This window comes from Pseudomonas sp. SGAir0191 (assembly GCF_002812565.2).
Classification (GTDB): domain Bacteria; phylum Pseudomonadota; class Gammaproteobacteria; order Pseudomonadales; family Pseudomonadaceae; genus Aquipseudomonas; species Aquipseudomonas parafulva_B.
Window position 1 is genome coordinate 1027480 of the sequence record NZ_CP025035.2, and the last position, 230686, is coordinate 1258165.

The window sequence follows — 230686 nt, forward strand, 5'->3', positions numbered from 1 at the left end:
TTTGGCCGTGGCGGACACAGTCGGCTGATCCTCAGCAAGCTCGGCCCAGAAGGGCGGCTGTTGGGATTTGACAAAGACCCACAAGCGATTGCCACAGGGCAAGCGCTGGCGGCCGAAGACGGCCGCTTTGTCATTGTGCAGCGCAGCTTTGCCGAGCTAGGTGCAGAGGTGGCCGAGCGCGGCCTGCACGGTAAGGTGAGCGGGATACTGATGGACCTAGGCGTGTCTTCACCACAGCTTGACGACCCGGAGCGTGGCTTCAGCTTCCTCAATGACGGGCCGCTGGACATGCGCATGAACCCCGACCAGGGCATCAGCGCCGCCGAATTCATTGCCACCGCGCCGGTCGAGGAAATCGCCCGCGTATTCAAGGAGTATGGCGAGGAGCGCTTTGCCGGCCGTATGGCCCGTGCAGTCGTCGAGCGCCGTGAAAAGCAGCCGTTCACCCGCACAGGCGACCTTGCCGAGGTTCTCAAGGTGGCCAACCCTGCATGGGAAAAGGGCAAGAACCCTGCCACCCGCGCGTTCCAGGGCCTGCGTATCCACGTCAACAACGAACTCGGCGACCTGGAAACCGGCCTGCAAGCGGCCATCGACGCACTGGAGGTTGGCGGTCGCCTGGCCGTGATCAGCTTCCACTCGCTCGAAGACCGCATCGTCAAGCTGTTCATGCGCAAACTGGCCAAGGGCGAAGCTGACAACCTGCCGCGCAACCTGCCCGTGCAACACAAGGTGTTCGAACCCACGATCAAGCTGATCGGTAAAGCCCAGTTCGCCTCCGATGCAGAGCTCAAGGCCAACCCCCGCTCACGCAGTGCAGTGATGCGTGTTGCGGAGAAATTGCGGTGAGCAAGTTGTTCGCCAAACCTCTGCCTGGCGGCAGCTTCCTCATGCTCATGCTGTTCGTCGGCGTGTTGGGCTCGGCCATTGCCGTGTCGTACAGCGCGCACTGGAACCGGCAATTGCTCAATACCCTCTACGGGGAGCTCAACGAGCGGGACAAGGCCCAGGCCGAATGGGGCCGGTTGATCCTGGAGCAAAGCACTTGGACAGCGGCCAGTCGCATCGAAAACCTGGCTACCGAGCAGCTCAAGATGCGCGTGCCAGCCGCTGACGAAGTGCGGATGGTGGCGCCATGATGAAGCTCGAAGGCGCACTCTACCCCTGGCGGTTCCGTGTAGTCGTCGGCCTGCTGGCGCTGATGGTTGGTGCCATTTGCTGGCGCATCATCGACCTGCAGGTCGTCGACCGCGATTTCCTCAAGGGGCAGGGCGATGCACGCAGCCTGCGCCACATTCCCATCCCTGCGCACCGTGGCTTGATCACTGACCGCAACGGTGAGCCGCTGGCGGTCAGCACGCCGGTCACCACGCTGTGGGCCAACCCCAAGGAAATGCAGGCTTCGCGCGACCGCTGGCCGCAGTTGGCAACCGCTCTGGGGCAAAACCCCCAGCAGCTCACCGAGCGCCTGACCCAGCAAGCCAACAAGGAATTCATCTACCTGGTCCGCGGCCTGACCCCGGAGCAGGGGCAGCATGTGCTGGACCTGAAGGTACCAGGCGTCTATGGGCTGGAAGAGTTCCGCCGCTTCTACCCTGCCGGAGACGTGACCGCCCACATGGTCGGCTTTACCGACCTGGACGATCACGGTCGCGAAGGCGTCGAGCTGGCCTATGACGAGTGGCTGGCCGGTGTACCGGGCAAGCGGCAGGTGATCAAGGATCGGCGCGGCCGCCTGATCAAGGACATCCAGGTCACCAAGAACGCCAAGGCAGGGAAGACCTTGGCGTTGTCGATTGACCTGCGCCTTCAATACCTGGCCACCCGCGAACTGCGCAACGCCATCGCCGAGCAGGACGCCAAGGCCGGCAGCCTGGTGATCATGGACGTCAAGACCGGTGAGGTTTTGGCGATGGTCAACCAGCCTACCTACAACCCCAACAACCGCCGCAGCATGTTCCCGGCGGCCATGCGCAACCGGGCCATCATCGACGTGTTCGAGCCTGGCTCCACGGTCAAGCCGATCTCGATGAGTGCCGCACTGGAAAGCGGCCGCTGGAAGCCTACCGACAAGGTCGAGGTTTACCCGGGCAGCCTGCAGATCGGTCGCTATACCATCAAGGACGTGTCCCGAAGCGAGGGTCCGATCCTCGACCTGACCGGCATTCTGATCAACTCCAGTAACGTGGGCATGAGCAAGATCGCCTTCGATATCGGCGGCGAAGCCATCTACCGTGTCATGTCCCAGGTCGGGCTGGGCCAGTACACCGGCCTGGGTTTCCCGGGTGAGCGCGTCGGCAACCTGCCCAACCACCGGGAGTGGCGCAAGGCCGAAACAGCCACGCTGTCGTACGGCTACGGCGTTTCGGTCACCGCCCTGCAGCTGGTGCACGCTTATGCAGCCTTGGCCAACGACGGCAAGATGGTGCCGCTGTCGATCCTCAAGGTGGACAAGGCGCCCGAAGCCGTCCAGGCGATTCCCAAGGAAACCGCAGAAACCGTGCAGGGCATGCTCCAGCAAGTGATCGAGGCGCCGCGCGGCGTGTTCCGTGCCCAGGTGCCGTTCTACCACGTGGCCGGCAAGTCCGGTACCGCGCGTAAAGCCACGGTGGGTTCCAAGGGCTACACCGAAAATGCCTATCGCTCGCTGTTCGCAGGCTTCGGCCCGATGAGCGACCCGCGCTATGCGATCGTCGTGGTAATCGACGAACCCGGCAAAGGCGGCTACTTCGGCGGTCTGGTATCGGCACCTGTGTTCAGCAAGGTCATGTCCGGCACCCTTCGGTTGATGAACGTGCCGCCAGACAACCTGCCGCCACCTGCGCCGGCAGCGCCGGCAAGCCAATCGCAAGTCAATGCAGCAGCCGCCAACGGAGGGCGAGGATAATGACAATGCCATTGAGCAAGCTCTTCGCCCATGCCAGTCGCGACCCGCTGATTCGTGAACTGACCCTCGATAGCCGCAACGTGCGCCCAGGCGACCTGTTCCTGGCAGTGCCTGGGGCCAAGGTCGATGGCCGCGAGCATATCGCCGACGCGCTGGCCCGTGGCGCTGCCGCCGTGGCTTACGAGGAACAGGGCGCCACGGTGCTGCCGCTGACCGATGTACCGCTGATTCCAGTCAAGGGCCTGATCGCCCAGCTGTCGGACATCGCCGGGCGTTTCTATGGCGAGCCCAGCCGCCAGTTGAACCTGGTAGGCGTGACCGGCACCAACGGCAAGACCAGCGTCACCCAACTGGTGGCACAGGCGCTCGACCTGTTGGGCCAGCGTTGCGGCCTGGTGGGTACCCTGGGGACGGGTTTCTACGGCGAGCTGAAAAGCGGTCGACTGACCACGCCTGACCCGATCGCCGTGCAGTCGACCCTGTACGACTTGAAAAAACAAGGCGCCAAGGCCGTGGCCATGGAAGTGTCCTCCCATGCCCTGGAACAGGGGCGTGTAGCGGCCTTGGCGTTCGACATCGCGGTGATGACCAACCTGTCCCGTGACCACCTCGACTACCACGGCAGCATGCAGGCCTACGAAGCGGCCAAGGCCAAGCTGTTTGCCTGGCCAAGCCTGCGTTGCCAAGTGGTCAATCTGGACGACGACTTCGGTCGTCGCCTGGCTGACGCCTACGCTCACAAGCCGATGGCCGAGCGCATCGATACCCGGTTGATCACCTACAGCCTGGAGCACTCGGACGCCTCGCTGTACTGCCCCAAGGCCAAGTTCGACGACGATGGCGTCTGCGCCACCCTCGTCACCGCCCAGGGCGAGCGCACGTTGCGCACGCAGCTGCTGGGTCGCTTCAACCTGAGCAACGTATTGGCGGCCGTGGCAACCCTGCTGGCGTTGGACTACGCCCTGGACGAGATCCTCAAGGTCATGCCGCAGTTACATGGCCCTGTTGGCCGCATGCAACGCCTGGGCGGCGGCGACAAGCCCCTTGTGGTGGTCGACTACGCGCACACGCCCGATGCCCTGGAAAAAGTGCTCCAGGCCCTACGCCCCCATGCCCACGGCCAACTGCTGTGCCTGTTCGGCTGTGGCGGCGACCGTGACCGGGGCAAGCGCCCGCTGATGGCAGAAGTGGCCGAACGTCTGGCCGACCGGGTGCTGGTGACCGACGACAACCCGCGGACCGAAGACCCAATGCGCATCTTCGACGATATTCGGCCCGGCTTTCAGGCGCCGGTCGAGGTGGCGTTCGTGGCCGGTCGCGGTGATGCCATCGCTCAGCTGATCGCCGGTGCCGCTGCCGACGACGTCATCGTGCTGGCCGGCAAGGGACACGAGGACTATCAGGAGATCAACGCGCAGCGCCATGCGTTTTCCGATTTGACCGAGGCCGAAAAGGCACTCGCAGCCTGGGAGGCCCCCAATGCTTGAGGCGATGACGCTTAGCCAGGTGAGCGCCACCTTGAAGGGTCGCCTGACCGGCGCCGATGCCCGCTTCGATGGCGTCAGCATCGACAGCCGCAGCGTCGCGCCGGGGCAACTCTTCGTTGCCCTGGCCGGCCCGCGCTTTGACGGTCATGACTACCTGACAGACGTCAAGGCCAAGGGCGCCGTGGCGGCGCTGGTCGAACGCGAAGTGCAGGGCGTCGACCTGCCGCAATTGGTGGTCGCCGATTGCCGCCTGGCCCTTGGCCAGCTCGGTGCACTCAACCGGGCGGCCTTCGACAAGCCCGTGGTGGCCATTACCGGGTCCAGCGGCAAGACCACGGTCAAGGAAATGCTCGCCAGTGTCCTGCGCACGCGCGGCCTGGTGCATGCCACACGCGGCAACCTGAACAATGACCTGGGCGCGCCGCTGACCTTGTTGGAAATCGCCCCCGAGCACAGCGCCGCCGTCATCGAGCTGGGCGCCTCGCGCATCGGCGAAATTCGCTACACCGTGGGTTTGACTAAGCCCCAAGTGGTCATCATCAACAATGCCGGCACCGCGCACGTGGGTGAATTCGGCGGCCCGGAGAAGATCGTCGAGGCCAAGGGCGAAATCCTCGAAGGACTGGGTGAGGGCGGTACCGCCATTCTCAACCTGGCCGACAAGGCCTTCGACACTTGGCGAACGCGTGCCGGCGATCACCGGATCGTGAGCTTTGCGCTCGACGATACCCGTGCCGATTTCCATGCCAGTGACATTGGCCGTGACCCCCGCGGCTGCCCGTCTTTCACCCTGCACGGGGCAGGCGAGCAGGCGCAGGTGCAACTCAACGTCCTGGGCGTGCACAACGTCAGCAACGCCTTGGCCGCCGCCGCCGCCGCCCATGCCGTGGGCATCAGCCTGCAGGGCATTGCTGCCGGCCTGGCTGCGGTCCAGCCGGTCAAGGGCCGCACGGTGGCGCAGGTCACCCCGAGCGGCGCTCGCGTGATCGACGACAGTTACAACGCAAATCCCACCTCCATGTGTGCCGCCATTGATATACTCGCCGGCTTTTCCGGACGCACCGTCCTGGTGCTTGGAGAAATTGGCGAGCTGGGTCAGTGGGCGCAGGAAGGTCACCGTCAGGTGGGTGACTACGCCCGCGGCAAGGTCGACGCCTTGTATGCGGTGGGCGCCAACATGGCGCACGCCGTAGAGGCGTTTGGTACCCATGGCCACCATTACGCTACGCAGGCCGCGCTGATCGAAGCAGTCAGTGCCGAAAATGCCGGCGATACCACTATCTTGATCAAGGGCTCGCGCAGCGCTGCGATGGAAAATGTCGTGGCTGCACTGTGCGGTGCCAGCGGGGAGAAACATTAATGCTGCTGCTGTTGGCCGAGTATCTGCAACAGTTCCACAAAGGCTTCGCGGTCTTCCAGTACCTCTCCCTGCGCGGGATTCTCGGGGTGCTTACCGCGTTGTCGCTGGCGCTGTGGCTGGGGCCGTGGATGATCCGTACCCTGCAAATTCGCCAGATCGGCCAGGCCGTTCGCAATGACGGGCCGCAGTCGCACCTGTCCAAGTCCGGTACGCCGACCATGGGCGGGGCATTGATCCTGTCTGCCATTGCCGTCAGTACCTTGCTGTGGGCTGACCTGACCAACCGTTATGTCTGGGTGGTGCTGATCGTTACCCTGGCCTTCGGTGCCATCGGCTGGGTCGACGACTACCGCAAGGTCATCGAGAAGAACTCCCGCGGCCTGCCAAGTCGCTGGAAGTATTTCTGGCAGTCGGTGTTCGGCCTGGCTGCGGCCGTGTTCCTCTACAAGACGGCCCCGACCAGTGTGGAGACCACCCTGATACTGCCGTTCATCAAGGACGTTACCATCCCCCTGGGCATCGGTTTCGTGGTGCTGACCTATTTCGTCATCGTCGGCTCCAGCAACGCCGTGAACCTGACCGATGGCCTGGATGGCCTTGCCATCATGCCGACCGTGATGGTCGGCGGGGCGCTGGGCATCTTCTGCTACCTGTCAGGCAACGTGAAATTCGCCGAGTACCTGTTGATCCCGTACGTACCCGGCTCTGGTGAGCTGATCGTGTTCTGCGGCGCACTGATCGGTGCCGGCCTGGGCTTTCTGTGGTTCAACACCTACCCGGCACAAGTGTTCATGGGCGACGTGGGCGCACTGGCGCTGGGCGCGGCGCTGGGCACCATCGCCGTGATCGTGCGCCAGGAGATCGTGCTGTTCATCATGGGCGGTGTGTTCGTGATGGAAACCCTGTCCGTGGTCATCCAGGTCGCTTCCTTCAAGCTGACCGGCAAGCGCGTGTTCCGCATGGCGCCGATTCACCACCACTTTGAACTCAAGGGCTGGCCAGAGCCACGCGTGATCGTCCGCTTCTGGATCATCACCGTGATCCTGGTGCTGATTGGCCTTGCCACCCTGAAATTGAGGTAGATGCGCGTGTCACTGATCGCTTCCGACCAATTCCGCATCGTTGTCGGCCTCGGCAAGAGCGGCATGTCCCTGGTTCGCTTCCTGGCGAGCCGGGGCATTGCCTTTGCGGTCGCCGATACCCGCGAGCAACCGCCGGAACTGGAAACCCTGCGCCGAGATTACCCGCAGGTGGAAGTACGCTGTGGCGAGCTTGACGTGGACTTCCTGTGCCGCGCCAGCGAGCTGTACGTCAGCCCAGGCCTGGCCTTGGCTACGCCGGCGCTGCAACAAGCCGCTGCCCGCGGGGTCAAGCTGTCCGGCGACATCGAGCTGTTTGCGCGCAACGCCAAGGCACCGATCATCGCCATCAGTGGATCGAATGCCAAAAGCACCGTCACCACCCTGGTCGGCGAAATGGCCGCCAGGGCGGGCAAGCGCGTAGCGGTTGGCGGCAACCTCGGCACCCCGGCCCTCGACCTGTTGGCCGATGACGTCGAGCTGTACGTGATGGAGCTGTCCAGCTTCCAGCTGGAAACCACCGACCAGCTCAATGCCGAAGTTGCCACGGTGCTGAATATCAGCGAAGACCACATGGACCGCTACAGTGGCCTGCCGGCCTACCACTTGGCCAAGCACCGCATCTTCCGTGGTGCCCGGCAGGTGGTGGTCAATCGCCAGGACGCGCTCAGCCGTCCGCTGCCGGTCGAAGGCCGTCCCTGCTGGACCTTTGGCCTGGGCGAGCCCGACTTCAAAGCCTTCGGCCTGCGCGAGGTGGACGGCGAGAAGTACCTTGCCTTCGCGTTCCAGGCTCTGATGCCGGTGCGCGAACTCAAGGTGCGCGGTGCTCATAACCAAAGCAATGCGCTGGCCGCACTGGCCCTGGGCCATGCTGCAGGGCTGCCCTTCGAGCCGATGCTGCAGGCGCTGCGTGAATTCACGGGGCTCGCTCACCGTTGCCAGTGGGTACGTGAGCGCAACGGGGTGAACTGGTACGACGACTCCAAGGCCACCAACGTGGGCGCCGCACTGGCAGCCATCGAAGGCCTGGGTGCCGATACAACAGGCAAGCTGGTGCTGATTGCCGGAGGCGACGGCAAGGGCGCCGATTTTGCGGCGCTGCGCGAACCGATCCGGCGCTATTGCCGCGCCGTGGTGTTGCTCGGCCGTGATGCTGAACGCCTGGGCCAGGCCCTCGGCGATGCTGCGCCGCTGGTGCGGGTAGCCTCCCTGGAGGACGCTGTGCAGCGCTGCGCCGAACTGGCACAGCCCGGTGATGCCGTGCTGCTGTCGCCAGCCTGCGCCAGCCTCGACATGTTCAAGAACTTCGAAGAACGCGGGCGCCTGTTTGCCCAGGCAGCGGGAGCACTGGCATGATCTTCGGCATCCTCAAGCCCTACCCGTCGCCGCTGATCAGCGGCCGTGGCATCGACCTGGACTTCCCCTTGCTGGCCGGTTGCCTGGCGCTGCTGGGCCTGGGCCTGGTGATGATCACCTCCGCCTCCTCGGAAGTGGCCGCCGTCCAGTCCGGTAACCCGCTTTACCACATGTACCGGCACCTGGTTTACGTCTTCCTCGGGCTGGTTGCCTGTGGCGCGACCATGATGGTGCCGATCGCCACCTGGCAGCGCATGGGTTTCATGATGCTGCTCGGTGCCTTTGGCCTGCTGGTCATGGTGCTGGTGCCCGGCATCGGGCGCGAGGTCAACGGTTCGATGCGCTGGATCGGCTTCAGCTTCTTCAACGTCCAGCCTTCAGAAATCGCCAAGGTATTCGTGGTCATCTACCTTGCCGGCTACCTGGTACGCCGGCAGACCGAGGTACGTGAGAGCTGGATGGGCTTTTTCAAGCCGTTCATCGTGTTGCTGCCCATGGCCGGTTTGCTGCTGATGGAGCCTGACTTTGGCGCCACCGTGGTGATGATGGGGGCCGCGGCTGCCATGCTGTTCCTGGGTGGGGTGGGGCTGTTCCGCTTCAGCCTGATGGTGGTGCTGGCGGTCGTGGCGGTGTTTGTGCTGGTGCAGGCGCAGCCCTATCGAATGGCGCGACTGATCACCTTCACCGACCCCTGGTCCGATCAGTTTGGCTCCGGCTACCAGCTGACACAGGCCCTGATCGCATTCGGGCGGGGCGAGTGGCTGGGCGTGGGCCTGGGCAACAGCGTGCAAAAGCAGTTCTACCTGCCTGAAGCGCACACCGACTTCGTGTTCTCGGTGCTGGCCGAAGAGCTGGGTGTGGTTGGCTCGCTGGTCACCATCGCGCTATTCGTCTTCGTCACCATTCGCGCGCTTTACATCGGGCTGTGGGCTGAGAAAGCCAAACAGTTCTTCGCCGCGTACATGGCCTTTGGCCTGGCCTTCCTGTGGATTGGTCAGTTCCTGATCAACATTGGCGTGAACGTCGGCCTGCTGCCGACCAAGGGCCTGACCCTGCCGTTCCTCAGCTATGGCGGCAGCTCGCTGGTCATCTGCTGCGCGTGCGTGGGGCTGCTGCTGCGCATCGAATGGGAAAGCCGTACCCATCTGGGCAGCGAAGAACATGAATTCAGCGAGAGCGACTTTGCCGAGGAGCCTGCACATGGCCGCTGAAGACAAGAACGTATTGATCATGGCCGGCGGAACCGGCGGTCACGTGTTCCCAGCGCTGGCTTGCGCGCGCGAGTTCCAGGCGCGTGGCTACACCGTGCACTGGCTGGGCACCCCGCGAGGGATCGAGAATGAACTGGTGCCCCAGGCCGGCCTTACCCTGCATCGGATTCAAGTCAGCGGCCTGCGTGGCAAGGGCAAGCTATCGCTGCTCAAGGCCCCTTTGACCCTGGTCAAGGCCGTGCTGCAGGCCCGGCGCATCATCCGCATGCTCAAGCCTGCCTGTGTGCTGGGCTTCGGCGGGTATGTCACAGGCCCGGGCGGCGTGGCGGCGCGGCTTTGCGGGGTACCGCTGATCATTCATGAGCAAAATGCCCGCGCCGGCACCGCCAACCGCTTGCTGGTACCCCTGGCCGCACGGGTATGTGAAGCCTTCCCCGACACCTTCCCGGCCAGTGAAAAGCGCCGCACCACAGGCAATCCAGTGCGTGCAGAACTGTTCATGGATGCCGAGCGCCCTGGGCTTGGCCAGCGCCAACCGCACCTGCTGGTGCTCGGCGGCAGCCTGGGCGCGGAACCCTTGAACACATTGTTGCCTAAGGCGCTGTCCGATGTGCCCGAAGCCGTGCGGCCCCAGGTGTTCCACCAGGCTGGCAAGCAACATGCGTCGATCACCGCCGAGCGATACCGCCAAGCCGGTGTCCAGGCGCAGGTCGAGCCCTTCATCAAGGACATGGCCCAGGCCTATGGCTGGGCCGACCTGGTGGTGTGCCGTGCCGGGGCCCTGACCGTCAGCGAGCTGGCGGCAGCGGGCCTGCCCTCGATGCTGGTGCCCTTGCCCCATGCGATCGATGACCACCAGACCCATAACGCCCATTATCTGGCCCGCGAAGGCGCTGCCTTCCTGATGCCACAAGCGACAACTGGCGCAGCGCAGCTCGCTGAACGCCTGAACGAGGTGCTGATGCAACCCGAGAAACTGACTGTCATGGCCGGTACCGCAAGGCGCCTGGCCAAACCTGCTGCAACCAGCACCGTCGTCGATATCTGCCTGGAGGTGGCCCGTGGTTGAGAGCCAGAAAGCCATGCCCCAGCCCAAGATGGGCCGTATTCGTCGTATCCATTTCGTGGGTATCGGCGGTGTCGGCATGTGCGGTATCGCCGAGGTATTGCTGAACCTGGGCTACGAGGTATCCGGTTCGGACCTCAAGGCCTCGCCTGTGACCGAGCGCCTGGAGTCGTTCGGCGCGCAGATCTTCGTTGGCCATCGTGCAGAGAACGCTGCGACCGCTGACGTGCTGGTGGTGTCCAGCGCCATCAACCCGGCCAACCCTGAAGTGGCCACTGCCCTGGAACGTCGCATTCCCGTGGTGCCACGGGCAGAGATGCTGGCCGAACTCATGCGCTACCGCCATGGCGTGGCCGTGGCCGGTACCCACGGCAAGACCACCACCACCAGCCTGCTGGCCTCGGTATTCGCCGCCGGTGGGCTAGACCCCACGTTCGTTATCGGTGGCCGCTTGACTGCAGCGGGCACCAACGCCCAGCTAGGCACCAGCCGTTACCTGATTGCCGAAGCCGATGAAAGCGACGCCAGCTTCCTGCACCTGCAACCGATGGTCGCCGTGGTCACCAACATCGACGCCGACCACATGGCCACCTACGAAGGGGACTTCAACAAACTGAAGAAGACTTTCGTCGAGTTCCTGCACAACCTGCCGTTCTATGGCCTGGCCGTGATGTGCCTGGATGACCCGGTGGTGCGCGAGATCCTGCCCCAGGTCAAGCGCCCGACGGTCACCTACGGCTTCAGCGAAGAAGCCGATATCCGCGCCATCAATGTCCGTCAGCAAGGCATGCAGACGCATTTCACCGTCTTGCGCCGCGACTGTGAGCCGCTGGAGGTTTCGGTGAACATGCCGGGCAACCACAATGTGCTCAACGCACTGGCGACCATCGCCATCGCCACCGACGAAGGCATTCCCGACCAAGCCATTCTCCAGGGGCTTTCCGGGTTTCAGGGCGTGGGCCGTCGGTTCCAGGTGTACGGTGAGCTGCCCGTGGAGGGCGGCAGCGTGATGCTGGTGGACGATTACGGTCATCACCCCACTGAAGTGGCCGCGGTGATCAAGGCCGTGCGTGGCGGCTGGCCAAGCCGCCGGCTGGTGATCGTCTACCAGCCGCACCGCTACAGCCGCACCCGCGACCTGTACGACGACTTCGTCCAGGTGCTCGGTGATGCCAACGTGCTGCTGCTGATGGAAGTCTACCCGGCCGGCGAAGAGCCGATCCCGGGGGCCGATAGCCGCCAGCTGTGCCACAGCATTCGCCAGCGCGGCAAGCTGGACCCGATCTACATCGAGCGCGGCGCCGAGCTGGCGCCGCTGGTTCAGCCGTTGCTGCGTGCCGGCGACATCCTGATCTGCCAAGGTGCCGGCGATGTCGGCGGCCTGGCTCCGCAATTGATGAAAAGCCCGCTGTTTGCCGGCGCCGTGCAGGAGACGTCGAAATGACCAGCGCCTACGACACATTGCCCAGCACCCTGGACGTCAAGGCGTTCGGTCGCGTGGCCGTGCTCTATGGGGGCAAGAGCGCCGAGCGGGAAGTCTCGCTCAAGTCCGGCGCCGCCGTGATTGGCGCGCTCACCGATGCCGGCGTGGACGTCGTCGCCATCGACGTGGGCGATGACCTGCTTGCGCGTCTGCAAAGCGAAAAAATCGACCGTGCCTTCATCATCCTGCACGGCCGCGGTGGTGAAGACGGCAGCATGCAAGGGCTGCTCGAGTGCCTGGGCATTCCTTACACCGGCAGCGGCATCCTGGCTTCTGCCTTGGCGATGGACAAGCTGCGCACCAAGCAGGTGTGGCAGAGCCTGGGTATTCCTACCCCGCGGCATGCCGTGTTGGCCAGCGAAAGCGATTGTTTGCGTGCCAGTACGGAACTGGGCTTCCCGCTTATCGTCAAACCTGCCCATGAAGGCTCTAGCATCGGCATGGCCAAGGTGAACAGCGAGCAGGAACTGGTCGCCGCCTGGCGAGATGCCGCCAAATACGATTCTCAGGTACTCGTGGAACAGTGGATTCACGGCCCGGAGTTCACCATTGCGGTGTTGCGCGGGCAGGTGCTGCCGCCGATTGCCCTGGGAACGCCCCACGTGTTCTACGACTACGACGCCAAATACATCGCCAACGATACCCAGTACCGCATTCCCTGTGGGCTCGATAGCGCCAAGGAGCAGGAACTGATCGATCTGACTGCCCGCGCCTGCGATGCCATTGGCATCGAAGGCTGGGGACGGCTGGACGTGATGCAGGACGAGCAGGGCCGGTTCTGGCTGCTCGAAGTAAACACCGCCCCAGGCATGACTGATCATAGCCTGGTGCCCATGGCGGCCCGCGCGGCCGGCTTGGACTTCCAGCAACTGGTGCTGGCGATCCTGGCCGACAGCGTGGCGACGCGAGGTTAATCATCATGCAGGGCGCAATGGTACGTCAGCAGCAACCCGTTACCGGCCGCAGCAAGCCGGTGCCGCGTGGTGCCAGCCGGCTGGTGGCCGACGAGCCCGTATCGGCGCGCCTGCCGCGTCCAAGCCTGGGCGGCCTCAAGCGCCTGCTGTGGCCGGTGCTGCTGGTAGCCGCAGGCTTCGGCGCCTACGAGGGTGCCATACGGCTCATGCCGTATGCCGACCGGCCGATCACCAAGATCGACGTGCAGGGCGACCTGACCTACATCAGCCAGCAGTCGGTGCAGCAGCGCATCGCACCCTATGTGGCCGCAAGCTTCTTTACCGTCGACCTGCCGGCGATGCGCAAGGAGCTTGAGCAGATGCCCTGGATCGCCCATGCAGAAGTGCGCCGGGTATGGCCGGATGAAGTGGTGATTCGCCTCGAGGAACAACTGCCGGTGGCGCGCTGGGGTGATGCCGCCTTGCTCAACAACCAGGGCCAGGCCTTCACACCGCGCGAACTGGCCAACTACGAGCACCTGCCACAACTGGCTGGCCCCCAGCGAGCCCAGCAGCAGGTCATGCAGCAGTATCAGATATTGAGCCAGATGCTGCGCCCCTTAGGCTTCTCCATCGCGCGCCTGGAGCTGCGCGAGCGAGGCAGCTGGTTCCTCACCACGGGCGCGAGCAGCGCAGCGCCCGGTATCGAGCTGCTGCTGGGGCGCGACCATCTGGTCGAGAAGATGCGCCGTTTCATTGCCATTTACGACAAGACGCTTAAAGAGCAGATCGCCAACATCGCCCGCATCGATCTGCGATATGCCAACGGGCTTGCCGTTGGCTGGCGGGAACCGATTGCACCGACGACGGCCCAACCCGCCGTTGCGAAGAATTAGAGAGAGGCAGGACCATGGCAAACGCGCATAGCGGCAAAATGATCGTCGGGCTGGACATCGGCACCTCCAAGGTAGTGGCCTTGGTAGGTGAGGTGGGCGAAGACGGCACGCTGGAAATCGTCGGGATCGGCACTCACCCGTCCCGCGGCCTGAAAAAAGGCGTGGTGGTGAACATCGAGTCCACCGTGCAATCGATCCAGCGCGCCGTCGAAGAAGCACAGCTGATGGCGGGTTGCCGCATCCACTCGGCCTTCGTGGGTGTCGCTGGTAATCACATCCGCAGCCTGAACTCCCATGGCATCGTCGCCATTCGCGATCGCGAAGTCAGCCTGGCCGACCTTGAGCGTGTGCTCGATGCGGCCCAGGCGGTGGCCATTCCGGCGGACCAGCGGGTGCTGCACACGCTGCCCCAGGACTATGTGATCGATAACCAGGAAGGGGTGCGCGAACCGCTCGGCATGTCGGGCGTGCGCCTGGAAGCCAAGGTTCACGTGGTGACCTGCGCCGTCAATGCTGCGCAGAACATCGAGAAGTGCGTACGCCGCTGCGGCCTTGAAATCGACGACATCATTCTCGAACAACTGGCATCGGCCTATTCGGTACTGACCGACGACGAAAAAGAGCTGGGCGTGTGCCTGGTCGACATCGGCGGCGGCACCACCGACATCGCGATCTTCACCGAAGGCGCGATTCGCCACACCGCGGTCATCCCGATCGCCGGGGACCAGGTGACCAATGACATTGCCATGGCCCTGCGTACGCCCACACAGTATGCCGAGGAAATCAAGATTCGGTACGCCTGCGCCCTGGCCAAGCTGGCAGGTGCGGGTGAAACCATCAAGGTGCCAAGCGTTGGCGACCGTCCTCCGCGCGAACTGTCGCGTCAGGCGTTGGCCGAAGTGGTCGAGCCGCGTTACGACGAACTCTTCACCCTGATCCAGGCTGAACTTCGTCGCAGCGGTTACGAGGACCTGGTGCCTGCCGGCATCGTCCTGACCGGCGGCACCGCCAAGATGGAAGGCGCGGTCGAGCTGGCCGAGGAAATTTTCCACATGCCGGTACGCCTGGGCGTACCGCACAGCGTGCGCGGCCTGAGCGACGTGGTACGCAACCCGATTTATTCCACCGGTGTGGGCTTGCTTACCTACGGGCTGCACAAGCAGACCGAAGACCTGCCCTTGACCGGCAACAGCAGCAGCAACAACAGCTATGGCGATGAACCGAAGGCCCCAGTGCTTGAGCGCTTCAAGCGGTGGGTACAAGGCAACTTCTAAGTTTCAAAGCAGTAGTGGTAGGCGCGACAACTAGAGAACTGTAAGGAGAGGGAAAATGTTCGAGCTCGTAGACAACGTCCCGCAAAGCCCGGTCATCAAAGTGATCGGCGTCGGTGGTGGTGGTGGTAACGCCGTCAATCACATGGTCAAGAGCAGCATCGAGGGCGTGGAGTTCATCTGCGCCAACACCGATGCCCAGGCGCTCAAGAACATTGGTGCGCGCACCATCCTGCAACTGGGCACTGGCGTGACCAAGGGCCTGGGTGCCGGCGCCAATCCGGAAGTCGGTCGTCAGGCCGCGCTGGAAGACCGTGAGCGCATCGCCGAAGTGCTGCAAGGCACCAACATGGTGTTCATCACCACAGGCATGGGCGGCGGTACCGGTACCGGTGCAGCGCCGATCATTGCCGAAGTGGCCAAGGAAATGGGCATCCTCACCGTTGCAGTGGTGACCCGTCCGTTCCCGTTCGAAGGTCGCAAGCGCATGCAGATCGCCGATGAAGGCATCCGCATGCTGGCCGAAAGCGTCGACTCGCTGATCACCATCCCCAACGAAAAGCTGCTGACCATCCTGGGCAAGGACGCAAGCCTGCTGTCCGCGTTCGCCAAGGCCGATGACGTGTTGGCCGGAGCCGTTCGCGGTATCTCCGACATCATCAAGCGCCCGGGCATGATCAACGTCGACTTTGCCGACGTGCGTACCGTGATGGGTGAAATGGGCATGGCCATGATGGGTACTGGCTGCGCCAGCGGCCCGAACCGTGCTCGCGAGGCGACCGAGGCGGCGATCCGCAACCCGCTGCTCGAAGACGTCAACCTGCAGGGCGCCCGTGGCATCCTGGTCAACATCACCGCAGGTCCGGACCTTTCCCTGGGTGAGTACTCCGACGTGGGTAGCATCATCGAGGCGTTCGCCTCCGACCATGCCATGGTCAAGGTCGGTACCGTGATCGACCCGGACATGCGCGACGAGCTGCATGTCACCGTTGTGGCCACCGGTCTGGGTGCGCGCATCGAGAAGCCGGTCAAGGTGGTGGATAACACCCTGCAGACTGCCCAGCAGGTCTACGAGGCATCCAACCCTGCCCCTGCGCGTCAGGAGCAGCCAGCGGTCAACTACCGTGATCTGGAGCGCCCGACCGTCATGCGCAACCAGGCGCACGCGGGTGCGGCAGCTGCGGCCAAGCTGAACCCTCAGGATGACCTGGATTATCTCGATATTCCGGCCTTCCTGCGTCGTCAGGCTGATTAATGAAATTTATCAGGGCTATGAAGGTGATTGGTATTCATCAAAGGTTGGGTCTGGTATTATCGCCAGCCTTTGTTGATAACTGTTCGCAATTTGCGCTGAAGCGGCCAATGCCATGATTAAACAACGCACCCTGAAGAATACCATCCGTGCCACAGGTGTCGGCCTGCACTCTGGGGAGAAGGTCTACCTGACCCTCAAGCCTGCGCCTGTTGACACCGGCATCGTCTTCCGCCGCGCCGACCTCGACCCTGTGGTCGAGATCCCGGCGCGTGCGGCCAATGTCGGCGAGACAACCATGTCCACGACGCTGGTCAACGGTGACGTCAAGGTCGATACGGTCGAGCATCTGCTCTCCGCCATGGCGGGCCTGGGCATCGATAACGCCTACGTCGAGCTCTCCGCCTCGGAAGTACCGATCATGGATGGCAGCGCCGGACCTTTCGTATTCCTGATTCAGTCTGCCGGCCTGGAAGAACAGGACGCAGCCAAGAAGTTCATCCGCATCCTGCGTGAGGTGACAGTGCAAGAGGGCGACAAGCGCGCCACCTTCCTGCCTTTCGAAGGGTTCAAGGTGAGCTTCGAGATCGACTTCGATCACCCGGTGCTTCGCAACCGGACCCAGAGCGCAAGCGTCGACTTCTCCAGCACCTCGTTCGTGAAGGAAGTCAGCCGCGCCCGCACCTTTGGCTTCATGCGTGACATCGAATACCTGCGCAAGCACAACCTTGCGCTGGGCGGCAGTGTGGAAAACGCCATTGTGGTCGACGAGGAAGGCGTGTTGAACGAAGACGGTCTTCGCTACGAAGACGAGTTCGTCAAACACAAGATTCTCGACGCCATTGGCGACCTGTACCTGCTGGGCAACAGCCTGATTGGCGAGTTCAAGGGCTTCAAGTCCGGCCACGCGCTGAACAACCAGCTGTTGCGCAAGCTGATTGCCGAAACCGATGCCTGGGAAGTGGTCACTTTCGAAGATGCCAGCACGGCGCCGATCTCGTATATGCGTCCTGTCGCGGCTGTGTAAGCTCGAACACTCTCTAGTTCATTGAGGCCACCTTCGGGTGGCCTTTTTTATGGGCGGCTTCGTGCAGCAATTGCCAGGACGTTAGTGGGTAGTGGGCCTGATCAAGCTTCGCAGTCCTTCTGCCTGCTGTCTTGGGCATCGTCTGGCCTGCTCCGCACGCCAGAACTGGCGCTCAGTCCTTGGCCTGCGCATGCGCCGCCAGGCGCTCCAGTGCTGCCCGCAGTTTCGCGTCAGTGATGCCTTCGGCCGTCTGCAGCAGGCTCTGGGCTGCGCTGTTGGACAACTCGGCCGCATGCCCGCCGCGCTTGGCGGGCACCAGGGGGGGCTGCACCTTGAAAAGAATACGCCTGAGGTTGCCGAACGCATCGGTTGCCTGCAATGCCGCCATCAGGCGCTTTTGCTGGTAACGCAGGCGCGTGGCCCAGTGCCCGTCGGTGACCACAAGCAGCAGGGTACCGTCGCGCCATGACGCCACGTGGCAGTGCTCGCGTGCAGCCGGTTGCAGCTGGCCTTCGACCAGGCGTTGCAGGTGCTCCAGGCGCTCGGCCTGGTTGAGCAGCAGGCGCAGCGGGCGAACTTGGCGCAGTAGCGCCGATGGCGGCTGGGCGGGGGAGGGTTTGTAGGCCATGGGTGTACGCATGAGGTTACAAGTTGGGCAGTCTAACACTTCAGCGTCAGTCCCGATCACCTGGCGGTTGAGCCCACTGGCCAAGCGCAGGGCTCGACGTACAGGCGCCAGGCCCTGCAAGGTATCGCGCACAGGCGAGTGTTGAACGCTTTCATCTTTCCAGGTCTTGAACTCAGGGGAAATGCCCCTATCTAAGACACGCCCCTGTAAAAGCGCTGTGCCAGCATCGTGGAATCCACCACTTTCATCACCATCGTTTCCGGGTAGAATGCTCGTTCGCATGCGGCCTTAGGGCTGCACGGGCGACTCATGGGGCCGCCCTCCATCCCTACGTGTGGAAGATCCTGCCAATATGTTTGCGCCTTTGTTAAAGAAACTTTTTGGAAGCAAGAACGAGCGTGAAGTCAAACGCATGCTCAAGACGGTGAGTATCGTCAATGCCTTCGAAGAGAAGATGGTGGCCCTCTCCGACGAGCAACTGCGTGGCAAGACTGCCGAGTTCAAGGAGCGTTTGGCCAAAGGCGAAACACTGGACCAACTCCTGCCCGAAGCCTTCGCCGTCGCCCGTGAGGCCGGCAAGCGCGTGATGGGCATGCGTCACTTCGACGTTCAGCTCATTGGCGGCATGACCCTGCACGAGGGCATGATCGCGGAGATGCGCACCGGTGAGGGCAAGACCCTGGTCGGTACCTTGGCCGTCTACCTCAATGCATTGTCCGGCAAGGGTGTGCACGTGGTCACCGTCAACGACTACCTTGCTCGTCGTGACGCCAACTGGATGCGCCCGCTGTACGAGTTCCTCGGCCTGTCGGTCGGTATCGTCTCAGCGTTCCAGCCGCCCGAAGAAAAGCGCGCAGCCTACGCTGCCGACATCACGTACGGCACCAACAACGAATTCGGCTTCGATTACCTGCGCGACAACATGGCGTTCAGTCAGGACGAGAAGTTCCAGCGTGAACTGAACTTCGCCGTGATCGACGAAGTGGACTCGATCCTCATCGACGAAGCCCGTACGCCGTTGATCATTTCCGGCCAGGCCGAGGACAGCTCCAAGCTGTACATCGAGATCAACCGCCTGATCCCACGCCTGACACAGCACATCGAGGAAGTCGAAGGCCAGGTCACCCAGGAAGGCCACTTCACCATCGACGAGAAGACCCGCCAGGTCGAGCTCAACGAAGCCGGTCACCAGTTCATCGAGGAAATGCTCACCCAGGTCGGCCTGCTGGCCGAGGGCGAGAGCCTGTACTCGGCGCACAACCTGGGCCTGCTGACGCACGTCTATGCCGGTCTGCGCGCGCACAAGCTGTTCCACCGCAACGTCGAATACATCGTGCAGGATGGCCAGGTGCTGCTGATCGACGAGCACACCGGGCGTACCATGCCGGGTCGCCGTCTGTCCGAAGGCCTGCACCAGGCCATCGAGGCCAAGGAAAACCTCAACATCCAGGCCGAGAGCCAGACCCTGGCTTCCACCACGTTCCAGAACTACTTCCGTCTGTACTCGAAACTGTCGGGCATGACCGGCACCGCCGATACCGAGGCCTTCGAGTTCGCCCAGATCTACGCCCTGAACGTGATGGTCATTCCGCCGAACAAGCCCCTGGCGCGCAAAGACCACAACGACCTGGTGTACCTGACCGCCGAAGAGAAGTACGCCGCGATCATCGCCGACATCAAGGAAACCCTGAAGCAGGGTCGGCCGGTGCTGGTGGGTACGGCGACCATCGAAACCTCCGAGCACATGTCCAACCTGCTGCACAAGGAAGGCATCGAACACAAGGTACTGAACGCCAAGTACCACGAGAAGGAAGCCGAGATCATCGCCCAGGCCGGCGCGCCAGGCGCGCTGACCATTGCCACCAACATGGCCGGTCGTGGTACCGACATCCTGTTGGGCGGTAACTGGGAAGCTGAAGTGGCCGCACTGGAAAACCCTACGGACGAGCAGATCGCGCACATCAAGGCCGACTGGCAGAAGCGTCACCAGCAGGTTATCGAGTCCGGTGGCCTGCACGTCATCGCATCCGAGCGTCACGAATCGCGTCGTATCGACAACCAGCTGCGCGGTCGTTCCGGTCGCCAGGGTGACCCGGGCTCCAGCCGCTTCTACCTCTCGCTCGAAGACAGCCTGATGCGCATCTTCGCCTCTGATCGGGTGAAGAACTTCATGAAGGCGCTGGGCATGCAGTCGGGCGAAGCCATCGAACACCGTATGGTCACCAACGCCATCGAGAAGGCCCAGCGCAAGGTCGAAGGCCGCAACTTCGATATTCGCAAGCAGTTGCTCGAATACGACGACGTGGCCAACGAGCAGCGCAAGGTCATCTACCACATGCGCAACAGCCTGCTGGCCGCAGAGAACGTCGGCGACACCATTGCCGAATTCCGCAAGGAAGTGCTCGATGCCACCATCAGCCAGCACATCCCGCCGCAGTCGCTGCCTGAGCAATGGGACGTGGCCGGCCTGGAAGCCTCGCTGTCCAGTGACTTTGCCATGAAGTTGCCGATCCAGCAGTGGCTCGACGAAGACGACCACCTCTACGAAGAAACCCTGCGCGAGAAACTGCTGCACGAAATCACCACGGCCTACACCGAGAAAGAGGACCAGGCCGGGATGGAAGCACTGCGCACCTTCGAGAAGCAGATCCTGCTGCGTGTGCTGGACGACCTGTGGAAGGACCACCTGTCGACCATGGACCACCTGCGTCATGGTATCCACCTGCGCGGCTACGCCCAGAAGAACCCGAAGCAGGAGTACAAGCGCGAGTCGTTCACCCTGTTCCAGGAGCTGCTCGAGTCGATCAAGCGCGACGCCATCCGTGTGCTCTCGCACGTTCAGGTTCGCCGTGAGGATCCTGCCGAGGAAGAAGCACGTCTGCGCCGCGACGCCGAAGAGCTGGCCAGCCGCATGCAGTTCGAGCACGCGCCAGCACCTGGTCTTGAAAGCGAGCAGTTGGCCGAGGAGGGTGCTGAGGTAGCCGTAGCCGCCGAGCCTGTGCGCAATGAGCAGAAACTGGGGCGCAACGAGCCGTGCTGGTGTGGTTCGGGCAAGAAGTTCAAGCACTGCCACGGCCAGATCGAGTGATCTGATCGCCGGGCCGTCACAAGGCGCCCGGCGTCTTGTGGGCCGCTCAATGCCAAGGGCTACTGCGCAGCTCATCGCCGGCACGCCACTGCCGGACTGGGTTGCGCCGATTCAAGCCATACGGTGTGCCTGGTTCGGCCGGGCTTGCCAGAGATGGGCCGCACAGCGGCCCTTTTTTCACCAAACGTATTTTCTAGGAGCGCTCCAATGGCTGTTGGTCTTGGTCCTTTGCCTACGCTGCACCCTGTCCCGGGTTTCGAACTCGGCATTGCCTCTGCCGGCATCAAGCGCCCGGGGCGCAAGGATGTGGTGGTCATGCGCTGCGCCGAGGGTTCGAGTGTGGCCGGTGTGTTCACCCTCAACGCCTTCTGCGCCGCCCCCGTGATCCTGGCCAAGCAGCGGGTACAGGGCACCGTGCGCTACCTGCTGACCAACACTGGCAATGCCAATGCCGGTACGGGCGCCCCCGGCCTGGAAGCTGCGCAGCGGACCTGCGCTAAACTCGCCGAGCTTGCCGGTGTGCCCGCCGAATCGGTTTTGCCGTTCTCCACCGGCGTGATTGGTGAGCCCCTGCCGGTCGAGAAGATCGAAGGCGCCTTGCAAGCTGCCCTGGATAACTTGTCGGAAAACAACTGGGCTGAAGCGGCCACCGGCATCATGACCACCGACACCTTGCCCAAGGGCGCGAGCCGTCAGTTCCAGCACGACGGCGTGACCGTGACCGTAACCGGTATCAGCAAGGGTGCGGGCATGATCCGCCCGAACATGGCAACCATGCTGGGCTACATCGCCACCGACGCCAAGGTCGCGCCAGGGGTGCTCAAGGACTTGATGCTGGACGGGGCCAACAAATCGTTCAACCGCATCACCATCGACGGCGATACTTCGACCAACGACTGCTGCATGCTCATCGCCACCGGTCAGGCCGACCTGCCGGAAGTCACCCAGGCCAGCGGAGCCCTGTTCGAAGCCTTGAAAAAGGCAGTTTTCGAGGTTTGCATGGAGGTGGCCCAGGCCATTGTCCGTGACGGTGAAGGGGCGACCAAGTTCGTGACCGTGCAGGTCAACGGCGGTGGCAATCATCAGGAATGCCTGGACGTCGGCTACGCGGTGGCGCACTCGCCGCTGATCAAGACCGCACTGTTCGCCTCCGATCCGAACTGGGGCCGCATCCTTGCAGCGGTTGGGCGTGCCGGCGTGCCCGCGCTCGATGTGAGCCTGATCGATGTGTACCTGGATGAGGTGTGCATTGCCAGCCAGGGCGGCCGTAGCCCAAGCTACACCGAAGACCAGGGCGCCCGGGTGATGGCCCAGGAAGAAATCACCATCCGTATCGACCTTGGCCGTGGTCAGTGCAGTGAAACCATCTGGACCACCGACCTTTCTCACGAATACGTGAAGATCAACGCCGAGTACCGCACCTGATGCCGCCGGGGCCGTTCGCGGTCCCGATGTTTCAATGCCAAGGGAGCAGAACCATGAGTTTTATGCCAACCCCATCGTCCATGGCCGGCGTGACGGAGCGTGACCGATGAAACGGGTTCACGTCGTTGCAGCCGTGATTCGGGGTATGGACGGGCGGATACTCATCGCCCGTCGCGCCGACACCCAACACCAGGGCGGCCTCTGGGAGTTTCCGGGAGGCAAGGTGGAGCCAGGGGAAAGCGTCGAGGCCGCGCTGGCGCGTGAGCTCGACGAGGAGCTGGGCATCCAGGTAACCCGCTCGCGGCCCTTGATCAAGGTCAGTCACGATTACCCCGACAAACACGTACTGCTTGAGGTACGCGAGGTCGAGGCCTTCACCGGTGAGCCCCATGGCGCCGAGGGGCAACCGTTGGCCTGGGTCGCGCCGCGCGAGCTGCCGGACCATGCGTTTCCCGAGGCCAACAAGCCCATCGTCACCGCTGCCCGGCTGCCGGATCAGTACCTGATCACACCGGACGGCCTAGACGTGCCTGACATGCTCAAGGGGATCCAGAAGGCCGTGGCCAATGGCATCCGGCTGATCCAGTTGCGTGCACCGGACATGTACGACCCCAAGTATCGGGATGTGGCGGTGGATGCGGTGGGGTTATGCGCGGGCAAGGCTCAGCTGATGCTCAAGGGGCCACTGGAATGGCTGGGCGACTTCCCGTCGGCAGGCTGGCACCTGACCGCGGCGCAGTTGCGCAAGTATGCCGACAAGGGCAGGCCGTTCCCGGTCCAGCGCTGGCTTGCCGCCTCCTGCCACAACGCCGAGGAGCTAGCCCTGGCCAAACAAATGGGGGTGGACTTCGTCACCCTGTCGCCGGTCCAGCCTACCGAAAGCCATCCACAGGCCGCGCCGCTAGGCTGGGAACAGGCCCAGCGCCTGATTGCCGGGTTCGACCGGCCGGTGTACCTGCTCGGTGGCGTGGGGCCAGAGGCGCGCGAGCAAGCCTGGCTAGCCGGGGCGCAGGGCGTTGCGGGTATCAGGGCGTTCTGGCCGACTCTTTGACGGCGGGCCAGTACGGCAAGCGCCAAGGCGTCAGCCCTGAGGTTTTTCGGCGGGCTGCCACAGCACTTCAGCGATCCCTTGCCGCCTGCCAATGATGCGGGCGGCAACGAACAGCAGGTCCGATAGGCGGTTGATGTACGCCAGGCCGACACCTTCCAGTGGCTCTACGGTATTGAGGTGCTGGCAGCGTCGCTCGGCGCTGCGTGCCAGGCTGCGGCACACGTGCGCCTGGGCGACCAGCGCCGACCCGCTGGGCAGGATGAAATTCTTCAATGGGCCCAGTTCGTCGTTCCACACATCGATGGCCGCCTCCAGCCGCTCCACCTCAGCGGTGGTCAGGGCCTGGTAACTGGGCATGGCCAGCTCCCCACCCAGGTCGAACAGGCGGTGCTGACAGGGCGCCAGCACGCGGCTGACTTCGTCCAGACCTTGTTCATCCAGGCCAGCCAGCAACAAGCCAAGCTGGCTGTTGAGGCTGTCCACCTCACCGATGGCTTCGATGCGTGGATGATCCTTGGGCACTCGCCGGCCATCGCCCAGGCCGGTTTCCCCAGTGTCGCCAGTGCGGGTATAGATCTTGGACAAGCGGTAGCCCATGTCATTGCTCCGTGTTGACCGGCAGCGGCGGATGCGGCTGGCCGAGGGGCAGGCGCAGGGTGAAACAGGTCCCCTGCCCAGGTGTGGAATGCACCTCCATCTGCCCCTTGTGGTTATTGGTGATGATGAAGTACGACACCGAAAGCCCAAGGCCGGTGCCCTGGCCGATTTCCTTGGTCGTGAAGAAAGGCTCGAAGGTGCGCTTGCGCACGGCTTCGGGCATGCCCACGCCATTGTCCTCCACCTGGATTTCCGCCCAGGGTGGCGCAAGCCGTGTGCGCAGGATGATGCGACCTGGCTCGCAAGGTGCCGGGCGCTGGTGGATGGCCTGGGCGGCGTTCTTGAGCAGGTTGAGCAATACCTGCTCCAGTTCGTTGGCGGTGCAGGGCACAGGCCCCAGCGCCGGGTCGAACTGGCGCACGATAGCCTGGCCCTTGAAGTCGAAACCGATGGCCAGGTCGAAGTCGTTGCCTGCTATGTCCACCGCCTGGTCGATCAGGGCAGGCAGGTCGCAGGGCGCCAGTTCGCGCGTGCTGCGGCGGCTGAAACTGAGCATGTGGGTGACGATCTTGGCGGCCCTGGCCCCCGCTTGCTGGATGCCATCGAGCAACTGAGGCACTTCGCGGCTTTGCAGGTAGCCGTTGACCGTGGCCAGGTCGATCCCCAACGCCTGGGCCTGCTCAAGATTGCGCGGTAGGTCGGGTGACAGGCGGCGGCGGATGTTCTGCACGTTGTGCAGGATGGCCCCGAGCGGGTTGTTGATTTCGTGGGCCATGCCGGCCGCCAGGCCACCGACCGAGAGCATTTTTTCCGACTGCACCATCATCTCTTCGAGCGACAGGCGCTGGGTGATGTCATCGATCCGGATCACCACGCCCCGGCCTCCACCGCCGGTGAGCGGGTAGAAGGTCAATGCGTAATGCCGCGGCTCGTCATCCTTGTGCCAGGTGACACGGTCGATTTTCGCCACCCGGTGCCGCTCCACCGTGTCTTTCAACTGTGGCAAGAAGGGTTTGAGTGGCGCGAAGGCCATGAACACCGGCTGGTTGAGCGCCTCGTTGAGGGTCGTGCCGGATAACGCCGTTGCCTCTTGATTCCACTGGGTCACGTACAGCTGCTCATCCAGGGCGATCAGGGCCGAGGGCATGGAGTCGATGATGCTGTTCAGGTAGTTCTGAAAGCCTGTGAGCTTCTTCTCGATTTTGCTGCGCACCTGCACTTCGAGCTCGAGTTTGCGGTTGGTATGGCGCGTTTCCTCGGCCAACCCCTGGGCCTGGTCGTAGGCACTCTGGAACTCGTCCCGGGCCCGCTTGAGCTGGTGCTCGCGGGCTTCGATGCGCGAGAGCATGGTATTGAAGGCATTGGCCAGGCTACCGATCTCGTCGTCGTTGCCGCGTCGGGCCCGCAGCGCATAGCTTTCCTCACGGGTGACCTGGCGGCTGAGTTCTTCGAGCTGGTTGATCGGTTGGGTGATCAGGCGTTTGATCTGCCGTGCAATGAAAAGCCACAAAAGCACGCTGAACACCAGTATGGCCAGACTTGCACTGAGCGTCCCGGTGTAGAAAGCGGTGGGCAGTTCACTGCTGGCCACCAGCAGCAAGTGCGCCGGCGGGCTACCGGCCCGCGGCAGGCGAATCAACTGCGTGCTGCGAAACTCCATGAATCGCCAGCCTTCTATGTTGCGAAAGCGCTTGGGCAGTGTCAGGGGGTCGCCATGCTGCAACTGGGCGAGCATGCGCCCGTCGCTGCCATACAAGGCGGCGGCGCGCAGCGGCGCATAGCTGTCCAGTTCATCGAGCAACGCCTGGGCCGAGGCGGAGTCGTCTGCCGCGCGGGTCGACAGCTCGGGGTTGGAGACCAGCCGCCCGATGGTCTGAAGCGCTTGCGGTGCCATGCTTTCCTGGGTGATCCAGTAGGCGGCGCTGATGAAGGTCAGGTTCGCCACCAGCAAAATGGTCACCAGCAACACGAGCAAAGCTGCCAGCAGCTTCTGCCCGACGGGGAGGTTCTCCAGGCGTTGACGCAGCGTCATGGGCAAGGCGATGTCCGTGTGGGTTCAAGGGCCGCGTCAGTCGCAGGGCAAGCCCCGCGCGCGCAAGTTATCGACCAGGCGTTGGTGCAGGTGTTCCAGATACGGCAGGTGCAGCCCATGTCGGCGGGCTGCCTGGCAGGCATAGCCAAGCAGGTACTGCACTTCGGTGCGCCGCCCGGCCCGTACATCCTGGTACATCGAAGCGTAGTTGCTGGCAGTGGCCAGGATCACCCGTTGTACGTCTTGCTCAAGGTCCTGAGCGGCCTGCGGCTGGCCGCACTCAAGCAACAGGCACTCAAGCTCAAGGCACAGTGCCTGCACCTGATCGAGGTGGCCTAGCAGGCCCCCGTTGCGACACTGGTGCAGCACGGTCAGCGGGTTGATCGCGCAGTTGATGGCCAGCTTGCGCCAGAGCCGGGTGAGGATGTCGGGCGTCCATTGGGCAGGGATACCCGCCGCTTGCAAGTCCTCGAGCCACGGCGGTGGTGCAGGATTGCCAGGGTCCCCCAGCCAGTTGTACCCCTGCCCGGCGAAGCGCACCTGCCAGTCATGTTCCAGGTAGGCGCCTTCGGTGCTGGAGACGAAGATGCAGCGGGCCTGCGGCACCTGCCTGGCCACCTCGTCCTGGCTACCCAGGCCGTTCTGCAACAACAGCACCTCGGCCCCCGGCACCAGACGGCCGGCAACGCTGGCCACGGCCGGCGCCGCGTCGTAGGCCTTGCAGGCCACCAGCAGACGGTGGATCGGCCTAATACCCTGGGCGGTCTCGGCCGGGATGGCGTAGTGGGCGGTCAGGTCTTGTTCCAGCAAGCCAAGGCTGCCCACTTGCTGGTAGGCCTGCAACCGCGTGCTGTCACGCAAGATCAGGCGCACGGCCTTGCTGGCCCGCGCCAGACGACAAGCCCACAGGCTGCCCAGGCTACCTGCGCCGAGAATGTGCCAGGTGCTGCTCATATGCGTTTCGCAACCGTTATAATGAGCCCGCATTTTAACCGTCAAACCCAGCGCGCTCCATCTTCAGTCCGAGCGCGCTTTTATTTTGGGAGAGTAACCATGCCTTCGTTCGACGTGGTATCGGAACTGGACAAGCACGAAGTGCAGAACGCGGTCGACAATGCCATCAAGGAGCTCGACCGCCGCTACGACCTCAAGGGCAAGGGCAGCTTCGAGTTCAAGGACAAAGAGCAGACCGTCATGCTCACCGCCGAGGAAGAGTTCCAGCTCGAGGCGATGCTCGAAATCCTGCGCCTGGCCCTGGTCAAGCGCAAGATCGACGTCAAGTGCCTGGAGACCAAGGACCCCTATGCGTCCGGCAAGGAGAAAAAGCAGGAGGCCAAGTTCCGCGAGGGCATCGACAAGGACCTGGCGAAAAAGATCGTCGCCACCATCAAGGATGGCAAGCTCAAGGTCCAGGCCGCCATCCAGGGCGAGCAGGTACGGGTTACTGGCAAGAAGCGCGATGATCTGCAGGAAGCCATCGCCTTGCTGCGTACCAAGGAATTCGACATGCCGCTGCAGTTCAACAACTTCCGCGACTGACCCGGGCCGCCGGAACCCCCATGCAGTTGCGGCTGTCCATGGGGGCCTGGCCGCTGAAATGCAGGCGGCCCGACGTATTGTGCAATCGCCGCTCGGCATCAGGAGATGAATATGGATTTGAGTGCTGAAGTCGATCAGCTGGTCCGCCAATCCGAAACCTGGATTCCCATGATCATGGCGTACGGCAGCCGCCTGCTGCTGGCGCTGGTGACCCTTGCCATCGGCTGGTGGGTGACCAACATCGTCAGCGACCGGCTGGCAAGGCTCGTGGGCCTCAAAGTTCACGACCCAGCGCTGCAGAACTTCATTCGCACGCTGGCCAACATCGTGCTGAAGATCCTGCTGGCCATCAGCGTGGCCTCGATGATCGGTATCGAGACGACCTCCTTCGTAGCGGCCATCGGTGGTGCCACCCTGGCCATCGGCCTGGCGCTGCAAGGCAGCCTGGCGAACTTCGCAGGCGGCGTCCTGATCCTGCTGTTCCGCCCGTTCCGCCTCGGTGACTGGATCGAGGCCCAGGGCGTAAGTGGTACCGTGGACAGCATCCAGATCTTCCACACGGTGCTGCGGACCGGCGACAACAAGACCGTGATCCTGCCCAACGGCTCCCTGTCCAACGGGATCATCACCAACACCAACCGCCAACCTACCCGCAAGGTGGTGTTCGACGTGGGGGTGGACTACGAGGCTGACCTGCAGAAGGCGCGCAACGTCCTGCTGGAACTGGCCCAGGACCCACGTGTGCTGGCCGACCCGGCCCCTGTGGCGGTGGTGTCCACCCTGGGTGACAGCTCGATCACCGTCTCGCTGCGTCTGTGGACCAAGACCTCGGACTACTGGGACGTGATCTTCATGCTCAACGAGCAGGCACGTGACCGTTTGAAGGCAGAGGGGATCGACATTCCATTCCCGCAGCGGGTCATTCGCGTGGTGCAGGAAACGGCCGCGCAGTAAGGCCTCAGTACAAGCTGGCATCGATAGAGCCCGCCCTGCGGTTTCAGCAGCGTCCTTCAAAGGGCCTGCTGGGCGCGCGGGGCGGGCTTCGTTGCTCAAGGCGCTCAATTGACGCGCGCTTACACTTGCTCACAGTCAGTCATCGCGATTTCTGGCATATAGCCTCGTTCCCCGTCATCTTCGTAAACCATCATGAAACCACTGCTGTACATCACCCCGTTGCGGGCCTTGTTGTTCGGCCTGACTCTCGCACTGTTCGAACTGCTGACCTACCTGGCCAGCGATGCCGTCATGCCGGCGATGCCCGTGGTGGTGGGCGAGCTCAAGGCCGGCCCCGAATACATTCCGCATGCGCTCAATCTCTACCTGCTCGGTGGCGTCTTGCTGCAATGGCTGATCGGGCCGTTGGCCGACCGCTATGGCCGCCGACCGCTGCTGCTCATAGGTTGCGCATTCTTCGGCCTGGCGTGCCTGGGCACCTTCTGGGTCCATGACATCGGCCTGTTCAACCTGCTGCGTCTGCTGCAAGGCATCGGGCTAGGGTTTGTGGTCACGGTCAGTTACCCCGCACTCAACGAGGCATTCAGCGAGGCGGATGCCGTGCGCATGATGGCCCTGCTAGCCAATATCGCCTTGCTTTCGCCACTGCTGGGGCCTTTGGTGGGGACGTTGCTGCTGCAATGGCTGGACTGGCGCTGGTTGTTCGTGGCGTTCGCCATTGGCGCCGTGGTCGCCTGGTTGCTTCTGTATCGGTTGATGCCCGAAACCCTGGGGGTGGAGCGGCGCGACGGCTCGCGCCTGGCCTTTACCCCGATCCACCTGCTGCCGTTGCTGTCCGGGTACGGGCAGCTGCTGTCGAACCGACGCTTCGTCGCCGGGAGCGCCGCCCTGGGCCTGGTTGGCCTGCCGTTGATCGGCTGGATTGGCCTATCCCCGGTACTGCTCATCCACGATGAGGGGCTAAGCACGCTCGCCTATGCCCTGTGGCAGTTGCCGGTGTTCGGCGGGCTGATTCTGGGCAACCTGATCATCAACCACATTGCCGACCGTTATCCGCTGCCGACATTGGTGCGCGGTGCGCTGTGGCCGTATGTGGCAGGGCTTTGCCTGATGGTGGTGGCAACCTGGGTATGGCCGAGCGTCATCAGCCTGGTGGCGGGCCTGTCGCTCTACGCACTGGGCCTGGGTGTCGCCAATGCCGTGCTCTATCGCATGACATTGTTCGCCAGCACGCAAAGCAAAGGCCTGGTCTCGGCCATGCTCGGCATGATCACCATCGCGCTGCTGGGATTGGGCGGAGCTTTGCTGGCCATGATTGGTGCCGGTGCCAGCCTTTTGCACTTTGCCGTGGCGGCCGGTGTGGCAGGGGGGTTGGCCCTATGCCCGCTGTGGTCGCTGTTGAGGGGGCGCAGTGCCCAAGCGGCTATGATGCCTTAGGTCGATACACAGGCCTTGCCCTTGCAAGGCATGCTGTTCAGGGCTGCTCGCGGGCCGGGGCAGGCTGGCTTGCCGGCTGGCCGGGCGTGCCGTCCTGGCGCCACTGCAAGGCGATCAGGATCAAGGTCGGCACCCCAAGCAGCGCGGTGATCAGGAAGAAATCGTGGTACCCGAACTTCTCCACCATGACGCCGGAATAGCCGCCGATCAGGCGGGGCAGCAGCAACATGATCGAGCTCAGCAGCGCGTACTGGGTGGCCGAGAACTTGAGGTTGGTCAGGCTCGACAGGTAGGCGACAAAGGCTGAAGTCGCCATGCCTGAGCTGAAATTGTCCAGGGAAATGGTCACCACCAGCATTTCCAGGTTCGGGCCCATGTCCGCCAGCATCAGGAACAGAATGTTGGTGCCGGCAGACGCTACGCCACCGATGAACAGAATGGGCATGATGCCGAAGCGCACGATGAGCAAGCCGCCCACACCGGCGCCCACCAAGGTCATGATCAGGCCGAAAATCTTGCTGACACTGGCGATCTGGTCCTTGGTAAAGCCCATGTCGATGTAGAACACGTTGGCCATGACGCCCATCACCGTGTCGGACATGCGGTAGGTGGCGATCAGGCCGAGTAGCAGCAGGGCTTGCCAGCGGTAGCGCACGATGAAGTCATTGATGGGCGTGAGCACCGGCGCGAGGCCGCGGCGGCCAAGGCTCGACAGGCAAGCCCAGGACAGCAGCACGTACAGGATCAAGCGCAGGAAGGCGCGGTCTTCGAGCAGCAGGTCCAGGGGCGTGGCGTCGCCCGAGATCACGCTCGACCAGCCCGTATTGAACATCTGCGTGAAGCTGGCCGGCACCGACACCAGCAGGATGATGAGCACGAACACCGAGGCCAACTGGTGGGCCAACCCGTAGCGGGCTGCCGACAGTTGGGTGCGCAGGGGCACGGGCGGTTCACGCATGACCAGGGTCGTGAACAGGGCCGGGAGCATCATGACTGCGAACATGACATAGGTGCCGGCCCACGCCTTGTGCAGGTAGCTGAACCCGGTGGAGCCAAACCATTCTGCAAAGAACAGTGCGCCGGCCGTGGCGAGCAGGGCGGCGACGCGATAACCGGCCATGTAGCTGGCGGCCAGGGCCGCCTGGCGTTGGTCATCGGCGATTTCCAGGCGGTAGGCATCCACGGCGATATCCTGGGTAGCCGAGGCAAAGGCCACCAGAACGGCCAGGGCGATCAGCCAGGAGAGGTGCTGTTGCGGGTCGCACAGGCTCATGCCGACCAGGCCCACCACGACCAGTACCTGGGACAGCAGCAACCAGGAACGGCGACGCCCCATTCCGCCCAGAAGCGGTAAACGCCATTGGTCCAGCAGCGGCGACCACACCCATTTGAAGGCATAGGCCAGGCCGATAAGGCTGGCATAGCCGATGGTTTCCCTGGCTACGCCGGCTTCGCGCAACCATACGGAGAGGGTCGAGAACACCAGCATGTAAGGCAGGCCGGCCGCGAAGCCGAGCAGCAAAAGCACCAGGGTTGACGGGCTGGCATAAGCAGCAAGCGCAGCGCGCCAGGTTTTACGGGGCATGGACCAACATCTGCCTCAAGTTTCCAGGACAAAGCGCGCACTCTAACCGCTGTGCTCCATCGGGCGCCAGCCATGGCGCGTCATATCCACGCGATTGTTGGCCACCTGCACACCTTCGGCACGCAAACGGGCCCGTTGCTCATCGCCCGATGGCGTACCCGAAGGCAGGCTCAGGCGACCACCTGCGCCCAGCACCCGATGCCAGGGCAAGCGCGTGCCTTGGGGCAGTTGCGACAGGGTGCGTCCCACCCACCGTGCGGCTTTGCCAAGCCCGGCAAGCTCAGCCAATTGGCCATAGCTCACCACATGCCCGGCAGGCACCTGGCCGAGCACTGAATAAAGTGCCATCCGTCGGCCTTCTGCAGTTTCCAAGGTATGACCCATCGCGTCGGACACCAGACCCTCCCTGGGGTGTAGATGAAACCTGACCAGCGGCCAGTAAATGAGAGTGGAACTCATCGGCACATTGCAGGTCTTTGCTTGCTCTTGCCGGTTGCATCTGGATAATGCCCGGTTTTCTCGCCAAATCGAACCTGTAGCCTGCTTATGTCCCTCAAATTACTGCTGTCATTGCTTGCCGCGTCCTGCTGCGCATCCCCGGCGTTTGCCGATACCGTCTGGATGAAGAACGGCGACCGTCTGAGCGGCAAGATCAAGGTGTTCGACGGCGGCAAGCTGTTGCTCGAGACGCCTTACGGCGGTTCGATCGCCTTGGACTGGAAACAGGTCAAGACCCTGGAAAGCGACCAGGAGCTGCTGGTCAAGCAGGATGCCTACTCTGGCGAGAAGGCCAAGTCGCTCAAGGCAGCCGAGGCCGGCAAGGTGACCCTGGCCAACGGCGAGGCACCCAAGACGGTGGACCTGGCGAGCATCGAGCAGATCATGAAGCCCAAGCCGGTGGTCGAGGACCTGGTCTGGAAAGGCAATGTCGATGTGGCGCTGGACTACAAGCGGGCCGAGAACGACACCGACGACTACGACGTCAGTTTCAAGACTACTGCGCGTCACGGGCGCTGGCGTCATAACGCCGAAGGCGAATACAACCGCGAGACCAAGGACGATGTCACCACCACCGACAACTGGAGCGCCGAGTACGCGCTGGACCGCTTCCTGACCGAGAAATGGTTCTGGCAGGGGCGCGCCGAGTACAAGCGTGACCGTATCGAAGACCTCGCCCGCCAGCGCACGGTGGGTACCGGCCCTGGCTACCAGTTCTGGGACGATGAGCTGGGTGCCTTCTCGCTGGGCTCGTTGATCAACCGCACCGACTTCGAGTACCAGGACGGTGAGAAAGACAACTTCTATTCCGCCGCTGTGAAGTGGGACTACACCCGCTACCTGATCGGCAAGAAGGTGCAGCTGTTCACCAACGGCGAGCTGGCAAAGCCCCTGGGTAATGTTGCCGACTATTCCCTGGACGCCGAAGTCGGCTTGCGCTACAAGGTCACCGACTGGGCGTCGCTGAACCTCAAGGCCGAGAAGGACATCATCAGTGGCACCCGCGAAAGCGACCTGGACAAGACCCGCTACACTGCAGGCTTTGGCGTTACCTGGTAAGCCGTCGAGGTCAAGCCGGGCGATTGACGCCAGGCCTGCCATGGTCGCGCTTGTGCCAGCCATCACTGCCTGCTGCCTACCGGGTTTCAGCGAGGGGTTTTGAAGTGAGTGAGAACGCCGTCCGTCCTGCACGGGAATTGCTGCTCAAGGAATACCGTGGAGTCTTGTCGACCCATTCCAAGTCCATGCCGGGCTTCCCGTTCGGTTCGGTGGTGCCCTATTGCTTCGATGCAGAGGGCAAGCCGCTCATCCTGATCAGCCGTATCGCCCAGCACACGCATAACCTGAGTAAAGACGCCAAGTGTTCGTTGCTGGTGGGTGAACGCGAGGCGCAGAACGTGCAGGCGGTCGGGCGACTGACCGTCATGGCCGAAGCGCGCAAGCTGCAGGACCCGGCCAGCATCGAGGCAGCGGCCCTGCGCTATTACCGCTACTTTCCGGACGCGGCCGACTACCACCAGGCTCACGACTTCGATTTCTGGGTGCTTGAGCCGGTGCGCCACCGGTACATTGGTGGCTTCGGTGCTATCCACTGGCTCGATCAGGTGACCTTGGCCAATCCCTTCGCCGGCAAGGTCGAGAGCGGCATGATCGAGCACATGAACAGCGACCACGCCGCCGCCATCGCGCACTATGTGCAGCTTGCCGAGCTTCCCAGCCATATCCCTGCGCAGTTGGTCGGTATCGACAGCGAGGGGATGCACCTGCGCATCGGCCAGGCGATCCACTGGTTGGCGTTCCCGAGCCGTTGCAATACGCCGACACAAGTGCGCGAAGCCTTGGTTTTGCTGGCCCGCGCCGATCACTGGCCGGTCTTGAGCGAAATACCTGCTTGAAAAGCGGAGCACACGCATCCATTTGTAGGTCTTACTGCAAGGGTGTCTTGCGACGAGGAATGCTTTGATGCGTGTTTTTCTACTGCTGCTTCTGCTGTTTCCCGTGCTGGAGCTGTTCGTCTTCGTGAAAGTCAGCGCCGCCATCGGTTTTTTCCCCGCGTTGCTGCTCATCATCGCCGGCTCCGCCCTCGGGGTCCTGGTCATGCGAGTCGCCGGGTTGGCCACAGCCCTGCGTGCGCGTGAAAGCCTGCAGCGCGGTGAGCTGCCTGCCGAGGACATGTTCCATGGCATGATGCTGGCGGTCGGCGGCGGGCTGCTGATGATCCCCGGTTTTGTCAGCGACGTGCTCGGCCTGCTGTGCCTGTTGCCCTTTACCCGCCAGTTGGCGGCTCGCAAGATGCGCGAGCGTGCCCAGGCCCAAGCGACCCGCCAGCGAGCGTTTCAGGATGACCCGTTGCAGGGCCAGCCCCCGCGGGATGGGGGCCATCGCCCCAATGTAATCGAAGGCGAGTACGAACGCCGCGATCAGTGAGAACAGGGCCGCCAAGCGGCCCTTTTTTTATGCCTTTGCAAAAAAATTTCCCTATCAAGCCTTGTAATCGATTCGGACGGCCTCATGTAGTGGTCACCGCAAGGTTTCTGGTGGCGACACCAGACATGACTCAGGCCGTTTGCTCGTGGCGAGCGGCCTTCCGGCAACGCCGGACAGCATCAAACCGCCGGTGTCGACACCGGCCGATGAAAACCACAATTTGGGAGAGATCGACAATGAAGCTTCGTCCTCTGCATGACCGCGTCGTCATCCGTCGCAGCGAAGAAGAATCGAAAACCGCTGGCGGTATCGTCCTGCCAGGTTCGGCCGCTGAAAAACCAAACCGCGGCGAAGTCGTCGCCGTCGGCACCGGCCGCGTCCTGGACAACGGCGAAGTACGTGCGCTGGCCGTGAAAGTGGGTGACAAAGTGGTTTTCGGCCCGTACTCGGGTAGCAACACCGTGAAAGTCGACGGCGAAGACCTGCTGGTCATGGCCGAAAACGAAATCCTGGCCGTTGTTGAAGGCTGATTTCCACCGACTTCCCGTTACTCCAAAGATTTATCAAGGATTAAACGATCATGGCTGCTAAAGACGTAAAATTCGGCGATTCCGCTCGCAAGAAAATGCTGGTTGGTGTCAACGTTCTGGCTGACGCGGTAAAAGCGACCTTGGGCCCGAAAGGCCGTAACGTGGTACTGGCCAAGAGCTTCGGCGCGCCGACCATCACCAAGGACGGCGTTTCCGTCGCCAAGGAAATCGAGCTCAAGGACGCCTTCGAGAACATGGGCGCCCAGCTGGTCAAGGAAGTCGCTTCCAAGGCCAACGATGCAGCCGGTGACGGCACCACCACCGCGACCGTGCTGGCTCAGTCGATCGTCAACGAAGGCCTGAAGGCCGTTGCTGCCGGCATGAACCCGATGGACCTCAAGCGCGGCATCGACAAGGCCACCTCCGCCATCGTCGCCGAGCTGAAGAACCTGTCCAAGCCATGCGCCGATTCCAAGGCCATCGCCCAGGTCGGTACCATTTCCGCCAACTCCGACAGCTCCATCGGTGAAATCATCGCCGAAGCCATGGAGAAGGTCGGCAAGGAAGGCGTCATCACCGTCGAAGAAGGTTCGGGCCTGGAAAACGAGCTGTCCGTTGTCGAAGGCATGCAGTTCGACCGCGGCTACTTGTCCCCGTACTTCGTCAACAAGCCAGACACCATGGTTGCCGAGCTGGATAGCCCGCTGCTGCTGCTGGTCGACAAGAAGATCTCCAACATCCGTGAGCTGCTGCCAGTGCTGGAAGCCGTTGCCAAGGCCGGCCGCCCACTGCTGATCGTTGCTGAAGACGTCGAAGGCGAAGCCCTGGCTACCCTGGTCGTCAACAACATGCGCGGCATCGTCAAGGTTGCAGCGGTCAAGGCGCCAGGCTTCGGCGACCGTCGCAAGGCCATGCTGCAGGACATCGCCGTCCTGACCGGCGGCCAGGTCATCTCCGAAGAAATCGGCCTGTCCCTGGAAACCGCTACCCTGGAACACCTGGGCAACGCCAAGCGCGTTACCCTGTCCAAGGAAAACACCATCATCATCGACGGCGCTGGCGCTGAAGACGATATCCAGGGTCGCGTCAAGCAGATCCGTGCCCAGATCGAAGAAACCTCTTCGGACTACGACCGTGAGAAGCTGCAAGAGCGTCTGGCCAAGCTGGCCGGCGGTGTTGCCGTTATCAAGGTCGGTGCTGGCACCGAAGTCGAGATGAAAGAGAAGAAAGCCCGCGTCGAAGACGCCCTGCACGCTACCCGTGCAGCGGTCGAGGAAGGCGTGGTGCCTGGCGGTGGTGTTGCCCTGGTGCGCGCCCTGTCTGCAATCGTTGACCTCAAAGGTGACAACGAAGACCAGAACGTCGGTATCTCGCTGCTGCGCCGTGCTATCGAAGCACCACTGCGTCAGATCACTGCCAACGCCGGCGACGAGCCAAGCGTTGTGGCCGACAAGGTCAAGCAGGGTTCGGGCAACTACGGCTACAACGCTGCGACCGGCGAGTACGGCGACATGATCGAAATGGGTATCCTGGACCCAGCCAAGGTCACCCGTTCGGCACTGCAAGCTGCTGCTTCGATCGGCGGTCTGATGATCACCACCGAAGCCATGGTTGCCGACCTGCCGGAAGACAAGCCAGCAGGCGGCGGCATGCCTGACATGGGCGGCATGGGTGGCATGGGCGGCATGATGTAAGCCAGCCTTATCCCCGCTGTACCCCAAAGCCCCGGCTCGCAAGAGCCGGGGCTTTTTGTTCAGGGCTCGGCATTCTATCGGTGGGTGCTGGCTCAGGCAGGGCGGGGCTCGGTGGCTGGCCTGTTCTGTGCGCGTCTGCGATACAGCACCAGGTAGTAGGCACCCAGGCCGATCAGCCAGCAGAACACGGCCGTCCAGACGTTGTGGGACAAAAAGTGCGCCCCTTGCATCATCCTGCCCACCGACAGCACTGTACCGGCGATCAGGGCCACCGCAAACGCGACGCGCGCAAGACGCGGTTTACGATCACGCAACGCGAAAAACAGCGCGAACAGGCAGAACCCGGTGGTCGCATGACCGCCCGGCCAGCACAGCCCCGGCTTGTCGGTAGCAGGCCTTGGCTCAAGCAGCTTGCTGTAGGTTTCCGAGCCGCCGAACTGCGTGAGGCTCCACGGGCACTGCACCTGCGTCAGTTTCTTCAGCGGCGTGACGAAGGCGGTGGATACCCCCAGTGCGAGCACCAGGCAGCCCAGTTCGCGGCGCCAGCTGTACAAGCCCCTGACCAAAAAACTTGCCACAAACACAGCCAGTGCCAGGACGCCCAGCACGATTACGCCCTGCTTGACCCGGTCATGCAGGATGTTCTCCAGCAGGTTGCTGTGCCGACCGATGAACTGCCCGGTGGCGGTATCGAAGAACAGGTTGGCCACGTCCATGTCCACCGAGGTCCATTCGAGCGCCATCAGCGCGAGCATGGTGGCCAGTGGAATACCCAGGTACAGCCACAGGTTCAAGGGGCGAGGGCAAGTTGGTTGCTGCATGGCGGCTCCAGGGCACGGAAAGGTCGCGCATTGTCGAGCCGCTCCTATGCTGTGTCCGTGAAGGTTCAGTGAAAAAAACGTCAAGCCGCCTGAATTCATCCAAAGGCTGGCACCCCGCAGGCTTAGGCCTTAAGCTGCGCCTGCCGCGCATCACCGCGAGCAGCGTCGCACAGGAGAAATTCATGCGCATCCTCTTGGTTGAAGACAACCGCGATATTCTGGCCAACCTTGCCGACTACCTTGGCATGAAAGGCTATACCGTCGACTGTGCCCAGGATGGGTTGTCGGGCCTGCACCTTGCAGCGACCGAGCACTATGACCTGATCGTGCTCGACATCATGTTGCCGGGTATCGATGGCTATACGCTGTGCAAGCGCCTGCGCGAAGACGCCCGCCGCGACACGCCGGTGATCATGCTTACCGCCCGCGATCAACTGGACGATCGGCTGCAAGGCTTCCGTTCCGGCGCCGATGACTACCTGCTCAAGCCCTTCGCCCTGTCCGAGCTGTCCGCGCGTATCGAGGCTGTGCTGCGCAGGGCGCAGGGGGGTGGCCGTCGCACGCTGCAGGTCGCCGACCTGAGCTACGACCTCGACACACTGGAGGTCAGCCGGCAAGGCCGCCTGCTCAAGCTCAACCCGGTCGGCCTGAAACTGCTGGCGGTACTCATGCAGAAGAGCCCGCACGTGTTGCGGCGCGAAGTACTGGAAGAGGCCCTGTGGGGCGATGACTGCCCTGACAGCGACAGCCTGCGCAGCCATGTACACCAGTTGCGTCAGGTGATCGACAAACCTTTCGAAAAACCCCTGCTGCATACCGTCCATGGCGTCGGCTATCGCCTCGCCGAGGGTCGCGATGGAGTTTAAACAGAGCCTTGCCCAGCGCATCATCATTGCCTTTGCGCTGATGAGCGCGCTGGTGGCCGGGGCTTTCGCGGTGGGTATCGTTTCCACCGTGCACCTGGTGGAAGAGCGCCTGATTTCCTCGGTGCTCGGCGGTGACCTGCAGCGGCTGTTGCGCATGGACAGTGTCAGCGACTGGAGTCACCGTCCGCGACCGGACCAATTGTTCTACTTCAGTGGTGGGCGGGACGACTTCGAGCTGCCCAAGGACCTGCGCCATCTGGACCGAGGTTTCCACGAGGTCTTTCGCGACCAGCTTTCGTATCACGCCATGGTGGAGATCGTGGACGGTCGTCGTTACGTGCTGTTGCAGGATCAAAGCGACTTCGAGGAGCGAGAGCGGCTGCTGTTCGCCGTAGTGGTCGTAGGGTTCGTATTGAGCCTGGTGCTCGCCGTGATCCTGGGCTGGTTGGTGGCGCGTCGGGTGATGGCGCCGGTCATCCGCCTGGCGCGCCAAGTGCGCCATCGCGACCAGCTGCTTGGGTTGGCCCCACCCTTGGCGCCTGACTACGCCGCTGACGAGGTCGGGCAGTTGGCAGTGGCCTTCGACGACACCCTGGGCCGTCTGCGCGATGCCTTGACGCGCGAGCGCCTGTTCACAAGTGACGTCAGCCACGAGTTGCGTACACCACTGATGGTGCTGGCGACCTCATGCGAGTTGCTCATGGAAAACCCGGCCTTGGACGCGCGTTCGCGCAGTCAGGTCGAACGGGTGGCCCGCGCCACCGAGGAAATGCGCGAGCTGGTGAAAACCTTCCTCATGCTGGCCCGGGCCCAAAGGGACGAAGGTGCTGTGGCATCGCGGGCAACCCTGCGCGAAGTAGGGGACGAATTGATCGGGGTTTGGCGCGACACAATCGAACAAAAGGGGCTGACGCTGCATTACGAAGGCCGTGGCAACGCAGGTCCGGTCTTGTACAACGCCACCTTCCTGCAATCGGTCATGGGCAACCTGCTGCGTAACGCCGCCCATTACACCGACAGCGGTTACATTCGTCTGACTCTGCAAGCCACAAGTTTCACCGTGGAGGACAGCGGGGTAGGCATCCCCGAGGAGCAGCGCGAGGCCATGTTCAAGCCCTTCGTGCGCGGGGACGAACGCCGAGGGGAAGGTCTTGGCCTTGGCTTGTCGTTGGTCCAGCGCATTTGCGATGACCAAGGCTGGCAGGTCACGCTGACCTCGACCCATCCCCATGGCTGCCGATTCCAAGTGGACCTCAGCAGTACCGTGGTCAAGGGCGAGCTGAATACACTTTCGTAATAGCCTGTAAGAAATATCCTGGTGAAGAACGCTTTTTTCACAACGTCATAACCTGATTCCAACGATTGGCTGCTTAGTCTGGCCCCCCATTGGAATCAGGAGATGCCCGATGCGCAGCCCCATCAACCTCGAGTTTTCACGTAAATACGACAAGGCCCATGCCCAACAGTATTTTTTGAAGCACCAGGCCGGCTTGGCCAGGCGCTTGTCCCATAAACGCGATGAGCAGTTGGCTCGCCGGGCCCTGATCCTGGCGGGCGAACCGGGCTTGGTCTTGGACCTGCCCTGCGGAGCGGGTCGCTTCTGGCCACTGCTGGCGGAAAAAGCCAACCGCGTGATCATTGGAGCAGACAATTCCGCCGACATGATCGAGACGGCATGCGCGTCCCAACCACCGGAAGTCGTGGCCCGGGTACGACCTTTGCAGACCTCGGCCTTTGCCATCGAGTTACCGGATAACGCGGTGGACAGCATTTTTTGCATGCGTCTGTTTCACCACATTGGCGAAGCGGCTCACAGGAAAGCGATTCTAAAGGAGTTTCAACGGGTTAGCCGAGACAGCGTGATTGTGTCGCTGTGGGTCGATGGCAATTTCAAAGCCTGGCGGCGCAGGAAGCTCGAGCACCGTCGCGATACCGAGCACGGGCCGGACAGTTACCAGAACCGTTTTGTGTTACCTGCCGAAACGGTTGAGGCGGAGTTCGCAGCCGCTGGTTTCAGGATCCAGGAACGCCTCGACTTCCTGCCGTTTTATGCCATGTGGCGCGTGTATGTGCTGCGCAAGGGTTAAGGTGGATGACGGTTCACAAGGCCTGTACCCCTTGCGCAGGCACCCTCGATACCGGTACCGCCATTCGTCGTTGAGCGGTGCAAAGGCGCCTAGGTTGCACTACGTTTATCAAATGGCGTTTGGCAGCGCTGTCAAAGGGTTAGGGCAATGAAACTAGAAATAGCTCGAACTTTGTTCCTGGTTGGGGGCTTGGCGCTCACCACGGTTGCAGTGGCAGCCTGGGAACAACCGAAAACCGTGGTGTTCAGCCAATCGGAACTGGCTGAGCAATGTGCTTTGCCGCGCGAGGTAAAGCCACAGCAGCATGCCAAGGTGCAGCCGGATCACGACCTGCTGTTGTTCCTGTTCGGCATGCGCCAGGGGCTGCGGCCGTTTGGTTGAGCCGCAGGGCACAGCCTGACGCCCGTTTCAGATCACGTGCAGGTGATTATCCCAGAAGCCTGAAGGCAGGTTCAGGGACTGGCCGACGAGCTGGTGCTTGCGGCAATCATAGAACCGGCAGCGGCCTTGGCCCGATGTCACCACGAACCCGTCCTTCACCGCGCCAACGCCGGCACAGTCGGGCATGGGCGCATCCAGACGAACCGCGCCGCTGTCCAGGTCCCAGACGAACAGGCGATTGGCCCGTGGTGCTGTCAGTGCCACCAGGCGCAGTTCGTCGTGTATGGCCACGCTGGCGGTGTACTGGGCCATGGCCTGTAACTGGTGGTGCGGAACTGGAAAAGCCTGGAAAGCCTGGCCTGGTCGTTTGATCGCCAGCAGCTCGGCAGTTTCCGAGGCATCCCCCATGAACTGCTGACACGCGGCAATGGTGCCATCGCGGGCTACCGCCAAGTGACGAACACTGTTCATCTGCTGGGCCAGGGTTTCCTTGCTCAACAAGGTGCCATCGCGCTGCATCAGCACCAGGCTCGGCTCCATGGCATCAAGGTTCATCTCCACTCGGCTTTCGGCCTCGGTGCGGATACCCCCGTTGGCGACCACCAGCGTTTCGCCGTCCGGCAGCCAGGCGACTTCGTGCGGGCCAATGCCGTGGGTGCTGAGCTCGCCGGTGCGCACCAGGCGCTCGTCGTCGAAACGGTAGACCCCCAGCACGCCACGGCCTGGGTCTCGGGTATCGTTTTCGGTGGTGTACAGCCACTGACCGTCCTTGTGCAGCACGGCATGACCATAGAAATGCCGGTCAGGCGGCGATACCACCGTCTGCAACAGCCTCCCGTCGCGCAGGTCGATCAGGTAGCTTTCGGTCCCTGGGCGACGAGCCACGAACAGGGCGATGGGCCGCTCCGGGTGATCGATGATGGCATGGCAACGCTGGGCCACCTGGGTGCTGAACACCTGGGTGCCGTCCAGGCGATAGCCCACGGCATAGTGCTTGCCGTCGGCGTCGTCGCGTGCCGACAGCAGCAGGGGCTCGCTGCCTTTTTTGCGCAGAAGACTCCAGCCGCCCAAGGTGAGGGCACTGAGTACAACGCTACCGAGTTTCAAGGCCTGGCGTCGCAGCATGATCAGTCACCGTCGTTGGCGTTGAAGCCCAACTGAATGTTAAGCGCCTTGGCCAATTCACCTTCATGCAGGCGGTGCACGACGTTGAGGCTGTCGTAGATCTGGTTGAGGGTCTGCTGACCTGCATCGTCGGCCAGTAGCTCGCCCAAGGTTTTCTGGTTGTCAGCCAGCAACTTCAATGAAGTGGCGTAGGCATCGTCTATCTTCTGCGCAAGCGCCTTCTGGTCGCCTGGCAGCAGCCCGCGCAGCCCTTTGTTGTCCACACCCACCCACACCGCCTGGGCTGCCTTGAGGCTGGCCTGGAGGCTATTCATGGAGTTGTGGCTACGCCAGGCTTCCGCTTGCAGGGGCTGTGGGATGCCTTTGCTTTGCCGCCCCATGGGCGCACCCAGCTTCTTCTTCAGCGAGTCCAAAGCGGTTACCTGTGCACGCAGCAGGTCGGCGATGGCTTCGTGCGAATCGGCGTAGCGCTGGTTGGGGAACTTGGTCATCTGCGAGAGCATGCCCTCGGTGCTGTTCCAGCCCTTGAGGATTTCCTCGGCCAGCCCCTTCTGGTGCTCGGCGATGGCCACCAGCATCGGGCAGTAACGAGCCTTCTGCTCGGCCGTGGCGATGTCCGGCTTGCTGTCGAACAAGATGTACTCATAGGCTGACAAACCGCGGACCACAACGCTCGCCTTGGCGAGGGAGGCCGCATCGACAGGCTTGTCCCCATTGACCAATTGCTCGACCTGACGGCCGACCAGGTTCTTCTTGTCAGGCCAGAACTGTACTTGCCATGCACGGTTGCCCTCGGCCAGCGGGCCCACCAGCAAGGGTTGCAGCTCAGCCCAGGCCTTTTGCGCATTGAGGAAATCGGCACGCGCCTTTTCCAGGGTTTCCTTGCCTTCGCAGAACGCCAGGGCGCTGGCGGCCAGCATGCGGTCGGCTTCGACCCAGCGGCTGTAGGTGGGCAGGATCACCTGCTTGGCGATGGCCGCGGAGGTGACGGCCTGCGGATCCTGCGGGGAGCAGGCGCCAAGGGCCAGGGCAGCGAGGCTGGTAAACAACAGTTTGGGTCGGAACATGGCCGGCTCCTGTGCATGTTTAAAGTGAGTTCAAAAACGCCAGCAGGGCAGCGCGCTGCTCGGCATCGAATGTAAGGACGAAATCGCGTGCTGCCTGGGCTTCGCCGCCGTGCCACAGCACCGCTTCGAGCAGGTTGCGCGCGCGTCCGTCATGCAGAAATTGCGAGTGACCGCTGACCGTTTCGCTCAGGCCGACTCCCCAGAGCGGGGCCGTGCGCCAGTCCTGGCCGTTGGCGGCAAATTCGGTTCGTTCATCGGCAAGGCCGGGGCCCATGTCATGCAGCAGCAGATCGGTATAGGGCCGGATGGTCTGGCCGGCAAGTTCCGGCTCGGCGGCATCGCTGGCGGTGGTGAACTGAGGGATATGACAACCCTGGCATCCGGCCTCATAGAACAGGTTCTTGCCTGCCAGCACCTGGGGGTTGGCCACATCCCGACGGGCCGGCACGGCCAGGTTGCGGGTATAGAAGGTGACCAGGCGCAGGATGTTGTCACTGACTTCCTTTTCGCCTGCCACGCCGTCGCCATTGGGCGCGGCGCGGCATTCGACCTGAGCCTGGGTGCAGTCGTCGTTGGGCTGCAATGTCGTCGTCAGGCCCATGTCGCCGGCGAACGCATGCGCATTCTGCTGGTTCACAGTGGGCTGGCCCGCTTTCCACCCAAAGCGGCCGACAACCGTGCGCCCCAGCGCATCGTCCCACACGCGGTTGGCGCGCCCCCGAATCCCATCGCGATTGCGGTCGTCCGGGTCTTCGTTGGCCAATACGTCAGCCTCGGGGATCGCCTCGAGCAGGCCCAGGCCGATCATCGGTGGCGCCACGCGCGCTGAAAAGCGCGTGTCCGGATGCATAGCCCCGTAGCCCAGCTGGGTGATCTGCAATGCCGGCATGCGCAGCTCGACCTGATGGCCATCCTTGAACGAGACCGTCTGCGCGGTGTAGGTCATGCGCACCTTGCCTTCAGGCGCTACGCCAGGGATGGCCATGTCCTGAAGCTGGGTGCCGTATACAGGTTCTGGTACCACCCCCAGCCGTTCGATGACCTTGGCCAGGTAGGGTTGGTCAGGTATCGACAGGCGCACGAGCATGCCGACCGCATTGCTGGCATTTGCCGCGGGTGGGTGGCCGCGCCCGTCGCGCACATGGCAGTTCTGGCAGGCGTTGGTGTTGAACAAGGGGCCCAGGCCGTCGCGCGCCGTGGTGGTGGAGGGGGCGATGACCCAAGGGTTGCGAAAGAAGCTGTTGCCTACTGCAAAGTCCAGGCGCCGCTCATGGGAGAGGTTGGCGGCGGGCAGCGAATAGGCATTGCGGTCACTGCGCAACACGGTCGTCTTGCCACCTGACAGCGCTTCGCCCGGCTCGGCCTGGGTGAAACGCGGGGCGTCGTCACAGGCGGCGAGGGCAAAGACCAGCAGCAGAGGGGCAAGTCGGGACAGCGGCAGGGACATGCAGAATCCTGGGCCTGAACGAAAATCCGGCGTGCAAGCTTATCAGGCCCAGGATCATTGAATAAGAGCAATTTGCGTTTGCTGGATGAAATCGTCGGAGCAGGTGCTCAGGCCATCAAGAGTTTGAACTGGCGGTTGACCAGGCTGACGATGAGGTTCTTGCTACCCCCTTCGCGGTTATCACCCGGGACTTCCATCACTTCCTCGCTGGCATATTCCATGGACGAGGCGGTCAGGTATTTCACCGCATCCTTGTGGGCGGGCTGCCAGTAATCCTGAAAAAGCCAGATGTTGGTCTCTGCAGCTGGCCCCAGAATCAAGCGCAGCGCTTTGTAGTTCTCTTCGGATTTACCGATCCAAGGCACCGCGAGCGAGCCGTTCCAGACGTGCTGGGCGCCAATTGCCAGGCTTTGGCTGCGGTTCTCTCCATCGATCAGTGTCAGGGTATAAGGCGTGTTGTTGGCAATGGAACGCAGGTAAGTAACGCTGGCCATGGTGTATCTCCTTTATGGGTGAGTGCTCGGACGTGGCAGGGGGCCGCTCGGGGCGCGGTATACGTAGGCCGCGAGCAATGTGATTTCATTGAAGGGCGGTTCGAGTGCGGCTGGGTCGAAGCGACCCAAAGGTTGCAGACCATGCGCGTAGGCCACGGCTTCGAATAGTCGTCGGTCGGTTTCGTTGGGGTCGTACAGGTAGACCTTGCCTAACCCTGCCAATACACGGCACATCTCCTCGGCCACCGTGTGGGTGATCGGCGCGCCCATGAGGGTGATATGGGGAACCGAATGGTCGTCGATCGGGAACTTGGGCGCGTCGTACTCGTACACCAGGATCAGGTTGGGGATCGGCCCGCCTGCAAACGGGCCGTTGGAGATACGCTGGCCGGCTTTGTTGAGGTTGTAGGCATTGTGAAATCCTGTGATCAGGTTCGTGCCTTCAATGCGCTGCACGATCCGGCCCTCTCCCCAAACATCGAGAATCTGCAGCATTGGCTGCCTCCCGTTGGCGATTGAATGATGCGTGCAGGGTGGGCGATGGGTGGCCTGCCAGGCAGCAGGAAACGGTGCCGCAGACATGAAAACGCCCGGCTCAAGGCCGGGCGTCGGGTGCCGCGCCAGATGGGATCAGAATTCGTGGTCGGCTGTGTCGGGGTTCAGGTTGTCGATGCCCAGTTTGCCGGCGGCCTGTTCGATGGCACCGGTCTGCTTGACCAGGGCTGCAATCGCATCACGCACGATCTGGTTACCGGCGGCGTTGTCGGCGGCGATCAGTTGGTCATAGTGCTCGCCTTTGAGGGCGTGGTCGACGATCACCTGGATCTTCGCTTCGGTGGCTTCCAGGTCTGCCCGCAGGGTCGCATCGGCAGCAGGGTCGGCCTTGGCCACCAGTGACGACAGGCTAGGCCCGGTCAGCTTGGTACCATCAGGGCGGGTGTACTCGCCCAGGTAGACATTGCGAATGCCCTTGGCATCGTAGAAATGCGAGTAGTGGGTGTTGTCGCTGAAGCAGTCGTGTTCGTCCTCGGGCGAGTTCGCCTCCAGGGACACCTTCATGCGCTCGCCAGCCAGCTCACCGAGCGACAGGCTGCCCATGCCGAACAGCATCTTGCGCAAGCCGTCGGTGGCAGGCTCGGCTTCGAGCTTGGCGCGATAGTTGTCCGCAACGTTCGGCGCCCAGTTGGCCACCATCTCGTCAAGGTCGGCGACCAGAAGGTCGGTGACAGCCTTGAGGTAGGCGCGGCGGCGGTCGTTGTGGCCACCCGTGGCGCCCTCGCCTTCGAGGTAGTCCGACGCCGGACGATTACCCGCACCTGGGCCGGTACCGTTCAGGTCCTGGCCCCACAGCAGGAATTCGATGGCGTGGTAGCCGGTGGCGACGTTGGCTTCGGAGCCGCCCAGCTCGTTGAGGCTGGCCAACTTCTCGGGGGTGATGTCCTTGACGTCGATTTTCTCTTCGCCCACCTGGATCTCGGTGTTGGCGATGATGTTGGCGCTGGCTGCCGGGTTACCCAGGGCGTGCTCGTAGCTGGCGTCTACGTAGTCGATCAGGCCTTCGTCAAGGGGCCAGGCGTTCACCTGGCCTTCCCAGTCGTCGATGATGGTGTTGCCGAAGCGGAACACTTCGCTTTGCAGGTAGGGCACGCGCGCAGCGACCCAGGCGTCCCTGGCGGCCTTGAGCGTCTGATCGTTGGGCGTGGCGAGGAATGCGTCGACGGCGGCCTGCAGGGTCTTGGCGGTGCTCAGCGAGTCGCTGTACACGGCATGGACCATCTCGGCGTAGTGCTTGACCACGGCCTTGGCAGCGGCTTCGTCGACAGCCCCTGGCGTTGCTGCAGGGGTGCTGGCGGCAGCGGGAGCCTGGGCTTGCGGCGCGGCGGCCTTGTCGTCCTTGCCTTCACCGCAACCGGCGAGAGCGATGGCAATGGCCAGCAGACTGGCAGAGGCCAGGGGCATTCGAATCATTGTTGGTTTCCTGCGTCGTGTGGTTGGACCGTGGGTGAATCGTGCGCGATGGCACGCTGAACCGACACATCATGCGAAAGATTTGCATTTGCTGTAAAGGGTCCAGCCTGCGATTCATGTAAAAGCAGGTCACGGCGTGTCACCTGTGCATTCAGAGCACGGAAACCTGATTACGCTGGGCCTGCCTGAGGAAGCTGGTCAGTTCCCGGGCCGACAGCGGCTTGCTGTAGTGGTAGCCCTGGCCCTCGTGGCAGCCTTGGGCAATGATGTAGGCTTCCTGTTCGGCGGTTTCCACGCCTTCGGCAATGACCTGCATGCCCAGGCTTTTGCCCAACTGAATGATGGCGCGCACGATGGTCGCGTCATCGTCGTCATCGAGCAGGTCCTGCACGAAGCTCTTGTCGATCTTGATCTTGTCCAAGGGCAAGGACTTGAGGTAGCTCAAAGACGAGTACCCGGTACCGAAGTCGTCGATGGCGATCAGGGCGCCCGAACGCCGCAGGCTCAGCAAGTGCTGGGCCGCAGTACTGATGTCCTCCATCAGGCCGGTTTCGGTCACCTCCAGTTCCAGGCTGCGCGGAGGCAGGCGATAGGCCTGAAGCAAATTGTTCACCACCCGCGGCAGTTCGCTGTGGTGAAGTTGCACGGTGGACAGGTTGACCGCCATGCGCAGCTCGCTGAAGCCCAGATCGTGCCATTCGCGCAACTGCCGGCAGGCCTGATCCAGCACCCACTCGCCGATCCCGATGATGCTGCCGTTCTGCTCGGCCAGCGGTATGAACTGATCGGGCGGCACCATGCCCAGTTCCGGATGCTGCCAGCGCAGCAACGCCTCGACACCTACAACGCGATGATCGCGATAGCTGATCTGGGGTTGGTAGACCAGGTACAGCTGGTTGCGTGGCAGGGCCTCACGCAGGTCCTTTTCCAGTTCGCGGCGTCGACGCATCTCAGTGTCCACGCTGGCGATGTAGAACTGGTAGCGATTGCGTGAACGCGCCTTGGCCAAGGTCATGGTCTGCTCGGCTTTTTGCAGGAGCTTCTCGGTGCTGTCGCCGTCTTCTGGGAACAGGGTGATGCCAATGGTGGCGCGCAAGCGGATCTGCTGGTGGTGGTCCAGGTCGAAGGGCACCTCCAGATCATCGAGGATGCTTTGTGCAAGCTCTGCCGCTTCGTAGGGCTGTTCGATGTTGGCCTGCACCAGGGCGAACTGGTCGCCCCCCAGCCGCGCCAGCGCGCCCAAGCGTCCGCTGTGGGCCCTCAGGCGATCGGCCAGGGCCAGCAGCAGCTGATCGCCTACCTGATAGGTGAACTGCTCGTTGATGCCCTTGAAGTCGTCAAGGCCTACACAGAGCACGGCCACCCGATGTTGCAGGCGCCCACCGTCCACCAGGATCTTGTCCAGTTGCTGCTGCAGTTGCTGGCGATTGGGCAGGCCGGTGAGGAAGTCGTACTGGGCCATGCGCTGCAGACTGTTCTCGGCCTCATGGCGCAGGTGGGTATTGCGTTCGATCGATGCCAGCAACTGGTTGGCGGTGTTCACCCAAAGGCCGAGCTCGTTCTTCTCATGGCCCTTTATCAGTGGGATCTGATGCTGGCTGGGGCGGTCTGGATTGATCTGGGTGAGGTGTTCGATGATTTTGGAGAGTGGCTTGGTCAACAGCCAGTGGTAGACCAGGTACAGCACCAGCCCCATGGCAAGCGCCCGAAGCACGCCGGAGATGAAGATGATCACGGCGTTGATCAGAAAATCTTCGCCATAGGCGGCTGTGTCGAGGGTAATGTTGAGGTCGCCGTAATATTCACTGTAGGGCCCCCGGCCTACCAGCTGCGTGGTGTAGGTACGCTCCTGGCCAAGAATCAGATCGGTGAGCCAGCGCAGGGGCATGTCCTGCAACGGCCTGGACTTTTCTGCCAGCATGGTTTCGTTGGGGTGACCGATGGAGGCCATTCGCACCGACTCGTCCTGAAACAGACCTTCCATGACCTGCATGCCCATTTCACGGTCCAGGCTGTAGACCGCCTGTGTAGAAGGATCGCGGAACATGTCGAGGATGCGCTGGGCGTCATTGTTGACGGCCTGGCGGGTCTTGTAGGTGTCATAGACGATTTGCGCACAGCTGAGCACGACGCCGACCGCTAGCGCCGCCAGGAGCACGACCCTGAGCAACTTGACCGACAAGCTGTTACGCAATTCCAGCTTCAATGGAGGTTCCTTAATCCATGCAAATGACATTATTTTGCCATCAATCATGACCTTTCACTACGGGACGGTCATTAGCAGTGTATCGGTTGAAGCCCTGGGTAACTTGAGTGGGCGTCGTCAAGAAACCGGAAATTTGATGTTAGCGTGCTATGCCCGCTGAGCAAGTGCGGCATCGTCCAGTAGCAGGCATGAAAAAGCCCGGCACGTGGCCGGGCTTCAAGAACAGTGCTGGACTCAGGCCTTGAAGGTCTTGCCTTCGAACTGCTCAGCCACGAAGGCCCAGTTGACCAGGTTCCAGAACGCCTCGACATACTTTGGACGCAGGTTGCGGTAGTCGATGTAGTAGGCGTGTTCCCAGACATCGCAGGTCAGCAGCGGGGTATCGCCGCTGGTCAGCGGGTTGCCGGCACCGATGGTGCTGGCCAGCGCCAGGGAACCATCCGCTTTCTTGACCAGCCAGCCCCAGCCGGAACCGAAGGTGCCGACGGACGTCTTGGTGAACTCTTCCTTGAACTTGTCGAAGGAACCGAACGCGGTGTTGATGGCTTCTGCCAGGGCGCCGGTCGGCTGGCCGCCGCCGTTTGGCGACAGGCAGTTCCAGTAGAAGGTGTGGTTCCACACTTGAGCGGCGTTGTTGAAGATGCCACCCGACGAAGAGGTGACGATCTCTTCCAGGGTCTTGCCTTCGAATTCGGTGCCCGGTACCAGGTTGTTCAGGTTCACGACATAGGTGTTGTGGTGCTTGTCGTGGTGATACTCCAGGGTTTCCTTGGAGATGTGCGGCTGCAGGGCATCGTGGGCGTAGGGCAGCGGCGGCAATTCAAAAGCCATGGTAGATCTCCTGATTCAGGTCTAGTTCGCGGTTTGCGCAGGGCCGATCACGGGCGGCCCTATGTGCGTCGGCGAGTTTGTACTCTTTGCGACGCAAGGGCTGGATCATAGCACCAAGCCTTGGCGCATAACCACGCAACAAACATAGGGATTAGAGGTTCCAGGTGCCTTGGCGGGCAGCGACCGGTGGCGGTCGTTTCCAGGCAGGACGGGCAGGGACGTCACGCGCTGGCACCCTGGGCTCGAATGATCAGTTGAAGATCAGTTGCGCTGCCACGGCAAACATCATCACGGCCACCATCAGGTCCAGCAGACGCCAGGTGCCTGGCCGTGCCAGCCAGGGAGCCAACCATGCCGCCCCGATCGCCAGGGTCGAGAACCATAGCAGCGAGGCGCTGGCAGCCCCCGCCACGTAGGCCCCTGGCGCCGTCTGCTGGGCCCCGAGCGAGCCGATCAGCAGCACAGTGTCAAGATAGACGTGGGGGTTGAGCAAGGTGACCGCCAGGGCACTGAGCAGCACGGCCCGCCGTGAACGCATGCCCTGGCCCTGCTGGTGCTGCAGGCTCTGGTCGGAGAAGGCACTGCGCAGGGCTTTGATCCCGTACCAGATAAGGAATACCGCGCCCCCCCAGCGGGCAACGCTCAGCAGCGTCGGATTATGGGCCAAGGCCGTGGCAAGACCGAACACACCTGCGGCGACCAACAGGGCATCACACAGGATGCACAGCGCCGCTACCGGCAAGTGATGCTCGCGGCGCAAGCTTTGCGCCAGAACGAATGCGTTCTGCGTGCCAATGGCCATGATCAGGCCGAGGGCGACCAGTAGGCCATTGAGATAACTCTGCCACATGGAAGACGACTCCTCGAAAGATGCTGGCCAGTGTGACAAGTTGCGGGTTATAAGAAAAATCAATAAAGCTCACCGGTCATTAGGAAAATCGATGTTCGACTACAAGTTGCTCGCGGCCCTTGCTGCCGTCGTCGAGCAAGGCGGCTTCGAGCGTGCAGCGCAGGTGCTGGGCCTGTCTCAATCGGCCGTGTCGCAGCGCATCAAGTTGCTGGAGGCGCGCGTGGGGCAGCCGGTACTGGTTCGCATTGCTCCGCCTGGCCCGACGGAGGTAGGCCGGCAATTGCTCAACCATGTGCAGCAGGTGCGCCTGCTTGAGCGCGACTTGCAGCGCCAGGTACCCGCGCTCGAAGAAGGGGGCATGCCGGAACGTCTGCGCATCGCGCTCAATGCCGATAGCCTGGCCACGTGGTGGGCCGGCGCAGTGGGGCAATTCTGTGCAGAGCACAAGGTGCTTACCGATCTGGTAGTCGAGGACCAGGAAGTAGGTCTCAAGCGCATGCGCGCCGGTGACGTGGCGGCCTGCCTGTGCGGCAGCGAACGCCCAGTGGCCGGCGCCCGCAGCCTGGCCCTGGGGGCAATGCGTTATCGGGCATTGGCCAGCCCTGCCTTCATGAAGCAGCATTTTGCCCAAGGCTTCGATGCCCGCCGCCTGGCCCGCACGCCCGCAATCGTCTACGGCCCCGACGATTTTCTACAGCACCGCTACTTGGCCTCATTAGGCATGCAGGACGGTTTTTTGCATCATTTGTGCCCCTCTTCCGAAGGCTTTTTGCGCATGACCGAAGCGGGGTTGGGATGGGGGCTGGTGCCTGAATTGCAGGCCCGCGAGCAACTGGCGAGCGGCCAATTGGTGGAAATCTGCAGCGATACCCCGATCGATGTACCGTTGTACTGGCATCATTGGCGTAACGGCGGGCAACTGCTGGCACAGCTGACCGAACACCTGCGCCACAGCGCCCACCACTGGCTGGTGCCGTTGTAGCGCCGAAGGGCGTCAAAGGCTTCTGAACATCAGGCAAGGCGGAGTGTTACATGCGAATTCTGGTCACTGGCGCGAGTGGCTTCATCGGCGGGCGTTTCGCGCGGCTGGCCCTGGAGCGGGGGCTGGATGTGCGGGTCAGTGGGCGGCGTGCCGAAGGTGTGGAGCACCTGGTGCGGCGTGGCGCGCAGTTCATCCCGGGCGACCTTGGCGACGCGGAATTGGCCCGGCGCCTGTGCCAGGGCGTCGAGACCGTGGTGCATTGCGCCGGTGCTGTGGGGCACTGGGGGCCCTATCAGACGTTCGCCCAGGGCAACGTGGTGGTCACCGAGAACGTCGTCGAAGGCTGCCTGAAGGAGCACGTACGTCGTCTTGTGCACCTGTCTTCGCCGTCGATCTACTTCAATGGCCGTTCACGCATGGCCATTGGCGAGGATCAGGTGCCCGGGCGGTTTGCCAATCACTACGCCAGGACCAAGTTCATTGCCGAACAGAAGGTTTTCGGCGCCCAGGAGTTTGGCCTCGAAGTGTTGGCGCTGCGCCCACGTTTCGTCATCGGTGCCGGCGATACGAGCCTGCTGCCGCGGCTGGTGCACCTGCAGCGCAAAGGCAGGCTGGCAATTATTGGCAACGGCTTGAACAAAGTTGACTTCACCAGTGTTCACAACCTGAACGAAGCGCTGTACAGCGCAGTGTTCGCTGACGGGCGCGCGCTTGGGCAAGCATACAACATCAGCAATGGCCAGCCCTTGCCACTATGGGACGTGATCAACTATGTCCTGCGCCAGCTTCAGCTCCCCCAGGTCACCCGCTACCGAGGCTATGGGCTGGCCTACGGCCTGGCCGCGCTCAACGAGGCGGCGTGCGCCCTGTGGCCGGGGCGGCCCGAGCCTACGCTGTCACGCCTGGCCATGCAGGTGATGAGTCGCGATTTTACCCTGGACATCAGCCGCGCCAGTCAGTACCTGGGCTACCAGCCCACCACTAGCGTATGGGCGGCATTGGACGAATTCTGCACCTGGTGGAAACACCAGCCGCCTGGCCGGTAAGCGCTCACCACGACGTCGGGCATCACCTGGCTGCGCGCGCGGTTTATAATCCCGCTTATTTGCAACCTCTGTGGTGGGATGCTCATGCGCTTTGATGCTCGCGATGATTTCGATGATGTACCGGCCTTGCGCGCAGGGACGCCGGATGACGACGATGAGTTGCTTGCGGCCCATGTCCCGCGCAGTCGCCGTCAAGCGACCAGGCCACCGAGCACCGGCCCGTTGTGGGCGATGCTGGTGGCCGCGTTCATCGCCCTGGGTTGTCTAGGGTGGTGGAGCTATCGGCAGATCTCCCTGATGGAGCAGCAACTGGTCGCCACCCAGGAGAGCTTCGCGCGCATCAGCGAAGACGCGGCAGGGCGATTGCAGGCGATCAGCGGCAAGGTCGAAGCCAGCGCCTCGTCCAGCAACAGTGGCAGTGAAGCCCTCAAACAGCAGATCAGCCAGTTGCAGGCCAGTCTGGCCGAACAGGGCAAGCAGCAGGCGGGCGTGGCGGGCCAGGCCGGGGACCTTGGCAAGCGCCTGGAGCAGGTCCTGGCCGACACCCGTGAACAGCAGAGGGCGGTGACCGAACTGCAAACGCAGTTGCAGGCGCAGTTGAAGGCGGTGAACGGCGAGTTGGCAGCGCTCAAGTCGGGCCAGGTCGATGGGGGCAAGCTCGACTGGCAACTCAAGAGCCTGAGCGAGGAAGTGGCGGCACTGAAAAAACAAGGTAACCCCAATGCCGCCATCGAAAGCCTGGAGCAGGATGTGCTGGTGCTCAAAAGCCAGCTGGACAATCGCCCCAACACCACGGCCGGCGGTGGCGCATCGGTGCAGGAGTTTGACGCGTTTCGTGGTCAGATGACCCGTAACCTGAACAACGTCCAGAGCCAGTTGCAGAACCTGCAACAGCAGATCAACGCCAGGCCGTGACCGGGAACGACAGGGGCCGGGTCCTGGCCCCTGTCTCAGGCCTTACAGGCGTGGGTAATCGATGTAACCCACCGGACCTTGGCCATAGAACGTTTCCGGGTGAGCTTCGTTCAATGGCGCATCGCCAGCCAGACGTGCAGGCAGGTCCGGGTTGGCGATGAACGGCACGCCAAAGGCCACGGCGTCAGCCTTGCCATCGGCCAAGGCCGCATTGGCACTGGCCTTGTCGAAACCTTCGTTGACGATATAGACGCCGCCAAATGCTGCTTTGAGTGCAGGGCCAAGGCTGTCGTCGCGCTCACGTTCCCGTGAGCAGATGAAGGCAATGCCCCGCTTGCCCAACTCCCGCGCCACATACGTGAAGGTCTGGGCACGGTCGGCATCGCCCATGTCGTGGGCATCGGCGCGCGGCGCCAGGTGCATCCCGACGCGCTGCGCTCCCCATACCTGGACTACGGCGTCGGTGATCTCCAGCAGCAGGCGGGCCCGATTTTCCAGCGAGCCGCCGTACGCGTCAGTACGCTGGTTGGTGCTGCTTTGCAGGAACTGGTCGAGCAGATAGCCGTTGGCGCCATGAATCTCGACGCCGTCAAAGCCTGCGGCCTTGGCGTTTTCGGCGCCCGTGCGGAAGGCCTCGACGATGTCGCTGATCTCTTCGGTATCCAGCGCCCGAGGCGTGGGGTAGTCGCTGAGCGGGCGAACCAGACTCACGTGCCCCTTGGGTTGGATGGCGCTGGGTGAGACCGGTAACTGGCCATCGAGGTAGCGTGGATGGGAAATGCGGCCCACATGCCACAGCTGCAAGAAGATTCGGCCGCCAGCGGCATGCACGGCATTGGTGACGTTGGTCCAGCCCCTGACCTGTTCAGCGCTCCATATGCCCGGCGTGTCCGGGTAGCCCACGCCCATGGGGCTGACCGAGGTCGCCTCGCTGATGATCAGGCCGGCACTGGCACGTTGCACATAGTATTCGGCCATCAGTGCGTTCGGCACGCGGCCGGCGTCTGCGCGGCAGCGGGTGAGTGGGGCCATGATGATGCGATTGGGCAGTTCCAGGTCGCCCAGGGTGATTGGATCGAATAGCGTGGTCATGACGGATACCTGAGAGTCAAAGGGAGTCGCAAAGCTTTAAGTGTTCCGAACAGATAGCCAGACGGTATATCGCTCGGCGGCGATGCATTCCAGGCAAGTGATAGACTGGCGCCATGAATTATCTTGCACACCTTCACCTTGGGGGACCAGCCCCACAGCAGTTGCTGGGCAGCCTCTACGGGGACTTCGTCAAAGGCTCGCTGGAAGGGCGGTTCGCGCCGCAAATCGAGGCGTCCATCCGCCTGCACCGACACATCGACAGTTTCACCGACGCACACCCTGTCGTGCTGGCCTCCCTGGCGCGTTTTACGCAGGTGCGACGCCGGTTTGCGGGGATTGCGCTGGACGTCTTCTTCGACCATTGCCTGGCGCGCCACTGGCCTGAATATGGGCACCAGCCGCTGCGTCAGTTCACCCATGGGTTCTATCAGGTGCTGTTGGCCGAGCCCGCGCTGCCGGGCCGGTTGGCCCACATCGCGCCTTCCATGGCGCAGTCTGACTGGCTGGGCTCCTATGCTGACTTCGCCACGCTGGAGCAGGTGTTCGCCGGGATCGCCCGGCGCTTGTCACGGCCTGAAGGCTTGGCAGGGGTCATGGAGGAACTTGATCGCCTGTACGTGCCGTTGCTCGATGATTTCCGCGCGTTCTACCCCCTGGTACAAGCCTTCGCTGCCAGCCATCGGGCACAGGCCGGCCCGCTCGTTGATTGACTGATCTGCTGCGTGATTGGCGCCGGGGCGCTGCGTTCAGGTGGCGGTCGCACACGGCCTGTGAAGTACCGGTGGCTCTGGTGTGCCGTAGAGCGCCTGATGGATCGAACGCTGGGCCTGGAGCGCCAGCAGCGTGCGGCCCTTGCCATGACTTGTCAGTGGATCGAGCAGGTGAATGCGCACTTGGCCGCGAGGTTGTGCCAGCAACCGCAGCAGGTGTGACACTAGATCGTCATCCCCCACGAAGGGCGCCAAGGGGTCGATCTGGCCCCGCCGCTGGTATTGGATTGCCACCGGTTGCACGGCGACGCCCTGGTCGATGGCTGCCGCCAACAGGCGCCCATGGAAGGTCCTGAGCTGGTGCCCGTCGGTGGTCGTGCCTTCGGGGAACAGCAGCAGGGGGTGGCCTGTGACCAACTGCTGGCCGATCTGCACGCGTAGCTGCTGGCCATCGCCGGCGCCGCGCCTGATGAACAGGGTGCCTGCCTGCTCGGCCAGCCACCCGGCAAGCGGCCAGTGCCGGACCTCTGCCTTGGACAGAAACGACACAGGCGCCAGCATGCCCAGCAGGGGAATATCGGTCCAGGACACATGGTTGCCGACCCACAGCATGGGCGTGCTCGGCAGCTTGCCCGTCACGCAGACTTCGAAGGGCAGTGCTGCTACCAGGCGCCGCATGAACAGCCGGGTCCAGCGTTGCCGGCGTTCGAGCGAGGTTTTGATGCCAAGGTGCATCCCGATGACAAGCAGGCTGGCCATCAGCAGCCCCAGCACCACCACCAGCAGCAGGTGAACCAGGCGCCCCACCTGCCGTAGACGGTCCCTCACACAGCGGCCTTGAAATGACGGGCGTAGCGCGGGCACAGCGCCTCGCGCTTGAGCAGGATGAACACATCGGCGACCTGGAAGTCTTCATCCCAGCACGGTTCGCCACAGACCTTGGCGCCCAGGCGCATGTAGGCCTTGAGCAAGGCCGGCATCTGGGCGCTCACGTTATCCGGCAACGTCAGCGGCGGCAGCGGATTGCGGGGTTCGGCACGCAGGTCCTGGGTGCACAGGTGGCGTTCGCGCAGGCGTTGCATGACGGCATGCGCCTGCACCCCGCCGTCCTGCATCGAGATGCTGGCGCAACCCATCAGGTAGCGATAACCGCCTTCGTTGAGTACGTCGGCCAGCTCGCTCCAGAGCGTGGCAATGGTGCCCCCGTTGCGGTACGGCGCGGCCACACAGGTACGACCCACTTCCAGGATAGGGCCCTGGAGTTGCAGCAGCCCTTGCAGGCTGAACCCCTCCTCGCTGTAGAAGCGGCCCAGGTTGCTGGCCGCCTCGTGGTCGAGCAGTCGCGTGGTGGCCACCAGCCGTCCGCTGGTGACATCGCGTACGCCGATATGGCGGCAGTGCGGGTCAAATTCGTCCTGGTCCAGGCCGTGCTCGGCACCCTTGAACCTTGCGTCGAACGCTTCGCTGAAGACCTGATAGCGCAGGGCCTGAGCCTCCTGCAACGCGGCGTGACCCATCAGGCGCTCGGCGTGCAGGCGGTGTCCGGTGCAGGTGTCGGCAACATGAGCGATTCGCGTCATTACGAGTCTCCATAAAACCAGCCATGCAAGGGTGGCCGGTAGGCTTTTATGTGCGCGTTCAGGCTAGAAACACGGGATGTCATGGCGATGAAGGTTCGATGATGCTTGCATGACCCGCCGGTTGGGCGTGGCGGCGAACGTGCTGGCGCTTGCTGTGCCAAAGACCTGCGCGGTAAGGTGAGTCGCCTGCATTTTCGAGACCCCTCATGCTCAAGTCACTCCGCCTATGGCCTGCACTGCTGCTTGCGTTGTGCCTGCCTGCACATGCCAATTGGCACCTTGACGGCGAGTCGTCTCGCCTGTCGTTCATCACCGGCACCAATGGCGAAGCGGCGCAGGTGCACCGCTTCCTGGTGCTGCATGGCACGGTGGACCGCAAGGGCGCCGCGAGCCTTCGTATCGAGATGGATTCGGTCAGCAGCGGCGTCCCGCTGCGTGATGAGCGCATGCGTGACGCGTTGTTCGACGTCGCACGGTTTGCCGAAGCGACCGTGCAGGCGCAACTGGATCTGCGCCCGATCAACGACCTGGCCAACGGTGCGCAGATCGAATTGCGCCTACCGCTGACGGTAACGCTGCACGGTCAGTCCCATCGCTACGACGCCTTGCTGTTGGCCACTCGCCTGGACGAGCGTCGGTTCCAGGTCGTCACCCTGGAGCCCCTGGTGCTGCGCGCCGAGGATTTCGGCCTGATGCCGGGGCTGCAAGCCCTGCGCAAGTTCGCCAACCTTACGGCCATCAACCCGTCCGTACCGGTCAATGCGGTACTGATCTTCACTGCGCGCTGACATGCCGGGCCCGGTCTTCCCCTGGCGGGATGGCAACCAGTTCGAGCTGCTGATCGATGGGCCACAATTCTTCCCCCGTATGCTGTCGGCCATTGAACATGCCCAGAAGCAGGTCGACCTGGAACTGTACCTGGTCGAGTCCGGGGCCTGCGCCGAGGCTGTGGTCCAGGTGCTGGAACAGACGGCCCACCGCGGGGTGCGGGTGCGCTGCCTGTTCGATTATTACGGGTCGCTGGCCTTGAGCGCCAAGCTGCGACAACGTCTGGTGGATGCCGGCGTGTATCTGCGCTGGTACAACCGGCTGCACTGGAGACGCGGGCTGCGCAATCTGTACCGCGACCATCGCAAGTTGCTGGTGGTCGACGAGCAGTGGGCGGTGGTGGGCGGTACCGGGGTTACCGATGAGTTCTGGCAACCGGGCCAGCCCAGCAGCGAATGGCACGAGGTGATGGTGCTGATGCAAGGCCCGGTGGTGAGCGACTGGCAATTGCTGTTCGATCGCCAGTGGCAGGCCAACCATCGCCGCACGGCCTGGCGCCCTGCCGAGGGCTTCGGCCTGCCGCGTCTGCCCAAGGTGCCCGCGCAAGGGCAGGGCATGGGCCGGGTGGCCTATGCCGACGCCCGCCAGCATCAGGACATCCTGCATTCGTTGGTACGTGCCCTCAACATCGGCAAGCAGCGCATTTGGCTGGCCACGCCTTACTTTCTGCCGACCTGGAGCGTGCGTCGCTCGCTGCGCCGCGCAGCTGGCAAGGGCGTCGATGTGCGGTTGCTGCTCACCGGCCCGCGCACCGATCACCCTTCGGTACGGTATGCCGGTCACCGGTACTATCCACGCCTGCTGCGCGCTGGCGTGCGTATTTTCGAGTATCAGCCGTGCTTTCTGCACCTGAAGATGGTGGTGGTGGACGATTGGGTCAGCATCGGCTCCTGCAACTTCGACCATTGGAACCTGCGCTTCAATCTGGAGGCCAATATAGAAGCGTTGGACCTGCCGCTGACGAGCGCGGTGGTCGAAAGTTTCGAACGCGATTTTGCCCTGAGCGAGGAAGTTGACCTGGCGCATTGGAACGCCAGGCCGTTCTGGCGACGGGTCAAACAGCGCATCTGGGGATGGCTGGACCGGTTGGTGGCCAACGTGCTCGACCGGCGCGACTGAGCGCAGCTATCGTGCAATGACGGTTCACAGGCAATCGAGGGAATGGATGCGATGACGGCTAAGAAGATACTCATGCTGGTGGGCGATTACGTCGAGGACTACGAGGTCATGGTGCCCTTCCAGGCGCTGGGCATGGTCGGGCATACCGTGCACGCCGTGTGCCCGGAAAAGGTGGCGGGCCAGACCGTGCGCACGGCTATCCACGACTTCGAAGGCGACCAGACCTACAGTGAAAAGCCGGGGCACCAGTTTGCCCTGAACCAGGACTTCGTCCGGGCCCGCGCCGAAAGTTACGATGCACTGGTAATCCCGGGCGGGCGTGCCCCGGAATACCTGCGCCTTAACGAGAAAGTGCTCGACCTGGTGCGAGCGTTCGACCAGGCAGGCAAGCCCATCGCTGCCGTGTGTCACGGCGCCCAGTTGCTAGCCGCTGCCGGGGTGCTCAAAGGCCGGGAGTGCAGTGCGTACCCGGCCTGCGCGCCCGAGGTGCGCCTGGCCGGCGGCACCTATATCGACATTGCGGTGGACCAGGCCCATGTGGACGGCAACCTGGTCACTGCGCCCGCCTGGCCGGCTCACCCTGCGTGGTTGGCGGCGTTTTTGAAGGTGTTGGGCACCCGTATCCTCTGATTCATCAGGCCGCCCAGCCCGTGGGTCAGCCGACTTGTTCGACCCAATCGTTGAGGTTGTAGTAGTTGGTTACGCGGGCGATCTTGCCGCAATGGATATAGAAGAACGCGCCGGCCGGCAGGACATAGGTCTGGCCGGTGGCCGCAGGCAGGCCTTCGTCATCGGCCACATATTGCCCGTGCACGGTGAATTCCGCCGCCGCGCGACTGCCGTCGGCATTCTGCATCACCACGATGTCGGCCAGGCGCTCGCGGTAACAGCGGTTCATCTTGTCCATGAAGGCGGCGAACCTGGCCTTGCCCATCTGCCGCTCAACCTGATTGATGTCGTGAATCACATCTTCGCTGAGCAGGGCCAGAAACCCTGGCATGTCGCCTGTGTTGAACGCGGCGTAGTAAGCGTTTACCAATTCGGTAGCGGTCATGGAACAGTACCTGTCGTGTAGGGAAAAGGCGTGTCGTTGGCCTGGATGATAGGGTTTCCCCTCAAGCCCGGCTTAGCCGAGCGCGTCATCCACATCGACAAAACGACCGCCAAGCATGCAAATACGCCTACTGCACGGCGCCGCCATCGCGCCCTATATCGATGACCTCGCTCGTCTGCGCCTGACTGTGTTCCGCGAGTTCCCCTACCTCTACGATGGCTCGCCCGAGTACGAAGCCGACTACCTGGCCGCCTATGCCCGTTCCGGACGCAGCCTGGTGGTGCTGGCCATGGATGAGGACAAGGTAGTGGGCGCCTCCACGGGCCTGCCCCTGGTCGACGTTGCGCCCGAGTTCCAGGAGCCGTTCGTGGCCCAGGGCCGCGACCCGGCCAGCGTCTACTATTTCGGCGAGTCCGTGGTTCTGCCGCCATACCGAGGGCAGGGGCTTGGGGTACGCTTTTTCATCGAACGCGAATCCTATGCCCACAAATTGGCCGAGTTCGATTACTGCGCGTTCTGCGCCGTGGAGCGGCCCGGTGTACATCCGCGCCGCCCGGCCGACTACAAGCCCTTGCATGGGTTCTGGCGCAACCGCGGTTTTCTCCATGACCCGTCCCTGCGTACCCGGTATGCCTGGCGCGACCTGGACGAGCAGGAAAGCTCGGACAAGCTGATGTCGTTCTGGCTCAAGGAACTGCCCCTTTGATCCGTGTCGCGGCCTGCCAATACGCCATTGAGCTGCACGAAACCTGGGAGGCTTATGCCGACCACCTGCAGGGCTTGTGTGCAGAGGCGGTGGAGGCGGGCGCGCGCCTGCTGCTGCTGCCCGAATATGCAGGGCTGGTGCTCAGCGGGCAGCTGACACCCGAGCAGCGGGGGGACCTGAAGGCTTCCATTGCAGGCATCCAGCCTTTGATCGAGCCGTGGAAGGCCCTGTGTGCAGGCCTGGCCAAGCGTTGGGGCATCTACCTGCAACCAGGCACGCTTCCGGTACTGGACAGCGACGGCGCCTACCGCAACCGCGCCTGGCTGTTTGGCCCCCAAGGCGCGCTAGGGCATCAGGACAAGCTGATGATGACCCGCTTCGAGCGGGAACAGTGGGACATTAGCGCAGGCCATGGGCTGACGGTGTTCGACACCGATCTGGGGCGTCTTGGCATCCTGGTCTGTTACGACAATGAGTTCCCGCTCTTGGCACGGCGGTTGGCAGAGCGTGGGGCCGACCTGATCCTGGCGCCCAGCTGCACCGACACCGAAGCCGGCTATCACCGTGTACGGATCGGGGCTCAGGCACGCGCCTTGGAGAACCAGCTGGCCGTGTTGCAGAGCCCGACCGTGGGGCTGGCACCCTGGTCGCCGGCATTGGACGAGAACCTAGGCCGGGCAGGGCTGTTCGTGCCGCCTGATCGTGGCATGCCGGGGGATGGGGTAATGGCACTGAGCGAATCACTCGACCCGCAGTGCAGCCGTTGGCTGGTGTGCGATCTGGACCTGGAGGCCGTGCGCCGGGTCAGGCAGCAGGGGCAGGTATTTACCCGCAGGGACTGGCCCGAACAATTCGAACGTCTTTAAACGCAACGGCGGCGAGCCCTGGCATCAAGGTCCGCCGCCGCAGGTTGGGCTGCGCACGCGAGCGGCCCGTGAAAGCGCCGCCCGCTGTTGCCATGGGTTACTTCACTTCGACGGCCAGGCTCTGGGCAATCTTGCTCTGCCACAAGGCGGGGCCTGTGATGTGCACCGACTCACCGTTGCTGTCCACGGCCACGGTCACGGGCATGTCCTTGACCTCGAACTCGTAGATGGCTTCCATACCCAGCTCGGCAAAGGCCAGGACCTTGGACTTGCGGATGGCTTGCGCAACCAGATAGGCGGCGCCACCTACGGCCATCAGGTAGACGGCCTTGTTGTCCTTGATCGCTTCGATGGCGGTCGGGCCGCGCTCGGACTTGCCGATCATGCCCAGCAGACCGGTCTGCTCCAGGATCTGGCGGGTGAACTTGTCCATGCGCGTGGCGGTGGTGGGGCCAGCAGGGCCGACCACTTCGTCGCCTACCGGGTCGACCGGGCCGACGTAGTAGATGAAGCGGCCCTTGAGATCCACCGGCAGTGCTTCGCCGCGGTTGAGCATTTCGACCATGCGCTTGTGGGCTGCGTCCCGGCCGGTCAGCATCTTGCCGTTGAGCAGGATGGTTTCACCCGGTTTCCAGCTGGCCACTTCTTCGGGCGTGATGCTGTCGAGGTTGACACGACGGGCGCTTGGCCCCGCTTCCCAGACGATCTCGGGGTAGGCGTCCAGCGAAGGCGCTTCGAGCTCCGCCGGGCCGGTGCCGTCGAGCACGAAGTGGGCGTGACGAGTGGCCGCGCAGTTGGGGATCATGCACACCGGCAGCGAGGCGGCGTGGGTCGGGTAATCCATGATCTTGACGTCGAGCACGGTGGTCAGGCCACCGAGGCCCTGGGCGCCGATGCCCAGTTGATTGACCTTCTCGAACAGCTCCAGGCGGATTTCTTCCAGGCGGTTCTGCGGGCCGCGTGCCTTGAGCTCATGGATGTCGATGGACTCCATGAGCACTTCCTTGGCCATGACCGCGGCTTTTTCGGCAGTGCCGCCGATACCGATGCCCAGCATGCCAGGCGGGCACCAGCCAGCGCCCATGGTCGGAACGGTCTTGAGTACCCAGTCGACGATGGAGTCGGACGGGTTGAGCATGGCCATCTTGGACTTGTTTTCCGAACCGCCGCCCTTGGCTGCAACATCCACCTCGACCTTGTCGCCGGGGACGATGGAGTAGTGGATAACGGCCGGGGTGTTGTCCTTGGTGTTCTTGCGGGCACCGGCCGGGTCGGCCAGGATCGATGCGCGCAGCACGTTTTCGGGCAGGTTGTAGGCGCGGCGCACACCTTCGTTGATCATGTCGTCGACGCTCAGGGTGGCGCCGTCCCAGCGCACATCCATACCCACGCGCACGAATACGGTGACGATGCCGGTGTCCTGGCAGATAGGCCGGTGACCGGTGGCACACATGCGCGAGTTGATCAGGATCTGGGCGATGGAGTCGCGCGCAGCCGGCGACTCTTCGCGCAGGTAGGCCTCGTGCATGGCCTGGATGAAATCGACGGGGTGGTAGTACGAGATGAATTGCAGGGCGTCGGCAACGCTCTGAATCAGGTCGTCTTGCTTGATCACGGTCATGCAGCGCGCTCCTCTTAAAGACGGGAACATTCAGTGAGACGTTCGACGGAGCCGACCAGCCTGTCGAAACGCCTTGCAAAGGCGCGCCGACAGCCTGCCGACGCAAAAAAGGCGCGGCAGTATAGCGCGCCTGCCCCTGTGAAACACCTGCGAGTGGTCAGGACCATGGTCTGGCCGGTAGCCGGCATCCTTTTTGCTGCTAGGCACAGGACAGGGCATTAGAATCGACGGGCGCTCGGTCGCGTCCATCGGCACAAGGGGTTTGAACAGGTGAATGAACATGCCCGAAATTAGGGTGGGCACGCGTTGTTGGACGGTGCCGACGGGTGCCAACTTGCTCGATGCCCTGAACGAGGCAGGGCTCGGGGTGCCCTACAGCTGCCGCGCAGGGAGCTGCCATGCGTGCCTGGTACGGTGTGAGGACGGGTTGCCCCTCGACGCCCTGCCAGAAGCCCTGGCGCTGGACAGGCATGCCGTGGGCTGGCGCCTGGCTTGCCAGTGCCGCGTGGTCGAAGACCTGCGCGTGGAGGTGTTCGATCCGTTGCGCGACGGCGTAGGTGGCACTGTCAGCGAGCTGGACTGGTTCGGTGATGTGCTGCGGTTGCGCCTGCGGACCGAGCGCAGCGTCCGCTACCAGCCGGGCCAGCACGCGGTGCTCTGGTTGAGTGGGGTGGCGCGGCCCTATTCGCTGGCCAGCCTGCCGGGTGAAGATGATTACCTGGAGTTTCATATCGATTGCCAGCACCCCGGTGCATTCTGTGACCGGGCGCGGGCGCTGGAAGTGGGCGATGAGTTGCGCGTTGGCGAGGTGAGGGGCGGGGCATTGCATTACGACCTTGACTGGCAGGACCGACCGTTATGGCTACTGGCTGCCGGTACCGGGCTTGCACCGCTGTGGGGCATCGTGCGCGAAGCCTTGCGCCAAGGCCATCAGGGGGAGGTCAGGTTGCTGCACGTGGCCCACGACCGCGCAGGGCACTACTTGGCAGCGCCGTTGCAGCAGTTGCCAGGTGTGAACGTGGAATTGGTGATGATCGCGCAGTTGGAGGAGGCACTGGCTGCGCTGCGGCCTTCTTCGAGACAGACTTTGGCCTTGCTGTGCGGCGCGCCCGCCAGCGTCGAACGCTTTGCCCGACGGCTGTTCATCGCTGGGGTGCCGAGGGGGCAGGTGTTTGCAGACAGCTTTGTCGAGCACGCCTGAGCCGACGTATCTGCGGTGCCTGAACAGGGCCGCTTGCGCACGGAGAACGCGCGCGAAGCGACCCTGGCTCGTCAGCCGATCAGCCGATCAGCCGACCAGCGGATCACCGACATGCAGGATCTTCATGCCGTTGGTCCCACCGATGGTGTGGTAGCTGTCGCCCTTGGTGAGGATCACCCAGTCACCTTGCTCGACCAGCCCACGCTTGAGCAGCTCGTCCACGGCGGCCTGGCTGACCTTGTCGGCCGGCAGCGATGCCGGGTCGAAATCGATCGGGTAAACACCGCGGAACATCGAGGCACGGGCCTGGGTGGCGCGGTGCGGAGACAGGGCGAAAATTGGCACGTGCGAGCGCAGGCGCGACATGATCAGTGGGGTATAACCGCTCTCGGTCAGGGCGATGATCGCCTTCACACCCGGGAAGTGGTTGGCCGTGTAGATGGCTGCCAGGGCGATGCTTTCGTCGCAGCGCTCGAACGTGGTGTGCAGGCGGTGGCTGGAGCGCTGGCTGGTCGGGTGCTTCTCGGCACCCAGGCAGATGCGCGCCATGGCCTGGACCGCTTCGATCGGGTATGACCCGGCGGCGCTTTCGGCCGACAGCATCACGGCATCGGTGTTGTCGAGCACGGCGTTGGCCACGTCGGACACTTCGGCACGGGTCGGCATCGGGTTCTGGATCATCGACTCCATCATCTGGGTCGCGACGATCACTGCCTTGTTGTTGCGGCGGGCGTGCTGGATGATCTTCTTCTGGATGGCGATCAGCTCGGCGTCGCCGATTTCCACGCCCAGGTCACCACGGGCAACCATGACGGCGTCGGAGGCTGCAATGAGCTTGTCGAGGGTTTCGTCGTCGGCAACCGCTTCGGCGCGTTCGATCTTGGCCACCAGCCAGGCGCTGCCACCGGACTCGTCACGCAGCTTGCGGGCGTATTCCATGTCGCTGGCGTCACGCGGGAAGGACACGGCCAGGTAGTCCAGGTCCATCTCGGCAGCCAGCTTGATGTCGGCCTTGTCCTTCTCGGTCAGGGCCGGTGCAGTCAGACCGCCACCTTTGCGGTTGATGCCCTTGTGGTCCGACAGCGGGCCACCGATGATCACCACGCAGTGCAGGGCGTCGGCGGTGGCGGTTTCGACGCGCATGACCACGCGGCCATCGTCGAGCAGCAGTTCGTCGCCAACGCCACAGTCCTTGACCAGGTCGGGGTAGTCGATACCGACGATGTCCTGGTTGCCTTCTGTCAGCGGATGAGCGGTCGAGAAGGTGAAGGTGTCACCGACTTTCAGTTCGATGCGCTTGTTGGCGAACTTGGCGATGCGGATCTTCGGACCCTGCAGGTCGCCGAGCAAGGCCACGTGACGGCCATTCTTGGCAGCGATTTCACGGATCAGGCGGGCGCGTGCCTTGTGCTCGTCCGGAGTGCCATGAGAGAAGTTCAGGCGAGCCACGTCCAGGCCGGCGAGGATCAACTGTTCGATCACTTCCGGCGAATTGCTGGCGGGGCCAAGGGTGGCGACGATTTTGGTACGGCGGATGGTCATGCACAGACTCCTATAGTGAAGCGCAGCGAGAGGCTACTCCTGAATCGAGCTGTAGTCATCGTTAGGTTGCACTACCTGGTTTTGGAAAACTGTGCAGGTGACAGTCGCACACATTTGTTGGCTGGCGTGTGTCGGGCAAGTGCACGCGGTATGTGCCGATCGTTGAAGAATCCGATCGGGCGGCCGATATGCTGTTCAGCAAAGGAGAGTCCCATGCGCATGCTGATCGTTTTAGCCCTCGCGGCCAGTGCCGTCGGGTGTACCCGCTGGTCCATGGACCACCATCTCAACAATGCCTACCGCGCTTATGACCGGGGTGATTGCCAGCGGGTAATGCTGGAGCTGTCCCAGGTCGATCGTACCAGCCGCGCCCGGCCGTTCATCCACCCGGAAGTCGCGTTGCTGCGTGGGCAGTGCCTGGAGCGGCAAGCGTTGTATGTGGATGCCGCACAGACCTACCAGTACCTGATCCAGCGCTATCCGGGCAATGAATATGCCTACCGTGCCCAGGCGCGCCTGCAAACACTGGAGAAACTCGGCCACTACCGCGGCGGTGAACCGGCCGTGACCAGGCCAGCGACGAGCGTACCTTGGCGCTAATGCCAAGGTGTGTTGTATTGACAGGGAGATTTGTCGCAGCGTGCGCTAACCTGTAACTCAACTGATACAACAACCGCCAGTACCAGGCATTCCTGGCATCGCGGACGGACTGACCTTGACGCTATTCAATAAACGACTTATCGACCGCCACCAGCTGCCCTTTGTCCTGAAAGTGTTCAATCGCTTCAACGGCCAGGAGATGGGCCAGCTCGGCAACGCCTCCGAAAACGGCATGATGCTGATCAGCGAACTGCCGGTCATGGTGGGCCCCGATTACGAATTGCAGTTGCGCCTGCCGTTGACGGGGGGTGGGCATCAGTTCGTCAACCTTACGGCCAGTTGCCTGTGGTGCCGCGAGGACCAGACCCCTGGGTATTACGATTCGGGTTTCATGTTGTTGCAGGCCCCTCGCGAATACGATGACTTTGTACGCTCCCTGCAGGAGTACTTCAGTTTTCGCGCTTCCTCTACCTCGGTTTGACAGGTCGGTATTGCCGAGCGCTGATGCCTGCCCATGGGACTGGCCCGCGCCAATAGGGGCTGCATAGCACCCCCTACTGGCCCCAGGTAGCTTCATCGGCTCGACGTCAGGCCCGGCTCAACGCGTTAGAATCAGGGCGACCCTGCAACAGGACGGCCCTGTGACCTCAAGCATCTTCTGGCATGACTACGAAACCACTGGTATCAACCCGCGCTGCGACCGGCCCGTGCAGATGGCAGGGGTACGTACTGACCTTGACCTCAATGAAATCGACGATCCGGTCAACCTCTATTGCCGCCTATCGGACGATATTCTGCCGCACCCTGCTGCCTGCCTGGTGACGGGCGTCACGCCGCAACAGTTGGCCGAAAAAGGCCTCGGCGAGGCCGAGTTCATGGCGCGGGTGCACGCCGAGCTGGCACAACCCGGCACCTGTGGCGCCGGCTACAACACGCTGCGTTTCGACGACGAGGTCACCCGCTACAGCCTCTACCGCAACTTCTTCGACCCTTACGCCCGCGAATGGCAGGGCGGCAACAGCCGCTGGGACTTGATCGATGTCGTTAGAGCCGCGTGCGCCTTGCGGCCCGATGGCATCCAATGGCCCCAGCAGGACGGGCGCACAAGTCTGCGCCTTGAGTTGTTGAGCAAGGCCAATGGCATCGAGCATGGCCATGCACACGAAGCGCTGTCCGATGTTCGGGCGACCATTGCCCTTGCTCGGCTGATACGCGAGAAGCAGCCCAAGTTGTACGACTGGTTGTTTCAGCTTCGCAGCAAGCATAAGGTCATGGAGCAAATACGGTTGCTACAGCCGATGGTGCATATTTCCGGGCGCTTCAGTGCCGCGCGTCATTACCTGGGCATCGTGTTGCCATTGGCCTGGCACCCTAAGAACCGCAATGCATTGATTGTTTGCGATCTGCATCAGCAAACCCTGCCGCTGATTGAGGAAAATGCTGAAACTTTACGCCAGCGGCTCTATACCCGTCGGGAAACACTTGGCGAAGGCGAGCTGCCCGTACCGCTCAAACTCATTCAGATCAACCGCTGTCCGGTGGTCGCGCCCCTTTCTGTAATACGACCAGCCGATCAAGCGCGTCTTGGGATCGACCTGGATACGTCACAACGGCGCGCAGAGGCATTGGCCCGTCAACAGGATCAATGGCAGGAAAAACTGGCGCTTATTTATACACAAGACGGTTTTGCGGCCAGTGAAGATCCTGAGCAGCAATTGTATGAGCGGTTTCTCGGCCAGCGTGACCGGCGGCTATGCGATCAAGTGCGTTCGCTGGCGCCCGCGCAGTTGGGCGCCGGGCAGTGGATGTTCGATGATCCACGCCTGCCCGAACTACTCTTTCGCTACCGTGCGCGTAACTTTCCGGACACCTTGAACGCTGAAGAGCGGGCGCGATGGCAGGATTTTTGTAGGCAGCGTCTGGCTGACCCCCGCTGGGGTGCGCCCAATACCTTGGGTGATTTCGCCCAGGCCCTGGCCGTAGCCTGGCCTGAAGCGGATGAAGCAGGGCGGCAAGTGCTGACTGCCTGGCAACTGCATGCCAACGCGTTGCAAACGCGGTTCGCCGTCAATTGAAACCCATAAAAAAACGCCGGTTATTAACCGGCGTTTTCTTTACGAATATCAAATAGCGGGCAACGGACAATCAGTCCAGCAGGGTGGCCCAGCTTTCTACCTCGTCACCGCCCCATTGAGCTTTCCACTCTTTCAGGGTTTTGTGGTTGCCACCTTTGGTTTCGATGACTTCACCGTTGTGCGGGTTCTTGTATTGCTTGACCTTGCGCGCGCGTTTAGTGCCAGTGGTTTTCACGGCGCCACGCGGCAGTTTGCTCATCTTGGCATCAGGGTCGAGCAGGGCAATGATGTCACGCAGCGATTTGGAATATTCGCCCATCAGGGTGCGCAGTTTGCCTTCGAACTCCAGTTCTTTTTTCAGCTTGTCATCCTGAGACAGGTTGGCCAGGCGGGCCTGAAGTTCCTTGATGGCTTCTTCGGTGGCACGGTACTCGTTGATCAGGGACATGGAGTGTTCCTTAATGCGTGTTCGGGAATGTGTGGAGCAATAGTAAACAGGCAACTCTCGCAAGTAAACATATGATTGATGTATTAACAGTTGGTTAAGCTGTGACAGTATTTCTCCAAGTGAACAAAAATTTACCTAGGTTGCCGTTTCATCCATAAATCTTGTCAGAAGATTCCCAACGCGTAGGCCCAACGGCCCTATGCAGCACGTCGCAATCATTACTGCGTTTTTCTCAGCGTGCCGCTAGAATGAGCGCCTTTGCGAGTTCTGGAGTCTTATTCATGCGCACCTACCGTCTGGTGATCGCTTGCCCCGACCGTGTCGGCATCGTGGCGAAAGTCAGTAATTTCCTGGCCTTGTACAACGGCTGGATCACCGAAGCCAGCCATCACTCCGACGAGCAGACTGGCTGGTTCTTCATGCGTCATGAAATTCGCGCCGAGTCGCTGCCCTTCGGCATCGAGGCTTTTCGCGAAGCGTTCGCGCCCATCGCCGAAGAGTTCTCCATGACCTGGCGCGTGACCGATTCTGCCCAGAAGAAGCGGGTCGTGTTGATGGCCAGCCGTGAATCCCATTGCCTGGCTGACCTGCTGCACCGCTGGCACAGCGATGAGCTCGATTGCGACATTCCCTGCGTCATTTCCAACCACAATGACCTGCGCAGTATGGTCGAGTGGCACGGTATTCCGTTTTTCCATGTTCCAGTAGACCCCAAGGACAAGGCCCCGGCGTTTGCCGAAGTGTCACGCCTGGTGCAGGAACATGCAGCCGATGTGGTCGTGCTGGCGCGGTACATGCAAATTCTGCCGCCGCAACTCTGCCAGGACTATGCTGAGAAGGTGATCAACATTCACCATAGCTTCCTGCCATCGTTCGTCGGCGCCAAACCGTACCACCAGGCGGCGCTGCGTGGCGTGAAACTGATCGGCGCGACTTGCCACTATGTGACCGAAGAGCTGGACGCCGGCCCTATCATCGAGCAGGACGTGGTGCGGGTTACCCACGCCGACAGCATCGAGGACATGGTCCGCTTCGGGCGCGACGTGGAAAAAATGGTGCTGGCCCGCGGCCTGCGCTATCACCTGGAAGATCGGGTTCTGGTGCACGGCAACAAGACAGTGGTGTTCGACTGATCGCAGGGCTACTCCCAGACCTGTTGAGCAACCTGAGGATCGACCCATGGGACGGCGCGGTACACCTACAGCCTCACCTCCCCCTGTAGTGGGTCAGGGTTGCCTGGCCCGCTACGATCTCGACGCCTTGCAGGACACCGACGGTACCGACTTCCCCGGTGCCGCGGCGCTTTGGCAAGCGCTCAACCCACCTGACGGCGCCAGCGCTCCAGCAGCGGACGCGCCAGCAGGCACACGAACACCGGCCCTCCGGCGAGCAGATACAGGTAGTAAGTGATGGCACGCCAGATCAGGATCGCTGCCGCCGCCGTCGAGCTGCCCACCATGGGTGTCAGCAGGCTGGCCGAGGTCAGCTCGGCAGCGCCTGCGCCGCCGGGCATCATGCTGAACTGACCGGCGCTGAGCGATAGCATCTGGACCAGGAAACTGGGGATCCAGGCCAGCTCCACGCCCAAGCCCCTGACCACTAGATACAGCACGCTAAAGCGCAGCCCCCAATGGACGCATGTCAGGCTGAACACCAGAAACAAAGTGCGCTTGGGCAGCTGCCAGGTTTGCGCCAAGGCCTGCACGAAACGAAGCAGCTTGCGTGCCCAGCGTCGTTTACGCGGTGCGCTGGTGCCCAGGCGCTGCAACAGTCGGCCGTTCAGACGCATCACCTTGCGCCGGTAGCGCAGCAACATCACCACGCCTGCCAGCGCCGCGCACAGCAGTGCTGCACTGCCCAGCAACATGCTTTCCTGGCTGCGCCCAAGGCTATGAAACAACGCATAGCCTGCGATCGCCAGCATGGCGCAGAAGAAAAACACCAAGTCATTGAGCTGATCCATCGCGAACACCGCGCCGCTGCGGGCTGCACTGATGCCCTCGCGGGCCAGCAAGGCCATCAGGGTCAAGGGGCCGCCGCCGCCACCTGGAGTGGTACAGATGGCGAACTCGGTGGCCATGACCACACCCAATGTGCGCACCCGCGATACACGCGCTGCCTGATCGCCCAGCAGCAGGCGCATCCGGCAGGCGTTGATCACCCAGCACAGCAGGATCATGCCCACCAACGTCATGAGCAGCTGCGGATCGAAACGGCTCAGCTTGGGCAGCAGTTCGCTGCCGCCCAACAGTGCAGGCACCAACGCTGCGCCCAACAGCGCCAAGCCCAGCAGCAGCCAGCGGTTCACGCTGCCACCTGCCGCTCCAGCCAGGCTGATTTGGTCAAGGGTTCACGCCCGTCTTCGATCAGTTTTTCAAGGGTGCGCAACCAGTAGTCCCGTGAGTAGCGATGGCGCATGTCCACCGGATGCAGCCCGAGGCGCAGGGTGTTGGCGCCTTGCCAACGTCGACATTGCCAGTCACTGAGCACCCGCGACACTCCACGGCGCCAGGCGCTGCGCGCGCTCCAGACCAGACCGGGTGCATCGATGGCGGTAAAGTCCGGCAGGCGATAGAGGTGCTGCGGGGTGCTGGTGTACTTCAGCGGCAGTTGGCGCAGTGCTTGTCGCGTGCCCTGGCTCATCAACCAGGCGGGGGCCACGAAGCCTGCCACGGGCCAGCCTTGACGGTCGAACAGCGCCAGGCCGTCTTGTAGTCGGGCGATGGCCTGGTGTTCGTCCAGCGCGTAGAACTCGCCTTCATGGGTATAAATCCGCCGCATGAAGTAGTCCAGGGGCGTGCGCGGCGTGGGACCTTCATCGGCATGGGCATAACCGTGCAGGGCCAGCTCGTCACCCGCGGCCAGACGGCGATCAAGCAACTGGCAAAAGCCGGGAGACTGAGTCAGCAGGTTACGTCGATGAAAATCGGGTACCACCAGCCAAGTCATGGGCACGTTACCCAATGCATCGACCGCCTGCACGAACGGCTCGTAGTCTGGCCAGGTCTCTGGGGCCACGTCATGCAGCACCAGCATCACGCTGCGGGAACGGAGACAGGCCTCAAGCATGTGCCCGCACCTGCTGTTGGTGGCCCAGTACGGCCTGGTAATGCTCAAGCAGGCCGTTGACCACGTTGTCCCATGAGTAATGCTGCTCTACATGCCGCCTGGCCTGGGCACCGAGCTTGCGCGCACCCGCTTCGAACGCCTCGCGCACGGCCAGGGCCATTGCCCTGGCGTCGTTGGGTTGGCACAAGCGACCGCACTGGTCGTTGACGATTTCGCCGAAGGCGCCGGCACGCACTGCAACCACGGGCGTACCACTGGCCATGGCTTCAAGGATGACCAGGCCGAACGTTTCCTGGTCGCCGGCATGCACCAACAGGTCGGCGCTGGCCATCAGGCGAGCCACCTGGTCAGGTGGGCAGAACTGGCCGATCACGCTGACGTTGTCGGGCACATTGGCGGGCATGTTGGACCCCACCAGCAGCAGGTGATAACCGCGCCCCAACTGCCGCATGCACTCAAGCAGAACGGGCAGGTTCTTCTCCCGTGAGCCACGGCCTGCATAGATCAGCAACCGGCAGGTGTCGGCGATGCCCAGTTCGGCTCGCACCTGTGGATCGCGGCGTGCAGGATTGAAGGTTTCCAGGTCCACGCCCAGTGGCTGCACGTGGACATCACGTACTCCCAGGCGACGGAGTTTGTCTGCCATGACCTTGCTCGGTGCGAGCACCCGGTCGAAATTGCCATACAACTTGCTGACATAAGCCTCGACGTTGGGCGTGAACCAATTGCCCATACGGTTGCTCACTAACAGCGGCAGGTCGGAGTGATAGAAGCCAATGACCGGCACGTCCAGCTGACGGCGAGCTTCCAGCGCCGCCCAGGCGGTCAGATACGGGTCGCCGACTTCGATCAGGTCTGGCTTTAGCGTGCGCAGCGTGTTGCACCATGGCGCCAGGCGCACCGGAAAGCGGTAGCCTTTGCCAAAGGGCAGGGGTAGTGCAGGCACATGATAGACACCACCTTCATGCCGAGCGCTGGCGCCGGGGATCAACAGGCTGTGACGGACACCTTGCACGGCATCCAGGCGGTGGTGTTTGGCATCAAGGTAAGTGCGTACGCCGCCGCTGGCCGGGGCGTAGAACATGGTGATGTCGGCAATGTGCACGATCTGCATCCCTCCGGGATCGTCTTTCGGGTCTGTCATCGCGCGGTAACGAAACCGGCGTTGACATGCCATGAAGTTGACCTTTCAGAAGGGTAGTTTGTTCGATCAGCTTGTGCGGTTGGCCGCCCGGCAGCCGAGCGCTAGGCAATAGCGCTCGGTGGGTCGGTGCCGGGGCTGGGCCGGCTTCAGATACGGAAGGTGCCGACCAGGTGTTTCAGGCGGCTGGCCTGCTGCTCCAGGTCAGAACAGGCACGCAGCGTCGCCTGCAGGTTTTCGACGCCTTCCTGGTTGAGCATGTTGATTTCGTTGATATCCATGTTGATGGCTTCGACCACGGCCGTCTGCTCTTCGGTGGCCGTGGCCACGGACTGGTTCATGCCATCGATTTCGCCAATGCGCACGGTGACACTGTCCAGCCGCTCACCTGCCTGGTTGGCGATCTGCACGCTGTCCAGGCTGTGGCGCTGGCTCTGGTCCATGGTTTCGACCGACTCGCGGGCACCCACTTGCAGCTCCTCGATCATGCCCTGGACCTGCTGCGCGGATTCCTGGGTGCGATGGGCCAGGTTGCGCACCTCGTCGGCCACCACTGCGAAACCACGACCTGCTTCACCGGCGCGCGCGGCCTCGATGGCGGCGTTGAGCGCCAGCAGGTTGGTCTGCTGGGAGATGCTGGTGATCACTTCGAGAATCTGGCCGATGTTGACGGTCTTGCTGTTGAGCGTCTCGATGTGGGCGCTGGACGTTACGATCAAGTCGGAAAGACGGTTCATGGCGGCGATGTTGCGATCGACCACCTGCTGGCCTTCTTCTGCCAGGCGCCTTGCAGAGCTTGCGTGCTGGGACGCCTGCGCCGCATTGCCGGCGATCTCCTGGGCGGCAGCGCCCAGCTCGTTGATGGCGGCCGCCACGCTGTTGGTGCGGTTGGACTGTTCGTCGGAATTGGTCATCGACGAGTTGGACGCACTGATGACACGCAACGCGACTTCGTTCACCTGCTCGGTGGCCGAGGACACTTCACGGATCGAGCCGTGGATACGCTCGACGAAGCGGTTGAAGGCGTTGCCCAGGATGCCGAACTCGTCGTGGTGGTGGATGCGCAGGCGCTTGGTAAGGTCGCCTTCACCCTCGGCGATGTCCTCCATGGCCCGTGTCATGGTGTGCAGCGGCTGCATCAGCACACGGATCAGCAGCCCCAGCAGGGCGATGATGATCACCACGGCCACCACGGTGGCAATCACGGCGGAGGTGCGGAATGTGCTGAGCATCGCGAAGGCCTTGTCCTTGTCCACCGACAGGCCGATGTACCAATTGGCCGAAGGCAAGCCGGTCACCGGTGTGAACGTCAGCAGGCGGGCCTGGCCGTCACTTTGCACTTCGGTGAGCTCGGACGTGAGCTTTGGTGTGCGCTCAGGGAACAGGTCTGACAATGATTTCATCACCAGGCCTTGATCCGGGTGCACCAGGATCTTGCCTTGGTCATTTACCAGGAAGGCATAGCCCATGCCGCCGAAATTCAGCGAGTTGATGATTTGCGCCAGGCCGTCCAGCGCCAGGTCACCCCCGACCACGCCCACCGAATCGGCCACCTTGTCGAGGATGCCGATGACCATCTTGTTGGTGGTCATGTCGATGTAGGGTTCGGTCAGCAGGGTGCCGCTGGCACTCATGCCATCCTTGTACCAGGGGCGTGTGCGGGGGTCGTAGCCGTCAGGCATCTTTGCATCCGGGCGTACGCTGAAGCTGCCATCGACCCTGCCCAGGTAAACGGTTAGGAAACTCGATATCAGCGCCTGCTGGTCCATCAGGGTTTCAGCGTTGGCCGGTTGCTGGGCGATATTCTGCGCCAGGTTTTCGACCAGTTTGATACGCCCCTCGAACAAACTGCGGATGTTGGTCGAAGTGGAGGCGCCCATCTCAGTCAGGTAGTCCTGAAGGTCCTCGCGAATCGCATTACGCTGCAGATAATCGTTGTAGAGGGTGAACAGGCTGAATGCGAGGATCACGATCAGTGATGCTGCCAGCAGAATCTTGTGGCTGAAACGAAGGCTTTTGTTCATGAAATCATCGGGTCCGCTAAGGTTTTGTATCAGGCGTTCGCAGCTGTAGGGCCCAGCCAGTGCAACATCCCGAAAAGTCCTTTTTCGGTTGTTCTCTCTGAGTAAGGCGAATATCACCCAGAGGTATCGGCCGGAGTAAGACAAAGCTTGAGCAGAGGATTAAAGAGATGTCGGAATCTTCATTTATCGTTGTAGGATCAAGCCCTGATGGCCAGCCCGTAGGGCAGGCGATGCGGCTTGCCAACCGGCACGGGCTGGTGGCAGGGGCCACCGGTACCGGCAAGACCGTGACCCTGCAACACTTGGCCGAAGCGTTCAGCGATGCCGGGGTGGCGGTGTTCGCGGCCGACGTCAAGGGCGACCTGTGTGGGCTGGGCGCCAAAGGCGCGCCTGAGGGCAAGGTGGCCGAGCGCATCGCCGGGATGCCTTGGTTGCGCCATCAGCCAAAGGCCTATCCGGTGAGCGTGTGGGACATCGCGGGCCAGTCGGGTCATCCGTTGCGTACCACGATCAGCGAAATGGGGCCTTTGCTGCTGGGCAACCTGCTTGAGCTCACCGATAGCCAACAGGCAGCGCTGTATGCCAGTTTCAAGGTGGCTGATCGCGAAGGCCTGCTGTTGCTGGACCTCAAGGACCTCAAAGCGCTGCTTGGCCACTTGAAGGACAACCCGCAGGTGTTGGGCGAAGACAGTGCGCTGGTGACCGGCGCGTCCGTTCAGGCGTTGCTGCGCAGGCTGGCCACCCTGGAGCAACAGGGGGCAGAGGCGTTGTTCGGTGAGCCGGCATTGCAGCTCGAAGACATTCTGCGGCCCGACCCGGATGGGCGAGGGCGCATCCATTTGCTCGACGCCAGCCGCCTGGTGCATGAGGCACCCAAGGTCTATGCCACGTTTCTGCTGTGGCTGCTGGCCGAACTGTTCGAGCAACTGCCCGAGCTTGGCGATGCCGAAAAACCGGTGCTGGCGTTGTTCTTCGATGAAGCGCACCTGCTGTTCAAGGACACGCCCAAGGCCTTGCAGGACCGCCTGGAGCAGGTGGTGCGGCTGATTCGCTCAAAGGGGGTAGGGGTGTATTTCGTCACCCAGTCCCCAGCGGATCTACCCGATGCAGTCCTGGCCCAACTGGGTTTGCGAATCCAGCATGGCCTGCGGGCTTATACGGCCAAGGAGCAGAAGGCGCTGCGTGCCGTAGCTGAGGGCTTTCGCCCCAACCCTTCATTCGATGCGTTGTCTTCGCTGACCGAACTGGGCATCGGGGAGGCCTTGGTCGGCACGCTTGAGGACAAGGGAACACCTGCCAGGGTGCAGCGGGTGCTGATCGCGCCCCCGCAATCGCGCATCGGCCCGTTGAGTGAGTCTGAACGCAGTGCGCTGATTGCGCGTTCACCCTTGGTTGGCCGTTATGACAAACCCATAGACCGGGACTCGGCTTACGAAAGGCTCAACCAGCGCAAAGGCGAAGCGGTGGAGCCCGCGCCGCAACCCAAGGCCGATGACAGCAGTTTTGCCGAAAAGGCGGGCGAATTCCTGCAAGGCGCGGCCGGGCAGGCGATCAAGTCGGCGGTGCGTCAGGCTGCCAATCAACTGGGGCGGCAGCTGGTGCGCGGGCTGATGGGCTCGTTGCTGGGCGGGAAGAAGAAGTAGCTGCGCGGTGTGAAGCCATCGCCCATAAAAAAAGGCGCCCTACGGCGCCTTCTTATACGGGCTGAGGTCAGCCGATTGCCTTGGACGCCAACCAAAACAGGCCCGCTGCAAGACCCATCGAGGCAGGCAGGGTCAGCACCCAAGCCATCAGGATGGTCTTCACCGTGCCGCCCTGCAGGCCGCTTTTGTTGGCGACCATGGTGCCGGCAACGCCGGAAGACAGTACATGCGTGGTGGAAACCGGCAGCGCAAACACGTTGGCCATGCCAATGGCGCAGGCCGCGGTGATCTGCGCCGACATGCCCTGGGCATAGGTCATGCCCTGCTTCCCGATCTTCTCGCCGACGGTCAACACCACGCGGCGCCAGCCAACCATGGTGCCCAGGCCCAGGGCCAGGGCAACGGCCACGATCACCCAGAACGGGGTGTACTCAGTGGTGGCGGTCAGGTCCTTGCGCAGCTTTTCCAGGTCCGACTTTTCACGCGCGTCCAGGCCTGGCAGCTTGCCAACCTTCTTCGCGGTGTCGTCCAGGCACAGCAGGTAACGGCGTACTTCGACACGCTTGTCCGCGTCCAGGGCCCGGTAGTCGGTCACGCCTTGCAGCGAGGATTGCAGCGCGGCGATGGTCGGCTCGGTCTGCTGCGGATTGCAGCTGAACTGCTCAGGCAGGTCACTGGCCTTGGCCTTGCCCAGCGCCAGGAATTCACCCAGCGTGGCAGCGTTGCGCTCGTAGAACTGGCTCATGTGCAACGTGGCATCACGGGTGCGTTCGATCTGGTAGGTGGTGCTGTTCAGGTCGAGCACGAACTTGGCCGGTACAATGCCGATCAATACCAGCATGATCAGGCCAATGCCTTTCTGACCGTCATTGGAGCCGTGCACGAAGCTCACGCCCATGGCCGAAATCACCAGCACCAGGCGATTCCAGAACGGCGGGTGCTTCTTGTCGTCCAGTTTGCGGCGTTGTTCAGGCGTCTTGTGCATCTTCGACAGCGGGCGCCACCATTTCAGGCCAAGCAGGACCAGTGCAGCCACGGCAAACCCGGCAATCGGCGAAACCACCAGGGACATGGCGATATCGATGGCTTTCTGCCAATTGACGCCGTCACCCAGCGGAATGCCGTTGATGAGCGCGTTGGCCAGGCCCACGCCCAGAATCGAGCCGATCAGGGTGTGCGAGCTGGAAGCAGGAATACCGAAGTACCAGGTGCCCAGGTTCCAGGTAATGGCTGCGGCCAGCAGCGAGAAGACCATGGCCAGGCCATGCCCGGTGTTCACATTGATCAGCAACTCTACCGGTAGCAGGTGCACGATGGCGTAAGCCACCCCGACCCCACCCAGCAGAACGCCAAGGAAGTTGAACACGCCGGAGAAGAACACGGCCAGGTGTGGCGGCATGGCTTTGGTGTAGATGACGGTGGCTACCGCGTTGGCGGTGTCATGAAAGCCATTGATGAACTCGAAGGCGAGCACGAAGGTCAAGGCGAGCAGCAGGCTCACCAATACCCAGGCATCCAGTCCGCTGAATAAATCGATCATGAAGGTTGTCTGGCGGTCGTAGGGGGGCCGGATTATGCCAGAAAACGTTGGCAATCGATGCACCCACCGCAGCCGCTGATCATGTCGCGCAAGTCAGAAAACGCCACCTGCAGCCGCAGGTGAGCCGGCATCATCTAAGGCAAATGCATTCAACGTCAGCGAAAAATCAACAAAATACGCGAAAAGGTAATGCCTTTATCGTTTTAAACGGTTGTATGAAATTTGTGAAATTCCGTTACAACCATTGCGCCAGAGCAGTCAGGCGCTCTGGGCACCCCTTGTGCGACTTGACGACTGGGCAAAGGACTCAGGGCGTGGCGCTGCGCAACTCCTTCTCCATGCGTTCCAGCTCCTGACTGAATGCCTGGTCGCGCATGTTGGCGCGTTTACGCCATGGTTTGCGTTCCGGCTCCGGCTGCGCCGCATAGGTGGTCACTTCGCCGCCATACACATCCTTGAAACGCTCGGCCTGGCGCTCGAGTTCTGCGCGCAGTTCTTCTTTTGTCACATGCAGTACCTGAATTGAATTGAAAAGAGGACCGCCCTGTCGGCGTAACCGTTATGCGGTATCGACACGTTAACTTGCCAGCGGGATCTACATCGGCGAGTCGTCCAACAAGACGATCGGAGTATATCAACACGCGAACAAGGCTAGCGTGATGGGATTGGCGCGATGGGCAATCGAACACATGTCGAAATTAAGAAAACCTCAACGTATGAAAGTTCGATACCAACGATGCGAGTCGCATAAACAAAACGGCCCCACCAATTGGCAGGGCCGTTGCCTGGGACTTCTACGGTGGGTACCTGACCAGTCTCTCCAAAGAAGCCACAAGTGGCACTGGAAAGGTATAAGCAAACGTGTCGCCGGTCAATTGCGATTATCGGTCGGTTGTTCGATAATCGCACAAGTCGGCGATTTTGTTGAGGTGTGTGATGAAGGACGTTAAAACAGCCCGTGACGGTGGCCTGCCCGAAACAGTGCGCAGCCCGGCGCCAGCCCTGGCCCCGCCGATCGTGGCATCACCGGCCAAGCGCATTCAGGCGTTCACCGGCGATCCTGACTTCATGACCTCCTTGGCGCGCGGGCTTGCCGTCATCCAGGCATTTCAGGAACGCAAGCGGCACCTGACCATCGCGCAAATCAGTCACCGCACTGAAATCCCCCGGGCAGCCGTACGCCGGTGCCTGCATACCCTGATGAAGCTGGGGTACGCGACCACTGACGGGCGTACCTACTCCTTACTGCCCAAAGTGCTGACGCTGGGCCATGCGTACCTGTCATCGACACCCCTGGCCATTTCCGCGCAGCCTTACCTGGACCGAATCAGCGACCAGTTGCACGAAGCGGCCAACATGGCGACCCTCGAAGGGGACGATATTCTGTACATCGCCCGCTCGGCGACAGTAGAGCGCCTGATCTCGGTGGACTTGTCGGTCGGTGGGCGCCTCCCGGCGTATTGCACGTCCATGGGCCGCATCCTCCTGGCGGCCATGGACGATACCAGCCTGCGCGAATACTTCGACCGCGCCGACCTCAAGGCGCGCACCAGCCGTACCCTGCACGACGCCCCGTCGCTGTTCGCCTGCATCGAGCAAGTGCGTAGCCAGGGATGGTGCGTGGTCGACCAGGAACTCGAACAGGGGCTGCGCTCGGTTGCCGTGCCCGTCTACGACGCCTCAGGCCAGGTGCTGGCGGCGTTGAACGTCAGTACTCACGTCGGGCGTGTACCGCGCAGTGAACTGGAACAACGGTTTCTTCCTGTTCTGCTGGAGGCTAGCCAGGAGTTGAGCCATCAGCTGTTTGGTTGAGAACGCATGCTTGCCTGCGGATCATCAGCCCAGCCTGCCTGACAAAAGCGTTCGATAATCGCCCATTTCAGCCTTGAGCCAATTGTGGTGGATCCGCCTTTGTCCCTAACCTGATGCCCATCCGGCGGACAGGTTGCAGTGACCGATTGTGCCTCTATCCCCGGCGCCCATGGCCATTGCAGGAGAGGCAAGATGCGCGAGGTGTATATCTGTGATGCCGTTCGTACGCCCATTGGCCGATTCGGCGGTGCCTTGGCCGGCATACGGGCTGACGATCTGGCGGCGGTACCACTCAAGGCGCTGATCGCGCGCAACCCCGGTGTGCACTGGACGCAACTGGACGAGGTGTTTTTCGGCTGTGCCAACCAGGCCGGCGAAGACAACCGAAACGTGGCGCGCATGGCGCTGCTACTGGCCGGGCTGCCGGAATGCGTGCCAGGCGTCACCCTCAACCGCTTGTGCGCTTCAGGCATGGAGGCCGTTGGCGCGGCGTTCCGCGCCATCGCCTGCGGCGAGATGGAGCTGGCCATCGCGGGCGGCGTGGAGTCGATGTCGCGTGCGCCATTTGTCATGGGCAAGGCACAAAGCGCTTATTCACGCAGCATGCAACTTGAAGACACCACCATTGGCTGGCGTTTCGTCAACCCGCTCATGAAAGCGCAATACGGTGTGGATGCCATGCCGCAAACGGCCGACAACGTGGCTGACGACCACGGTATCTCCCGCGCCGACCAGGATGCGTTTGCCTTGCGCAGTCAGCACAAGGCCGCAGCGGCGCAAGCTGCCGGGTTCTTCGCCGAGGAAATCGTGCCGGTGTGCATCGCGTATAAAAAGGGTGAGACCTGGGTAGAGCACGATGAGCACTTGCGGCCCAATACCACCCTTGAGGCCTTGGCCAAGCTCAACCCCGTCAATGGCGTGGGCAAAACGGTCACGGCAGGCAATGCATCGGGGGTCAACGATGGCGCGGCAGCGATGATCCTGGCGTCTGCCGAGGCCGTGCACACCCATGGCCTGACCGCTCGCGCCAAGGTGCTGGGCATGGCCAGTGCGGGGGTAGCCCCGCGGGTCATGGGTATCGGGCCGGTGCCTGCGGTGGGCAAGCTGATCGAGCGACTGGGCATTTCCATCAGCGCCTTCGATGTCATCGAACTCAACGAAGCCTTCGCCAGCCAAGGGCTGGCCGTTCTTCGCGGGCTGGGGGTGGCGGACGATGCGCCCCAGGTCAACCCCAACGGCGGGGCCATCGCCCTGGGCCACCCATTGGGCATGAGCGGTGCGCGCCTGGTGCTGACGGCGCTGCACCACCTTGAGCGCACAGGCGGGCGCAAAGGCTTGGCCACGATGTGCGTAGGTGTCGGCCAAGGGCTGGCGCTGGCAATTGAACGTCTTTGACGAAACCAGCGCGCAGGTGCCTCAGGGATCAGGGCAGCCGCCAGCGCCTCGCTGCGCCGGGTTGCACACCACGCGGAACGACTGTGTAACCAGGTATGTCTAGACTTACCTTGTATCCTCCAGGAGCACGACTGACATGACCACCCCTCACTACACCGGCGAGGAGCGTAGCAAACGCATCTTCGCCATCGTCGGCGCCTCTTCAGGCAACCTGGTGGAATGGTTCGACTTCTATGTCTACGCCTTCTGCGCCATTTATTTTGCCCCGGCGTTCTTCCCCTCCGATGACCCGACCGTGCAGCTGCTCAACACCGCCGGCGTGTTTGCCGCAGGCTTTCTGATGCGGCCTATCGGCGGCTGGATCTTTGGACGCCTGGCCGACCGCCACGGTCGCAAGAACTCACTGATGATCTCGGTACTGATGATGTGCTTCGGGTCCTTGGCCATCGCGTGCCTGCCCACCTACGCCAGCATCGGTACCTGGGCCCCGGCATTGCTGCTGCTGGCGCGCTTGATTCAAGGCCTGTCGGTGGGTGGCGAATACGGCACCACGGCGACCTACATGAGCGAAGTGGCTCTGCGTGGCCAGCGGGGCTTCTTTGCATCGTTCCAGTACGTGACCTTGATTGGCGGCCAGTTGCTGGCGGTATTGGTGGTGGTGATCCTGCAGCAGTTACTGACCGAAGACGAGCTGCGCGCCTGGGGCTGGAGAATTCCTTTCGTGGTCGGTGCGGTCGCTGCCGTCATCTCCTTGATGCTGCGCCGCTCGCTGCACGAAACCAGCAGCGCAGAGACGCGCCAGGACAAGGACGCCGGGAGTATTCGCGGTCTGTTCGGCAATCACCTGGCGGCCTTCATCACGGTGCTGGGCTATACCGCCGGCGGCTCGCTGATCTTCTACACCTTTACCACCTACATGCAGAAGTACCTGGTCAACACGGCCGGTATGACCGCCAAGCACGCCAGCTACGCGATGACTGGGGCGCTGTTCCTGTTCATGGTGATGCAGCCGTTCTTCGGCATGTTGTCCGACCGCATTGGCCGGCGTAACTCCATGCTGCTGTTCGGCGCGCTGGGCACGGTGTTCACGGTGCCATTGCTCATGGCGCTCAAGACGGTAAGCAGCCCATTCATGGCGTTCGTGCTGGTGAGCCTGGCGCTGTGCATCGTCAGCTTCTACACCTCCATCAGCGGCCTGGTGAAGGCCGAGATGTTCCCACCCCAGGTACGGGCATTGGGCGTGGGGCTTGCGTATGCGGTGGCCAACGCCGTGTTTGGCGGGTCAGCGGAGTACGTGGCTTTAGGCCTCAAAACCCTGGGCATGGAGAACACGTTCTACTGGTACGTGACGGCAATGATGGCCGTTGCCTTCCTGTTCAGCCTGCGCTTGCCAAAACAAGCCAAGTACCTGCACCACGATCATTGAGGGCCGACACAGGACGTGAGGCGCGGTGGGCCGTCTGCTGTAACGGGACGGCCTGCCGGCAATGTCAGTGTCGCATGGCCTTACGCACCGCCACGGGGCCGGCGGCGCTCTCGACCTGACGCTTGAGCGAAGGGCACAGGCCCATCAGGAACGCCGCCTCGGCCACCACGAACAGCGGCCCGATGATCAAGCCGCTGATGTCATCGACGAACGCTGGCTTGCGCCCCTCGTAGTGGTGACCGACGAACTGAATGATCCAGCCCACCACGAACGCCCCCACGCCTACCGACAGCCACAGCGCCGTGGTCTGCACCGCCAGCAGGTGACCCAGCCACAGGCACAGGCCCAGCAGGGCGCCCATCACCAGGCCGAAGCGAAGCTCAAGACGCAGGTAGAACCAGGTAGCCGCCGCCGAGACAAGCAGGGCAGGGGATAACCAGATGCCGCCCAGGGACACGCCTGGCCGCGACAACAGAATGGCCACGGACAGGACGATCAAGGGTATGCCGACGAAATGGGTGACGATGTTGCGTGGGTCGCGGTGATAGCCCGCGTAACGGATCAGGTGCTCGGCGAGGGTGTTCATGGTGCTGCCTCCTGGTGGGCTTGCCGGGGTGTGCCCGATATAGCTCAGGATAGCTGTGGTCACCATCATCATCAGCCTGGCGAATGCCAGGGCCGCGCCTTGCTCACCACCCACCGCGTCTGTCGAGGCCTGGCCGGTGGTGAGCAAGCGGGCGGGTATCAGCCGCGGGGCGTCTGTACCGAGGCCTGTTGGCTGGCCTGCCCGGTGCGCTCGTACCAGCCACCACCGAGTGCCTTGTACAGGTTGACCTCGCTGGTCAGCTGCGAAAGGCGGTCACCGATCAGCGCCTGCTGCGCGCTGAACAGGTTGCGCTGGGCGTCGAGGAAGGTCAGGTTGCTGTCGATGCCGATACGGTAACGACGCTCGGCCAGGCGGTAGTAGTCCTGGTTGGCTTGCACCAGGTCTTGCTGGGCCTGCAATTGCTCCTCGAAGGTCTTGCGCGCGGCCAGCCCGTCGGACACTTCCTGGAACGCAGTCTGGATGGACTTCTCGTAGCGGGCGACGTTGATGTCCTTCTGGATCTTGGCGTAGTCCAGGCTCGCTTTCAGACTGCCGGCGGTGAAGATCGGCAGGTTGATCTGCGGCTGGAACAGCCAGGTGCCCGACCCTCCCTTGAACAGCCCGCCCATGTCGGTGCTCAAGGTGCCTGCATTGGCCGTGAGGCTGATGCTGGGGAAGAAGGCCGCGCGGGCAGCGCCGATGTTGGCGTTGGCCGCCTTAAGCAGGTGCTCGGCCTCCTGGATGTCAGGGCGGCGCTGCAACAGGTCCGACGGCAGGCCCGCCGGTACCTCGGCCAGCTGATCGGCATCCAGGCGCAGCGGCTCAGGCAGGTTGGTGGGGATGCCGGTACCCAGCAGGACGGTCAGGCTGTTCACGTCCTGGGCGACCAGGCGCTGGTACTGCGAGTACTTGACCCGGGCACCTTCGACAGCCGTGCGGGCCTGGCTCAGGTCCAGCGCCGACGCCACGCCCACCTCGTTGCTGCGGCGGGTGAGGTTGTAACTTTCCTGATAGTTCTTCAGGGTTTCCTCGGTCAGCTTGAACAGCGCCTGGTCGGCCTGCCAGGTGTAGTAGGCGTTTGCCACGCTCGCTACCAGGCTGATCTGGGTGGAGCGACGCGCCTGCTCGCTGGACAGGTAGGTCTCCAGCGCCTGCTCCGACAGGCTGCGCACGCGGCCGAACAGGTCGAGTTCATACGCACTGACGCCCAGCGTCGCCGAATACTGGCTGGTGATGCCCGACTGGCCCGTCTGCGACATGTTCGCCGGGATGCGCTGGCGGCTGCCGCTGCCATTGGCAGACACCGCCGGGAACAGGTCCGCACGCTGGATGCGGTACTGGGCGCGGTAGGCGTCGATGTTCAGCGCCGCGACGCGCAGGTCCCGGTTGTTGACCAGCGCGGTCTGGATCAATTGCTGCAGCGCCGGGTCGTTGAAGAACTGCCGCCAGCCCTGTTCGGCGGCAGCGACGTCCGCCGATTGGGTAGGCGAGTAGGCCGGGCCTTGCGGCCACTGGGCAGCCACCGGTGCTTCCGGGGTCTGGTAGTCGGGGATCAGCGAGCAGCCGCCGAGAATGAAAGCGGTGACTGCCAGGGACAACAAAGACTTGGTCATTGCCCAGCCTCATAACGTGGAGTTTCAGGGGTGTCATCTTTTTTCGGCTCTTTGCTGCCGAACAGCGACGACACTGCGACGAAGAACAACGGTACCCAGAAGATGGCCAGTACAGTCGCACTGATCATGCCGCCGATCACGCCGGTACCAATGGCGTGCTGGCTGCCGGCGCCGGCGCCGCTGGCGATGGTCAACGGTACCACGCCGAGGATGAAGGCCAGCGAGGTCATGATGATCGGGCGCAAACGCATGCGGCACGCCTCGATCGCCGCGTCGTACAGGCTTCGGCCCTGCTCGTGCAATTCCTTGGCGAACTCGACGATCAGAATGGCGTTCTTGGCCGCCAGGCCGATGGTGGTCAAGAGGCCGACCAGGAAGTACACGTCATTGGACAGCCCGCGCAGGCTGGTAGCGATCAACGCACCAATGATGCCCAGTGGCACCACCAGCACCACGGCGATCGGGATCGACCAGCTTTCGTACAGCGCTGCCAGGCACAGGAACACGAACAGCAGCGACAGGGCGAACAGGGCCGGCATTTGCGAACCGGAGAGCTTCTCCTCGTAGGACATGCCCGTCCAGGAGAACCCTACACCGCTTGGCAGTTCACCGGCGATGCGCTCGACCTCGGCCATGGCCTCACCGGTACTGTAGCCAGGTGCAGGGGCACCGAGGATTTCCATGGCTTCCACGCCGTTGTAGCGCGAAAGCTTGGGCGAGCCGTAGGTCCATTCACCTTTGGCGAAGGAAGAGAACGGCACCATTTCGCCATCGGCGTTGCGCACATACCACTTCTGCAGGTCTTCCGGGCTCATCCGGGCATTGGCTTCGCCCTGGATGTAGACCTTCTTGACCCGGCCGCGGTCGATGAAGTCGTTGACGTAGCTGGCACCGAAGGCAATCGACAGGGTGTTGTTGATGTCCGAGATGGTCACGCCCAGGGCGCTGGCACGCTCGTCATCGATGGTCAGCTGGTACTGCGGCTCGTCGTTCAGGCCGTTGGGGCGTACACCGCTGAGCACCTTGCTCTGCGAAGCCTTGGCCAGGAACTGGTTGCGAGCCTCCATCAGCTTGGCATGGCCGACACCGCCGCGGTCTTGCAGGAATACGTCGAAGCCGGTGGCGTTACCCAGCTCGAGCACCGCTGGCGGGGCGAACGCGAAGACCATGGCGTCGCGGAAGCTGAAGAAGTGCTGCTGCGCCCGCTGAGCGAGGCCGAATACGCTGTTTTCCGCCGTACGCTCACCCCAGGGCTTGAGCATGATGAACGCCATGCCCGAGCTCTGGCCGCGGCCGGCGAAGTTGAAGCCGTTGACGGTGAACACCGAGGACACCGTGTCGGCTTCGTCCTTGAGCAGGTATTCGCGCATCTGGTCGACCACTGCCTGAGTACGTTCGGCACTGGAACCGGCCGGCGTCTGGACCTGGGCAAACAGTACACCCTGGTCTTCCTCAGGCAGGAACGCAGTCGGAATGCGGGTGAACAGGAAAATCATGCCAGCCACGATCAGGGCATAGGCCAAGAGGAACGGGATCTTGTTGCGCAGGATGGCCCCCACGCTGCGCTCGTAACCGTTGACGGTGCGATCGAAGTTGCGGTTGAACCAACCGAAGAACCCGCCTTTGGCCTCATGGTGCTGGCCCTTTTTCAAAGGCTTGAGCATGGTGGCGCACAGCGCCGGGGTGAAGACCAGCGCCACCAGCACCGACAGGCCCATGGCCGAGACGATGGTGATGGAGAACTGACGGTAGATCACACCGGTGGAGCCGCCGAAGAACGCCATGGGCAGCAATACGGCCGACAACACCAGGGCGATACCCACCAGCGCGCCCTGGATCTGCTCCATGGAGCGCTTGGTGGCTTCCTTGGGTGGCAGCCCTTCTTCGGACATCACCCGCTCGACGTTTTCCACCACCACGATGGCATCGTCCACCAGCAGGCCGATGGCCAGCACCATGGCGAACATGGTCAGGGTGTTGATGCTGAAACCAGCGGCGGCAAGGATGCCGAATGTGCCCAGCAATACCACCGGTACGGTCATGGTGGTAATGACGGTGGCGCGGAAGTTCTGCAGGAACAGGTACATCACCAGGAACACCAGCACCACGGCTTCGATCAGGGTATGGATAACCCCGCTGATCGATTCGGTGACCACCGGCGTGGTGTCATACGGGAATACCGCCTTGACCCCTGGCGGGAAGAACGGCTCCAGGTCGGCAATGGTCTGGCGCAAGGCCTTGGCCGTGTCCAGTGCGTTGGCGCCCGTGGCCAGCTTGACGGCCAAGCCCGAGGCGGGCTTACCGTTGAACTGGGCGCTGACGGCGTAGTTCTCGCCGCCCAGGCTGACCTGGGCGACATCACCCAGGCGGACCTGGGAGCCATCGTTGTTGACCTTGAGCAGGATCTTCTCGAACTGCTCGGCAGTCTGCAGGCGGGTCTTGCCGATGATGGTGGCGTTGAGCTGCGTCCCAGGCATGGCAGGCAGGCCGCCGAGCTGGCCGGAGGACACCTGTACGTTCTGGGCAGCCACGGCGGTCTTGACGTCCACCGGGGTGAGCTGGAACTTGTTCAACTTGGCCGGATCGAGCCAGATGCGCATGGCGTACTGGGCGCCGAACACCTGGAAGTCACCCACACCGGCCGTCCGCGAGATCGGGTCCTGCATGTTGGAGACGATGTAGTTGGCCAGGTCGTCCTTGGTCATGCTGCCGTCTTCGGACACCAGGCCGATCACCATCAGGAAGTTCTTCACGGCCTTGGTGACGCGGATACCCTGTTGCTGCACTTCCTGCGGCAGCAAGGGGGTGGCCAGGTTGAGCTTGTTCTGCACCTGAACCTGGGCGGTGTCGGGGTTGGTACCCTGCTCGAAGGTGGCGGTAATGGTCATGCTGCCATCGGAGTTACTTTCCGACGACACATAGCGCAGGTTGTCGATACCGTTGAGCTGCTGCTCGATCACCTGCACCACGGTGTCCTGCACGGTTTGCGCCGAAGCGCCCGGGTAGGTCACGGCAATGGCGATGGCCGGTGGGGCAATGCTGGGGTACTGGTTGATCGGCAACTTCAGGATCGACAAGGCGCCGACCAGCATGATCACCAAGGCGATCACCCAGGCGAAGATCGGGCGATCAATAAAGAACTTCGACATGGTTTACTCCGCTTTGGCGTCTGCTTTCGCTGCGTTGCCCTGGTTCGGGCTGTCCGGCTTCTTGACGTTGGTGGCTTCGCTGACCTTGACCTCGGCGCCTGGGCGCACGTACTGCAAGCCTTCGGTGATCAGGCGGTCGCCTGGGTTGAGGCCTTCCTCGATCAGCCAGTCGCTGCCCACGGTACGGCTGGCCTTGAGCTGGCGCAGTTCGACCTTGTTGTCCTTGTTCACCACCAGCGCGGTAGGGGCGCCCTTGAGGTCGCGCGTCACGCCCTGCTGCGGTGCCAGGATGGCGTTGGCGTTCACGCCAGCCTTGAGCCGTGCATGCACGAACATGCCAGGCAGCAACGTGTGGTCAGGGTTGGGGAAAATGGCACGCAGGGTGACCGAGCCGGTGGTTTCGTCCACGGCCACTTCGGAGAACTCCAGGCGGCCTTCCTGCTTGTACAGGGTGCCGTCTTCGAGCACCAGTTGCACGGACGCTGCGTTGTCGCCGGCGCGCTGCAGTTGGCCGCTTTCCAGCTCGCGCCGCAGCTTGAGCAGCTCGGCGGTGGATTGCGTCACGTCCACGTAGATCGGGTCCAGTTGCTGGATGGTGGCCATGGCATTGGTCTGGCCGCTGTTGACCAGCGCACCTTCGGTTACCGCCGAACGACCGATGCGGCCACTGATGGGGGCCAGGACCTTGGTGTAGCGCAGATCGATCTGCGCACTCTTGAGCGAGGCCTCCGCTTGCAGGCGCTTGGCATTGGCGTCGTCGTATTCCTGCCGGGAAACCGCCTGCTCCTCGATCAGTTGCTTGTAGCGATCAGCCAGAGAGCGGGTAGCCTGCAGGTCCGCCTGGGCCTTGCTCAGGTTGGCTTCATACACGGCCGGGTCGATCTGATACAGCTGCTGGCCCTGCTTGACCTCGCTGCCTTCCTTGAACAGGCGCTTGAGGATGATCCCGTTGACCTGTGGACGAACCTCGGCGATCCGGTAGGCATTGGTGCGGCCCGGCAGCTCGGTGGTCAAGGTGAAGGCTTGCGGCTGTAGGGTTACTACACCGACTTGAGGCGCCTGCTGCTGTTGCTGCTGCTGCGCGGCTTGGTCTTCTTTATTGCAGCCACTGAGCAGGGTTGCGAGGGCTACGGCTGAAACCAGGGCGGTAACGGCTGGCTTGAATTGCATGAGAATCCTCGGATCGCAGGAGCAGGGAGACGCTCAAGAGTAATGGAATGTCTTGATCTGGATAAATGGCTATCCGGTGGATAAATAGCTTGCTAAGGAATATACTTACATTCATGGTTGTTTGTAAATACCGCCGGGTTGTCCATGGCTACCGCCACAGCCCTTGATTAGCTTGATCCGCCAGGTGCCCCCAAGAGGCGCCCCGGAGCCTTCCCGCACGCGTCACCGCGTTCGGGCCAGATGAGGTTGTACTGCCATGGTCCGTCGAACCAAAGAGGAAGCCCAGGAAACCCGCGCCCAGATCATCCAGGCGGCGGAAAGGGCTTTCTACAAGCGCGGGGTTGCGCGAACCACCCTCGCGGACATCGCCGAACAGGCGGGCGTCACGCGAGGTGCAATCTACTGGCACTTCAATAACAAGGCCGAACTGGTGCAGGCACTGCTCGACAGCCTGCATGAAACCCATGACCATCTTGCACGCGCCAGCGAAAGCGAAGACGAACTCGACCCGCTCGACTGCATGCGCAAATTGCTGCTGCAAGTGTTCAACGACCTGGTGCTCGACGCCAGGACACGCCGTATCAATGAGATTCTGCATCACAAGTGCGAGTTCACCGATGACATGTGCGAAATCCGCCAGCAGCGCCAGGTGGCGGTAGTGGACTGCCATACAGGCATTACCCTGGCCTTGGCCAATGCCGTGCGCCGCGGCCAACTGCCGGTGGAGCTGGATGTGGAGCGGGCCGCGGTGGCCATGTTTTCCTACGTCGACGGGTTGATCAGGCGTTGGCTGTTGCTGCCCGACAGCGTGGACCTGCTGGGCAACGCCGAGAAATGGGTCGACGCCGGGCTGGATATGCTGCGCTTGAGCCCGGCGATGCGCAAATGAGACTTTGTGAAGGTTTGTGAGGGCTTGATTCCCAGGGTACGGGCCAGTGAGTCGCACCTGAGCCTACCTGTGTGCCACCTCAGTGCCCGCGCAGTGGCCGATCAGGCAGCAACACCGCCACCACCAGTGCAATGACGCCAACCCCTGCGCTGGCCATCAACAGATGCCGGAACGTGACCGCCAGGTGTGCCTGCAGTTCGGGACTCACCGGGTTGGCCTTGAAAGTCCCTAGCAGCGGATTGTCCAGCAACGCCAGCCCGCCTTGGTGCAGCAAGGCCAGCAGCAGGCTCGACATGCACGCCACGCCCATGGCGCCACCGAGGGACCGAAACAGGTTGGTGGTGCTGGTGGCGACCCCCATGTCCTGGATCTGCACGGCATTCTGCGTGCCTACCAGTGACGTCGGGAACTGCATCCCGCACGCTACCCCTGTCAGCAGCATGAACAGTGCACTGGCCAGCCCGGCCTGCGGCGGGGTGATTGCCAAGGCGAAGATAGACACGGGCATCAGCAGGGCGCCCACCAGGATCTGCGGCTTGTAGCGGCCAAGCTGCGTTGTCAGGCGTCCTGCGGTAAAAGCACCGATGGGTAATCCCATTGCCAAGGGCAGCAGATGCAAGGCGGCGCTGTCGGCACCGGCACCGGTGAGGCCTTGGTAGCGCAAGGGCATCAGCATGGTCAGGGAAATGGCCTGGAAACTGGCGAAGAAAATCACCCCCCAGCACAGCACCGCGGCGCGATTATTGAATAGCTTCAACGGCAGCAGTGGCTCGACGCAGCGACGCTCCTGGAGGATGAACATGGCCATGGCGACCACGGTGCAGGTGAACAGGCCCAGCACGCTGGGGGCCGTCCAGGCCTGCCCCTGGCCGACCAGGGTGATGCCGAGCAGCAGGCTGCCCAGCCCCACGATCAGCAGCAGCGCGCCCGGGTAATCCACTTGTGCGGGCCGATGCTGCACGGGCAGACCGGCCAGAGCGCGCTGGATAGCCCACAGCGCGGCGATGCCCAGCGGCAGGTTGATCCAGAACACCCAGCGCCAGGACAGGTACTCGGTCAGCCAGCCGCCCAGTACCGGCCCCGCCACGCTGGCCAGGGCATACATGCTGCTGAAATAGCCCTGATAACGCCCACGTTCGCGCGGGGGCACGAAGTCGCCGATGATCGCCTGGCTCACCGATACCATGCCGCCGGCGCCGATGCCTTGCAGCACTCTGGCCAGGACCAGTTGCGGCATGTCCTGAGCCAGCGCACAGCCGATCGAGGCGACGGTGAACACGCCAATCCCGGTCAGGATCATGCGACGCCTTCCATAGAGGTCGCCCAGCTTGCCGTAGATCGGCACGGCCACGGTCATGGCCACCATATAGCCGGAAATGACCCAGGCCAACAGACCGACATCGTTGAACTGCGCGGAAATCGCAGGCAATGACACTGCCACGATGGTTTGATCCAGCGCGCCGAGAAAGATGGCCAGCATCAAGGCGGTCAGGATCTGGCGCAGGGCAATCGCGGGCAGGGCAGGGGGCACGGCAATTCCTTGTTTTTGAGCAGTTAAAGCATGGCAGTGTAACCTGAGTTACGTAGCTTCCTATGTACTCTGGGCATCGCCTATGCACGATCGGCATCAGAGCATTCATCCAGCAAAGGCTGGCCCCGTGATATCTTTGGTATGCCAATCCCGCTCTAAGCCCCTGTTTGCACCAGCTTGGTGCGACCTCTCGGGGGTTAATCGGATTCCCCTGGCTCCTACACCTTTATTCCTCTGCCTGCATGTGGAGCATGACCCCGAATTGAGTGGTCCATGAATTGTGCAGGTACGCCTGATACAGAGGCCGGTAGTTACCGTTCAGAAATTTCTACAATTGCGGAGTGATCATGCCCAAGGCTTCCCACCAAGATCTGCGTATTGCCTTCCGCGAGCTGCTCGCTTCAGGTTCTTGCTACCACACCGCCTCGGTGTTCGACCCCATGTCTGCGCGTATTGCCGCAGACCTGGGTTTTGAGGTCGGCATCCTTGGAGGGTCGGTGGCATCGTTGCAGGTACTGGCTGCGCCGGATTTTGCCCTGATCACACTCAGCGAATTCGTCGAGCAGGCCACGCGAATTGGTCGCGTAGCCCAATTGCCGGTACTGGCAGACGCTGACCACGGATACGGCAATGCGCTTAACGTGATGCGCACGGTCACGGAGCTGGAGCGCGCCGGTGTGGCGGCGTTGACGATCGAAGATACGCTGTTGCCGGCCCAGTTCGGCCGCAAGTCCACCGACCTGATATCGGTAGAAGAAGGCGTGGGCAAAATTCGCGCGGGGCTCGAGGCGCGCGTCGATTCGTCCCTGTCGATCATCGCCCGGACCAACGCCGGCGTGCTGAGCACCGAGGAAGTGATCGTGCGGACCCAGAGCTACCAGAAAGCGGGTGCTGACGGCATCTGCATGGTAGGGGTGAAGGACTTCGACCAGCTCGAACAGATCGCCAGCCACCTGACCGTACCCTTGATGCTGGTGACCTACGGTAACCCCAACCTGCACGACGACGAGCGCCTGGCAAGCCTTGGCGTGCGCATCGCCGTCGACGGTCACGCGGCTTACTTCGCCGCCATCAAGGCGACGTACGACTGCCTGCGCCAGCAGCGTGGCCAGCAGCACAAGTCCGATAACTTGAGCGCCACCGAGCTTTCGCATACCTACACCCAGCCCGAGGACTACATCCGCTGGGCCAAGGAATACATGAGCGTCGAAGAGTAAGCGGGCGCTTACAGGTCCCGGTCCCAGGCCGGTTCCTCCTCAAAGCGCTGGACGAGAAAGTCCAGCAGGGTGCGCAAGGTCGCCGGCATGTGCTTGCGCGAGGTATAGACCGCCGTCAGGTTCAGGGCCTGCGGCCTGGCCTCGGGAAGCAGGCGCACCAGTTCTGCGCTGCGCAGGGCGGCGGCCGCCTGGTAGGACGGGAGCAAGGCGATGCCGGCCCCTGCTGCTACGGCCCTTTGCAAAGTCAGGGATTCGTTGGCACTGATGTTGCCCTTGACCGGCACTGCAACCGGTTGGCCGTCGACCTCGAATTGCCACACGCCATTGCCGTAATAGCTGTGTGTCAGGCAATTGTGGTGCGCCAGGTCCTCGACCCGCTCGGGCGTGCCGTGTTCGGCCAGGTAGGCGGGCGCGGCGCAGATCACCGAGCGGCATACGCTCAGGCGGCGGGCAACCAGGCTGGGGTCCAGGTCGTTGCTGTTGCGGATGGCCAGGTCGATGCGTTCGTCCACCAGGTTCACGGTGCGATCGAGCATCTGCAGATCGACTTTTACCAAGGGGTACTGGCGCACGTAGGCGGCCACGGCATCGGCCAGCTGCGCCTGTCCAAATGACGTACTGACGCTGATACGCAATGTCCCTCGCGGTGTCTGGTCTTGCTGTTGTACGGCCCCCTGCAGTTCGCTGGCCAGCTCCAGCAATTGCCTGCAGCGCGGCAGGATGTCCTGGCCCGCGGCAGTGAGGCTGAGCCGGCGCGTGGTGCGCTGCATCAACCGCGCCCCCACCCACGCTTCGAGCTGTGCCAGGTACCGAGAGACCACGGGCCGCGAGAGCAGCAGGTGCTCGGCCGCCGCCGACTGACTGCCAAGGTCCACGACCGTGACGAAAACGCGCATAGCGGTTAGACGATCCATCATTTGCCCGATTTTAGAAACAAACCATGTGCAAGCATGGCATTTTTCTGCAGGGTGTCGCCCCTTAAGCTGCCAGGTATTCCCATTCTGACGGATGCCTGCGATGACACTGCTTTCTCCCTTGCGTGGCCTGGTGCTCGGATGCCTGGCCTGTGCCGCCCCACTGCTGGCAGCCGCCCCCCTGCAACTTGACGTTTACAACCCTGGCGCCGATGCGCCGTTCGCGGTCAGCTCCGTGATCGTAAGCGGTCAACGTGACGCCGTGTTGATCGATGCACAATTTGGCAATGACCACGCCCGGCAACTGGTGCAGCGACTGCGCGCCAGTGGCAAGCGCCTGACGACGATCTACATCAGCCAGGGCGACCCCGATTACTACTTCGGCCTGGCAACCCTGACCCAGGCGTTCCCGGACGCCGAGGTAGTGGCCTCGGCCGCCACTGTCGAACACATCCGCAACACCATGGAGGCCAAACTGGCGTACTGGGGGCCTGAAATGGGGGCGGACAAACCTGAACGGCTGGTGCTGCCCAAGGCGCTGGCAGGCAACCGTCTGCTGCTCGAGGACCAAGTGCTGGAGGTGCGCGGCCTCGAAGGACCGCAGCCAGACCGTAGCTTTGTCTGGATACCTTCGATCAAGGCAGTGGTTGGCGGCGTCGTGGTTTCGCAGAACATTCATGTGTGGATGGCCGACACACAATCGGCAGCCTCGCGTGCCCATTGGCTGCAAACCCTGGCGGACATCCAGGCACTTGCGCCGCAAACCGTGGTGCCCGGCCACTTCGTCGGTGCCAGTGATTACTCACCGCAGTCCGTTGGCTTTACCGCCGATTACATCCGCACCTTCGAGGCGCAGGCGCGAGTGGCAAGGGATGCGGCGGCGCTGGTCGAGGCCATGAAACGACACTATCCGGGGCTGGGCGATCAGAGTGCGCTTGAGCTCAGCGCCAAGGTGGCCAAGGGCGAGATGCAATGGCCGCTTCAGTGACTGTGCGCGTTACGCTATGCAGCGCTGCGGTGCCCTTGTTGTCGCTACACCGCGCTTGACCGTAGCCGGGCCATGTCACGGATAGGCGGTGCGCCGTAAAGGCGGCTGTACTCACGGCTGAATTGCGACGGGCTTTCGTAACCTACCCGATAGGCCGCCACGGCGGCCTCCAGGCCCTCGTTGAGCATCAGGCGCCGGGCTTCCTGCAAGCGCAGTTGCTTCTGATACTGCAGCGGGCTCATCGAAGTTACCGCCTTGAAACGATGGTGCAGGGTAGAAACGCTGAGGTTGACCTCGCGGGCCAGGTCCTCGATGCGCAGTGGCCGCTGATAGTTGTCGTTGAGCCAGCTGATGGCCTGGCACACGCGGTGGGTCTGGCTATTGGCCAAGGCAATTTCGTACAGCCGGTAGCCCTGCGGGCCGCGCAGCAGGCGGTAGAGAATCTCTCTGCGCACCAGCGGGGCCAGCATGGCGATGTCGCGTGGCGTGTCGAGCAGGCGCAGCAGACGCAGCAAGGCATCGAGCAGCGCGCCGTCGGTTTTTTCCACATACAGGCCGCGCCCATAGGGGCGATTGGGTACCAGCATCGGACCGCTGTCGGCGATCAGCTGGCTGATCTCGGCAGGGTCCAGGTCCATGCGCAAACCCAGGCTCGGACTCTGCGGGCTGGCGTCGAGCTTGACCGCGCTCAGGGGCAAGGTGACCGACACCACCATGTAGTGCAGCGGGTCGTAGGCGTACTGTTCGTCCCCGAGAAACAAGCTCTTGCTGCCTTGGGCCAGAATGCACAGCGCAGGTTGCGCCAGGGTGGGTACGGAGCGAATGTTCTCGGTGTAGCGCACCAGGAACAGGTTGTCGATGGCTGAGGCCGGCCCATAGGGGTCGCCTGCATGGCGAGCGATCAAGTCGGCCAGCTCCTGGCGCTGAACCTCCAGGTGCGGATCTAGGGACGGGGCGATGGGCATGGGGCTTTCCTCTGCTGACCGACGCAGCATAGGTTTGGGCAATCGTCGAAGCTAGTCGAATACTGCAGATCGATTGCCTGATCCTGCCGCGTTGCAGAATCAGGCAATCGGTGTGCAGTAATGGCCTAACGCGCAGACGCGCCCAGGCCCTAGCCTTGCAAGCCAGGTATTGGACTGCTTGAGGGAGATTGTGCAATGAGGCTACAACAACCGGTCACCCACCTTGCCTTGATTCGGGCCAGCAGCGGGCGCTCGGCCGAACTCGGCGCACGCTTGCGCGACCTGTTGGCGCCGTCGCTGCATACCCCGGGTTGCCTGAGCTTTTCGGTGCAGCGCTCGCAGGCCGATGACGACTTGTGGTTATTGAGCGGTAGCTGGCAGGATCAGCAGGCGATGAATGGTTACTTCGCTTCGCCAACGCTCAATGTGTTCGGCGAGTTGGTGCAAGCCCAGGTGGTGAGTAGCCTGGATCTGCACACGTTCGGCTGAGCCGGTGCTGCGGGCGCCCAGGCCAGTGATTGGCGCGTCAACGAGCCAGTGGGTACCATCTCGGTTTCACTCACAAGGCGTATGGCAAAGATGGCACGTAGAGAGTTTCCCCAGTACGAAGCCGTGTCGGCAATGGTGCCGGCCGAAGGCGGTGGCTACCACGCAGCCATTGCCGTGAAGGCCATTGGCATGGGCGGCGCACCGCGCTTTCACAAGGTGCTCGATGGGCAAGTGTTCAAGGGCGCCGTGGCTGCCGACGAGGCGGCCACGGGCCAGTTGCAACGCCTGCAAGGGGTCAGCGAGGCGGGTGAGCTGATCTGGTGATCAGGCTTTGGGCCTGGGCATCTTGAACAGGTTGCCCAGCTCGAAGTAGTCCGCCGGGCCACCGCCACGCAGGATGGGCTCGGCTGCCGCGGTGTCGTAGATGCCGTCCTTGAGCAGGCGCTCGGCGATGTGCACCGCCACCACCTCGCCCAGGATCAACCAACTGGGTACCAGTGCCTGGTCGGCGCGCTGCAGTTGCACGATCTGCGTCACCTTGCATTCGAACGCCACGGGGGTTTCCCCTACCCGTGGCACCTTCACCACGCTTGAGGGTGTGGCCGTCAGACCGCTGAGGTCGAACTCGTTCACTTCCGGCGCTACAGCAGAGCAGCTCAGGTTCATCTGCTCGGCCAGAGGGCGGGTGGCCAGGTTCCAGACGAACTCACCGGTTTGCTCGATATTGTTCAGGCTGTCTTTGCGCCCGACGCTGCAGAAACCGATGATCGGTGGAATGTAGTTGAAGGCGTTGAAGAAGCTATAAGGCGCGAGATTCAGACGGCCTTGCTGGTCCTGCGAGGATATCCAGCCGATCGGGCGAGGGCCGACGATGGCGTTGAACGGATCATGGGGCAGGCCATGGCCTTTGGCGGGTTCGTAGTAATACATCTGCGCTGGGCTTGCCGGCCCACCTCCTGGTTTGAGAGGCGACCAGTGTGCCAAGGCTGAGGCCAACTGGGAATGCTGGAGCCCGGCGAAAGCCGGGCTGGATACGCATGGTTGCTATCAGCTGATGCGATGAGCGTTGGTGCGGTCGAAGCCGTCTTCGGCGAAGCGCTGGCCGCCGGTGCGGTCAAAGCCGTCTTCGGCGAAGCGCTGGCCGCCGGTGCGGTCGAAGCCGTCTTCGGCGAAGCGCTGGCCGCCGGTGCGGTCGAAGCCGTCTTCGGCGAAGCGCTGGCCGCCGGTGCGGTCAAAGCCGTCTTCGGCGAAGCGTTGGCCACCGGTGCGGTCAAAGCCATCCTCGGCATAGCCGGTGGCTTGAGCGGGCGCTGCCGCGAAGGTATGCGCATGGGTGCGATCGAATCCATCTTCGGCGGATGCGCCTGCAGCAAATGCGCAAAGGGCGAGGGTCAGGATGAGTTTGCTTTTCATGGGGATGCTCCAGAGTTAGTGGGTTATTTCGATAAATTCAATGTTACGCTGATTAATACGATTAAAAAGCGCTAAAAATCGTGCTTAATGATCTAATTATTCGATTATTGTGGGTGCGCAGCTGGATCGGTATGTAGCCAATCGGCGGGTTTCGCGGAGCAGGTGCTGGCGCTGTTGCTAAGGGATGCAATATGCCGGAGTGTGATTAATAGGCCATTAAGCCAAGCGCGTCAGATGAACGTCGTGCCAGTGCGGGCGGTGCGAAGGTGCAAGCTGGGCTTGCAGGGGGAGGGCTGGCACCTGGGTAATCCCGTCAGGCTCGGGGTGTCCAAACGAAATCGGGCGCCCTCTAGGCGCCCGAAGCAGTGATAAGCGTGGGATGGCTTAGTCAGTGGTGATCCGCGAATGCTGCTTGGTGTCCTTCATGGTGGCATACACCAGCAGCGAGCAGGCGATGCAGCCTGTGACGTACCAGTAGAAGCCGCTTTCCATGCCGGCGCTTTTGAACCACAGGGCCACGTATTCGGCCGTACCGCCGAAGATGGACACGGTCAGGGCGTAGGGCAAGCCAACGCCCAGGGCACGGATTTCGGTCGGGAACAGTTCAGCCTTCACCACTGCGTTGATCGAGGTGTAGCCGCTGACGATGATCAACGCCGCCATGATCAGGAAGAACGCGCCCCACCAGGTCTGGATGGTATGCAAGGTGCTGAGGATCGGCACCGTGAACAGCGTACCGAGCACCCCGAAGGCAATCAGGATAGGGCGCCGGCCGATCTTGTCCGATAGCCCACCCACCAAAGGTTGCAGGCACATGAACAGGAACAGCGTCGCGGCAGAGATGGTGGTCGAATCGCTGATGCTCATCCCGACTGTATTGACCAGGTATTTCTGCATGTAGGTGGTGTAGGTGTAGAAGGCCAGGGTACCGCCCATGGTCAGGCCGACCACGGTCAGCAGTTCCTTGGGATGGCGCATCAAGGTGCGCATCAGGCTTTCCTTGGCTTTCTCCTTCTTGGTGAACGACGCGGTTTCTTCCATGCCCCGTCGCAGGTAGAGGGCAACCACCGCACACAGGGCACCGATCACGAACGGCACACGCCAGCCCCAGGCGTACAGTTGCTCGGTGGTCAGCGTCTGTTGCAGAACGATCAGGACCGCCAGGGCGATGAGCTGGCCCGAGATCAGCGTCACGTACTGGAAGCTGGAGAAGAAGCCCCGACGCTCCTTGCTCGCCATTTCACTCAGGTAGGTGGCCGAGGTGCCGTATTCACCCCCCACCGACAACCCTTGCATCAAGCGAGCGACCACCAGCAGGACCGGCGCTGCCACACCGATGGTTTCATAGCCGGGGGTGAGGGCAATCACCAGCGAGCCTGCGCACATCAGCAGCACCGAGGCCATCAGCGCAGCCTTGCGCCCCTTGCGGTCGGCATACATGCCCATCAGCCAGCCACCAATCGGGCGCATCAAAAAGCCCACGGCAAAGATGGCAGCGGTATTGAGCAGTTGAGCCGTGGAATCGCCGGCCGGGAAGAAAACCTTGGCGAAATACAGCGAGAACGCTGCATAGACGTACCAGTCGTACCATTCGACCATGTTGCCGATCGAACCGCTGAAGATCGATTTGAGGCGACTGGCGGTGGTTCTTGGCGCGGCAGGCGTTGCGGCCGCCCCGTTAGGCAGGGAGGTAGCGTTATCCATCAGGGACACCTTCTCATTGTTGTTTTGAAAGCGCGCAGGGCGCAGCTTGCAGGGGCTTTTGCAGAAGATGTGCCAAAACGATGCACAGTTGCTTCGTCTGGGTGCACGCTGACCTGAAACCCGTATGGACTATGGCGTTGAGCGGAAGTTGAGATGCACCGGGTAGGGGACGCACGTACGTGCTGTTCCCACGCATAAGCAAGATTCCGCTCATCAGTGCGCAGATGTAGGCGAGTTTCCGCTTATGGCGCGTTGACGAATTCGTCCCGCACCAGCCCATGGCGTTGCATTTTCTCGTTCAAGGTACGGCGGGGCATTTGCAGGTCCTGCATTACTGCCTTGATCTCGCCGGCATGTTGGCGCAGGGAAGCACGTAGGCACTGCGCTTCGAATGCCTCCACGCGCTCAGCCAGCGACTGCCCGACAGGCGCCTGTTCTGGCATGGGCGAACCGAGCCCCAGCACGTGGCGCTCCGCCGCGTTGGCCAGTTCACGCACGTTGCCTGGCCAATCATGGGTCAGCAGTTGCGCCAACTGCTGACCCGACTGGGGCAGGGCTGTGCGGCCAATTCGGGACGCGGCTGCCTGCGCGAAGTGCTCGAATAACAGGACGATGTCTTCCCGTCGTTCGCGCAAAGGCGGCAGGCGCAACTCTGCAACGTTCAGGCGGTAGGCCAGGTCCTCGCGAAAGCGGCCGGCCCGGGCTTCATCGAACAGGTCGGGCTTGGTGGCAGCGATGATGCGCAGGTCCACGCCGATGCTCTGGTTCGCGCCCAGGCGCTCGATCTTCTGGTCCTGGATCACGCGCAGCAATTTGGCCTGTTGCGCCAGGGGCATGCTTTCGATTTCATCGAGAAAGACCGTGCCGCCATCGGCGTATTCCAGCCTGCCGATGCGTTTGCCCTGGGCGCCGGTGAAGGCGCCGCTTTCATGGCCGAACAGCTCGGCCTCGAACAAGGCTTCGGGAATGGCGGCGCAGTTGAGCGCGACGAAAGGTTTGCTGGCGCGTGGGCCAAAGTCGTGCAGGCAGCGGGCGACCTGCTCCTTGCCGCTGCCGGTTTCGCCTCGAATCAGCACGTTCACCGGCAAGGCGGCCAGGTCCAGCACTTGCCGGCGCAACTGCTGCATGCCCGGTGATACCCCGAGCAGCGTGGCTTCAAGCCGCGTCCTGAGGTCTGCCTGCTGATGCAGGCGTCGATTTTCCAGCACCAGCTGGCGCTTTTCCAGCGCGCGGCGAAGGCTGCCGAGCAGGTGCTGTGGGGTGAAGGGCTTTTCCAGGAAGTCGTAGGCGCCGCTGCGCATGGCCTCGACCGCCATGGGTACATCACCGTGACCGGTCAGCAGGATCACGGGCAGGTCCGGATCGTCGGCCTGCAGCCGTTCGAGCAGTTGCAGGCCGTCCATGCCAGGCATGCGCACGTCGCTGATGATCACGCCTGGATAGTCCTGGCCGATGTGCGCCAGGCCCTCATCGGCCCGGGCGAAGACCTGGACCTCGAAGCCCGACAGGCTCAGCCATTGCTCGACGGCCGTACGAATACTGGCTTCATCGTCTATGACCATCACTGAGTTCAACATGCAGGCTCCTGATCGCGAGGCAAGGTGATGCTCAGGCGCGCGCCGCCCGGTACGTTTTCAGCCAGCAGCTGCCCACCGGCGTCGTGCACGATGCCATAGGAGATCGCCAGGCCCAAGCCCAGGCCATCACCTACGGGCTTGGTGGTGAAGAAAGGGTCGAAGATCCTGGGCAGGTCCTCGGCCGCGATACCACCCCCCGAATCGAGCACGCTCAGGCGCCAATGCTGCGCATCGGGCTCGATGCGGATTTCCAGCCGCCGGTAGCGCTTGTCTGCCATCGCGTCCAACGCGTTGCTCAGAAGGTTTATCAGCACCTGTTCCAGGCGGATGGCGTCGCCGCGCACCCACGCCGGACGCGCCAGGTACAGGGCCAACTGCACGTCCAGGGCATGCAGGCGCGCCTGTAACAGGTCCAGCGCCTGGTCGACCACACCGGCCAAGTCCAGGCGCTCGCGTAAGCCGCCTGGGCTGTTACGGGCAAACGTCTTCAGGTGCCCGGTCAGCGATGCCATGCGCGTCAACATCTGCTCCAGTGGTTCCAGGGCCTGACGAGCCTCGTCGTAGCGCCCGTGGTCCAGCAGCAGCTTCAGGGTTTCCAGCTGCATGCGCTGGGTCGTGAGGGGCTGGTTGATTTCGTGCGCCATGGCGGCGGACATCTGCCCCAGGGCCGCCAGCTTGGCCGTTTGCACCAGCCCTTCCTGGGCCGTGCGCAGCTCGCGGGTGCGTTCCTCGACCTGGCGCTTGAGCTCCTCGCGGCTGCGTTGGCGCAGGCGTGACAGGCGCAGGCGCTGGCTGACCAGCAAGGCGGCAAATACCAGGCTCAGCCATACCGCTGCAGCACCCAGGCCGGCATTGCGCGCGTCGGTTGCCACCTGGGGCTTGCGCAGCAGGTGCAGGGTCCATTGCTCGCTTTCCAGCGGCAGGCTTTCCCACAAGAACTCGGTCTCGCCTTGTGGGGCCTGCACCCGGCTGAGGGTGCTGTTTTCAGCGAAACGCGTCAGCACCTGGTGCATCAGCGGTATCAACGGGTGCTTGTCGTACTGACGGGTCTGCGCCAGTTCGGCCCGGTCAGCGCCGTCCAATGGGCGCAGTTCCCGGTAACGCCAGCCGTCCTGGTTGGCGATGAAGGTAATGCCACGGGCATCGCTGACCAGCAATATGTCGCTGCCCTGGCGCCACTCGCGCTCAAGCTCGGGAAATTCCAGCTTGACCACCATGGCGCCGAGAAAGCGACCCTGTTCGTCGTTCACCGCGCTGGACAGAAAGTAGCCGGGTACCCCGCTGGTCACGCCAACGGCATAGAAGCGGCCATTACCCAGGCTGCGGGTTTGCTTGAAATAAGGGCGAAAGCCGTAGTTGGAACCCACATAGCTGGTTGGTAGCCGCCAGTTGCTGGCTGCCACCGCCAGCCCGTTGCGGTCGAGCAGTTCGAGGGTGGAAGAGTTGGCTGCACCGTTGATGCGCTCGAGCTTGCGGTTCAGGGCATCCTGGGTTCGCGCCTGGACTGGGCCGCGCAAGGCGTCGATCAGTTCCGGGTCCAGGGCCAGCACCGCTGGCAGGGCCCGATAGCGGTCGATGAGGGTGTGCAAGGCATTGGCATACAGCCCCAGTTGCTGGCTGGCCTGGCGGGCGTCCGCTTCCATGGCCTGGCGTTTGGCCTGGTGCATGGCCCAGCTGGCACAGAGGACGGTACCCAGCACGATCACCAGGGTGATCAGCCCCAGACGCAGGGCGCGAAAGGAAAAAGGCATTGGGAGCAGATCCGCGTGGGTGGGGAAGGAGCCTGCTTTGGCGAAACCGGAGCGCTGCACCGCCGCCCCGGTCTGTCCGCGAAAAGGCCGTCAAGGGTCCTGATGCTGTTCACTTAAGCGTGTTGGGGCCGTTTCACGGCCCATCGCGGCGCAAGGCCGCTCCCACAATGCTCAGTGAGCCCGCTAACTCAAGCGTCACGCAGGCAATGTAGGAGCGGCCTTGTGCCGCGATGGGTCGCGTAGCGACCCTAAATTAACAGCATTACGTCAAGGGTCGACACTTATAGCAGTTCGAAGCCCTGCTGTTGCACCGCCTCGGAGTCCAGGCCCACCTGGACGTTGAACGCCCCGGGCTCGGCAACGCGCTGCAGCTGGCCATTGTAGAACTTCAGGTCTTCTTCGCTGATGCTGAAGGTCACGGTCCGTGTTTCCCCGGGCTTGAGCATGAGCTTCTGGAAGTTCTTCAGCTCCTTGACCGGGCGGCTCATCGAGGCGGACACATCCTGCACGTACAGTTGCACAACGGTCTCGCCGGCCACCTTGCCGGTATTGCGCACCACGATGCTGGCTTGCAACGTGTCCCCGCGCTTGAGCTTGTTGCCAGAAAGCGCGAGCCCCGACAGTTCGAACGTGCTGTAGCTCAGGCCGTAACCGAAGGGATACAGCGGCCCGTTGGGTTCTTCGAAGTACTGGGAGGTATAGTTGCCGGGTTTGCCAGGCGTAAACGGACGGCCGATACGGGTGTGGTTGTAGTACATCGGAATCTGCCCGACCGAGCGTGGGAAGGTGATCGGTAGCTTGCCGGAGGGGTTGTAGTCGCCGAACAGCACGTCGGCAATGGCGTTGCCACCTTCGGTACCGGCGAACCAGGTTTCGAGCAGGGCATCGGCCTGCTCGCGCTCCCAGCCGATGGACAGTGGCCGGCCATTCATCAGCACCAGCACCAGCGGCTTGCCGGTGGCCTTCAAGGCCTCGATCAGTGCACGCTGGTTGGCCGGTACCTGCAACGTGGTGCGACTGGAAGATTCATGGGACATGCCGCGCGATTCGCCGACCACCGCCACGACCACGTCCGCCTGCTGCGCGGCCTTGACCGCTTCGTCGATGAGCACCGCAGGTGGGCGAGGGTCGTCGACGATTTCCGGCGCATCGAAGTTGAGGAAGTTCAGGTAGTCGAGGATGGCCTTGTCACCGGTGACGTTAGAGCCCTTGGCATAGAGCAGCTTGCCCTTGCCCTCGATGGCGCGGCGCAGCCCTTCGCGCACCGTGACCGAGTGGGTGGGGCGCCCGTCTGCTGCCCAGCTGCCCATCATGTCGATCGGTGCGTCGGCAAGGGGACCGACCAGGGCGATGGTGGCATCTTTACTGAGCGGCAGCGTCTGCCTGCGGTTTTCCAGCAGCACCAGGCTGCGGCGCGCCACGTCGCGCGCGGCGTCGCGGTGCAGGCGGTCCTCGCCGTAGTAGTCCTTGAGGTCGTTCTGCGCCGCGCCGATGCGCACGTAGGGGTTCTTGAACAGGCCCATGTCGTATTTGGCGCCCAGCACTTCGCGCACGGCCTGATCCAGCTCTGCCTGGCTCACGTCGCCCGCCTTGAGCAACCCTGGTAGCTCCTCGCCGTACAAGGTGTCGTTCATGCTCATGTCGATGCCCGCCTTGATCGCCAGCTTGGCCGCCTCGCGACCGTCACGCGCCACGCCATGGCGGATCAGCTCCTGGATGGCGCCATGATCGCTGATGGTCACGCCCTTGAAGCCCCACTCCTTGCGCAGCACGTCGTTCATCAGCCAGGTGTTGGAGGTGGCCGGCACGCCGTTGATCGAGTTCAGCGCAACCATCACACCACCGGCGCCGGCATCGATCGCGGCGCGGTAGGGCGGCAGGTAATCGTTGTACATCTTCGGCAGGCTCATATCGACCGTGTTGTAGTCACGCCCGCCTTCCACTGCGCCGTAAAGGGCGAAATGCTTGACGATGGCCATGATGCTGTCCGGGTTGGCCGGGCTGCTGCCCTGGAACGCGCGGACCATTACCTGGCCGATTTTCGCGGTCAGGTACGTGTCTTCGCCAAAGCCCTCACTGGTGCGACCCCAGCGCGGATCCCGGGCGATGTCGACCATCGGCGCAAAGGTCATGTCCAGTGCGTCGGCAGCCGCTTCGATGGCCGCTGTGCGGCCGACCTTGGCGACGGCGTCCATGTCCCAGGTGGCGGCCATGCCCAGGCCGATGGGGAAGATGGTGCGCTCGCCATGTACCGTGTCATAAGCGAAGAACATCGGGATCTTCAGCCGGCTGCGCATGGCCGCGTCCTGCATCGGCCGGTTTTCCGGTGCCGTGCGCGAATTGAAGGTGCCGCCGATGCGTCCGGCGGCGATCTCCTCGCGGATCTTCTCCCGGGGCATTTCAGGGCTGATGCTGATCAGGCGCAACTGCCCGATTTTTTCGGCCTCGGTCATCTGGCTGATCAGATGGTCGATGAAGGCCTGTTTGTTCTCGAGCGGCGGCGCGGAAGTGGCGGCGACAGCCGCCTGGCTGACGAGGCCCATGGCCAGGCCCAGCAGAGACAGTTTCATCATGAATTCCGTAAGGGGGCCGATGCATGGTCAACGGTGACACATGCATGGGCGAGGTTTTCGGGCGGCTGTTGTTGTACGATTTGCACGCAGATCTTCCTGCGGCGGATTATGCCTGAATCCGCCGCGTGCTGACGAAGCCCCGTACACCGGGAAAACAACTATAAGAACGCTCACGAGAACACGGCATGACCCCGCTTGAACCCTACCAGCAGCGTCAGCTCGCTGAAGCCATGGCCGGTGTTGGCCGGCGCACGGATGTCGCGTTGCTGGCGGTGCTTGCCCGCCGCGCCGATGATTACGCCTATTTCCCACTATTCTGGTCCGCCGTGCTGGCGCTGGCACTGCCAGGCGTGCTGCACGCGGTGCTGGGCTGGCCCAGCGTGCGCGGCCTGATCGTTGCCAATGTGCTGCTGTTCGTAGGCCTCTGCGTGCTGTTGCGCAGCCCGCGCCTGGAACGCTGGACCGTACCGCGGGCTTGGCGCCGCTGGCGAGCGTCGCGCCTTGCCACTTGTCAGTTTCTCGACCTCGGCGCTCAGGCCTTTACAGGCGCCGGATGCGTAATGATCTTCGTCAGCGAGGCCGAGCAGTACGCACAACTGCTGATGGACAAGCAGGCCGCACTCTGCCTTGACGACGCGCTGCGCGTCGCGCTCACTGACCGTCTGGCCAGGCAGGTTCGCCAGGGGCAAGCGCTGCAGGGCATGATCGAGTGCGTCGAGGCGTGCGGCCATCGCCTTGGCCAGCAGGCGCCACGCGCACTTGCGTGCAGGCATCTGCCCCAGCCGCTGGTAATCCTCGACTAACGCGACCCTGGCCGACTGTGCGGGGGTGTAGAATACGGCCCCCGCTATTGGAGGTACCGTTTGCCCATGTCTGCCCTTTCTACTTCACCGGATGCGCGCGTCCAGTTTCTCGACCTGCTTCGCACCGGCCTGCAGGGCAACACCGTGGTCAAACTGGTACTGGCGCGGCCTGTCGGCACCGACCCGACCCTGCAACGCATTATCGCCAAGCCCTTGCTGGTCAAGGGGCAGGCGAACCTGTCCCTGGTCTACCGCCACCAGACCCGCGACATCACCCGCAACCTGCCGCTCGATGATGCTCTGCAGTGCATCGCCGAACTGTTGCCAGAAGGCTTTCGCAATGCCCACCTGTTCGATGCACAGGGTGAGCTGCAACTGACCTTCAGCAAGAAGGGCAAGCCCATGCTGCAGCGCCATGGCGCCCAGGCGCCCCGGGAAACCGTTGGCAGCAACGGGCATGACCGTGAGAAAAAGCGCTACCTGGACATTGCCCGACCGTTTTTGCGTGACCTTGGCGTAACGGACGCCCAGGGCGCACTGATCCCGTCGATGTCGCGCAAGTGGAAGCAGATCAACAAGTTCATCGAGGTCTTCGACCACGCCCTGGCCAATGCCCCCTTGTCGAGCGAGCAACGCCTGCGGGTGGCCGACTTCGGCTCGGGCAAGGGTTATCTGACCTTCGCCATGCACGATTACCTGCGCAATACGCTGGGCCGCGATGCCCAGGTAACGGGCGTTGAGCTGCGCCAGGACATGGTCGAGCTGTGCAACGCCGCCGCCGCGCGGCTTGAACACCCAGGGCTGGAGTTTCAGTGCGGCGATGTGCGCAGCGTGGTGCCCGATGCCATCGAGGTGATGATCGCGCTGCACGCCTGCGACGTGGCGACCGACTACGCCATCCATACCGGCATCCGCTGCAACGCGGCAATCATCATGTGCTCACCGTGCTGCCACAAGCAGATCCGCCCGCAGCTGCACAGCCCGGGCCTGCTGCAACCGATGCTGCAATATGGCCTGCACCTGGGCCAGCAGGCCGAAATGCTCACCGACAGCCTGCGTGCACTGTACCTGGAGGCCTGCGGCTACGAGACCAAGGTGTTCGAGTTCATATCCCTGGAGCACACCAACAAGAACAAGATGATCCTGGCCGTCAAGCGGCGCCAGCCAGCGGATCAGTCAGCCTTGCTGGAGAAGATAGAACAGCTCAAGGCGTTCTACGGGGTGAAGGCGCATTGTCTTGAAACATTGCTCCAGGCGGATGGTTTGCTTTGACCCTGATGCGCTCCAGCCTTGAATATGCTCATCCTTGCTTCGCTGCTCATGAGCGCGTTTTGATGCTGCAGCCATGCTTGATCATCCAGCTTGAGCAATCAATTGCACAGTCGTGCTTGCCAGCCCCAGCGGATGCGTCTGGGCGTCGAAGAAGTGCAGGGCCGTGTCCGGCATGTCTTCGAAGCGGCTGGTGAAATGACGCTTCTGATTGATGACCGATGCCTCTCCCAAAGGGCGTATGGCAATGGCCAGGTGGCTGGGCCGGGCTGAGCGGATGGCGTCGAGCAGGTGCCGGTCGTTGCTGTCCAGATGCTGGCCGAACAGGCACATGCCTTCGTGTTCACCGGCCAACTGGCCGAGGCTCCAGCTGAGGTAGTCCGAATGGCGGATGGCACGCAGTTTTTCGTCGCTGCGCTCTTCGTTGACGAACAGCGGCACTTCACCTGGCACATTCACGGCGAACCCTTCGAGCATTTCAGCGCTGCTGGCACTGCGTTGCCGGGTGGTGCCGTCAGGCAGCTTGAGCAGGTGCATGCCACCGTGCAGGTGCAGCACCCGCGTGCCTTGACCCGCCGTTCGGCGCACGTCGAAAAAACCCTGCTCGTCGAACAGTTCGGCAAAACCCTTCGGATCGTGCTGCACGGCCCAGACCAGCAGCAGGTCATAGTTGCTGGTATAGACGTTGCGGTAGCCGCGCAGGGCCTGGTTGAGGGTGCTCAGGGCGGCTTCGGGCATTGCCGACCAAGGCATGTGCACGGTGCGCACGGCGTGGATCAGCGCCTCCTTGATGGAGTAGTAGCGGTTCAGCGGCGCGGTCGAGTTGATGGCCAGCGCAGCGTTGGTACGCACCGTGGTGTTGAGGGCGGTCAGCACTGGTTCGAACAGCTCGGTGCCCAATGACTTGAACAAGGCCTGATCGCTGATGGCCAAGCCCTTCTTACGCCCGGCCCGTTGCGCCTCCTCGTACAGCGAGAAATACCCGAACGGCTTCCAGAAGGCCCGGCTTGCGCCGTTACCGACCAGCAGGGTTTCACAGGGGTACTGGTCGGCAAGGTCTGACCAGGGGAGAAGAGTGGCGTCTAGTGCGGGCATGCTGGAGTCCGTAAAGCGGGATCCGGCAGACTTTACCACGTCAAGCCTAGGCCATGAGTGCGCCGCGCCAGCGTTGGCAGCGCGGTGCAGGCTGCATCGGTGGGCTTGACGGCAACTGCAGGGGATTGAAAGTGAACACGAGCGGACTTGAATCCCTCCAAGGTCTTGAGTGGCCACGGTGCAGCGCCTAGCCAGCACCGGCCACACCGACACGTAGATCGTCATGTCTTTACCTGAACAGGAGATCTGTCATGGACACCTATCATGTAAGCCCTGCCAACGACGGGTGGGAACTGAAGAAGGCAGGTGCTGCGCGCGCCTCGAAGCACAGCGCGACCAAGCAAGAACTGGTGGGGTCGCTGGCCACATTCTTCGAGGGCAAGACAGCCTCGGTGAAGATTCACAAGGCCGATGGCACCATCGAGGAAGAGCGCACCTACCCTCGCTCCGCTGACCCGCGGCGCACCAAGGGTTGATACTGGTCAGCGCCGCGCTGCTTGGCATCGACCTACACCAGTGCCATGGGCGCGGCCTCTACAAGTGGTTGCTTGCCAGCTTTCTGATCGGCAAGCGCATTCGTGCCAGTGTCGCGATCCAGGCCTACCGGCTGCTGGTCGATAGCCATGGCCTGGACACCCCAGGCAAGCTGGCGAGGTGTCCGCATCACACGCTGGTGAAGCTTCTGGGTCAGGCCGGTTACGCCCGCTACGACGAATCCACGGCCCGGCGGCTGCATCGCTTGGGCAGTGGGCTTGAAGCGGAAATGGATGAGGTGTTGCTCAATGCGGCGGTGGACATGGCGCACGTCAATACATGGCTGCTGGGATTTGAAGGCGTGGGGCCCAAGACGCTCGAGATTTTTATGCGGGAAGCGGCGGTGGTACTGCAGCATCAACGTGCGCAGTAAGGATGGGCAGTAGAGGAAAGCGTAAGCCATGTGAACGCTGGCTTGAAGATGGAGCGGGTAGAGGGAATCGAACCCTCAACTAAAGCTTGGGAAGCTTTCGTTTTGCCACTAAACTATACCCGCATCTGAGCTGCACTTTTTACCAGAACGTTCGGCAAATTAGAAGCCCGCGTTATAAAAAATGTCTTTTCCCTCCGCGCTCCTGCGCCTTTTCCCTACGTCACAAGGCTGGCCTAAACGGCATAAAGCTGTTCAATCAAGATCCCTGGGGCCGTTTCACGGCCCATCGCGGCACGAGGCCGCTCCTACAAAGTCCGATTAGCCTGCCGAGCCAGGCTTCACTTGAGTGTAGGAGCGGCCTCGTGCCGCGATGGGCCGCGGAGCGGTCCTAAGTGCATTACGCCTACACGGCAGCGATTTCCTCGCAGGTGAGTTCACGATATGCCCCCGGCGGCAGGTCCATGTCCAGCGCGATGGCGCCTATGCGCTCCCGGTGCAGCTTGACCACCTTGTTGTCATAGAACCCGAACATGCGTTTGACCTGGTGGTAGCGCCCTTCGACGATGGCGAGCCGGGCCAGGCGCGGCCCGAGGATCTGCAGGTCGGCGGGTTGGGTCGTCAGGTTTTCGAAAGCAAAGTGAAACCCCTCCTGAAACCGGGCTACATAGTGCTCGCCGATTTCGTCCTGGGTTTCGACCAGGTAATGCTTGGGCAGCTTGGTGGCCGGTTGGGTCAGGCGGCGGGACCACTGCCCGTCGTTGGTCAGGATCATCAGCCCGGTGGTATTGAAGTCCAGGCGCCCGGCGATATGCAGGCCCTGCGCAAGCGCGTCGGGCAGCAAGTCCATGACGGTTGGATGCTGGGGGTCGTGGGTGGCGCTGACGCAACCGGGCGGCTTGTGCAGCATCAGGTAGCGTGGCGGGAGGCCCGCCTGCAGCACCTCATCGTCCAGCTCGACCCGGCTGAACGCCCGTACTTCCGTTAGCGGGTCGCTGGCCACTTGGCCATCGAGCCGCACGCGACGTTGAGCCAGCATCAGGCGCGCTTGCTGGCGGTTGCAGGTCGGTAGGTTGGCAAGAAAACGATCAAGGCGCATGGTCGTCACCTGCGGGCGATGCCAGTTGGGCCTCGACGCCTGCGCAGCTTGGGCACAGGCAGGCACGGTCGCGCAGTTCGGCAGGCAAGGCCTGCAATACCGCCGGGTCGATGCGCACGTTGTAGCACCAGCAAGCCTGGGTGGCCTGCGCAGGATCGGCCAGGGTGCACCGGTTGAGGGCACCGCAGGCGGGGCAACGTTGATCGTCGTTCATTTCAGGTTTCACTGCAGACACGGTTGCGGCCAGCCTGTTTGGCACGATAGAGGGCGCCGTCGGCGCGGGTCAGTAGGGTGTGCAAGGTATCGCCTGGCTGCAGGTGACTCACCCCGATGCTGGTGGTCAGGCGCAGGGGCTGGTCCTCGTAACTGAAGGTCAGTTGCTCGGCGCGGCGCCGGATCTTTTCGGCCGCCTCGTTCGCCTGGCGGGCATCGGCCTCACGCAGCAGCACGATGAACTCCTCGCCTCCCCAGCGGCAGAGTATATCGGACTGGCGAATGCTGCCTTGCAGGACATTGGCAAATTGGCGCAGCACTTCGTCGCCTGCCAGGTGACCATAAGTGTCGTTGAGGGCTTTGAAGTGGTCCAGGTCGATCAGCAACGCCACCAGCGGACTATTGTCACGCTGGGCCTCGCGCAGCGCCTGGGCGGCCAGCAGGTCGAAGCTGCGCCGATTGGGCAGCCCGGTCAGGCTGTCGAGCGTGGCCAGGGCTTCGGTGCTGGCCTGGTGGCGGCGCACCATCGCATGCACCAGGGCTACCACCACAAGGGTGATCATGGCGCAGATCGCCAGGTTCAGGTACAGCGAATGACGGATCCGGTCCAGCGCCCCGGTCTCGCGTTTGTCCACCAGCAGGTACCAATCCAGTTCCGGCAAGTGGCGCACGTTCAGAAAATGGCTGTGGCCTTCAAGGTCGCGGTATTCATGACTGCCTTCGCCAGGCACCGGCTGGCGTGCCAGCACGCCGCCCAGGTCCGGGCTGTCGACCAGCGACTGGCCGACGCGCAGGCCCTGCGGGCCACCGCCTGAGCCTGTCATCAACACCTTGCCCTGGGCGTCGACGAAGACCACGGATCGCTGATAGCGGTGTTGGTACTGGTCGATCATCCTGACCACGGTGGAAACGCTCAGCCCCACCCCTGCTGCGCCGATGAAGCGATCCTGGTAGTCGTGCACCTTGTAGTTGATGAACACGGTCAGGTTGTCCTGGTTGGCCATGTCCAGGTCGACATTGATCTCGTAAGGTGCCGCCTGGTCGCGCAGGCGGAAGTACCAGGCATCACGCCAGGCCTGTGGCTGGACCTGCTTGAGCACGCCCTTGGCCTGGTAGTAGGTCAGCGTGTGTTCGGAGACGAAAAAGGACGTGAAGATGCCCTGCTTGCCCGTTACCTCGCCCAGGTAGCGGGTCATGCGCTGGGCATCCTGCTCACCGGCCAGCACCCAGTCTCGCAGGAAAGTGTCCTGGGCCATCATCGAGGCGATCAGAACAGGGCGGATCAGGTCTTTCTGGATTTCCGAATAGACCGTGTCGGAGGTCAGCGGCAATTCGGTATTGATGATGCCGTCACGTATGGCGCTGCGCGAGGAGAAATAACTCAGCAGCGACGTGGCGAGGAAACCGCAGGCCAGCAGCATCAGCAGGGCGGCGATTAACGAACGCTGCGATGACGGAGCGGAGCGTGAAGGCATGATCTTCCCATGATGTGTGCCGGGCCGCACATTCTAGTGTTCCGGGCTTTAAATGACTGCAAGATTTTGTCCAGAAGCCGCAGCTGTATCAAATTATTACCAGTATGGCACTGCACGGGTTGGCGCTTGTCTTATTCCATGTCGATCAACGTGTCGTGCATCGACGCTCGGCAGCGTTCGCTGCGCGGGCACCTCAGCGGTCCGGGAGGCCGCCTATGTCCTATCGAATTCTGCTTGTGGCCCTGCTCGGGCTGACGCTTGGCGCCTGTGCGCCCTACGCTGGTCGGTCGACCTATTATCGCTCCGACTATTACGTTACCGACCGATATGTTTCGCCCGGCTATGCGCCCGGCTACTACCGGTACGATCGTTATCCGGTGCCACCGCAACCGCGCTACTACTATCAACCGGTGCCTCGTTACCATGCGCCGCCCGGCTACCGACCGTTGCCGCCGCCCGACGTGCGCCGCTGGCACGGCAACCCGCGCTACGATTACGGTCATCGCCAGCGCTGGGACTACAGGCGCGACCGCGATCGACACGACTACCGCAACGATGGCCCGCGCTTCCAGGATGGAGGTCGGCATCAAGGCGGCTGGGGTGACAGGCGTGGGCGAGGCCATTGATCAGGTGAGGAGCGCCCTGCGCCCGACGCGCCGCTAGTGCAGGTCCGCCAGCGGATGATGGCCTTCCCACGGCGCTTGAAAGTGTGCCTGCACCACGGCTGCGGGCACGTGGTCCACATCCGGCCAGTGCCAGCGCGGTTGGTGATCCTTGTCCAGCAGGCGGGCACGCACCCCTTCGCTGAACTCCGGATGACGACAGCAGTTCAGGCTCATGGCGTATTCCATCTGCAACGCCTGCGCCAGTGACAGGTGTCGGGCCCGCTGAATTTGTTCCCACACCAGATGAGCCGTCAGCGGACAGCCGCCCAGCATGCGCTCGGCGGCTGCCGACAGCAGCGGGTCGTCGTGCTGGCGCAGGCTCGCCACTGCCCGCCAGGCAGCGCCCGCGCAGGTGACATCGAGCAGCGCGTCGATGAGCGCGCGGCGTGGCAACCACTGGGCCGCCGGCAGTGCCTGGCGGGCGCAATGCTCCTCAGCCCTGAGCAGGCTGTTGAGTTGCAACGCGGTCTGCTCCTGCCAGTTCATCTGCAGCAGTTCGTCGATCAACGCCGCTTGCCGGTCTTCGCCCATGAAACGGTCAGCCAACCCCAAGTCCAGCGCATCGCGCGCATTGATAGGCGCACCGGTGAGCCCCAGGAACAACCCCAGCTTGCCCGGCAAGCGGGCCAGGAACCAGCTGGCCCCCACGTCGGGGTACAAACCAATGCTGATCTCAGGCATGGCCAGTGCGCTGCTGGGGGTCACGATGCGTACGTTGGCACCTTGGAGCAAACCCATGCCGCCGCCCAGCACATGGCCATGGCCCCAGCACAGCAGTGGCTTGGGGTAAGTATGCAGGGCATGGTCCAGGCGATATTCGGCGGCGAAGAACGATGCAGCCAGCGGTGGCACGCTGCCAGGCTGCTCGCGGCACGCCTGGGCCAGCGCTCGCACGTCGCCCCCGGCGCAGAATGCCTTGGCGCCATTGCCACGCAGCAGCACCCAGGCGATGCCCGGGTCTTGCGCCCAGCTGTGCAACTGCTCGGCCAGCGTCTCTATCATTGGCAGGTCGAGGGCATTGAGCGCCCTTGGCGCATCAAGGGTAGCGATGCCCAGGCGAGCGCCATCGGCGCCTGTCAGTACTTGGCAATGAATACTCATGGCTTACCTCATTCAGGTCACCGCTCAAGTATGGCCTGCCTGGTCGATCCCGCCGGGCACTGGTCGGATCGTTTGACAAGCGTCGGTGTCACCCCTAGTGTCGCCCCATTGTTTACGGAAGCCCCCATGACTGACGACGATCGCATCAAACTCGAGCCCAGTTGGAAAGCCGCTTTGCGTGCCGAGTTCGAGCAGCCCTACATGCAGCAGTTGCGCGAGTTCCTGCGCGGTGAATATGCCGCCGGCAAACAGATCTACCCACCTGGCCCGCTGATCTTCAATGCACTCAACTCCACCCCCCTGGATCAGGTCAAGGTGGTGATTCTCGGCCAGGACCCCTACCACGGCCCAGGGCAGGCCCATGGCCTGTGCTTCTCGGTGCAGCCTGGCGTGCCCACGCCGCCGTCGCTGGTGAACATCTACAAAGAGCTGCACCGCGACCTGAACATTCCCATCCCCAACCATGGCTACCTGCAAAGCTGGGCCGAGCAGGGCGTGTTGCTGCTCAACACCACCATGACCGTGGAGCGGGGCAACGCGGCCTCCCATGCCAAGAAAGGCTGGGAATTCTTCACCGACCGTATCATCGAGGTGGTCAGCGAGCAGTGTGAGCATGTGGTGTTTCTGCTGTGGGGGGCACACGCCCAGAGCAAGCAGAAGCTGATTGACGGCACCCGGCACCTGGTACTCAAGTCGGTGCACCCGTCGCCGCTGTCGGCCTATCGCGGTTTCCTCGGCTGCGGGCACTTCAGCCGCACCAACAGCTTCCTCGAACAGCGGGGCATGGCGCCCATTAACTGGGCGTTGCCACCGCTGCATGAGCCACGCTGAGGTATGAGCGGGCGGTGGTCAGCGGGCCAAGCTGATGCGCGGCTTGTCGAAATGACCGATGGCAGCACCCCGCTCGTGGTTCCGGCGTACGTACTCGACCAAGGCGTCCAGGTCCGAAATCCCGGTATCCTCGCGTCGTTTCCCTTCTTTGAAGGTGAATAAGCCACCGCCTCCGTCGGCAACGAACGAGTTGGTGACCACTCGATAATTGCGCGACGACGCGATGGGGCTGCCGTCCAGGTGCACACTACCCGGTATCACGCGGCTGCCGACAGGACGCGAGGCATCCCACGCGTAATGGAAACCTTTGGACGGTTGCAAGGGCTTGAAATCACCTCGGTTCCATTGCTGGTTGAGCAGCTGGATGATCTGGTCACCGGTGAGGTCCTGCACCACCAATGAGTTATTGAAGGGTTGTACGGCGAAGAGTTGCTCGTAGGTCAGTTCACGGTCGCTGGCCTGGATGAGGTCACTACGTAATCCACCTAGGTTAGTGAAGGCAATTTGTGTATTGAACGGTTCGGTGATGGCGAGTTGGGCATCAGCAATCAAATTGCCTAGAGTTGTTTCCCCTGCCGCATTGGCTTTTCGATTGAGCTCTGCGACCGCGATGCGCCCCACGGGCTCCAGCAGTTTCGCGTTGGAACGCTGGCGCACTTGCTCGACCAGCTCCGCCAGTTTGGCATTTGGCACATATTCCTGAGGGTCTGCGACCAGGTTCTGGGTAGTGATGTTTGTGACCTCATGCGTTCCGCGTGTCACGTCCATCGTCACACGGCTGAGGAACTGGCCGTACTTGCCAGCCTGTACGACAGGTAGTTTGCCCACCTTACATTGATGGCTGGCATGGGTATGTCCGCTGACAATTGCATCCACCGAGTCGTCCAGCCGCGTTGCCACGTCGACGATGCGGCCACTCAGTTGGCTGCAATCCTGCTTGTCAAAACGCTCCGGTGTATGTCCCCCTTGGTGCATGACCGCAATAATCGCATTCACTCCCTGCGCCTTGAGTTCGGGAATCACTTGATTGATGGCGTCTGCCTCATCTCTGACTTCGAGCCCGGCGAGCGCTCTTGCCGAGACCACCTTGCTCAGTTCTCGCGGTACCGCGCCTACGAAAGCTATTTTCACCCCCTTGGTTTGCTGGATGTGATAAGCCGGTAAAAGAAGTTTACCCGTCTCGGTATCAATCAGATTGGCTGCAATGTATGGAAATCCACTGCCTGGGTAACTGTCGCGAAATTGACATGCTTTGTCAGGGCGCGTTGACTCGCAGCCACCATGAATCTGGCGAAGGAATTCAGCCTTGCCAGCATCAAGTTCATGGTTACCCGATGAGCTGACAATCATGCCCATCGAATTCAGGGCTTCGAGCACGGGTTCGTCAGCCCAGAATGCTGAGGCTGCCGGGCTACCGCCTATCAAGTCACCGGCCCCGACGAACAGCAGATCCGGGTCCTCCATGCGCAGTTGGTCAAGCATTGCGCCGAGTGTGGCGATGCCACCGTAGTCCTGACGAATTACCGAGCCGTCCGCGGCGGGGAAGTCCTGAGGGGTGGCCTCCAGATATCCGTGAAGGTCGTTGATGCTCACCACGTTGATACGTACGGTGTCCGATGAGTCAGAAGCAACGCTGTATCCGCTGATGGATAGGCATGCCCAGGCGACTGCCGAAAAGAGTCTGTGGGGACGAAGAAGATTCATGAGTGCCTCTGGAGTGACTGAAAGTGGTTTGCCAGCCGTAGCGGGTAGCGGCTGGCAACTCCGACTTTATTCACCAGAGCACTGGGCTTGAGGTAACTATGTCTGCTCGGGCGATTAACGCTTGCGCTGTTTGCTATCCCAGATTCGAAACAGTGGTTCTGCCAGAAACAGCACCAGTATCAATCGCACCACCTGCAGCGCCGTCACCAGCGGCACCGACAGCTGCAGGGTTTCGGCCGTCAGGCTCATCTCGGCGATCCCGCCGGGCATCATGCCCAGCGTCAGTGAGCGCAGGTCCAAAGCTGTCAGCAGGCTCAAGCCCCAGGCGGCAGCGCCAGCCAGGGCCATGCTCAAGGCTGTGGCCACCAGCGTGCGCCCCAGGAATGCCGGCGCGCGGCGGAAGAATGCACGGTTGAAATGGCAGGCCAGACCGCTGCCGATCAGCCATTGGCCGATCTGACTGGCGCCATTGGGCAGGGCGATCTGCAAGTTGCCGGCAAGGCTGAAGGTGGCAGCCACCAGCAGCGGCCCGAACAGCCATGGGTTGGGCTGTTGCAGCCGCTGCCAGAGCCAGCCAGCGGCCACGCCCAGCGGTGCGATGAGGGCCAGCCAGGCCCAGCTGACGCTGCCGGTGTGGTTGAGCGCTACGCCATCGCCCAACAGCAGCTTGAACAGCGCTGGCACGCACAGCACCACCGCCAGCACGCGCAGGCTTTGGGCTGCGGCCACTTGGCTCAATACCGCGCCATTGCGCGCACCCAGGTTGACCATTTCACCGGAACCGCCTGGCATGCTGGCAAAGAACGCAGTGGCGCGGTCCTCACCCGAGCGGCGCAGCAACCACACCCCAAGCACGCTCGAAACGGTAGTGAACAAAGCGCCGAAGAAGATCAAGGCGAAGTGACTGCCCACTTGCTCGATGACCTGGGGCGTGAAGTGCAGGCCGATGCCAAGGCCAATGATGCATTGCCCGCAGCGCCGGCCATTGGGTATCTCTGGCAGCTGCCAAGGGCTCAGGCAACGTACCGCGATGATCGCCAGCAACGAGCCGACCATCCACGGCAAAGGCCAGCCGACCTTGCTGGCGGCGAAACCGCCAGCAAGGCCGACCAGCCCAGTTGCCCAGTACAGCGGCAACCCACGATCAGGCATCGGCCATGGCCCGGCGCTGCAGGCTACGCTTGCGCCAGATGCGCACCATAGGCAGTGCGAGCATGAGCGCTACCAGTGCCCAGACACCCATGCTGATCGGGCTCGACCAGAGAATGCTCAACTCGCCGTTGGAAATTGACAATGCCCGGCGCAGGTTCTGCTCCATCAGGCCACCCAGGATGAAGCCCAGCAGAATCGGCGAAAGCGGGAAGTCCAGCTTGCGCAGGATGTAGCCCATGATGCCGATGCCGACCATCAGGAACAGGTCGAAGGTGGTGGCATGCACGGCATAGACGCCGATCCCGGTGATGATGGCGATCACCGGCACCAGGGCCCAGTTCGGCACGGCCAGGATGCGGGTGAAGATGCGGATCATCGGGATGTTCAGGATCACCAGCATGATGTTGGCGATGAACAGCGACGCGATCAGGCCCCAGACGATGTCAGGTTGCTGTTCGAACAGCAGCGGGCCGGGGGTGATGTTGTAGAGCGTCAGCGCGCCGATCATCACCGCCGTGGTACCTGAACCGGGCACGCCCAGGGTCAGCATGGGCACCAGGGCGCCACAGCAGGAAGCGCCAATGGCGGTTTCCGGTGCCGCCAGGCCACGGGCGTCACCCTTGCCGAACTTGCCGCTGGCACCGGCCATGCGTTTTTCGGTCATGTAGGCCACTGCACTGGCCAGTGTGGCACCAGCGCCTGGCAACACGCCCATCACAAAGCCCAGCAGGCCGCAGCGAATGTTCACCGCGAATACCGACGCCGCTTCCTTGAAGTTGAACAGCATGCGCCCGGTGGCCTTGACCGCCTGGTGGCCGTGGTGAGTCTTTTCCAGCAGTAACAGAATTTCGCTGATCGAGAACAGGCCCAGCACCAGCACGACGAACTGAATGCCGTCGGCCAGGTGCACGCTGTCACCGGTGAAGCGATACACGCCACTGTTGGCGTCGATGCCCACCGCCGACAGGAACAGGCCGATCAAGGCGGCGATGAAAGTCTTGAGCGGCTTGTCGCCGGCCATGCCGCCCAGGGCGACGATGGCGAACACCATCAGCACGAAGTACTCGGCCGGGCCGAAGGCGATTGCCCACTTGGCCAGCAGCGGGGCGAACAGCACCATGCCGCAGGTGGCAATGAAGGCGCCGATGAACGAGCTCCAGGCCGACAGGGACAGGGCCACGCCCGCCAGGCCCTGGCGGGCCATCGGGTAGCCGTCCAGGGTGGTCATCACGGTCGATGCTTCGCCCGGAATGTTCAGCAGGATCGAGCTGATCCGCCCACCGTACTCGCAGCCCAGGTACACCGCAGCCAGCAGGATCAGTGCCGACTCCGGAGGCAAGCCCAGGGCGAAGGCGATGGGGATCAGCAGGGCCACGCCATTGATCGGGCCCAGGCCCGGCAGCAGGCCGACGACGGTACCGATCAGCGTGCCGGACAGGGCCGTGACCAGGTTGTAAGGGGACAGGGCGACGCCAAAGCCCTGGCCCAGGTAGCTCAAGGTATCCATGTGTCAGTTCTCCAGTACGCTCAGCAGGCCAAGGGGCAGGGGCACGTCCATGACGCGGTCGAACAGCCAGTAGAGGAACAGGCTCATGCCGACCACGACGATGGCGCTGTGCAGCCAGCGACCGCCATACAGGCGCGCCATGGGCACACCGGCCAGGATGGCGCTGAGGATGAAGCCAAGGGATTCGAAGGTGGCCGCGAAGATCAGCAGCAGGCCGATGCAGGCGGCGATCTTGGTCAAGGTCGCCTTGTCCAGCGCCGGCTCGTCGTCCTTGTGCACGATCGGCGTGGGGCGGATCGCCATGTACAGCAAGCCCAGGCTCATCAGGCCGAGCATCAGCAGCGGATAGGCACGCGGGCCTACCGGCTCATAGGAAAACGCCGCCTGATAAGGCCAGGCCATCACGGCCAGTGCGGCGCAGACGGCCAGCAGAATCAGGGCGAAGATGCGTTGCAGGATCATGGAGGACTCCTCGGTAAGTAGCGATGGGAGCGGCACACCCGTTAACCTGGGCCAAGGCCCAGGCTGGGCACGGCAGCGTCTGCCTGCTCCCGCCAGGAAAGCCCAGCGGTCTGGATTACTGGACCAGGCCGAATTCCTTGGCCAGCATCTTGTAGTCAGCGACTTGCTTCTTGACGTAGCCATCGAGCTCTTCACCCGTCATGGCGAAGGGGAACAGTTCGCGCTGGTCACGCAACTTGGCGAAGTCTTCGGAGGCCAGCATCTTGTCGAACGATGCTTTCCACCAGGCGTAGTCTTCGTCGCTCACTTTCGGGCCGAGGTAGAAGCCGCGCACCACAGGCCAGACGATGTCGTAGCCCTGCTCCTTGGCAGTGGGGATGTCCTTCATGGCCGGGTCGTCCAGGCGCTTTTCCGAAAACACGGCCAGCAGGCGCATGTTGCCGCTCTCGATGTGCGGCATGGAGTCGGAAATGTCGGTGGAGCCTACCTGGATATGGCCACCGAGCAGTGCGGTGGCAATTTCGCCGCCGCCTTCGAGTGCCACGTAGCGCAGGTCGCGTGGGTTGATGCCGGCAGCCTTGGCGATCAGGGCGGTTTGCATCCAGTCCTGGCTGCCTACGGTGCCACCGGAGCCAATCACCACCTTGCTCGGGTCTTTCTTCAGGGCGGCGACCAGGTCGTCTAGGGTCTTGTAGGGCGAGTCATTCTTGACTGCGATCGCGCCGTAGCTGGTGCCGACGGCAGCCAGCCATTTCACTGCATTTTCGTCGAAGCGACCGAACTTGCCCTGGGCCAGGTTCAGCAGCGAACCGCTCGACCAGGCCACCAGGGTCCCCGCATCGGCTGGGCGCTGGGCCACCACGGCGTTGTAGGCCACGGCACCGACGCCACCGGGCATGTAGGTCACGCGCATGGGCTTGCTCAGAATCTTCTCCTGCACCAGAGCGCTTTGCACCAGCTTGCAGGTCAGGTCGAAGCCGCCGCCAGGCGAAGCCGGGGCGATGCACTCGGGGCGTTTGGGTTCGGCGGCCAGGGCATTGCCTGCCAGTAGCAGGCAGCCGGTTGCCAGTACGATATGGCGCAGTGAAAAGGTCATGGTCTATCTCCGTAGGCGTTGTTGTTATCGGGTTACCACAGGGCGACGCTGTAGCTCACCAGCAGCCGCACTTCGTCGGCGTCACGGGCGAAATTGGAGCGGAAGGTCGCGTTTCGCAGGCGCACCGCCACGTTCTTGAGCGGGCCGTTCTGCACCACGTATTTCAGCTCGGTATCGCGTTCCCATTCCTTGCCCTCGCCACCGCTGGCTCGGCTGACGTTGTCGCCGCTGATGTAGCGGGTCAGGAACGTCAGGCCAGGAACGCCGAGTGCGGCAAAGTTGTAGTCGTAGCGGGCCTGCCAGGAGCGCTCGTCGGCATTGGCGAAGTCGTTGATCTGGACGAAGTTGACCAGGTATGGGTCGGCACCATCGACATAGGGGAACGCGCTGTCGCCGGTCAGCTGCTGCCAGCCGGCGCTGAACTTGTGCCCGCCCAAGGCATAACTGACCATGCCGTTGAAGGTGGTGTTGTCGATGCTGCCGGCCCTGGCAGCGCCTGCGTCATCGCTCAGCGCCAGGCGCAGGTCGAAGGCCAGTGCGCCTGGGCCCACGGCTTGGGTGGCGAGCAGGCCGATGAAGTGCTGGCGGTAGATGTCGTCCAGTTGGGCGAAGTGGTAGCTGCCGGTCAGCCGGTCGTTGAACTGGTAGTCCAGCCCGGCCAGGGACAGGTTGTCTGCGCTGAACGAGCCACCGAAGCGGCCATTCTTGTTGTTCAGTGCCAGGTCTTCCCAGTTGGTGTCGTCACGGTCCTTGGCCTTGTCCAGGCGCCCGCCGGTGAAGGTCAGGCCCTTGATTTCCTTGGAGGTGAGCAGCCCGCCTTCGAACGTCTGCGGCAGAATGCGGCCATCGTTGGGGCGAAGGGTGGGCAGGGAAGGGATCAGCGTGCCGATCTTGAGTTCGGTTTTGGAAATCTTGGCCTTGGCGGTCAGGCCGAGCTTTGAGTACTCGTCGGCAGCTTTGCCGTTGTCATGGGTCGGCAGCAGGCCACTGCCGGTGCGGTCGGGACTTGAATCGAGCTTGATGCCCATCATGCCGAGCGCATCTACGCCGAAGCCTACGGTGCCTTCGGTATAACCGGATTCGAGGTTGAGCATGAACCCCTGGGCCCATTCGTCGCGCTCGGATTGTTGCGCACTGGTGCCATCGCGAAAGTCGCGATTGAAGTACATGTTGCGGGTTTCGAAGGTGGCCGTGCTGTCTTCGAAGAAGGCGGCCTGGCTGAGCGGGGCGACGCCGGCGAGCGCGAGGGCGCTGGCAATGGCGCCGGGGCGTGCGGCAAAGGAACGAGCAGGTGCGAATGCCTGCGGCTGCAATGACAGCATCGTTGTGGCTCCGTTTCTTGTTCTTATTCGATTGCACCTTGCTGGTGCTTTATTCGGCGCTCGGGGCGACCGTGGTGCGATGCTAGGTAACGAACCTTTCGCTAACCTTTCAGCGTGAAAGGTTTGTCGAGCCGGCTTCACAGGTCGCCGCGGCGGGGTACACTCCGCGCCATCGCCCCACCGAACAGGGACAATCCGATGCGTGTGTTGCTGGTAGAAGACCATCTGCAATTGGCTGACAGCGTGGCCCAGGCCCTGAAAGGTCTAGGCCTGACGGTGGATGTGCTGCATGACGGGGTAGCTGCCGACCTTGCGCTTGGCAGTGAGGACTACGCCGTGGCCGTGCTCGACGTGGGCTTGCCGCGTATGGATGGCTTCGAGGTGCTGGCACGCTTGCGCGGGCGTGGCAAGACCGTGCCGGTGCTGATGCTCACCGCCCGCAGCGACGTGAAGGATCGGGTCCATGGCCTGAACCTGGGGGCTGACGATTACCTGGCCAAGCCGTTCGAGTTGACCGAGCTTGAGGCACGGGTCAAGGCGCTGCTGCGCCGTAGTGTGCTGGGGGGTGAGCGCCAGCAGCGCTGCGGGCCGCTGGTGTATGACCTCGATACCCGGCGGTTCACCTTGGGTGAAGCGCCGTTGTCCCTGACCTCCCGCGAGCAGGGGGTGCTCGAAGCCTTGATTGCCCGGCCGGGCCGGGTGATGAGCAAGGAACAGTTGGCGGCCCAGGTGTTCGGCCTGGACGAGGACGCCAGCCCCGATGCCATCGAGATCTACGTCCATCGCCTGCGCAAGAAGCTCGATGGCCATCCGGTGGCCATCGTCACCTTCCGCGGCCTGGGGTACCTGCTCGAGCATCGCGATGCGTGAAAACATCAGCCTGCGTGGGCGCCTGCTGGGCAATCTGGCGTTGCTGCTGGTGGTCCTGATGCTGGCCAGTGGGCTCAGTGCCTACTGGAACGGCCGTGAGGCAGCGGACACCGCCTACGACCGAACCCTGCTGGCGTCCGCCCGCACCATCGCCGCGGGCCTGTCGCAACGCGACGGCTCGTTGAGCGCAGATGTGCCCTATGTGGCGCTCGATACCTTTGCCTACGACAGCGCTGGACGCATCTACTACCAAGTCCTGGACATCAACCAGCGGCTGATTTCAGGGTATGAAAAGCTGCCGCCTCCGCCGCCTGGCACCCCGCGCACGGATGACTATCCCGCCCTGGCGCGATTCTATGACGCGACGTATCTGGGACAGAACGTGCGAGTGGTCAGCCTGCTCAAAGCGGTGAGCGAGCCGAACATGAACGGCATGGCGGAAATCCGCGTGGCCGAAACGGATGAGGCGCGGGTGAGCATGGCTCGCGGCCTGATGGGCGATACGTTGCTGCGCCTGGGCATGTTGGCCCTGGGCGCTTTGGTGATGGTGTGGTTCGCCGTCAGTGCGGCGCTGCGACCGCTCGAGCGCCTGCGCACAGCGGTCGAAGAGCGCCAGCCGGACGATCTGCGCCCGTTGCCGGTGGTGCAGGTGCAGCCTGAGCTGCGGCCACTGGTAGGGGCGCTCAACCATTTTACCGAACGTCTGCGTGCACAGTTCGAGCGCCAGGCGCAGTTCATCGCCGATGCTGCCCACGAACTGCGTACGCCCTTGGCGGCGCTCAAGGCGCGGGTGGAGCTGGGTTTGCGCGCCAGTGAACCGCAGCAGTGGCATCAAACGCTGGAAGCGGCGGCCCAGGGCACCGACAAATTGACGCACCTGGCCAACCAGTTGCTTTCACTGGCACGTGTGGAAAACGGCGCGCGTGCAATCGCCGAGGGGGGCGCTCAGCGCTTGGACCTCAGCCAGCTGGCGCGCGAGCTGGGCATGGCCATGGCGCCGTTGGCGCACAACCGCGGGGTTGCGCTGGCCCTCGAGGCGCAGGCGCCGGTATGGCTCAAGGGCGAGCCAACGTTGCTCAACGAGCTGTTGAGCAACTTGGTCGACAATGCCCTGGCCCACACCCCCAAGGGTGGCAACGTCATCCTGCGCGTGCTCGCGCCTGCGGTGCTCGAGGTGGAAGACGACGGCCCCGGCATTCCAGAGGCCGAGCGCGAGCGGGTGTTCGAGCGTTTCTATCGCCGTAGCGCCCAGGGCAGCGGGTTGGGCCTTGCGATCGTGGGAGAGATCTGCCGGGCTCACCTGGCGCAGATCAGCCTGCATGATGGTGACAACGGCGGGCTGCGCGTGCGGGTGAGTTTCATCGCTGACTGAGCGCAGGCGGCCGGAGCACCCGGCGGCCAGACAGTGTGAAGCCCTCAGCGCAACAAGCTTCGGGCTTCGAGCAGGTCCTCGGCGTGCAGCTCGCTGCCCATGGGCAAGCCCAGGTGTCGGTAGGCTGGCAAGGCTGCCAGCGGCCTTTCCCGACCACGTTGGCTGACACAGCGAGCGATCTGGACCACATCGATGTAGTCGATGCGGTCGGTCTGCCGATCCAGGTCCTGAACCAGGCCAGGCAGCTTGACCAGCTGTTCGGGGAACTCCCAGGCCTTGAGTATCTTGTCGCCCAGGACGGGCTGGATCAGTTCGATGACATGGTGCAGGCAGACCGGATCGGACAGCAGTTCGTTGTGCTCCTCGGCGTAGATCAGTACCGGCAGCGCGCCGATCTGGTTGACCAGGCCGCCCAGTGCCGCCTGATCAGGCTTGAGCCGCGTGTAGCGCCGGGCCAACTCGTAGCTCATCCCCGCGACTTCGAGGCTGTTGGCCCAGATTTCGCGCAGTTTCTGCTCCACGGCAGGCGAGCGCGCATGGAAGATCTGCTCGATGACCAGGCCGATGGCCAGGTTGCAGCTGTAGTTGATGCCCAGGCGGGTGATGGCCGTGTGCAGCTCGGTCACCTCGACCGTGGCTCGCAGCAGCGGGCTGTTGACCACCTTGATCAGGCGTGCCGACAAGGCGGCATCGCGGCCGATCACCCGGCTCAAGGCCGACACGCTGATCTCGCTGTCTTCCGCAGCCTCGCGGATGCTCAAGGCAACCTCAGGTAAAGTCGGAAGTACCAGGTCATCCTTTTCAATGGCATCCAGCAATTGCGCCTGGACCATTTCGGCCAGCTTGTTCATGGACATGTCTACCGCAGTGGTGAAGCGGCCCCGCTGTCAAGGCGGGGCGGGGCTGGTCAGCGCTGGATTTCCCTGTCGCGGTCCAGTTCGTAGGGCAGGGGCAGCACCTGCAGGCGCGGGCCTTCGAGATGACCCAAGTGCAGGTTGCCATCTTCCACGGCATCGGCTGCGATCACAGCGAGCAGTTCACAGCCAGTGCCGGTACTGGCCGCCATCACCACGTCGCCCACCGAGGAGCCATGCACGGGGGAGAAGAGCTGCTCCCCGGCTGCCGGCAGAGCTTGCTGATCGATGGCCAGGCGGTACATGCGACGCTTGAGCTTGCCCAGGTACTGCATGCGCGCAACGATTTCCTGGCCGGTGTAGCACCCTTTCTTGAAGCTGACACCATCGACGGATTGCAGGTTGATCATTTGCGGAATGAACTGCTCGCGGGTAGGGCCAAACACCTGGCCAATGCCGGCGCGCACCTGCCCCAGCAGCCATGGGTTAAGGTCACCTTCGGGCAACGTGCCGGCCAGGGTCTTGCGCACCTCGCCTGCCAGCTCCGCCGGTGCCCAGAGCTCAGCGCGGCCTGTGCTGACCGTTACAGCGATCAGCCCTTCTCGCCGTGCAGTGCTGCCGGCTTCAGGTGCCAGTTCCAAACCCAGCGCCGCAAGCGCTGCCTGGCCGTCGTGCAGGCCGAAACGCACCCAGGCGGCGCTCTCGTCGGTCAGGGTGGCTTTGGAGAATACGGCGTACTTCTTCAGGTCGGCCAGTTGCGGCTCCAGCAGTTCACTGGCCATGGCCAGGAGGTAACCGTTGCCTTCGGGCAGAATCCTGAAACTGGACTGCATGCGCCCCTTGACCATGCAACGTGCGCCAAAGCTGGCGTATTCGGGGCTGAGGTAGTTGATGTTGCAGGTCAGCTGGCCCTGCAGGAACTTGCCTGCATCGGAGCCGCGGACAGCGAGAATGCCTTCGTGGGACAGAGGGCAGAAGAAAGCGGTATCGGCCATGGGTCATCGCGGTGGCTTAAAGTCTGGGGCCATCATAGAACGCCGGTAACAAAATAGGTAGGTGACTTAGACCAACAGCTGGCTGTCGCTTCGCGCGGCTGACTGTATACTGGCGGGCCACTCGAGGAGGGCCCCATGGTCGAACAAACTGAACTCAACCGGCTTTTCTGGCACAGCCGCCGCGGCATGCTGGAACTGGACGTCCTGCTGGTGCCTTTCACCCAGGAGGTCTACCCCACCCTCAACGAAGCCGATCGTCAGTTGTATGTTCGGCTGCTGAGCTGTGAGGACCAGGACATGTTCGGCTGGTTCATGGAGCGTACCGAGTCCGAGGACCCGGAGTTGCAGCGCATGGTTCGCATCATCCTGGACCGTGTCCAACCCAAGTGAGTGGTTCGAATGCCGCTGGCAGGGCTCACGCCTGTTGCTGGCGGCCTACCTGATCTGCCAGGTACTCGCCTGGTTCGCCGTGCTTGTCAGCCCGTTACCGTCCTGGTTGGGGCTGCTGGTGATCGCCGCGTGCATCGTCCATGCGGCCTGGGCTATTCCGCGTCGTATTCTGTTGACCCATGTTCAGGCTGTCACCGGGCTGCGCCGTGATGGGGCCGGCTGGTGGGTGTTTTCACGTGCCCGGGGGTGGCAGCCGGTACAGCTGTGTCGTGACAGCATCGCGTTGCCGTCGCTCGTGGTGCTGAGATTCATCCCTGTTGGGGCGTGGTGGGGGCGCAGCCAGTGTGTGCCCAGGGATGCGCTTGGGACAGATGAGCATCGGCGTTTGCGGGTAAGGTTGAAGTTCAGCCGAAGGCGCTGGGTGGCGCCCATACAGTCCTAACGACCGAGCCGAGCGCCGCGTCTCCTCGCTCTCGCTCTCGCTCTTGCTCTTGCTTCTAAGCGTGCGATAGCTCAGGCGCCACAGATCGCGACTTCAGGAGGCCGAGCGCAGGGCTTGCGGAGGGAGGTGACAGGCATGGATGCCTGTCAAGCGCTGGGCCCCAGGATGGGGCCTGCAGCGCGGTCCTCCCGGGAGCAAGCCCGGAGCGAGGGAACCCCGAAGCGTAGCGTAGGGGCCGGATGATAGGAGCAGGCGGTTTTTGCTTACTTTTTGACAAGACAAAAAGTAAGCCGCCGTAAGGGCGGAAAGGTGACTGTGCGCCACCCGTGCCAATGAATACCAACTTGCTGTATGCGCCCACGCTTTCAAGTTTCAAGTTTGATTGCGTTGGCGTGGGTATTGAAAGAGAGCATATTCCATTTGCGATGGCGACGCTTAGTCACCTTTTCGCCATTACGGCGAGTCACTTTTTGTCAAACGCGACAAAAAGTAACCAAAAAACGCTGTGCTCCATTCATACGGCCCCTACGCTACGCTTCGGGGTTCCCTCACTCCGGTCTTGCTCCCGGGAGGACCGCGCTGTAGGCCCCATCCTGGGGCCCAGCGCTTGACAGGCATCCATGCCTGTCACCTCCCTCCGCAAGCCCTGCGTTCGGCCTTCTGAAGTCGCGAAGATCAAGATCAAGATCAAGATCAAGATCAAGATCAAGATCAAGATCAAGATCAAGATCAAGATCAAGATCAAGATCAAGATCAAGATCAAGATCAAGATCAAGATCAAGATCAAGATCAAGATCAAGATCAAGATCAAGATCAACAGCAGCAACACGCATCGAGCATCTTATCCTGGGCGATGCTACGAGCTTGAATATCATGAACGAGTATTATCTAAAGAAGAGGTTGTATGAGCTAGTAATGCTACTCAACTTCCATCTCATAGACATTGGCAAACTGTTTCATGGTGCATGGAGAAATACGTCTTGCACCGCCCTCAAAAGCCAACGAATTTCGCGTAGGAGCGGTCTTGTGCCGCGATGGGCCGCGCAGCGGCCCCGACAATGCGGGCCGCGAAGCTAAAACCCTTCGACCGCTGCCTAGCTCTTCGCGCCCTGCCCAGCCCCGGCAATGCCGCACCCGTGTAATTAAGCCAAGGACGCTTGACGTTGCAGGGCCAGTCCCTGAAACCGCCTCAGCAGTCCCTGGTACCCTCTATTCAATCGGGCTGAAGCACCGTGTCCCTGGCCTCACCAAGCATCGCCGGATAATCCAGCGTGTAATGCAACCCCCGGCTCTCCTTGCGCTGCATCGCCGAGCGAATCATTAACTCCGCCACCTGCGCCAAATTGCGCAACTCGATCAAATCCCGACTGACCTTGTAGTTGCTGTAGAACTCATCGATTTCATCGAGCAACAACCGCACGCGATGCTGGGCCCGTTGCAACCGCTTGCTGGTCCGCACGATCCCCACGTAATCCCACATGAAGCGCCGTAGCTCATCCCAGTTATGCGCGATGATCACATCCTCGTCCGAGTCCGTGACCTGGCTGGCGTCCCATCCCGGCAAGGCCTCAGGCATGCCCACATTTTCGAGGTTCGCCTGGATGTCGGCCGCCGCCGCCCGGCCGTAGACGAAGCACTCCAGCAGCGAGTTGCTGGCCATGCGATTGGCGCCATGCAGCCCCGTGAAGCTGGTTTCACCAATCGCATACAGCCCCGGCACATCCGTGTGTCCCCTGTCGTCCACCATGACGCCACCACAGGTGTAATGCGCTGCCGGCACAACAGGTATTGGCTGGCGCGTGATGTCGATGCCAAAGCTCAGGCACCGCTCGTAAACGGTGGGGAAGTGGCTCTTGATGAACTCGACAGGCTTGTGCGAGATGTCCAGGTAGACGCAGTCCACCCCCAGGCGCTTCATTTCATGGTCGATCGCCCGCGCCACGATGTCGCGCGGGGCAAGCTCCTCGCGCGGGTCGAAGCGGGGCATGAAGCGCTCGCCGTTGGGCAGGCGAAGCAGGGCGCCTTCGCCACGCAGGGCCTCGGTGATCAAAAAGCTCTTGGCCTGCGGGTGATAAAGGCACGTAGGGTGGAACTGGTTGAACTCAAGGTTTGCAACCCTGCAGCCGGCCCGCCAGGCCATGGCGATACCATCACCGCACGCGCCATCCGGGTTGCTGGTGTACAAGTACACTTTCGCCGCACCCCCCGTGGCCAGCACCGTGAACCGCGCACCGAACGTGTCCACCTGGCCCGTGTTGCGGTCCAGCACATAGGCGCCCAGGCAGCGCTCACCGTCCCAGCCCAAGCGCCGCTCGGTGATCAGGTCCACGGCCACACGCTGCTCCAGCAGCTCGATGTTCGGGCGCTGCCTGGCCTGGGCCAGCAAGGTGTTGAAGATGGCCGCGCCCGTGGCATCGGCGGCATGGATGATGCGCCGGTGGCTATGGCCACCTTCACGCGTTAGATGAAATTCGAAGCCTGCGTCGACGACGCCATGGGGCTCGTCCCGGGTGAACGGCACGCCTTGCTCGATCAGCCACTCGATGGCTTCGCGGCTGTGCTCCACGGTAAAGCGAACGGCGTCTTCGTGGCACAGGCCGCCGCCGGCATTGAGGGTGTCCTCTACATGGGACTGAATCGTATCGGCGCCATCGAGCACCGCCGCTACGCCCCCTTGGGCCCAGTAGGTCGAACCGCTGGCCAGGTCACCCTTGCTCAGCACCGCAATGCGCAGATTCGCAGGCAGGTTCAGGGCCAGGCTAAGGCCCGCTGCGCCGCTGCCGATAACCAGGACATCATGTTGGAATTGTTGGCTCATGTCAGGACACTAGTAATCTTCGGAAGGGGCACGGCACAATAGCCACGCGTCGATGGCATTGTGAAACTATCGTTTATTGGCCAGGTGGCCTTTATAGCAGCCTCGGGTGGCCCTTTTCCATGCCGCTCGCCCGATAACGGCAGGCATTGTGGGAACTTTCCAGCGTGCCTGGAAATCCTATGAAGGCTGCCCGCACGCCAACAATTTGCCGCGGCGACGCAGGGCGGTAGCTCGACATTGGGCTCACCTGCGTATTCGTAACCTGATTATCGACGTTGTCGGCTGCTGCCGTACCGCGTCTTCCGTGCACGCCGCTCAAGGTCTGCAGGAAACTTGCTTGGAGGGGAGAACTTTTGCGCAAAGCCCGAGTCTATGGTTGCAAGCCTGAGCGATGGCCGCTGCAACACTCCTTCGAGTTCACCGAGGAGTGTTCATGCTAACCCAGGAAGAAGATCAGCAACTGGTCGAGCGCGTACAGCGCGGCGACAGGCGAGCTTTCGATCTATTGGTGCTCAAGTACCAGCACAAGATTCTCGGGTTGATCGTGCGGTTTGTCCATGACACCCACGAAGCCCAGGACGTAGCACAGGAAGCGTTCATCAAGGCGTACCGTGCGCTTGGCAATTTCCGCGGTGACAGTGCGTTTTACACGTGGCTGTACCGCATCGCCATCAATACGGCGAAGAACTACCTGGTGTCCCGTGGAAGACGGCCGCCAGACAGCGATGTGAGCTCCGAGGATGCGGAGTTTTACGACGGCGATCATGGCCTCAAGGATCTTGAGTCCCCGGAGCGCTCGTTGTTGCGGGATGAGATCGAAGGCACTGTCCATCGCACCATTCAGCAACTGCCAGAAGACTTGCGTACGGCGCTGACCCTGCGAGAGTTCGATGGCCTGAGTTACGAAGACATTGCCAGCGTCATGCAATGTCCAGTGGGTACCGTGCGCTCTCGGATCTTCCGCGCTCGGGAGGCCATTGACAAAGCCTTGCAGCCTTTGCTGCAGGAAACCTGAGACAGCGGCTACAGCCAAAAGAGGAACCGCCATGAGTCGTGAAGCTTTGCAGGAATCGCTGTCCGCGGTAATGGATAACGAAGCGGACCAACTGGAATTGCGTCGGGTATTGAATGCCGTCGACGATGCCGAAACCCGTGCCACCTGGTCGCGTTACCAGGTAGCCCGCGCAGCCATGCACAAGGAGCTGCTGCTGCCTAATCTGGACATCGCCTCGGCGGTATCGGCGGCACTGGCCGATGAGGCCGTACCTGCCAAGGCCAAGCAAGGCCCATGGCGCACCGTAAGCCGTGTGGCCGTTGCCGCGTCGGTTACCCTCGCCGTATTGGCAGGTGTGCGCCTGTACAACCAGGACGATATCACCGGTGCTCAGCTTGCTGCCCAGCAGCCTGTTCAGCAGGGTGTGACCGTGCCTCAGGCCCAAGGCCCTGCCGTACTGGCCGGCTACAGCGAAAGCAGCGATCAGCCGACTGGCCCAATGGCCAACGGCGTGCTGCAGAACCAGGCTGGCTGGGATCAGCGCCTGCCAGGTTACCTGCGTCAACATGCCCAGGAGTCCGCTCTGAAGGGTTCTGAAACCGCATTGCCTTACGCCCGCGCCGCCAGCCTGGAAAACCGCTAATTAGGGAGGCTCATGCGCGCGCTACCTCTCCTGTCGCTGCTGCTCGGCAGCTGCATGACGGTGCCAGCATTGGCAGCCAACTCTTCGCCTGAGGCGAACGAGTGGCTGAATAAGCTGGCACAGGCCGAGCAACGACAGAGCTACCTGGGCGCCTTCGTTTACGAACGTAACGGCAGCTTTTCAACCCACGATATCTGGCACCGTGTCCAAGAGGGCAAGGTCAGCGAGCGGCTACTGCAGCTCGATGGCACCGCCCAGGAAATCGTGCGCGTCGATGGCAAGGTACAGTGCGTCAGTGGCGGGCTTGCCGAGGGTATCTCGGCGCCGCCCGACAGTGCGCCACGCCGCCTTGACCCTCTCAAGCTCATGAGTTGGTATGACCTGTCCGTGTCCGGCAAATCTCGCGTTGCCGGCCGGGACGCGGTGGTCGTGTCACTCTCGCCGCGTGATCAGCACCGCTACGGCTACGAACTGCACCTGGACCGTGTAACGGGCTTACCGCTGCGCTCGCTGATGCTCAACGAGAAAGGTCAGTTGCTGGAGCGCTTCCAGATGACTCGGCTCGAAGCGCGTGTGCCAACCGACGACGATCTGCGCCCAAGTTCGGCCTGCAAGCCCGTGGTGGCGGCAGCCCCTGCCGGCGGTGCTGTGTCTGGGTGGCGATCCGATTGGCTGCCTTCGGGGTTCGAAGTGGTCAATAGCACCATCCGCCGCGAACCTGGGCAGGGTGGCCCGGTCAGCATCTTGATGTATGACGACGGTCTGGCGCGGTTCTCTGTTTTCATCGAGCCTGTGAAAGGCGAGGCTGGCGCCGATGTGCGTACCCAGTTGGGCCCCACGTCGGCGGTATCAAGGCGACTGAGTACACCCAAGGGCCAGATGATGGTGACCGTCGTTGGCGAGATCCCGCTCGGTACGGCCGAACGCGTCGCCTTGTCGATGCGTCCTCAAGATGCCCAGGCGAGTCATTGATCGAAGGCTGATGGCGAGCGTTCTTGTGCAGAGCGTGGCTTTTTGAAATGAAATTAAAGCATTGTCATTTGCAATCTAACGGCAAATTTTCTATAGGTCAGGCTTCTGGGAGTCTGGCCATTGCTGCGTTGTGCAGGGTCGTTTTTTAATTACCGCTCGTTGTGACGGGAGCCGTATGTCAATACCTCGCTTGAAACCCTATCTATCGTTCTTCGCGGCCGTGCTGATGCTCGGGCAAGTGCTGACGGTCCAGGCTGAAGAAGCCTTGCCGGATTTCACGACACTGGTCGAGCAAGCCTCGCCTGCGGTTGTGAACATCAGTACCAAGCAGAAGCTTCCGGACCGTCGCATCGCTGCGGGTCAAATGCCGGATCTTGAAGGTCTGCCGCCAATGTTCCGCGAATTCTTCGAGCGCAACCTTCCGCAGCAACCGCGTGCGCCGCGTGGTGATCGCCAGCGTGAGGCGCAATCACTGGGCTCGGGCTTCATCATCTCCAGCGACGGCTATGTGCTGACCAATAACCATGTAATCGCCGACGCCGACGAAATCATCGTGCGCCTGTCCGATCGTAGCGAATTGCAAGCCAAGCTGGTCGGTACCGACCCGCGCACCGACGTCGCGCTGCTGAAGGTGGAGGGCAAGAACCTGCCTACCGTCAAGCTGGGGGATTCGGAAAAGCTCAAGGTCGGCGAATGGGTATTGGCCATCGGTTCGCCGTTCGGCTTCGACCACTCGGTGACCAAAGGTATCGTCAGTGCCAAAGGCCGCACGCTGCCTAACGACACCTACGTACCATTCATCCAGACCGACGTTGCGATCAACCCGGGTAACTCCGGGGGGCCGCTGTTCAACATGAACGGCGAAGTGGTGGGGATCAACTCGCAGATCTTCACGCGCTCCGGTGGCTTCATGGGCCTGTCGTTCGCGATCCCGATCGACGTGGCCATCGATGTCTCGAATCAGTTGAAGAAGGACGGCAAGGTCAGCCGCGGCTGGCTGGGCGTTGTCATCCAGGAGGTCAACAAGGACCTGGCTGAATCCTTCGGTCTGGACAAACCGGCCGGTGCGCTGGTCGCCCAGGTGCTTGAAAACGGGCCTGCTGCCAAAGGCGGCCTGCAGGTCGGTGATGTCATCCTGAGCATGAATGGCCAGCCGATCATCATGTCGGCCGACCTGCCGCACCTGGTAGGTGGCCTGAAGGATGGTGCCAAGGCCAGGTTGGACATCATTCGCAACGGTAAGCGTCAAACCCTCGATGTCAGCGTTGGCGCACTGCCAGACGACGATGCCGACATCGGCGCCGGTGCCGGCGACAGCAATGTCGAGCGCAGCAGCAATCGCCTGGGCGTCTCGGTGGCCGACCTTACTGCCGAGCAGAAGAAGTCCCTGGAACTGAAGGGCGGCGTGGTCATCAAGGAAGTGCAGGATGGTCCGGCCGCGCTGATCGGCCTGCGTCCGGGTGACGTCATCAGTCACCTGAACAACCAGGCTATCGGTTCGGCCAAGGAATTCACGCAGATCGCCAAGGAGCTGCCGAAGAACCGCTCTGTCTCCATGCGCGTGTTGCGCCAGGGGCGCGCCAGCTTCATCACCTTCAAGCTCGCCGAGTAAGCGCGGCGGATACGGGAGGAGGGCAGCGACAGCTGCCCTTTTTCATGTGCAGTGAGACTTCCCTGCCAAGCTGCAGGTGACGGCCGGGCAGAGGAATCTCCCACATCCTGGCAGCTTCAGGTACAATTGCCGGCTATTTTTCGGCGGGCGTCCGGCTCGCAGCCTTTTCCGAGTGTTGACCCGTGAGTGATTTGAGTCATATCCGCAATTTCTCCATCATCGCCCACATCGACCATGGCAAGTCGACGCTGGCCGACCGTTTCATTCAAATGTGCGGTGGCCTGACAGCGCGCGAAATGGAAGCCCAGGTGCTCGACTCCATGGACTTGGAGCGCGAACGCGGGATCACCATCAAGGCCCACAGCGTCACGCTCAACTACAAGGCCCAGGACGGCAAGGTCTACCAGCTCAACTTCATCGATACCCCCGGCCACGTCGACTTCACCTATGAAGTCTCGCGCTCGCTGGCGGCGTGCGAAGGGGCGTTGCTGGTGGTCGATGCCGGTCAGGGCGTCGAGGCTCAGTCCGTCGCCAACTGCTACACGGCCATCGAGCAAGGCCTGGAAGTCATGCCGGTCCTGAACAAGATGGACCTGCCACAGGCCGATCCCGATCGCGTCAAGGACGAGATCGAGAAGATCATCGGCATCGATGCCACCGACGCTGTGGCCTGCAGTGCCAAGAGCGGTATGGGGGTGGACGAGGTGCTCGAGCGCCTGGTGCATACCATTCCCGCCCCGACTGGCGATATCGACGCGCCACTGCAAGCCCTGATCATCGACTCCTGGTTCGATAACTACCTGGGGGTGGTCTCGCTGGTGCGCGTGCGCCACGGTCGCGTCAAGAAAGGCGACAAGATTCTGGTCAAGTCCACCGGCAAGCTGCACCTGGTCGACAGCGTGGGCGTGTTCACGCCCAAGCACACCCAGACCGCCGACCTCAAGGCCGGCGAAGTAGGCTTCATCATTGCCAGCATCAAGGACATCCACGGTGCCCCGGTTGGCGATACCCTGACCCTGTCGTCCACTCCGGAAGTCGAAGTGCTGCCTGGGTTCAAGAAGATCCAGCCGCAGGTATACGCCGGCCTGTTCCCGGTCAGTTCCGATGACTTCGAAGACTTCCGCGATGCCCTGCAGAAGCTGACCCTCAACGATTCGTCCCTGCAGTACATGCCCGAAAGCTCCGACGCCCTGGGCTTTGGCTTCCGCTGCGGGTTCCTGGGCATGCTGCACATGGAGATCATCCAGGAGCGCCTGGAGCGCGAGTACGACCTGGACCTGATCACCACCGCGCCCAGCGTGATCTACGAGCTGGAACTCAAGACGGGTGAAACCATTGTCGTCGACAACCCGTCGAAGCTCCCAGACGTCTCGTCGGTCACCGACTTCCGCGAGCCGATCGTGACCGCGACCATCCTGGTGCCGCAAGAACACCTGGGTAACGTGATCACCTTGTGTATCGAGAAGCGTGGCGTTCAGCGCGACATGCAGTTCCTGGGCAGCCAGGTGCAAGTGCGCTACGACATGCCGATGAACGAAGTGGTACTGGACTTCTTCGACCGCTTGAAGTCCACCAGCCGTGGCTATGCTTCGCTGGACTATCACTTCGATCGTTACCAGTCGGCCAACCTGGTCAAGCTGGATGTGTTGATCAACGGCGACAAGGTCGATGCCCTGGCATTGATCGTGCACCGCGACAACGCTGCGTACAAAGGCCGCGCGTTGACCGAGAAGATGAAGGAGCTGATCCCGCGGCAGATGTTCGATGTGGCGATCCAGGCAGCCATTGGTGGCCAGATCATCGCGCGTACCACTGTCAAGGCGCTCAGAAAGAACGTACTGGCCAAATGTTATGGCGGCGACGTCAGCCGTAAGAAGAAGCTGCTCGAGAAGCAGAAGGCCGGTAAGAAACGCATGAAACAGGTGGGCAACGTGGAAATTCCACAAGAAGCCTTCCTCGCCGTGCTCAGGTTGGATAGTTAGGTCCTATGTCGCTAAATTTCCCGCTGTTGCTCGTCATTGCCGTGTTCGTGTGCGGTCTGTTGGGCCTGATCGACCTTTTGTTCCTGGCGCCGCGCCGACGTGCGGCGATCGCCAATTACCAGGGCAGTGTCAGCCAGCCGGAACCGGCGGTGGTCGAGCGCTTGAACAAGGAACCCTTGCTGGTCGAATACGGCAAGTCGTTCTTCCCGGTGCTGTTCATCGTGCTGGTGCTGCGCTCGTTCCTGGTCGAACCGTTCCAGATTCCGTCGGGGTCGATGAAACCCACGCTGGAAGTGGGTGACTTCATCCTGGTGAACAAGTTCTCCTACGGCATCCGCTTGCCGGTGATCGACAAGAAGGTCATCGAGGTGGGCGACCCGCAGCGCGGCGACGTCATGGTGTTCCGCTATCCCAGCGACCCCAACGTCAACTACATCAAGCGCGTCGTCGGCTTGCCCGGTGATCAGATCCGCTACACCAACGACAAGCAGTTGTTCGTCAATGGTCAGCGGGTCGCCGAGCAACTGGTGGGTACCGAGCCCGGAACCCTGGGCAGCGCTCAGCTGTACAAGGAGAAGCTCGGTGCTGCAGAGCACCTGATTCGCAAGGAGATGAGCCGTTATCGCATGCCGCCGGACCAGCAATGGACGGTGCCAGCCGGCCATTACTTCATGATGGGCGACAACCGCGACAACTCCAACGACAGCCGCTACTGGGATGACCCCAATATTCCCAAGGAACTGCACGGCATGGTTCCGGACCGCAACATCGTCGGCAAGGCCTTCGCCGTATGGATGAGCTGGCCTGAGCCGAAACTCAGCCACCTGCCTAACTTGTCGCGGGTCGGACTGATCCATTGATACCCTTCGGCGCTGTCCATACAGCGCCGAATGCTTTTCTGACATAGGCTGTGTCTCAGGGATGGGAGATTCGCCGCCCAGCGTGCGGTGACCATGGCCAAACCGTCTTTCAGGATGCTGATTTGAACAACGCGTTTAACAACGATCGGGTGGCCGCATGACTGCTTCCCTTACCCGCCTGGAGCGAAAGCTCGGTTACACCTTCAAGGACCAGGACCAGATGCTCCTGGCGTTGACCCACCGAAGCTATGCCGGACGCAATAACGAGCGTCTGGAATTCCTCGGTGACGCCATTCTCAACTTCGTCGCCGGCGAGGCGCTGTTCGAGCGCTTCCCTCAGGCCCGTGAAGGGCAGCTGTCACGGCTGCGCGCCCGCCTGGTCAAGGGCGAGACCCTGGCCCGTCTGGCCCGCGGGTTCGACCTGGGCGAATACCTGCGCCTGGGTTCCGGCGAGCTCAAGAGCGGGGGCTTTCGCCGCGAGTCCATTCTGGCCGATGCGCTGGAGGCCTTGATCGGGGCCATCTACCTGGACGCCGACATGGACACGGCCCGCGAGCGCGTGCTTGCCTGGCTGGCCAACGAGTTCGAAGGGCTGACCTTGGTCGACACCAACAAAGATCCTAAAACGCGCCTGCAGGAGTTCCTGCAATCGCGCAGTTGCGAGCTGCCGCGTTACGAAGTGGTGGATATCCAGGGCGAACCTCACTGCCGTACGTTCTTCGTCGAATGCGAAGTGGTGCTGCTGAACAACAAGAGTCGTGGTCAGGGTGTCAGCCGGCGTATCGCCGAGCAGGTAGCCGCTGCGTCCGCATTGATCGCCCTGGGCGTGGAGAATGGCAATGACTGAGAACACCACCACCCGTTGCGGCTACGTCGCCATTGTCGGTCGCCCCAACGTCGGCAAGTCCACCCTGTTGAACCACATCCTCGGTCAGAAGCTGGCCATCACCTCGCGCAAGCCACAGACCACGCGCCACAACATGCTCGGCATCAAGACCGAGGGCCAGGTGCAGGCCATCTACGTCGATACCCCCGGCATGCACAAAGCCAACGACAAGGCCCTGAACCGCTACATGAATCGCAACGCCTCGGCGGCCTTGAAGGACGTCGACGTGGTGATCTTCGTGGTGGACCGCACCCGCTGGACGGATGAGGACCAGCTGGTGCTCGAGCGCGTCCAGTACGTGACCGGCCCGGTGATCCTGGCGGTGAACAAGACTGACCGCATGGATGAAAAGGCCGAGCTCATTCCGCACCTTCAGTGGCTGCAAGGCCAGCTGCCCAATGCCGAGATCGTGCCCATTTCCGCACAGCAGGGCCACAACCTCGAGTCGCTCGAAGCGCTGATTGCCAAGCACCTGCCGGAAAACGAGCATTTCTTCCCGGAAGATCAGATCACCGATCGCAGCAGCCGCTTTCTGGCTGCCGAGCTGGTGCGCGAAAAGATCATGCGGCAACTGGGCGCCGAGCTGCCTTACCAGATCACGGTCGAGATCGAGGAGTTCAAGCAGCAGGGGCATGTGTTGCATATCCATGCACTGATCCTGGTCGAACGCGACGGGCAGAAGAAAATCATCATCGGCGACAAGGGTGAGCGCATCAAGCGCATCGGTTCCGACGCGCGCAAGGACATGGAAGTGCTGTTCGACGCCAAGGTGATGCTCAACCTCTGGGTCAAGGTCAAAGGCGGCTGGTCCGATGACGAGCGCGCCCTGCGCTCGCTGGGTTACGGCGACCTCTAAGGCTCACGCGGCCTGATGCGAGTACGCCCCGGTCGGTGCGTTCTCGCCAGCGTCTGCCTCACGCGGGCTGGTGAATTTCATGGAACAACCTGTCGGTCAGCCAGCCTACGTGCTGCACAGCCGCGCCTACAAGGAAACCAGCGCGCTGGTGGACTTCTTCACCCCCCAGGGGCGCATACGTGCCGTATTGCGCCGTGCGCGTGGCAAGGGTGGCAGCCTGGTGCGCCCCTTCGTGCCACTGGAGCTTGAGCTGCGCGGGCGAGGGGAGCTGAAGAACGTTGGCAGGCTGGAAACGGTCGGCATGGCACCCTGGCTGCACGGGGACGCTGTCTTCAGCGGTTTGTACCTCAATGAGTTGCTCATGCGCCTGCTCCCGGCAGAGGTACCTTCGCCTGGATTGTTCGATCATTACGCGCAAACCTTGCAAGCCCTACTCGCCGGCCGCCCGCTTGAGCCGCTGTTGCGCGCTTTTGAATGGCGGCTGCTCGATGAGCTGGGTTACGCCTTCTCGCTGCACAGGGATGTCGTTGATCAGCCCATTGCCGCCGAGGGGCTGTACCGCCTGCGCGTGGACGCTGGGCTGGAGCGGGTCGAACTGTCCCAGCCTGGGCTGTTCGGTGGCACCGAGTTGCTGGCTTTGGCCGAGGCCGACTGGGAAACGCCAGGTGCTTTGCTGGCGGCCAAGCGCTTGATGCGCCAGGCCTTGGCCGTTCATCTGGGTGGCAAGCCGCTGGTCAGCCGCGAACTGTTTCGCAAGCGCTGATCACGACGTATGCTGTAGGGCTCAATCCAAGGAGAGCCTTTCGTGACTCACAGCAACCGCATGCTTCTCGGCGTGAACATCGACCATGTGGCCACCCTGCGCCAGGCCCGGGGTACGCGCTATCCAGACCCTGTCAAAGCGGCGCTGGATGCTGAAGAGGCGGGTGCCGACGGCATCACCGTGCACCTGCGCGAGGATCGCCGGCACATCCAGGAGCGCGACGTGCTGCTGCTCAAGGATGTGTTGCAGACGCGCATGAACTTCGAAATGGGCGTCACCGAAGAGATGATGGCCTTTGCCGAAAAGGTCCGCCCTGCGCACATCTGCCTGGTACCTGAAACCCGTCAGGAACTCACCACAGAAGGTGGGTTGGATGTGGCAGGCCAGGAAGCGCGGATCAAGGCGGCCGTCGAGCGCCTGTCGCGCATCGGCGCAGAAGTGTCGCTGTTCATCGATGCCGACGAGCGCCAGATCGAGGCCTCGCACCGGGTGGGCGCGCCGGCCATCGAGCTGCACACCGGCCGTTATGCCGATGCGCAATCACCTACCGAAGTGGCCGAGGAGCTCAAGCGCATTGTCGAGGGCGTGGCGTTTGGCATCGGGCAGGGCCTGATCGTCAATGCCGGTCACGGTCTGCACTACCATAACGTCGAGGCCGTGGCGGCTATCAAGGGCATCAACGAACTGAACATCGGCCACGCACTGGTCGCCCACGCATTGTTCGTGGGCTTCAAGGCCGCCGTTTCAGAAATGAAGGCGTTGATTCTCGCGGCCTCGCGTTGAGCCAATGGTTACTTGCGCGCCACCAGCGTGGCCCGACGCGGGGCAGGCAAGCCCTCGATGGTTTTGCCTGAATCGCTGGGGTCGAGGAAATCACTGAGCGACTGATAGCGCATCCATTCGGTACTGCGCTGTTCTTCCAGGCTCGTGACACTGACATCCACGCAGCGCACATCACTGAACCCCGCCCGGCGCAGCCAGCGTTCCAGGGCTGGGACCGAGGGCAGGAACCACACGTTGCGCATCTGCGCGTAACGGTCCTCGGGCACCAGCACCTGTTGTGTGTCGCCTTCGATCACCAATGTTTCCAACACCAGCTCGCCGCCCTTTACCAGGCAGTCCTTGAGCGCCAGCAGGTGCTCGATAGGCGAGCGACGGTGATAAAACACCCCCATCGAAAACACCGTGTCGAAGCCTTCGAGGCTGGCAGGCAGGTCTTCCAGAGCGAAGGGGAGGTGCCAGGCGGGCAGGTCCGGCAAGTACCGTTGCACCGCCTGGAACTGACAGAAGAACAACCAGTTCGGGTCGACCCCGATGACCATGTCGGCCCCGGCGCCTAGCATGCGCCACTGGTAATAGCCATTACCGCAGCCAACATCCAGTACCCGCTTGCCCTTGAGGTCCAGGTGCGGTGCGACGCGCGACCACTTCCAGTCCGAGCGCCATTCGGTATCGACGTGCACGCCAAACAGATCGAAGGGGCCCTTGCGCCAGGGCGACAGCCCCATCAATGCCTGGCGCATCTGCACACGGCTGGCGTCATCGCAGTCGCAGTCCAGGCTTAATCCATTTACCAGGTCGATTTCGCTCGGTTGCAGCGCCGGAAGCGCGTCCAGTGCACCGCGCCAGCGGTCCAGGTCGCCATGACCTTTTTCCAGCTTGGTATCGAGCTGCGCCTGCAGGCCTTGCGACCATGCAGCCAGGGGGGTGCCCGCCAGGCGGCGTGCCAGAGGAGAAAGGTCGATCATGGTAGGGCTATCAACGAGGCAAAGTTAAGGCATTGGAACCAGGGCACGACGGTCGAGAACCCTGCATCGAGCAGGCGCTGGCGGTGGGTTTCCAGGGTGTCGGGCTTCATCACGTTATCGATGGCGCTGCGCTTCTGGGCAATTTCCAGTTCGCTGTAGCCGTTGGCACGCTTGAAGTCCAGGTGCAGGTCATTGAGCAGTGCCTGCGCGGTGGTGTCGGCAAAGCACAGCTTTTCCGAAAGAATCAGGGCACCGCCGGGCAGCAGTGACTGGCGGATGCGCGTCAATAGCGCCAGGCGCTGTGGAGGTGCGATGAACTGCAGGGTGAAGTTCATCGCTACCACCGAGGCCGGTTCGAACGCCAGGTTGAGGATGTCCGCTTCCAGCACCTCAACAGGCAACAACTCCTGGAACATCGAGTCCTGGGCCGCGAGGTATTCCCGGCAGCGTTCGACCATGGCGGCGGAATTGTCCACGGCGATGACTCGGCAACCTTCCCCCCGCACGTGCCGGCGCATGGCTTGCGTTACCGCTCCGAGCGAGGCGCCCAGGTCATACAACGCCGTACCGGGCTTGGCGAAGCGTGCGGCCAGTACGCCCACATTTTCGACAATGGTCGGGTAGCCCGGCACGGAGCGCTTGATCATGTCGGGGAACACGCGCACCACATCCTCGTTGAAAACGAAGTCGGGGACCTGCGCCAACGGTTGGGCGAAAAGACGATCGGGATCTGTGGTCACGGCGGGCTCAAGGCTGGATAAAACGGCCACGCATTTTATCGAATGGCAATGAATCTTGCCACGGTCACCGTGCCCCGGTCGCGGTTAAATGCAACATCCTTCATACAGTCCGGGAAGAGCTTTCTCACACTACTTGGTTATTAAGGTGGATGCGATAGGCGTGGTATTAGTTGAAGCTCTTGCCTGTAACACGATCAATGTGCACGCGCAGCGGGCCTCCACCATGAGTGAATAATCATGTTAGAAGAACAGGCAATTGACCAACTGAACCCAATAGAGAAGGTCAAGGTACTACCAGAGCGTTACTTTTCTTTTCTAGAAAGTCGATTGGAAGGGCAGCAACAGATAGGGACCTTGCTGACGGCTGACAATCTGAAAGCCATCAAACGCTACGTCAACGCTGTCCATCAGATGCCGCGGACGGCTCAGGACATCGCCCGCGAAGTGGATTATGCAGCCCTGGGTATCGACGTTACCTTGGTGCACGATTTGTATGCAGTCTTGCATGCTCACGTCAATGAATGGGATATCTTGGAACGCTGCATTAAGCAATTGGGCCCGGAAATTGAATCGTTTGCCGAAAGCCTGGTCTATCGGGGTGGGGTCCTGATGAAGAATCTTGAGGACAGCGAATCCTTCCAGGCGATTGAAAAACGTAAGACGGAGAGTGACGGTGATACGCTTACAATGCCTCTGACCGAAGACGAGCAGGCGCAGGTCGCAGCGGTGATGAACATCGGCATTGCCGAGCTGGTGAGGGAAATCCAGGATACGAGCAGGCGAATAGATGAAGTCGATAAGCGCGCCAATTTTTTTAATAGCCAGATAAAGCGGGAACTCAGACCCCGCATGACTCGGCTGGTCAAACACTTTGACGATAAAGTGTCCTATGACGAACTGATCGTGCAACGCGATCAGATGGATCAGTGGGACATTGAAATTGATCAACTTAAATCCGAATATGACGCACTGGTTGGCTACGCCTTCACCGGCCTTGCGCTGGGGCCACTTGGTTTGATCGTGACAGGCGGGGTATTCGGCGCCAAGGCCGAGGCAGTCCGAGCACGCAAAAATGCGCTGATTGCGCAACGTAATGAACTTGCCAATCATGTTGGCAAGGCACTGCCAGCACTTGAAGATTTTCTACGTGTCAGTACGTTGGTGAAAGACCTGCAATTTCGCTGCAAAGATCTTTCATCGGCCACCAAGCGACTGGCGGATGTTTGGTTGTTTCTCGCATCCTATGCAAAAACTTCAGCAGAGGAAGCGAACGACCTGAAAACCGTTCATCAGCTTGAGAGTTTCGTTCAGGACTTCTCTGAAGTCATCAAACCTTGGAAAAAGATAGGCAGTATTTGTCACACTTTGTCTGGGTTGTTTAATGAGATGGTTGAAGAATTGGAGGAATTTTAATATGGATATTATGACGTTGGATGCCGCGTTACCCGACTTTAACCAGATGCAGCGTCTGCAAGACGCTATGTTCGAGCGGATAGATCAGTGGAGTGGCCATGTGCTGCCTGCCGTTGCACAGCAGGTCGAGGATCTGCGAATACTCGTGCTGTTCGTCGAACGAGGCTGCAAGAAAAGTTGGATAGGCGCGATCACCTTACTCGAGGATCGGACCTTTACGCCCGCAGAGCAAAACCATGAACGAGCTTCTAGACTCGGTAGCTTGCTGGATAGGCTTGACCAGCATTACGCAGAATTTGCCAGGCTGACTAAAAGACTCGAAGTGTTCTCTCTGGCTGCGGTAAGCGACGCGGTGCCAGCCTTGGAAGCACGCACGGTGGCCCTACAAATGCAGTCTGAGACAGCCCTCGCGCGACTGCAGAGGCTGCAGGAGCAGAATGACACAATTGTGCAGGCTATCAAGGTATTCGACAGGCCCTCCATTACCCAGGCATTCAAGGGCCTGATTCCAAGCGCCGAAGAAGTTGACCTCGTGATGGACACGGTCAAGGATCCCAAAGTGAATGCCGATCTGGTAAAAGCCGTAATCGCCAAGCTCAACACCTATGCAGACATGATTGAAGCGTCCAAGACAGCCAGCGACCTGGTCACTGCACACGCCCAGACAGAAGCCCGACTGAAGGAAGCTCGAGACGATCACAAGCGTCTGCAGAGTGTTTTGCAAGCCGCGCAAGTTGAGCAGCGGGCTGTCATCGAGCTGTCGGGGCTCGCATCAGACAAGCAACAATGGCAGGACGAACTGGGCAAGGTAGAACGCGAGTGGACAGCTCACAGGAAGGGCCTCACTACAACCATGGGCTCAGAAGCGGCGACCGTTGCGCTCATGGACCTGTACAACTACCTCAAGGCGGTGCAGCGCGCCTGCGATTACGCGTAGGCACTCAGCGCACGACGACAGTGCAATCGAAGGTCTGCACAGGCGCTACCTGCGTAGCCCAGGGCTGCTGGTAGACCAGCTTCAATGCTGCCTTGCCGGGTTGGTCGGCCTGATAACGCCACGTCGAGAGGCCTTCGTTGCCGACCACATCCTCCTGATCAGGCGCGCTGTAGACCTCGGGGCCGAGGCTGACGAGCACAGGCGTGGCTGCGGTTTGCACGCGCCAGCGGTAGCCGGTTGAGGGGTTGCTGGGCAGTGTCAGGTTCAGGACCTGCCCTTTTTCAAGGTAGACCGGGCACTCACTCTCAGCATCCAGGGTGACGGGCTCGATACCCTGTTGGGCGCAAGCAGTTAGTAGGGTCAGCCCCAACGGGGCAAGAAGGCGTGAGGTGGACATAGGGGCTCCACGGGTTGTCGACCGTCCGAGAATAACCGATTAAGCGGCACGGCAGTGATACCGAGGTACGAATGAACCAAGGGCTGTTGCACAGCCCCTGTTCTTTGGTTTTAGAAAAGCACTTTCGCGACATCTGCAAAGCGCTTGGCGAAATGCACCGTCAACCCTTCACGCAGGTATTCGGGCAGCTCCTCGAAATCGCCGCGATTGGGTTCGGGCAGGATCAGCTCGTGGATCTTCTGCCGACGGGCCGCGATGACCTTTTCGCGCACCCCACCGATGGGTAGTACCTGCCCGGTCAAGGTCAGCTCGCCGGTCATGGCCACGCCTTTCTTCGGTGCCTGATCCCTTGCCAAGGACAGCAACGCGCTGGCCATGGTGATGCCGGCGCTCGGACCGTCCTTCGGCGTGGCGCCCTCCGGCACATGCAGGTGAATGAACGCTTCGTTGAAGAACGCCGGGTCGCCGCCAAACTGTTTGAGGTTGGAACTCACATAGCTGTACGCGATTTCAGCCGATTCCTTCATGACGTCGCCGAGCTTGCCGGTGAGTTTGAAACCGCGGTTTAGCGTATGAATGCGCGTCGCTTCGATCGGCAGGGTCGCACCGCCCATGCTCGTCCAGGCAAGGCCTGTGATAACACCCTTGCCCGCCAGCACCTGCTCGCTGCGGAACACCGGCATGCCCAATGCACCTTCAAGGTCCTTTGGTCCGATCTTGAGCTTGGCGGTAGGGTCTTCAAGCAGCTTCACCACGGCCTTGCGCACCAGTTTGCCCAACTGTTTTTCCAGCTGTCGCACGCCGGCTTCGCGGGCATAGCCTTCGATCACCAGGCGCAAGGCGCTGTCGGTGATGCTCAGGCTGCTTTTGGCCACGCCCGCCTTGGCCAGTTGCTTGGGCCAGAGGTGGCGTTTGGCGATGGCCAGTTTTTCTTCGGTGATGTACCCGGACAGGCGAATGACCTCCATGCGGTCAAGCAGCGGGCCGGGAATCGAGTCCAGGGTATTGGCGGTGCACACGAACAGCACTTTGGACAGGTCCAGGCGCAGGTCCAGGTAATGATCGAGGAAGTCGACGTTCTGCTCGGGGTCCAGGGTTTCCAATAGCGCCGAGGCAGGGTCGCCCTGGTAGCTTTGTCCCATCTTGTCGATTTCGTCGAGCATGATGACCGGGTTCATCACCTCCACATCCTTCAGGGCTTGTACCAGCTTGCCGGGCTGGGCCCCAATGTAGGTGCGGCGATGCCCCTTGATCTCGGCTTCGTCGCGCATGCCGCCCACGCTGAAGCGATAGAATGGGCGGCCCAACGATTCGGCGATGGACTTGCCTACGCTGGTCTTGCCCACGCCTGGCGGGCCTACCAGCAGCACAATGGAGCCACTGATCTCGCCTTTCCATGCCCCAACGGCCAGAAACTCGAGGATCCGTTCCTTGATATCGTCCAGTCCCGCATGATGCTGGTCGAGCAGCTTGCGAGCGTGCTTGAGGTCGAGCTTGTCATCGCCGTAGATACCCCAGGGCAGGGCTGTCGCCCAATCCAGGTAGTTTCGGGTCACGGCGTATTCGGGCGAACCTGTTTCCAGGATCGCCAGCTTGCCCATCTCTTCATCGATGCGCTTGCGTGCCTGATCCGGCAGGGTCTTGCCTTCGAGCCGCTGCTCGAACTGCTCCAGATCCGCGCTGCGATCATCCTTGGTCAACCCCAGTTCCTGCTGGATGACCTTCAGTTGTTCCTTGAGGAAGAACTCGCGCTGATGCTCGCCGATCTGCCGGTTCACCTCGGCGGAAATTTCATTTTGCAGGCGAGCGACTTCGACTTCCTTGCGCAGCATGGGCAGCACTTTTTCCATGCGCTTGAGCATGGGCACGCAGTCGAGCACCTCCTGAAGCTGGCTGCCGGTCGCCGAGGTCAGTGCGGCGGCGAAGTCGGTCAGCGGGGAGGGGTCGTTGGGGCTGAAGCGGTTGAGGTAGTTCTTCAACTCTTCGCTGTACAGCGGGTTGAGGGGCAGCAGCTCCTTGATCGCGTTGATCAGGGCCATGCCATAGGCTTTGACCTCGTCGGTGGGGTCGGCCGGTTGGCGCGGGTAATCAACTTCAACCAGGTAGGGCGGACGATGGTGCTTGAGCCAGGTCCGAATACGTACCCGCGTCAGGCCCTGGGCCACGAACTGCAACTTGCCGTTTTCCCGGCTGGCATGGTGCACCTTGACCAGGGTGCCGTACTCCGGGAGGGCCTTGGTGTCGAAATGGCGGTGGTCTTCAGGCGGCGTGTCCATGAAGAACAGCGCCAGGCAGTGGTCGGGAGACTTGGCCACCAAGTCCAGCGTCTCGGCCCACGGCTCTTCGTTGACGATGACCGGTAGCACCTGTGCCGGGAAGAATGGGCGGTTGTGAATGGGGATCACATAGACCTTGTCCGGCAGTTGCTGTCCAGGCAGGGCCAAGGCATGGCCGGTTATCGGCTGGCTACTGGTATGTTCGACTTCGTTGGAATCGTCGGCGTGTTCAGGGTAATCCTGCTGGTCGCTCATGGGGCACCTGCGTGAATGACTATGGTGCTTAGATGGGGCAAGGTAGGAAGGGTTTCAAGCCGCTGCCGGGCAGTGGCGCGCGCGCATGAAAAAGCGGAGCCCGTCAGGCTCCGCTTTTGTGACACCGTGCCGGTTACTCGGCGAGTTTGTAGGCGATGATGTAGTCGCCCATCTTGGTGCCCAGCGAGCCGTGACCGCCGGCCACGATCAGCACGTACTGCTTGCCGTCCTTGCCGGTGTAGGTCATTGGAGTGGCCTGGCCGCCTGCTGGCAGGCGGGCTTTCCACAATTCCTTGCCGTTGTTGACGTCATAGGCGCGCAGGTACTGGTCCAGCGTACCGCTCAGGAAGCCTACGCCGCCGGCGGTGACGATCGAGCCGCCCATGCTGGGTACGCCAACCGGCAGGCCGATCGGCACCGGCGTGCTGTCGCGGGTGGTGCCGTTCTTGTGCTTCCAGACCACCTTGTTGGTGAATAGGTCGATGGCGGCTACATAGCCCCAGGCAGGCGCCTGGCACGGCACGCCCAGCGGCGACATGAACGGGTGCATGGTCACGGCATAAGGTGCGCCGGTGTTCGGTTGCACGCCGCTGGTCTCGCTCTCACGCTTGCTACCGTCGGCAACCTGCTCACGGGGGATCATCTTGGAGACGAACGCCATGTAGTTGGGCGATGTGAACAGCAGTTGGCGCACCGGGTCGACCGAGACACTGCCCCAGTTGAACACACCTACGTTGCCTGGGTAGATCAGCGAGCCCTGCTCGGACGGCGGGGTGTACTGGCCTTCGTAGCGCAGTTCGCGGAACTGGATGCGGCACAGCATCTGGTCGAACGGCGTGGCGCCCCACATGGCCTGTTCGGTCAGCTCAGGGCCGAGCAGGTTGAGGTCCGAACGGGCCTGGGTTGGCGAGGTGTGATCGCCCTTGACCGCGCCTTGTGGCGTCGGGATTTCACGGATCGGCACGATCGGTGTACCGTCACGACGGTCCAGCACGTACAGGCTGCCCTGCTTGGTTGGCACGATGACCGCTGGCTTGACGCCATCGTCGGTCTTCAGCGATACCAGGGTAGGCTGGCTGCCCACGTCCATGTCCCACAGGTCATGGTGGGTGAACTGGTAGTTCCAGCGTGCCTTGCCGGTTGCCAGGTCCAGTGCGACCACGCCGGCGCTGTATTTCTCGGCGCCTGGCGTACGGTCGGCACCCCATTGGTCCGGCGTCTGGTTGCCCAGTGGCAGGTAGATCATGCCCAGGTCTTCGTCGACGCTGGCAATCGACCACATGTTGGCCGAGTTGCGGCTGTACATCTTGCCCGGAGCCAGTGGCGCGGTGTCGTCGGGGTTGTTGCTGTCCCAGTTCCACACCAGGCGGCCGTCGTGTACGTCGTAGGCGCGGATCACGCCGGACGGCTCGTTGGTCGATTCGTTGTCGGTCACGTGACCGCCAATGATCACCAGATCGCGAGTGATGGCCACAGGCGACGTGGAGTAGTAGCCACCTGGTGTGAATGGCCCAAGGCCGGTGGTCAGGTCGACGCTGCCCTGGTTGGCAAAGCCTTCGCAGACCTTGCCGTTGTCGGCATTGATGGCGATCAGGCGTGCGTCGGCAGTTGGCAGATAAAGACGGCGCGGGCAGGCCTGAGCCACGGCCTTGCCAGCCTCGCTGATAGTAGGCGCAGGGCTACCGTCACGGCTCACATAGCGGTTTTCGTCATAGTACGAAACGCCACGGCAAGTCATGTGGGCGAAACCTTTGAAGGTGCCTACCGGGCTCTTGATCTGCGGGTCGTAGCGCCAGATTTCAGCACCGGTATCCGGATCCAAGGCCAGCACGCGGCTGTGCGCGGTGCAGGCATAGAGCATGCCGTTGGCCTTGAGCGGCGTGTTTTCGTTGGTCAGTTCCACCGGGTCGTTGTCGCTGGGCAGATCGCCGGTGCGGATACGCCAGGCCTCTTCAAGGCGGTAGGCGTTTTGCGCGGTGATCTGGCGCAGCGGTGAGTAACGGTCGCCGTGCTCGGTGCGGCCGTAGGCATGCCACTCGCCGTCGGGCATGGCCGGGGCGGTGCTGGCCATTTCGCTGGTATCGCGACCCAGTTCGCCATACACCTCACCGGGGTGGGTGAACTGACTGGCGACGGCGCAGGCTCCCGAAGCCACCACGGCAACGGTGAGCAGCGCCGTGTTGGCTTTGCTGGCTGGCCCGATCAACGGGCGGCGCGACCAGGGCAGCAACAGCACCACGCCGATGGCGAACCAGAGGGCCAGACGCGGCACCAGTTGCCACCAGTCCAGGCCCACTTCGAGCAGTGCCCAGACCGTACTGCCCAACAATACGACGGCGTAGACACCCAGGCCGATACGGCGCTGGGCCAGCAGCAGGGCGCCAGACACGGCAAAGCCGATGCCGGCGATCAGGTAATACAGAGACCCGCCCACCTGACTCAACTTGATGCCGCCGGCCAGCAGTGCCAGCCCCATCAACAACAGCAGGACGCCGATCAGGCGGGGGAGCCAGCGGCTTCCCGTTTTGGCACCTTCAGTGCTCATCGCATGTTCTCCGTTTGATATGTGTTTTTAGAAAGTGCTTTGAATCTTCAAGCCGCCGACCAGGGCGTTGTCGACCTGCGACACGCCTCCGGGGTGGCGGATGTATTGCAGGTTAGGTCGCACCGTGAGCCAGTCGGCCAGGTGGATGCCGTAATACAGCTCAGCGCTGTATTCGGTGTCCTGTACGGGCAAGAAGCCTGGGTTGTCATAGTCGTAAAGCCCCGCGGCCTGGTTGGCCAGCCGAGCATTCTTGCGATAGGCCGGGTTGACATGCACACGGGCGATTGCAAGGCCGATGTCGTCCTTGGCCCGCCTGTCGAACGGCCCTTTGAATACCAGTCCAGCCTGCACATAGTTGTCGATGGCATTGGTTTTCTTGTCATGCATCGTGGCGTTGGCGAATACGCTCAAGCCACGCGAGGCGTCCGATGCCAGCGCAGTCACCTGCTGCTGGGCGCCCAGCCACACGCCGTGCTTGCTTGAGCTGCTGCGGTAGGCGGCACCGCTGATCGCTGCCGCCTGCCCGTCGTTATCCTTGAGTACATCGCTTGCCTTGGCATTACTGTAGTAGTACCCGGCGCGATATTCCCCCTTCATGCCTTTGATGCGCGGGCTCCACACCAGTTCGATTGGCATGACGGCGCCCTGGGTGCCACTGCCGCTGAGTTTGAAGCCGTTGCCCGAATCCAGGTTGGACGGGTTCTGCTCGAATACGCCAACCTGGGCGAAGAGGCTGTCGCTGAGGTTGTAACGCACGCGCAAGGCCCACTGGCTGACGGGCCAGTTGTACCAGATGCCGCCTACCCAGTTGCCCACCTGAGAACCACAGAAGGCCAGGTTCTGGAAGTCGCAGGGGAAGCTGTTGAAGTCTTCGCCTTCGCCAAAGCGGCCAAACTTGACGTCCAGCGCGCCGTCGAAATAGTTCTGCTTGATCCATAGCTGCGTCAGGCGCCAAGTCTGGCCGCGGCCCCATACCTCCTGCGCCGAGGTGAAGCCACCCACGCGGGGGTCATTGATGCGGTCGTTGCTGATGTTCTGGCCGTGGCGCTCGGTGACCGTGAGCTGGAATTCGGCGTCGTGCCAGCCGAAGATCTTTTCCAGGTCCATGTGGCTGGCGAAGGTGAACTGATCACTGTAGCGGGCAGTGCGGTCGTGGTCGTAGCCACCGCGCAGGTTGCTACCCATTTCGCCTGTGTAGCCCAAGGTGAAGTCGTAACCCTGGTCAAGCAAGGCGGTACGGTGCCCGGCCCAGTCACCGAACATCCAGGGAGAGTCACTGGCAAATGGCTCGTTGGCATGGGCTGCGTTGGCCAGGGTCGCCAGGGCGAGGCCGAGGTAGCAGGATTTTGGCAGTTGAAGCATGAGGTAGCGCTATCTTCTGGTTGTTGGAAAAACGGCAAGCGCATCGACAGGCAGCCCTGGCAATGGGTTGACGAAAAAGGGGGTGGGTGAAGCGATTCAGCTTGCGGCGGGGAGGATATAGGGTAAAGCGTGGGAAAAAAAGACAAAATGTCGCAGTGCATTGTTACCCCTTGGGTAACAGTGCGGCTGAATGGGGCGGATGACGCCCCATGTGTCCCTTCGTGAAGAGCGGGCTACCTCAGAAGGTGGTGCGCAGGCCGACTTCCACGCTTCGTCCCGGCGCAGGTGCGATATCGCGCAGGATCGAGCTGGCATAACGCACCGTCTGATCCGTCAGGTTCTCGCCACGCACGAATGCCAGCCACTGGCTGTGGCCCACGTCGAAGCGATACCCCACGCTAGCGCCCAGGGTGGTATAGCCATCGGTGCGGGTTTCATTGGCCGGCTTGCGGTGTTGAGCGGCGGCGTGCTCAACGTCCACCCGCGCCTGCCAGCGGTCAAGCTCCCACACCAGCCCGCTGTTCAGGCGCAACGGCGCGATTCGTGGCAGGGGCTCGCCGGAATCGAGGTTCTTGGCACGGGTATAGTCACCCGACAGCTCAAGCGCAAAGCTGCCATAGCGGTTCTGCGCCAGCTGCCACCGGTCTTGCGCTTCGATGCCGTAGAAGCGGGCTCGAACACCTTGGTACTGGTATTCGGGAATGCCGTCATGGTCATGGTCATGATCATGGTCTTCGCCTTCATGCTCATGATCGTGACCTTCGCGCAGGTTGCCGGTGCCGATCAGGCCGATATAGTTGTGAAAATGGCTGTAGAAAACGCCCACGCTGCCTTTGTGCGTGCCGTTGTCAAAGCGCAGTGCCAAGTCCCCCGAGAACGCCTTTTCCTTGCTCAGGCTGGCATCGCCCACCTCATAGGCACCGGTGGCCACATGCGCGCCGTTGGCATAGAGCTCATAAAAGGTGGGCGCCCGCTCGGTGTAGCCCAGGTTGGCGGCGAACGACCAGATCGAGTCAAGTTGATACACGGCGCCCGACGACAGGCTAAAGGCATTGAAGCTACTGGCGCTGTCGGCGTCTGCAAACTGCGCGTTACCCTTGCCGTCCGGGTCGACGCGGGTGTGTTCCATCCGAGCCCCGAGGCTCACGTCCAACCGATCAGTGGCGTGCCATTGCTCCAGCAAGAACAGTGCAAGGGTGTCGGTATCGGTATGCGGCACGAACGCTTCTTCGCCCAGGGCTGAGAATTCGTTGCGGCTGACTTGCGCGCCCAGCACGCCTTCGACGGGACCCAGGGGTTGGTGGCGGGCCTCGACACGGGCCTCGTAGCCCTTGTTCTTGAACGTGGTGTGGACTTCGCCTTCTTCGATTTCACGGTGCTGGTAATCGGTATACCCGGCATCGAGCTTCACCGAGCTGAACGGGCCGTCCAGGTCGCGAAACTGCGAGGCGAAAGCATAGTGGTCCTGCTCCATGTCCAGCCGAACGCCGGGCTCGGCCACCGAACCGTAGTTACTGTCATAACGGCTGTAGGACAGGCCAGCATAACCGTGGTCCCAGTGATAGGCACCGCCCAGCGCGCCGCCGTCCTGGCGACCGTCGCTGTTTTCCAGGCGATGCTTGCTGCCTGGGGCGTCGGCATCGCGTACCTGGGCGCTGCGAGCAAAGCCTGGGATGCGCAAGTCATTGTACTGACGGGCATTGGCATCCACGTGCAGGGCGAAGGCGCCGTTGCCGGCCTCCAGCTTGCCGGCACTGCTGCGTGTGGTGTCGGCGCCACCGTAGCGCAACTCGCCGGCTCCCTGGATGCCGTCGATAGGGGTATCGGGAATGCGGTTGTCGAACGTGTTCACCACGCCACCAATGGCATTGCCACCATACAGCAGGGCAGCGGGGCCCCGGACGATCTCGATGCGTTCGACGGTGACGGGGTCAAGGGGCACGGCGTGGTCGTAGGACAACGACGAGGCATCCAGCGCGCCGACGCCATTGCGCAGCAGGCGAATGCGATCCCCGTCCAGGCCTCGGATGATCGGGCGGCTCGCCCCTGGCCCGAACCAGGTGGAGGCCACACCTGGCTGTCGGTTCAGGGTTTCCCCCAGGCTGCTGTGCTGTTGTTGCAGCAGGTCGGTGCCTTCCAGCACCGTGTTGGGGCTGGCCAACTGGGCGCTGCCCAACGGGTTGGCAGTGATGACTTGGGGCGAAAGTTCAACCCCGTGGCTGTAGGAGGTGACCATGCAAAGTGCGAGTGCGAGCGGAGACAGGCGAAGCGGTGAGTGCACCATGAGCTGTAGCGATCCTTGGCAGAGATGTTAATTGTTACAATATAACATCTCTATTTCAGCACAGCCGTGTCCCACGTCGCCAGCCTTATTTGTCCAGCGCAGGGTGCGCGACGATGCCTGCACTGGTGTAAGGTGCGCATCTTTGTACCGGAGCCTTGGCATGAGCACTGCCCAACACAACGCGTTGCACGGCAAGACCCTCGAGCAGATCCTGACCGAGCTGGTCGCCCACTATCAATGGCAGGGGCTGGCCGAGCGCATCGATGTGCGCTGCTTCAAGAGCAACCCGACGGTCAAGTCGAGCCTTACCTTTCTGCGCAAGACCCCATGGGCCCGCGAGAAGGTCGAGCAGCTGTACATCAAGCTGCAGCGCCAGGCCTGACATGCGGCGTCACCCGTGGTTGAGCACCCTGGCCATGCTGGGCTGGCTGGGCCTGAGCGTGCAGGTGTACCTGGTGTTGTGGGGGCGATGGCAGGAGCAGGCGAGCCTGATAGGTGGCCTGATCAACGTGTTCGGCTACTTCACGGTGCTGACCAATACGCTGGTGGCCACTGTCCTGAGCTACGCCGCATTTGGCCGGGAAGGGGCGAGCAAGCGCTTTTTCCTGTCTCCTGTGGTCAGCTCGGCAGTGGCGGCGAGCATCGTGCTGGTGGCGCTGGCGTATAGCCTGTTGTTGCGCCATCTGTGGCAGCCGGAGGGTTGGCAATGGTTGGCAGACGAGCTGTTGCATGACGTCATGCCAGCGCTTTACGTCTTGTATTGGTGGTTCGAGGTGCCCAAGGGGCGGTTGCGGCTGCACCACCTTGGGCTATGGGCGTTCTATCCTGCCGTCTATTTCGCCTATGCGTTGTGGCGCGGCAGTGAGATTGGCGTCTACGCCTATCCTTTCATCGACGTCGCCACCTTGGGGTACGGCCAGGTGATGATCAATGCGCTGGGTGTGCTGGCAGGGTTTTGGGCAATCGCCGGGGTGCTGCTCATTCTGGACAGGTGGCGGGCGGGGTGAGGAAGGGCGTGCCGTCATTCGAGCTTCTCAGGCTGCCCTGAGATTTGAGCTTCGCAACGAACATTCCCGAGGCGCCGGACCGGCCGCCCCGGCCCCTTTCAGTCATCGCTCGCTGAACCTTCCGCGCGCCAGTAGGCGGCGGCTTTGAGGGCGTCTTGGGCTACGCCTTTGCTGATCAGCAGCGTCTTGACCTCACGCGTCAGGCTCTTTTCCAGCGCCACCCAGGCGTACAAGGCCCCTTCGGGTAATGGCAAAGCCTCGACCGTGGCCACCAGGTCGTCCCGCCTCCGTACCGACCAGATCACGTCCACCTGCGCCTGGCTCGGCAAGGGCTGACGCTCCTGCTCATCGTGAACCTGGATGACGGCTACTACCCGCCGCCCCGCAGGCAGGGCTTCAAGACGGCGGCCGATGGCGGGCAAGGCGGTTTCATCGCCGATCAGCAGGTAGGCATCGAAGATGTCCGGGACCACCATCGAGGCGCGCGGCCCGGCGATATCCAGGGTTTGCCCCGGTGCCGCTTGCGCCGCCCAGGTCGAAGCAGGGCCATCGCCGTGCAGCACGAAGTCGATGTCCAGTTCGTTGGCCTGCAAGTCGATGCGCCGGGGGGTGTATTCGCGCATGATGGGCCGCTCGCCACCTTCCCGATTGAGTGCCCGGGCATCAATGGCTTGCTGCTGCTCGGCAGTCTCGGCAAACAGCAGCTTGATATGGTCATCCGTGCCCAGGCTGATGAAGCCCTGCAGCTCGGGGCCGCCCAATGTCACGCGCCGCATCCGCGGGGTCAGGTCGGTCACGCGCAGCACGTTCAGGCGGCGCTGGCGAATATCGTGGTTGACGCGGTGAATGGCTTCACTCATCGACGCTCTCCTGGTCAGGGGCATGGGGGCCGCCAGCAATGGCCTTGGCGGTTACGTTGAGCAGGTCGCGGACTCGCTCGATTTCCTCGGGTGTCCAGCGGCCATGGTGCATGTGCAAGGCGTGGCGCAGATTGCCCACGGCCTCGTGAATCTCAGCAGGGCGGTCGTGACCCCGCAGGGCATGCTTGCTGACTTCGATACGCACGCGTAACCCGTCCAGTGCCACGGCCTGCTCGGTCAAGGCGCTGCGACCCGTGTCGGTAATGGTGTACAGCCGCTTGCTGCCTTGAGGTTGGCCCTGGATGAGTTCGGCCTCCTCCAGAAAGTTGAGCGTGGGATATATCACGCCTGGGCTTGGCGTATAGCTGCCATCGAAGCGCTTTTCGATTTGCCTGATCAGGTCGTAACCGTGTCCTGGCTGTTCGCCCAATAATGAGAGCAGCAGTAGTTTCAGATCGCCCGGGGCGAACACCCGAGGGCCGCGTTCGCCGCGGCCGGGTTTGCGTTCGAAGTACTCAGAATCGCGCATGCTGGAAAGTGCCTGTTTAAGATATATCTCAAGATAGTACTCAAGATGTCTCTTCGGCAAGCCACAAATGCTGATGATTCTTATCTACCCGTTCGATATATCCTCAGGTGAACCCGCGACGGCGTTTGACCGCTGTGGGGGGATGCATTCGTTAGGGTTGCCAGGCTGCAAGTACGGCATGAGGATCGGCGCCATGCCCTTGAGCACCTGCACCGGTAATGCAGACGTGAACTTGAAGGCCTCCGCCGAGCGCCCAGGCACGAAGGCGGTCAAGGTGCCGAAGTGGTTGTCGCCCAGGAAGAACACGAACGTCGCGGTGCGGTTCAGCGACCGTGAGCCTATCAGGCGGCCCCCGGCGCCAAAGCTTTCGATGCGGTTGTCGCCCGTTCCGGTCTTGCCGCCCATGACCAGAGGCGTGCCGTCCTTGAGCATGAAGCTGCCGGAGATGCGCCGCGCGGTACCCGCGTCCACCACTTGCGACATGGCGCCCTTGAGGGCTCGCGCCACTTCGACCGGCAGTATCCGCACACCACGGTCCGGGTCGCTGATCAGTTTGGTTTCGTAGGGCGTATCCGCTGCAAAGTGCAGGGTATCGATGCGCAGTGTCGGCAGCCTTACACCGTCGTTCTGGATGATGCCCACCAGTTCGGAAAGCGCGGCAGGCCGGTCACCGGAGCTGCCGATAGCGGTCGCCAGCGACGGGACCAGGTGATCGAAGGGATAGCCGACCCGCTTCCAGCGCTGGTGAATGTCGAGAAACGCCTCGATTTCCACCATGGTCCGGATGCGGCTGTCCCGTGCACCCTGGTGACGGCTCTTGAACAGCCAGCTGTAGACCTCCTGGCGCTCGAAGCGACTGGCGTTGATCATTTCGCTCAAGGTCGATGCCGGATGCTTGAGCAAGTAACCCAGCAGCCACAGGTCCAGCGGGTGGACCTTGGCGATGAAGCCCTGGTCAGGCAGGTTGTACCGCCCCGGGCCGTAGGCATCGTACATCTGTACCAGGCGGTCGTCGGTCAGTTTGCTTTGTGCGAGCTTGCTGTCTTTGCTATGGGCCCGTACGAAGGCATTGAACGTGGCCTGGCCGGCCTCGGGGAACAGGTAGCGGTGCACGGCCGCCAGACGTTGGGGGGTCACGCGCATGCTGTCGAGGAAGGTGTCCAGGCGTTGCTGCGAGGTCTTGCGCTGGTACTTGCGCCAGAAACGCATCAGGTAGCTGGTCCCTTCCTTGTCGGCGAACTTTGCCAGGTACTCCTGCCGGCGCGGGTCAGCATCGTCCTTGAGCAGCGGCACCCTGTTCAGTGGCTGCTGATAGGTGACGTAGCGCACCACGTCGCGCATCAGGCGGATGAACGGCAGGTTGATCGATTCGCGCAGGGCGTCCTTGAGGGTAGGGTTGCGGCCGTTGTCTTCCTTGCGGAAGTTGTTGAACACGTGCATACCGCCCCCGGTGAAGAACGATTCTCCGGTACTGGCGGAGTACTTGCGCTCAAGGGCGGCATCGAGCATGGCGTCCAGGCTCTGGTTTTTGCTGTTTTGCATCAGCCAGCCCAGTGACCAGCGGCTGATGACATCCAGGTCGGCGACCTCGACGTTCTTCAGCTCGGCCACAGGCTTGCCGGCGTACTTGTCATGCAGCTCGGCGACGATTTCCAGGTAGGTGGTCAGCACCCGAAGCTTGGCGGTGGACCCCAGTTCCAGCTTGCTGCCTTCGTTGATGTCGAAGGGTTGGTCAGTGCTGTCCGTCTGTACCCGCACGCGTGAGCCATCGGCCGTGCGTTCGAACAGGGTGAAACTGTAGCTGACCTGGTCGGTGGTTTTGGCGGTCAGCAGACGTTCGCCGATCAGGCCGATCTGCGCGGCAAAGGCCGGGTCGGCCAGATGCTTGAGGTACTCGCTGACTTGCAGCTGCAGGTCAGCCTGCAAGGTGCTGGTGGCAGAAAGGTCCAGGCGATCGAGGTCGTACAGCGGGCGGTTGAGCATGGCCGAAAGACGGTTGCGGGCCAGGCTGATGCCCTTGTTGGTGACGATCGGCACGATGGTCGGCTGCGCGACCCAGTCACGGTAGACAGCCTTGCTGGCCAATGCGGCATCGGCCAGCGCCTGAGGGATGATCTGGTTCGCGGCCAGCACCCGGACATGGGCGTCGGTCAGCTCGGCGAGTTCGAGGCGCCCTTTGGAGAGGTAGTGCGAGGGCCGGCGCTGGGCGATCATCAACGACAGCACCTGACGCAGCGCAAGGCCACGGGCCGCCAGGCTCTGTGCGTCCGTGGCGGTGTCATTGAGCGCTTTGTTGACTTGCTCGAAGTCTGCCCCGTACCACACGCGCAGGCCTTCGGCCATACCGTGCACCTCGCCATGACCCGGCACGGCGGACAGCGGCACGCTGTTGAGGTAGTCACGCACGATACGCTGGCGCGCCTCGGTGGTGTCCGGCCCGCCCTGGTAGGCGCGCACGCTGGCAGAAATCATCTGCCTGATCTTCTCGGCGCCCGACACGGTCAACCCGTCAGGTGAATGGCGATACTTCTCCAGCTGGGTAGCCAGGGTACTGCCACCGGCAGATTGGCCAGGCAGGGCCAGGTAGCGCGCGATCTGGCTGTAGGCCGCCTTGGCGAAACGGGGCCAGTCCACCGCCGGGTTGTTGCGCGGATCACGGGTATCGAGCAGGTCGCGGTTCTCGATGAACAGCAAGCTGTTGACCACCACCGAGGGAATCGAGGCGAAGTCCGGGTACAGGTACTGGGGATACTGATACTGGTACAGCATGTCGCCCCGGCAATCGGTGATCGCCAGGCCTGCCTGGACCTTTTCGATGTAGGGCGCGAACAGCCCATGATCGACGTAGTTGACCAGCGCCGGCGAGAACCGCACTTGTTGGCTGATCAGGTAATCGCGCTTGAGCAGGCGGGGCAGGAACTCGCCGAGCGAGCTGTAGCCCAGGCGCTTGTCGAACGGTCCTTCGCTTGGGTACACGATCGAATCGCTGGGGCCGGGCTGCAGCGAGTAAGTCAAGGTGCTTGCCAGCTTGCTGAACTCGCGCGATTGCAGCTCGGAGGTGCGGAACTCTTCATAGGCCGCGAAGCCGACCGCGCCAGCTGCCACCAGCAGAATCAGGATGATCAGGCGCCACCATAACCGGCGCTGACGAGGGGACTTGGGTTCTGGCGTCTCGGCAGGCGTTTGTGCGGGTGCTTGCTTGGTGTTTGGTTCCGTTTGCCACAGTGCGCCCATAATCGTCTATCCAACCAGGTATTTTCATCTTGCTTGCCTGGAGCTTAGACGTTGCGCCGAGTATGTGAAAATTTTGTGGAAACTGCGCAATAAAGCGGGTGCGCGGCTTGGCCGCGCTCAAGCATTCAGGCGGCTACCTCGCTGTTGGGCTCGAAGCTGTCCGCTCGGGCCAGTTGCCACATACGCGAATAGAATTGCCCATCGACCTCGCCGGTCAGTAGCTCGCCGGGCTTTAGGAACACATGCATTTGCGAGAACAGCTTGATCTCGGTGGCTGAAATGCGGCGTACCAAGTGCTTGGCTTCGAGCTGCGACGGGTGTTCCAGCCCGGCAGCAGCCAGCATTTCGGCCAAGGCACGCAGGGTGTTGCGATGGAAGTTGAGCACCCGTTCGGCTTTGTCCGGTACCACCAGGGCACGCTGGCGCAGCGGATCCTGCGTGGCCACGCCGGTGGGGCACTTGTTGGTGTGGCAACTCTGGGACTGGATGCAGCCGATGGCGAACATGAACCCTCGCGCGGCATTAGCCCAGTCGGCACCGATGGCCAGGACGCTGGCAATGTCGAAGGCGCTGACGATCTTGCCGCTGGCACCGAGCTTGATCTTGTCGCGAAGGTTCAAGCCCACCAAGGTGTTGTGCACGAACAACAGGCCTTCGCGCAGCGGCACGCCGATATGGTCGGTGAACTCGACGGGGGCGGCCCCGGTGCCGCCTTCCTTGCCATCGATCACGATGAAGTCGGGCAGGATGCCGGTTTCCAGCATGGCTTTGGCAATGCCCATGAATTCCCACGGGTGACCCAGGCAGAGCTTGAACCCCACCGGTTTGCCGCCCGACAGCTCACGCAGTTGGGCGATGAACTGCATCATTTCGATGGGTGTTGAAAACGCGCTGTGCCGCGACGGCGAGATGCAGTCTTCGCCCAGCGGGACACCGCGGGTTTCGGCAATTTCCTGGGTGACCTTGTGCTTGGGCAGAATGCCGCCATGCCCAGGCTTTGCGCCCTGGCTCATCTTGACCTCGATCATGCGCACCTGCGGGCTGCGCGCCTGCGCGGCAAATGCCTGCGGATCGAAACGACCGTCCGAGGTACGGCACCCGAAATACCCGCTGCCCAGTTCCCATACCAGGTCGCCGCCGTGCTCGCGATGGTAGGGGCTGATGCTGCCCTCACCGGTGTCGTGGTGAAAGTTGCCCAGCTTCGCGCCTTGGTTCAACGCACGAATGGCGTTGGCGCTGAGCGAGCCAAAACTCATGGCGGAGATGTTGAAGATCGAGGCTGAGTACGGCTGGCTGCACTGCGGGCCGCCGATGGTGATGCGAAAGCTCGCCGGGTCAGCCAGAGGCGCCGGGCGCATGGAGTGACCGATGAACTCGAAGCCCGACGCGTAGACGTCGATCAGGGTGCCGAACGGCTTGTCCGAGACCTGGTTCTTGGCCCGGGAATAGACCAGCGAGCGCTGGGCACGGGAGAAGGGCAGGGCGTCGCTGTCTGCTTCGAGCAGATACTGGCGGATTTCCGGGCGAATGGTTTCCACCAGGTAGCGAATATTTCCCAGAATCGGGTAGTTGCGACGCACGGCGTGGCGTTTTTGCAACAGGTCGAACAGGCCTATCAGGCTGAGCAAGCCTGTTGTCAGGGTGAACGGCCAAAGCCAGTGATGATGAATCAATGGCAGGGTGACCAGGGTAAACACGATGCAGACGGCGAACACCGCATAACGGCTGAGAAGTGACAGGCTCATACAGGGTCCTTGCGATGGCTCGGTCAGGCTCACGGCCTGGGGTGAGCCCCGACCATAGCCAACTTGTCCGTCGCTGCAAAGGCCGTGTCGCGCAGCAGCAGCTGTCGCCACTGCGTCTGCTGCGCCGCGCAAGCTTCGACCAGATAGTCGTAGCGCTTGCCCACCCGCGCAGCCACCGGTAAGCCGTCGCGGTAGAGCAGGCGGTTGCCGCTGGTGGCCGGTACCTTGGCCCCCGGCAGCAACGTGCCGATCAGGTTCAGCGGATCGCTGGCACTGACCAGCACCAACGTGCCGTCCGCCGCTTGCCGGCGAACCTGGCGCAGCATGGCCACGGCCTCGGGCAAGGCGAACTGCTCGCCGGACAACCCGGCAATGAAGCGCCCACCCCGTATTTCCCCACGCGCCTCCAGGCGATGGTAGCAGCGCAGCAGGTCACGCCAGGGCGGCAACACATCGCTCTCACGCGCCAGCAGGCGCCAGCACATCACCCCGTAGCGCTGCAGCAGCAGGCGAGCGATGCTTTCGATGTGCTGATCCTGATCCGGCGCGGCTTCGCTGCGCGGCAGCAGGGCCCAGCGCCCTGCACAAGCCATGCTGTTGGACAAGGGCAGGTGACCGAAGCGCGGCCGACGCGCGGTGCGCCGGGCGGCCGGCGCGATCAGGCTACGCAGCCCGGTGAAGCTGTCGGCATTGGCCAGGCCAGCGCCAACCAGCGCCTGCAAGGCCGTTTCCAGTTCGCTGGGGAGCAGACGGGCCTCTTGGGCCAGCTCGTCGAAAAACAGTGCACCGCGGGTTTTCAGGGCGTCATGCACCCGCTGGGCACGTGGTCCCAAGGTGTCGAGGCACGGGGGTGGGGCCAGGCTTCGCCACAGCTGCAGGTGTTCGCGAGGCAGCAACACCACGGGCGTGCTGGCCACCGTGCTGGCTGACACGGTACTTGCCAACCGGCTCCAGGCGAACTGCCCGCTGCGGCAGGCTTCGTCGAGCCAGCTGGGGCTGTAATCGCGCATGCGTGCAGGCAGCACTTCGGCTTCCCACGCCCCGGCCGCACTTGGAAACCCCTGCAGTTGGGCCAGCACAACAAGCAGCGCCTGCGGCCCTTGCAACCGTTGCCCCGGATCAAGGTGTTGCCAGTGGAACAGGAAACGCATGAAGTCCTGCAGGCTGACCGGCTCGATCTCCCGGCGCAGACGTTTGACGGTATAGCGGTGGATACGCGCCAGCAGGTGGCGTTCGCACCATTGAGTGTCAATTGCATCCGGGCTGAAATGCCCCCTGAGCACATGGCCTTGGGCCTCGAGCCGGGCCAATGCCTGCTCCACATCAGCGATGGACTTGCCCAGCGGCGCTGCAAGCTGGGCAACGGTGGCAGGCCCATGACCGCTCAGCCGGGCACGCAGCAGTTCGGGCAGCGCCAGGTCGTGGTCCACTGGCTGATCGAAGCCTGGCAGTGGCTCGACCACGGGCGACAGACGGCAATCGGGGTAGACGGCTTGCAACAGCGTCAGGCGCTCACGGGCCAGCCACAACTTCTGCTCGGGCAGGTAGACGGCTCGGCCCCGCTTGGCAAGCTGATCAAGCAGCGTACGCCAGCGTGCGCCTGCCTGAGCTTCTGGCTGGCTGATGGCGCCCAGGCTCATGAGCGCTTCATGCATTTCATCCGCGTTGACCGGCTGCGGCCAGGCCTCGGCTGCCACTGCCGCAATGGCGTCCGCATCCAGCGCACCCAGCTCATCGCCTGACTGCACATCCGCCCAGCGGCGATTGAGCACCGCCTGGGTACGGCGCTCTTCGAGCGGGGCATCATCCAGAAAGGTGTAGGGCCTGGCATTGAGAATGGCTGACGCCAGCGGCGAGGGCGCCGGCAGGTCGCGCGCCAGCAGGCGCACGGCACCGCTTTCCATGCGCCGCAGCAAAGCCAGCCAACCGTCGCAATCCATGGCGTCGTGCAGGCAATCGTCGAGGGTCTGACGAACCAGCGGGTGGTCCGGTACGTGCCGTTCGCCGGACAGATTTTCAAGGCAGGCGATCTGATCGGGAAACACCGAGGCGATCAGGTCTTCGCTCTTCATGCGCTGGATCTGCGGTACAACCTTGCGACCACCGGCAAAGCGCGGCAAGGCCATGGCCACACCCGCGTTCCAGCGCCAGCGGACACCGAACAGCGGGGCATCGAGCACAGCCTGGATCAGCACCTGCTCGGCGCTGCGGCTGTCGAGGTAGCGCCACACCTCGTCGAGGGCAAAGCTGTGGCTGGTAGACAGCGACAGCACGATGGCATCTTCACTGGCTGCCGCTTGCAGCTCGACATTGAAGGTACGGCAGAACCGCTTGCGCAGGGCCAAACCCCAGGCGCGGTTGATGCGGCTACCGAACGGCGAATGAATGATCAGCTGCGTGCCGCCTGATTCGTCGAAGAAACGCTCCATCACCAGGGTGTCCTGGGAGGGCAGGGCGCCCAATACCTGCTGGGTGCGGGCCAGGTAGTCCAGCAACTGCTCGGCACAGCTGGCGTCCAGTTCGAACGTGGCTTGCAGCCAGGCCAGCACATGCGCCAGCGAGCCACCCGCGTGCTGCAGGCGCTCATCAATCTGCCCTTGCAGCCTGGCCACGGCGGCGCTGAGCTCGCGGGTGCGGCCAGGGGCTTCGCCCAGCCAGAAGGGAATCGTGGGGGGCTGGCCGTGGGCGTCTTCGACCCGGACCCGCCCGGCCTCCACGCGCAGGATGCGATAAGACGCGTTGCCTAGCTGGAAGATGTCGCCAGCAATGCTCTCCACGGCGAAGTCTTCATTGACGCTGCCGATGTTCAGCGCCTGAGGTTCGAGCACGACGGCGTAGTCGGCGTTGTCGGGAATCGTCCCGCCACTGGTCAAGGCGGTGAGTTGGCTGCCACGGCGCCCTCGCACCATGGCGCTGACGGCATCGCGGTGCAGGTAGGCGCCGCGCACGCCCTGGCGGCCGTTGTAGCCTTCGGCAAGCATGCCAAGCAAGGCATCGTAATGTTCGTACGCCAACGTTTCGAACGGCATGGCCTGGCGCAGGCAGTCGAACAGCGCTTGCTCGTGCCAGGGCTGGTTGCTGGCCTCGGCAACGATCTGCTGGGCCAGCACATCCAGCGGGGCCTGCGGTACCTGCACTTCATCCAACTCGCCGCGGCGCACGCAATCGAGCAGCGCCACGCACTCGATCAAGTCGTCTCGCGATGTCGCGAACAGCCGTCCTTTGGGCACCCCGTCCACCTGATGTCCTGCACGCCCCACGCGCTGCAGGAACGCTGCGATCGAGCCGGGTGAGGCGACCTGGCACACCAGGTCGATGTCGCCGATGTCGATGCCAAGTTCCAGCGAGGCCGTGGCCACCAGCACCTGCAGCTCGCCCGCTTTCAGGCGCTGCTCGGCGCTCAGGCGCCTTTCCTTGGACAGGCTGCCGTGGTGAGCGGCCACCGCAGCCGTGCCCAACCGATCGCTCAAGTGACGGGTGATGCGCTCGGCCAGCCGCCGGGTGTTGACGAACACCAAGGTGGTGCGATGCGCACGGGCCAGTTCGGCCAGACGATCGTACACCAGCCCCCAGGCATCCTGGTCGAGCACCGCCCCCAGTGGCACGGGTGGGATTTCGATGGCCAGGTCACGCTGGCGGGCGTGCCCTACATCGACGATGGAACAGGCGCGCCCGCTGCCCACCAGAAACTGCGCCACCCGCTCGACCGGACGCTGGGTAGCAGACAGGCCGATGCGTCGCAGCGGACGGTCGCACAACGCTTGCAGGCGTTCGAGGGTCAGTGCCAGGTGGCAACCGCGCTTGTTGCCGGCCAGGGCATGGATCTCATCGACGATGACGGTGTGCACCGTACGCAGGCCTTCACGTCCAGAGGCCGAACCCATCAGCACGTACAGGGACTCAGGGGTCGTGACCAGAATATGCGGTGCCTGCTTGCGCATGGCGATGCGTTCTTTCTGGGGCGTATCACCAGTGCGCACCGCCGTGGTGATGGTGGGGGCTGCGTGCCCTTGCGCCTGGAGCGTGCGCTGGATGCCCTCCAGCGGTATTTGCAGGTTCAAACGGATGTCGTTGGACAGGGCTTTCAAGGGCGATACGTAGACGACCTGCGTGTGGGCGGGCAATGTGCCGCCCTGCTCCAGCCCCTGGCGAAACAGCCGGTCGAGCACCGCCAGAAACGCACTGAGCGTTTTGCCTGAGCCGGTCGGCGCTGCCAGCAGCACGGACTGACCGGCCTGGATGAGCGGCCAGGCCTGAGCCTGGGCATCGGTCACCGACGGATAACGGCCTGAGAACCAGGCCGCAACGCCTGGATGGAACAGCTCGAATACGGGATGGTTGGCGGCAGGAAGCGTCATTGGGAAGGTTATGAAGGGTCCCGGCCGGGTTGGCAAGTGGCCATTCGTCTGCCCACGTCCAAACCTGGCAGTGGCCTTGTCACGGCTGGGGAGGCATGGGATGCTCGCCGCCCATTTTCAGGGAGATCACCCATGGCCAATATCATCCGCATTGCCGCCGCCTTATTGCTGGACTCGCAAGGTCGCACGCTGCTGGTGCGCAAGCGCGGCACTCAGGCATTCATGCAGCCGGGCGGCAAGATCGATGCCGGAGAAACCCCGGTTCAAGCGTTGGCCCGTGAGCTGCACGAGGAACTGGGCCTGCAGATCGACCCCGCCAAGGCCGTGCGCCTTGGTCAGTTCAACGCCCCGGCAGCCAATGAGCCAGGGTTCGAGGTGCAGGCCGAGTTGTTCCGGGTGGACTGCGCGGCATCGGTAATGCCGGCGGCCGAAATCGACGAGATCACTTGGTTGGCCGCTGACCAGACGCCAGAAATGCCCCTGGCGCCCCTGACCCGTGACCTGATCCTGCCGCTGTACCGCCAGTTGCTCAGCGCACCGCACTGACCCCGTCGAGGGTGGCGAACGAAGTGTCTTTGGCCGTCAGCAGAAAATCGCGCATATAGGGTGCATCTAGCATGTCGGTGCGCACGGCTGCGTAGAGTGTCGCGAACAGGCCTTTTTCGCCCAGGCGCTTGCCCTTGACGTAACCGCGCGAGCTGTATTCGTGCAAGGCCCAATGGGGCATGCCGCACACGCCGCGGCCGCTGGCCACCAACTGCATCATCATGACCGTAAGCTCCGAGGTGCGTACGGCCGCGGGCTCGATGTCGGCTGGCTCCAGGAAGCGGGTGAAGATGTCCAGACGGTCACGCTCCACCGGGTAGGTGATCAGGGTCTGGTCCGCCAGGTCCTGGGGCACCATGTAGGGTTTGCTGGCCAACGGATGTTGGTTGGCCACCGCCAGCATGGCTTCGTAGGTGAACAGGGGAACGTAGGTGATGCCGGCCAGGTCCAGGGGATCGGAGGTCACCACCAGGTCCAGGTCACCACGGGCCAAGGCGGGCAGGGGCGCGAACGCGAAGCCTGAGGCCAGGTCCAGCTCCACTTCAGGCCAGGCATCACGGAACTGATCGATGGTGGGCATCAGCCACTGGAAGCAGCTGTGGCATTCGATGGCCATGTGCAAGCGACCGGCAGTGCCCCCCGCCAGTCTGGCGATATCCCGCTCGGCGCCACGCAGCAGGGGGAGCGTGGCGTCGGCCAGTTGCAGCAGGCGCAGCCCTGCGCTGGTGAAGCGAATGGGCTTGCTCTTGCGCACGAACAACGTCAGGCCCAGGCGCTCTTCCAGTTCCTTGAACTGGTGGGACAAGGCCGACTGGGTCAGGTGCAGCCGCTCGGCCGCTTCGACCAGGCTGTCTGCTTCACGCAGGGCATGAAGGGTTTTCAGGTGGCGGATCTCCAGCACAGCTAACTCCGAGGGTAGGGCTGAGGGTAAATATCTTGGAGTTGAGTTTCCCTCATGTTACCGCCGCTGTCGACAGTGCCTTGCCTGTTGACTGGCGCATTGCAGCGCCTCGGTCCATCAACCTAGCCCGTATTTCTTGACCTTGTCGAACAACGTGGTCTTTGCCATGCCCAATTCCTGGCTGGCCTGGCTCAGGTTGCCCCCGGTGCGCTGCAAGGCGTCACTGAGCAGGTTGCGCTCGAAGGCCTCCACGGCCTCGGCAAAGCCCAGCCCTTGGCTGCTGGTGCCCGTGGGGCCTTTCTTGAACGCGGGCAGCCCTAGTGCATAGCGTTCGGCCACATTGCGCAGTTCGCGCACGTTGCCCGGCCAGTCATGGGCCATCAGCCTTGACAGTGTCTGGCTGTCCAGGGTGGGCGTCTCCCGGTCGAACCGCAGCGCCGATTGCTGCAGGAAGTGTTCGAACAGCTGCAGGATGTCTTCGCGGCGTTCGCGCAGCGGTGGCAGTTCGAGGGTCACCACGTTCAGGCGGTAATACAGGTCGCTGCGAAACTGCCCGCTCTGACCCAGGCTGTCGAGGTCGGCCTTGGTCGCCGCGATGAGCCGGCAATCCACTGGAATGCTCTGGTTCGAGCCGAGCCGTTCCAGGGTGCGCTCCTGGAGCACCCGCAACAGTTTGATCTGAAGGTTGATCGGCATGCTTTCCACTTCATCGAGAAACAGCGTGCCGCCGTTGGCGTGCTCGATCTTGCCGATGCGGCGTTTGCCAGCACCGGTGAAGGCGTTGGCTTCATGGCCGAAAATCTCGCTTTCGAACAGGTTCTCCGGCAGGCCACCGCAGTTCAACGCCACGAAGGGCTGGCCCTGGCGACGGCTGAAGTCATGCAGGCAGCGAGCCACCAGTTCCTTGCCGGTGCCTGTCTCACCCTCGATCAGCACGTTAGCAGAGGTATCGGCCACGTTGGCGATCAGTTCGCGCAGGTGCTGCATGGCGGGCGAACGACCGATGATGCGCCCCTCCAGGCTGCTCTGTCCGGCAAGCTGGCGGCGCAGCGCCGAGACTTCACGGGACAAGCCGCGTTGCTCGAGCGCACGGCGCACCACATCGACCAGCCGCTCGGGGGAGAAGGGCTTTTCCATGAAGTCATACGCGCCGTTGCGCATGGCGCCGACGGCCATGTCGATATCACCGTGCCCGGTGATCAATACCACCGGCAGGCTGCGGTCGCGCGCCTTGAGACGGTTGAGCAGTTCCAGGCCGTCGATACCCGGCAGGCGAATGTCGCTGACCACGATGCCGGCAAAGTCATCGCCAATGCGCTCGAGCGCCTGTTCGGCACTGCCAACGCCTTCGCAACCGATGTCCTCCAGCGCCAGTGCCTGCTGGCACCCAAGAAGGACATGGGGGTCGTCTTCGACGATCAGAACGGTAAGGGGCGCTTGGGTCATGGAGAGTCTGCCGATTCGCTGGGGGTGGAGGCCAAGGGCAGGATCAGCACGAAAGCTGTGCCGCCGCTGGCAGGGTGCTCGACACTGAGGCTGCCCTTGGCGGCCGCAGCAAGGCTGGCCGAGAGGGTCAGGCCCAGGCCAAGGCCATTGTCGCCCGGCTTGGTGGTGAAGAACGGTTCGAAAAGATGCTTGCGTGCCTCTGGATCGATGCCATGGCCGTTGTCGCGCACCTGCAAGCGGTATTTGTCCCCCTGCAGTTCACCTTCGAGCCATAAGGCTGGTTGGGGCTGGACAGCCATGGCATCCAGGGCGTTGCCGATGAGGTTGACCAGGATCTGCTCCAGCCGGGTCTGGTCGATGGCCAACTGCAGGTCCTGGTAATGGCGGTGCACCTGCAGGTGGCTGCTGTTGATCCGTTCTGCCAGCACCTGCAGGCTGGCTTCGACCGCCTTGGCCACCGCGGCCTGGCCGCTGTCGTCACTGCGTCGGGCGAATGAACGCAGGCTGGCGGTGATGCGGCCCATGCGGTCGACCAGGCCATTGATGGTACGCAGGTTGGTACTGGCGGTCTCCAGTGCGCCGCGTTCGATGAACCGAACGGTGTTGCCCGACAAGGTACGCAGCGCCGCCAAGGGTTGATTGAGTTCGTGAGCGATACTGGTGGACATCTGTCCGATGGCTGCCAGCTTGCCAGCCTGAACCAGTTCGTCTTGCGCCTGGCGCAGGGTTTGCTCGGCATGACGGCGCTCGCGTATCTGCCCCTTGAGCCGTTCGTTGCTGGCCCGCAGGTCGGCCGTACGCTCGGCGATGCGGCGCTCGAGCTGGCTATTGGCTTGCTCCAGCGCCTCGCGGGCTGCCAGGCGGGTAGCGATGACTTTGCGTCGCTCGTTCCAGGCGATGCCCAGGATGGTCAGCAAGGCAAACGCCACACCCACCAGGATGCCCTGCACCATGGACTCGCGACGCAGATCCTGAAGCGGCGTCAGCAGCGTGAAGTGCCAGGGCGTATCGACCAGGCGACGTGTCTGGGCCAGGTAGGCCACCTCATGCGGGTTGCCCTGGGCCGTTTCGCTGTTGGCCGGGAAGGTCAGCTTTTCTACCCCGTCGGCCAGGGTCTCGCGCCCCAGCGGTTGCAGCTCGTTGAGCGGCCACCAGTAGTATTGCAGGCTGCGCGCCAGGCGCTCCTTGGTTTGCGGGGTCAGTGGGCGCACCGACTTCAGGCGGCGAGCCGGATCGCTGGAAAGAATGATGATCCCGTTCTCGTCGCTGACGAACGCTTCCAGGCGGGCGCGCTGCCAACGTTCCTCCAGGGTATCGAGGCGCACCTTGATCACCGCCACGCCGATGATTTTGCCGTGCTCCTCAAGCCCATGGGCCAGGTAGTAGCCGGCTTCGCCCGTGGTGCTGCCGATGCCGTAGAAGCGCCCAGGTTCGCCACGCACGGCGGTCTGGAAATACGCGCGAAACGACAGGTCCTCGCCCAGGAATGAGTCGGTATCGCGCCAGTTGCTGGTGGCCTGCACCCGCCCTTGGGTATCGAGCACGAAGATCGCACGGCTGCGGCTGCGCCGGTTGAGGCCTTCGAGGTATTCGTTGACGGTTTGCCGTGAGCCACCATCAGGGTCGGTCAGCAGGTGCGACACGCTGTCTTCGAGTTCCAGCAGGCTGGGAAGGTAGGTGTACTTGCTGATCTCGCTTTCGACCGTACGCGCATGCAATTCCAACTGGCGCTCGCCATTTTCACTGAGCACGCGTATGCCGTTGCTCTCGCTGATCAGGAACCCGGCCATGCCCAGCCCGATCATCAGCAGGATGATCAGCGGGGGTAACAGCAGTTGGCGGACAAGGCGGGCTTTCACGGCAGGCTTGGCAGGTAACAGGAGCGAGGGGTCGCATTTCATCACAGTGACCTCGTCACGGCCAGCGCCCGCTGCCCGGAAGGGCGGCGGGGCCGAGCGGCTCGATGAGGCAGGATCAGTGCTGAAGGATCTTGCTCAGGAAGTGCTGGGTGCGTTCGTGACGGCCTTCGGGGTTGCCGAAGAAGTCTTCCTTCTGGCAATCCTCGATGATGTGCCCCTTGTCCATGAATATCACGCGGTTGGCCACTTTGCGGGCAAAGCCCATTTCGTGGGTCACGCACATCATGGTCATGCCTTCGTGGGCAAGCTCGACCATCACGTCCAGCACTTCGTTGACCATCTCCGGGTCCAGGGCCGAGGTGGGCTCGTCGAACAGCATGACGATCGGGTCCATGGACAATGCTCGCGCAATGGCGACCCGTTGCTGCTGGCCGCCGGACAACTGCCCGGGGTGCTTCTTGGCGTGGGCACTCAAGCCGACGCGGTCGAGCAGGGCCAGGCCCTTCTTGGTGGCTTCGGCTTCACTGCGGCCCAATACCTTGCGCTGGGCAATGGTCAGGTTTTCGGTGATGGTCAGGTGGGGGAACAGCTCGAAATGCTGGAAGACCATGCCCACGCGCGAGCGCAGTTTGGGCAGGTTGGTCTTGGAATCGGCGATCGAAGTGCCGTCGACCACGATGTCACCTTTCTGGAAAGGCTCCAGCGCGTTCACACACTTGATCAGGGTGGACTTGCCCGACCCCGAAGGCCCGCACACCACCACCACCTCACCTTTCTTGACCTCGGTGCTGCAGTCGGTCAGCACCTGGAAGTCCCCGTACCACTTGTTGACGTTCTTGATGGAAATCATACGGTGATCCTTTTTTGCAGGCGCTTGACCAGCCACGAAGCGGAGAAGCTGATAATGAAGTACACGACGCCGGCGAAGATCAGGAACTCATGGGAGCGCCCGATGATGTCGCCGTTGGAGCGTGCCGAGTTGAGGAAGTCGACCAGGCCTACCGTGTAGACCAGGGACGTGTCCTGGAACAGGATGATGCTTTGCTGCAGCAGCAACGGTGTCATCTTGCGGAACGCCTGGGGCAGGATGATCAGGCGCATGGTCTGGCCATAAGTCATGCCCAATGCCTGGGCTGCGCCCATCTGGCCTTTGGAGATCGATTGCACACCGGCACGCACGATTTCGCAGAAGTAGGCCGCCTCGAACATCATGAAGGCGACCACGCAGGAGGTGAAGGCCCCCACCGGCGTGTCCTGCCCGGTGATCCAGCGCAGCACGAACGGCACCGCCAGGTAGAACCAGGTGATCACCAGCAGCAAGGGGATCGAGCGGAAATAGTTGACGTAGGCGCCGGCCAACCTGGACAGCAGTTTATTCGACGACAGGCGCATCAGCGCCAGCAGGGTGCCCAGCACGATGCCGCCGATGACGCCCATCACCATCAGTTGCAGGGTCATGGCCATGCCATCCCAGAGGGCGGGCAGAGCGGGGATGATTTCGCTGAAATCCAGTTCCATTTACTTGCCCCCCACAGAGATCAGGCCAGGTACGGCCACTTTCTTCTCGACGACGCGCATGAGCAGCATCAGGCCCATGTTGAGGGTGAAGTAGATCAACGTGGCCAAGGTGAACGCTTCGAACAGGTTGGCCGAGAACTCGGCGGTCTGCTTGGTTTGCGCCAGCAGCTCCATCAGGCCGATCAACGAAGCCACCGAGGAGTTCTTGAACACGTTCAGGAACTCGGAGGTAAGTGGCGGGATGATGATGCGGAAGGCCTGTGGTAGCAGCACATTGGTGTAGATCTGCGGCAAGCTGAAGCCCATCGCCCGCGCTGCCGATTCCTGGCCACGTGGCAGGGCCTGGATGCCGGTGCGAACCTGCTCGCACACCCGTGCGGCGGTGAACAGGCCCAGGCACACGACCACACTGATCAAGGCCGACGTGGTCGGGTTCAAGTCCTGCTTGAACCATTCCTGCAGCCCCTCTGGCAGCAGGTCCGGCACCAGGAAGTACCAGATGAACAGCTGCACCAGCAAAGGCACGTTGCGGAACAGCTCGACGTATGCGGTGGCGATACCGGAAACGAGCCGGTTAGGCACGGTACGCATCACGCCCAGGATCGACCCCAGCAGCAAGGCGATGATCCAGGCGGAAATGGCGATGGCGATGGTCCATCCCAGGCCGGTGATGTACCAGTCCAGATAGGTTTCGCTGCCCACGCCAGTGGACTTGAAGAATACGCCCCAGTCCCAGTTGTAATTCATCGGGATTTCCCCTCAGACGATTGTTTCACGGGCACCTTCCAGCTTCCGAGGGCAAACTGCCCTCGGATGAAAGGTTAGACACTAACGGGGAGCCTGCCGGTTTAATTCGCGCCTTGCAGCGCGGCAGGCTCCAGGCTGGGGGTCAGGATTTCTTCTCGTCTGCCGCCTTGTCGGTCGGCTCGGCGATCAGCTTCTTGAGCTCGTCGCTCATCGGGAATTGCAGGTTCAGGCCTTTTGGCGGGATTGGCTGCTGGAACCACTTGTCGTAGCTCTTGTTGACTTCACCGGACTTGAAGTAGCCAACGATCGCATCATCCACGGCCTTCTTGAAAGGCTCATCACCCTTGCGCACCATGCAACCGTAGATTTCATAAGATTGCGGCGTACCGGTGATGACCCAGTCCGACGGCTTGCGAGCCTTGGCCATTTCGCCAGCCAGCAGCGCGTCGTCCATCATGAAGGCCACGGCGCGGCCGCTCTCGAGCATGTTGAAGGCTTCACCGTGGTCCTTGGCGGAGATCACGTTCATCTTCATCTGCTTGTCGGCGTTCATGGCCTTGAGGAGGCGCTCGGAGGTCGTGCCTGCTGTGGTCACTACGTTTTTGCCAGCCAGGTCTGCGAAGTCCTTGTAGGCCGGCTGACCGTCCTTGACCTTGGTCAGCAGACGGGTGCCAACCTCGAAGATACCCACCGAGAAGCTGACTTGCTGCTGACGCTCGACGTTGTTGGTGGTGGAGCCGCACTCCAGGTCGACGGTGCCGTTCTGCACCAGCGGGATGCGGGTCTGGGAGGTGACCAGGTTGTAGCGGACCTTGATGTCGGTACCCAGTTGCTTCTTCAGGGCCTCGACGACGGCCAGCTGGATGTCGTGGGAGTAGCCTACAGGCTCTGGCTTGCCGGCCAGGTAGGAAAACGGGATGGAGGAGTCGCGGTGGCCCAAGGTGATGGTGCCTGAATCCTTGATCTTCTTCAGGGTGCCGGTGAGTTCTTCGGCCATGGCCGGCGAAGCGATTACAGCAGCCGCGATGGCGGCGCCCAGCAATTGACGAACGATACGCATCAAATTTTCCTCGACGTGTTTGTTTTTTTTATGGAGCCGTTGGCGGACTCTTTCGTTCAACGGATACGGCAGCTGTTGCATCCGGTTGAATGGATATGAGCAGAAGTCGTGCCAAGGTCCGTGAAGCATGTTAGCCCCGCTGAAAGCGAGGGCGTTAGCCTTGTTCGACTAATTTGAGTTTTTCAACAGGGTCGGAAATTCGAATGACCTTCAATTTTATGTTCGGTTATCCGAATGAGTGCTCATGCTTGTGTACCCAGCCATATGTAACACCTGCCCATGACAGCCCGATGTTCTGCTGCGCCATTTTCCAGACCAGAGGAAGATTTGTGGCAGATAACGCACTACCTCACCTTTCCGTTGATGCATTTGTGGCGAACGCGTTGCCGGCTTGGCTGACCAGCGCCGATCCGGACCTGCTGAGCACATTCCACCGAGCGCTCTATCTTGAACAGTTGTCGAGCGAGGCGGTCAGGGCGCGTTTGAAAACGTTGCCTGGGCTAGAGACCTTTGCGCGCCCATTACTTCAGGAGGCGCTGCGAGCCCGAGGCTTGGGTGAGGTGAATGTAGACACCGCCCAGGTGGTGCTGCATGACAAAGTTGCGATACCCAGTGCCGCGCCTCGGCTGCAGACACCCATGAGAGCGCTTTACAGCAAAGAGTCGCTGCTGGTGGCCGCGTTGCATAACTTTCATGAAAGCGAGACCTTTCCCGGCCTGCACCGGCGCGCTCACTTGCAGGAGGCAAACGGCACTGTATTGCCGCTCTCCTTCGAAGCGTTTGCTCGCCTCTGCCGGCAGCTGGACCTGGGCGGGCAGTACCAGCAGCAGCTGCGTATGTGCTTGTTCCCCAAGGCGCGCCCCCCAGCACCCGCCGATTTTGGGCAGCGTGCGGTAGAACAGATTTTCGAGGAGCGTCTACGTGCGGCACTCGATGTTGCAGTCAGGATGGCCAGGCTCAAAGGGCAGTTGACCGAGCAAGACTACCTGGCACTTCTGCCACTGATAGCCCAGAAGCCGACCGTACCGGCCGTGACCCAGGGGTTCCAGCCGTTCGAGCTATTTGTCCTGGGCAAGCCCGTTCAGCGTTGCCTGGTCATTGAGCTTCGCGCAGCGGCCAATGGGCCCATGTACGGCTTGATAAGCTGGTTTTCCGATGACCCGGCCGAGCCCATCGGGCGGCATGCGGACTGGGCTGGATTTTACGAGCACCTCGGCAAGCGGCTGCGTGAGCGTCAATATAGACGGTATTTCGTCAGCTTGATCGCCCAGCGCGAGCGGCCCGCGTTCCTGGCCCAGTTGGCGCAATTGAACAAATCCTCTGATGGATCTACACCGCTCGCCATCGATGGTCGCCATTTCGCAATAGAAGGCTCTGTCTTTGCCTGCCTGCGTAAACGCTTGCTCAATGCAATGATCGACGATGCTCGGGTGCTGGCCGTCCCTACGGGCGATTTGACTCAACTTGAGCGGCACGAGCGCATCGACGCCTTGAAAGGGGCAGGGCTCGATGCGCTCACCCTGGCCGCGCAGTTCGTTCCCGGCTTGGGCGAAGTTTTGTTCGTAGCGGCAGCCGTAGACGTCGCGCGCGAAGTCTACGACGGTTACGAGGCTTGGCAGATAGGCGACAGGCAGCAAGCGCTGGCCCATGTGTTCAATGTGGCGCAGGTCGTGGCCACGGGCGCAGTGCTTGGGGCTGGGCAGTCTACGATCGGCGGCGCGCTAGAGCGCATCGGTTTGGTCGACGGCCTCACGCCGGTGAGGGTGGGCAACAGGGGGTTGCGTCTGAAACAGATGCCGGCGTCGGCCCACAGCCTGGAGCATCCGGGTGAATTGATGCGCAGTTTTGGCGCCGATCTTGAGCAGGTATCCAACCTGGATGCCGACGTGCTGATGCAGGTCACGGGCCTGTCGCCTGAACACTTGCGCAGCTTGCGTTTACACGAGGAGCCGGCGCCAGCACGGCTCAGGGAAGCGCAGGCACGGCACCTGCTGCATGGCCAAGGGCCGACCTCCGAGCTGTTGGTCGAGCAAGCGCTGGCGCTTTCAGTGGGCGAGTCAGGCGTTGGCGTGGATACGCTCACTCGCGACTTCACCGGGCTGTCAGTGCCATTGGCGCAAGAAATCGTGGAATGCGCGACCACCGAACAACTTGCGACGCTGATGAGCGGCAAGGTACCCCTGCCGCTTGCTGAACGAGCACGTTGGGCTGTGCGTGAAAGCCGCATTGATCGCGCGCTGTTGGGGTTCGAACATGAGCAGGCCGCTAACTTGGACACTCTGCGCCTGGCGCTGGCGCTGATTGATGAAACGTCGCCATGGCCAGTGTCGACCTGTATCGAAGTACGCTTGGGTGAGGCCCAGGGCCAGCTCGTGGCCTCCCATGGCCCGGCCGGTGCACAGCGCACCGAGGTGATCGTGCAGACCAGCGGGGGGTATCGGCTGCAGAGAGGTCCGATTCAGACTGGGGATCAAGGGCTACTGGCGTGCTTGCTGCAGACCCTGGATGAAACCCAGAAAACCGCTTTCCGCGGTTCATCGGTAACTACAGCCGACTTAGGGGCCAACCTGCTGCACAGGGCGGCTGCTGACCGGGGCAAAACGGCCCAGTCGCTGGGCATGGCGGCTCTGGGCGGTCGCTTCAACCCGCCTCGCCGACTCCAGGATGGCCGTGTAGGTTATCCCCTCAGCGGGCGGGGCGAGAGCAGTCGGCAAGCACTGCGCCGGGGCATACGCCGCATTTACCCGACACTGACCGATGACCAGATGGACGCTTATCTGGCGCAATTGATCGAGCGCGACGTGAATCTCTGGGACCACCTGAGCGATCTCGAAGGGCGACTGGAACGTCTGCGTCAGGCCCTCGCCTCCTGGGAGCGCCAGCGCAATGGCTTCATTGATGGGCGCCGCCGACACAGGGTAGCCACCCACATTCGCCGCGCTTGGCGACGCAAAACGGTCGCGTCCGAGACTGATGAATATGTGCTGCGTATAGAAGGCGAGCAGGTGGGCACGCTACCTGACCTGCCTGATGACATCGATTTCAATCACGTGCGGCAATTGGCCTTGCGCAACCTGGCGCTTACCCATGTCAGCGACGACTTTCTCAGGCGGTTCCCGCATGTGCAGGTGCTCGATTTGCGCGGTAACCAGTTGACGCAACTGCCGACAGGACTCGGTGGCCTGGAGCAGTTGCGCACGCTGCGCCTTGATGACAATCGGATCGTACTGCAACCCGACAGTGACACGGTGCTGACCGGGCTGACCCACTTGGAGCATATCAACTTGAGCGGTAATCCGATCGGCCGGGTACCGAACCTGTCTGCCCTGCGTCATCTGCGTACGATTTCACTGCGCAACACGGGCCTGTTGAACATCCCGCAGCGCCATCAATTGCTATGGCGTGGCCTGATGGACATCCGGGAAAACCAGATTCGTGAGGTCAACGAACACCTGCAGATCCTTGGGGACCGCATCCAGCAACTGTCTCTGCATGACAACCCGTTGGACCAGGCCAGTCAGCAAGCACTGGCCACTGCAAACGAAGGCTCGCTTGCCCCGCGCAACCATGCCCAGGTGTTCATTGACGACGAGCTGCGAGATAGCTGGATTGGGCCCGCCAAGCCGGCGCTACGCCATCGCTATGAAGGCATCTGGAACGCCTTGCTCGACGATGAGGGCTCGGCCGATCTCTTCCGGTTCCTCGCCGACTTCGCCGAATCTGACGATTTCGAAGAACGACCGCAGTACTACCGTGCACGCATATGGCGCATTCTGGAGTTGTGTGCTGAAAGTACGGATGTTCGCGAATCGGTCTACCTGCATACCCAAGGTCCGCAAACCTGCGAAGACCGCTTGTTGCTGCTGCTCAGTCAACTCGAGGTGAGGGCGCATATTGCTATTCATACGGCTGGGGCAAGTGCCGGGCAGACTGAGCGCGAACTCTTGCGACTTGGCCGTTCGCTGTACCGCCTGGACCAGGTGGACAGCATCGCCGCTCGGCACATCGAGCAAATGCGACGCGATCCCTATGCGATGGTGGATGACATCGAAGTGTACCTGGCTTATCGGGTCAATCTGGCGAGTCGCTTGGGGTTGCCGGCTCAGCCGAGCTACATGAACTACCCGGAATTCAGCGACGTCAGCAGTCGGCAGGTCAGGCTGGCCGGAGACCGGATACTGGCGGGCGAAAGTCTGGATGTGCTGGCCGCAGCGCTGGCGCAACGCGAGTTCTGGCAGTCGTTTGCGCGCAGCCATTATCGCGAGCGCTTCGAGGCGCTGGCGGCACCGTTTCATGAACGGCTCGAGGCCGCCGAGCGCACCGCCGGCGAGCACGGGGAGCAGGGCTACCTGCAGCAGGCTGCTGCCTTGAAAGCTGAACTCGATGCCCAGGAACAGGCGCTTTATCACGAGCTTGCGGTCGAGGCCTATAGCCGCCTGTGAGCATGTGCTGACAGGCGGCCCACCTGGGTTAGGCGGCGTGGCTGCGCTGCGTTACCTTTTTCAGGTACTGGGCGAGCGTGTTCTGTTCCGCCTCGGTAGTAAACAGCCCAAGCTTGGTACGACGCCACAAGATATCTTCAAGGCAGGTTGCCCACTCATGCTCGCACAGGTAATCCACCTCGCGAGCAAAGAGCCCCGCACCAATGGCCTGACCCAGGTCCTGCGGGCCTTCGACGCCTGCCAACAGTGTCCAGACGCGGCTGCCATAGGTGCGTGCCCAGCGCTGGGCAATGGCCGGGGCGAGCCAGGTATGCCGAGCAAGCAAGGCTTCTTCAAGTGCCTGCGGCGTGGTCATGTCCTCGCCGCCCGGCAGGGTTGCTTCGGCCGTCCAACTGCCGCCCATCTGGCTGAAGAATGGCTTGAGTTCGGCCATGGCCGATTCGGCCAGCTTGCGGTAAGTGGTGAGCTTGCCACCGAAGACCGAGAGCAGGGGGGCTTCACCGTGGGCGGCGGACAGTGCCAAGGTGTAGTCACGGGTAACGGCCGACGGGTTGTCCGACTCGTCATTGCACAGGGGGCGAACGCCTGCATAGGTGCTGAAGATGTCACTGCGCTGCAGCTGGTGATTGAAGTGAGCGTTGACCACCTTGAGCAGATAGTCGGTTTCCTGATCGGTGATCGCTACCTTGGCAGGGTCGCCTGTGTATTCACGGTCAGTGGTGCCGATCAGCGTAAAACGATCAAGATACGGGATGCAGAAAACGATGCGCTGGTCTTCGTTCTGCAGAATGTAAGCGTGCTCGCCTTCATACAGCCGGGGGACGATCAGGTGACTCCCCTGAATCAGGCGAATGCCGTAAGGAGCGTCCAGTTTCAGGTCGTTCTTGATGAACTGCGCAACCCATGGGCCGGCGGCGTTCACCAGCCCTTTGGCCCGCACCGTCCGGGTGCTGCCGTCGGCGTGCTGCACATCCACTTCCCAGATGGCGCCGACACGCCTGGCGCCCAGGCACAGTGTCTGGGTGTGAATATGCGCGCCATGTTCCCGGGCGGCCATGGCGTTGAGGACCACCAGGCGAGCGTCGTCAACCCAGCAGTCGGCATATTCGAAACCACGGGTGATGGCCGGCTTGAGCGCGGAGCCCGCGCCAAATCGCAGGCTGCGCGAGGCGCCCAGGCGCTTGCGCTTGCCCAGGTGGTCGTAAAGGAACAGGCCAGCACGGATCATCCAGGCAGGGCGCAGATGGGGGCGGTGGGGCAGCACGAAACGCATGGGCTTAACAATGTGCGGTGCCTTGGCCAACAGGACTTCGCGTTCGGCCAGGGCCTCACGTACCAAACGAAACTCGTAATGCTCAAGGTAGCGCAGACCACCGTGAATCAGCTTGCTGCTGGCTGACGAGGTGTGCCGGGCCAGGTCGTCCTTTTCACACAGAAAGACTTTCAGGCCGCGGCCGGCAGCGTCGGCGGCGATGCCCACACCGTTGATGCCACCGCCTATCACCACCAGGTCATAGCAATCGGCGACGGGAGCGCTGGTCGAATCGGGCTGGGACACAGGGAAGGTCTCCTGGAGCAATTTGCATCGAAAGTGAACATTTATGTTCGTTTCCGAAAATACTAGCGCAAGCGAACGCGACTCGCCAGTCCGTATTCATAGAAAATACTGATCAGGTGACAAGCAAATGAACATTAACGAAAAAAGCCCGTAGAGGGGCGGGCTTGTGCCACACCCACGGTTGCAGCGCCGGTCGAGACAACCTAAACCACTTCGACACGCACCTTGTGGTCATTGAGCAGTTGTACCAGGGCAGGGGTTGGGGTCTGATCAGTCACCAGGCAGTCGACTAGGCTGATGGCGCCCAGGCGCACCATGGCATTGCGCCCGAACTTGCTGGAGTCCGCAGCCAGGATCACCTGCCGAGCATTGGCGATGATCGCCTGGGATACGCGCACTTCCTGATAGTCGAAATCCAGCAGGCTCCCGTCTTCATCGATGCCGCTGATACCGACCAGGGCGTAATCGACCTTGAACTGATTGATGAAGTCGACACTGGCCTGGCCTACGACGCCGCCGTCACGGCGCACGGTACCGCCTGCCACCAGGACCTCGAAGTCGTCCTTGGCCGCCAGGATGGAAGCGACGTGCAGGTTGTTGGTGATGACCTTCAGTTGGCTGTGGTTGAGCAAAGCACGCGCGATGGATTCGGTGGTGGTGCCGATATTGATGAACAGCGAGGCATGATCGGGCACCTGCCGAGCGACAGCCTCGGCGATGCGCTGCTTTTCATCACGCATCTGGTCGGCGCGCATGGCATACGCCGTGTTCTCAACGCTTGAATCGTAGGCTGCGCCCCCGTGGTAACGGCGCAACAGGTCGAGCTCTGCCAGTTGGTTGATGTCGCGGCGGATCGTCTGCGGGGTAACGACGAACAGCTGCGCCATTTCCTCGATACTGACGTAGCCGCGGTCTCGGACCAGTTCGAGGATTTGTTGTTGGCGTGGAGGCAAATTCATGGACGTCCTTCGGAGCAGCCTGACAAATGCTGCAATGATGCCGTAGGACGGGGATGACGACCAGCGTGGCGTCCGAAGGGTGGATCCGGCGCAGACCTTGGAGCGGAGTGCGCCGTTGCCTACGGTAATCAGGCGTCGTGGTCTTCCCAATCGCGGGTGCGATCGACGGCTTTTTTCCAGCCACCGTACAATTTCTCTTTCTGCGCTTCATCCAGTTGCGGGCTGAACTCCCGCTCGATGATTGCCTTGTTGCGCAATTCGTCCAGGCTGCTCCAGAAACCGCAAGCCAGGCCCGCCAGGTAGGCTGCACCCAGCGCCGTGGTCTCGCGCATCTTGGGGCGCTCGACGCACGTGCCGAGGATATCGGCCTGGAACTGCATCAGGAAGTTGTTGGCCACGGCGCCGCCGTCAACCCGCAGTTCGGACAGGCGTTGGCCGCAGTCCTGCTGCATGGCATCGAGCACGTCGCGGGTCTGGTAGGCGATGGACTCCAGTGCTGCGCGGATGATGTGATCCACCTTGACGCCGCGGGTCAGGCCAAACAGCGCGCCGCGGGCATAAGGGTCCCAGTAGGGGGCGCCAAGGCCGGTGAAGGCAGGCACCAGGTAGACGCCATTGCTGTCCTTGACCTTGCTTGCGAAGTACTCGGTATCCAACGCGTCATTGACGATCTTCAGTTCATCGCGCAGCCACTGGACCGTCGAGCCGCCGTTGAACACGGCCCCCTCCAGGGCATAGGCCACTTCACCGCGCGGACCACAGGCGATGGTGGTCAGCAGGCCATGGGAGGAAGTGACGGCCTTGTCGCCCGTGTTCATCAGCAGGAAACAACCAGTGCCATAGGTGTTCTTCGCCTGCCCCGGTTCCACGCACATCTGCCCGAACAGGGCCGATTGCTGGTCCCCGGCGATGCCGGCGATGGCGATGCCACTTTTGGTATGCCCATAGACCTCGGAAGAGGACCGCACCTCTGGCAGCATTTGCGCAGGGATGCCCAGGATGTCGAGCAGCTTTTCATCCCACTGCAGCGTGTGGATGTTGAACATGAGGGTTCGCGAGGCATTGGTGTAGTCGGTGACATGCACCTTGCCGCCGGAAAACTTCCAGATAAGCCAGGTATCGACGGTGCCGAACAGCAGCTCGCCACGCTCGGCGCGTTCCCGGGCGCCGTCGACATTGTCCAGGATCCACTTGAGCTTGGTACCGGAAAAGTACGGGTCGGTGACCAGACCCGTGGTTTCACGAATGTAGTCCTCAAAGCCGTCGCGCTTGAGCTGGGCGCAGATTTCGGTGCTGCGCCGGCATTGCCAGACGATGGCGTTGTATACCGGGCGGCCGGTTTCCTTGTCCCAGACGACGGTCGTTTCGCGCTGGTTGGTGATACCCAGGGCCGCGACCTGGGCATGGCTGATGCCAGCTTGGGCCAGTGCTTCGACCATGGTCGCACTCTGGGTGGCGAAGATTTCCATGGGGTCGTGCTCGACCCAACCTGCCTGCGGATAATGCTGGACGAACTCACGCTGGGAGGTGCCGACCACATTGGCGTCGCGGTCGAAGATGATCGCACGCGAACTGGTGGTGCCCTGGTCCAGGGCGATGATGTACTGCTTGTCCTGAGTGTCTGTCATGGTGTTGGCCTTGCAAAATAGGGGTCGTGGCGGGTCTGTCTGCCGTGCTCAGTTGACTTGCGTATCGCCTTGGCGAGCGTCGCTTGCCGCAGGCGTGGGCGTTGGAGCGGCGGGCAAATTGCGGGCAATCAAGCCACGGTAGGTGGCAGCACCCAGGCAGGCGCCGATGATAGGGCCGAATATCGGCACCAGGAAGTAAGGCACATCGCGGCCGCCGGTAAAGGCGATTTCGCCCCAGCCTGCCAGGAACGTCATGATTTTCGGGCCCAGGTCGCGTGCCGGGTTCATGGCAAAGCCGGTCAAGGGCCCCATGGCACTGCCAATCACCGCGATCAGCAGGCCGATCAGCAGCGGCGCCATCGGGCCGCGGGGTAGGCCGTTGTTGTCATCGGTCAGGGCCATGATGACGGCCATGAGGATCGCCGTGATCACCACCTCCACCAGCAGCGCTTGCGCCGTAGACAAGGAAGGATGGGGATAGGTCGAGAAAACCGCTGCCAGGTCCAGGCTGGATTCACTACCGCGCAGCATGGCGTGCGCTTGTTCGAAATCGAAGAACAGGCTGCTATAGAGGGTGTAGACCAGCGCCGCGCCGCAGAAGGCACCACACACTTGGGCAAGCATGTAGAAAGGCAGCTTGCGCCGCTCGAAGCCGGCGAACAGGGTCAGCGCGATGCTGACGGCAGGGTTCAGGTGAGCACCGGAGATCCCGGCGGTGAGGTAGATGCTCATGCTGACTCCCACCCCCCAAATGATGCTGATTTCCCAGAGTCCGAAGCTTGCGCCTGCGACCTTGAGTGCGGCGACGCAGCCGGTACCGAAGAAGATCAGCAGCGCAGTACCGAGGAATTCGGCCAGGCACTGACTGGACAGCGTGGGTTGGCCTTGGGCAATTGTCATGTATGACCTCGTTGTTTTTGTTGTGAGTCGCGCGGGGCTCGACAGCAAGGCCCGGACCTTCCGGATGGTCCTGGGCGGATATGAGGTGCACCGTGAAGGTGCACCCCCGGCATTCAGAAACGAAAAAATATAGACAAGAAACGCTGATGTCAAAGGTCGAAAGTGAACGGTCAGTCACGTTTTGGGCAACGGCCGCCAGCGTGACGCCCCATGGTAGAGCGGGGCGCACGGGCTTCTTGGCTGGAATGTGGGAATTGACCTAAAGTAGCTGCCGATCTGTCTTACACCGGAACTTCGTATGACGCCCGCTCTGGACCTGCTGAAAAAGCATCACGCGCACTATCACGTTCACAGCTACGAGCATGACCCCAAGACAGCGTCCTATGGACTGGAAGCTGCAGATAAGCTCGGCCTGGACCCGCAGCAGGTATTCAAGACGCTGCTGGCTTGTAGCGAGAAAGGGGAGTTGCTGGTAGCGGTGGTGCCTGTGGTGGGTACCCTTGATCTCAAGGCCTTGGCGCATGCGGCGGGGGTGAAAAAGTGCGAGATGGCCGACCCTGTCAAGGCGCAGCGGGCAACAGGCTATCTGGTGGGTGGGATCAGCCCGCTAGGGCAAAAGAAACGTCTGCGCACCTTCATCGACGAGGCGGCGCAGCGTTTTGCGACTATCCATGTGAGCGCTGGACGACGTGGGCTGGAGGTGGAACTGGCGGCAACGACCCTGGCCGAGCATACCCAGGCCACCTTTGCCAGTATTGGCAGAACGTGATGCCCATTCATCCTTGCTACCTGCTCGGGTTGAGCCGGTAGCGGGCCCGCTCAAGACGTAGCCCGGGCCTGGCGTCAGTTCGGCCCACTGTGGCGACGAACGCCTGTTGCCTGCTGCACCGTCTGGGTTGCAATGCTGCCTGGCACCGGAAACACCACCAAGTGATCGGCTTTTACTGCGATGCCCACCTCTTCTCCTGGCTGACGATCCACATGGCTGGTGAAGATCGCTTCAAGCTGGCTGCCAGTGGGGAGTTGCAGGCGATACAAGGTCGAGGCACCGAGAAAGCTCTTGCCCACGATCACTGCGCGCAACGGGCTGTCGGGGGCATGCACGATGTCATCCGGACGTAGCAACACATCCACCGAGCTGCCTGCAGCCATGCGATAGGCGCGGTTGCCTCGCAGCTCGCCCAGCTCGGTGCTGACGGCTTCCACACTGGTCATCTGGCCACGGATGAAATAGCCCTGGCCGATGAAACTGGCCACGAAAGGTGTCTGCGGTTCATGGTACAGGTTGTAGGGTGTATCCCACTGCTCAAGCCGGCCTTCCTTGAACACCCCAACCTGATCGCTGACCGCGAAGGCTTCTTCCTGATCATGGGTGACCAGGATGGCGCTGGTACCGCGCTGCTTGAGGATATCCCGCACCTCATGGCTGAGCCTGCGACGAAGTTCCACGTCAAGGTTGGAAAACGGCTCGTCCAGAAGCAGCAATTGCGGCTCTGGCGCCAACGCCCGTGCCAGTGCCACCCGCTGCTGCTGGCCGCCGGACAGCTCGTGAGGGTAACGGCCACCAAGCCCACCCAGCTTGACCAGGTCCAGCATCTCGTCGATGACCGCCGCCTGGCGCGGGTGCTTGGCGATGCCGAAGGCGATGTTCTGCGCCACCGTCAGATGGGGGAACAGGGCATAGTCCTGAAACACCATGCCGATGCGGCGCTTCTCCGGCGCCAGGGTGAAACCGGCCTTGGAAATGACGTTGCCGGCCAGTTGGATTTCGCCTTCGTGCACCGGCTCGAAACCTGCGATGGCCCGCAAGGTCGTGGTCTTGCCGCAGCCGGACGAGCCCAGCAGGCAGCCAATGTCGCCTGCATTCAGATGCAGGTTCAGGTTCTGGACGATGCGCTGGTCGCCATAGCCGCAGGCAAGGTTGCGCAGGTTGAGCAGTAGAGGTTGACTCATGCGTGGTGGTAAGCCGGTTCGACAAGAAATTCCAGAAGTGCCTTTTGTGCATGCAGACGGTTCTCAGCTTGATCCCAGGCGACCGAACGGGGGTCATCGAGCAGATCATGGCTGATTTCCTCGCCACGGTGGGCGGGCAGGCAATGCATGAACAAGACGTCGGGTGCTGCCAGGTCGAGCATGTCGCGGGTGACCTGGTACGGCGCGAAATGCGCCAGGCGACGAGCAGTTTCCTCCTCCTGGCCCATGGAAGTCCAGACGTCGGTGGTCACCAGGTGAGCACCTTTTACCGCTTCACGGGGATCGCGCACGACCTGCACGTGCTCAGCGCCGATGGCCAGGAACCGTGGGTCGGGCTCATATCCCTCGGGGCAGGCGATGCGCAGCTGGAAACCGAACTGCCGGGCCGCTTCGATGTACGAGTTGCACATGTTGAAGCCGTCTCCGATCCACGCGACGGTCTTGCCCTCGATTGCCCCACGGTGCTCGAGGAACGTCTGCATGTCGGCCAGAAGCTGACAGGGGTGCGACTCGTCCGACAGGGCGTTGATCACCGGTACGCGGGACTTGGCGGCAAAGTCGGTCAGGGTGCTGTGGGCGTGGGTCCGTATCATCACCACGTCGAGCATGCTCGACAGAACGATGGCGCTGTCGCCGATCGGCTCACCACGGCCCAGTTGGGTATCGCGCGGGGACAGGAAAATGGCCTGGCCGCCAAGCTGAATCATCCCAGCTTCGAACGACACGCGGGTGCGGGTCGACGATTTTTCGAAGATCATGCCCAGCACACGGCTCTTCAGCGGCTCGAACAGCACGCCTCGCTTGCGCAGGTCCTTCAGCTCGATGCCGCGGCGGATCACCCCGAGCAATTCGTCGGTGGTGAAGTCCAGCAGGGAGAGAAAGTGCCTAGCGCTCATGATTGACTACCTTATCTGCAACAGTATGCAGGCCGACCGTGCGGTTTTTTTTGACAACGGCGGTGACCTGCGGCGTAAGCCGCACGAGGCGGACGAATAGGGAAAGGCGCAATACTATAATTAAATGTCGCCTGAAACCAAGGGGTGAAACCACTTGGCACCCCCCGGCGATGTTGCAAGGGGTTTCGCAGGGCACTGTATCGCTGTGTTTTATTTGCTACGGCTGTTTGTACACGGCTTGAGGGCACGTTGGCAAACAGGCAGGGCCTGCCGTATGAGTGATAAAGACCAATTCACACCGCAAAGCACGCTGGCTCCTGTACAGGGCTGAGTCCATAGTCGATCCATCAATACAATGAGGCATGCGGCCATGACCCGTACCCTGCACCACCGTGCTTGTCACCTGTGTGAAGCCATTTGTGGTTTGAACATCGTGCTGAGCCACTCGCCTGGCGAACCTGCCCGGATCGAGTCCATCAAGGGCGATCCTCAGGACCCCTTCAGCCGCGGCCATGTCTGCCCCAAGGCGGTGGCACTGCAGGATATCCAGAATGATCCTGACCGGCTGCGCCAACCCCACCGGCGCGTGGGCGACCAGTGGCAGGCGATTGGCTGGGAGGAGGCTTTTGAACTAGCCGCCGAGCGCCTTTGGCGCGTGCAGCAGGCCCACGGCAACAATGCGGTTGCCGTGTATCAAGGCAACCCGAGTGTGCACAACTATGGGTTGATGACCCATGGCAACTACTTTTTAGGGCTGTTGAAGACCCGCAATCGCTATTCCGCCACATCTGTGGACCAACTGCCCCAGCACCTGGTCAGCCACCTGATGTATGGCCATGGGCTGCTCCTGCCGATTCCGGACATCGACCACACCGATTTCATGCTGGTACTGGGCGGCAACCCCTTGGCCTCGAACGGCAGCATCATGACGGTTCCCGATGTGGAAAAACGCCTCAAGGCCTTGCAGGCCAGGGGCGGACGTCTGGTGGTGATCGATCCGCGGCGCACTGAAACTGCGGTCATCGCAGACAACCATTTATTCATTCGGCCGGGCGGCGACGCGGCCTTGTTGTGCGGGCTGCTCAACACCCTGTTCGAGGAGGGCCTGGCACGCGGCTCGCATCTGCCGATTACAGGGCTGGCCGATGTCCGCGCCGCCCTGGCCCCCATGACGGCCGAGGCCATGAGCGGCCTGTGCGGCATCCCGGCGCAAGCCATTCGCCAGTTGGCGCGTGATTTCGCCGCCGCCGACAAGGCGGTGTGTTACGGGCGCATGGGGGTATCGACCCAAGTGTTCGGCACGCTCTGTCACTGGCTGGTGCAACTGATCAACCTGGTGACCGGTAACCTTGATCGCAAGGGCGGGGCACTGTGTACCGAACCTGCGGTGGACGTGGTGGCGAGCACTTCGGGTGGCCACTTCAACGCCTGGCAGAGTCGGGTCTCGGGCCTGCCAGAGTACGCCGGAGAACTGCCGGTGGCGGCGCTTGCCGAGGAGATGCTGACCCCGGGTGAGGGGCAGGTCCGCGCCCTGGTTACGGTCGCGGGCAATCCCGTACTGTCGACGCCCAACGGGCGGCAATTGGACAGGGCACTGTCGGCGCTCGACTTCATGCTCAGCATCGACCTGTACATCAACGAAACCACGCGCCATGCCGATCTGATCCTGCCATCGACGTCAGCCCTGGAAAACGATCACTACGACACCACCTTCAACCTGCTGGCGGTCCGCAATGTGAGCCGGTTCAACCGAGCGATTCTGCCCAGGCCTGAGGGCGCCCTGCACGACTGGGAAATCTTCGTCGGCCTGGCCAAGGCGTATGCGCGCCGTGCCGGACGTGAGCTGCCGCCGACCGTAGCGCCAGCGCAGATGATCGACAAAGCCTTGCGCAGCGGGCGTTATGGACAGGCGACGCCCTGGCAGCTGTCACTCGAAACCCTCGATGCACATCCACATGGGTTGGACCTGGGCCCCTTGCAGGCCAACCTTGCCCATCGCCTGGGCACGGCGAGCAAAACCGTCGAGGCAGCGCCGCGTGTGCTGCTTGATGATCTGCAGCGCCTGGCCCGGCAGGCGCCGCCAGAAACCGGGCAACTGCTGCTCATAGGGCGGCGTCACGTACGCAGCAACAATTCCTGGATGCACAACTATCACAGGCTGGTCAAAGGTAAACCGCGCCATCACTTGTTGATGCACCCCGATGACCTGCGCCAGCGCCAACTGCACGATGGCCAGCAGGTCAGGGTGCGCTCGCGAGCAGGGGCGGTGCAGGTGCAGGTACAGGCGTGCGAAAGCATCATGCCAGGGGTGGTAAGCCTGCCCCATGGCTTCGGGCACGCTCGTCAGGGTGTGCGCCTTCAGACCGCCCAGGCACAGCCCGGCGTCAGCGCCAACGATCTCACTGACGAGCTGCTGCGCGACTCGGTCTGCGGCAATGCTGCACTCAATGGCGTTCCGGTGCACGTGGAAGCCGCTTGAGCCTTGGCAAGGCCGAGCATGCAGCTCGGCTTTCCGTTACAATGCGTCACCGTGCCGACGCCCGTGTCGGAAAGTCAAGCCGAGGTGCTACATGGATATCATCGAAACGATCAAAGAGCAGATTGCCAACAACACCATTCTGCTTTACATGAAGGGCTCGCCGAATGCGCCGCAGTGCGGCTTTTCGGCCCGTGCCTCCCAGGCAGTGATGGGTTGCGGCGAGAAGTTCGCCTACGTCGACATCCTGCAGAACCCGGAAATTCGCGCCAACCTGCCCAAATATGCCAACTGGCCAACCTTCCCCCAGCTGTGGGTCGGTGGTGAGCTGGTCGGCGGTAGCGATATCGTGCTGGAAATGTTCGAAAAGGGTGAGCTGCAGACCCTGATCAAGGATGCCGCTGCCAAGGCGAAGGCTGCCGAAGCGTAAGAAATGCGCTCAAAAAAAACCCGCCATTGGCGGGTTTTTTTGTGTTGGCGTTTTATTCTTCGCCCATCTGCGACTGCAGGTAATTTTCGATACCAATCTTGTCGATCAAGCCCAGCTGGGTTTCCAGCCAGTCGATGTGCTCTTCTTCAGACTCCAGAATATCTTCCAGCACATCACGCGAACCAAAGTCACCCGCTGTTTCGCAGTGGGCAATGGCCGCCTTCAGGTCGATCAGGCCTTTCTGCTCGATTCGCAAGTCGCACTCGAGCATCTCTTTGGTGTGCTCGCCGATCAGCAGCTTGCCCAAGTCCTGAACATTGGGAATACCTTCGAGAAACAGAATACGCTTGATCAGTTTGTCAGCGTGTTTCATTTCGTCGATCGATTCTTTGTATTCGTGCTTGCCGAGCTTGTTCAGGCCCCAATCTTCGTACATGCGGGCATGCAGGAAATACTGGTTGATTGCGACCAGCTCGTTTCCGAGGATCTTGTTGAGATGCTGGATGACGCTGATGTCGCCTTTCATTGGGGTTCCTGCCCTGTCGAAGTGTGCCAATACAGGGAAGTTTGAGCCTGATGCCCGGGCCTGTCAAACCTAAGTAATTGAATAATAAATGAAAATTAATAGGAATAAGAATGTTTGTGAACCGCGTTGGCGCGCTAACTCGTTGAATTAAGGCGAAAAAAAACCGGACGCAGGGTCCGGTTTTCGTCATTCTGGGTATCAGGCAGTGGTGAATTCTACCGGATAGGGCAGGGCGGCCTGGCTGACCTGAAGTTTGGTCAGTGTTTCGCGCACCACTTCCTTGGCCAGGCAGGCGCACTTGCCACACTGGCTGGCGACACCGGTGGCGGCTCGGACTTCCTTGTAGCTGCAGCATCCTTCATAGATCGCATCGCGGATCTGTCCGTCGGTGACGCCGACACAAAGACACACATACATAGGGCTGACCATCGCTGGCGGGTTCGATGGGTTGGAGCTTAATGTGAATGAGAATGCTTGTCAAAGTGGTTTCAGAAGGCATTCTCCCCGGGTGACCAACGGTTGCGCGCTCAGCATTCGGCCTGCCACCGTAACCTGTGTATGATGGTCAACCTTTGTTGCATGTCGGGTCGGCGACTCGGCCTGGCAATGGTTCTTCACTCACATCAGGAGATAACAATGAGCGTACTCGTTGGCAAGAAAGCCCCCGATTTCACCGTACCTGCCGTACTGGGCAGCGGCGAGATCGTCGACAGCTTCAACCTGGCCTCGGCCATCAAGGGCAAGTACGGCCTGGTGTTCTTCTACCCGCTGGACTTCACCTTCGTCTGCCCGTCCGAGCTGATTGCTCTGGACAATCGCATTCCTGACTTCCAGGCGCGCAACGTGGAAGTGATCGGCGTATCGATCGATTCGCACTTCACCCATAACGCATGGCGCAACACCCCCGTCAACAACGGCGGCATCGGCCCGGTCAAGTACACCCTGGCTGCCGACATGACCCACGAAATCTGCAAGGCCTACGACGTAGAGTCCGAAGGCGGCGTGGCCTTCCGTGGCGCCTTCCTGATCGACACCAACGGTGTCGTGCGCTCGCAGATCATCAACGACCTGCCGCTGGGCCGTAACATGGACGAGCTGCTGCGCCTGGTCGACGCCCTGCAGTTCCACGAAGAGCACGGCGAAGTCTGCCCTGCCAACTGGAAAAAAGGCGACAAAGGCATGAACGCATCGCCAGAAGGCGTTGCTGCCTACCTGAGCGAGAACGCCGGCAAGCTGTAAGCCCGCGTCGAGCACAAAAAAACCGGCCTTCATGGCCGGTTTTTTTGCCAACCGCACGGGCTGGCTTTAGCGCTGAAACGCGCGGGTCAATCCTGTCGCCAGCCGCCCATGTCTTTCCAGCGGTTGACGATACCGCAGAACAGCTCAGCCGTTTTTTCGGTGTCGTAGCGTGCCGAGTGCGCCTCGCGACCATCGAAATCGATGTCAGCGCTTTGGCAGGCGCGAGCCAGCACGGTCTGCCCATAGGCGAGCCCTGCCAGGGTGGCCGTGTCGAAGCTCGAGAACGGGTGGAACGGGTTACGCTTGAGGTCGTTGCGCGCTACCGCCGCGTTAAGGAAACCCAAGTCGAAACTGCTGTTGTGGCCCACCAGAATGGCGCGCTTGCAACCATTGGCCTTGAGCGCCTTGCGGATGCCTCGGAAGATATCCGTCAGGGCCGTTTCCTCGCTCACCGCCATGCGCAGCGGGTGGTCGAGTTTGATGCCGGTGAACTCCAGCGCCGCGGCCTCGATGTTGGCGCCTTCGAAGGGCTCTACCCGGTGAAAATAGGTATGTTCGGGGAACAGAAAACCCTTTTCGTCCATGCCAATGGTGACGGCAGCAATTTCCAGCAAGGCGTCGGTGGCGCTATTGAAACCACCCGTCTCCACATCCACCACCACGGGCAGGTAACCCCGAAAGCGTTCGGCCATCGGGTGACGGTGACCACCGCTGCCAGAGGATTCAAGTTCATCTTCGTACAGGTCTTCGCTCACGCGTGTTCCTCCAGCAGGCGCCAGCGCAGTGTTTCCCCGGCGCGAAGCGGAATCACGGTTTGCTCACCGAAGGGCAGGCTTTCGGGGGCCGTCCATTGATCACGAACCAGGGTGATGGTGTCGGTGTTGGCTGGCAAGCCGTAGAAAGCAGGACCGTGCAGGCTGGCAAAGCCTTCGAGCTTGTCCAGAGCGTTGCGCTGTTCGAACGCCTCTGCATAGAGCTCGATGGCCGCATACGCGGTGTAGCAGCCAGCGCATCCACACGCCGCTTCCTTGGCGTGGCGGGCGTGGGGAGCCGAGTCGGTGCCGAGGAAGAACTTCGGGTTGCCGCTGGTGGCGGCGTCCAGCAACGCCACCTGATGCGTATTGCGTTTGAGGATGGGCAGGCAATAGAAATGCGGCCGTATGCCGCCCACCAGCATATGGTTGCGGTTGTACAGCAAGTGCTGCGCGGTGATGGTGGCGCCAACGTTGGCCGAAGCCTCGGTCACGAACTGGGCCGCATCGCTGGTGGTAATGTGCTCGAAGACCACCTTGAGCGAGGGGAAGCGCTCGACCAGGCGGCGCATATGCTCGTCGATGAAGCGCTTTTCACGGTCGAACACGTCGATCTCGCTGCGCGTGACTTCGCCGTGCACCAGCAATGGCATGCCGACTTCAGCCAGCGCCTCGATAGCCGGGAAAATATTGTCGATGCTGGTCACACCAGAATCGGAATTGGTGGTGGCGCCTGCCGGGTAGAGCTTGGCGGCATGCACGATACCGCTAGCCTTGGCATCTCTGATGTCTTGTGGGCTGGTGCGGTCGGTGAGATACAGCACCATCAACGGCTCAAACCGACTGCCAGCCGGGCGAGCAGCCAGAATACGGTCACGATAGGCCCCGGCTTCGGCGGCATTGCGCACCGGCGGCACCAGGTTGGGCATGATGATGGCACGGGCGAAGGTGCGCGCCACATCACCAACGGTGTGAGGCAGGACGGCACCATCACGCAGATGGATGTGCCAGTCGTCGGGGCGCAGGAGGGTCAGGCGATCGGACATTGAGGATTCCAGGCGGGTCGAACTCAAGCCGCAATGCTACCGGAAAAGCCCCTTCAGAGCACAGGTATCAAGTTTTCCCGCGGCCGCCCGATAGCGTAAAGGTGAGTGTCGAATTATGTGGAGCCCGCCGTGCGCCAGCGTTACCTAGCCCTGTTTATCGTCTTTGCCAGCGTGCCGGCCGGTGCCTTGACGTTCCAGACACGCATGGAGAGCATTGCCTGGACGGTGGAGGGTGACGCGTTCGAATGCCGGCTGACCCAGCCGATAGACGGTTTCGGAAGCGGTGAGTTCGTACGCCGTGCCGGTGAGCAACCGGTGTTCCGCCTGCGCTCACAGACCAATGCGATGGGTGCCGGCGGTGCCACCTTGCTGGCTGCTGCAGCGCCCTGGCAACCTGGGCGCGGGGACATCAACCTGGGCAATGTGCGCATGGCACGTACCGGCGTGCTGTTCAACTCCTCCCAAGGCCAGGCCAGCCGCTTGATCAACGGCCTGCTCGATGGCCGCAGCGCCGTGGTGCGCAACTTCGCCGGGGAGGGCGGGCGGGCAATGGAAGTGCGCGTGCTGCCGGTCAGTTTCGCCAAGGCCTACAGTGACTACCAGGCCTGCGCCAGCAAGCTGTTGCCCATGAACTACGACCAGGTGCGTCAGACCCAGGTGGGCTTCCCCGGTGGCGGCATCGTGCTGGATCAGGCGGCCAAGGCCCGCCTCGATGTGCTGCTCGAATACATGAAGGCCGACCCCAGCGTCAATCAGGTAGCCTTGGACGGGCATTCCGACAACAGCGGCAATCGGTTGACCAACCGCGACCTGTCCCGCCGGCGGGCACTGGCGGTTGCCGATTACCTCATGGCCCACGGCGTGCCTGAAAGCCAGATAACCGTGCGTTTCCACGGCGAGCGTTATCCGCTGGCCAAGAACAACAGCGCCGGCAATCGCGCCCGTAACCGGCGGGTCAACATCGAACTTGAGCGAGGCCCTGCCCAGGCGCAGCCCACGCAAAAGGCGGTCGAGGCCCCCGCTGCCCCCGCTGCCCCGGCGCAGGCTGCAGGTGCCACCAAGCCGGTCCCGGACAAACCCGCCACTGCCAAGTAGCGGCCGTCGCGCCATCGACAATTCTTGTCGCTTTGTCGTCAGAAGCTGTCGCGCCTCTATAAATTGAGCCTCAACGCCGTTAGAATCGGGCCTTTTCCGTACAACCCCGTGGAGTGATGGCATGGCGGACGTAAAAAAGGTCGTACTGGCGTATTCCGGCGGCCTTGATACTTCGGTGATTCTCAAGTGGCTGCAAGATACCTACAACTGCGAGGTGGTGACGTTCACCGCCGACCTGGGGCAGGGTGAAGAGGTCGAGCCGGCGCGTGCCAAGGCTCAGGCAATGGGCGTCAAAGAAATCTACATCGACGATTTGCGCGAAGAATTCGTGCGCGATTTCGTATTCCCGATGTTCCGCGCCAACACCGTGTATGAGGGCGAGTACCTGCTGGGTACTTCCATTGCCCGTCCGCTGATCGCCAAGCGTCTGATCGAAATCGCCAACGAAACCGGTGCCGACGCCATCTCCCACGGCGCTACCGGCAAAGGCAATGACCAGGTTCGTTTCGAACTGGGCGCCTATGCCCTCAAGCCCGGCGTCAAGGTCATCGCGCCATGGCGTGAATGGGACCTGCTCTCGCGCGAGAAACTGATGGACTACGCCGAGAAGCACGGTATCCCGATCGAGCGTCATGGCAAGAAGAAGTCGCCGTACTCGATGGACGCCAACCTGCTGCACATCTCCTATGAAGGCGGTGTCCTGGAAGATACCTGGACCGAGCATGAAGAAGACATGTGGCGTTGGAGCGTTTCGCCCGAAAACGCCCCAGACCAGGCAACCTACCTTGAGCTGACCTACCGCAACGGCGACATCGTCGCAATTGACGGCGTAGAGAAGAGCCCGGCCACTGTGCTGGCCGATCTGAACCGTATCGGCGGCGCCAACGGCATCGGTCGACTGGACATCGTCGAAAACCGCTACGTGGGCATGAAATCGCGTGGCTGCTACGAGACCCCTGGCGGCACCATCATGCTCAAGGCGCACCGCGCCATCGAGTCGATCACCCTGGACCGCGAAGTCGCTCACCTCAAAGACGAGCTGATGCCCAAGTACGCCAGCCTGATTTACACCGGTTACTGGTGGAGCCCGGAGCGGGTCATGCTCCAGCAGATGATCGACGCGTCCCAGGTCAATGTGAACGGTGTCGTACGCCTGAAGCTCTACAAGGGCAACGTTACCGTGGTCGGCCGCAAATCCGACGATTCGCTGTTCGATGCCAACATCGCCACCTTCGAAGAAGACGGCGGTGCCTACAACCAGGAAGACGCGGCGGGCTTCATCAAGCTCAATGCGCTGCGTATGCGTATCGCTGCGAACAAGGGCCGCTCGTTGCTCTGATTCAGCACGCCGTTCTGCAAAAACCCGGCCTAGTGCCGGGTTTTTTGCCTTTACTCGAGGGGGCTGACTGAAAGCCGGACACATTGCCCTCTTGGCACATTGCAGAACTGCCAGGTGCGAGCCGGCTCAGGCGCTTGGGCGAGCGCTTGCAACACCTCCTTTTCCATCAACTGACTTGCCTCTGGCCCGCTGAACATGAAGGTCACCGGCTCGCCGTGCACGATTGCGCTTGCGGTTGGCAGGGTCGTGGACGTGATCTTCCGTGCGCTCTGCGCACTGTCCACTGATTCGATACGCGATCCAGCAGGCGTATAGAAAGACTTGTAATTGAAGTTCAGCGTCAAGAAGAACAGGGCAGTCAGGAAGAAGGGAAAACCAACCAGGAACCATGTATACAGCGTCTGGCTGGCTTCGCTGAGAAAGGGCAAGGTAGCCAGGGCGGAGGCTTCGATTATGCCCGCAAAGATAGCGACGATTGTCAGCGGAGCAACGGGTTGTGCTTGATTCATGGAGCCTTCTCCTGCGCTTTCGTACATCTATAACCTAGGTCCTTGCTCAGCTAAACCCTGCACTGTTTCCCATGCCGGGCCAGCGCCTGCCAAGCGCTTCAAACGTCACGAACAACGGTGTCAGTGTTTGATGTGAAAGTTGTCGGGAGTTGCCCTCTAAGGGAGTTCTTATCCGCTTTTGTTAATTAGCTTGTAACAACTCTTCATCTTGTGTGTAGGAAACTTCCGTAAGTTTAGTAAGCCGTGTCTGTACGTCCGTTTCTAGGCGAAAACGCCGCGCCATGAGTTCTTCTCTCGGTTATCGTGGCCTGCCAATGCAACAGCAATGAATGGATATCGCATGAACAAAGTGCTTATCGTGGATGATCACCCTGTGATACGTCTGGCCGTACGCATGCTGATGGAGCGGCATGGGTACGATGTCGTCGCTGAAACGGACAACGGAGTGGCCGCGCTGCAACTAACACGGCAACATCTTCCCGATATCGTCGTGCTGGACATCGGCATACCCAAGCTCGACGGCCTCGAAGTCATAGGCCGCATGGCCAGTTCAAGCCCATGCAGCAAAGTACTCGTACTGACCTCCCAGGCACCCGGCAACTTCTCGATGCGGTGCATGCAGGCAGGGGCGGCAGGGTACGTATGCAAGCAACAGGAACTGACCGAACTGCTCAGCGCGATCAAGGCGGTGTTGTCGGGCTATAGCTACTTCCCCAACCAGGCGCTGCACGCCTCGCGAGGGCGCAGCGGCGGCAGTGAAGCGGAAATGGTCAACCGCCTTTCGGCAAGGGAGATGACAGTGCTTCAGCAATTGGCGCGGGGCCGGTCGAACAAGGAAATCGCCGACAGCATGTACCTGAGCAACAAGACGGTCAGTACTTACAAATCTCGGTTGCTGCTCAAACTCAACGCGCGGTCATTGGTGGACTTGATCGAACTGGCGCAGCGACACGGGTTGAACTGATGGTATGCAGAGCCTCCTGCAGGAGGGCTCTGCACCGAATTCGAGGCCTGAACGGAGAGGGAGCGGGTCTTTCGGAGGCCCGCCAGCAAGCACCTACCTAGAGATCGTAATCGAAATCGGCCAGCTGCCTCTGCAGTCGACGTTCTTCCAACAGATTGTCGATGGTGCGACGTTTGCTCAGATTGGTTTTCGCCGGTTCCACTTGCGGCTCGACTTCTTCTTCAGCTGTCACAAAATCATCTTCAATCGCGAGGTCGTCTTTATCAGTGCTCATGAGTCGCTCCACGGCAAGGGCCAATGGCCGACCTTATAACCATAAAGTGAGCGCTGGTAAAAAAGATTTTTTCAATCGAAGCGCGGTGTTTTTACTATTGCTTCAATCATCAGTGGTCTTGTGCTTGAATTCGCACAGGTCCTCGATTCGGCAACTGCCGCATCTGGGCTTACGCGCCTGACAGACATAGCGGCCGTGCAAAATCAACCAATGGTGTGCGTCGAGCAAGTAATCCTTGGGGACGAACTTGAGCAGTTTTTTTTCCACCTCCAGCACCGTCTTGCCCGGGGCGATGCCCGTGCGATTGCTGACGCGGAAAATATGGGTATCCACCGCCATGGCCGGTTGGCGAAACGCCGTATTGAGCACTACGTTGGCTGTCTTGCGGCCAACGCCCGGCAAGGCTTCGAGGGCCTCGCGCGTGTTCGGCACCTGCCCGTCATGCCGCTCGATGAGCAGGCGACAGGCCTCGATAACGTTTTTGGCCTTGCTGTTGTAGAGCCCAATGGTCTTGATGTACTGGCTCAGTCCGTCGACACCTAGCGCATAGATAGCCTCAGGGGTGTTGGCAACTGGAAAAAGCCGTGCTGTTGCCTTGTTCACACCCACATCGGTGGATTGCGCGGAGAGAGTCACGGCTACCAACAGCTCGAAGGGTGTGGTGTAAGCCAGCTCGGTTTTGGGTGTCGGGTTGTCTTCGTGCAGTCGACGGAAGATTTCTCGACGTTTGACGGCATTCATGAATTCGTAGCGTTCCTGGAGAACATAAGCAGGCCGTTGGACTTGGCTGCTCTAGTCAAAGCGCAGCAGCCGGTGGCTGTGCGCCATTGTCGCAAGGCAGGGGCCTGCTGCAGGCCCCGCTTATGAGTCACTTGATGCGCTGACCGGGCTTGGCGCCGCTGTCGGGGCTGAGCAGGTAGATTTCTTCACCGCCAGGGCCGGCGGCCATCACCATTCCCTCGGAAACCCCAAAGCGCATTTTACGTGGCTTGAGGTTGGCGACCATCATGGTCAGCCGGCCTTCGAGCTGAGCGGGGTCAGGGTAGGCTGACTTGATGCCGGAGAAGACGTTGCGGCGCTCATCACCGATGTCCAGGGTCAACTGCAGCAGCTTGTCAGCACCCGGTACGGCCTCGGCCTTGACGATCAGTGCCACGCGCAGGTCGACAGCGGCAAAGGTGTCGAAGTCGATTTCCGCCGACAGCGGGTCCTTGTGCAGCTCGCCATTACCCACAGGTGCCTTGGGCTCCTCGGAGGCCAGCAGGTCCTCCTTGCTGGCCGCGATCATGTCTTGCACCTTGGCAGGTTCAATGCGGCTGAGCAGGGCCTTGAACGGGTTGAGCGTGTGATTTTCCAGGCGCGAGCGGTGATCGTCCCAGGTCAAGGGGGCCACATTCAGGAAGGCCTCGGCATCGGCCGCAAGCACTGGCAGCACAGGCTTGAGGAAGATCACCAACTGACGGAACAGGTTGATGCCCTGGGCGCAGATGGCTTGCACCTCATCTTGCCTGCCTTCCTGCTTGGCCAGCGACCAAGGCGCTTTTTCGGCAATCCAGGCATTGGCGCGGTCGGCCAGTGCCATGATCTCGCGCATGGCGCGTGCGAAGTCTCGGCCCTCGTAGGCCTCGGCAATGGACGGTGCGGCTGCCAGGAAGGCTTCGGTCAGCTCTGGAGCTGCATCACCGGCCACCATCACGCCGTCGTTGCCTTTATGGATGAACCCGGCACACCGGCTGGCGATGTTGACCACCTTGCCCACCAGGTCGGAGTTGACCTTCTGCACAAAGTCCTCAAGATTCAGGTCCAGGTCATCGACCCCGCGACCGAGTTTGGCGGCATAGTAGTAACGCAGGTATTCGGGTTGCAAATGGTCGAGGTAGGTACGGGCCTTGATGAACGTGCCCCGCGACTTGGACATCTTCGCACCGTTGACGGTGAGGTAGCCGTGCACGTTGACCGCGGTCGGCTTGCGCAAGCCAGCGCCTTCGAGCATGGCGGGCCAGAACAGGGCGTGGAAATTGACGATGTCCTTGCCGATGAAGTGGTAAAGCTCAGCGCTGGAGCCCTGGTTCCAGAAGGCATCGAAGTCCAGGTCCGGGCGACGCGCGCACAGGTTCTTGAAACTCGCCATGTAGCCGATCGGCGCGTCCAGCCAGACGTAGAAGTACTTGCCAGGCTCGCCAGGGATCTCGAAACCGAAGTACGGCGCGTCCCGGGAGATGTCCCACTCCTGCAGACCGGCATCCAGCCATTCGGCGAGCTTGTTGGCCACGGCGTCCTGCAACGTGCCGCTGCGCGTCCACTGCTGGAGCATGGCCTGGAAGTCAGGCAGCTTGAAGAAGAAGTGCTGGGAGTCGCGCAGCACCGGTGTAGCACCTGAAATGGCCGACTTGGGGTCTTTCAATTCGGTCGGTGCATAGGTCGCGCCGCATTTTTCGCAGTTATCGCCATACTGGTCTTCGGCCGCGCACTTCGGGCACGTGCCCTTGATGAAGCGGTCTGCCAGGAACATGCCCTTTTCGGGGTCGAAGTATTGGGTCACCGAGCGAGTGGAGATATGCCCCGCCTCGCGCAGCCGGGTATAGATCATGCCCGACAGCTCACGGTTTTCTTCGCTGTGGGTGGAGTGGAAATTATCGAAGTCCACGAGGAAATCGGCAAAGTCGGCGCTGTGCTCGGCCTGTACGTTGGCGATCAGTTGCTCTGGCGTGATGCCTTCCTTTTCGGCTCGCAGCATGATGGCCGAGCCGTGTGCATCATCGGCACAGACATAGATGCACTGATTGCCGCGCAGCTTTTGAAAGCGGACCCACATGTCTGTCTGGATGTACTCGAGCATATGGCCAAGATGGATGGATCCATTGGCATAGGGCAGGGCGCTGGTGACGAGAATCTGACGTGGCTCGGACATGGTGGCTCGGCTACTTATCTGGCGACGGGTGAAAATGAGGATGATCGGCCACTATAAAGGGCTGACGAATATATTTCACCCCGCGCACGCATCTGCTGACGATTGACGGGTTAGGATAGGCGCTTGTTTTACATTCAGTTTGCCAATGGGAGTGTCCATGAGTGCCCTCAATCGCGCCGCCATCGAAGGCGTGCTTCGCCAGTACACCGACCCCTATCTCGACCAGGATCCGGTCACTGCCGGTTGCGTGAGTGCCATCGAAATCCAGGATGGGTATGTCAGCGTACAGATGCAGCTCGGCTATGCCGCAGGCCTGTTCAAGCAGGGCTGGGCGCAGGTGCTGGAAACGGCGATCGGTAACCTTGAGGGTGTGACCCGCGCACAGGTGAGCATCGAGTGCGTGATCGCGGCCCACAAGGGCCAGGCCCAAGTGCCCGGCATGGCCAACGTCAAGAACGTCATCGCCGTGGCATCGGGCAAGGGCGGCGTGGGCAAATCCACCACCGCCGCCAACCTGGCGCTGGCACTGGCCCGTGAGGGGGCGCGCGTAGGCATCCTCGATGCGGATATCTACGGCCCCAGCCAAGGCGTGATGTTCGGCATCGCCGAAGGTACGCGGCCGCAGATTCGTGATCAGAAATGGTTCGTGCCTATCCAGGCCCATGGGGTCGAAGTGATGTCGATGGCATTCCTGACCGATGACAATACCCCCATGGTGTGGCGCGGCCCCATGGTCTCGGGGGCGCTGCTGCAGTTGGTAACCCAGACAGCCTGGAATGATCTCGATTACCTGGTCATCGACATGCCGCCTGGCACCGGCGACATCCAGCTGACGCTGGCGCAAAAAGTGCCGGTGGCAGGTTCGGTCATCGTGACCACGCCCCAGGACCTGGCGCTGCTCGATGCCAGAAAAGGCGTGGAAATGTTCCGCAAGGTCAACATTCCGGTGTTGGGCGTGGTCGAGAACATGGCCGTACACATCTGTTCGAACTGCGGCCACGCTGAGCACCTGTTCGGCGAGGGTGGCGGTGAGAAACTCGCCAGCCAGTACGGCGTCGATCTGCTGGCGTCGTTGCCGCTTTCGATGTTGATCCGCGAGCAGGCCGACAACGGCAAGCCTACGGCCATCGCCGAGCCTGAGAGCCAGATCGCCATGGTGTACCAGGAGCTGGCGCGCAAGGTGGGGGCGCGTATCGTACTGCGTGAGGCGGCAGCGCCAGCGATGCCGAGCATCACCATCAGCGAAGACTAGTCGGCTGTAGTACCGCAGCCTTTCAGATCAAGACCAGAGGGCGGCTCGGTGAGCCGCTCGTGCTGACAGGTCGTGCTCAGAGGAGGCCAGGCGCGTATCTGTTCAACGGGCGATCCTTGACCATGGTCAGCGCGCCCTGGCGCCTGCTGACTGAGTAGCAGGCATAAAAAAACCCGCCGAAGCGGGTTTTTTTTGAAAGCTAGAAAGCTAGATCGACTTAGGCGATCTGAACTTCTTCAGCCTGCATGCCTTTCTGGCCGCGGGTAGCGACGAAAGTAACAGCCTGGCCTTCTTTCAGGGTTTTGAAGCCGTCAGCTTGGATGGCTTTGAAGTGCACGAACAGGTCGTCGCCCGACTGAGGGGTGATGAAGCCGTAGCCTTTCTCATCGTTGAACCACTTGACGGTACCGCTTTGACGATTGGACATTTTTCTGTCTCCTTGGACAATTTGATTTCGGTCAGGAAAAACCCTGCCCGGGACTGAGCGCAAAGAGAGCAGAAAATTCAGCGATGGGCCGATCAGGATCGTGCATCAAACTAGAGATTCTCGGTGTCACGTGCAGCACAGTGGCAACACCTTACCCCACTTTGCCCAAGCTGCCAATGGCCAGACGCCGCTTTCCCCGAAAAGAGATCGACGGCGGCTGCAAGCCACGCCTCGCGGGCACTGTAGCCGCGGCGGGCGGCAAACGCTGGATGGAACTTTGAAGACCGCGCCGGGACCGGTAAGATGCGCGTCTATCTTTACCTTGCAGACTCTTCAGGACATCCCGCCATGAGCATCAAATCGGACAAGTGGATTCGCCGCATGGCGCAGGAACACGGCATGATCGAGCCGTTCGTGGAGCGCCAGGTGCGTGGCGAACAGGATAACCGGGTCATCTCTTTCGGCGTTTCCAGCTACGGCTACGACGTGCGCTGCGCCGACGAATTCAAGGTCTTCACCAATATCAACTCGGCCACCGTCGACCCGAAGAACTTCGATGCCGGCAGCTTCGTCGACATCAAGAGCGACGTGTGCATCATCCCGCCCAACTCCTTTGCACTGGCGCGCACCGTGGAGTACTTCCGCATCCCGCGCGACGTGCTGACCATCTGCCTGGGCAAGAGCACCTATGCGCGTTGCGGCATCATCGTCAACGTGACCCCGCTCGAGCCCGAATGGGAAGGCCACGTGACGCTGGAGTTCTCCAACACCACCACGTTGCCGGCCAAGATCTACGCCAACGAAGGGGTGGCGCAGATGCTGTTCCTGCAATCGGACGAGCCTTGTGAAGTGTCCTACCGGGACCGCGGCGGCAAGTACCAGGGCCAACGTGGCGTCACCCTGCCACGCACCTGACCGACAGGCGTCGGGAATTTCATCGGCTTTTGACGCTCCAAGTGGTAACCCTGCCGATTTGCATAAAGCGGGTCGGCTGTTGTCAGGAGGTGCCAATGAAACTCCACCCAACGATCAGTGCGAAGTTGGCTGGCTTGCAGCCCAATCACATCGGGCTGCTGTCCTGGTCGCTGTTGGCTGACCCATTGCCGCTGCATGCCGGCGGTGTGCCAGGGCAGCCTGACCCGGACACGCCGCAGCCTGGCCAGCCGGGTGATACGCCTATGGAGCCCGGCGAGCCCACCCTTCCCGATGAGCCGCCTCCGGCGCCGGTGGCCTGATTCATTTCATAGCGGCCACACCCGGCCGGCACCGGCCAGATAGACCTGGCTGGTGCCGGCGGGCTCGATCTCCCAACCGCCTGTGAATTCTCCGAAAGCTGGCAGCAGGCTGACTTTTTCGTCGATCAGAAAGCACGGTAGGCGCAGCCGCTGGCGAGCCCTGCCGCGCAGCACGAAGACCGGGTGGACGTGCCCTGAAAGCACCGTGAGTGCCGGATGCGCCTTGGGTTCGTGTTGCAGGGCGAACGGCCCCACTACATAAGGTTCGTCTACCACGTCGATTCCCAGCTCAACAGGTGGATCGCCTGCGTTGCGGTCATGGTTGCCGCGTATCAGCACGATGCTCAACTCCGGATGACGCTCTCGCCAGGCTTGCACCCGGGCCAGCGTAGCCGGCGCCCGCGCAGTCCGGGCATGCAGGAAATCACCGAGCACGATCAGTTGCTCGCAGTCATGCTCGGCCAGCAGTGTGTCGAGCCGGGCCAACGTGGCTTCGGTAGTGCCTCTTGGAACGGGTTGGTGCAAGGCCCTGTAGCTCGCCGCCTTGCCGATGTGCACATCGGCCAGCAGCAACGCCTTGCGGGCTGGCCAATACACGGCTTTGTCCGGCAGCAGCCAGAGTTTCTGCCCGGCCAGTTCGATGGCGCAATGTGTCGTCATGTGTGGATCGCCAGGCCGTCGATGGCCAGCGATATGACCGCTACCCCATGAATGCGTTTGGTCGTTATCTGGTTCAACCTGCAATGCTCTCCAATTCCGCTACCATCCGCGCGATGCGGTCTGCCAGTTTTTCCGTGCTGAGGGTTTCACGCAGCCCTTCGACCAGTAGCGCGAACGCCAGCGGCCCGGTGCGCTCCATCACACGCAAGTCCAGCCTGAGGTCGGTCAGTTTCAGCAACTGGGCCCGAAGCCGATCGATTTCCAACTCCTCGCTAAGTACCTCATCACGTGCCTGGCCCAGCAGCAGGTTGCCTGCGTCGTGCTTGCGGAACACCTCGTAGAACAACCCGCTCGAGGCCTGGATCTGGCGCATGCTCTTTTGCGCCGCAGGATAGCCACCGAACACCAGCCCAGCGATCTGGGCGATTTCCCGGAACCGGCGCAGCGCCATTTCCCCGGCATTGAGGCTGGCAAGCACATCCTCCAGAAGATTTTCGGTACTCAACGCCTGGGGCAGGTAGCTGGCCCAATCCACCGGCCCAGGGCTTAGCAGCTCGAAGCCGTAGTCGTTGACGGCGATGGAAACCGACAGCGGTTGCTCACGGCTGACACGCCAGGCGATCAGGTTGGCCAACCCCATGTTGGCCATGCGCCCGGCAAACGGGTACACGAACAGGTGCCAGCCCTGCCTGGATTTGAATGTCTCTGCCAGCAGCGTCCCTGTCGTCGGCAGCGCCGACCACTGGGCTTGTACCGTGAGCAACGGCCTTACTGCGCGCATTTCAGGGCTGTCGAAGCGACCGTGCGCTGCGGCGTCAAGTTGCTGGACCACAGCGTCTGCCAGTTCGCTGGAAAGCGGCATGCGCCCGCCGTTCCAGCGGGCCACCGCCGCCTTGCGCGCATTGCTGCGGCGCACATAGGCGGTCATGTTTTCCACGCGAACCAGCTCCAGCACGCGGCCGGCGAAGACGAATGTGTCCCCGGGCCTCAAGCGTGAGATGAACGCTTCTTCCACGCTGCCCAGGTTCTTGCCGCCACCGCCTTTGCTCCAGTACTTCAGGTGCAGCGAGGCGTCACTGACGATGGTGCCGATGCCCATGCGATGGCGGCGCGCCAGGCGCTCACTGGCGACCCGGTACATGCCGTCTGGGTGCATTTCAACACGTTGATAATCGGGGTAGGCGCTGAGCGAGCTGCCGCCATGGCAAACGAAGTCCAGTGCCCATTGCCACTGGCTGTCGCGTAGGTCGGCAAAGGCCCAGGTGCTGCGCACTTCAGCGAGCAGTTGCTGCGGCTCGAACCCGCTGCCCAGGGCCATGCTGACCAGGTGCTGGACCAGTACATCCATGCACAGGCGCGGCGACCGTCGGCCCTCCAGGTGGCCGGCCGCCAGGGCCTGGCGCATGGCGGCGGCTTCCACCAGCTCCAGGCTGTGGGTGGGCACCAGGGTGATACGCGAGCGCCGTCCAGGCGCATGCCCGGAGCGTCCTGCGCGCTGCATCAACCGGGCGATTCCTTTGGCCGAACCGATCTGCAGGACGCGCTCGACCGGCAGAAAGTCCACGCCCAGGTCCAGGCTCGATGTACAGACGACGGCTTTGAGCGTGCCCTCCTTGAGGCTGCGTTCGACCCAGTCGCGGGTGTCACGTGCCAGGCTGGCGTGATGTAGCGCGATCAGGCCCGCCCAGTCGGGGCGCTCCTCGAGCAGGGCCTGGTACCAGAGCTCGGCCTGCGCCCGGGTGTTGGTGAACACCAGGCAACTGCTGCTGGCGTCGATTTCCCGGCTCACCTGCTTCAACATCTTCAGGCCGATGTGCCCTGCCCATGGGAAGCGCTCGATGTGCTCAGGCACCAGGGTATCGACCTGCAGCACCTTGTCCTGGCGCCCGCGGACCAGCTGACCACCTTGGGGCAGCAACACGTCCAGGGCATGCTGCAGGTTGCCGAGGGTGGCCGACAGCCCCCAGGTCGGCAGGCCAGGGTGCCAACGCCGAAGGCGGGCCAACGCCAGTTGCAGCTGAACCCCCCGCTTGTTGCCGAGCAGTTCGTGCCACTCATCCACCACAACCATGCGCAGCGTCGCGAAGTCATTGCTGGCCTGTGCCCTGGTCAGTAGCAGGGTCAGGCTTTCAGGTGTGGTGACCAGCACGCTGGGCATGCGCCGGGCCTGGCGTGCGCGCTCGGCGCTGCCGGTATCGCCGCTGCGCACGCCAACGCTCCAGGGCAAGCCCATCTCGTCGATGGGCGCCTGCAGCGCTCGTGCCGTATCGGCGGCCAGGGCGCGCATGGGGGTGATCCAGATGACCTGGAGCGGCGCCGCGTGGCGCCCCTGGGCCTGGGCCTTGAACGCCCGCAGTGCCGCCAGCCAGACCGCATACGTCTTGCCAGCGCCAGTGTTGGCATAGAGCAGACCCGACTCCCCGCGCTCGACGGCGGCCCACACCTTGCGCTGGAAAGCGAACGGCTTCCAGCCGCGTTGGGCGAACCAGGCATTGGCAAGATCGGTGGCGGCGGGCATCAGGCGGGCAGTCCCTCGAAGGCTGTGCTTCTAGAGACCACCGCTGCAAGGCATTGGTTTACTTGTCAGTTGGCCAACAGATTGCCGCTGCGGCACACCTGCTCGCCGGCAACATGGGCGATCACCATGCCTGCCGTGGCCATGCGCCGCACGCTGCGCGCATACAGCAGGCCAGGCTGGCTGTTGCGCAAGGGCATGACGCGATCACTGAGCGGGTCGATGACCTCGGCAATCAGTTGTCCTGCCTCCAGGTACTGCCCTGGCTTGGCGTGGTACACCAGCAACCCGCCCGCAGCGGCCGTGATTGGCTCCACCGCAGCCAGTGGCGTGGCTGGCCAGCGCAAGGGCGGCAGGGCAGGGGCATGGCCCTGTATCACGCCGGCATGGGTCAGGAAGTCGAGAATGGCCTGGCAGTCTTGGCGCGCCAGGTCGTGGCTCACATCCGCCTGGCCGCGCAATTCGAGGGTGACTGAACACGTGCCCGCCGGGATGGGGAAGCGTTTGCCAAAGCGCTGTTGCAGTTGCCACCACAGCAGGCTGAAGCACTCGTCGAAAGACTGCCCGCCCGAATCGGTCGCCAACAGACTGGCCTGGGCACCCAGGTAACGGGCCAAGGGCTCGAACTGCGGCCAGGCGTCCGGGGTGGTATAGAGATGTTCGACAGCGTCGAAGTCGCAGTGCAGGTCCAGGACCAGGTCGGCATCGCACGCCAGGCGCTGCAGGATCAGGCGCTGCGCTTGCAGTGGAGTACGCGCCGGATGAGCATCCAGGCCACGGCGCAGGTATTCGCGGATCAGGGCCTGATTGTGGAGCGGGTCCTGGGTCAGGTGGGCCTCGACCTGATCACCGATGCTGTCTGACAGATCGACGAAATTGCGGTTGAAGTTCTCGCCACTTTGCAACTCGAACCGGCCCAGCGGGGCGTCGAGCAGCACCTGCTCAAGGCCTACCGGGTTGGCAACCGGCACCAGGATGACCTCGCACTGCAGGCGGCCTTGCTGGTCCAGCTCCAGCAACTGGCGCTTGAGGTGCCAGGCCACTAGCATGCCGGGCAATTCGTCAGCATGCAGCGAGGCCTGGATGTACACCTTGCGGCCACCGCGTGGCCCGAAGTGGAAGCTGTGCAGTTGGCGGGTTACCCCCGGAACAGGGGAGAGGATGTCGTGGGTCGAGTGGTGCATGATGGTCCTGAATACGGGGCTGGAACGGTCTGGAGCACGGGCTGAGCTTTCAGATGAAAGCACAATTTCGCTGCCAGCGCCTCACGCCAGTCCCTCACAGCTGCCTGTGATCCCTGATCAGGCCAGCAAGGCCTGTAAGGTCGCCAGGTCGTCGGCCTCCTCGACAGGCTTGTCCAGGCGCCAGCGCAACATGCGTGGAAAGCGCACGGCGATGCCGCTCTTGTGGCGCTTGGACAGAGCAATGCCTTCAAAGCCCAACTCGAACACCAGCGTGGGCGTTACGCTGCGCACGGGGCCGAAGGTTTCCTGGGTGGTCTTGCGCACGATGGCATCGACCTTGCGCATCTCCTCGTCGGTCAGGCCGGAATAGGCCTTGGCGAAGGGGATCAACGTGCGGTCCGGGGTGCCGGCAGGGCCGTCCCAGACTGCGAAGGTGTAGTCGCTGTACAGGCTGGCGCGCCGTCCGTGGCCACGCTGGGCGTAGATCAGCACGGCGTCGACGCTGAACGGATCGATCTTCCACTTCCACCAGGTGCCCATGTCCTTGGTGCGGCCAACGCCATACAGTGCCTCGCGCTGCTTGAGCATCATGCCTTCCACGCCCAGGCTGCGTGACTGCTCCCGCTGCCGGGCAAGGTCTGCCCAGTCGGGCCCTTGCAGCAGCGGGGAGAGCAGTACAGGCGCAAGTGGGTAGGCTTCAAGCACACGTTCGAGCTGCGCGCGCCGCTCATGCTGCGGGCGACTGCGCCAGTCCTCGCCTTGCCACTCCAGCAAGTCATAGGCCTGCAACACCACCGGGGCATCGCTCAACAACTTCTTGCCCAAGGTCTTGCGACCCAGGCGTTGCTGCAGCAGGGCGAAGGGCTGAACGGACGCCTCTGACTTGGCATCGCTCGCTTTCCAGACCAGGATCTCGCCATCGAGCACCACGCCATCGGGCAGGGTCTGGGCCAGGCTCTGCAACTCGGGAAAACGTTCGGTGACCAGCTCCTCGCCGCGCGACCATACCCACAGCTGCCCGTCGCGCTTGACCACCTGTGCCCGGATGCCATCCCACTTCCATTCGATTTGCCACGCGCTGGGCGACCCGAGCAGCGTATCGAACTGTTCAACCGGGGCTTGCAGGGGGTGGGCGAGAAAGAAGGGATAGGGCTGCCCGCCACGCTGACTATGCTCGTCGGCAGATTCGGGCGCTATCAGTTGAAGGTAGCGCTCGGCGGTTGGCCGGTGGCGGATGTCGGTATACCCGACCAACCGCTGGGCTACCCGTTTGGCGTCCAGTTCCGCCAACTGAGCCAGGGCGCGTGTGACCAGCAGTTTCGATACGCCGACGCGGAAACTGCCGGTGATCAGCTTCAGGCACAGCATCAGGCTGGGGCGATCCAGCCTTGCCCACAGAGGTGGCAGACGTTGCTGAAGTTCCTCCGGGGGCAGGCCGCGCAACGGCAGCAGGTAGGTTTCGACCCAATGCGCCAGACCTTCGTCATCGCCCTGCTGGGTGTCGGGCAACAACAGCGAAATGGTCTCGGCCAGATCGCCCACCGCCTGGTAGCTTTCCTCGAACAGCCAGTCCGGCAACCCTGCCATCGCGCCGGCCAGTTCGCGCAATACTCGGGTGGGCACCAGTTGACGCGGGCGCCCACCCGCCAGGAAATACACGGCCCAGGCGGCGTCATGGGCCGGTGCGCTGGCGAAGTATTCGCGCAGGGCCTGAAGCTTGGCATTGCTGGAGGTGGTGCCATCGAGGCGCAAGTACAGTTCGGCGAAGGCTTTCATGCGCCCGTCTCCCCGGCTGTGGCGTCATCTTCCTCACCGTATTCGGTGACGAACGCGCGGGCGTCGAGCCCCTGTTCATTCAGGTAACGCACCAGCACGCCCACCGACCCGTGGGTGACCATGACCCGTTCGGCGCCCGTCTGGCCGATGGCCCACAACAGCCCCGGCCAATCGGCGTGGTCCGAGAGCACGAAGCCTTTGTCCACACCACGTCTGCGCCGGGTGCCGCGCAGCAGCATCCAGCCACTGGCGAACGCATCGCTGTAATCGCCGAAGCGCCGCATCCAGCTGCTGCCGCCAGCGGACGGCGGGGCCATCACCAGGGCTGTGCGCAACAGCGGGTCGTTGCGTGCAATGTCGCCGGCATAGCGGGTTTCGGGCAGGTCCACCCCCGCTTCGCGATACACCCTGTTCAGCGGCTCGACGGCACCGTGCACCAGGATCGAGCCAATGCTGGGGTCCAGGCCATGCAAGATGCGCTGCGCCTTGCCGAAGGCGTAGCAGAACAGCACGCTGGCCTTGCCCTGTTCGCTGTTGGCCCGCCACCAGGCATTGATGCCGGCGAACACATCCGCCTGGGTCGGCCAGCGGTAGATGGGCAGGCCAAACGTCGATTCGGTGATGAAGGTATGGCAGCGCACTGGCTCGAAGGGCGCGCAGGTGCCGTCTGGCTCGACCTTGTAGTCGCCCGAGGCCACCCAGACCTCGCCCTGATATTCCAGGCGCACCTGTGCCGATCCCAGCACATGCCCGGCAGGGTGCAGGCTCAGGGTCACGCCGTGGTGCAACAGGCGCTCGCCGTAAGGCAGGGTCTGCAAGTTGATGTCCATGCCCAGGCGGCTTCGCAGGATACCGGCGCCGGGGTCTGCGGTGAGGTAATGGCGATTGCCGGAACGCGAGTGGTCACCGTGGCCGTGGGTGATCACGGCGCGGTCTACCGGCCGCCAGGGATCGATGTAGAAATCGCCGGGCGGACAGTACAGGCCTTCGGGTCGAGCGATGACGAGGTCCATGGCACACGCACTGGTAGGGAGTTACCAGTTAGGAGCCGCAGCGGCCAAGGGAAGTTCGACTGGTGGTTTGTTCATCCCTTGACCGTCGCAGCTGCTGCACGGCGCCGGCCTTTTCTACTTGCCCGGTACCAGGGTCAGGCGCTGGGTGCCATAGGCACGTGCGAAGTGCTGGGGCGCAAGCGGCATGACCGCGAAGCGGCCCTTGAACCAGGCATCGAGGCCATCCCCATGATGCGGGCTGGCCGGGTTGCCGGACTGGCCGCTGCTGGTCAGCACCTGCAGGGGTTCAGCCTGGCTGAAGTCCACGATCAGCCGCGCCGATGCCGGCAGGCGGGTGACGAAGTCGCTTCCCCAGGCGTAGGGGGTAAAGGCGAGCGTGCTGAAGTCGCCGCCTGCAGGCTGTGCAGGACGGCCGATGGCATCACCCAGCCCGTGGTAAGCCGGTGCGGGCCATTGGTACTGGTGCAGTTTGCCCCATTGCCAGGCGCTGCGATCGGCGCCCAGTTGGGCGATGCCCGTGTCCATTGCCGCAACCAGGCTGCGGGCCAGGATGGCGGGTTTGTCTTCCTTCTGGGGCGTACCGCGGTCGTCCCAGAACGGGCTGTCATCCCGGCCCAGCAGGTGATCGGCCTGGGCCGAGAACGACAGGCGTGCATTGCTCACGAATGCCTGCCAGGCCGCCCCGGACTCAGGCCCCAGTTCATCGAGGAACGTCTGACGGGCAACGGCCTGGAGGAACAGGGCGTACAGCGCAGCATCGGACGACACTGGGCTCAAGCGGCCATCGAACGCCTTGAGCCTGGCCAGCGCCGTACGGGCCTTGTCGCGCTGATCGGCGGGCAAGGCATTGATGGCCTGCTGCAGCGGGCCTGCCATGCCTGGCGCTTCGAACATCTGCTTGAGCTTGCCGGCCAACAAGGTGACCTGATCGTTCTGCAGCGCCATCAGGCTGCGGCCATCAATTCGGCCATTGCCGGCGAGCTGGCCCAGGCGCTCGGCACGCTCCGGGTAGTACCAGCTGCTCGACAGCTGCATGCCGTAGCCGCGTGGCAGGCTGCGCTGGTTGGCGTGGCCGATCCAGCCAGCAGTCGGATCCTGGTCGTACGGGTGCAGCATGGGGTCGGCATAGCCATCCCAGTCATAGCGCCCATCCCATCCCGGCGAAGGCAACAGGCCTTGGCCTTCTCGGCGGTTGGGGTAGCGCCCGCTCACCTGCCAGCCAATGTGCGAAGGTTCGGCAAAGACGAAGTTGAGCGCAGCAGCCGTGACATCACGGGTGCTGTCGAACGCGCGCTCCACGGTCTTGGCGCGGGTCAGGTCGAACAGTGCATCAAGGCTGCGATCACCCTTGAACTGCGGCAGGTTCAGGGCAAGGCCCAGGCTGGCATTGCCCGGCTGGCCGAGTAGGGTGCCATGACGCGTGTCATGCATCACTTCACGCTGTGGGCGCTCGCCGCGCACCAGGAAGGTCTCGGTGTGTGCCCTGGCTGCAACCCATTTGCCGTCCGCCAGGTAACTGACCTGGTTGCCTTGGTGGCGCAGCTTTTCCAGGAACAGGTCCTGGTTGTCGGCCATCACCGCGCTGCTGGTCCATGCCAGCTGGCCGTTGTAGCCAGCCAGCACGATCGGCAGGCCCGGCAGCGACAGGCCTGCCACCTGGTACTTGCTGGTGTGGATCTGTACCGGGCTCAGCGCCCAGACTGCACGGCTGTCGCTGGCCAGCAGGCTCTTGCCGCTGCGGCTGCGTTGCGGGCCGATGGCCAGGTTGGTTGAACCGGGGCTGCCCAGCAGGTCAAGGTCGACCAGTTTTTGGCTGGCAGCTGCCAGGGCAGACAACCCCGGCAACTGACTGGCAAGGTCCAGGCCCTTGAGCTTGGCTGCTTCGCCTTCGGCCAGCGGTTCGTCGGCGGCGCCGGGCAGCAGCCAGGCCAGCTTGTCACTGCCGACTTTCTGCGCCAGGGTCAAGGCGCTGATCTCTTCTTGCAGGTTGACCGACTGGCTGAAGGCATACAACGCGAATATCAGCGCGGAGTCTTCAGGCTTCCAGTATTCGGGGCGGTAGCCGCTGTTGGCCAGGTCCGCCGGCAGCTTGTCGCGGTAGCGGAACAGGTAGGCGTTGACCCCGCGCGCATAGACGTCGAAGAAGCGCTTGAGCCGTGGCGATGCGTCGGCGTACAGCTGTGCCGCGCTTTGCTTGAGGTTGGCGGCGCGCATCAAACGGTCGATATCCAGTGCATCGCGGCCGGCCACTTCAGCCAGCCGCCCCTGGGCCAGCAACCGCATGGCAACCATCTGCTCGATCCGGTCCCCGGCATGCACGTAGCCCAAGGTGAACAGCGCATCATGGAATGTGCTGCTCTCGATCAGCGGAGCGCCCATGGCATTGCGCCTGACCGACACGTTCTGGGCCAGGCCCTTGAGCGGCTGCACGCCGCTGGCCGGCGGCAGGCTGTCCTGTTGGGCAGTGGTCTGGCAACCGGCCAGGCCAAGTGAACCGAGCAGCAGGGCAGCCGTTGCAGCGCGCGGGCGGAAAAAGAAAAGGGCGGGGGCGGCCATGGCAAGGCTCCTGCAAGGCGTAGCGGGGATGGAAAGGCGCTAAGGTAGTGAGCAGGCCGCCTGGGTGCAAGGCCTGCCCTGGCTTTATTTCGGCACATCGGCCCAGCGCTGGATGAGTGGCAAGACCCTGTCGGCCATTTGCCAATCCCCGGCCGTGACGCCGGGGTATCCAGGGGCGCGTTGCAGCGGGTCAAACTTCGAAATGCACAGCCATGGCGTCTGAAAAGTGCGTGCAGTTGATGCGGGTGTACCGAACGTAGTTGCGCGTGATCGCAAAGGATTCGCCAGGCATCAGCAGTACATCGTGCTGTTCGAGTTGGCGCAAGAAAGGATGCAGGTTGGCAATATCGGGGTGATGGACCCACAGGAACATGCCGCCGTGCGGCGTGATGTCGAAGCGCCAGCCACGGTCTGTCAGCGTGCGCTGGGTCTGAACCTGCTGTCGAATCAGGCGTTGCTGCAAGTCGCTCATGTGCCTGGCGTAGGTGCCGTCGGTGAGGATCGTATTGACGAAGCGCTCGCAGAATGCAGGCACGGCCACGCAGGTGAGCAGTTTCAGGCGCATGAGCGGTTCGACCAGTGCAGCCGGGCAGGCGATGTAACCCACGCGCAGGGAGGCGGACAGGCACTTGGAGAAGCTGCCGATATAGATGACCTGCTGCAGGTTATCCAAGCCGGCGAAGGTCTGGCGCACACCCGGGCTGAAGTCGCCGTACACGTCGTCTTCGACGACGTAGAAGCCGTGTTCGATCGCCAGTCTCAGCACGCCGAAGGCGTTGTGCGGGCTGACGTTGCTACCGGTGGGGTTGTGGAATGTGCTGTTGCAGAAGAAGGCCTTGACCTTGTGCTGGGCCAGGTGCCGCTGCATGTCTTCAAGGTCCGGACCGTCTTGCAGCCGACGGATGCCGACCACGTGCCCCCCGGCCAGCTCGATCAGCTTGACCAGGTTGCCGTTGCAAGGCTCGTCAACGAACACGTGATCGCCAGGGGCGATCAGCAGGCGGGCCACCAGGTCCAGGGCCTGGGTGGCGCCCAAGGTGCTGATTAATTGCTGCGGGCCTACATCGATCTGGGTCATGCGCCGCAGGTGCACGCACAACTGCTTGCGCATGGGCAGGTAACCCTGGATGTCGCCATAGTCGGCCAGTGAGCTTTGCTCCAGGCGCGCCGTACGCCGCACGGCCTTGGCCAGCAGCTCGGTGTCGCGCCAGGCAGGGGGCAGCCAGCCGCAGCCGAGCTTGGTGTAGTGCTGGCCGCCTTGCAGCAGCTTGAACAGCGCGTCCCCGGCCATATGCCCGGGCGCCTCGTCCTTGGCTGGCGGCCGAGTGGTACCGGCCACGAAGTAGCCACGCCCTGGCACGGCCGTCAACAACCCTTCACTGACCAGGCGCCCATAGCTGGACACGACCTCGTGATAGGTTGCACCCGTACTCGCCGTGAGCTTGCGAATCGATGGCATGCGTTGCCCGGGCAGCCATTCGCTGGTAGCCAGACGCTGCCGGAGTTGATGAAGGAGAGTGTCAGCACGCATCGACTGGCCCGTCAGTGTTAGAAAAAACAGCCTAACAGTTAGCTGGAAACCGCGGCGACTGTTCGCCCGTGGTCAGCCGATCAGTGAGAAGCTTTGGCGCATTCATTTACTGCGCCTTCAGCGAGCACGCCATGAGCGAAACCCTGCCAGCACGCACCTACCTGTATTTCATCGCACAATCGGTCAACCTCACCACGGCTGTGATGTCCGTGACCATGGCAGCCCTTGTCGGTGCTGCCCTGGCACCCGATCCTGCGTGGGCGACGGTGCCCTACGGGTTTCAGTTTCTCTGCGTGATGCTGGCGACTTACCCGGTGTCGTGGCTGATGGAGCGCATCGGTCGTCGCCGCGCATTCATGCTGGGGGCTCTGCCCTTGGCCGTATCCGGCGTCAGCGGGTTCCTGGCCGTGCAGCACCAGCACTTTTTCGCCTTGATATTCAGCCACTGTGCCTTGGGGGTGTACATCGCGTTCGCCAACTTCAACCGGTTTGCCGCTACCGACAACCTGACACAACACCTCAAGGCGCGGGCGCTTTCACTGGTGGTGGCAGGCGGCGTGATCGCGGCCGTGGCGGGGCCGGCCTTGACCGGGTGGCTCAGGGATGTGGGCGGGTATCCACTGTTCTCGCTGTGCTATGCCGCCTTTATTGGTCTGGCGCTCGTGTCGTGGTTGATAGCCCTGTGTTTGCCCAAGGAGATGCCGGTGAATCGCCCGCAGCAGGGCCTGCAAGCGTCCGAGACGGTGCGACCTGCGCCACGCAGGGTGTTGGTGGTGGCAATGAGCGTGGCGGCGCTTGGATACGGCATCATGAACCTGTTGATGATCCAGGCTTCGCTGCACATGAAAGGTATGCACCAGGACTTCGCCGACGTGCGCATGGCCATCCAGTGGCATGTCGTGGCGATGTTTGCGCCGTCGTTCTTCACAGGCAGCATCATTCAACGATTGGGCATCAAGGTAACGATCTGCGCAGGGTTGGGCCTGTTCGTGGTGAGCACGGCCTTGAACATGGGGTCCAGCAGTTATGCAGTGATGACCGCGGCCCTGATCGCCCTGGGCCTGGGTTGGAACCTGACCTATGTGGGCGGGGGCGCGCTGCTGGCGCAGGCATTGCAGGACAGCCCGTGCGCGATGCGCCTGCAGGGCAAGAATGACCTGGCCATTGCCGTGTGTGCCACGCTCGGGGCCTTTACGCCTTCCTTGTTACTGGACACGGCAGGCTGGAAGGGCACCAACGGTCTGTGCATGGTGCTGTGCCTGGGGCTGTTGCTGGCCACCGCGCTACGGTTGCCAGCCAAGCCGGGCACCTCGGCGCCCAAGCTGCAGACCGCGCCGCGCCCGCGCTAACGGACAGGCGCGGTGCCGTCGAACGGCGGGGCGGCGGTCAGGCGCCGTGGCACTTCTTGAATTTCTTCTCGCTGCCGCACGGGCACGGGTCGTTGCGGCCAACATCCTTGAGGGCGTTGCGCACCGGCTCCTGGTGACCGTGGTTGCAGTGCGGCCCATGGACATGGCCGTGATCATGGTGATGATCGTGGTCGTGGTCGCAGTCAGGGCCGTGAACGTGAGGCTGTTGGGACATTGCGGGGTTACTCCAGGTAATGATCGCCGGGCATTATCTCACCACCGCGCAACAAGTGCAGGTTCCGATGGATCAACAGGCCGGTGCCCAGTTCGGCCTTGAGCGTGTATTTCAAAGGCTGGTGGCTCTTGAGCATCTTGGCCAGTGGCTTGAGGCGCTGCCACAGGTTGGTACGGGCGGTGATCTTGAAGGTGCGCTGGTCGTGTCCGCCAACGCTGCGCCACAGGCTGGCTTCGTCCTCTGCCAGCAGCACATCGTTCAACCGCAGGGCATAGGACAGGTTGCGGATGAACAGGCGACTGTCGTTGGGGTTTTCCACCCGCACATGGAGCACGAATTCCTGTTGCAGCAGGCGGGCCTTGACCGTTTCCACCCTGACCAGGTGGATCTCCGGTTGCCGCCAGGGCTCACCGCCCCAACTGACGCAGCCGCCCAGAAGCATCACCAGCAAGGCAGGCAGCAGGACACGCAGGCGGGTCATCATGCTCAGCCACCCACATAGCTGGCGCAGCATTTCTTGAATTTCTGCCCGCTTTGGCAAGGGCAGGGATCGTTGCGCGTGGCGTTCAGGCCCACGGTGGGGTCGATGAAATACCAGCGCCCTTCGTGCTGCACGAAGGCCGAGCGTTCGCGGTGCTGATGATCGCCGTCCTGGTCATGCCAGCGGGCAGTGAAGGTCACGAAGCCGTGCTCGGGCTGGCCACCGATCAGCTCGGCGTCCTCCACCTCCAAGCCCAGCCAGGTGCTCTGGGCACTCCAGGCGGCCATGGCGGCGCGATCAAGGCCGGCCTGCTGGGCTGGCAAGGTGGTCGCCACCAAGTAATCGACCAGCCCCAGCACATAGGCGCTGTAACGTGAGCGCATCAGCGCCTGGGCATCCGGTGCCGGCGTGCCGGCGTGGTAATGCCCGCAGCAGGCGTCGAGCAGGTTGCCACTGCCACATGGGCAGACCGAAACACTCATCATCACCACCAGTATTTGCCGAAGTTTTCAGGGTTGGCCCAGAACCGCGCGTTCAGCCAGTCAGGGACCTGCTTGTAGTCATGTAGATCATAGGTGAACAGGCTCAACACCTGCTGGTCGCGCTGAAACTTCTCGTTGGCCGACAGGGCCAGGGCGAAGAAGTCCGTGTCCTGCCAGCCGCAGGCCGCCAGGTCGGCCAGCACTGCGACTCGACTGGCGTTGAGATTGCGAATGCCACCAAGCAGTTCCAACCCGTTGCGCTTGGGCAGGTGCTCCAGGCAATCGACCAGAAGCGCCAGGTCGAAGCGCTGGGCTGCCAGTTCAGCCGGCAGCGGGCCCGGCGGCGCGCTCGCCAGGCTCGCCTGAGGGTGGGCCAGCAGGAAGGCGTCGAGTGCCGGGAACCGCGTGCCCACTAGCAGCAGGCGTTGCGGGGTGACGCGCTCGAGCAAGGCGGCGAGCGCCTGCTGTGGCGTGCGTTGGGAAAAACCGTCGGTCATTGCCAGTCCTCATCAAGATCAGCCAAGACTATCGGGCCAGCGCCTGTCGGCATAGGGCTGTGGCAGCCGGTCATGGCAAATGGCTGGCAGGCTGCGCAAGCAGCGTCTTTACTGCCCTGATCGGCCACGATGCCGATTCCCCCCTAAAAGAGGCTATGAAATGAGCATAGTACGCACAGCTGTACCTCTGGTTCTGCTCACCAGTGTGTTGACTGGTTGCGCGGGTTTGCAAAAGACCGACTGGCCCAAATGTGCGGCGGTCGGCGGTGTGGGCGGCGCGGCACTTGGCGCTATTGAAAGCTCGAGTTGGGCAGGTTGGGGTGCACTGCTCGGGGGCGGGCTTGCAGCGGGGTATTGCTGGGCCCATGGGGATGGCGATGAAGATGGCGACGGCGTACCGGACAGCCGCGACAAGTGCCCAGGTACACCGCGCGGCGTCCAGGTCGATGCTAACGGTTGCCCGCCGCCTGCGCCGCAGGTCGAAGCTGTGGTCGTCGAGCAGGTGGTGGTCGAGAAAGAAGAAGTGATCGTCATCCGCGACGTGCATTTCGAATTCGACTCTGCAAGGCTCACCGCTGCCGACAAGCAGCGCCTCAATACCATCGCCACACGCCTGAAGCAGGAAGCGCCTTCGGCCCGTTTGAGCGTGAGCGGCCACACCGACAGCGTGGGCGCCGACAGCTACAACCAGAAACTCTCCGAGCGCCGTGCCCATTCGGTTACCGACTATCTGGTTGAAAGCGGCATTCCGCGCAACAGCTTCGTGTCCGTGGTCGGGGCTGGCGAATCCCAACCGGTTGCCGACAACGCCACTGCCGAGGGGCGCGCGATGAACCGTCGTACGGAAATCAAGATCCAACGGTGAGGCAATGGCGCCCGCGCACCGTTACAGCGCGGGCGCTCTGCAATCGCCTTGGGCGGTAATGGCCGGAGGACTAGACCTTGCCGAGCAGGATATGCGCTGGCGCGGTTCCCGACCGAGCAGTTACTGTGAAACGGTCGCGTTGGCCATCCCGGCAGTACGCCATACGGTGGGGCAGAGCATGAAATTCATCTTGAGCCTGGGCAAGCTCCTGACCATAGTCTTCTGGGGCGTAGTGCTGTACAACCAGATGGTGCCGCAACCTGTGCCGTTGAACCTGTTGATCAACGCCACGGGCTTGATGTTGGCGCTGCTGCACCTGCTCGAAATGCTGGTGTTCAATGCCAGTCTGCGCGGCCGTAGCCATCGCTGGTTCGACCGTCTGCAGATCCTGTTGACGGGCATTTTCCACATCATGTCCATCCCCCGCGCGCAAGAGGCGCCACGAAATGCGTAATCTGATGTTGTTCGCCCTGCTGGCCGCGCCGCTTGCGCAGGCACAGAACCTGGAAGTACCCGCCAATTCCATGCTGCGCCTGCCGACCAAGTCGGCCGAGGTGCACCTGGAGCAGCTCAGGGTGGCGGACGATGCCACCTTGCTGCTTCCCGCCACGCTCGCCTCGCTGACGGTCGACCGGCTGGAGCTGGGCCGTGATGCCCGTATCGCCGTGGCACCGGCCGATACCCCGCTCCTGATCGAGGCCGCCAGTGCCAGCCTGGGTGCTGGCAGTGAGTTCAGTGCGCCGGGCGCGCCTGGGACCTATGAACGTGCCGCGCGCTCAGGGCGCGGGCTTGACCTCAAGCTTGCCCAGCTAGAGGGCGAACAACTGTCCATTGATGCCCGCGGTGGCGCGGGTGCGCCAGGGTTCGCCGGGCTCGATGGCGCCAACGGCCAGGCCGGTGGCTGCACCTGGGGCCGTGCCAGCCGTGGTTTCAACGGGGATGACGGCGGCAATGGCCACGACGGTGCGCCGGGTGGCCGAATTCGCCTGAGCGTACCCGAGGCTTTCCCGGCCGATCGCATCAGGGTGCGCCTTGACGGGGGCGCGCCGGGTAAGCCTGGTGCAGGAGGCCAGGCGGGCAAGGGCGGTGCGAGCAAGGGTTGCCTGGTCTACCGCACCTCGCCGGGCCACAGTGGCCGCGCCGGGCAACCGGGTCAGCCAGGCCTTGCCGGGGCTGCTGGCGAGCTGATCCTGCAGCGACTCTGATCGCTGCGGGTACGCTCAGAACATCAGGCGGGCACTGGCCACGGCGACCACGGCCAGGCCCAGCAGCAGGTTCACCCCCACCATCCGGCGGATGCGCCCCAGCACGGCCGCTGCCCCCGGCCAATCCTCGGCCTGGATCGCCGTTTTCATTTGCGGAAGCAGCAACGCCTGGATACGCATGAACAGGGCGAACATGACGATACCGCCCCCGATCATCACCTGGACGTACCGCGGCGCGGTTTCAAAGCCATTGAAGCGCAGGTGGATCATGCCCACGCCGCTTATCGCCAAAATCGCCACGGCCACCCAGATCCAGCCGAAGAAGCGTCGGAAAACTTCCGCCCATAACCGTAGCCTGGCAGGCCCGTCCAGCGCTGCAACCGTTGCCGGGCGCAGTACCATCCAGGCGAAGAACATGCCCCCCACCCAGACCAGGGCGGCCAGAACGTGCAGGGTGTAGGGCAGGGCAAAGGCAGTCATCCGGATCTCCATGCGGCATAAACAGCGTGAGCGGGGTATGATAGCCGCCCTATGCGCGATACTGAAAATATATCCAGCCCTTCGGGCGCCTGCACACCATGATCAGCACTGAACTCAAAGCCACCATCCAGGGCGCCTATACGCGATTTCTCGAAGCCAAGAGCCTCAAGCCGCGTTACGGCCAGCGCCTGATGATCGCCGAGGTAGCCAAGGTCCTCGGGGACATTCCCTGCGACGACGAAGGCCGCCGTGCCGGCGAACCCGCCGTCGTGGCGGTGGAGGCGGGCACCGGTACCGGCAAGACGGTTGCCTACAGCCTGGCGGCCATTCCGGCGGCCAAGGCGGCAGGCAAGCGTCTGGTCATCGCCACTGCGACCGTGGCGCTGCAGGAGCAGATCGTCTTCAAGGACCTGCCTGACCTGATGCGCAACAGCGGGCTGAATTTCAGCTTTGCCCTGGCCAAAGGGCGGGGCCGCTACCTGTGCCTGTCCAAGCTCGACATCCTGGTCCAGGAAGGCCACGCCCAGACCTCCCAGGCGCAGTTGCTGGAGGAAGAAGGTTTTCGCATCGACGTGGACGAGCGCAGTTTGAAGCTGTTCAACAGCATGATCGAAAAGCTGGCCGGCAACCGTTGGGACGGTGATCGCGACAGTTGGCCAGACAGCCTCGAAGACGAGGACTGGGCACGGCTGACCACCGACCACAGCCAATGCACCGGCCGCCACTGTCCCAATTTCCAGCAGTGCGTGTTCTACAAGGCCCGTGAAGGCATGGGCAAGGTAGACGTAATCGTCACCAACCACGACATGGTGCTGGCCGACCTGGCACTGGGCGGCGGTGCGGTGCTCCCGGCCCCCCGGGACACCATGTACGTGTTCGACGAAGGGCATCACCTGCCAGACAAGGCCATCGGCCACTTCGCCCATTATTCACGGTTGCGTTCAACCGCCGACTGGCTTGAGCAAACCGCCAAGAACCTGACCAAGCTGCTGGCCCAGCACCCCCTGCCGGGCGATCTGGGCAAGCTGATCGAACAGGTGCCCGAGCTTGCCCGCGAAATCCGCACCCAGCAGCAGTTCATGTTCACGCTCTGCGAGCAGGTGGCCGATTTTCGTCCAGGCGAAGACAACGAAGGGCGTGAACGCCCCCGCTACCGTTTTCCAGGTGGCGTGGTGCCCGATGAAATCCGCGAGGTCGGCGTCGAGCTGAAAAAAGGCTTTGCCCGCCTGAACGATGTGTTCACCCGCCTGACCGACCTGCTAAAGGAAGGCATGGGCGGCGAGGTCAGCATTGGCATCGCCAGCCACCAGGCCGAGGAGTGGTACCCGCTGTTCGGTAGCCTGCAGACCCGTGCCCAGGGCAACTGGGAATTGTGGACGGCGTTCACCGCCGAAGACCCCGAGGACAGCCCGCCCATGGCCCGCTGGCTGACCTTGGCCGAGAGTGGGGCACTGTTCGATATCGAGGTCAATGCCAGTCCCATCTTGGCGGCCGAGATGCTGCGGCGCAGCTTGTGGAACGTGGCACACGGCGCATTGGTCACCTCTGCGACCCTGACAGCGCTGGGCAAGTTCGACCGCTTCCGCATGCGCTCGGGGTTGCCCCGCGATGCGGTTTCCTGCGTGGTGCCCAGCCCGTTCGTGCACGGTGATGCAGGCCTGCTGCGGGTGCCCGACCTCAAGGCCGACCCCCGTGACGCCGCCGGCCACACCGCGGCCATCATTCGCGAGCTGCCGGGCATCGTCGAAGAGGCCCGCGGCGCGCTGGTGTTGTTCTCGTCACGCAAGCAGATGCAGGACGTGTTCGATGGCCTGGACCGGGACTGGCGCAAGCTGGTGCTGATCCAGGGCAACTTGTCCAAGCAGGAAACCCTGAACAAGCACAAGGCTCGCGTCGACGACGGCCAGCACAGCGTGCTGTTCGGTCTGGCCAGCTTCGCCGAGGGCGTCGACTTGCCGGGGGCCTATTGCGAGCACGTGGTCATCGCCAAGATCCCGTTCGCCGTGCCTGACGACCCCGTCGAGGCTGCCTTGGCAGAGTGGATCGAAGCGCGAGGCGGCAATCCATTCATGGAAATTGCCGTGCCTGATGCCTCGTTGCGCCTGATCCAGGCATGTGGCCGACTGTTGCGCACCGAGCAGGACCGCGGTGTCATCACCTTGCTGGACCGGCGCCTGGTCACCCAGCGCTACGGCAAGGCTATTCTCAATGCGCTGCCGCCATTTCGGCGGGAGATTTCCTGACGGCCGGAGCGCTTGCGCCGGCACGTTGTCCAACCTCAGTCGTGGGCCATGAGGGCCCTGAAGGAGAGACCCCGCCCTATGGTTCGCCGTACCTTGCCCGCTGTCATCGCCCTGCTGTTGAGTCCGCCGTTGCTGGCGGGGCAGCAGACGTTGTTCAGCTTCGTGCGCCCGGCCTCGGTGGTCAATGTCGCAACCGTGGATGCCGGCATGCCCCAGTACAACGCCGAGCAGACCGCCCAGGGCGAGGTGTTGCGACGCGTGGTGTTCAACGCCGCCGAGCGGCCGACCTTGCGCATGAGCCCGCAAAGCGGCACCTGGGACTGGTCCACCGGCCGCTTCCTGACCCTGCGCCTTCAAAACGCGATGGCCTGGGCGCTGACCTTGGATGTGACGGTGCAGGGCAATGACGGCCGTACGCTGACCAGCCGTATCGACTTGCCGGCAGGGCCCGCGCAAACGGTGATGGTGCCGTTGACAGCGCGTTCGCCCCTGCAGCAAGGGCTGCGTGCAGGCCCGCCCATGCCGTGGAGCTTCGGCGGCCAGCGCGTGCTACTCGGCAGCAGTACGGGCGCGGTGGACCTGGCACAGGTCGCGGCGGTCAGCCTGAGCATCCCTGGTCCCAAGGCAGCCCAGAGCCTGCTGATCGAGCGCGTGGGTATCCAGGATGACGACCAAGCGTGGCAGGCGGCCTACCGCGAACTCATCGACCCCTACGGCCAGTCCACGCGCAGCACCTGGCCTGAGAAAGTAACCAGTGATGAGCAGCTCAAGGCGAGCGCCGGGCGTGAACAGCAGCAGATCAAGGGGTGGTTGGCCGAACGTGAAAAGCAGCCGCTGGACACCTATGGCGGCGTGACGGCAGGCACGCCCTTCGAGGCTACCGGGTTCTTCCGCACCGAAAAACGCGAGGGTCGCTGGTACCTGGTGACGCCGCTGGGGCACCCGTTCTATTCCCTGGGCGTCAATGCCGTGGCCGCAGATGGCGGGCGCACGTATGTGGCGGGGCGCGAGGGGATGTTCAAGGCGCTGCCGCAACAGGGCGAGCCCCTGTCCGCCTTCTATGGCCAGGGCAATAACGATGACGGCAATGCCTCGTCCCAGGGGCGCGCCTTCAAGAAGGGGCAGTGGTTCGACTTCTATGCCGCCAATCTCGAACGCACCTACGCAGCACCGTGCCAGGGGGCCGACCCGCAGGCGCCAGCGCAGCCGGCCAATTGCCCTCCTGCCAAGTTGGACAGCGCCCGCTGGCAGCGCCATACGCTCGACCGGCTGCAGGCCTGGGGCTTCAATACACTGGGCAACTGGAGCGATGCGGCCTTGGGCGAGCACCAGCGCGTGCCCTACACCTTGCCGCTGTCCATCGTGGGCGATTACGCGAGCATCAGCACCGGCATGGACTGGTGGGGCCGCATGCCCGATCCCTTCGACCCACGCTTTGCGATGGCCACCGAACGGGCCGTGGCCATCGCCGCCCGCGACCACCGCGATGACCCTTGGCTGATTGGTTATTTTGCCGACAACGAGCTGGCCTGGGCGGCCCCGGGCGATGACCCGAAAGCGCGCTATGGGCTGGCCTACGGTACATTGCGCCTGACCACCGACGTACCGGCCAAGCGCGCATTCCTCAAGCAGCTGCGTGACAAGTACCGAAATCAGGAAGGCTTGTCCAAGGCCTGGGGCATCGAGCTGTCGGCTTGGGAGTTGATGGAAGACCCCGGTTTCGAGGCCCCACTGCCCAGCCCGGAACACCCGGAAATCGAACGCGACTACCAGTATTTCCAGCAGGTGTTCGCCCAGACCTATTTCAAGACCCTCTCCGACTCGCTCAAGTGGCATGCGCCGAATCACCTCTTGCTGGGTGGGCGGTTTGCCGTGAGTACGCCCGAAGCGGTCAAGGCCTGCGCCGAGTTCTGCGATGTGCTCAGCTTCAATTTCTATACCCTCAAGCCTCAGGACGGCTATGACTTCGCGCGCCTGGCGGAGCTGGACAAGCCGGTGCTGGTGTCCGAGTTCCAATTCGGCTCGCGCGATCGCGGGCCGTTCTGGCCGGGGCCGGTGGAGGTCGCACGCGAGGAAGACCGCGGGCCTGCCTATGGCAATTTCCTCAAGGCGGCGCTCGCCCAGCCCACGATCGTCGGCGCCCATTGGTTCCAGTACCTTGACCAACCTGCCAGCGGCCGATTGCTGGACGCAGAGAACGGGCACCTGGGGTTGGTTGCCATCACCGACATCGCCTACCCAGGCTTCGTCCAGGCCGTGCGCAAGAGCAATCTCGAAGCATTGGACCAGTTGCGCGCGCACAGCCAAGCGCCAGCGTCGCCGTGACGAGCGATGGGCGCCTGTAGGCAAAAGGCCGAACTACTGAAACAATGCAGGCCCTTTTGCCAACATGCCGCATGGAGAACACAGGGTGCAGATTCAGGGTCATTTTGAGCTGAAATTCGAAGCAGTGCGCGAAGCCTTCGCGGCGCTGTTCGATGATCCCCAAGAACGCGGGGCTGCGCTGTGCATTCAGGTGGGCGGTGAAACGGTAGTGGACCTGTGGGCGGGCACCGCCGACAAGGATGGCCAGCAGCCCTGGCACAGCGACACCATCGCTAACCTGTTTTCCTGCACCAAACCCTTTGCCGCCGTCACCGCCTTGCAACTGGTGGGCGAGGGCAAACTTGAACTGGATTCTCCGGTGGCGCGTTATTGGCCTGAGTTCGGTCAGGCGGGCAAAGCGGCTATCACGCTACGACAATTGCTCAGCCACCGTGCCGGTCTGCCTGCGATTCGCGAGCTGCTGCCAGCCGAGGCCCTTTACGACTGGCAGGCAATGGTCGATGCCCTGGCCGCGCAAACACCGTGGTGGACACCGGGCAGCGAGCACGGTTACGCCGCTATCACCTTTGGTTGGCTGATCGGCGAGTTGATTCGTCGCGCAGATGGGCGCGGCCCAGGCGACTCCATCGTGGCGCGTACGGCGCGGCCGCTGGGGCTGGACTTCCATGTGGGGCTGGCCGACGAGGAGTTTCATCGGGTGGCCCATATCGCGCGCGGCAAAGGCAACCCCGGTGACGCCGCTGCCCAGCGTCTGCTGCAGGTGACGCTGCGTGAGCCCGAGGCGCTGTCTACAAGGGCGTTTACCAACCCGCCCGCCATTCTGACCAGTACCAACAAACCTGAATGGCGGCGCATGCAGCAACCCGCAGCCAATGGCCATGGCAATGCCCGCAGCCTGGCTGGGTTCTATGCAGGCCTGCTCGAAGGCAGCCTGCTGGAGTCGGAGCTGCTGGAGGCGTTCACTCGCCAACACAGCCTGGGCCAGGACCGGACCTTGCTGACCCAGACGCGCTTCGGGCTGGGCTGCATGCTCGACCAGCCTGATGTGGCCAATGCCACCTTCGGCTTGGGTGCTCGCGCCTTCGGTCACCCCGGTGCCGGGGGCTCGGTCGGGTTTGCCGATCCGGAGCGAGATGTGGCTTTTGGCTTTGTCGTCAATACCTTGGGCCCCTACGTGCTGATGGACCCTCGCGCCCAGAAACTGGTGCGCGTGCTTGGGCAATGCCTTTGATCGGTTAGTACGGGTATTGCCCAGCCTCTTTGACTATCCTCAATGCCGACGCCTCAAGAGTGTGGGCAAAATTTCTTTCTAATTCATGGTGTATCGCTGATGTCTTCACATAAAACCTTAGCACTCGCCCTGTGCCTGACCGCTGTCACAGGCTGCGCCAGCCATCCCGAGGGTTCTGCCAAGAGCGCCAGTTCAAGCTGGTGGCCATTCGGCTCGGACAAGGTCGCCGAACAGGAAGTGAAGGCAGCAGTCACGGAAAAGGTCGCCAAGGCCGACGCCAAATCCGAAAGCAGCAGCCGCTGGTGGTGGCCGTTTGGCGGTGAGCAGAAGCAGGCCCAAGGGCCGGTGGTGCCGAAGATCGACCAACAGGCCACCCAGGCCTGGTTGGATGAGTACGAACCCAAGCTGCGCGAGGCCATCAAGGACAGCAAGCTGGAGCTCGAGCGGCGCGACAACGTGCTGGCAGTCACCTTGCCAGTAGACGGCGCGTACAACCCTGACCGTCCGAACATGTTATTGCCCGTCACCCTGGGCCCCATCACCCGCGTGGCCAAGACGGTCGAAGGCGACCCCAAGACGGCCGTGCTGGTGCTGGGCCACGCCGACACCAGTGGCGTGGTGGCTGCCAACCAGAAGCTGAGCCTTGAGCGTGCTGCCTCGGTATCGGCCATCTTCCGCCTGAGCGGGTTGCAACGTGATCGCCTGATCCTCAAGGGCATGGGCTCGGTGATGCCTCGCGCCGCCAACGACAGTGCCGAAGGCCGTGCGCTGAACCGCCGCGTGGAAATGCTGCTGACCCCACAGAACACCATGGTCGCGCTGCTGAGCAAGTATCAACAGGCCACGCCAACGCCGTCGCCGGCTGCCATGGTAGCCGTGCAGGATGCCAAGGCACCTGTGACCAAGGCTACAGCCGCCAAGGCCCAGCCAAGCAAAGCTGCAGCCAAGCCAGCCGGCAAAACCGCTGCCAAGAAGCCTGCCGCCAAAGCCAAGTCCCCGGCCAAGACGGCGACCAAAAAAGCGGCGGCCGCCAAACCTGCCGCCAAGAAAGCTGCCACTGACAAGAAGGTAGCTGCCAACAGCCCTGCGAAGACCAACTGATCGTCAAGGAACGCAGCAATGACCCAATCCCTGGCCGATATGCGCCGCGATTACACCCGCGACGGCCTGACCGAGGCTCAGGCCCCGGCCGAGCCGTTCGCCTTGTTTCACCAATGGTTCGGCGATGCCGTGCAAACAGAGCAGGCACCGGTGGAAGCCAACGCCATGACCCTGGCCACGGTGGACGCCGATGGGCGACCGCACTGCCGTGTGCTGTTGCTCAAAGGGCTGGACGAGCAGGGCTTCACGTTCTTCACCAACTACGACAGCGCCAAGGGTAGGCAGCTGCAGGCCAACCCGTTCGCCGCCATGACCTTTTTCTGGCCGGCGCTCGAACGGCAAGTGCGTATCGAGGGCCGTGTCGAGAAGGTCTCGGCCAAGGAATCGGACGATTACTACCAGGTCAGGCCGTTGGGCAGCCGTCTGGGCGCCTGGGCATCGCCCCAGAGCCAGGTGATCGCTGGGCGCGAGGCGCTCGAAACCCTGGTCAAGGCGACCGAGGCACGTTTCTCCGACACCCAGCCTCACTGCCCCGAGCATTGGGGTGGCTACCGCCTGCTGCCAGAGCGCATCGAGTTCTGGCAAGGGCGCGCCAGTCGCCTGCATGACCGCCTGAACTACCGCAAGGCGGCCCAAGGCTGGCACCGCGAGCGTCTCGCGCCTTGATACACGGGGCTACGAGATAACCCCATCGGCTCTGTTCTTCAGCGCGAATACGCCGCCGCCTCCTGCGCAAGCCACTGAGCCAGTGCCTTGCGCCCCATCTTCGACTGACGCGCATGTTGCAACCGCTGCAGCATGTACGCCTGCTTGTGCGGGTCGCCACCTGCCAGTGACAGCGCCAGGTCACGGTCCATCCATTGCCGCATGCGCACGTACAACCAGGCGTGGAATCCCAACCCGGCGAGGGTGGCGACCACAACGATGAAGTAATCCATGGTTATCCTTGGTCTGATTGGTAAGCGCCCTGCCTGACCGCTTTGGCTGTACGCTGGCTGAATGAAAGCAATTTTATGCAGTGAGTACCGTGACAGCCGTCAATGTGCAGCGTCTAATGAGTACCTGACTTATGGAGATTCTACCCATGCGTAAATCCGCTTTGCTGGTTGCGACCTTCACAGCCACCGCGCTGCTACTCGGTGGCTGTGCGTCAAACTTGAGCGGCGACAGCTATTCGCGCGATGAGGCCCGCCGTGTGCAAACCGTGCGCATGGGCACCATCGAATCGCTGCGCCCTGTGAAGATCGAAGGTACCAAGACGCCGATTGGCGGAGGCGCTGGTGCCGTAGTGGGTGGCCTGGCGGGCAGCGCCGTCGGTGGCGGGCGTGGCAGCATCGTCGCTGCCGTGATTGGTGCCGTTGCCGGTGGCCTGGCCGGCTCGGCCGCCGAAGAGGGCATCACCCGTACCCAGGGTGTGGAGATCACGGTGCGCGAAGACGACGGCAGCATGCGCGCCTACGTGCAATCCGTGCAGGAAAACGAGATTTTCCGGGTGGGCGACCGTGTGCGCATCATGACGGTCGATGGCACCAGCCGCGTCTCGCACTGATCAACGCCCTGAAAAAACCCGATCAGGCTTCTGGCCTGGTCGGGTTTTTTATACCGGCATTTCAGGGCTTGTTACTGGGCCAGCATGGCCTTGGCCACCGCTTCAGCAACCCGAATGCCATCAACCCCTGCAGACAGAATGCCACCTGCATAGCCCGCCCCTTCGCCGGCAGGGAACAGCCCCTTCACGTTCAGGCTCTGGAAGTCGTCGCCCCGCGTGATGCGAAGCGGCGAAGAGGTGCGGGTCTCGATCCCGGTCAACACCGCGTCATGCAGGTTATAGCCCTTGATTTGCCGATCAAAGGCGGGCAAGGCCTCGCGTATTGCCTCAATGGCGAAGGCCGGCAGGCTTGGCGCCAGGTCACCCAGGGTCACGCCAGGCTTATAGGACGGCTCGACACTGCCCAGTGCGGTCGAAGGCTTGCCAGCCACGAAATCGCCCACCAGCTGAGCCGGTGCCTGGTAGTTGCTCCCGCCCATGACGTAGGCGTGCGCTTCCAGGCGCTCTTGCAACTCGATGCCGGCCAGCGGGCCGCCGGGGTAGTCCCGTTCCGGGTCGATGCCGACGACGATGCCGGAGTTGGCATTGCGTTCGTTGCGTGAGTACTGGCTCATGCCATTGGTGACGACGCGGCCGGGTTCACTGGTGGCGGCCACTACCGTGCCGCCTGGGCACATGCAGAAGCTGTAGACCGACCGCCCGTTCTTGGCGTGATACACCAGCTTGTAGTCCGCCGCACCCAGCTTGGGGTGACCTGCATACTTGCCCAGGCGCGCCTTGTCGATCAACGATTGCGGGTGCTCGATGCGGAAACCGACGGAAAACGGTTTGGCTTCCATGTACACACCCTGCGCATGCAACATGCGGAAGGTGTCCCGGGCGCTATGGCCCAATGCCAGAACTACATGCCGTGAAAGCAGCTGCTCCCCACTTTCAAGCACCACGCCCTGAACCTGACCTTCTTCGATCAGCAGCTCGGTGACCTTTTGTTCGAAACGAACCTCGGCCCCCAGGGCGATCATTTCCTGGCGCATCTGCTCGACCATGCCGGTGAGGCGGAAGGTGCCGATGTGCGGCTTGTTGATGTACAAGATCTCGTCAGGCGCGCCGGCCTTGACGAACTCCTCCAACACCTTGCGGCCGTGATGCTGCGGGTCCTTGATCTGGCTGTACAGCTTGCCGTCGGAGAATGTCCCGGCACCGCCTTCGCCGAACTGCACGTTGGACTCGGGGTTGAGCACGCTCTTGCGCCACAGGCCCCAAGTGTCCTTGGTGCGCTGGCGCACTTCCTTGCCGCGTTCGAGGATGATCGGCTTGAAGCCCATCTGCGCCAGCAGCAAGCCGGCGAAAATCCCGCACGGGCCCAGTCCCACCACGATGGGTCGTGCGCCCAGGCCCTCAGGGGCATGGGCGACATACTTGTAGGTCACGTCCGGCGCGGGCACAACGTTATGGTCGTCGGCAAACCTGCGCAGCAACTCTTCTTCGTTGCTGGCATGCAGGTCGATGGTGTAGATGAACAGCAGTTCGGTGTTCTTCTTGCGCGCATCGTAGCTGCGCTTGAACAGGTTGAAGCTGATCAGCTGCTCGTCGCGGATGCCCAGGCGCTGGACGATGGCCTCGCGCAGTGCTTCATCGGGATGGTCCAGGGGCAGCTTGAGTTCGGTGATTCGTAGCATGGCAGGGTCCAGTATCCCGGCCATGGGCGGCCGGCGGCTTAACACAAACCGCCAAGTATAAAGCTTTAGCCGCCTCGACTGGCAGGATTAAGCCGCCCGGTCATCAGTCATCGCGCGCGCCACCGTAATAACCGCAGCCTTGCAGGGTCGTGCCATCAATGCGCAGCTCGGCGCGCAGATGGTTGAACGCGCCCGTGGCCGGGTCCATGCAGCGCTGTGGCGCCAGCCAGAGTTCGACGCGCTGCCCATTGGCTTCGCTGGTCAGCGTCAAGCCGCCACCGGGTACCTGCTCCTCCAGAAAGGGCAGGGCAAGCGGGGGTTGGTCAGCACGGTTGAGCACCATGCCCCGGCTATTGGCCTTGACGTCCCAGTCAGGCTTGTGGCCACCGGCTCGCAGGGTGAGCTGCTTGAAGTTGGGGTCGATGCACCCATTGCTGGCGTGTTCGAGGCGGTACAGGCGGCGCAGGTCCAGTTGCCCATCGGTATTGGCCTGCTTGCTGCCTGTAAGCCGGCCACGCACGTCGGCGAACAGGGTGTCGTTGGCACCGGTTGCAAGGTTAGCCGCTTCCTGCAGGATACCCGTGGCGGCGGCATCGTTGATGACGAAGCTGCGGGGTTCGTTGCAGGGCTTGAATAGCAACTGCCCACCGGCAGCGTGAACCTGGCCTTGCATGCGGGTGCTGCCGATATCAGGGTCGGCGGGTTTTTCGGCCAGGAGCTGGCAGCCCGCGAACAGGGGCAACAAGGCGGTCAGTAGCAGGGAAGGGGTCAGGCGCATGACGGGCTCCGGTGTTCGAGAGGCCGTCACGTTACTGAGGCAGGCAGGGGCAACACAAGCCCGGCGAAGAGAAATAGACGGCTGCCACTTGTGTGCAGTCGGTCTTGTTTGATCGTGAAACGGGGGGCAAGCGTGCAGTGTCAAGACAACGGGGCCCTGGCAGGCCCCGCTGGCATCAACCGCCTAGATAGGCGTCACGCACTTTTGGATCGGTCAGCAGCCCTTCGCCCGTACCCTGCATCACCACATGCCCATTCTCCAGCACATAGGCCCGGTCGGCGATCTTCAGCGCCTGGTTGGCGTTCTGTTCTACCAGGAACACTGTCACGCCATCACGGCGCAGCTGTTCGATGATGTCGAAGATCTGCTGGATGATGATCGGTGCCAGGCCCAGGGAGGGTTCGTCGAGCAGCAGCAACTTGGGTTTGCTCATCAGGGCACGCCCGATGGCCAGCATCTGCTGCTCGCCCCCGGACATGGTGCCG

206 protein-coding genes, 1 tRNA gene and 1 pseudogene (2 of these 208 running past the window's edge) are annotated in these 230686 nt (G+C 62.4%); 100 read left to right on the forward strand and 108 right to left on the reverse strand.

The features are described 5' to 3' along the window. The 15 genes from rsmH to lpxC all read left to right on the forward strand — a co-directional run. Positions 1-849, forward strand: partial view of a 16S rRNA (cytosine(1402)-N(4))-methyltransferase RsmH gene (gene rsmH / locus CWR53_RS04635; protein WP_058604950.1) — the 3' portion only. It extends 99 nt beyond the left edge of the window; 849 of the gene's 948 nt are visible here — the last part of the coding sequence; its start codon lies beyond the left edge, outside the window; its stop codon occupies positions 847-849. Further along, entirely contained in the window at positions 846-1139 is a 294-nt protein-coding gene (ftsL, locus tag CWR53_RS04640; protein ID WP_023534348.1) for a cell division protein FtsL, read from the forward strand. The genes rsmH and ftsL overlap by 4 nt, the downstream gene beginning before the upstream one ends. After that, the gene (locus CWR53_RS04645; RefSeq protein ID WP_167338592.1) at positions 1139-2887 is read left to right on the forward strand and encodes a penicillin-binding protein 2; all 1749 of its coding nucleotides are present in this window, start codon (positions 1139-1141) and stop codon (positions 2885-2887) included. The genes ftsL and CWR53_RS04645 overlap by 1 nt, the downstream gene beginning before the upstream one ends. Next, positions 2887-4374 (forward strand): UDP-N-acetylmuramoyl-L-alanyl-D-glutamate--2,6-diaminopimelate ligase, encoded by a 1488-nt coding sequence (locus CWR53_RS04650; RefSeq protein WP_100850929.1) that lies wholly within the window; start codon positions 2887-2889, stop codon positions 4372-4374. The genes CWR53_RS04645 and CWR53_RS04650 overlap by 1 nt, the downstream gene beginning before the upstream one ends. Further along, on the forward strand, positions 4367-5734 hold the full coding sequence (gene murF / locus CWR53_RS04655; protein ID WP_100850930.1) for a UDP-N-acetylmuramoyl-tripeptide--D-alanyl-D-alanine ligase: 1368 nt from the start codon (positions 4367-4369) through the stop codon (positions 5732-5734). Before CWR53_RS04650 ends, murF begins: the two co-directional genes overlap by 8 nt. Next, the gene (gene mraY, locus CWR53_RS04660; protein WP_015271711.1) at positions 5734-6816 is read left to right on the forward strand and encodes a phospho-N-acetylmuramoyl-pentapeptide-transferase; all 1083 of its coding nucleotides are present in this window, start codon (positions 5734-5736) and stop codon (positions 6814-6816) included. Before murF ends, mraY begins: the two co-directional genes overlap by 1 nt. 6 nt (positions 6817-6822) lie before the next feature. Beyond that, entirely contained in the window at positions 6823-8169 is a 1347-nt protein-coding gene (murD, locus tag CWR53_RS04665; protein WP_100852587.1) for a UDP-N-acetylmuramoyl-L-alanine--D-glutamate ligase, read from the forward strand. Continuing rightward, positions 8166-9380 (forward strand): putative lipid II flippase FtsW, encoded by a 1215-nt coding sequence (ftsW, locus tag CWR53_RS04670; protein WP_058637160.1) that lies wholly within the window; start codon positions 8166-8168, stop codon positions 9378-9380. Before murD ends, ftsW begins: the two co-directional genes overlap by 4 nt. After that, positions 9370-10449 (forward strand): undecaprenyldiphospho-muramoylpentapeptide beta-N-acetylglucosaminyltransferase, encoded by a 1080-nt coding sequence (murG, locus tag CWR53_RS04675; RefSeq protein WP_100850931.1) that lies wholly within the window; start codon positions 9370-9372, stop codon positions 10447-10449. Before ftsW ends, murG begins: the two co-directional genes overlap by 11 nt. A gap of 13 nt (positions 10450-10462) precedes the next feature. Further along, entirely contained in the window at positions 10463-11890 is a 1428-nt protein-coding gene (murC, locus tag CWR53_RS04680) for a UDP-N-acetylmuramate--L-alanine ligase (protein ID WP_181405482.1), read from the forward strand. Next, positions 11887-12843 (forward strand): D-alanine--D-alanine ligase, encoded by a 957-nt coding sequence (locus CWR53_RS04685; RefSeq protein ID WP_100850932.1) that lies wholly within the window; start codon positions 11887-11889, stop codon positions 12841-12843. The genes murC and CWR53_RS04685 overlap by 4 nt, the downstream gene beginning before the upstream one ends. A 5-nt stretch (positions 12844-12848) precedes the next feature. Further along, positions 12849-13718, forward strand: coding sequence for a cell division protein FtsQ/DivIB (locus tag CWR53_RS04690; protein ID WP_058606148.1), 870 nt, complete (start codon positions 12849-12851; stop codon positions 13716-13718). Positions 13719-13732: 14 nt separating this feature from the next. Continuing rightward, positions 13733-14992 carry a cell division protein FtsA gene (ftsA, locus tag CWR53_RS04695; RefSeq protein WP_023534383.1) on the forward strand — a complete coding sequence of 420 codons (1260 nt, stop codon included), beginning with the start codon at positions 13733-13735 and terminating at the stop codon, positions 14990-14992. Between the two features lie 55 nt (positions 14993-15047). Beyond that, entirely contained in the window at positions 15048-16244 is a 1197-nt protein-coding gene (ftsZ, locus tag CWR53_RS04700; protein ID WP_058606149.1) for a cell division protein FtsZ, read from the forward strand. A gap of 112 nt (positions 16245-16356) precedes the next feature. Continuing rightward, a complete protein-coding gene (gene lpxC, locus CWR53_RS04705; protein WP_023534425.1) occupies positions 16357-17268 on the forward strand; it encodes a UDP-3-O-acyl-N-acetylglucosamine deacetylase in 912 nt (303 codons plus the stop codon). A gap of 172 nt (positions 17269-17440) precedes the next feature. Here the strand turns inward: lpxC and CWR53_RS04710 are convergent, their stop codons facing one another. After that, positions 17441-17896: a DUF721 domain-containing protein gene (locus tag CWR53_RS04710; RefSeq protein ID WP_058637158.1), complete on the reverse strand. Its 456-nt coding sequence runs from the start codon at positions 17894-17896 to the stop codon at positions 17441-17443. A gap of 352 nt (positions 17897-18248) precedes the next feature. Here CWR53_RS04710 and secA point away from each other — a divergent pair, with 352 nt between their 5' ends. The 3 genes from secA to CWR53_RS04725 all read left to right on the forward strand — a co-directional run bounded on the left by secA (position 18249) and on the right by CWR53_RS04725 (position 23460). Further along, the gene (gene secA / locus CWR53_RS04715) at positions 18249-20984 is read left to right on the forward strand and encodes a preprotein translocase subunit SecA (RefSeq protein ID WP_058603294.1); all 2736 of its coding nucleotides are present in this window, start codon (positions 18249-18251) and stop codon (positions 20982-20984) included. A gap of 207 nt (positions 20985-21191) precedes the next feature. Then, positions 21192-22409 (forward strand): bifunctional glutamate N-acetyltransferase/amino-acid acetyltransferase ArgJ, encoded by a 1218-nt coding sequence (argJ, locus tag CWR53_RS04720; protein WP_058603293.1) that lies wholly within the window; start codon positions 21192-21194, stop codon positions 22407-22409. A gap of 106 nt (positions 22410-22515) precedes the next feature. After that, positions 22516-23460, forward strand: coding sequence for a Nudix family hydrolase (locus tag CWR53_RS04725; protein WP_100850933.1), 945 nt, complete (start codon positions 22516-22518; stop codon positions 23458-23460). 30 nt (positions 23461-23490) lie between these two features. Here the strand turns inward: CWR53_RS04725 and CWR53_RS04730 are convergent, their stop codons facing one another. Genes CWR53_RS04730 through CWR53_RS04740 form a run of 3 tightly spaced genes read right to left on the reverse strand, consistent with a single transcriptional unit; the run spans position 23491 to position 27043 of the window. After that, positions 23491-24057, reverse strand: a complete 567-nt coding sequence (locus CWR53_RS04730; RefSeq protein ID WP_100850934.1) for a cob(I)yrinic acid a,c-diamide adenosyltransferase — start codon at positions 24055-24057, stop codon at positions 23491-23493. Position 24058: 1 nt separating this feature from the next. Further along, positions 24059-26089: an ATP-binding protein gene (locus tag CWR53_RS04735; protein ID WP_058603290.1), complete on the reverse strand. Its 2031-nt coding sequence runs from the start codon at positions 26087-26089 to the stop codon at positions 24059-24061. 36 nt (positions 26090-26125) lie between these two features. Then, on the reverse strand, positions 26126-27043 hold the full coding sequence (locus tag CWR53_RS04740; protein ID WP_058603289.1) for a putative 2-dehydropantoate 2-reductase: 918 nt from the start codon (positions 27041-27043) through the stop codon (positions 26126-26128). Positions 27044-27142: 99 nt separating this feature from the next. On the opposite strand from CWR53_RS04740, the gene CWR53_RS04745 reads away from it, so the two are divergent. The 3 genes from CWR53_RS04745 (at position 27143) to CWR53_RS04755 (ending at position 30019) form a co-directional block, all read left to right on the forward strand. Next, positions 27143-27628 (forward strand): YajQ family cyclic di-GMP-binding protein, encoded by a 486-nt coding sequence (locus CWR53_RS04745; RefSeq protein ID WP_058603288.1) that lies wholly within the window; start codon positions 27143-27145, stop codon positions 27626-27628. Positions 27629-27739: 111 nt separating this feature from the next. After that, positions 27740-28582, forward strand: coding sequence for a mechanosensitive ion channel family protein (locus CWR53_RS04750; RefSeq protein WP_058603287.1), 843 nt, complete (start codon positions 27740-27742; stop codon positions 28580-28582). A gap of 192 nt (positions 28583-28774) precedes the next feature. Beyond that, on the forward strand, positions 28775-30019 hold the full coding sequence (locus CWR53_RS04755) for an MFS transporter (protein WP_100850935.1): 1245 nt from the start codon (positions 28775-28777) through the stop codon (positions 30017-30019). A 37-nt stretch (positions 30020-30056) separates the two neighbouring features. On the opposite strand, the gene CWR53_RS04760 is transcribed toward CWR53_RS04755, so the two are convergent. Further along, positions 30057-31604 carry an AmpG family muropeptide MFS transporter gene (locus CWR53_RS04760; protein WP_058603285.1) on the reverse strand — a complete coding sequence of 516 codons (1548 nt, stop codon included), beginning with the start codon at positions 31602-31604 and terminating at the stop codon, positions 30057-30059. A gap of 42 nt (positions 31605-31646) precedes the next feature. After that, positions 31647-31988 carry an MGMT family protein gene (locus CWR53_RS04765; RefSeq protein ID WP_058603284.1) on the reverse strand — a complete coding sequence of 114 codons (342 nt, stop codon included), beginning with the start codon at positions 31986-31988 and terminating at the stop codon, positions 31647-31649. 162 nt (positions 31989-32150) lie between these two features. Here CWR53_RS04765 and CWR53_RS04770 point away from each other — a divergent pair, with 162 nt between their 5' ends. From CWR53_RS04770 to groL, 5 genes are all read left to right on the forward strand, one after another. After that, a complete protein-coding gene (locus CWR53_RS04770; RefSeq protein WP_058603283.1) occupies positions 32151-33161 on the forward strand; it encodes a DUF481 domain-containing protein in 1011 nt (336 codons plus the stop codon). 104 nt (positions 33162-33265) lie between these two features. Then, complete coding sequence (locus CWR53_RS04775; RefSeq protein ID WP_058603282.1) at positions 33266-33997, forward strand: HugZ family protein; 732 nt, start codon at positions 33266-33268, stop codon at positions 33995-33997. Between the two features lie 67 nt (positions 33998-34064). Further along, the gene (locus tag CWR53_RS04780) at positions 34065-34529 is read left to right on the forward strand and encodes an FxsA family protein (RefSeq protein WP_058603281.1); all 465 of its coding nucleotides are present in this window, start codon (positions 34065-34067) and stop codon (positions 34527-34529) included. 236 nt (positions 34530-34765) lie between these two features. After that, the gene (locus CWR53_RS04785; protein WP_003251905.1) at positions 34766-35059 is read left to right on the forward strand and encodes a co-chaperone GroES; all 294 of its coding nucleotides are present in this window, start codon (positions 34766-34768) and stop codon (positions 35057-35059) included. A gap of 50 nt (positions 35060-35109) precedes the next feature. Then, the gene (groL, locus tag CWR53_RS04790) at positions 35110-36753 is read left to right on the forward strand and encodes a chaperonin GroEL (RefSeq protein WP_058603280.1); all 1644 of its coding nucleotides are present in this window, start codon (positions 35110-35112) and stop codon (positions 36751-36753) included. A gap of 92 nt (positions 36754-36845) precedes the next feature. Here groL and CWR53_RS04795 read toward each other — a convergent pair whose 3' ends face one another. Continuing rightward, the gene (locus CWR53_RS04795; RefSeq protein WP_100850936.1) at positions 36846-37574 is read right to left on the reverse strand and encodes a phosphatase PAP2 family protein; all 729 of its coding nucleotides are present in this window, start codon (positions 37572-37574) and stop codon (positions 36846-36848) included. 182 nt (positions 37575-37756) lie between these two features. Here CWR53_RS04795 and colR point away from each other — a divergent pair, with 182 nt between their 5' ends. From colR to CWR53_RS04820, 4 genes are all read left to right on the forward strand, one after another. Next, entirely contained in the window at positions 37757-38440 is a 684-nt protein-coding gene (colR, locus tag CWR53_RS04800; RefSeq protein ID WP_023534349.1) for a two-component system response regulator ColR, read from the forward strand. Continuing rightward, on the forward strand, positions 38430-39737 hold the full coding sequence (locus CWR53_RS04805; RefSeq protein WP_058603278.1) for a HAMP domain-containing sensor histidine kinase: 1308 nt from the start codon (positions 38430-38432) through the stop codon (positions 39735-39737). The genes colR and CWR53_RS04805 overlap by 11 nt, the downstream gene beginning before the upstream one ends. A gap of 109 nt (positions 39738-39846) precedes the next feature. Then, complete coding sequence (locus tag CWR53_RS04810) at positions 39847-40527, forward strand: class I SAM-dependent methyltransferase (RefSeq protein ID WP_100850937.1); 681 nt, start codon at positions 39847-39849, stop codon at positions 40525-40527. Positions 40528-40674: 147 nt separating this feature from the next. Next, positions 40675-40908 (forward strand): hypothetical protein, encoded by a 234-nt coding sequence (locus CWR53_RS04820; protein ID WP_058603276.1) that lies wholly within the window; start codon positions 40675-40677, stop codon positions 40906-40908. A 27-nt stretch (positions 40909-40935) separates the two neighbouring features. Here CWR53_RS04820 and CWR53_RS04825 read toward each other — a convergent pair whose 3' ends face one another. From CWR53_RS04825 to CWR53_RS04865, 9 genes are all read right to left on the reverse strand, one after another. Further along, the gene (locus CWR53_RS04825; RefSeq protein ID WP_100850938.1) at positions 40936-42033 is read right to left on the reverse strand and encodes a DUF1513 domain-containing protein; all 1098 of its coding nucleotides are present in this window, start codon (positions 42031-42033) and stop codon (positions 40936-40938) included. Positions 42034-42035: 2 nt separating this feature from the next. Next, positions 42036-43100: an imelysin family protein gene (locus CWR53_RS04830; protein WP_100850939.1), complete on the reverse strand. Its 1065-nt coding sequence runs from the start codon at positions 43098-43100 to the stop codon at positions 42036-42038. Between the two features lie 19 nt (positions 43101-43119). Continuing rightward, positions 43120-44547, reverse strand: a complete 1428-nt coding sequence (locus CWR53_RS04835) for a di-heme oxidoredictase family protein (protein ID WP_100850940.1) — start codon at positions 44545-44547, stop codon at positions 43120-43122. A 107-nt stretch (positions 44548-44654) separates the two neighbouring features. Beyond that, complete coding sequence (locus CWR53_RS04840) at positions 44655-45041, reverse strand: hypothetical protein (RefSeq protein ID WP_100850941.1); 387 nt, start codon at positions 45039-45041, stop codon at positions 44655-44657. Positions 45042-45053: 12 nt separating this feature from the next. Continuing rightward, complete coding sequence (locus tag CWR53_RS04845) at positions 45054-45536, reverse strand: hypothetical protein (RefSeq protein WP_058603271.1); 483 nt, start codon at positions 45534-45536, stop codon at positions 45054-45056. 135 nt (positions 45537-45671) lie between these two features. After that, complete coding sequence (locus CWR53_RS04850) at positions 45672-47009, reverse strand: imelysin family protein (protein ID WP_058603270.1); 1338 nt, start codon at positions 47007-47009, stop codon at positions 45672-45674. Positions 47010-47160: 151 nt separating this feature from the next. Next, entirely contained in the window at positions 47161-49215 is a 2055-nt protein-coding gene (locus tag CWR53_RS04855) for a bifunctional diguanylate cyclase/phosphodiesterase (protein ID WP_167338512.1), read from the reverse strand. A gap of 234 nt (positions 49216-49449) precedes the next feature. Beyond that, positions 49450-50046 (reverse strand): superoxide dismutase, encoded by a 597-nt coding sequence (locus tag CWR53_RS04860; RefSeq protein WP_023534404.1) that lies wholly within the window; start codon positions 50044-50046, stop codon positions 49450-49452. A gap of 250 nt (positions 50047-50296) precedes the next feature. Next, the gene (locus CWR53_RS04865) at positions 50297-50896 is read right to left on the reverse strand and encodes a LysE/ArgO family amino acid transporter (RefSeq protein ID WP_058603268.1); all 600 of its coding nucleotides are present in this window, start codon (positions 50894-50896) and stop codon (positions 50297-50299) included. A 91-nt stretch (positions 50897-50987) separates the two neighbouring features. Between CWR53_RS04865 and CWR53_RS04870 the strand changes: the two genes are divergently transcribed. The 3 genes from CWR53_RS04870 (at position 50988) to CWR53_RS04880 (ending at position 53839) form a co-directional block, all read left to right on the forward strand. After that, the gene (locus CWR53_RS04870) at positions 50988-51878 is read left to right on the forward strand and encodes a LysR family transcriptional regulator ArgP (protein WP_058603267.1); all 891 of its coding nucleotides are present in this window, start codon (positions 50988-50990) and stop codon (positions 51876-51878) included. A gap of 50 nt (positions 51879-51928) precedes the next feature. Beyond that, positions 51929-52924, forward strand: coding sequence for an NAD(P)-dependent oxidoreductase (locus CWR53_RS04875; protein ID WP_058603266.1), 996 nt, complete (start codon positions 51929-51931; stop codon positions 52922-52924). An 84-nt stretch (positions 52925-53008) separates the two neighbouring features. Further along, positions 53009-53839 (forward strand): hypothetical protein, encoded by an 831-nt coding sequence (locus CWR53_RS04880; RefSeq protein ID WP_058603265.1) that lies wholly within the window; start codon positions 53009-53011, stop codon positions 53837-53839. A gap of 42 nt (positions 53840-53881) precedes the next feature. Here the strand turns inward: CWR53_RS04880 and CWR53_RS04885 are convergent, their stop codons facing one another. Next, positions 53882-54931 carry an alkene reductase gene (locus CWR53_RS04885; protein ID WP_058603264.1) on the reverse strand — a complete coding sequence of 350 codons (1050 nt, stop codon included), beginning with the start codon at positions 54929-54931 and terminating at the stop codon, positions 53882-53884. 113 nt (positions 54932-55044) lie between these two features. Between CWR53_RS04885 and CWR53_RS04890 the strand changes: the two genes are divergently transcribed. Continuing rightward, positions 55045-55641, forward strand: coding sequence for an ACP phosphodiesterase (locus tag CWR53_RS04890; protein ID WP_058603263.1), 597 nt, complete (start codon positions 55045-55047; stop codon positions 55639-55641). 36 nt (positions 55642-55677) lie between these two features. Here the strand turns inward: CWR53_RS04890 and CWR53_RS04895 are convergent, their stop codons facing one another. Together CWR53_RS04895 and CWR53_RS04900 are read right to left on the reverse strand one after the other, a co-directional pair. Then, on the reverse strand, positions 55678-56469 hold the full coding sequence (locus tag CWR53_RS04895) for a 1-acyl-sn-glycerol-3-phosphate acyltransferase (protein WP_058603262.1): 792 nt from the start codon (positions 56467-56469) through the stop codon (positions 55678-55680). Beyond that, positions 56466-57221 (reverse strand): GNAT family N-acetyltransferase, encoded by a 756-nt coding sequence (locus CWR53_RS04900; protein ID WP_058603261.1) that lies wholly within the window; start codon positions 57219-57221, stop codon positions 56466-56468. The genes CWR53_RS04895 and CWR53_RS04900 overlap by 4 nt, the downstream gene beginning before the upstream one ends. Positions 57222-57427: 206 nt before the next feature. Between CWR53_RS04900 and CWR53_RS04905 the strand changes: the two genes are divergently transcribed. The 3 genes from CWR53_RS04905 to CWR53_RS04915 are packed head-to-tail and all read left to right on the forward strand — an operon-like array spanning position 57428 to position 59798. Beyond that, on the forward strand, positions 57428-58009 hold the full coding sequence (locus CWR53_RS04905; RefSeq protein ID WP_058603260.1) for a YceI family protein: 582 nt from the start codon (positions 57428-57430) through the stop codon (positions 58007-58009). A gap of 1 nt (position 58010) precedes the next feature. Then, positions 58011-59168, forward strand: a complete 1158-nt coding sequence (locus CWR53_RS04910) for a phosphatidylserine/phosphatidylglycerophosphate/cardiolipin synthase family protein (protein WP_058603259.1) — start codon at positions 58011-58013, stop codon at positions 59166-59168. Positions 59169-59219: 51 nt separating this feature from the next. After that, on the forward strand, positions 59220-59798 hold the full coding sequence (locus CWR53_RS04915; RefSeq protein ID WP_023534483.1) for a DJ-1/PfpI family protein: 579 nt from the start codon (positions 59220-59222) through the stop codon (positions 59796-59798). A 25-nt stretch (positions 59799-59823) separates the two neighbouring features. Here CWR53_RS04915 and CWR53_RS04920 read toward each other — a convergent pair whose 3' ends face one another. Beyond that, complete coding sequence (locus CWR53_RS04920) at positions 59824-60222, reverse strand: nuclear transport factor 2 family protein (RefSeq protein ID WP_100850943.1); 399 nt, start codon at positions 60220-60222, stop codon at positions 59824-59826. A gap of 115 nt (positions 60223-60337) precedes the next feature. Between CWR53_RS04920 and CWR53_RS04925 the strand changes: the two genes are divergently transcribed. Beyond that, positions 60338-60928, forward strand: coding sequence for a GNAT family N-acetyltransferase (locus tag CWR53_RS04925; protein WP_058603257.1), 591 nt, complete (start codon positions 60338-60340; stop codon positions 60926-60928). Continuing rightward, positions 60925-61794: a carbon-nitrogen hydrolase family protein gene (locus tag CWR53_RS04930; protein ID WP_058603256.1), complete on the forward strand. Its 870-nt coding sequence runs from the start codon at positions 60925-60927 to the stop codon at positions 61792-61794. The genes CWR53_RS04925 and CWR53_RS04930 overlap by 4 nt, the downstream gene beginning before the upstream one ends. Before the next feature lie 97 nt (positions 61795-61891). Here the strand turns inward: CWR53_RS04930 and CWR53_RS04935 are convergent, their stop codons facing one another. Continuing rightward, a complete protein-coding gene (locus CWR53_RS04935; RefSeq protein WP_058603255.1) occupies positions 61892-63415 on the reverse strand; it encodes a fumarate hydratase in 1524 nt (507 codons plus the stop codon). 280 nt (positions 63416-63695) lie between these two features. Here CWR53_RS04935 and CWR53_RS04940 point away from each other — a divergent pair, with 280 nt between their 5' ends. Continuing rightward, positions 63696-64616, forward strand: coding sequence for an iron-sulfur-binding ferredoxin reductase (locus CWR53_RS04940; protein ID WP_100850944.1), 921 nt, complete (start codon positions 63696-63698; stop codon positions 64614-64616). Positions 64617-64703: 87 nt separating this feature from the next. Here the strand turns inward: CWR53_RS04940 and pyk are convergent, their stop codons facing one another. Further along, positions 64704-66158: a pyruvate kinase gene (gene pyk / locus CWR53_RS04945; RefSeq protein WP_100850945.1), complete on the reverse strand. Its 1455-nt coding sequence runs from the start codon at positions 66156-66158 to the stop codon at positions 64704-64706. Between the two features lie 213 nt (positions 66159-66371). On the opposite strand from pyk, the gene CWR53_RS04950 reads away from it, so the two are divergent. The 3 genes from CWR53_RS04950 to sbcB all read left to right on the forward strand — a co-directional run bounded on the left by CWR53_RS04950 (position 66372) and on the right by sbcB (position 68833). Continuing rightward, a complete protein-coding gene (locus CWR53_RS04950; RefSeq protein ID WP_023534272.1) occupies positions 66372-66758 on the forward strand; it encodes a hypothetical protein in 387 nt (128 codons plus the stop codon). 115 nt (positions 66759-66873) lie between these two features. Next, positions 66874-67239, forward strand: coding sequence for a PilZ domain-containing protein (locus CWR53_RS04955; RefSeq protein WP_058603253.1), 366 nt, complete (start codon positions 66874-66876; stop codon positions 67237-67239). Between the two features lie 160 nt (positions 67240-67399). Then, positions 67400-68833, forward strand: coding sequence for an exodeoxyribonuclease I (sbcB, locus tag CWR53_RS04960; RefSeq protein WP_100850946.1), 1434 nt, complete (start codon positions 67400-67402; stop codon positions 68831-68833). A gap of 70 nt (positions 68834-68903) precedes the next feature. On the opposite strand, the gene mvaT is transcribed toward sbcB, so the two are convergent. Further along, on the reverse strand, positions 68904-69281 hold the full coding sequence (gene mvaT / locus CWR53_RS04965; protein ID WP_023534419.1) for a histone-like nucleoid-structuring protein MvaT: 378 nt from the start codon (positions 69279-69281) through the stop codon (positions 68904-68906). Positions 69282-69562: 281 nt separating this feature from the next. On the opposite strand from mvaT, the gene purU reads away from it, so the two are divergent. Next, positions 69563-70414 (forward strand): formyltetrahydrofolate deformylase, encoded by an 852-nt coding sequence (gene purU / locus CWR53_RS04970; RefSeq protein WP_023534293.1) that lies wholly within the window; start codon positions 69563-69565, stop codon positions 70412-70414. A 182-nt stretch (positions 70415-70596) separates the two neighbouring features. On the opposite strand, the gene CWR53_RS04980 is transcribed toward purU, so the two are convergent. The 5 genes and pseudogenes from CWR53_RS04980 to CWR53_RS23445 all read right to left on the reverse strand — a co-directional run. Continuing rightward, the gene (locus tag CWR53_RS04980; RefSeq protein WP_058637124.1) at positions 70597-71589 is read right to left on the reverse strand and encodes a lysylphosphatidylglycerol synthase transmembrane domain-containing protein; all 993 of its coding nucleotides are present in this window, start codon (positions 71587-71589) and stop codon (positions 70597-70599) included. After that, complete coding sequence (locus CWR53_RS04985) at positions 71586-72350, reverse strand: DUF2334 domain-containing protein (RefSeq protein ID WP_100850947.1); 765 nt, start codon at positions 72348-72350, stop codon at positions 71586-71588. Before CWR53_RS04985 ends, CWR53_RS04980 begins: the two co-directional genes overlap by 4 nt. Beyond that, the gene (locus CWR53_RS04990) at positions 72343-73464 is read right to left on the reverse strand and encodes a glycosyltransferase family 1 protein (protein WP_058603249.1); all 1122 of its coding nucleotides are present in this window, start codon (positions 73462-73464) and stop codon (positions 72343-72345) included. The genes CWR53_RS04985 and CWR53_RS04990 overlap by 8 nt, the downstream gene beginning before the upstream one ends. A 176-nt stretch (positions 73465-73640) precedes the next feature. After that, positions 73641-74405 carry a methyl-accepting chemotaxis protein gene (locus CWR53_RS23440; protein WP_373336313.1) on the reverse strand — a complete coding sequence of 255 codons (765 nt, stop codon included), beginning with the start codon at positions 74403-74405 and terminating at the stop codon, positions 73641-73643. Positions 74406-74546: 141 nt separating this feature from the next. Continuing rightward, positions 74547-75515 (reverse strand): annotated as a pseudogene (locus tag CWR53_RS23445) (cache domain-containing protein); the annotation flags it as partial. Between the two features lie 167 nt (positions 75516-75682). On the opposite strand from CWR53_RS23445, the gene CWR53_RS05000 reads away from it, so the two are divergent. Beyond that, positions 75683-77158, forward strand: a complete 1476-nt coding sequence (locus CWR53_RS05000; RefSeq protein WP_100850949.1) for a helicase HerA-like domain-containing protein — start codon at positions 75683-75685, stop codon at positions 77156-77158. A 67-nt stretch (positions 77159-77225) separates the two neighbouring features. Here the strand turns inward: CWR53_RS05000 and CWR53_RS05005 are convergent, their stop codons facing one another. Then, positions 77226-78698, reverse strand: coding sequence for an inorganic phosphate transporter (locus tag CWR53_RS05005; protein WP_100850950.1), 1473 nt, complete (start codon positions 78696-78698; stop codon positions 77226-77228). A 307-nt stretch (positions 78699-79005) separates the two neighbouring features. Further along, positions 79006-79206, reverse strand: a complete 201-nt coding sequence (locus tag CWR53_RS05010; RefSeq protein ID WP_058603245.1) for a hypothetical protein — start codon at positions 79204-79206, stop codon at positions 79006-79008. A gap of 428 nt (positions 79207-79634) precedes the next feature. Here CWR53_RS05010 and pcaR point away from each other — a divergent pair, with 428 nt between their 5' ends. The 3 genes from pcaR to CWR53_RS05030 all read left to right on the forward strand — a co-directional run bounded on the left by pcaR (position 79635) and on the right by CWR53_RS05030 (position 83331). Further along, positions 79635-80510: a pca regulon transcriptional regulator PcaR gene (pcaR, locus tag CWR53_RS05020; protein ID WP_375335474.1), complete on the forward strand. Its 876-nt coding sequence runs from the start codon at positions 79635-79637 to the stop codon at positions 80508-80510. 192 nt (positions 80511-80702) lie between these two features. After that, on the forward strand, positions 80703-81905 hold the full coding sequence (gene pcaF / locus CWR53_RS05025) for a 3-oxoadipyl-CoA thiolase (protein ID WP_058603244.1): 1203 nt from the start codon (positions 80703-80705) through the stop codon (positions 81903-81905). A 136-nt stretch (positions 81906-82041) separates the two neighbouring features. Further along, on the forward strand, positions 82042-83331 hold the full coding sequence (locus CWR53_RS05030; protein ID WP_058603243.1) for an MFS family transporter: 1290 nt from the start codon (positions 82042-82044) through the stop codon (positions 83329-83331). A gap of 64 nt (positions 83332-83395) precedes the next feature. On the opposite strand, the gene CWR53_RS05035 is transcribed toward CWR53_RS05030, so the two are convergent. The 4 genes from CWR53_RS05035 to CWR53_RS05050 all read right to left on the reverse strand — a co-directional run bounded on the left by CWR53_RS05035 (position 83396) and on the right by CWR53_RS05050 (position 89849). After that, the gene (locus tag CWR53_RS05035) at positions 83396-83917 is read right to left on the reverse strand and encodes a DUF962 domain-containing protein (RefSeq protein ID WP_058603298.1); all 522 of its coding nucleotides are present in this window, start codon (positions 83915-83917) and stop codon (positions 83396-83398) included. Between the two features lie 158 nt (positions 83918-84075). Further along, positions 84076-85530: an AdeC/AdeK/OprM family multidrug efflux complex outer membrane factor gene (locus CWR53_RS05040; RefSeq protein WP_058603242.1), complete on the reverse strand. Its 1455-nt coding sequence runs from the start codon at positions 85528-85530 to the stop codon at positions 84076-84078. Continuing rightward, entirely contained in the window at positions 85527-88679 is a 3153-nt protein-coding gene (gene ttgB / locus CWR53_RS05045) for a multidrug efflux RND transporter permease subunit TtgB (protein WP_100850951.1), read from the reverse strand. Before ttgB ends, CWR53_RS05040 begins: the two co-directional genes overlap by 4 nt. Positions 88680-88682: 3 nt before the next feature. Further along, positions 88683-89849, reverse strand: coding sequence for an efflux RND transporter periplasmic adaptor subunit (locus tag CWR53_RS05050; RefSeq protein ID WP_027914542.1), 1167 nt, complete (start codon positions 89847-89849; stop codon positions 88683-88685). A gap of 256 nt (positions 89850-90105) precedes the next feature. Here CWR53_RS05050 and ttgR point away from each other — a divergent pair, with 256 nt between their 5' ends. Then, positions 90106-90738 carry an efflux transport transcriptional regulator TtgR gene (gene ttgR / locus CWR53_RS05055; RefSeq protein ID WP_058603239.1) on the forward strand — a complete coding sequence of 211 codons (633 nt, stop codon included), beginning with the start codon at positions 90106-90108 and terminating at the stop codon, positions 90736-90738. A gap of 79 nt (positions 90739-90817) precedes the next feature. Here the strand turns inward: ttgR and CWR53_RS05060 are convergent, their stop codons facing one another. Then, a complete protein-coding gene (locus CWR53_RS05060) occupies positions 90818-92269 on the reverse strand; it encodes an MDR family MFS transporter (RefSeq protein ID WP_100850952.1) in 1452 nt (483 codons plus the stop codon). 347 nt (positions 92270-92616) lie between these two features. Between CWR53_RS05060 and CWR53_RS05065 the strand changes: the two genes are divergently transcribed. Further along, on the forward strand, positions 92617-93486 hold the full coding sequence (locus CWR53_RS05065; RefSeq protein ID WP_058603237.1) for an oxaloacetate decarboxylase: 870 nt from the start codon (positions 92617-92619) through the stop codon (positions 93484-93486). Positions 93487-93494: 8 nt separating this feature from the next. Here the strand turns inward: CWR53_RS05065 and CWR53_RS05070 are convergent, their stop codons facing one another. Beyond that, positions 93495-94400, reverse strand: a complete 906-nt coding sequence (locus CWR53_RS05070) for a LysR family transcriptional regulator (RefSeq protein WP_100852588.1) — start codon at positions 94398-94400, stop codon at positions 93495-93497. A gap of 103 nt (positions 94401-94503) precedes the next feature. On the opposite strand from CWR53_RS05070, the gene CWR53_RS05075 reads away from it, so the two are divergent. Next, entirely contained in the window at positions 94504-95388 is an 885-nt protein-coding gene (locus CWR53_RS05075) for an MBL fold metallo-hydrolase (protein ID WP_058603236.1), read from the forward strand. A gap of 44 nt (positions 95389-95432) precedes the next feature. On the opposite strand, the gene CWR53_RS05080 is transcribed toward CWR53_RS05075, so the two are convergent. Then, positions 95433-96353, reverse strand: coding sequence for an AraC family transcriptional regulator (locus tag CWR53_RS05080; RefSeq protein WP_058603235.1), 921 nt, complete (start codon positions 96351-96353; stop codon positions 95433-95435). Between the two features lie 195 nt (positions 96354-96548). On the opposite strand from CWR53_RS05080, the gene CWR53_RS05085 reads away from it, so the two are divergent. Together CWR53_RS05085 and CWR53_RS05090 are read left to right on the forward strand one after the other, a co-directional pair. After that, positions 96549-96842: a putative quinol monooxygenase gene (locus tag CWR53_RS05085; RefSeq protein WP_100850953.1), complete on the forward strand. Its 294-nt coding sequence runs from the start codon at positions 96549-96551 to the stop codon at positions 96840-96842. A gap of 81 nt (positions 96843-96923) precedes the next feature. After that, positions 96924-97166, forward strand: a complete 243-nt coding sequence (locus tag CWR53_RS05090) for a hypothetical protein (protein ID WP_058637111.1) — start codon at positions 96924-96926, stop codon at positions 97164-97166. Here CWR53_RS05090 and CWR53_RS05095 read toward each other — a convergent pair whose 3' ends face one another. The 6 genes from CWR53_RS05095 to bglX all read right to left on the reverse strand — a co-directional run bounded on the left by CWR53_RS05095 (position 97167) and on the right by bglX (position 105860). Beyond that, positions 97167-97772, reverse strand: a complete 606-nt coding sequence (locus tag CWR53_RS05095) for a flavin reductase family protein (RefSeq protein ID WP_078478067.1) — start codon at positions 97770-97772, stop codon at positions 97167-97169. It abuts the gene before it with no gap. Positions 97773-97889: 117 nt separating this feature from the next. Beyond that, positions 97890-98255, reverse strand: coding sequence for a hypothetical protein (locus tag CWR53_RS05100; protein WP_058603231.1), 366 nt, complete (start codon positions 98253-98255; stop codon positions 97890-97892). Between the two features lie 384 nt (positions 98256-98639). Then, a complete protein-coding gene (locus tag CWR53_RS05105) occupies positions 98640-99959 on the reverse strand; it encodes an MFS transporter (RefSeq protein WP_100850955.1) in 1320 nt (439 codons plus the stop codon). A gap of 242 nt (positions 99960-100201) precedes the next feature. Continuing rightward, positions 100202-101536, reverse strand: a complete 1335-nt coding sequence (locus tag CWR53_RS05110; protein WP_100850956.1) for a sigma-54 dependent transcriptional regulator — start codon at positions 101534-101536, stop codon at positions 100202-100204. Next, complete coding sequence (locus tag CWR53_RS05115) at positions 101530-103287, reverse strand: ATP-binding protein (RefSeq protein ID WP_100850957.1); 1758 nt, start codon at positions 103285-103287, stop codon at positions 101530-101532. The genes CWR53_RS05110 and CWR53_RS05115 overlap by 7 nt, the downstream gene beginning before the upstream one ends. 281 nt (positions 103288-103568) lie before the next feature. After that, positions 103569-105860, reverse strand: coding sequence for a beta-glucosidase BglX (gene bglX / locus CWR53_RS05120; protein WP_100850958.1), 2292 nt, complete (start codon positions 105858-105860; stop codon positions 103569-103571). Positions 105861-106045: 185 nt separating this feature from the next. Here bglX and CWR53_RS05125 point away from each other — a divergent pair, with 185 nt between their 5' ends. Together CWR53_RS05125 and CWR53_RS05130 are read left to right on the forward strand one after the other, a co-directional pair. Then, positions 106046-106663 (forward strand): hypothetical protein, encoded by a 618-nt coding sequence (locus CWR53_RS05125; protein ID WP_100850959.1) that lies wholly within the window; start codon positions 106046-106048, stop codon positions 106661-106663. A gap of 66 nt (positions 106664-106729) precedes the next feature. Then, entirely contained in the window at positions 106730-107935 is a 1206-nt protein-coding gene (locus CWR53_RS05130; protein ID WP_100850960.1) for an SAM-dependent methyltransferase, read from the forward strand. Between the two features lie 81 nt (positions 107936-108016). Here CWR53_RS05130 and CWR53_RS05135 read toward each other — a convergent pair whose 3' ends face one another. Beyond that, positions 108017-109027, reverse strand: coding sequence for a DUF4917 family protein (locus CWR53_RS05135; RefSeq protein ID WP_100850961.1), 1011 nt, complete (start codon positions 109025-109027; stop codon positions 108017-108019). A 251-nt stretch (positions 109028-109278) separates the two neighbouring features. Here CWR53_RS05135 and CWR53_RS05140 point away from each other — a divergent pair, with 251 nt between their 5' ends. Continuing rightward, positions 109279-109503: a DUF2188 domain-containing protein gene (locus CWR53_RS05140; RefSeq protein WP_058603223.1), complete on the forward strand. Its 225-nt coding sequence runs from the start codon at positions 109279-109281 to the stop codon at positions 109501-109503. Further along, positions 109500-109934: a DNA methylase gene (locus tag CWR53_RS05145; RefSeq protein ID WP_100850962.1), complete on the forward strand. Its 435-nt coding sequence runs from the start codon at positions 109500-109502 to the stop codon at positions 109932-109934. The genes CWR53_RS05140 and CWR53_RS05145 overlap by 4 nt, the downstream gene beginning before the upstream one ends. 49 nt (positions 109935-109983) lie before the next feature. On the opposite strand, the gene CWR53_RS05150 is transcribed toward CWR53_RS05145, so the two are convergent. The 4 genes from CWR53_RS05150 to CWR53_RS05165 form a co-directional block, all read right to left on the reverse strand. Further along, positions 109984-110057, reverse strand: a tRNA-Gly gene (locus CWR53_RS05150). A 280-nt stretch (positions 110058-110337) separates the two neighbouring features. Next, complete coding sequence (locus CWR53_RS05155; RefSeq protein ID WP_100850963.1) at positions 110338-111030, reverse strand: pseudouridine synthase; 693 nt, start codon at positions 111028-111030, stop codon at positions 110338-110340. After that, positions 111020-111244, reverse strand: a complete 225-nt coding sequence (locus CWR53_RS05160) for a cysteine-rich CWC family protein (protein ID WP_058603200.1) — start codon at positions 111242-111244, stop codon at positions 111020-111022. The genes CWR53_RS05155 and CWR53_RS05160 overlap by 11 nt, the downstream gene beginning before the upstream one ends. Position 111245: 1 nt before the next feature. Then, positions 111246-112718: a diguanylate cyclase domain-containing protein gene (locus CWR53_RS05165; protein WP_058603199.1), complete on the reverse strand. Its 1473-nt coding sequence runs from the start codon at positions 112716-112718 to the stop codon at positions 111246-111248. Positions 112719-112933: 215 nt separating this feature from the next. On the opposite strand from CWR53_RS05165, the gene CWR53_RS05170 reads away from it, so the two are divergent. Beyond that, positions 112934-113344 (forward strand): hypothetical protein, encoded by a 411-nt coding sequence (locus tag CWR53_RS05170; RefSeq protein WP_058603198.1) that lies wholly within the window; start codon positions 112934-112936, stop codon positions 113342-113344. Between the two features lie 33 nt (positions 113345-113377). On the opposite strand, the gene CWR53_RS05175 is transcribed toward CWR53_RS05170, so the two are convergent. Beyond that, complete coding sequence (locus CWR53_RS05175; protein WP_100850964.1) at positions 113378-114484, reverse strand: enoyl-CoA hydratase/isomerase family protein; 1107 nt, start codon at positions 114482-114484, stop codon at positions 113378-113380. A 126-nt stretch (positions 114485-114610) separates the two neighbouring features. Between CWR53_RS05175 and ung the strand changes: the two genes are divergently transcribed. Beyond that, positions 114611-115315 (forward strand): uracil-DNA glycosylase, encoded by a 705-nt coding sequence (gene ung, locus CWR53_RS05180; protein ID WP_058603196.1) that lies wholly within the window; start codon positions 114611-114613, stop codon positions 115313-115315. Positions 115316-115333: 18 nt separating this feature from the next. Here ung and CWR53_RS05185 read toward each other — a convergent pair whose 3' ends face one another. The 6 genes from CWR53_RS05185 to CWR53_RS05210 all read right to left on the reverse strand — a co-directional run bounded on the left by CWR53_RS05185 (position 115334) and on the right by CWR53_RS05210 (position 122558). Continuing rightward, complete coding sequence (locus tag CWR53_RS05185) at positions 115334-117019, reverse strand: bifunctional UDP-sugar hydrolase/5'-nucleotidase (RefSeq protein WP_100850965.1); 1686 nt, start codon at positions 117017-117019, stop codon at positions 115334-115336. Positions 117020-117133: 114 nt separating this feature from the next. After that, positions 117134-118171 carry an AbrB family transcriptional regulator gene (locus CWR53_RS05190; protein ID WP_100850966.1) on the reverse strand — a complete coding sequence of 346 codons (1038 nt, stop codon included), beginning with the start codon at positions 118169-118171 and terminating at the stop codon, positions 117134-117136. After that, the gene (locus CWR53_RS05195) at positions 118164-119678 is read right to left on the reverse strand and encodes a tripartite tricarboxylate transporter permease (RefSeq protein WP_100850967.1); all 1515 of its coding nucleotides are present in this window, start codon (positions 119676-119678) and stop codon (positions 118164-118166) included. Before CWR53_RS05195 ends, CWR53_RS05190 begins: the two co-directional genes overlap by 8 nt. Positions 119679-119681: 3 nt before the next feature. Then, positions 119682-120140: a tripartite tricarboxylate transporter TctB family protein gene (locus tag CWR53_RS05200; RefSeq protein ID WP_058603193.1), complete on the reverse strand. Its 459-nt coding sequence runs from the start codon at positions 120138-120140 to the stop codon at positions 119682-119684. Positions 120141-120255: 115 nt separating this feature from the next. Beyond that, the gene (locus CWR53_RS05205) at positions 120256-121236 is read right to left on the reverse strand and encodes a tripartite tricarboxylate transporter substrate binding protein (protein ID WP_100850968.1); all 981 of its coding nucleotides are present in this window, start codon (positions 121234-121236) and stop codon (positions 120256-120258) included. Positions 121237-121268: 32 nt separating this feature from the next. Further along, positions 121269-122558 (reverse strand): OprD family porin, encoded by a 1290-nt coding sequence (locus CWR53_RS05210; protein ID WP_100850969.1) that lies wholly within the window; start codon positions 122556-122558, stop codon positions 121269-121271. A 198-nt stretch (positions 122559-122756) separates the two neighbouring features. Between CWR53_RS05210 and CWR53_RS05215 the strand changes: the two genes are divergently transcribed. Both CWR53_RS05215 and CWR53_RS05220 read left to right on the forward strand, forming a co-directional pair. Further along, positions 122757-123428 carry a response regulator gene (locus tag CWR53_RS05215; RefSeq protein ID WP_078478079.1) on the forward strand — a complete coding sequence of 224 codons (672 nt, stop codon included), beginning with the start codon at positions 122757-122759 and terminating at the stop codon, positions 123426-123428. Then, positions 123421-124800, forward strand: coding sequence for a sensor histidine kinase (locus CWR53_RS05220; RefSeq protein WP_058639953.1), 1380 nt, complete (start codon positions 123421-123423; stop codon positions 124798-124800). Before CWR53_RS05215 ends, CWR53_RS05220 begins: the two co-directional genes overlap by 8 nt. A 44-nt stretch (positions 124801-124844) precedes the next feature. Here the strand turns inward: CWR53_RS05220 and CWR53_RS05225 are convergent, their stop codons facing one another. Both CWR53_RS05225 and CWR53_RS05230 read right to left on the reverse strand, forming a co-directional pair. Continuing rightward, positions 124845-125651, reverse strand: coding sequence for an HDOD domain-containing protein (locus tag CWR53_RS05225; protein ID WP_100850970.1), 807 nt, complete (start codon positions 125649-125651; stop codon positions 124845-124847). A 56-nt stretch (positions 125652-125707) separates the two neighbouring features. Next, a complete protein-coding gene (locus CWR53_RS05230; RefSeq protein ID WP_100850971.1) occupies positions 125708-126649 on the reverse strand; it encodes a folate-binding protein YgfZ in 942 nt (313 codons plus the stop codon). A gap of 135 nt (positions 126650-126784) precedes the next feature. On the opposite strand from CWR53_RS05230, the gene CWR53_RS05235 reads away from it, so the two are divergent. From CWR53_RS05235 to CWR53_RS22910, 3 genes are all read left to right on the forward strand, one after another. After that, positions 126785-127039 carry a succinate dehydrogenase assembly factor 2 gene (locus CWR53_RS05235; RefSeq protein WP_058603186.1) on the forward strand — a complete coding sequence of 85 codons (255 nt, stop codon included), beginning with the start codon at positions 126785-126787 and terminating at the stop codon, positions 127037-127039. Continuing rightward, complete coding sequence (locus CWR53_RS05240) at positions 127023-127481, forward strand: protein YgfX (protein ID WP_100850972.1); 459 nt, start codon at positions 127023-127025, stop codon at positions 127479-127481. The genes CWR53_RS05235 and CWR53_RS05240 overlap by 17 nt, the downstream gene beginning before the upstream one ends. Before the next feature lie 620 nt (positions 127482-128101). Continuing rightward, positions 128102-128389: a hypothetical protein gene (locus CWR53_RS22910; protein WP_181405501.1), complete on the forward strand. Its 288-nt coding sequence runs from the start codon at positions 128102-128104 to the stop codon at positions 128387-128389. Between the two features lie 305 nt (positions 128390-128694). On the opposite strand, the gene nadB is transcribed toward CWR53_RS22910, so the two are convergent. After that, complete coding sequence (nadB, locus tag CWR53_RS05250) at positions 128695-130299, reverse strand: L-aspartate oxidase (protein ID WP_058605213.1); 1605 nt, start codon at positions 130297-130299, stop codon at positions 128695-128697. Positions 130300-130732: 433 nt separating this feature from the next. Between nadB and rpoE the strand changes: the two genes are divergently transcribed. The 10 genes from rpoE to pdxJ all read left to right on the forward strand — a co-directional run bounded on the left by rpoE (position 130733) and on the right by pdxJ (position 140650). Beyond that, positions 130733-131314 carry an RNA polymerase sigma factor RpoE gene (gene rpoE / locus CWR53_RS05255; RefSeq protein ID WP_003252049.1) on the forward strand — a complete coding sequence of 194 codons (582 nt, stop codon included), beginning with the start codon at positions 130733-130735 and terminating at the stop codon, positions 131312-131314. Between the two features lie 31 nt (positions 131315-131345). Next, positions 131346-131936: a sigma-E factor negative regulatory protein gene (locus CWR53_RS05260; RefSeq protein ID WP_023535291.1), complete on the forward strand. Its 591-nt coding sequence runs from the start codon at positions 131346-131348 to the stop codon at positions 131934-131936. A 12-nt stretch (positions 131937-131948) separates the two neighbouring features. Beyond that, entirely contained in the window at positions 131949-132908 is a 960-nt protein-coding gene (locus CWR53_RS05265) for a MucB/RseB C-terminal domain-containing protein (protein WP_100850973.1), read from the forward strand. Between the two features lie 226 nt (positions 132909-133134). After that, positions 133135-134520: a DegQ family serine endoprotease gene (locus CWR53_RS05270; RefSeq protein ID WP_375335483.1), complete on the forward strand. Its 1386-nt coding sequence runs from the start codon at positions 133135-133137 to the stop codon at positions 134518-134520. A gap of 182 nt (positions 134521-134702) precedes the next feature. Further along, entirely contained in the window at positions 134703-136502 is a 1800-nt protein-coding gene (gene lepA / locus CWR53_RS05275; protein WP_023535281.1) for a translation elongation factor 4, read from the forward strand. A gap of 5 nt (positions 136503-136507) precedes the next feature. Continuing rightward, positions 136508-137362, forward strand: a complete 855-nt coding sequence (gene lepB, locus CWR53_RS05280) for a signal peptidase I (RefSeq protein ID WP_058605209.1) — start codon at positions 136508-136510, stop codon at positions 137360-137362. A gap of 157 nt (positions 137363-137519) precedes the next feature. After that, positions 137520-138209, forward strand: coding sequence for a ribonuclease III (gene rnc, locus CWR53_RS05285; protein ID WP_023535270.1), 690 nt, complete (start codon positions 137520-137522; stop codon positions 138207-138209). Beyond that, a complete protein-coding gene (gene era / locus CWR53_RS05290) occupies positions 138202-139104 on the forward strand; it encodes a GTPase Era (protein WP_058605208.1) in 903 nt (300 codons plus the stop codon). The genes rnc and era overlap by 8 nt, the downstream gene beginning before the upstream one ends. Positions 139105-139183: 79 nt before the next feature. Then, the gene (recO, locus tag CWR53_RS05295) at positions 139184-139867 is read left to right on the forward strand and encodes a DNA repair protein RecO (RefSeq protein ID WP_100850975.1); all 684 of its coding nucleotides are present in this window, start codon (positions 139184-139186) and stop codon (positions 139865-139867) included. Positions 139868-139927: 60 nt separating this feature from the next. After that, positions 139928-140650 carry a pyridoxine 5'-phosphate synthase gene (gene pdxJ, locus CWR53_RS05300; protein WP_375335484.1) on the forward strand — a complete coding sequence of 241 codons (723 nt, stop codon included), beginning with the start codon at positions 139928-139930 and terminating at the stop codon, positions 140648-140650. 8 nt (positions 140651-140658) lie between these two features. On the opposite strand, the gene cmoB is transcribed toward pdxJ, so the two are convergent. Both cmoB and cmoA read right to left on the reverse strand, forming a co-directional pair. Next, the gene (gene cmoB / locus CWR53_RS05305; protein ID WP_100850977.1) at positions 140659-141615 is read right to left on the reverse strand and encodes a tRNA 5-methoxyuridine(34)/uridine 5-oxyacetic acid(34) synthase CmoB; all 957 of its coding nucleotides are present in this window, start codon (positions 141613-141615) and stop codon (positions 140659-140661) included. Then, complete coding sequence (gene cmoA, locus CWR53_RS05310) at positions 141612-142355, reverse strand: carboxy-S-adenosyl-L-methionine synthase CmoA (RefSeq protein WP_100850978.1); 744 nt, start codon at positions 142353-142355, stop codon at positions 141612-141614. Before cmoA ends, cmoB begins: the two co-directional genes overlap by 4 nt. 237 nt (positions 142356-142592) lie before the next feature. Between cmoA and CWR53_RS05315 the strand changes: the two genes are divergently transcribed. Together CWR53_RS05315 and CWR53_RS05320 are read left to right on the forward strand one after the other, a co-directional pair. Continuing rightward, a complete protein-coding gene (locus CWR53_RS05315; protein WP_100850979.1) occupies positions 142593-143768 on the forward strand; it encodes an alpha-xenorhabdolysin family binary toxin subunit A in 1176 nt (391 codons plus the stop codon). Between the two features lies 1 nt (position 143769). Then, positions 143770-144705 (forward strand): alpha-xenorhabdolysin family binary toxin subunit B, encoded by a 936-nt coding sequence (locus CWR53_RS05320; RefSeq protein WP_100850980.1) that lies wholly within the window; start codon positions 143770-143772, stop codon positions 144703-144705. Between the two features lie 4 nt (positions 144706-144709). Here CWR53_RS05320 and CWR53_RS05325 read toward each other — a convergent pair whose 3' ends face one another. The 5 genes from CWR53_RS05325 to CWR53_RS05345 form a co-directional block, all read right to left on the reverse strand. Next, positions 144710-145102 (reverse strand): protease inhibitor I42 family protein, encoded by a 393-nt coding sequence (locus CWR53_RS05325; protein WP_100850981.1) that lies wholly within the window; start codon positions 145100-145102, stop codon positions 144710-144712. Between the two features lie 110 nt (positions 145103-145212). After that, positions 145213-147633 carry an endopeptidase La gene (gene lon, locus CWR53_RS05330; protein ID WP_058605200.1) on the reverse strand — a complete coding sequence of 807 codons (2421 nt, stop codon included), beginning with the start codon at positions 147631-147633 and terminating at the stop codon, positions 145213-145215. A gap of 133 nt (positions 147634-147766) precedes the next feature. Then, positions 147767-150178: a glucose/quinate/shikimate family membrane-bound PQQ-dependent dehydrogenase gene (locus tag CWR53_RS05335; RefSeq protein ID WP_058605199.1), complete on the reverse strand. Its 2412-nt coding sequence runs from the start codon at positions 150176-150178 to the stop codon at positions 147767-147769. A 27-nt stretch (positions 150179-150205) separates the two neighbouring features. Next, the gene (locus CWR53_RS05340) at positions 150206-151540 is read right to left on the reverse strand and encodes a carbohydrate porin (RefSeq protein WP_100850982.1); all 1335 of its coding nucleotides are present in this window, start codon (positions 151538-151540) and stop codon (positions 150206-150208) included. A 238-nt stretch (positions 151541-151778) separates the two neighbouring features. Further along, on the reverse strand, positions 151779-153824 hold the full coding sequence (locus CWR53_RS05345; protein ID WP_100850983.1) for a TonB-dependent receptor: 2046 nt from the start codon (positions 153822-153824) through the stop codon (positions 151779-151781). 160 nt (positions 153825-153984) lie between these two features. On the opposite strand from CWR53_RS05345, the gene CWR53_RS05350 reads away from it, so the two are divergent. Together CWR53_RS05350 and CWR53_RS05355 are read left to right on the forward strand one after the other, a co-directional pair. Continuing rightward, entirely contained in the window at positions 153985-154206 is a 222-nt protein-coding gene (locus CWR53_RS05350; protein ID WP_027915371.1) for a VF530 family DNA-binding protein, read from the forward strand. Between the two features lies 1 nt (position 154207). Next, on the forward strand, positions 154208-154831 hold the full coding sequence (locus CWR53_RS05355) for a Pr6Pr family membrane protein (RefSeq protein WP_058605196.1): 624 nt from the start codon (positions 154208-154210) through the stop codon (positions 154829-154831). Positions 154832-154929: 98 nt separating this feature from the next. On the opposite strand, the gene CWR53_RS05360 is transcribed toward CWR53_RS05355, so the two are convergent. From CWR53_RS05360 to CWR53_RS05380, 5 genes are all read right to left on the reverse strand, one after another. Continuing rightward, positions 154930-155691 (reverse strand): siderophore-interacting protein, encoded by a 762-nt coding sequence (locus CWR53_RS05360; protein WP_100850984.1) that lies wholly within the window; start codon positions 155689-155691, stop codon positions 154930-154932. Beyond that, complete coding sequence (locus tag CWR53_RS05365) at positions 155684-156220, reverse strand: PadR family transcriptional regulator (protein ID WP_058605194.1); 537 nt, start codon at positions 156218-156220, stop codon at positions 155684-155686. The genes CWR53_RS05360 and CWR53_RS05365 overlap by 8 nt, the downstream gene beginning before the upstream one ends. An 84-nt stretch (positions 156221-156304) precedes the next feature. Beyond that, the gene (locus tag CWR53_RS05370) at positions 156305-159454 is read right to left on the reverse strand and encodes a transglycosylase domain-containing protein (protein ID WP_100850985.1); all 3150 of its coding nucleotides are present in this window, start codon (positions 159452-159454) and stop codon (positions 156305-156307) included. A gap of 125 nt (positions 159455-159579) precedes the next feature. Further along, a complete protein-coding gene (locus CWR53_RS05375) occupies positions 159580-161199 on the reverse strand; it encodes an FMN-binding glutamate synthase family protein (RefSeq protein ID WP_058605192.1) in 1620 nt (539 codons plus the stop codon). A 29-nt stretch (positions 161200-161228) separates the two neighbouring features. After that, the gene (locus tag CWR53_RS05380; protein WP_100850986.1) at positions 161229-165557 is read right to left on the reverse strand and encodes a DNA glycosylase AlkZ-like family protein; all 4329 of its coding nucleotides are present in this window, start codon (positions 165555-165557) and stop codon (positions 161229-161231) included. Positions 165558-165689: 132 nt separating this feature from the next. Between CWR53_RS05380 and CWR53_RS05385 the strand changes: the two genes are divergently transcribed. Continuing rightward, a complete protein-coding gene (locus CWR53_RS05385; RefSeq protein WP_100850987.1) occupies positions 165690-166103 on the forward strand; it encodes an NUDIX domain-containing protein in 414 nt (137 codons plus the stop codon). Here CWR53_RS05385 and metR read toward each other — a convergent pair. The 7 genes from metR to CWR53_RS05420 form a co-directional block, all read right to left on the reverse strand. Beyond that, positions 166087-167004, reverse strand: coding sequence for a transcriptional regulator MetR (gene metR / locus CWR53_RS05390; protein ID WP_023535218.1), 918 nt, complete (start codon positions 167002-167004; stop codon positions 166087-166089). The genes CWR53_RS05385 and metR overlap by 17 nt on opposite strands. A 117-nt stretch (positions 167005-167121) precedes the next feature. After that, entirely contained in the window at positions 167122-168450 is a 1329-nt protein-coding gene (locus tag CWR53_RS05395; protein WP_027915364.1) for a sigma-54 dependent transcriptional regulator, read from the reverse strand. After that, the gene (locus tag CWR53_RS05400) at positions 168447-170351 is read right to left on the reverse strand and encodes an ATP-binding protein (protein ID WP_058605189.1); all 1905 of its coding nucleotides are present in this window, start codon (positions 170349-170351) and stop codon (positions 168447-168449) included. The genes CWR53_RS05395 and CWR53_RS05400 overlap by 4 nt, the downstream gene beginning before the upstream one ends. Before the next feature lie 73 nt (positions 170352-170424). Continuing rightward, positions 170425-171159, reverse strand: a complete 735-nt coding sequence (locus CWR53_RS05405; RefSeq protein WP_058605188.1) for an amino acid ABC transporter ATP-binding protein — start codon at positions 171157-171159, stop codon at positions 170425-170427. Next, positions 171156-171827: an amino acid ABC transporter permease gene (locus CWR53_RS05410; RefSeq protein WP_058605187.1), complete on the reverse strand. Its 672-nt coding sequence runs from the start codon at positions 171825-171827 to the stop codon at positions 171156-171158. Before CWR53_RS05410 ends, CWR53_RS05405 begins: the two co-directional genes overlap by 4 nt. Next, entirely contained in the window at positions 171828-172574 is a 747-nt protein-coding gene (locus CWR53_RS05415) for an amino acid ABC transporter permease (RefSeq protein WP_100850988.1), read from the reverse strand. Between the two features lie 142 nt (positions 172575-172716). Continuing rightward, on the reverse strand, positions 172717-173634 hold the full coding sequence (locus tag CWR53_RS05420; protein ID WP_058605185.1) for a glutamate/aspartate ABC transporter substrate-binding protein: 918 nt from the start codon (positions 173632-173634) through the stop codon (positions 172717-172719). Positions 173635-174005: 371 nt separating this feature from the next. On the opposite strand from CWR53_RS05420, the gene CWR53_RS05425 reads away from it, so the two are divergent. Next, the gene (locus CWR53_RS05425) at positions 174006-178076 is read left to right on the forward strand and encodes an NEL-type E3 ubiquitin ligase domain-containing protein (protein WP_258313210.1); all 4071 of its coding nucleotides are present in this window, start codon (positions 174006-174008) and stop codon (positions 178074-178076) included. Positions 178077-178104: 28 nt separating this feature from the next. Here CWR53_RS05425 and glpD read toward each other — a convergent pair whose 3' ends face one another. The 4 genes from glpD to CWR53_RS05445 form a co-directional block, all read right to left on the reverse strand. Further along, entirely contained in the window at positions 178105-179634 is a 1530-nt protein-coding gene (gene glpD, locus CWR53_RS05430; protein WP_100850990.1) for a glycerol-3-phosphate dehydrogenase, read from the reverse strand. Positions 179635-179837: 203 nt separating this feature from the next. Further along, positions 179838-180593, reverse strand: coding sequence for a DeoR/GlpR family transcriptional regulator (locus CWR53_RS05435; RefSeq protein ID WP_023535227.1), 756 nt, complete (start codon positions 180591-180593; stop codon positions 179838-179840). A gap of 128 nt (positions 180594-180721) precedes the next feature. Next, positions 180722-182221 carry a glycerol kinase GlpK gene (gene glpK, locus CWR53_RS05440; protein ID WP_100850991.1) on the reverse strand — a complete coding sequence of 500 codons (1500 nt, stop codon included), beginning with the start codon at positions 182219-182221 and terminating at the stop codon, positions 180722-180724. A 48-nt stretch (positions 182222-182269) separates the two neighbouring features. After that, entirely contained in the window at positions 182270-183121 is an 852-nt protein-coding gene (locus tag CWR53_RS05445) for an MIP/aquaporin family protein (RefSeq protein WP_100850992.1), read from the reverse strand. A 298-nt stretch (positions 183122-183419) separates the two neighbouring features. On the opposite strand from CWR53_RS05445, the gene ybaK reads away from it, so the two are divergent. Then, a complete protein-coding gene (gene ybaK / locus CWR53_RS05450) occupies positions 183420-183890 on the forward strand; it encodes a Cys-tRNA(Pro) deacylase (protein WP_058605180.1) in 471 nt (156 codons plus the stop codon). Between the two features lie 74 nt (positions 183891-183964). Here ybaK and CWR53_RS05455 read toward each other — a convergent pair whose 3' ends face one another. Next, positions 183965-185074: an ABC transporter ATP-binding protein gene (locus CWR53_RS05455; RefSeq protein ID WP_058605179.1), complete on the reverse strand. Its 1110-nt coding sequence runs from the start codon at positions 185072-185074 to the stop codon at positions 183965-183967. Further along, on the reverse strand, positions 185071-185991 hold the full coding sequence (gene argF / locus CWR53_RS05460; RefSeq protein WP_100850993.1) for an ornithine carbamoyltransferase: 921 nt from the start codon (positions 185989-185991) through the stop codon (positions 185071-185073). Before argF ends, CWR53_RS05455 begins: the two co-directional genes overlap by 4 nt. Positions 185992-186361: 370 nt before the next feature. Here argF and CWR53_RS05465 point away from each other — a divergent pair, with 370 nt between their 5' ends. Beyond that, positions 186362-188470, forward strand: coding sequence for a molybdopterin-dependent oxidoreductase (locus tag CWR53_RS05465; RefSeq protein ID WP_100850994.1), 2109 nt, complete (start codon positions 186362-186364; stop codon positions 188468-188470). Between the two features lie 91 nt (positions 188471-188561). Then, a complete protein-coding gene (gene grxD / locus CWR53_RS05470) occupies positions 188562-188897 on the forward strand; it encodes a Grx4 family monothiol glutaredoxin (RefSeq protein WP_023535214.1) in 336 nt (111 codons plus the stop codon). 52 nt (positions 188898-188949) lie between these two features. Here the strand turns inward: grxD and bfr are convergent, their stop codons facing one another. Together bfr and CWR53_RS05480 are read right to left on the reverse strand one after the other, a co-directional pair. Further along, complete coding sequence (gene bfr / locus CWR53_RS05475) at positions 188950-189423, reverse strand: bacterioferritin (RefSeq protein ID WP_058605176.1); 474 nt, start codon at positions 189421-189423, stop codon at positions 188950-188952. Positions 189424-189621: 198 nt separating this feature from the next. Continuing rightward, complete coding sequence (locus CWR53_RS05480; protein WP_100850995.1) at positions 189622-189840, reverse strand: bacterioferritin-associated ferredoxin; 219 nt, start codon at positions 189838-189840, stop codon at positions 189622-189624. Between the two features lie 219 nt (positions 189841-190059). Here CWR53_RS05480 and CWR53_RS05485 point away from each other — a divergent pair, with 219 nt between their 5' ends. Next, positions 190060-190662 (forward strand): peroxiredoxin, encoded by a 603-nt coding sequence (locus CWR53_RS05485; RefSeq protein WP_023535284.1) that lies wholly within the window; start codon positions 190060-190062, stop codon positions 190660-190662. Between the two features lie 86 nt (positions 190663-190748). On the opposite strand, the gene rnt is transcribed toward CWR53_RS05485, so the two are convergent. Together rnt and pyrC are read right to left on the reverse strand one after the other, a co-directional pair. Further along, a complete protein-coding gene (gene rnt / locus CWR53_RS05490; protein WP_027915348.1) occupies positions 190749-191417 on the reverse strand; it encodes a ribonuclease T in 669 nt (222 codons plus the stop codon). Further along, positions 191414-192460, reverse strand: coding sequence for a dihydroorotase (pyrC, locus tag CWR53_RS05495; RefSeq protein WP_100850996.1), 1047 nt, complete (start codon positions 192458-192460; stop codon positions 191414-191416). The genes rnt and pyrC overlap by 4 nt, the downstream gene beginning before the upstream one ends. Positions 192461-192589: 129 nt before the next feature. On the opposite strand from pyrC, the gene CWR53_RS05500 reads away from it, so the two are divergent. Beyond that, positions 192590-193555: an OmpA family protein gene (locus CWR53_RS05500; protein ID WP_100850997.1), complete on the forward strand. Its 966-nt coding sequence runs from the start codon at positions 192590-192592 to the stop codon at positions 193553-193555. Positions 193556-193676: 121 nt separating this feature from the next. Then, entirely contained in the window at positions 193677-194894 is a 1218-nt protein-coding gene (locus CWR53_RS05505) for an argininosuccinate synthase (RefSeq protein ID WP_058606061.1), read from the forward strand. Positions 194895-194944: 50 nt separating this feature from the next. Here the strand turns inward: CWR53_RS05505 and CWR53_RS05510 are convergent, their stop codons facing one another. Continuing rightward, positions 194945-195403, reverse strand: coding sequence for a hypothetical protein (locus tag CWR53_RS05510; protein WP_058606060.1), 459 nt, complete (start codon positions 195401-195403; stop codon positions 194945-194947). A 340-nt stretch (positions 195404-195743) separates the two neighbouring features. Here CWR53_RS05510 and CWR53_RS05515 point away from each other — a divergent pair, with 340 nt between their 5' ends. Further along, the gene (locus CWR53_RS05515; protein WP_058606059.1) at positions 195744-196367 is read left to right on the forward strand and encodes a response regulator transcription factor; all 624 of its coding nucleotides are present in this window, start codon (positions 195744-195746) and stop codon (positions 196365-196367) included. 97 nt (positions 196368-196464) lie between these two features. Here the strand turns inward: CWR53_RS05515 and CWR53_RS22915 are convergent, their stop codons facing one another. The 3 genes from CWR53_RS22915 to metG all read right to left on the reverse strand — a co-directional run bounded on the left by CWR53_RS22915 (position 196465) and on the right by metG (position 199552). Beyond that, positions 196465-196641: a PA3496 family putative envelope integrity protein gene (locus tag CWR53_RS22915; RefSeq protein WP_167339837.1), complete on the reverse strand. Its 177-nt coding sequence runs from the start codon at positions 196639-196641 to the stop codon at positions 196465-196467. A 102-nt stretch (positions 196642-196743) separates the two neighbouring features. Next, positions 196744-197382, reverse strand: coding sequence for an endonuclease III (nth, locus tag CWR53_RS05520; RefSeq protein WP_058606058.1), 639 nt, complete (start codon positions 197380-197382; stop codon positions 196744-196746). A gap of 127 nt (positions 197383-197509) precedes the next feature. After that, on the reverse strand, positions 197510-199552 hold the full coding sequence (gene metG, locus CWR53_RS05525) for a methionine--tRNA ligase (protein ID WP_100850998.1): 2043 nt from the start codon (positions 199550-199552) through the stop codon (positions 197510-197512). Positions 199553-199709: 157 nt separating this feature from the next. Here metG and apbC point away from each other — a divergent pair, with 157 nt between their 5' ends. Continuing rightward, on the forward strand, positions 199710-200804 hold the full coding sequence (apbC, locus tag CWR53_RS05530; protein WP_058606056.1) for an iron-sulfur cluster carrier protein ApbC: 1095 nt from the start codon (positions 199710-199712) through the stop codon (positions 200802-200804). A 217-nt stretch (positions 200805-201021) separates the two neighbouring features. Here the strand turns inward: apbC and CWR53_RS05535 are convergent, their stop codons facing one another. Then, positions 201022-201231, reverse strand: coding sequence for a cold-shock protein (locus tag CWR53_RS05535; protein ID WP_016488765.1), 210 nt, complete (start codon positions 201229-201231; stop codon positions 201022-201024). 348 nt (positions 201232-201579) lie between these two features. Here CWR53_RS05535 and dcd point away from each other — a divergent pair, with 348 nt between their 5' ends. Both dcd and CWR53_RS05545 read left to right on the forward strand, forming a co-directional pair. Continuing rightward, complete coding sequence (gene dcd, locus CWR53_RS05540; protein ID WP_023535255.1) at positions 201580-202146, forward strand: dCTP deaminase; 567 nt, start codon at positions 201580-201582, stop codon at positions 202144-202146. Positions 202147-202241: 95 nt separating this feature from the next. Further along, positions 202242-202466 (forward strand): hypothetical protein, encoded by a 225-nt coding sequence (locus tag CWR53_RS05545; protein ID WP_058606055.1) that lies wholly within the window; start codon positions 202242-202244, stop codon positions 202464-202466. Positions 202467-202472: 6 nt separating this feature from the next. On the opposite strand, the gene pdeM is transcribed toward CWR53_RS05545, so the two are convergent. The 7 genes from pdeM to CWR53_RS05580 form a co-directional block, all read right to left on the reverse strand. Next, positions 202473-203126, reverse strand: coding sequence for a ligase-associated DNA damage response endonuclease PdeM (gene pdeM / locus CWR53_RS05550; RefSeq protein WP_058637954.1), 654 nt, complete (start codon positions 203124-203126; stop codon positions 202473-202475). A 73-nt stretch (positions 203127-203199) separates the two neighbouring features. Next, the gene (locus CWR53_RS05555; RefSeq protein ID WP_058606053.1) at positions 203200-205644 is read right to left on the reverse strand and encodes a ligase-associated DNA damage response DEXH box helicase; all 2445 of its coding nucleotides are present in this window, start codon (positions 205642-205644) and stop codon (positions 203200-203202) included. 65 nt (positions 205645-205709) lie between these two features. Then, the gene (locus CWR53_RS05560; protein ID WP_058637956.1) at positions 205710-206825 is read right to left on the reverse strand and encodes a succinylglutamate desuccinylase/aspartoacylase family protein; all 1116 of its coding nucleotides are present in this window, start codon (positions 206823-206825) and stop codon (positions 205710-205712) included. Positions 206826-206942: 117 nt separating this feature from the next. Further along, positions 206943-208601 carry an ATP-dependent DNA ligase gene (locus CWR53_RS05565; protein ID WP_100850999.1) on the reverse strand — a complete coding sequence of 553 codons (1659 nt, stop codon included), beginning with the start codon at positions 208599-208601 and terminating at the stop codon, positions 206943-206945. Then, entirely contained in the window at positions 208598-209614 is a 1017-nt protein-coding gene (locus CWR53_RS05570; protein ID WP_100851000.1) for a ligase-associated DNA damage response exonuclease, read from the reverse strand. The genes CWR53_RS05565 and CWR53_RS05570 overlap by 4 nt, the downstream gene beginning before the upstream one ends. 114 nt (positions 209615-209728) lie before the next feature. Beyond that, positions 209729-212170, reverse strand: coding sequence for a penicillin acylase family protein (locus tag CWR53_RS05575; RefSeq protein ID WP_100851001.1), 2442 nt, complete (start codon positions 212168-212170; stop codon positions 209729-209731). A gap of 190 nt (positions 212171-212360) precedes the next feature. Beyond that, positions 212361-213701, reverse strand: coding sequence for a PLP-dependent aminotransferase family protein (locus tag CWR53_RS05580; RefSeq protein ID WP_058606048.1), 1341 nt, complete (start codon positions 213699-213701; stop codon positions 212361-212363). Positions 213702-213832: 131 nt separating this feature from the next. Between CWR53_RS05580 and CWR53_RS05585 the strand changes: the two genes are divergently transcribed. Then, on the forward strand, positions 213833-215050 hold the full coding sequence (locus CWR53_RS05585; protein ID WP_100851002.1) for an MFS transporter: 1218 nt from the start codon (positions 213833-213835) through the stop codon (positions 215048-215050). A gap of 37 nt (positions 215051-215087) precedes the next feature. On the opposite strand, the gene CWR53_RS05590 is transcribed toward CWR53_RS05585, so the two are convergent. From CWR53_RS05590 to CWR53_RS05605, 4 genes are read right to left on the reverse strand one after another with little or no spacing between them, the layout of a single operon-like run. Then, entirely contained in the window at positions 215088-215285 is a 198-nt protein-coding gene (locus CWR53_RS05590) for an SEC-C metal-binding domain-containing protein (protein WP_023535239.1), read from the reverse strand. Positions 215286-215292: 7 nt separating this feature from the next. Next, on the reverse strand, positions 215293-215769 hold the full coding sequence (locus CWR53_RS05595; protein ID WP_100851003.1) for an LEA type 2 family protein: 477 nt from the start codon (positions 215767-215769) through the stop codon (positions 215293-215295). Between the two features lie 2 nt (positions 215770-215771). Next, on the reverse strand, positions 215772-216248 hold the full coding sequence (locus CWR53_RS05600; protein ID WP_058606045.1) for a YchJ family protein: 477 nt from the start codon (positions 216246-216248) through the stop codon (positions 215772-215774). A gap of 2 nt (positions 216249-216250) precedes the next feature. Further along, on the reverse strand, positions 216251-216745 hold the full coding sequence (locus CWR53_RS05605) for a DUF6231 family protein (RefSeq protein ID WP_100851004.1): 495 nt from the start codon (positions 216743-216745) through the stop codon (positions 216251-216253). Positions 216746-216905: 160 nt separating this feature from the next. Between CWR53_RS05605 and CWR53_RS05610 the strand changes: the two genes are divergently transcribed. The 3 genes from CWR53_RS05610 to CWR53_RS05620 all read left to right on the forward strand — a co-directional run bounded on the left by CWR53_RS05610 (position 216906) and on the right by CWR53_RS05620 (position 218815). Further along, positions 216906-217610: an OmpA family protein gene (locus CWR53_RS05610; protein WP_027915328.1), complete on the forward strand. Its 705-nt coding sequence runs from the start codon at positions 216906-216908 to the stop codon at positions 217608-217610. A gap of 178 nt (positions 217611-217788) precedes the next feature. Next, entirely contained in the window at positions 217789-218064 is a 276-nt protein-coding gene (locus tag CWR53_RS05615) for a DUF1145 domain-containing protein (protein WP_058606062.1), read from the forward strand. Next, complete coding sequence (locus CWR53_RS05620) at positions 218057-218815, forward strand: hypothetical protein (RefSeq protein ID WP_100851005.1); 759 nt, start codon at positions 218057-218059, stop codon at positions 218813-218815. Before CWR53_RS05615 ends, CWR53_RS05620 begins: the two co-directional genes overlap by 8 nt. Before the next feature lie 15 nt (positions 218816-218830). Here CWR53_RS05620 and CWR53_RS05625 read toward each other — a convergent pair whose 3' ends face one another. Further along, the gene (locus CWR53_RS05625) at positions 218831-219295 is read right to left on the reverse strand and encodes a CopD family protein (protein WP_100851006.1); all 465 of its coding nucleotides are present in this window, start codon (positions 219293-219295) and stop codon (positions 218831-218833) included. A gap of 98 nt (positions 219296-219393) precedes the next feature. Between CWR53_RS05625 and dinG the strand changes: the two genes are divergently transcribed. The 5 genes from dinG (at position 219394) to pdxH (ending at position 226861) form a co-directional block, all read left to right on the forward strand. Beyond that, on the forward strand, positions 219394-221538 hold the full coding sequence (gene dinG, locus CWR53_RS05630; protein ID WP_058606041.1) for an ATP-dependent DNA helicase DinG: 2145 nt from the start codon (positions 219394-219396) through the stop codon (positions 221536-221538). A gap of 78 nt (positions 221539-221616) precedes the next feature. Continuing rightward, a complete protein-coding gene (locus CWR53_RS05635) occupies positions 221617-223863 on the forward strand; it encodes a beta-galactosidase (RefSeq protein ID WP_100851007.1) in 2247 nt (748 codons plus the stop codon). A gap of 85 nt (positions 223864-223948) precedes the next feature. Further along, the gene (locus tag CWR53_RS05640) at positions 223949-225094 is read left to right on the forward strand and encodes a serine hydrolase domain-containing protein (RefSeq protein WP_058606039.1); all 1146 of its coding nucleotides are present in this window, start codon (positions 223949-223951) and stop codon (positions 225092-225094) included. Positions 225095-225193: 99 nt separating this feature from the next. Next, on the forward strand, positions 225194-226195 hold the full coding sequence (locus tag CWR53_RS05645; RefSeq protein WP_058606038.1) for an OmpA family protein: 1002 nt from the start codon (positions 225194-225196) through the stop codon (positions 226193-226195). An 18-nt stretch (positions 226196-226213) separates the two neighbouring features. Beyond that, on the forward strand, positions 226214-226861 hold the full coding sequence (gene pdxH / locus CWR53_RS05650; RefSeq protein WP_058606037.1) for a pyridoxamine 5'-phosphate oxidase: 648 nt from the start codon (positions 226214-226216) through the stop codon (positions 226859-226861). A gap of 38 nt (positions 226862-226899) precedes the next feature. Here pdxH and CWR53_RS05655 read toward each other — a convergent pair whose 3' ends face one another. Beyond that, a complete protein-coding gene (locus CWR53_RS05655) occupies positions 226900-227133 on the reverse strand; it encodes a hypothetical protein (RefSeq protein ID WP_058606036.1) in 234 nt (77 codons plus the stop codon). Positions 227134-227279: 146 nt separating this feature from the next. Here CWR53_RS05655 and CWR53_RS05660 point away from each other — a divergent pair, with 146 nt between their 5' ends. Continuing rightward, positions 227280-227744 carry a glycine zipper 2TM domain-containing protein gene (locus CWR53_RS05660; protein WP_023535237.1) on the forward strand — a complete coding sequence of 155 codons (465 nt, stop codon included), beginning with the start codon at positions 227280-227282 and terminating at the stop codon, positions 227742-227744. 71 nt (positions 227745-227815) lie between these two features. Here the strand turns inward: CWR53_RS05660 and CWR53_RS05665 are convergent, their stop codons facing one another. From CWR53_RS05665 to CWR53_RS05675, 3 genes are all read right to left on the reverse strand, one after another. Then, positions 227816-229423 (reverse strand): NAD(P)/FAD-dependent oxidoreductase, encoded by a 1608-nt coding sequence (locus CWR53_RS05665; protein WP_100851008.1) that lies wholly within the window; start codon positions 229421-229423, stop codon positions 227816-227818. A 103-nt stretch (positions 229424-229526) separates the two neighbouring features. Further along, the gene (locus tag CWR53_RS05670) at positions 229527-230201 is read right to left on the reverse strand and encodes a COG3650 family protein (protein WP_058606034.1); all 675 of its coding nucleotides are present in this window, start codon (positions 230199-230201) and stop codon (positions 229527-229529) included. Between the two features lie 175 nt (positions 230202-230376). Beyond that, on the reverse strand, positions 230377-230686 hold the final stretch of the coding sequence (locus CWR53_RS05675) for an ABC transporter ATP-binding protein (protein ID WP_023535231.1). 392 nt of this gene lie beyond the right edge of the window; the window shows 310 of its 702 coding nt (coding positions 393-702); the start codon falls outside the window, past its right edge; it ends in the stop codon at positions 230377-230379.

Coding starts and splice junctions, on each gene's coding strand:
- CWR53_RS04890 (WP_058603263.1), top strand. CDS start 55,045: ATGAATTATCTTGCACACCTTCACCTTGGGGGACCAGCCCCACAGCAG.
- CWR53_RS04830 (WP_100850939.1), bottom strand. CDS start 43,100: ATGTTCCGACCCAAACTGTTGTTTACCAGCCTCGCTGCCCTGGCCCTT.
- CWR53_RS05325 (WP_100850981.1), bottom strand. CDS start 145,102: ATGTCCACCTCACGCCTTCTTGCCCCGTTGGGGCTGACCCTACTAACT.
- pyk (WP_100850945.1), bottom strand. CDS start 66,158: ATGACCATCCGCCGTACCAAAATCGTCGCCACCCTTGGCCCCGCCAGC.
- CWR53_RS04825 (WP_100850938.1), bottom strand. CDS start 42,033: ATGCTGCGACGCCAGGCCTTGAAACTCGGTAGCGTTGTACTCAGTGCC.
- CWR53_RS05510 (WP_058606060.1), bottom strand. CDS start 195,403: ATGAATCAAGCACAACCCGTTGCTCCGCTGACAATCGTCGCTATCTTT.
- CWR53_RS04820 (WP_058603276.1), top strand. CDS start 40,675: ATGAAACTAGAAATAGCTCGAACTTTGTTCCTGGTTGGGGGCTTGGCG.
- CWR53_RS05565 (WP_100850999.1), bottom strand. CDS start 208,601: ATGAAAGCCTTCGCCGAACTGTACTTGCGCCTCGATGGCACCACCTCC.
- CWR53_RS05155 (WP_100850963.1), bottom strand. CDS start 111,030: ATGCGCCTTGATCGTTTTCTTGCCAACCTACCGACCTGCAACCGCCAG.
- CWR53_RS05175 (WP_100850964.1), bottom strand. CDS start 114,484: ATGAGTATTCATTGCCAAGTACTGACAGGCGCCGATGGCGCTCGCCTG.
- CWR53_RS04645 (WP_167338592.1), top strand. CDS start 1,139: ATGAAGCTCGAAGGCGCACTCTACCCCTGGCGGTTCCGTGTAGTCGTC.
- CWR53_RS05415 (WP_100850988.1), bottom strand. CDS start 172,574: ATGAATTACAACTGGGACTGGGGCGTATTCTTCAAGTCCACTGGCGTG.
- CWR53_RS04950 (WP_023534272.1), top strand. CDS start 66,372: ATGCGCATGCTGATCGTTTTAGCCCTCGCGGCCAGTGCCGTCGGGTGT.
- CWR53_RS05660 (WP_023535237.1), top strand. CDS start 227,280: ATGCGTAAATCCGCTTTGCTGGTTGCGACCTTCACAGCCACCGCGCTG.
- dcd (WP_023535255.1), top strand. CDS start 201,580: ATGAGCATCAAATCGGACAAGTGGATTCGCCGCATGGCGCAGGAACAC.
- CWR53_RS05095 (WP_078478067.1), bottom strand. CDS start 97,772: ATGTATTACTACGAACCCGCCAAAGGCCATGGCCTGCCCCATGATCCG.
- CWR53_RS04685 (WP_100850932.1), top strand. CDS start 11,887: ATGACCAGCGCCTACGACACATTGCCCAGCACCCTGGACGTCAAGGCG.
- CWR53_RS04880 (WP_058603265.1), top strand. CDS start 53,009: ATGCGCTTTGATGCTCGCGATGATTTCGATGATGTACCGGCCTTGCGC.
- CWR53_RS05545 (WP_058606055.1), top strand. CDS start 202,242: ATGAAACTCCACCCAACGATCAGTGCGAAGTTGGCTGGCTTGCAGCCC.
- CWR53_RS23440 (WP_373336313.1), bottom strand. CDS start 74,405: ATGACCAATTCCGACGAACAGTCCAACCGCACCAACAGCGTGGCGGCC.
- apbC (WP_058606056.1), top strand. CDS start 199,710: ATGAGTGCCCTCAATCGCGCCGCCATCGAAGGCGTGCTTCGCCAGTAC.
- CWR53_RS04860 (WP_023534404.1), bottom strand. CDS start 50,046: ATGGCTTTTGAATTGCCGCCGCTGCCCTACGCCCACGATGCCCTGCAG.
- CWR53_RS04795 (WP_100850936.1), bottom strand. CDS start 37,574: ATGCAGCAACCAACTTGCCCTCGCCCCTTGAACCTGTGGCTGTACCTG.
- CWR53_RS05370 (WP_100850985.1), bottom strand. CDS start 159,454: ATGGGCGCACTGTGGCAAACGGAACCAAACACCAAGCAAGCACCCGCA.
- murF (WP_100850930.1), top strand. CDS start 4,367: ATGCTTGAGGCGATGACGCTTAGCCAGGTGAGCGCCACCTTGAAGGGT.
- CWR53_RS05620 (WP_100851005.1), top strand. CDS start 218,057: ATGCGTAATCTGATGTTGTTCGCCCTGCTGGCCGCGCCGCTTGCGCAG.
- CWR53_RS05065 (WP_058603237.1), top strand. CDS start 92,617: ATGCCCAAGGCTTCCCACCAAGATCTGCGTATTGCCTTCCGCGAGCTG.
- colR (WP_023534349.1), top strand. CDS start 37,757: ATGCGCATCCTCTTGGTTGAAGACAACCGCGATATTCTGGCCAACCTT.
- CWR53_RS04900 (WP_058603261.1), bottom strand. CDS start 57,221: ATGACGCGAATCGCTCATGTTGCCGACACCTGCACCGGACACCGCCTG.
- CWR53_RS05220 (WP_058639953.1), top strand. CDS start 123,421: ATGCGTGAAAACATCAGCCTGCGTGGGCGCCTGCTGGGCAATCTGGCG.
- CWR53_RS04765 (WP_058603284.1), bottom strand. CDS start 31,988: ATGGGTCATACCTTGGAAACTGCAGAAGGCCGACGGATGGCACTTTAT.
- CWR53_RS05400 (WP_058605189.1), bottom strand. CDS start 170,351: ATGAAATGCGACCCCTCGCTCCTGTTACCTGCCAAGCCTGCCGTGAAA.
- CWR53_RS05455 (WP_058605179.1), bottom strand. CDS start 185,074: ATGAGTCAACCTCTACTGCTCAACCTGCGCAACCTTGCCTGCGGCTAT.
- CWR53_RS05225 (WP_100850970.1), bottom strand. CDS start 125,651: ATGAACAAGCTGGCCGAAATGGTCCAGGCGCAATTGCTGGATGCCATT.
- CWR53_RS04990 (WP_058603249.1), bottom strand. CDS start 73,464: ATGCAGATCGTGCACATTGCCGACATCACCATGTTCTACGCCCCGGCC.
- pyrC (WP_100850996.1), bottom strand. CDS start 192,460: ATGTCCGATCGCCTGACCCTCCTGCGCCCCGACGACTGGCACATCCAT.
- CWR53_RS05580 (WP_058606048.1), bottom strand. CDS start 213,701: ATGCGTGCTGACACTCTCCTTCATCAACTCCGGCAGCGTCTGGCTACC.
- CWR53_RS04835 (WP_100850940.1), bottom strand. CDS start 44,547: ATGTCCCTGCCGCTGTCCCGACTTGCCCCTCTGCTGCTGGTCTTTGCC.
- CWR53_RS05085 (WP_100850953.1), top strand. CDS start 96,549: ATGAGGCTACAACAACCGGTCACCCACCTTGCCTTGATTCGGGCCAGC.
- CWR53_RS04745 (WP_058603288.1), top strand. CDS start 27,143: ATGCCTTCGTTCGACGTGGTATCGGAACTGGACAAGCACGAAGTGCAG.
- CWR53_RS05350 (WP_027915371.1), top strand. CDS start 153,985: ATGAGCACTGCCCAACACAACGCGTTGCACGGCAAGACCCTCGAGCAG.
- ftsW (WP_058637160.1), top strand. CDS start 8,166: ATGATCTTCGGCATCCTCAAGCCCTACCCGTCGCCGCTGATCAGCGGC.
- CWR53_RS04740 (WP_058603289.1), bottom strand. CDS start 27,043: ATGAGCAGCACCTGGCACATTCTCGGCGCAGGTAGCCTGGGCAGCCTG.
- CWR53_RS05365 (WP_058605194.1), bottom strand. CDS start 156,220: ATGCGCGATTCTGAGTACTTCGAACGCAAACCCGGCCGCGGCGAACGC.
- CWR53_RS05265 (WP_100850973.1), top strand. CDS start 131,949: ATGCGCGCGCTACCTCTCCTGTCGCTGCTGCTCGGCAGCTGCATGACG.
- CWR53_RS05360 (WP_100850984.1), bottom strand. CDS start 155,691: ATGAGTGAAGCCATTCACCGCGTCAACCACGATATTCGCCAGCGCCGC.
- argJ (WP_058603293.1), top strand. CDS start 21,192: ATGGCTGTTGGTCTTGGTCCTTTGCCTACGCTGCACCCTGTCCCGGGT.
- CWR53_RS05315 (WP_100850979.1), top strand. CDS start 142,593: ATGTTAGAAGAACAGGCAATTGACCAACTGAACCCAATAGAGAAGGTC.
- CWR53_RS05420 (WP_058605185.1), bottom strand. CDS start 173,634: ATGCGTATCGTTCGTCAATTGCTGGGCGCCGCCATCGCGGCTGCTGTA.
- CWR53_RS05585 (WP_100851002.1), top strand. CDS start 213,833: ATGAGCGAAACCCTGCCAGCACGCACCTACCTGTATTTCATCGCACAA.
- CWR53_RS05230 (WP_100850971.1), bottom strand. CDS start 126,649: ATGGCCGATACCGCTTTCTTCTGCCCTCTGTCCCACGAAGGCATTCTC.
- CWR53_RS04755 (WP_100850935.1), top strand. CDS start 28,775: ATGAAACCACTGCTGTACATCACCCCGTTGCGGGCCTTGTTGTTCGGC.
- CWR53_RS05340 (WP_100850982.1), bottom strand. CDS start 151,540: ATGCTTCAACTGCCAAAATCCTGCTACCTCGGCCTCGCCCTGGCGACC.
- CWR53_RS05435 (WP_023535227.1), bottom strand. CDS start 180,593: ATGAATTTGCCTCCACGCCAACAACAAATCCTCGAACTGGTCCGAGAC.
- CWR53_RS05170 (WP_058603198.1), top strand. CDS start 112,934: ATGTCCTATCGAATTCTGCTTGTGGCCCTGCTCGGGCTGACGCTTGGC.
- CWR53_RS05195 (WP_100850967.1), bottom strand. CDS start 119,678: ATGGATACCTTGAGCTACCTGGGCCAGGGCTTTGGCGTCGCCCTGTCC.
- CWR53_RS04850 (WP_058603270.1), bottom strand. CDS start 47,009: ATGATTCGAATGCCCCTGGCCTCTGCCAGTCTGCTGGCCATTGCCATC.
- CWR53_RS05040 (WP_058603242.1), bottom strand. CDS start 85,530: ATGACCAAGTCTTTGTTGTCCCTGGCAGTCACCGCTTTCATTCTCGGC.
- CWR53_RS05655 (WP_058606036.1), bottom strand. CDS start 227,133: ATGGATTACTTCATCGTTGTGGTCGCCACCCTCGCCGGGTTGGGATTC.
- CWR53_RS04985 (WP_100850947.1), bottom strand. CDS start 72,350: ATGCTTGAGGCCTGTCTCCGTTCCCGCAGCGTGATGCTGGTGCTGCAT.
- CWR53_RS05670 (WP_058606034.1), bottom strand. CDS start 230,201: ATGCGCCTGACCCCTTCCCTGCTACTGACCGCCTTGTTGCCCCTGTTC.
- CWR53_RS05635 (WP_100851007.1), top strand. CDS start 221,617: ATGGTTCGCCGTACCTTGCCCGCTGTCATCGCCCTGCTGTTGAGTCCG.
- CWR53_RS05270 (WP_375335483.1), top strand. CDS start 133,135: ATGCTCGGGCAAGTGCTGACGGTCCAGGCTGAAGAAGCCTTGCCGGAT.
- CWR53_RS05075 (WP_058603236.1), top strand. CDS start 94,504: ATGACACTGCTTTCTCCCTTGCGTGGCCTGGTGCTCGGATGCCTGGCC.
- ftsZ (WP_058606149.1), top strand. CDS start 15,048: ATGTTCGAGCTCGTAGACAACGTCCCGCAAAGCCCGGTCATCAAAGTG.
- CWR53_RS05215 (WP_078478079.1), top strand. CDS start 122,757: ATGCGTGTGTTGCTGGTAGAAGACCATCTGCAATTGGCTGACAGCGTG.
- pcaF (WP_058603244.1), top strand. CDS start 80,703: ATGCGCGAGGTGTATATCTGTGATGCCGTTCGTACGCCCATTGGCCGA.
- CWR53_RS05110 (WP_100850956.1), bottom strand. CDS start 101,536: ATGTTGAACTCAGTGATGGTCATAGACGATGAAGCCAGTATTCGTACG.
- CWR53_RS05125 (WP_100850959.1), top strand. CDS start 106,046: ATGACCCCGCTTGAACCCTACCAGCAGCGTCAGCTCGCTGAAGCCATG.
- pdeM (WP_058637954.1), bottom strand. CDS start 203,126: ATGACGACACATTGCGCCATCGAACTGGCCGGGCAGAAACTCTGGCTG.
- groL (WP_058603280.1), top strand. CDS start 35,110: ATGGCTGCTAAAGACGTAAAATTCGGCGATTCCGCTCGCAAGAAAATG.
- pdxH (WP_058606037.1), top strand. CDS start 226,214: ATGACCCAATCCCTGGCCGATATGCGCCGCGATTACACCCGCGACGGC.
- CWR53_RS05505 (WP_058606061.1), top strand. CDS start 193,677: ATGGCGGACGTAAAAAAGGTCGTACTGGCGTATTCCGGCGGCCTTGAT.
- CWR53_RS04840 (WP_100850941.1), bottom strand. CDS start 45,041: ATGGCCAGCGTTACTTACCTGCGTTCCATTGCCAACAACACGCCTTAT.
- purU (WP_023534293.1), top strand. CDS start 69,563: ATGCGCACCTACCGTCTGGTGATCGCTTGCCCCGACCGTGTCGGCATC.
- CWR53_RS05610 (WP_027915328.1), top strand. CDS start 216,906: ATGAGCATAGTACGCACAGCTGTACCTCTGGTTCTGCTCACCAGTGTG.
- CWR53_RS05165 (WP_058603199.1), bottom strand. CDS start 112,718: ATGCCTTCACGCTCCGCTCCGTCATCGCAGCGTTCGTTAATCGCCGCC.
- CWR53_RS04935 (WP_058603255.1), bottom strand. CDS start 63,415: ATGACCGTGATCAAGCAAGACGACCTGATTCAGAGCGTTGCCGACGCC.
- CWR53_RS22910 (WP_181405501.1), top strand. CDS start 128,102: ATGCCTGTCACCTCCCTCCGCAAGCCCTGCGTTCGGCCTTCTGAAGTC.
- CWR53_RS05205 (WP_100850968.1), bottom strand. CDS start 121,236: ATGACCTTTTCACTGCGCCATATCGTACTGGCAACCGGCTGCCTGCTA.
- CWR53_RS04730 (WP_100850934.1), bottom strand. CDS start 24,057: ATGGGCTACCGCTTGTCCAAGATCTATACCCGCACTGGCGACACTGGG.
- lepB (WP_058605209.1), top strand. CDS start 136,508: ATGTCGCTAAATTTCCCGCTGTTGCTCGTCATTGCCGTGTTCGTGTGC.
- CWR53_RS05375 (WP_058605192.1), bottom strand. CDS start 161,199: ATGAGCCTGTCACTTCTCAGCCGTTATGCGGTGTTCGCCGTCTGCATC.
- rpoE (WP_003252049.1), top strand. CDS start 130,733: ATGCTAACCCAGGAAGAAGATCAGCAACTGGTCGAGCGCGTACAGCGC.
- murC (WP_181405482.1), top strand. CDS start 10,463: ATGCCCCAGCCCAAGATGGGCCGTATTCGTCGTATCCATTTCGTGGGT.
- CWR53_RS04770 (WP_058603283.1), top strand. CDS start 32,151: ATGTCCCTCAAATTACTGCTGTCATTGCTTGCCGCGTCCTGCTGCGCA.
- bglX (WP_100850958.1), bottom strand. CDS start 105,860: ATGATGAAACTGTCTCTGCTGGGCCTGGCCATGGGCCTCGTCAGCCAG.
- bfr (WP_058605176.1), bottom strand. CDS start 189,423: ATGAAAGGCGACATCAGCGTCATCCAGCATCTCAACAAGATCCTCGGA.
- CWR53_RS04710 (WP_058637158.1), bottom strand. CDS start 17,896: ATGGCCTACAAACCCTCCCCCGCCCAGCCGCCATCGGCGCTACTGCGC.
- CWR53_RS04785 (WP_003251905.1), top strand. CDS start 34,766: ATGAAGCTTCGTCCTCTGCATGACCGCGTCGTCATCCGTCGCAGCGAA.
- CWR53_RS04780 (WP_058603281.1), top strand. CDS start 34,065: ATGCGTGTTTTTCTACTGCTGCTTCTGCTGTTTCCCGTGCTGGAGCTG.
- CWR53_RS05590 (WP_023535239.1), bottom strand. CDS start 215,285: ATGTCCCAACAGCCTCACGTTCACGGCCCTGACTGCGACCACGACCAC.
- CWR53_RS04915 (WP_023534483.1), top strand. CDS start 59,220: ATGACGGCTAAGAAGATACTCATGCTGGTGGGCGATTACGTCGAGGAC.
- CWR53_RS04805 (WP_058603278.1), top strand. CDS start 38,430: ATGGAGTTTAAACAGAGCCTTGCCCAGCGCATCATCATTGCCTTTGCG.
- ybaK (WP_058605180.1), top strand. CDS start 183,420: ATGACGCCCGCTCTGGACCTGCTGAAAAAGCATCACGCGCACTATCAC.
- pcaR (WP_375335474.1), top strand. CDS start 79,635: ATGAAGGACGTTAAAACAGCCCGTGACGGTGGCCTGCCCGAAACAGTG.
- CWR53_RS05190 (WP_100850966.1), bottom strand. CDS start 118,171: ATGCCTGATCGTGGGTTGCCGCTGTACTGGGCAACTGGGCTGGTCGGC.
- CWR53_RS05465 (WP_100850994.1), top strand. CDS start 186,362: ATGACCCGTACCCTGCACCACCGTGCTTGTCACCTGTGTGAAGCCATT.
- mvaT (WP_023534419.1), bottom strand. CDS start 69,281: ATGTCCCTGATCAACGAGTACCGTGCCACCGAAGAAGCCATCAAGGAA.
- CWR53_RS05210 (WP_100850969.1), bottom strand. CDS start 122,558: ATGCTGTCATTGCAGCCGCAGGCATTCGCACCTGCTCGTTCCTTTGCC.
- CWR53_RS05140 (WP_058603223.1), top strand. CDS start 109,279: ATGGACACCTATCATGTAAGCCCTGCCAACGACGGGTGGGAACTGAAG.
- CWR53_RS05335 (WP_058605199.1), bottom strand. CDS start 150,178: ATGAGCACTGAAGGTGCCAAAACGGGAAGCCGCTGGCTCCCCCGCCTG.
- CWR53_RS05050 (WP_027914542.1), bottom strand. CDS start 89,849: ATGCAATTCAAGCCAGCCGTTACCGCCCTGGTTTCAGCCGTAGCCCTC.
- CWR53_RS05480 (WP_100850995.1), bottom strand. CDS start 189,840: ATGTATGTGTGTCTTTGTGTCGGCGTCACCGACGGACAGATCCGCGAT.
- CWR53_RS05030 (WP_058603243.1), top strand. CDS start 82,042: ATGACCACCCCTCACTACACCGGCGAGGAGCGTAGCAAACGCATCTTC.
- nadB (WP_058605213.1), bottom strand. CDS start 130,299: ATGAGCCAACAATTCCAACATGATGTCCTGGTTATCGGCAGCGGCGCA.
- murG (WP_100850931.1), top strand. CDS start 9,370: ATGGCCGCTGAAGACAAGAACGTATTGATCATGGCCGGCGGAACCGGC.
- CWR53_RS05080 (WP_058603235.1), bottom strand. CDS start 96,353: ATGCCCATCGCCCCGTCCCTAGATCCGCACCTGGAGGTTCAGCGCCAG.
- CWR53_RS04865 (WP_058603268.1), bottom strand. CDS start 50,896: ATGTGGCAGAGTTATCTCAATGGCCTACTGGTCGCCCTCGGCCTGATC.
- CWR53_RS04940 (WP_100850944.1), top strand. CDS start 63,696: ATGCCCGAAATTAGGGTGGGCACGCGTTGTTGGACGGTGCCGACGGGT.
- CWR53_RS05260 (WP_023535291.1), top strand. CDS start 131,346: ATGAGTCGTGAAGCTTTGCAGGAATCGCTGTCCGCGGTAATGGATAAC.
- CWR53_RS04875 (WP_058603266.1), top strand. CDS start 51,929: ATGCGAATTCTGGTCACTGGCGCGAGTGGCTTCATCGGCGGGCGTTTC.
- CWR53_RS22915 (WP_167339837.1), bottom strand. CDS start 196,641: ATGAGCACTGATAAAGACGACCTCGCGATTGAAGATGATTTTGTGACA.
- CWR53_RS05160 (WP_058603200.1), bottom strand. CDS start 111,244: ATGAACGACGATCAACGTTGCCCCGCCTGCGGTGCCCTCAACCGGTGC.
- CWR53_RS04910 (WP_058603259.1), top strand. CDS start 58,011: ATGCCGGGCCCGGTCTTCCCCTGGCGGGATGGCAACCAGTTCGAGCTG.
- CWR53_RS04905 (WP_058603260.1), top strand. CDS start 57,428: ATGCTCAAGTCACTCCGCCTATGGCCTGCACTGCTGCTTGCGTTGTGC.
- cmoB (WP_100850977.1), bottom strand. CDS start 141,615: ATGATCGACCTTTCTCCTCTGGCACGCCGCCTGGCGGGCACCCCCCTG.
- lon (WP_058605200.1), bottom strand. CDS start 147,633: ATGAGCGACCAGCAGGATTACCCTGAACACGCCGACGATTCCAACGAA.
- CWR53_RS05090 (WP_058637111.1), top strand. CDS start 96,924: ATGGCAAAGATGGCACGTAGAGAGTTTCCCCAGTACGAAGCCGTGTCG.
- CWR53_RS04845 (WP_058603271.1), bottom strand. CDS start 45,536: ATGCTGCAGATTCTCGATGTTTGGGGAGAGGGCCGGATCGTGCAGCGC.
- mraY (WP_015271711.1), top strand. CDS start 5,734: ATGCTGCTGCTGTTGGCCGAGTATCTGCAACAGTTCCACAAAGGCTTC.
- CWR53_RS05070 (WP_100852588.1), bottom strand. CDS start 94,400: ATGGATCGTCTAACCGCTATGCGCGTTTTCGTCACGGTCGTGGACCTT.
- CWR53_RS05595 (WP_100851003.1), bottom strand. CDS start 215,769: ATGATGACCCGCCTGCGTGTCCTGCTGCCTGCCTTGCTGGTGATGCTT.
- lpxC (WP_023534425.1), top strand. CDS start 16,357: ATGATTAAACAACGCACCCTGAAGAATACCATCCGTGCCACAGGTGTC.
- CWR53_RS05115 (WP_100850957.1), bottom strand. CDS start 103,287: ATGCCTTTTTCCTTTCGCGCCCTGCGTCTGGGGCTGATCACCCTGGTG.
- CWR53_RS04725 (WP_100850933.1), top strand. CDS start 22,516: ATGAAACGGGTTCACGTCGTTGCAGCCGTGATTCGGGGTATGGACGGG.
- CWR53_RS05135 (WP_100850961.1), bottom strand. CDS start 109,027: ATGCCCGCACTAGACGCCACTCTTCTCCCCTGGTCAGACCTTGCCGAC.
- CWR53_RS05380 (WP_100850986.1), bottom strand. CDS start 165,557: ATGACGCTTCCTGCCGCCAACCATCCCGTATTCGAGCTGTTCCATCCA.
- CWR53_RS04920 (WP_100850943.1), bottom strand. CDS start 60,222: ATGACCGCTACCGAATTGGTAAACGCTTACTACGCCGCGTTCAACACA.
- CWR53_RS05625 (WP_100851006.1), bottom strand. CDS start 219,295: ATGACTGCCTTTGCCCTGCCCTACACCCTGCACGTTCTGGCCGCCCTG.
- ttgR (WP_058603239.1), top strand. CDS start 90,106: ATGGTCCGTCGAACCAAAGAGGAAGCCCAGGAAACCCGCGCCCAGATC.
- CWR53_RS05560 (WP_058637956.1), bottom strand. CDS start 206,825: ATGCACCACTCGACCCACGACATCCTCTCCCCTGTTCCGGGGGTAACC.
- CWR53_RS05485 (WP_023535284.1), top strand. CDS start 190,060: ATGAGCGTACTCGTTGGCAAGAAAGCCCCCGATTTCACCGTACCTGCC.
- CWR53_RS04870 (WP_058603267.1), top strand. CDS start 50,988: ATGTTCGACTACAAGTTGCTCGCGGCCCTTGCTGCCGTCGTCGAGCAA.
- CWR53_RS05320 (WP_100850980.1), top strand. CDS start 143,770: ATGGATATTATGACGTTGGATGCCGCGTTACCCGACTTTAACCAGATG.
- CWR53_RS05405 (WP_058605188.1), bottom strand. CDS start 171,159: ATGATTTCCATCAAGAACGTCAACAAGTGGTACGGGGACTTCCAGGTG.
- argF (WP_100850993.1), bottom strand. CDS start 185,991: ATGAGCGCTAGGCACTTTCTCTCCCTGCTGGACTTCACCACCGACGAA.
- CWR53_RS05105 (WP_100850955.1), bottom strand. CDS start 99,959: ATGGATAACGCTACCTCCCTGCCTAACGGGGCGGCCGCAACGCCTGCC.
- rnc (WP_023535270.1), top strand. CDS start 137,520: ATGACTGCTTCCCTTACCCGCCTGGAGCGAAAGCTCGGTTACACCTTC.
- CWR53_RS05100 (WP_058603231.1), bottom strand. CDS start 98,255: ATGAAAAGCAAACTCATCCTGACCCTCGCCCTTTGCGCATTTGCTGCA.
- CWR53_RS05445 (WP_100850992.1), bottom strand. CDS start 183,121: ATGACAATTGCCCAAGGCCAACCCACGCTGTCCAGTCAGTGCCTGGCC.
- CWR53_RS04810 (WP_100850937.1), top strand. CDS start 39,847: ATGCGCAGCCCCATCAACCTCGAGTTTTCACGTAAATACGACAAGGCC.
- CWR53_RS04650 (WP_100850929.1), top strand. CDS start 2,887: ATGACAATGCCATTGAGCAAGCTCTTCGCCCATGCCAGTCGCGACCCG.
- secA (WP_058603294.1), top strand. CDS start 18,249: ATGTTTGCGCCTTTGTTAAAGAAACTTTTTGGAAGCAAGAACGAGCGT.
- grxD (WP_023535214.1), top strand. CDS start 188,562: ATGGATATCATCGAAACGATCAAAGAGCAGATTGCCAACAACACCATT.
- dinG (WP_058606041.1), top strand. CDS start 219,394: ATGATCAGCACTGAACTCAAAGCCACCATCCAGGGCGCCTATACGCGA.
- CWR53_RS05355 (WP_058605196.1), top strand. CDS start 154,208: ATGCGGCGTCACCCGTGGTTGAGCACCCTGGCCATGCTGGGCTGGCTG.
- CWR53_RS04735 (WP_058603290.1), bottom strand. CDS start 26,089: ATGACGCTGCGTCAACGCCTGGAGAACCTCCCCGTCGGGCAGAAGCTG.
- CWR53_RS05645 (WP_058606038.1), top strand. CDS start 225,194: ATGTCTTCACATAAAACCTTAGCACTCGCCCTGTGCCTGACCGCTGTC.
- CWR53_RS05130 (WP_100850960.1), top strand. CDS start 106,730: ATGTCTGCCCTTTCTACTTCACCGGATGCGCGCGTCCAGTTTCTCGAC.
- CWR53_RS05515 (WP_058606059.1), top strand. CDS start 195,744: ATGAACAAAGTGCTTATCGTGGATGATCACCCTGTGATACGTCTGGCC.
- CWR53_RS05185 (WP_100850965.1), bottom strand. CDS start 117,019: ATGAATCTTCTTCGTCCCCACAGACTCTTTTCGGCAGTCGCCTGGGCA.
- CWR53_RS04760 (WP_058603285.1), bottom strand. CDS start 31,604: ATGCCCCGTAAAACCTGGCGCGCTGCGCTTGCTGCTTATGCCAGCCCG.
- CWR53_RS04885 (WP_058603264.1), bottom strand. CDS start 54,931: ATGACCACGCTATTCGATCCAATCACCCTGGGCGACCTGGAACTGCCC.
- CWR53_RS05345 (WP_100850983.1), bottom strand. CDS start 153,824: ATGGTGCACTCACCGCTTCGCCTGTCTCCGCTCGCACTCGCACTTTGC.
- metG (WP_100850998.1), bottom strand. CDS start 199,552: ATGTCCGAGCCACGTCAGATTCTCGTCACCAGCGCCCTGCCCTATGCC.
- ftsA (WP_023534383.1), top strand. CDS start 13,733: ATGGCAAACGCGCATAGCGGCAAAATGATCGTCGGGCTGGACATCGGC.
- pdxJ (WP_375335484.1), top strand. CDS start 139,928: ATGCTTCTCGGCGTGAACATCGACCATGTGGCCACCCTGCGCCAGGCC.
- CWR53_RS05395 (WP_027915364.1), bottom strand. CDS start 168,450: ATGACCCAAGCGCCCCTTACCGTTCTGATCGTCGAAGACGACCCCCAT.
- CWR53_RS05035 (WP_058603298.1), bottom strand. CDS start 83,917: ATGAACACCCTCGCCGAGCACCTGATCCGTTACGCGGGCTATCACCGC.
- CWR53_RS05385 (WP_100850987.1), top strand. CDS start 165,690: ATGGCCAATATCATCCGCATTGCCGCCGCCTTATTGCTGGACTCGCAA.
- nth (WP_058606058.1), bottom strand. CDS start 197,382: ATGAATGCCGTCAAACGTCGAGAAATCTTCCGTCGACTGCACGAAGAC.
- CWR53_RS05570 (WP_100851000.1), bottom strand. CDS start 209,614: ATGGACCTCGTCATCGCTCGACCCGAAGGCCTGTACTGTCCGCCCGGC.
- CWR53_RS05200 (WP_058603193.1), bottom strand. CDS start 120,140: ATGATCCTGCAACGCATCTTCGCCCTGATTCTGCTGGCCGTCTGCGCC.
- era (WP_058605208.1), top strand. CDS start 138,202: ATGACTGAGAACACCACCACCCGTTGCGGCTACGTCGCCATTGTCGGT.
- CWR53_RS04925 (WP_058603257.1), top strand. CDS start 60,338: ATGCAAATACGCCTACTGCACGGCGCCGCCATCGCGCCCTATATCGAT.
- CWR53_RS05615 (WP_058606062.1), top strand. CDS start 217,789: ATGAAATTCATCTTGAGCCTGGGCAAGCTCCTGACCATAGTCTTCTGG.
- glpK (WP_100850991.1), bottom strand. CDS start 182,221: ATGACAGACACTCAGGACAAGCAGTACATCATCGCCCTGGACCAGGGC.
- CWR53_RS05005 (WP_100850950.1), bottom strand. CDS start 78,698: ATGATCGATTTATTCAGCGGACTGGATGCCTGGGTATTGGTGAGCCTG.
- CWR53_RS05535 (WP_016488765.1), bottom strand. CDS start 201,231: ATGTCCAATCGTCAAAGCGGTACCGTCAAGTGGTTCAACGATGAGAAA.
- CWR53_RS05235 (WP_058603186.1), top strand. CDS start 126,785: ATGGTCGAACAAACTGAACTCAACCGGCTTTTCTGGCACAGCCGCCGC.
- CWR53_RS05555 (WP_058606053.1), bottom strand. CDS start 205,644: ATGCCCGCCGCCACCGATCTTGCCAATGCCTGGTTCGCCCAACGCGGC.
- ung (WP_058603196.1), top strand. CDS start 114,611: ATGACTGACGACGATCGCATCAAACTCGAGCCCAGTTGGAAAGCCGCT.
- CWR53_RS05575 (WP_100851001.1), bottom strand. CDS start 212,170: ATGGCCGCCCCCGCCCTTTTCTTTTTCCGCCCGCGCGCTGCAACGGCT.
- CWR53_RS05000 (WP_100850949.1), top strand. CDS start 75,683: ATGTCGGAATCTTCATTTATCGTTGTAGGATCAAGCCCTGATGGCCAG.
- ttgB (WP_100850951.1), bottom strand. CDS start 88,679: ATGTCGAAGTTCTTTATTGATCGCCCGATCTTCGCCTGGGTGATCGCC.
- CWR53_RS04750 (WP_058603287.1), top strand. CDS start 27,740: ATGGATTTGAGTGCTGAAGTCGATCAGCTGGTCCGCCAATCCGAAACC.
- CWR53_RS04690 (WP_058606148.1), top strand. CDS start 12,849: ATGCAGGGCGCAATGGTACGTCAGCAGCAACCCGTTACCGGCCGCAGC.
- CWR53_RS05605 (WP_100851004.1), bottom strand. CDS start 216,745: ATGACCGACGGTTTTTCCCAACGCACGCCACAGCAGGCGCTCGCCGCC.
- CWR53_RS05600 (WP_058606045.1), bottom strand. CDS start 216,248: ATGAGTGTTTCGGTCTGCCCATGTGGCAGTGGCAACCTGCTCGACGCC.
- recO (WP_100850975.1), top strand. CDS start 139,184: ATGGAACAACCTGTCGGTCAGCCAGCCTACGTGCTGCACAGCCGCGCC.
- CWR53_RS05665 (WP_100851008.1), bottom strand. CDS start 229,423: ATGCTACGAATCACCGAACTCAAGCTGCCCCTGGACCATCCCGATGAA.
- CWR53_RS05410 (WP_058605187.1), bottom strand. CDS start 171,827: ATGGAACTGGATTTCAGCGAAATCATCCCCGCTCTGCCCGCCCTCTGG.